Origin of the sequence: Pseudomonas sp. NPDC077186 (genome assembly GCF_044543505.1) — a bacterium.
Classification (GTDB): domain Bacteria; phylum Pseudomonadota; class Gammaproteobacteria; order Pseudomonadales; family Pseudomonadaceae; genus Aquipseudomonas.
Genome location: NZ_JBITWE010000004.1, coordinates 108062 through 337536, shown reverse-complemented (window position 1 = coordinate 337536; position 229475 = coordinate 108062). Strand labels below are relative to the sequence as shown.

Annotated in this window: 194 protein-coding genes and 3 pseudogenes (2 of these 197 running past the window's edge); 102 read left to right on the top strand and 95 right to left on the bottom strand. The window is 62.9% G+C overall.

The genetic code is table 11. From position 1 onward, the window contains the following. The 13 genes from ACIGKL_RS17060 to ACIGKL_RS17000 all read left to right on the top strand — a co-directional run. On the top strand, positions 1-152 hold the final stretch of the coding sequence (locus ACIGKL_RS17060) for a DUF4389 domain-containing protein (protein ID WP_397487668.1). It extends 196 nt beyond the left edge of the window; 152 of the gene's 348 nt are visible here — the last part of the coding sequence; its start codon lies off the left edge, out of view; it ends in the stop codon at positions 150-152. Next, the gene (gene sixA, locus ACIGKL_RS17055) at positions 149-607 is read left to right on the top strand and encodes a phosphohistidine phosphatase SixA (RefSeq protein WP_397487667.1); all 459 of its coding nucleotides are present in this window, start codon (positions 149-151) and stop codon (positions 605-607) included. The genes ACIGKL_RS17060 and sixA overlap by 4 nt, the downstream gene beginning before the upstream one ends. A 176-nt stretch (positions 608-783) precedes the next feature. Next, complete coding sequence (locus tag ACIGKL_RS17050) at positions 784-2451, top strand: AMP-binding protein (protein WP_397487666.1); 1668 nt, start codon at positions 784-786, stop codon at positions 2449-2451. Positions 2452-2506: 55 nt separating this feature from the next. Continuing rightward, complete coding sequence (locus ACIGKL_RS17045) at positions 2507-2950, top strand: hotdog fold thioesterase (RefSeq protein ID WP_397487665.1); 444 nt, start codon at positions 2507-2509, stop codon at positions 2948-2950. A 115-nt stretch (positions 2951-3065) separates the two neighbouring features. Next, positions 3066-3869, top strand: a complete 804-nt coding sequence (locus ACIGKL_RS17040) for an alpha/beta fold hydrolase (RefSeq protein WP_397487664.1) — start codon at positions 3066-3068, stop codon at positions 3867-3869. Then, entirely contained in the window at positions 3866-4729 is an 864-nt protein-coding gene (locus ACIGKL_RS17035) for an alpha/beta fold hydrolase (protein WP_397487663.1), read from the top strand. The genes ACIGKL_RS17040 and ACIGKL_RS17035 overlap by 4 nt, the downstream gene beginning before the upstream one ends. 51 nt (positions 4730-4780) lie before the next feature. Further along, positions 4781-5443: a glutathione S-transferase family protein gene (locus tag ACIGKL_RS17030; RefSeq protein WP_397487662.1), complete on the top strand. Its 663-nt coding sequence runs from the start codon at positions 4781-4783 to the stop codon at positions 5441-5443. 8 nt (positions 5444-5451) lie between these two features. After that, positions 5452-6255 carry a DUF4892 domain-containing protein gene (locus ACIGKL_RS17025; protein ID WP_397487661.1) on the top strand — a complete coding sequence of 268 codons (804 nt, stop codon included), beginning with the start codon at positions 5452-5454 and terminating at the stop codon, positions 6253-6255. Positions 6256-6332: 77 nt separating this feature from the next. Next, positions 6333-7415, top strand: coding sequence for an AI-2E family transporter (locus ACIGKL_RS17020; protein WP_397487660.1), 1083 nt, complete (start codon positions 6333-6335; stop codon positions 7413-7415). Positions 7416-7533: 118 nt separating this feature from the next. Beyond that, positions 7534-8679, top strand: a complete 1146-nt coding sequence (locus ACIGKL_RS17015) for an efflux RND transporter periplasmic adaptor subunit (protein ID WP_397487659.1) — start codon at positions 7534-7536, stop codon at positions 8677-8679. After that, positions 8679-9359 (top strand): ABC transporter ATP-binding protein, encoded by a 681-nt coding sequence (locus tag ACIGKL_RS17010; protein ID WP_397487658.1) that lies wholly within the window; start codon positions 8679-8681, stop codon positions 9357-9359. Before ACIGKL_RS17015 ends, ACIGKL_RS17010 begins: the two co-directional genes overlap by 1 nt. Beyond that, positions 9359-10573 carry an ABC transporter permease gene (locus ACIGKL_RS17005; RefSeq protein ID WP_397487657.1) on the top strand — a complete coding sequence of 405 codons (1215 nt, stop codon included), beginning with the start codon at positions 9359-9361 and terminating at the stop codon, positions 10571-10573. Before ACIGKL_RS17010 ends, ACIGKL_RS17005 begins: the two co-directional genes overlap by 1 nt. Further along, on the top strand, positions 10573-11769 hold the full coding sequence (locus tag ACIGKL_RS17000) for an ABC transporter permease (RefSeq protein WP_397487656.1): 1197 nt from the start codon (positions 10573-10575) through the stop codon (positions 11767-11769). The genes ACIGKL_RS17005 and ACIGKL_RS17000 overlap by 1 nt, the downstream gene beginning before the upstream one ends. On the opposite strand, the gene ACIGKL_RS16995 is transcribed toward ACIGKL_RS17000, so the two are convergent. Next, positions 11770-12774: a patatin-like phospholipase family protein gene (locus ACIGKL_RS16995; protein WP_397487655.1), complete on the bottom strand. Its 1005-nt coding sequence runs from the start codon at positions 12772-12774 to the stop codon at positions 11770-11772. A 104-nt stretch (positions 12775-12878) separates the two neighbouring features. Between ACIGKL_RS16995 and selD the strand changes: the two genes are divergently transcribed. The 11 genes and pseudogenes from selD to ACIGKL_RS16940 all read left to right on the top strand — a co-directional run bounded on the left by selD (position 12879) and on the right by ACIGKL_RS16940 (position 23848). Continuing rightward, complete coding sequence (gene selD, locus ACIGKL_RS16990; protein WP_397487654.1) at positions 12879-13913, top strand: selenide, water dikinase SelD; 1035 nt, start codon at positions 12879-12881, stop codon at positions 13911-13913. Continuing rightward, a complete protein-coding gene (gene mnmH, locus ACIGKL_RS16985; protein ID WP_397487653.1) occupies positions 13913-15013 on the top strand; it encodes a tRNA 2-selenouridine(34) synthase MnmH in 1101 nt (366 codons plus the stop codon). Before selD ends, mnmH begins: the two co-directional genes overlap by 1 nt. 76 nt (positions 15014-15089) lie before the next feature. Then, positions 15090-15368 (top strand): hypothetical protein, encoded by a 279-nt coding sequence (locus tag ACIGKL_RS16980; protein ID WP_397487652.1) that lies wholly within the window; start codon positions 15090-15092, stop codon positions 15366-15368. Beyond that, on the top strand, positions 15368-15973 hold the full coding sequence (locus tag ACIGKL_RS16975) for a flavin reductase family protein (RefSeq protein WP_397487651.1): 606 nt from the start codon (positions 15368-15370) through the stop codon (positions 15971-15973). Before ACIGKL_RS16980 ends, ACIGKL_RS16975 begins: the two co-directional genes overlap by 1 nt. A 177-nt stretch (positions 15974-16150) precedes the next feature. Further along, positions 16151-17260: pseudogene (locus ACIGKL_RS16970) on the top strand (HAMP domain-containing protein); the annotation flags it as partial. Continuing rightward, entirely contained in the window at positions 17243-18115 is an 873-nt protein-coding gene (locus tag ACIGKL_RS16965) for a methyl-accepting chemotaxis protein (protein ID WP_397487877.1), read from the top strand. The pseudogene ACIGKL_RS16970 and the gene ACIGKL_RS16965, both read left to right, overlap by 18 nt. A 98-nt stretch (positions 18116-18213) precedes the next feature. Further along, positions 18214-19131 carry an AAA family ATPase gene (locus ACIGKL_RS16960; protein ID WP_397487650.1) on the top strand — a complete coding sequence of 306 codons (918 nt, stop codon included), beginning with the start codon at positions 18214-18216 and terminating at the stop codon, positions 19129-19131. Continuing rightward, positions 19131-20084 (top strand): DUF58 domain-containing protein, encoded by a 954-nt coding sequence (locus ACIGKL_RS16955; protein ID WP_397487649.1) that lies wholly within the window; start codon positions 19131-19133, stop codon positions 20082-20084. Before ACIGKL_RS16960 ends, ACIGKL_RS16955 begins: the two co-directional genes overlap by 1 nt. Beyond that, positions 20081-22066 (top strand): DUF3488 and DUF4129 domain-containing transglutaminase family protein, encoded by a 1986-nt coding sequence (locus tag ACIGKL_RS16950; RefSeq protein WP_397487648.1) that lies wholly within the window; start codon positions 20081-20083, stop codon positions 22064-22066. Before ACIGKL_RS16955 ends, ACIGKL_RS16950 begins: the two co-directional genes overlap by 4 nt. Positions 22067-22173: 107 nt before the next feature. Continuing rightward, positions 22174-22944: a CHAD domain-containing protein gene (locus ACIGKL_RS16945; RefSeq protein ID WP_397487647.1), complete on the top strand. Its 771-nt coding sequence runs from the start codon at positions 22174-22176 to the stop codon at positions 22942-22944. 106 nt (positions 22945-23050) lie between these two features. Then, a complete protein-coding gene (locus tag ACIGKL_RS16940) occupies positions 23051-23848 on the top strand; it encodes an acyl-CoA thioesterase (protein WP_397487646.1) in 798 nt (265 codons plus the stop codon). 1 nt (position 23849) lies between these two features. Here ACIGKL_RS16940 and ACIGKL_RS16935 read toward each other — a convergent pair whose 3' ends face one another. From ACIGKL_RS16935 to ACIGKL_RS16925, 3 genes are all read right to left on the bottom strand, one after another. After that, positions 23850-24212 (bottom strand): Mpo1-like protein, encoded by a 363-nt coding sequence (locus ACIGKL_RS16935; RefSeq protein ID WP_397487645.1) that lies wholly within the window; start codon positions 24210-24212, stop codon positions 23850-23852. A gap of 101 nt (positions 24213-24313) precedes the next feature. After that, on the bottom strand, positions 24314-25771 hold the full coding sequence (locus ACIGKL_RS16930) for a methyl-accepting chemotaxis protein (protein ID WP_397487644.1): 1458 nt from the start codon (positions 25769-25771) through the stop codon (positions 24314-24316). A gap of 85 nt (positions 25772-25856) precedes the next feature. Beyond that, the gene (locus ACIGKL_RS16925) at positions 25857-26684 is read right to left on the bottom strand and encodes a TatD family hydrolase (RefSeq protein ID WP_397487643.1); all 828 of its coding nucleotides are present in this window, start codon (positions 26682-26684) and stop codon (positions 25857-25859) included. 230 nt (positions 26685-26914) lie between these two features. On the opposite strand from ACIGKL_RS16925, the gene ACIGKL_RS16920 reads away from it, so the two are divergent. Next, complete coding sequence (locus ACIGKL_RS16920; protein ID WP_397487642.1) at positions 26915-28333, top strand: transglycosylase SLT domain-containing protein; 1419 nt, start codon at positions 26915-26917, stop codon at positions 28331-28333. A 102-nt stretch (positions 28334-28435) separates the two neighbouring features. Continuing rightward, on the top strand, positions 28436-28870 hold the full coding sequence (locus ACIGKL_RS16915) for a DoxX family protein (RefSeq protein ID WP_397487641.1): 435 nt from the start codon (positions 28436-28438) through the stop codon (positions 28868-28870). A gap of 63 nt (positions 28871-28933) precedes the next feature. Here ACIGKL_RS16915 and ACIGKL_RS16910 read toward each other — a convergent pair whose 3' ends face one another. After that, a complete protein-coding gene (locus tag ACIGKL_RS16910; protein ID WP_397487640.1) occupies positions 28934-29869 on the bottom strand; it encodes a LysR family transcriptional regulator in 936 nt (311 codons plus the stop codon). 142 nt (positions 29870-30011) lie between these two features. On the opposite strand from ACIGKL_RS16910, the gene ACIGKL_RS16905 reads away from it, so the two are divergent. Next, the gene (locus ACIGKL_RS16905) at positions 30012-31241 is read left to right on the top strand and encodes an acyl-CoA dehydrogenase (RefSeq protein WP_397487639.1); all 1230 of its coding nucleotides are present in this window, start codon (positions 30012-30014) and stop codon (positions 31239-31241) included. A 158-nt stretch (positions 31242-31399) separates the two neighbouring features. Here ACIGKL_RS16905 and ACIGKL_RS16900 read toward each other — a convergent pair whose 3' ends face one another. From ACIGKL_RS16900 to xthA, 4 genes are all read right to left on the bottom strand, one after another. Then, on the bottom strand, positions 31400-31558 hold the full coding sequence (locus tag ACIGKL_RS16900) for a hypothetical protein (protein WP_397487638.1): 159 nt from the start codon (positions 31556-31558) through the stop codon (positions 31400-31402). Between the two features lie 3 nt (positions 31559-31561). Then, positions 31562-32563: a TerC family protein gene (locus ACIGKL_RS16895; RefSeq protein WP_397487637.1), complete on the bottom strand. Its 1002-nt coding sequence runs from the start codon at positions 32561-32563 to the stop codon at positions 31562-31564. A gap of 167 nt (positions 32564-32730) precedes the next feature. Continuing rightward, a complete protein-coding gene (locus ACIGKL_RS16890) occupies positions 32731-34113 on the bottom strand; it encodes a substrate-binding domain-containing protein (protein ID WP_397487636.1) in 1383 nt (460 codons plus the stop codon). A 92-nt stretch (positions 34114-34205) separates the two neighbouring features. Next, positions 34206-35018, bottom strand: coding sequence for an exodeoxyribonuclease III (gene xthA / locus ACIGKL_RS16885; RefSeq protein ID WP_397487635.1), 813 nt, complete (start codon positions 35016-35018; stop codon positions 34206-34208). A gap of 134 nt (positions 35019-35152) precedes the next feature. Here xthA and ACIGKL_RS16880 point away from each other — a divergent pair, with 134 nt between their 5' ends. The 10 genes from ACIGKL_RS16880 (at position 35153) to ACIGKL_RS16835 (ending at position 54924) form a co-directional block, all read left to right on the top strand. Then, positions 35153-35797, top strand: coding sequence for a GNAT family N-acetyltransferase (locus tag ACIGKL_RS16880; RefSeq protein ID WP_397487634.1), 645 nt, complete (start codon positions 35153-35155; stop codon positions 35795-35797). A gap of 68 nt (positions 35798-35865) precedes the next feature. Continuing rightward, entirely contained in the window at positions 35866-37593 is a 1728-nt protein-coding gene (locus ACIGKL_RS16875; RefSeq protein ID WP_397487633.1) for an autotransporter assembly complex family protein, read from the top strand. Continuing rightward, complete coding sequence (locus tag ACIGKL_RS16870; protein WP_397487632.1) at positions 37590-41270, top strand: translocation/assembly module TamB domain-containing protein; 3681 nt, start codon at positions 37590-37592, stop codon at positions 41268-41270. The genes ACIGKL_RS16875 and ACIGKL_RS16870 overlap by 4 nt, the downstream gene beginning before the upstream one ends. Before the next feature lie 271 nt (positions 41271-41541). After that, positions 41542-42915: an alanine/glycine:cation symporter family protein gene (locus ACIGKL_RS16865; RefSeq protein ID WP_397487631.1), complete on the top strand. Its 1374-nt coding sequence runs from the start codon at positions 41542-41544 to the stop codon at positions 42913-42915. Positions 42916-43031: 116 nt separating this feature from the next. Then, positions 43032-43532, top strand: coding sequence for a thiol peroxidase (gene tpx / locus ACIGKL_RS16860; RefSeq protein ID WP_397487630.1), 501 nt, complete (start codon positions 43032-43034; stop codon positions 43530-43532). 161 nt (positions 43533-43693) lie between these two features. Beyond that, positions 43694-44950 (top strand): MdtA/MuxA family multidrug efflux RND transporter periplasmic adaptor subunit, encoded by a 1257-nt coding sequence (locus ACIGKL_RS16855; RefSeq protein ID WP_397487629.1) that lies wholly within the window; start codon positions 43694-43696, stop codon positions 44948-44950. Beyond that, positions 44947-48039, top strand: a complete 3093-nt coding sequence (locus ACIGKL_RS16850; RefSeq protein WP_397487628.1) for an MdtB/MuxB family multidrug efflux RND transporter permease subunit — start codon at positions 44947-44949, stop codon at positions 48037-48039. Before ACIGKL_RS16855 ends, ACIGKL_RS16850 begins: the two co-directional genes overlap by 4 nt. A gap of 100 nt (positions 48040-48139) precedes the next feature. Further along, on the top strand, positions 48140-51244 hold the full coding sequence (locus tag ACIGKL_RS16845) for an efflux RND transporter permease subunit (RefSeq protein ID WP_397487627.1): 3105 nt from the start codon (positions 48140-48142) through the stop codon (positions 51242-51244). Continuing rightward, the gene (locus tag ACIGKL_RS16840; RefSeq protein WP_397487626.1) at positions 51241-52734 is read left to right on the top strand and encodes an efflux transporter outer membrane subunit; all 1494 of its coding nucleotides are present in this window, start codon (positions 51241-51243) and stop codon (positions 52732-52734) included. Before ACIGKL_RS16845 ends, ACIGKL_RS16840 begins: the two co-directional genes overlap by 4 nt. A gap of 138 nt (positions 52735-52872) precedes the next feature. After that, on the top strand, positions 52873-54924 hold the full coding sequence (locus tag ACIGKL_RS16835) for a putative bifunctional diguanylate cyclase/phosphodiesterase (protein ID WP_397487625.1): 2052 nt from the start codon (positions 52873-52875) through the stop codon (positions 54922-54924). Between the two features lie 20 nt (positions 54925-54944). Here the strand turns inward: ACIGKL_RS16835 and ACIGKL_RS16830 are convergent, their stop codons facing one another. The 14 genes from ACIGKL_RS16830 to ndhC all read right to left on the bottom strand — a co-directional run bounded on the left by ACIGKL_RS16830 (position 54945) and on the right by ndhC (position 71377). After that, complete coding sequence (locus ACIGKL_RS16830; protein ID WP_397487624.1) at positions 54945-55952, bottom strand: TRAP transporter substrate-binding protein; 1008 nt, start codon at positions 55950-55952, stop codon at positions 54945-54947. 249 nt (positions 55953-56201) lie between these two features. Then, the gene (gene nuoN / locus ACIGKL_RS16825; RefSeq protein WP_397487623.1) at positions 56202-57656 is read right to left on the bottom strand and encodes an NADH-quinone oxidoreductase subunit NuoN; all 1455 of its coding nucleotides are present in this window, start codon (positions 57654-57656) and stop codon (positions 56202-56204) included. 6 nt (positions 57657-57662) lie between these two features. After that, complete coding sequence (gene nuoM / locus ACIGKL_RS16820; protein WP_397487622.1) at positions 57663-59195, bottom strand: NADH-quinone oxidoreductase subunit M; 1533 nt, start codon at positions 59193-59195, stop codon at positions 57663-57665. A 19-nt stretch (positions 59196-59214) separates the two neighbouring features. Next, positions 59215-61062, bottom strand: coding sequence for an NADH-quinone oxidoreductase subunit L (gene nuoL, locus ACIGKL_RS16815; protein WP_397487621.1), 1848 nt, complete (start codon positions 61060-61062; stop codon positions 59215-59217). Continuing rightward, positions 61059-61367 (bottom strand): NADH-quinone oxidoreductase subunit NuoK, encoded by a 309-nt coding sequence (gene nuoK, locus ACIGKL_RS16810; RefSeq protein ID WP_397487876.1) that lies wholly within the window; start codon positions 61365-61367, stop codon positions 61059-61061. The genes nuoL and nuoK overlap by 4 nt, the downstream gene beginning before the upstream one ends. Then, a complete protein-coding gene (gene nuoJ / locus ACIGKL_RS16805; protein ID WP_397487620.1) occupies positions 61367-61870 on the bottom strand; it encodes an NADH-quinone oxidoreductase subunit J in 504 nt (167 codons plus the stop codon). Before nuoJ ends, nuoK begins: the two co-directional genes overlap by 1 nt. A 400-nt stretch (positions 61871-62270) precedes the next feature. Then, complete coding sequence (nuoI, locus tag ACIGKL_RS16800; protein WP_021444219.1) at positions 62271-62819, bottom strand: NADH-quinone oxidoreductase subunit NuoI; 549 nt, start codon at positions 62817-62819, stop codon at positions 62271-62273. Positions 62820-62829: 10 nt separating this feature from the next. Next, positions 62830-63810 (bottom strand): NADH-quinone oxidoreductase subunit NuoH, encoded by a 981-nt coding sequence (gene nuoH, locus ACIGKL_RS16795; RefSeq protein WP_397487619.1) that lies wholly within the window; start codon positions 63808-63810, stop codon positions 62830-62832. Beyond that, on the bottom strand, positions 63807-66518 hold the full coding sequence (gene nuoG, locus ACIGKL_RS16790) for an NADH-quinone oxidoreductase subunit NuoG (protein ID WP_397487618.1): 2712 nt from the start codon (positions 66516-66518) through the stop codon (positions 63807-63809). Before nuoG ends, nuoH begins: the two co-directional genes overlap by 4 nt. Positions 66519-66673: 155 nt before the next feature. Further along, positions 66674-68008, bottom strand: coding sequence for an NADH-quinone oxidoreductase subunit NuoF (gene nuoF, locus ACIGKL_RS16785; RefSeq protein ID WP_397487617.1), 1335 nt, complete (start codon positions 68006-68008; stop codon positions 66674-66676). After that, a complete protein-coding gene (nuoE, locus tag ACIGKL_RS16780) occupies positions 68005-68505 on the bottom strand; it encodes an NADH-quinone oxidoreductase subunit NuoE (protein ID WP_397487616.1) in 501 nt (166 codons plus the stop codon). Before nuoE ends, nuoF begins: the two co-directional genes overlap by 4 nt. Positions 68506-68509: 4 nt before the next feature. After that, positions 68510-70288 carry an NADH-quinone oxidoreductase subunit C/D gene (gene nuoC / locus ACIGKL_RS16775; RefSeq protein WP_397487615.1) on the bottom strand — a complete coding sequence of 593 codons (1779 nt, stop codon included), beginning with the start codon at positions 70286-70288 and terminating at the stop codon, positions 68510-68512. Continuing rightward, a complete protein-coding gene (locus ACIGKL_RS16770; RefSeq protein ID WP_397487614.1) occupies positions 70288-70962 on the bottom strand; it encodes a NuoB/complex I 20 kDa subunit family protein in 675 nt (224 codons plus the stop codon). The genes nuoC and ACIGKL_RS16770 overlap by 1 nt, the downstream gene beginning before the upstream one ends. Positions 70963-70972: 10 nt before the next feature. Then, positions 70973-71377, bottom strand: coding sequence for an NADH-quinone oxidoreductase subunit A (gene ndhC / locus ACIGKL_RS16765; protein ID WP_397487613.1), 405 nt, complete (start codon positions 71375-71377; stop codon positions 70973-70975). A 916-nt stretch (positions 71378-72293) separates the two neighbouring features. Here ndhC and ACIGKL_RS16760 point away from each other — a divergent pair. Continuing rightward, a complete protein-coding gene (locus ACIGKL_RS16760) occupies positions 72294-72605 on the top strand; it encodes a DUF2834 domain-containing protein (protein ID WP_397487612.1) in 312 nt (103 codons plus the stop codon). A 2-nt stretch (positions 72606-72607) separates the two neighbouring features. Here ACIGKL_RS16760 and ACIGKL_RS16755 read toward each other — a convergent pair whose 3' ends face one another. From ACIGKL_RS16755 to ACIGKL_RS16675, 17 genes are all read right to left on the bottom strand, one after another. After that, positions 72608-72982: a hypothetical protein gene (locus ACIGKL_RS16755; RefSeq protein WP_397487611.1), complete on the bottom strand. Its 375-nt coding sequence runs from the start codon at positions 72980-72982 to the stop codon at positions 72608-72610. A gap of 19 nt (positions 72983-73001) precedes the next feature. Then, positions 73002-73415: a hypothetical protein gene (locus tag ACIGKL_RS16750; protein WP_397487610.1), complete on the bottom strand. Its 414-nt coding sequence runs from the start codon at positions 73413-73415 to the stop codon at positions 73002-73004. A gap of 114 nt (positions 73416-73529) precedes the next feature. Further along, on the bottom strand, positions 73530-75533 hold the full coding sequence (locus tag ACIGKL_RS16745) for a PhoX family protein (RefSeq protein WP_397487609.1): 2004 nt from the start codon (positions 75531-75533) through the stop codon (positions 73530-73532). 283 nt (positions 75534-75816) lie between these two features. Continuing rightward, on the bottom strand, positions 75817-77412 hold the full coding sequence (locus tag ACIGKL_RS16740) for an isocitrate lyase (RefSeq protein WP_397487608.1): 1596 nt from the start codon (positions 77410-77412) through the stop codon (positions 75817-75819). Positions 77413-77970: 558 nt separating this feature from the next. Continuing rightward, positions 77971-78780 carry a secretin N-terminal domain-containing protein gene (locus ACIGKL_RS16735; RefSeq protein ID WP_397487607.1) on the bottom strand — a complete coding sequence of 270 codons (810 nt, stop codon included), beginning with the start codon at positions 78778-78780 and terminating at the stop codon, positions 77971-77973. Then, the gene (locus ACIGKL_RS16730; protein ID WP_397487606.1) at positions 78777-79418 is read right to left on the bottom strand and encodes a histone acetyltransferase HPA2; all 642 of its coding nucleotides are present in this window, start codon (positions 79416-79418) and stop codon (positions 78777-78779) included. The genes ACIGKL_RS16735 and ACIGKL_RS16730 overlap by 4 nt, the downstream gene beginning before the upstream one ends. Positions 79419-79426: 8 nt before the next feature. Further along, positions 79427-79852, bottom strand: coding sequence for a GNAT family N-acetyltransferase (locus ACIGKL_RS16725; protein WP_397487605.1), 426 nt, complete (start codon positions 79850-79852; stop codon positions 79427-79429). Next, complete coding sequence (locus ACIGKL_RS16720; RefSeq protein WP_397487604.1) at positions 79845-81011, bottom strand: JmjC domain-containing protein; 1167 nt, start codon at positions 81009-81011, stop codon at positions 79845-79847. Before ACIGKL_RS16720 ends, ACIGKL_RS16725 begins: the two co-directional genes overlap by 8 nt. Positions 81012-81089: 78 nt before the next feature. Further along, on the bottom strand, positions 81090-82460 hold the full coding sequence (gene purB, locus ACIGKL_RS16715) for an adenylosuccinate lyase (RefSeq protein WP_397487603.1): 1371 nt from the start codon (positions 82458-82460) through the stop codon (positions 81090-81092). 70 nt (positions 82461-82530) lie between these two features. Beyond that, positions 82531-83394, bottom strand: coding sequence for a DMT family transporter (locus ACIGKL_RS16710; protein ID WP_397487602.1), 864 nt, complete (start codon positions 83392-83394; stop codon positions 82531-82533). A gap of 5 nt (positions 83395-83399) precedes the next feature. Next, complete coding sequence (gene hflD, locus ACIGKL_RS16705) at positions 83400-84020, bottom strand: high frequency lysogenization protein HflD (protein ID WP_397487601.1); 621 nt, start codon at positions 84018-84020, stop codon at positions 83400-83402. Beyond that, the gene (mnmA, locus tag ACIGKL_RS16700; RefSeq protein WP_397487600.1) at positions 84017-85129 is read right to left on the bottom strand and encodes a tRNA 2-thiouridine(34) synthase MnmA; all 1113 of its coding nucleotides are present in this window, start codon (positions 85127-85129) and stop codon (positions 84017-84019) included. Before mnmA ends, hflD begins: the two co-directional genes overlap by 4 nt. Positions 85130-85364: 235 nt before the next feature. Then, entirely contained in the window at positions 85365-86765 is a 1401-nt protein-coding gene (locus ACIGKL_RS16695) for an efflux transporter outer membrane subunit (protein ID WP_397487599.1), read from the bottom strand. Beyond that, positions 86762-89944 (bottom strand): efflux RND transporter permease subunit, encoded by a 3183-nt coding sequence (locus tag ACIGKL_RS16690; RefSeq protein ID WP_397487598.1) that lies wholly within the window; start codon positions 89942-89944, stop codon positions 86762-86764. The genes ACIGKL_RS16695 and ACIGKL_RS16690 overlap by 4 nt, the downstream gene beginning before the upstream one ends. Before the next feature lie 76 nt (positions 89945-90020). Continuing rightward, positions 90021-91259 carry a multidrug efflux RND transporter periplasmic adaptor subunit MexE gene (mexE, locus tag ACIGKL_RS16685; RefSeq protein WP_397487597.1) on the bottom strand — a complete coding sequence of 413 codons (1239 nt, stop codon included), beginning with the start codon at positions 91257-91259 and terminating at the stop codon, positions 90021-90023. 172 nt (positions 91260-91431) lie between these two features. After that, complete coding sequence (locus tag ACIGKL_RS16680) at positions 91432-92976, bottom strand: Fic family protein (protein ID WP_397487596.1); 1545 nt, start codon at positions 92974-92976, stop codon at positions 91432-91434. 308 nt (positions 92977-93284) lie between these two features. Then, a complete protein-coding gene (locus ACIGKL_RS16675; RefSeq protein ID WP_397487595.1) occupies positions 93285-94199 on the bottom strand; it encodes a LysR substrate-binding domain-containing protein in 915 nt (304 codons plus the stop codon). Positions 94200-94428: 229 nt separating this feature from the next. Here ACIGKL_RS16675 and ACIGKL_RS16670 point away from each other — a divergent pair, with 229 nt between their 5' ends. Continuing rightward, entirely contained in the window at positions 94429-95451 is a 1023-nt protein-coding gene (locus ACIGKL_RS16670) for a zinc-dependent alcohol dehydrogenase family protein (protein ID WP_397487594.1), read from the top strand. Positions 95452-95507: 56 nt separating this feature from the next. Continuing rightward, entirely contained in the window at positions 95508-96401 is an 894-nt protein-coding gene (locus ACIGKL_RS16665; RefSeq protein ID WP_397487593.1) for a chemotaxis protein CheV, read from the top strand. 62 nt (positions 96402-96463) lie between these two features. On the opposite strand, the pseudogene ACIGKL_RS16660 reads toward ACIGKL_RS16665, so the two are convergent. Beyond that, positions 96464-96970, bottom strand: a pseudogene (locus ACIGKL_RS16660) (OprD family outer membrane porin); the annotation flags it as partial. 87 nt (positions 96971-97057) lie between these two features. On the opposite strand from ACIGKL_RS16660, the gene ACIGKL_RS16655 reads away from it, so the two are divergent. The 3 genes from ACIGKL_RS16655 (at position 97058) to ACIGKL_RS16645 (ending at position 98682) form a co-directional block, all read left to right on the top strand. Then, positions 97058-97339 (top strand): hypothetical protein, encoded by a 282-nt coding sequence (locus tag ACIGKL_RS16655; RefSeq protein ID WP_397487592.1) that lies wholly within the window; start codon positions 97058-97060, stop codon positions 97337-97339. A 501-nt stretch (positions 97340-97840) separates the two neighbouring features. Next, on the top strand, positions 97841-98143 hold the full coding sequence (locus ACIGKL_RS16650) for a hypothetical protein (protein ID WP_397487591.1): 303 nt from the start codon (positions 97841-97843) through the stop codon (positions 98141-98143). Positions 98144-98322: 179 nt separating this feature from the next. Next, on the top strand, positions 98323-98682 hold the full coding sequence (locus tag ACIGKL_RS16645; protein ID WP_397487590.1) for a hypothetical protein: 360 nt from the start codon (positions 98323-98325) through the stop codon (positions 98680-98682). Between the two features lie 580 nt (positions 98683-99262). Here the strand turns inward: ACIGKL_RS16645 and ACIGKL_RS16640 are convergent. Then, complete coding sequence (locus ACIGKL_RS16640) at positions 99263-99535, bottom strand: CopG family ribbon-helix-helix protein (RefSeq protein WP_012018603.1); 273 nt, start codon at positions 99533-99535, stop codon at positions 99263-99265. Between the two features lie 993 nt (positions 99536-100528). Between ACIGKL_RS16640 and ACIGKL_RS16635 the strand changes: the two genes are divergently transcribed. Genes ACIGKL_RS16635 through ACIGKL_RS16625 form a run of 3 tightly spaced genes read left to right on the top strand, consistent with a single transcriptional unit; the run spans position 100529 to position 106394 of the window. Then, a complete protein-coding gene (locus ACIGKL_RS16635; protein WP_003246908.1) occupies positions 100529-101791 on the top strand; it encodes a TolC family protein in 1263 nt (420 codons plus the stop codon). Next, the gene (locus ACIGKL_RS16630) at positions 101788-103248 is read left to right on the top strand and encodes an efflux RND transporter periplasmic adaptor subunit (RefSeq protein WP_003246907.1); all 1461 of its coding nucleotides are present in this window, start codon (positions 101788-101790) and stop codon (positions 103246-103248) included. The genes ACIGKL_RS16635 and ACIGKL_RS16630 overlap by 4 nt, the downstream gene beginning before the upstream one ends. Beyond that, the gene (locus ACIGKL_RS16625) at positions 103245-106394 is read left to right on the top strand and encodes an efflux RND transporter permease subunit (protein ID WP_397487589.1); all 3150 of its coding nucleotides are present in this window, start codon (positions 103245-103247) and stop codon (positions 106392-106394) included. The genes ACIGKL_RS16630 and ACIGKL_RS16625 overlap by 4 nt, the downstream gene beginning before the upstream one ends. Before the next feature lie 53 nt (positions 106395-106447). Here ACIGKL_RS16625 and ACIGKL_RS16620 read toward each other — a convergent pair whose 3' ends face one another. From ACIGKL_RS16620 to ACIGKL_RS16610, 3 genes are read right to left on the bottom strand one after another with little or no spacing between them, the layout of a single operon-like run. After that, positions 106448-107110 (bottom strand): hypothetical protein, encoded by a 663-nt coding sequence (locus tag ACIGKL_RS16620; protein ID WP_045733411.1) that lies wholly within the window; start codon positions 107108-107110, stop codon positions 106448-106450. Between the two features lie 12 nt (positions 107111-107122). Further along, complete coding sequence (locus tag ACIGKL_RS16615) at positions 107123-107860, bottom strand: HupE/UreJ family protein (RefSeq protein ID WP_045733412.1); 738 nt, start codon at positions 107858-107860, stop codon at positions 107123-107125. Between the two features lie 47 nt (positions 107861-107907). After that, the gene (locus ACIGKL_RS16610) at positions 107908-108267 is read right to left on the bottom strand and encodes a hypothetical protein (RefSeq protein WP_045733413.1); all 360 of its coding nucleotides are present in this window, start codon (positions 108265-108267) and stop codon (positions 107908-107910) included. A 117-nt stretch (positions 108268-108384) separates the two neighbouring features. Between ACIGKL_RS16610 and mreA the strand changes: the two genes are divergently transcribed. From mreA to ACIGKL_RS16580, 6 genes are all read left to right on the top strand, one after another. Then, positions 108385-108672: a metal-sensing transcriptional repressor MreA gene (gene mreA / locus ACIGKL_RS16605; protein ID WP_045733414.1), complete on the top strand. Its 288-nt coding sequence runs from the start codon at positions 108385-108387 to the stop codon at positions 108670-108672. 10 nt (positions 108673-108682) lie between these two features. Next, the gene (locus ACIGKL_RS16600) at positions 108683-109810 is read left to right on the top strand and encodes a nickel/cobalt efflux transporter (protein ID WP_045733415.1); all 1128 of its coding nucleotides are present in this window, start codon (positions 108683-108685) and stop codon (positions 109808-109810) included. A 3-nt stretch (positions 109811-109813) separates the two neighbouring features. Continuing rightward, positions 109814-110254, top strand: a complete 441-nt coding sequence (locus tag ACIGKL_RS16595; protein WP_045733416.1) for a YqaA family protein — start codon at positions 109814-109816, stop codon at positions 110252-110254. Continuing rightward, complete coding sequence (locus tag ACIGKL_RS16590; RefSeq protein ID WP_082919344.1) at positions 110242-110967, top strand: TraX family protein; 726 nt, start codon at positions 110242-110244, stop codon at positions 110965-110967. Before ACIGKL_RS16595 ends, ACIGKL_RS16590 begins: the two co-directional genes overlap by 13 nt. An 853-nt stretch (positions 110968-111820) precedes the next feature. Beyond that, positions 111821-112264: a disulfide bond formation protein B gene (locus ACIGKL_RS16585; protein ID WP_017675701.1), complete on the top strand. Its 444-nt coding sequence runs from the start codon at positions 111821-111823 to the stop codon at positions 112262-112264. Further along, positions 112261-112905 (top strand): thioredoxin domain-containing protein, encoded by a 645-nt coding sequence (locus tag ACIGKL_RS16580; RefSeq protein WP_045733417.1) that lies wholly within the window; start codon positions 112261-112263, stop codon positions 112903-112905. The genes ACIGKL_RS16585 and ACIGKL_RS16580 overlap by 4 nt, the downstream gene beginning before the upstream one ends. A gap of 82 nt (positions 112906-112987) precedes the next feature. On the opposite strand, the gene cadR is transcribed toward ACIGKL_RS16580, so the two are convergent. Further along, positions 112988-113440, bottom strand: coding sequence for a Cd(II)/Pb(II)-responsive transcriptional regulator (gene cadR / locus ACIGKL_RS16575; protein ID WP_017675702.1), 453 nt, complete (start codon positions 113438-113440; stop codon positions 112988-112990). A 235-nt stretch (positions 113441-113675) separates the two neighbouring features. Between cadR and ACIGKL_RS16570 the strand changes: the two genes are divergently transcribed. The 7 genes from ACIGKL_RS16570 (at position 113676) to ACIGKL_RS16540 (ending at position 120610) form a co-directional block, all read left to right on the top strand. Beyond that, the gene (locus ACIGKL_RS16570) at positions 113676-115958 is read left to right on the top strand and encodes a heavy metal translocating P-type ATPase (protein WP_017675703.1); all 2283 of its coding nucleotides are present in this window, start codon (positions 113676-113678) and stop codon (positions 115956-115958) included. A gap of 16 nt (positions 115959-115974) precedes the next feature. Beyond that, the gene (locus tag ACIGKL_RS16565) at positions 115975-116319 is read left to right on the top strand and encodes a DUF3703 domain-containing protein (RefSeq protein WP_017675704.1); all 345 of its coding nucleotides are present in this window, start codon (positions 115975-115977) and stop codon (positions 116317-116319) included. Between the two features lie 26 nt (positions 116320-116345). Continuing rightward, a complete protein-coding gene (locus ACIGKL_RS16560; RefSeq protein ID WP_017675705.1) occupies positions 116346-116822 on the top strand; it encodes a hypothetical protein in 477 nt (158 codons plus the stop codon). 96 nt (positions 116823-116918) lie between these two features. Continuing rightward, positions 116919-117215 carry a hypothetical protein gene (locus ACIGKL_RS16555; RefSeq protein ID WP_017675706.1) on the top strand — a complete coding sequence of 99 codons (297 nt, stop codon included), beginning with the start codon at positions 116919-116921 and terminating at the stop codon, positions 117213-117215. A gap of 212 nt (positions 117216-117427) precedes the next feature. Beyond that, on the top strand, positions 117428-118753 hold the full coding sequence (locus ACIGKL_RS16550) for an OprD family porin (RefSeq protein WP_026088463.1): 1326 nt from the start codon (positions 117428-117430) through the stop codon (positions 118751-118753). A 147-nt stretch (positions 118754-118900) separates the two neighbouring features. Then, a complete protein-coding gene (locus tag ACIGKL_RS16545; protein ID WP_224490798.1) occupies positions 118901-119179 on the top strand; it encodes a hypothetical protein in 279 nt (92 codons plus the stop codon). Positions 119180-119641: 462 nt separating this feature from the next. Continuing rightward, entirely contained in the window at positions 119642-120610 is a 969-nt protein-coding gene (locus tag ACIGKL_RS16540; protein ID WP_059392065.1) for an arsenic resistance protein, read from the top strand. A gap of 107 nt (positions 120611-120717) precedes the next feature. Here the strand turns inward: ACIGKL_RS16540 and ACIGKL_RS16535 are convergent, their stop codons facing one another. From ACIGKL_RS16535 to ACIGKL_RS16520, 4 genes are all read right to left on the bottom strand, one after another. Then, on the bottom strand, positions 120718-123840 hold the full coding sequence (locus ACIGKL_RS16535; RefSeq protein ID WP_045733420.1) for an efflux RND transporter permease subunit: 3123 nt from the start codon (positions 123838-123840) through the stop codon (positions 120718-120720). Between the two features lie 11 nt (positions 123841-123851). Then, on the bottom strand, positions 123852-124193 hold the full coding sequence (locus tag ACIGKL_RS16530; protein ID WP_045733421.1) for a P-II family nitrogen regulator: 342 nt from the start codon (positions 124191-124193) through the stop codon (positions 123852-123854). 14 nt (positions 124194-124207) lie between these two features. Beyond that, on the bottom strand, positions 124208-125797 hold the full coding sequence (locus ACIGKL_RS16525; protein ID WP_045733422.1) for an efflux RND transporter periplasmic adaptor subunit: 1590 nt from the start codon (positions 125795-125797) through the stop codon (positions 124208-124210). Positions 125798-125950: 153 nt separating this feature from the next. Beyond that, on the bottom strand, positions 125951-127219 hold the full coding sequence (locus ACIGKL_RS16520; RefSeq protein WP_045733423.1) for a TolC family protein: 1269 nt from the start codon (positions 127217-127219) through the stop codon (positions 125951-125953). Between the two features lie 571 nt (positions 127220-127790). Here ACIGKL_RS16520 and ACIGKL_RS16515 point away from each other — a divergent pair. From ACIGKL_RS16515 to ACIGKL_RS16480, 8 genes are all read left to right on the top strand, one after another. Next, positions 127791-128465, top strand: a complete 675-nt coding sequence (locus ACIGKL_RS16515; RefSeq protein ID WP_017675714.1) for a heavy metal response regulator transcription factor — start codon at positions 127791-127793, stop codon at positions 128463-128465. Next, positions 128462-129865 carry a heavy metal sensor histidine kinase gene (locus ACIGKL_RS16510; RefSeq protein ID WP_397487588.1) on the top strand — a complete coding sequence of 468 codons (1404 nt, stop codon included), beginning with the start codon at positions 128462-128464 and terminating at the stop codon, positions 129863-129865. The genes ACIGKL_RS16515 and ACIGKL_RS16510 overlap by 4 nt, the downstream gene beginning before the upstream one ends. Positions 129866-129994: 129 nt before the next feature. Next, complete coding sequence (locus tag ACIGKL_RS16505; protein WP_397487587.1) at positions 129995-131251, top strand: OprD family porin; 1257 nt, start codon at positions 129995-129997, stop codon at positions 131249-131251. Between the two features lie 214 nt (positions 131252-131465). Beyond that, positions 131466-132365, top strand: coding sequence for a LysR family transcriptional regulator (locus tag ACIGKL_RS16500; RefSeq protein WP_397487586.1), 900 nt, complete (start codon positions 131466-131468; stop codon positions 132363-132365). Between the two features lie 216 nt (positions 132366-132581). Next, complete coding sequence (locus ACIGKL_RS16495) at positions 132582-133871, top strand: OprD family porin (RefSeq protein ID WP_170050793.1); 1290 nt, start codon at positions 132582-132584, stop codon at positions 133869-133871. 169 nt (positions 133872-134040) lie between these two features. Next, the gene (locus ACIGKL_RS16490) at positions 134041-135021 is read left to right on the top strand and encodes an IS5 family transposase (protein WP_397487585.1); all 981 of its coding nucleotides are present in this window, start codon (positions 134041-134043) and stop codon (positions 135019-135021) included. Positions 135022-135408: 387 nt separating this feature from the next. Then, entirely contained in the window at positions 135409-135741 is a 333-nt protein-coding gene (locus ACIGKL_RS16485; RefSeq protein ID WP_017675718.1) for a DUF2790 domain-containing protein, read from the top strand. Positions 135742-135898: 157 nt separating this feature from the next. Further along, a complete protein-coding gene (locus ACIGKL_RS16480; protein WP_397487584.1) occupies positions 135899-137224 on the top strand; it encodes an OprD family porin in 1326 nt (441 codons plus the stop codon). A gap of 176 nt (positions 137225-137400) precedes the next feature. Here the strand turns inward: ACIGKL_RS16480 and ACIGKL_RS16475 are convergent, their stop codons facing one another. From ACIGKL_RS16475 to ACIGKL_RS16450, 6 genes are all read right to left on the bottom strand, one after another. Next, on the bottom strand, positions 137401-137844 hold the full coding sequence (locus ACIGKL_RS16475) for a DUF411 domain-containing protein (protein WP_003246746.1): 444 nt from the start codon (positions 137842-137844) through the stop codon (positions 137401-137403). Continuing rightward, positions 137834-138676: a cytochrome c gene (locus ACIGKL_RS16470; RefSeq protein WP_004374646.1), complete on the bottom strand. Its 843-nt coding sequence runs from the start codon at positions 138674-138676 to the stop codon at positions 137834-137836. The genes ACIGKL_RS16475 and ACIGKL_RS16470 overlap by 11 nt, the downstream gene beginning before the upstream one ends. Positions 138677-138685: 9 nt before the next feature. After that, positions 138686-139777: a copper resistance protein B gene (locus ACIGKL_RS16465; RefSeq protein ID WP_397487583.1), complete on the bottom strand. Its 1092-nt coding sequence runs from the start codon at positions 139775-139777 to the stop codon at positions 138686-138688. Next, the gene (locus tag ACIGKL_RS16460; RefSeq protein WP_179573110.1) at positions 139767-140081 is read right to left on the bottom strand and encodes a hypothetical protein; all 315 of its coding nucleotides are present in this window, start codon (positions 140079-140081) and stop codon (positions 139767-139769) included. Before ACIGKL_RS16460 ends, ACIGKL_RS16465 begins: the two co-directional genes overlap by 11 nt. 12 nt (positions 140082-140093) lie before the next feature. Beyond that, positions 140094-141899, bottom strand: coding sequence for a copper resistance system multicopper oxidase (locus ACIGKL_RS16455; RefSeq protein WP_179573111.1), 1806 nt, complete (start codon positions 141897-141899; stop codon positions 140094-140096). A gap of 189 nt (positions 141900-142088) precedes the next feature. After that, positions 142089-142295: a co-regulatory protein PtrA N-terminal domain-containing protein gene (locus ACIGKL_RS16450; protein ID WP_004374659.1), complete on the bottom strand. Its 207-nt coding sequence runs from the start codon at positions 142293-142295 to the stop codon at positions 142089-142091. Between the two features lie 283 nt (positions 142296-142578). On the opposite strand from ACIGKL_RS16450, the gene ACIGKL_RS16445 reads away from it, so the two are divergent. From ACIGKL_RS16445 to ACIGKL_RS16430, 4 genes are read left to right on the top strand one after another with little or no spacing between them, the layout of a single operon-like run. Continuing rightward, on the top strand, positions 142579-142839 hold the full coding sequence (locus ACIGKL_RS16445) for a membrane protein (protein WP_003460126.1): 261 nt from the start codon (positions 142579-142581) through the stop codon (positions 142837-142839). Positions 142840-142883: 44 nt separating this feature from the next. Continuing rightward, the gene (locus tag ACIGKL_RS16440; RefSeq protein WP_179573112.1) at positions 142884-143720 is read left to right on the top strand and encodes a DUF692 domain-containing protein; all 837 of its coding nucleotides are present in this window, start codon (positions 142884-142886) and stop codon (positions 143718-143720) included. Continuing rightward, entirely contained in the window at positions 143717-144511 is a 795-nt protein-coding gene (locus ACIGKL_RS16435; protein WP_179573113.1) for a DNA-binding domain-containing protein, read from the top strand. The genes ACIGKL_RS16440 and ACIGKL_RS16435 overlap by 4 nt, the downstream gene beginning before the upstream one ends. A gap of 51 nt (positions 144512-144562) precedes the next feature. Next, the gene (locus ACIGKL_RS16430) at positions 144563-144877 is read left to right on the top strand and encodes a hypothetical protein (RefSeq protein WP_179573114.1); all 315 of its coding nucleotides are present in this window, start codon (positions 144563-144565) and stop codon (positions 144875-144877) included. 19 nt (positions 144878-144896) lie between these two features. Here the strand turns inward: ACIGKL_RS16430 and ACIGKL_RS16425 are convergent, their stop codons facing one another. The 6 genes from ACIGKL_RS16425 to ACIGKL_RS16400 all read right to left on the bottom strand — a co-directional run bounded on the left by ACIGKL_RS16425 (position 144897) and on the right by ACIGKL_RS16400 (position 149679). Next, complete coding sequence (locus ACIGKL_RS16425) at positions 144897-145097, bottom strand: heavy-metal-associated domain-containing protein (protein ID WP_003246756.1); 201 nt, start codon at positions 145095-145097, stop codon at positions 144897-144899. 125 nt (positions 145098-145222) lie between these two features. Next, entirely contained in the window at positions 145223-147580 is a 2358-nt protein-coding gene (locus ACIGKL_RS16420) for a heavy metal translocating P-type ATPase (RefSeq protein ID WP_179573115.1), read from the bottom strand. A 5-nt stretch (positions 147581-147585) separates the two neighbouring features. Continuing rightward, complete coding sequence (locus ACIGKL_RS16415) at positions 147586-147834, bottom strand: DUF2933 domain-containing protein (RefSeq protein ID WP_129482714.1); 249 nt, start codon at positions 147832-147834, stop codon at positions 147586-147588. Positions 147835-147913: 79 nt separating this feature from the next. Then, the gene (locus tag ACIGKL_RS16410; RefSeq protein ID WP_179573116.1) at positions 147914-148447 is read right to left on the bottom strand and encodes a plastocyanin/azurin family copper-binding protein; all 534 of its coding nucleotides are present in this window, start codon (positions 148445-148447) and stop codon (positions 147914-147916) included. A 147-nt stretch (positions 148448-148594) separates the two neighbouring features. Further along, on the bottom strand, positions 148595-149152 hold the full coding sequence (locus tag ACIGKL_RS16405) for a plastocyanin/azurin family copper-binding protein (protein WP_179573117.1): 558 nt from the start codon (positions 149150-149152) through the stop codon (positions 148595-148597). Between the two features lie 167 nt (positions 149153-149319). After that, positions 149320-149679, bottom strand: a complete 360-nt coding sequence (locus ACIGKL_RS16400; protein ID WP_179573118.1) for a co-regulatory protein PtrA N-terminal domain-containing protein — start codon at positions 149677-149679, stop codon at positions 149320-149322. A gap of 207 nt (positions 149680-149886) precedes the next feature. Between ACIGKL_RS16400 and ACIGKL_RS16395 the strand changes: the two genes are divergently transcribed. The 7 genes from ACIGKL_RS16395 (at position 149887) to ACIGKL_RS16365 (ending at position 157085) form a co-directional block, all read left to right on the top strand. Then, positions 149887-150564: a heavy metal response regulator transcription factor gene (locus tag ACIGKL_RS16395; protein ID WP_179573119.1), complete on the top strand. Its 678-nt coding sequence runs from the start codon at positions 149887-149889 to the stop codon at positions 150562-150564. Between the two features lie 2 nt (positions 150565-150566). Next, positions 150567-151943 (top strand): heavy metal sensor histidine kinase, encoded by a 1377-nt coding sequence (locus tag ACIGKL_RS16390; protein ID WP_179573120.1) that lies wholly within the window; start codon positions 150567-150569, stop codon positions 151941-151943. Between the two features lie 224 nt (positions 151944-152167). Beyond that, positions 152168-152560: a TonB-dependent receptor domain-containing protein gene (locus ACIGKL_RS16385; protein ID WP_260619635.1), complete on the top strand. Its 393-nt coding sequence runs from the start codon at positions 152168-152170 to the stop codon at positions 152558-152560. Positions 152561-152721: 161 nt separating this feature from the next. Next, positions 152722-153138: a hypothetical protein gene (locus tag ACIGKL_RS16380; RefSeq protein WP_397487582.1), complete on the top strand. Its 417-nt coding sequence runs from the start codon at positions 152722-152724 to the stop codon at positions 153136-153138. Next, the gene (locus ACIGKL_RS16375) at positions 153047-153328 is read left to right on the top strand and encodes a ProQ/FINO family protein (protein WP_397487581.1); all 282 of its coding nucleotides are present in this window, start codon (positions 153047-153049) and stop codon (positions 153326-153328) included. Before ACIGKL_RS16380 ends, ACIGKL_RS16375 begins: the two co-directional genes overlap by 92 nt. A gap of 176 nt (positions 153329-153504) precedes the next feature. After that, complete coding sequence (locus ACIGKL_RS16370; RefSeq protein WP_179573122.1) at positions 153505-155376, top strand: ATP-dependent endonuclease; 1872 nt, start codon at positions 153505-153507, stop codon at positions 155374-155376. Beyond that, on the top strand, positions 155373-157085 hold the full coding sequence (locus ACIGKL_RS16365; RefSeq protein WP_397487580.1) for a UvrD-helicase domain-containing protein: 1713 nt from the start codon (positions 155373-155375) through the stop codon (positions 157083-157085). The genes ACIGKL_RS16370 and ACIGKL_RS16365 overlap by 4 nt, the downstream gene beginning before the upstream one ends. A gap of 198 nt (positions 157086-157283) precedes the next feature. On the opposite strand, the gene ACIGKL_RS16360 is transcribed toward ACIGKL_RS16365, so the two are convergent. Continuing rightward, a complete protein-coding gene (locus ACIGKL_RS16360; protein ID WP_179573124.1) occupies positions 157284-159572 on the bottom strand; it encodes a xanthine dehydrogenase family protein molybdopterin-binding subunit in 2289 nt (762 codons plus the stop codon). Beyond that, positions 159569-160042: a (2Fe-2S)-binding protein gene (locus ACIGKL_RS16355; protein ID WP_179573125.1), complete on the bottom strand. Its 474-nt coding sequence runs from the start codon at positions 160040-160042 to the stop codon at positions 159569-159571. The genes ACIGKL_RS16360 and ACIGKL_RS16355 overlap by 4 nt, the downstream gene beginning before the upstream one ends. A gap of 500 nt (positions 160043-160542) precedes the next feature. On the opposite strand from ACIGKL_RS16355, the gene ACIGKL_RS16350 reads away from it, so the two are divergent. Further along, entirely contained in the window at positions 160543-161226 is a 684-nt protein-coding gene (locus ACIGKL_RS16350) for a DUF6088 family protein (RefSeq protein WP_397487579.1), read from the top strand. A gap of 76 nt (positions 161227-161302) precedes the next feature. On the opposite strand, the gene ACIGKL_RS16345 is transcribed toward ACIGKL_RS16350, so the two are convergent. Further along, positions 161303-161596, bottom strand: a complete 294-nt coding sequence (locus ACIGKL_RS16345; protein ID WP_043101735.1) for a helix-turn-helix domain-containing protein — start codon at positions 161594-161596, stop codon at positions 161303-161305. 86 nt (positions 161597-161682) lie between these two features. On the opposite strand from ACIGKL_RS16345, the gene ACIGKL_RS16340 reads away from it, so the two are divergent. Together ACIGKL_RS16340 and ACIGKL_RS16335 are read left to right on the top strand one after the other, a co-directional pair. Beyond that, positions 161683-162141 carry a hypothetical protein gene (locus tag ACIGKL_RS16340; RefSeq protein ID WP_043101733.1) on the top strand — a complete coding sequence of 153 codons (459 nt, stop codon included), beginning with the start codon at positions 161683-161685 and terminating at the stop codon, positions 162139-162141. A gap of 71 nt (positions 162142-162212) precedes the next feature. After that, the gene (locus tag ACIGKL_RS16335) at positions 162213-162431 is read left to right on the top strand and encodes an AbrB/MazE/SpoVT family DNA-binding domain-containing protein (protein WP_043101729.1); all 219 of its coding nucleotides are present in this window, start codon (positions 162213-162215) and stop codon (positions 162429-162431) included. A 207-nt stretch (positions 162432-162638) separates the two neighbouring features. Here the strand turns inward: ACIGKL_RS16335 and ACIGKL_RS16330 are convergent, their stop codons facing one another. The 5 genes from ACIGKL_RS16330 to ACIGKL_RS16310 all read right to left on the bottom strand — a co-directional run bounded on the left by ACIGKL_RS16330 (position 162639) and on the right by ACIGKL_RS16310 (position 174159). Next, the gene (locus tag ACIGKL_RS16330; RefSeq protein ID WP_179573127.1) at positions 162639-163706 is read right to left on the bottom strand and encodes a UvrD-helicase domain-containing protein; all 1068 of its coding nucleotides are present in this window, start codon (positions 163704-163706) and stop codon (positions 162639-162641) included. Continuing rightward, entirely contained in the window at positions 163699-165303 is a 1605-nt protein-coding gene (locus ACIGKL_RS16325; protein WP_179573128.1) for an ATP-dependent endonuclease, read from the bottom strand. Before ACIGKL_RS16325 ends, ACIGKL_RS16330 begins: the two co-directional genes overlap by 8 nt. A 135-nt stretch (positions 165304-165438) precedes the next feature. After that, positions 165439-168447: a P-loop NTPase fold protein gene (locus ACIGKL_RS16320; RefSeq protein WP_397487578.1), complete on the bottom strand. Its 3009-nt coding sequence runs from the start codon at positions 168445-168447 to the stop codon at positions 165439-165441. Between the two features lie 201 nt (positions 168448-168648). Continuing rightward, entirely contained in the window at positions 168649-173190 is a 4542-nt protein-coding gene (locus ACIGKL_RS16315) for an ATP-binding protein (RefSeq protein WP_179573130.1), read from the bottom strand. A 96-nt stretch (positions 173191-173286) separates the two neighbouring features. Then, on the bottom strand, positions 173287-174159 hold the full coding sequence (locus ACIGKL_RS16310; RefSeq protein WP_043101717.1) for a DNA-binding protein: 873 nt from the start codon (positions 174157-174159) through the stop codon (positions 173287-173289). A gap of 78 nt (positions 174160-174237) precedes the next feature. On the opposite strand from ACIGKL_RS16310, the gene ACIGKL_RS16305 reads away from it, so the two are divergent. Continuing rightward, positions 174238-175371, top strand: coding sequence for a site-specific integrase (locus tag ACIGKL_RS16305; RefSeq protein WP_179573131.1), 1134 nt, complete (start codon positions 174238-174240; stop codon positions 175369-175371). A 262-nt stretch (positions 175372-175633) separates the two neighbouring features. Here ACIGKL_RS16305 and ACIGKL_RS16300 read toward each other — a convergent pair whose 3' ends face one another. The 5 genes from ACIGKL_RS16300 to ACIGKL_RS16280 form a co-directional block, all read right to left on the bottom strand. Beyond that, positions 175634-176137, bottom strand: coding sequence for a DNA-binding protein (locus ACIGKL_RS16300; protein WP_119691274.1), 504 nt, complete (start codon positions 176135-176137; stop codon positions 175634-175636). Positions 176138-176171: 34 nt separating this feature from the next. Then, on the bottom strand, positions 176172-177086 hold the full coding sequence (locus ACIGKL_RS16295) for a hypothetical protein (protein WP_397487577.1): 915 nt from the start codon (positions 177084-177086) through the stop codon (positions 176172-176174). A 380-nt stretch (positions 177087-177466) separates the two neighbouring features. Further along, entirely contained in the window at positions 177467-178456 is a 990-nt protein-coding gene (locus ACIGKL_RS16290; RefSeq protein WP_179573132.1) for an ATP-binding protein, read from the bottom strand. Then, complete coding sequence (locus ACIGKL_RS16285; RefSeq protein ID WP_179573133.1) at positions 178413-180359, bottom strand: hypothetical protein; 1947 nt, start codon at positions 180357-180359, stop codon at positions 178413-178415. The genes ACIGKL_RS16290 and ACIGKL_RS16285 overlap by 44 nt, the downstream gene beginning before the upstream one ends. Beyond that, positions 180356-181006, bottom strand: a complete 651-nt coding sequence (locus tag ACIGKL_RS16280) for a hypothetical protein (protein ID WP_179573134.1) — start codon at positions 181004-181006, stop codon at positions 180356-180358. Before ACIGKL_RS16280 ends, ACIGKL_RS16285 begins: the two co-directional genes overlap by 4 nt. A 625-nt stretch (positions 181007-181631) precedes the next feature. Between ACIGKL_RS16280 and ACIGKL_RS16275 the strand changes: the two genes are divergently transcribed. Next, complete coding sequence (locus tag ACIGKL_RS16275; RefSeq protein WP_397487575.1) at positions 181632-182693, top strand: hypothetical protein; 1062 nt, start codon at positions 181632-181634, stop codon at positions 182691-182693. Continuing rightward, positions 182621-183121, top strand: a complete 501-nt coding sequence (locus ACIGKL_RS16270; RefSeq protein WP_397487574.1) for an AAA domain-containing protein — start codon at positions 182621-182623, stop codon at positions 183119-183121. Before ACIGKL_RS16275 ends, ACIGKL_RS16270 begins: the two co-directional genes overlap by 73 nt. 136 nt (positions 183122-183257) lie before the next feature. Here ACIGKL_RS16270 and ACIGKL_RS16265 read toward each other — a convergent pair whose 3' ends face one another. Both ACIGKL_RS16265 and ACIGKL_RS16260 read right to left on the bottom strand, forming a co-directional pair. After that, a complete protein-coding gene (locus ACIGKL_RS16265) occupies positions 183258-184238 on the bottom strand; it encodes an IS5 family transposase (protein ID WP_397487573.1) in 981 nt (326 codons plus the stop codon). Positions 184239-184303: 65 nt separating this feature from the next. After that, positions 184304-185167: pseudogene (locus tag ACIGKL_RS16260) on the bottom strand (IS5 family transposase); the annotation flags it as partial. Between the two features lie 20 nt (positions 185168-185187). Here ACIGKL_RS16260 and ACIGKL_RS16255 point away from each other — a divergent pair. Together ACIGKL_RS16255 and ACIGKL_RS16250 are read left to right on the top strand one after the other, a co-directional pair. After that, positions 185188-186282: a DUF3320 domain-containing protein gene (locus ACIGKL_RS16255; RefSeq protein WP_397487875.1), complete on the top strand. Its 1095-nt coding sequence runs from the start codon at positions 185188-185190 to the stop codon at positions 186280-186282. 299 nt (positions 186283-186581) lie between these two features. Next, positions 186582-186860 (top strand): OST-HTH/LOTUS domain-containing protein, encoded by a 279-nt coding sequence (locus ACIGKL_RS16250; RefSeq protein WP_397487874.1) that lies wholly within the window; start codon positions 186582-186584, stop codon positions 186858-186860. A 403-nt stretch (positions 186861-187263) separates the two neighbouring features. On the opposite strand, the gene ACIGKL_RS16245 is transcribed toward ACIGKL_RS16250, so the two are convergent. The 6 genes from ACIGKL_RS16245 to ACIGKL_RS16220 all read right to left on the bottom strand — a co-directional run bounded on the left by ACIGKL_RS16245 (position 187264) and on the right by ACIGKL_RS16220 (position 192203). After that, entirely contained in the window at positions 187264-188472 is a 1209-nt protein-coding gene (locus ACIGKL_RS16245; RefSeq protein ID WP_397487572.1) for a hypothetical protein, read from the bottom strand. Continuing rightward, complete coding sequence (locus ACIGKL_RS16240) at positions 188469-189242, bottom strand: hypothetical protein (protein WP_397487571.1); 774 nt, start codon at positions 189240-189242, stop codon at positions 188469-188471. Before ACIGKL_RS16240 ends, ACIGKL_RS16245 begins: the two co-directional genes overlap by 4 nt. Positions 189243-189571: 329 nt before the next feature. After that, entirely contained in the window at positions 189572-189973 is a 402-nt protein-coding gene (locus ACIGKL_RS16235; RefSeq protein WP_397487570.1) for a DUF6957 family protein, read from the bottom strand. Positions 189974-189988: 15 nt separating this feature from the next. Beyond that, positions 189989-190306: a hypothetical protein gene (locus ACIGKL_RS16230; RefSeq protein WP_397487569.1), complete on the bottom strand. Its 318-nt coding sequence runs from the start codon at positions 190304-190306 to the stop codon at positions 189989-189991. A 26-nt stretch (positions 190307-190332) separates the two neighbouring features. Continuing rightward, positions 190333-191625 (bottom strand): N-6 DNA methylase, encoded by a 1293-nt coding sequence (locus ACIGKL_RS16225; RefSeq protein ID WP_397487568.1) that lies wholly within the window; start codon positions 191623-191625, stop codon positions 190333-190335. Further along, the gene (locus ACIGKL_RS16220) at positions 191622-192203 is read right to left on the bottom strand and encodes a hypothetical protein (RefSeq protein WP_397487567.1); all 582 of its coding nucleotides are present in this window, start codon (positions 192201-192203) and stop codon (positions 191622-191624) included. The genes ACIGKL_RS16225 and ACIGKL_RS16220 overlap by 4 nt, the downstream gene beginning before the upstream one ends. Positions 192204-192438: 235 nt before the next feature. On the opposite strand from ACIGKL_RS16220, the gene ACIGKL_RS16215 reads away from it, so the two are divergent. From ACIGKL_RS16215 to ACIGKL_RS16200, 4 genes are read left to right on the top strand one after another with little or no spacing between them, the layout of a single operon-like run. After that, positions 192439-192966, top strand: coding sequence for a Tn7 transposase TnsA N-terminal domain-containing protein (locus ACIGKL_RS16215; protein WP_397487566.1), 528 nt, complete (start codon positions 192439-192441; stop codon positions 192964-192966). After that, a complete protein-coding gene (locus tag ACIGKL_RS16210) occupies positions 192963-194822 on the top strand; it encodes a hypothetical protein (RefSeq protein WP_397487565.1) in 1860 nt (619 codons plus the stop codon). The genes ACIGKL_RS16215 and ACIGKL_RS16210 overlap by 4 nt, the downstream gene beginning before the upstream one ends. Next, positions 194803-195735: a TniB family NTP-binding protein gene (locus tag ACIGKL_RS16205; RefSeq protein ID WP_397487563.1), complete on the top strand. Its 933-nt coding sequence runs from the start codon at positions 194803-194805 to the stop codon at positions 195733-195735. The genes ACIGKL_RS16210 and ACIGKL_RS16205 overlap by 20 nt, the downstream gene beginning before the upstream one ends. Continuing rightward, positions 195728-197326, top strand: a complete 1599-nt coding sequence (locus ACIGKL_RS16200) for a TniQ family protein (protein WP_397487562.1) — start codon at positions 195728-195730, stop codon at positions 197324-197326. Before ACIGKL_RS16205 ends, ACIGKL_RS16200 begins: the two co-directional genes overlap by 8 nt. 496 nt (positions 197327-197822) lie before the next feature. Here the strand turns inward: ACIGKL_RS16200 and tagQ are convergent, their stop codons facing one another. The 12 genes from tagQ to tagH all read right to left on the bottom strand — a co-directional run bounded on the left by tagQ (position 197823) and on the right by tagH (position 215259). Further along, on the bottom strand, positions 197823-198719 hold the full coding sequence (gene tagQ / locus ACIGKL_RS16195; protein ID WP_397487561.1) for a type VI secretion system-associated lipoprotein TagQ: 897 nt from the start codon (positions 198717-198719) through the stop codon (positions 197823-197825). Between the two features lie 88 nt (positions 198720-198807). Beyond that, entirely contained in the window at positions 198808-200625 is a 1818-nt protein-coding gene (locus ACIGKL_RS16190; protein ID WP_397487559.1) for an SUMF1/EgtB/PvdO family nonheme iron enzyme, read from the bottom strand. Then, a complete protein-coding gene (locus tag ACIGKL_RS16185; protein ID WP_397487558.1) occupies positions 200618-201811 on the bottom strand; it encodes an ABC transporter permease in 1194 nt (397 codons plus the stop codon). Before ACIGKL_RS16185 ends, ACIGKL_RS16190 begins: the two co-directional genes overlap by 8 nt. After that, positions 201811-202515, bottom strand: coding sequence for an ABC transporter ATP-binding protein (locus ACIGKL_RS16180; RefSeq protein ID WP_397487557.1), 705 nt, complete (start codon positions 202513-202515; stop codon positions 201811-201813). Before ACIGKL_RS16180 ends, ACIGKL_RS16185 begins: the two co-directional genes overlap by 1 nt. Continuing rightward, positions 202515-205577 carry a protein kinase gene (locus ACIGKL_RS16175; RefSeq protein WP_397487556.1) on the bottom strand — a complete coding sequence of 1021 codons (3063 nt, stop codon included), beginning with the start codon at positions 205575-205577 and terminating at the stop codon, positions 202515-202517. Before ACIGKL_RS16175 ends, ACIGKL_RS16180 begins: the two co-directional genes overlap by 1 nt. A gap of 15 nt (positions 205578-205592) precedes the next feature. Further along, on the bottom strand, positions 205593-206321 hold the full coding sequence (locus ACIGKL_RS16170) for a PP2C family protein-serine/threonine phosphatase (RefSeq protein ID WP_397487555.1): 729 nt from the start codon (positions 206319-206321) through the stop codon (positions 205593-205595). Next, on the bottom strand, positions 206321-207010 hold the full coding sequence (gene tagF, locus ACIGKL_RS16165; protein ID WP_397487554.1) for a type VI secretion system-associated protein TagF: 690 nt from the start codon (positions 207008-207010) through the stop codon (positions 206321-206323). Before tagF ends, ACIGKL_RS16170 begins: the two co-directional genes overlap by 1 nt. Continuing rightward, positions 207007-210522: a type VI secretion system membrane subunit TssM gene (gene tssM / locus ACIGKL_RS16160; protein ID WP_397487553.1), complete on the bottom strand. Its 3516-nt coding sequence runs from the start codon at positions 210520-210522 to the stop codon at positions 207007-207009. Before tssM ends, tagF begins: the two co-directional genes overlap by 4 nt. Continuing rightward, complete coding sequence (locus ACIGKL_RS16155) at positions 210519-211880, bottom strand: DotU family type VI secretion system protein (RefSeq protein WP_397487552.1); 1362 nt, start codon at positions 211878-211880, stop codon at positions 210519-210521. Before ACIGKL_RS16155 ends, tssM begins: the two co-directional genes overlap by 4 nt. Before the next feature lie 6 nt (positions 211881-211886). Further along, the gene (gene tssK, locus ACIGKL_RS16150; protein ID WP_397487551.1) at positions 211887-213221 is read right to left on the bottom strand and encodes a type VI secretion system baseplate subunit TssK; all 1335 of its coding nucleotides are present in this window, start codon (positions 213219-213221) and stop codon (positions 211887-211889) included. A 20-nt stretch (positions 213222-213241) separates the two neighbouring features. Then, entirely contained in the window at positions 213242-213709 is a 468-nt protein-coding gene (gene tssJ / locus ACIGKL_RS16145) for a type VI secretion system lipoprotein TssJ (RefSeq protein ID WP_397487550.1), read from the bottom strand. A 68-nt stretch (positions 213710-213777) separates the two neighbouring features. Further along, entirely contained in the window at positions 213778-215259 is a 1482-nt protein-coding gene (tagH, locus tag ACIGKL_RS16140) for a type VI secretion system-associated FHA domain protein TagH (protein WP_397487549.1), read from the bottom strand. 375 nt (positions 215260-215634) lie between these two features. On the opposite strand from tagH, the gene tssA reads away from it, so the two are divergent. The 12 genes from tssA to ACIGKL_RS16080 all read left to right on the top strand — a co-directional run. Next, positions 215635-216657, top strand: a complete 1023-nt coding sequence (gene tssA / locus ACIGKL_RS16135; protein WP_397487548.1) for a type VI secretion system protein TssA — start codon at positions 215635-215637, stop codon at positions 216655-216657. Between the two features lie 56 nt (positions 216658-216713). Next, positions 216714-217229 carry a type VI secretion system contractile sheath small subunit gene (gene tssB / locus ACIGKL_RS16130; RefSeq protein ID WP_003245007.1) on the top strand — a complete coding sequence of 172 codons (516 nt, stop codon included), beginning with the start codon at positions 216714-216716 and terminating at the stop codon, positions 217227-217229. Between the two features lie 16 nt (positions 217230-217245). After that, on the top strand, positions 217246-218742 hold the full coding sequence (gene tssC / locus ACIGKL_RS16125) for a type VI secretion system contractile sheath large subunit (protein ID WP_397487547.1): 1497 nt from the start codon (positions 217246-217248) through the stop codon (positions 218740-218742). Between the two features lie 77 nt (positions 218743-218819). Beyond that, positions 218820-219308: an Hcp family type VI secretion system effector gene (locus ACIGKL_RS16120; RefSeq protein WP_397487546.1), complete on the top strand. Its 489-nt coding sequence runs from the start codon at positions 218820-218822 to the stop codon at positions 219306-219308. Between the two features lie 159 nt (positions 219309-219467). Beyond that, positions 219468-220253 carry a type VI secretion system accessory protein TagJ gene (locus ACIGKL_RS16115; protein ID WP_397487545.1) on the top strand — a complete coding sequence of 262 codons (786 nt, stop codon included), beginning with the start codon at positions 219468-219470 and terminating at the stop codon, positions 220251-220253. 2 nt (positions 220254-220255) lie between these two features. Continuing rightward, a complete protein-coding gene (gene tssE / locus ACIGKL_RS16110) occupies positions 220256-220771 on the top strand; it encodes a type VI secretion system baseplate subunit TssE (protein ID WP_397487544.1) in 516 nt (171 codons plus the stop codon). After that, on the top strand, positions 220768-222627 hold the full coding sequence (gene tssF / locus ACIGKL_RS16105) for a type VI secretion system baseplate subunit TssF (protein ID WP_397487543.1): 1860 nt from the start codon (positions 220768-220770) through the stop codon (positions 222625-222627). Before tssE ends, tssF begins: the two co-directional genes overlap by 4 nt. Continuing rightward, the gene (gene tssG / locus ACIGKL_RS16100; protein WP_397487542.1) at positions 222591-223628 is read left to right on the top strand and encodes a type VI secretion system baseplate subunit TssG; all 1038 of its coding nucleotides are present in this window, start codon (positions 222591-222593) and stop codon (positions 223626-223628) included. The genes tssF and tssG overlap by 37 nt, the downstream gene beginning before the upstream one ends. After that, positions 223621-226320 carry a type VI secretion system ATPase TssH gene (gene tssH / locus ACIGKL_RS16095; RefSeq protein WP_397487541.1) on the top strand — a complete coding sequence of 900 codons (2700 nt, stop codon included), beginning with the start codon at positions 223621-223623 and terminating at the stop codon, positions 226318-226320. The genes tssG and tssH overlap by 8 nt, the downstream gene beginning before the upstream one ends. Positions 226321-226349: 29 nt before the next feature. Then, positions 226350-228575, top strand: a complete 2226-nt coding sequence (locus tag ACIGKL_RS16090) for a type VI secretion system Vgr family protein (RefSeq protein WP_397487540.1) — start codon at positions 226350-226352, stop codon at positions 228573-228575. A 10-nt stretch (positions 228576-228585) separates the two neighbouring features. Further along, positions 228586-229020 (top strand): DUF6484 domain-containing protein, encoded by a 435-nt coding sequence (locus ACIGKL_RS16085; RefSeq protein WP_397487539.1) that lies wholly within the window; start codon positions 228586-228588, stop codon positions 229018-229020. Positions 229021-229034: 14 nt separating this feature from the next. Then, positions 229035-229475 carry the beginning of a DUF2169 domain-containing protein gene (locus tag ACIGKL_RS16080; RefSeq protein ID WP_397487538.1) on the top strand. Its footprint extends 672 nt past the window's final position, so 441 of the gene's 1113 nt are visible here — the first part of the coding sequence; the start codon lies at positions 229035-229037; the stop codon falls past the right edge of the window.

Here is a 229475-nt window from a genome sequence, read left to right as displayed (position 1 = left end):
TGATGCAGATCGGCCGCTTCGGCACCTTCAACAGCGACGAGAAGCCCTGGCCGTTCGCCGACTGGCCGACCCCGCGCGCGGCGCAAGGCGAGGCCGCCCATAGCATCCCGCCGGCGCCGCACCCGGTGCGCGACGAGGAGCCCAAGCTGTGAGGCTGTGGCTGCTGCGTCACGGCCAGGCCGAGCCGCAGGCCGCCAGCGATGCCGCGCGCGAGCTGACCGCCCAGGGCCGCAAGGAGGTGCTGCAGGCCGCCGCGCAACTGGCCGGGCGGCCGCTCACGGCGATTCTCGCCAGCCCCTACGTGCGCGCCCAGCAGACCGCCGAACTGGTACGCGGCGCGCTGGGCTTCGCCGGCGCGGTGGGCACCGTGCCCTGGCTGACCCCGGACAGCGACCCGCGCGAGGTGCTCAAGTACCTCGACGAGCGCGAGGGCGCGGAAATGCTGCTGGTCAGCCACCAGCCGCTGATCGGCGCCCTCGGCGGCCTGCTGGTGCATGGCAACCGCCAGGAACCGCTGCCGATGCGCACCACCAGCCTGGCCGAGCTCGACGGCGATCTGCCGGCGGCCGGTCTGATGGAGCTGCTGGCGCTGATCCATCCGCATTGAGGGCTGCACCGACTCTCGTAGCCCGGATGCCATCCGGGAACCGTAGGCCCGCCCCCGGATGGCATCCGGGCTACGGCGTGCAACATTTCTTAACTTGCGCCGTCCTTGTCTGCGTGGAATAGTCGACCAAGCAAGTGCTTGGTTGACACCCATAAAAACAACAAGGAGGAAGCCCTGTGGCCGATGCGATCCGTCTGCCGCTCGAGCTGTTCTACGAGCGTGAAGCAAGGCACCCGAACAAACGCTACATGGTCCAGCCCCTCGGCGGCGGCCAGTTGCTGGAGCTGAGCTGGGCCGAGGTGGGCGAACAGGCGCGGCGCGCCGCCCACTGGTTGCGCAGCCGCGAACTGGCGCCGGGCAGCCGCATCGCCATCGTGTCGAAGAACTGCGCGCACTGGATAGTCGCCGACCTGGCGATCTGGATGGCCGGGCACGTCTCGGTGCCGCTGTACCCCAACCTCACCGCCGAGTCGATGCGCCAGGTGCTGGAGCATTCCGAAGCGGCGCTGGCCCTGATCGGCAAGCTCGATGACTGGCCGGCCATGGCGCCGGGGCTGCCCGCCGGGCTGCCGACCGTCAGCCTGCCGCTGCACCCGCCGGGCGAGTTCCACTACAGCTGGGACGACCTGCAGCGCTGCGCACCGATCCAGGACGATCCCAAGCCCGCGGCCAACCAGCTGGCCACCATCATCTATACCTCCGGCACCACCGGCACGCCCAAGGGGGTGATGCACCAGTTCGGCAATTTCGGCTTCGCCGCCAGCAATGCCATCGAGTTGTTCGGCGTCGGCGAGGACGACCGCCTGCTGTCCTACCTGCCGCTGTGTCACGTGGCCGAGCGCATGTTCGTCGAGCTGGCATCGATCTACGCCGGGCAGACGATCTTCTTCGCCGAGAGCCTGGACACCTTCCTCGACGACCTCAAGCGCGCACGGCCGACGGTGATGTTCGGCGTGCCGCGCATCTGGACCAAGTTCCAGATGGGCGTGTACGCCAAGATGCCGGCGCACAAGCTCGATCGCCTGCTGAAGCTGCCGCTGATCGGCCGCCTGGTCGGCAGGAAAGTGCTCGCCGGGCTCGGCCTGGACGCCGTGCGCTACGCGCTGTCCGGCGCCGCGCCGGTGCCCGAGGCGCTGCTGGGCTGGTATCGCCGCCTGGGCCTGGAAATCCAGGAGGTCTACGGCATGACCGAGAACTGCGGTTACTCCCACGTGTGCCGGCCAGGCAAGTTCAAGCAAGGCTGGATCGGCCAGAACAGCCCCGGCGTGGAGGTGCGCATCGCCGAGGACGGCGAGGTGCAGGTGCACAGCGGCGCCACCATGCAGGGCTACTACAAGGACCCGGCCAAGACCGCCGAGACCCTCACCGAAGACGGTTTCCTGCGCACCGGCGACAAGGGCGAGCAGGACGCTGAGGGCAACCTGCGCCTGACCGGGCGGATCAAGGAGATCTTCAAGACCAGCAAGGGCAAGTACGTGGCGCCGGCGCCCATCGAGATCCGTCTCGGCGAGCATTCGCGCATCGAGCAGGTCTGCGTGGTCGGCGACGGCCTGCCACAACCCCTGGCGCTCTGCGTATTGTCCGAGGCGGGCCGCCAGGAGGCTGCCAACGACAGCCGTGGCGCGCTGGAAAGCAGCCTCAAGGCGCTGCTCGAGGAGGTCAACCGGCGTCTCGACCAGCATGAGCGGCTGCAGGGGCTGGTGCTGGTCAAGGAGGTCTGGGCGGTGGAGAACGGTTTCCTCACGCCGACCCTGAAGATCAAGCGCAACGTGGTCGAGGGCGCCTACGGCGCGCGCTTCGCCGAGTGGCAGCAGCGCAGCGAAGCGGTGCTCTGGCACGAGTGAATGTGAGCGGGCCGGCGGCGTCGGCCCGGTTTCCCGACAGCATAAGGAATGCCCCATGAGCCTGTGGCGACAAGCCCCCGATCTCGATGCGCTCAACGCGACCCAGAAAAACACCATCGGCGAGCTGCTGGACATCCGCTTCGAGTCCTGCGACGAGCAGTCGCTCAGCGCCAGCATGGCGGTCGATGCGCGTACCCATCAACCCTACGGCCTGCTGCACGGCGGTGCCTCGGTGGTGCTGGCCGAGACCCTTGGCTCCATGGCCAGCTACCTGTGCATCGACAGCAGTCGCTTCTACTGCGTCGGCCTGGAGGTCAACGCCAACCACCTGCGCGGCCTGCGCGCAGGGCGCGTGCATGCCGTGGCGCGGCCGGTGCACCTGGGCCGAACCACCCACGTCTGGGACATCCGCCTGAGCGGCGACGACGGCAAGCCCAGCTGCATCTCGCGCCTGACCATGGCCATAGTGCCGTTGGGCGAGCAGCCGCCCAGGGTCTGAGCGGGCGCCGCCAATAGCCCTGACCATTGCGCCGCCATCAATGGCGGTTACGGTCGTTGCCGCGGCGGCGGGGCTGCCGGAAAATCGCCCGGTGTCCATTTCGCGAGCACCGCGCATGCCGCAGCCGATCTTCTTCGCCCACGCCAACGGTTTTCCCTCGGCCACCTACGCCAAGCTGTTCGCCGCCCTGGCGCCGGACTACCGGGTGCGCCACCTGCAGCAGCACGGCCACGATCCGCGCTTTCCGGTGGACGACAACTGGGCCAACCTGGTCGCCGAGCTGATCCATCACCTCGAAGGCGGCGACGAGCCGGTCTGGGGCGTCGGCCATTCCCTCGGCGGCGTGCTGCATTACCACGCCGCGTTGCTCAGGCCGGAGCTGTACCGCGGCGTGGTGATGCTCGATTCGCCGCTGCTGACCCTGGTCGACCGCATGCTGATCCGCGCCGCCAAGCGCTTCGGCTTTATCGACCGCATCACCCCGGCCGGGCGCACCCTGGGCCGGCGCGAGGCCTTCGCCGACCTGACCGAGGCGCGCGACTACTTCGCCGCCAAGAGCCTGTTCCGCCGCTTCGATCCCGACTGCCTGGACGCCTACGTGCGCCATGGCCTGCAGCCCGCGGGGCAGGGCCTGCGCCTGACGTTCGATCCGGCCACCGAGATCGGCATCTACCGCAGCGTGCCGCACACCGCGCCGGGGCGCCCGCAGCAGCTGGCGGTGCCGCTGGCCATGGTCCGCGGCCGCCACAGCCGAGTGGTGCTACCGCATCACGCCCGCCTGCTGCGGCGCATGCCGCGCGGCGAATACTTGAGCCTGCCCGGCGGCCATATGTTCCCCCTGGAGCGCCCGCAGGCCACCGCCGAGCTGCTGCGCCAGCTGTTCGTCCGCTGGGCCGGCCCGCTTGAGGAGTCCGCATGAGCGCCTGTTTCGAAGAAGTCCGCCTGAGCCTGCCGCATATCGAGTTGGCCGCCCATCTCTACGGCCCCGAGGACGGCGTGCCGGTGCTGGCCCTGCACGGCTGGCTGGACAACGCCGCCAGCTTCGCCCGCCTGGCGCCGAAGCTCGAGGGTCTGCGCATCGTCGCCCTGGATTTCGCCGGCCACGGCCATTCCGAACACCGCCCGGCGGGCGCCGGCTACGCCCTGTGGGATTACGCCTACGACGTGCTGCAGGTGGCCGAGCAGTTCGGTTGGCGGCGCTTTGCCATCCTCGGACACTCCATGGGCGCGATCAGCGCGGTGCTGCTGGCCGCCGCCATGCCCGAGCGCATCGCCCGCCTGGCGCTGATCGACGGCCTGGTGCCCTATACCGGCGAGGCCGACAGCGCACCGGCGAAACTCGGCGAGGCGTTGCGCGCCAAGCTCGCCCTGGATGGCAAGCGCAAGCCGGTGTACGCCGAGGTGGCGCGAGCCGTCGAGGCGCGCATGAAGGGCGTCGGTGCGGTCAGCCGCGAGGCCGCCGAACTGCTCGCCCAACGCGGCCTGATGCCGGTGCCCGGCGGCTACACCTGGCGCACCGACAGCCGCCTGACCCTGGCCTCGCCCTTGCGCCTGAGCTGGGCCCATGCCCAGGCCTTCGTTCGCGCCCTGCAATGCCCGGTCAGCCTGGTGCTGGCCGAGCAGGGCATGATGCAGGCGCAGCCGGCGGTGCAGCAGCTGCTGCAGGGCCTGTCGTTCGAGCTGCACCGCCTGCCGGGCGGCCACCACCTGCACCTGGACGACGAGGCCGGCGCGCAACGTGTCGCGGATTGTTTCAATCCATTCTTGCGCTTGCCTTGACTTGCCGCCGGCTCATGGGGAAAGGTGTGGCGGTCTGCCATGGAGGATCGCATGATCGACCTGTATACCGCCGCCACCCCCAATGGGCACAAGGCATCCATCGCCCTGGAGGAACTCGGCCTGCCTTATCAGGTGCACGCCCTCAGTTTCGAGCGCAAGGAGCAGAAGGCCGCGGCCTTTCTGCGTATCAACCCTAACGGCCGCATCCCGGCCATCGTCGATCGCGACCATGACGACTTCGCCGTGTTCGAGTCCGGCGCCATCCTCATCTACCTCGCCGAGAAGACCGGGCAACTGCTGCCCAGCGACGCCAAGGGGCGCTCGCTCGCGCTGCAGTGGCTGATGTTCCAGATGGGCGGGGTCGGCCCGATGCAGGGCCAGGCCAATGTGTTCTTCCGCTATTTCCCACAGAAGCTGCAGGGCGCCATCGACCGCTACCAGCACGAGACCCGCCGCCTCTACGAGGTGCTCGACGCGCGCCTGGGCGAGGTCGAATACCTGGCCGGCGACTACAGCATCGCCGATATCGCCACCTTCCCCTGGGTGCGCGTGCACGACTGGGCCGGCGTCTCGCTCGACGGGCTGGCGCATCTGCAGCGCTGGCTGGACGCCATCGCGGCGCGCCCGGCGGTGCAGCGCGGCCTGCAGGTGCCGCAGCGCGAGGCCGACGAGGCGCGCCTGGTAAAAGCCGCGCAAGCGATGCTGATCCAATGAGGGCGCGTATGAAAGGTTTTGCCCTAGTGGCCGCACTGCTGGGCAGCGCCGTCGTGCTGGCTGCCGATCTGCCCGGCAGTCGCGACCTCGACAGCCTGCCGCGTTTCCCGGCGAGCAAGATCGTCGCCTTCGCCGAGAGCCCGCAGCTCGAACGCGTCTACCCGCAGGGCTCGATCCGCCGCATCAGCGGGCGCCTGCGCTACGAGCGGGAGATCCTGGTGCAGGGCCGGCACGCCGCGGTGACCTACGAACTGCCGCGCACCCACAGCGCCGACCAGGTATTTGCCAGCGCGCGCGAGGCCCTGCTGGAGCGGGGCGCCGAGCTGCTCTACTGGTGCCAGGGGCGCGAATGCGGCGCCAGCAGCCTGTGGGCCAATTCGGTGTTCGGCAACGCCACCCTGTACGGTTCCGACGACCAGCAGGCCTATGCGCTGCTGCGCCTGGCCGAGCCCAACCACGACAGCCTGCTGGCGCTGTACAGCATCACCCGCGGCAACCGCCGCGCCTACTTGCATGCCGAGCAGCTGGATGCCGAGGCGCCGCTGGGCGAGCTGCTGCCGACCCCGGCGACCCTGCTGCGCCAGCTGCGCAGCGACGGCCTGCTGCAACTGCCCGACGCAGCCCGGGCCGACAGCGCCTGGGCCGAGGTGCTGGCGCGCAGCCTCAACCTCGACAGCACCCTGCGCGTCAGCCTCTCCGGCAGCCAGGCGCAGGCCTGGCGCGAGGCGCTGATCGCCCAGCGCGTGCGCGAGGCGCGTCTGGAGCTCGGCGAGGGTGCCGGCGAAGCCCTGGCGGTGCGTCTATTGCGCTAAGCTGCGCGGCACAACCAGGCACATCCAGAGCGCCCTCCAGGGGCGCTCTGTCGTTGCAACGAAGGGAGTTTCGGGTCATGGCCACTAACGATCGTCTGCTGGTGCAGATTCTGCTGCTCGGCCTGCTGGCCGCCAGCCTCTGGGTATTGGCGCCGTTCTGGTCGGCGCTGTTCTGGGCCGCGGTGCTGGCCTTCGCCAGCTGGCCGCTGATGCGGCTGCTGACCCAGGCGCTGCAAGGGCGGCTGTCGCTGGCCGCGGGCATCCTCACCTGCGGCTGGGTGATCCTGGTAGCGGTGCCGCTGATCTGGCTGGGGTTCAACCTGGCCGATCACATCAAGGACGCCAACGCGCTGATCAAGGACCTGCAGGTCGAGGGCCTGCCGCCGCCGCCGAGCTGGCTGATCGGCCTGCCGCTGGTGGGCGAGCGCCTGGCCAATCTGTGGCTGACCATCGACCAGCAGGGCGCGGCCTTCTTCGCCACCCTGCGGCCCTACCTCGGCCAGGTCGGCAACTGGCTGCTGGCGCGCAGCGCCCAACTCGGCGGCGGCATGCTGGAGCTGGGCCTGAGCCTGGTGCTGGTGTTCTTCTTCTACCGCGACGGCCCGCGCCTGGCGGTGTTCGTCCACAGCCTGCTGGAACGGCTGATCGGCGAGCGCGCCGACCACTACCTGGAGCTGGTGGCCGGCACCGTGCAGCGGGTGGTCAACGGCGTGATCGGCACCGCCGCGGCCCAGGGCCTGCTGGCGCTGATCGGCTTCTGGATCGCCGGGGTGCCGGGGGCGCTGGTGCTGGGCATTCTCACCTTCGTCCTCAGCCTGGTGCCGATGGGCCCGCCGCTGGTGTGGATACCGGCCACCGCCTGGCTGGTGTGGCAGGGCGAGTACGGCTTCGCCCTGTTCCTCGGCGTCTGGGGCATGTTCGTCATCAGCGGCGTGGACAATATCCTCAAGCCCTACCTGATCAGCCGCGGCGGCAACCTGCCGCTGGTGGTGGTGCTGCTCGGGGTGTTCGGCGGCATCCTCGCCTTCGGCTTTATGGGGCTGTTCCTCGGCCCGACCCTGCTGGCGGTGGCCTACAGCCTGCTCAGCGACTGGGTGGCGGAGAAGGCGCCGGACAACCAGGCGGCCCTCGACCGGCTGCCGCCGGACAAACCGGCATGAGACGTATCAACCGTTGAAACTAAGAACCTCTATCAAGAGACCAATGGCGGGTGCGCCGCGTTGTTGGCGGGGGGAGGCTGACCTAGGCTGAGGTTGGGGTGTCAAGAAAGAGGCACTTATGCGCAGTCTGTCGATTTCCCTCATCGTTTTCGCCGGTTTATTGGCGGTTGTATGGTGGTGGCAGCGGCCCCAACCGATGCCCGTGCAACTGATCGCGGTGGAGCGCGGCCCGGTGGAAACCCTGGTCGCCAATACCCGCGCCGGCACCCTGAAATCCTGTCGCCGCTCGCGGCTGTCGTTCAACGTCGGCGGCCAGGTCAGCGAGCTGCTGGTCGAGGAGGGCCAGCACGTCGAGCTTGGCCAGGTGCTTATGCGCCTGCGCCAGGACGACCGCCAGGCGCGGGTCGAGGAGGCCGGCGCGCGCCTCGAGGTGCGCCGCAGCGAACGCGAGCAGCTGTGCCGCAAGGCCGAGCTGTACCAGCGCGATCACCGCCGCCTGCAGCACCTGGGCGAACGCAAGCTGACCTCGCTCGAGCGCCTCGACCAGGCCGAGACCAAGGCGCGCCTGGCGCAACTGGCCTGCACCGCGCAGCAGGTGCAGATCCGCGAGGCCGAGGCCAACCTGACGCTGCAGCGCTCGCTGCTCGACCAGACCGTGCTGCGCGCGCCCTTCGCCGGGGTGGTGGCGCAGATCAACGGCGAGCTGGGCGAGTTCGTCACCCCCTCGCCGCCGGGCATTCCGACCCCGCCGGCGGTGGACCTGATCGACGACAGCTGCCTCTACGTCGATGCGCCGATCGACGAGGTGGACGCCGGCCGGGTGCGTATCGGCATGCCGGTGCGGATCAGCCTGGACGCCTTTCGCGGCCGCCATTTCCACGGCCAGGTCAGCCGCATCGCGCCCTTCGTGCGCGAGCTGGAGAAGCAGGCGCGCACCGTCGACGTCGAGGTGCGCTTCGCCCAGTTGCCGGTGGACGTGACCCTGCTGGCCGGCTACAGCGCCGACGTGGAAATCCTCCTGGAGCAGAGCGCCGGCAGCCTGCGCATCCCCACCGAGACCCTGCTGGAGGGGCGCCGGGTGCTGCGCTACGACCCGGCCACCGGCGTGTTGCGCGAGGTAGAGTTGAACACCGGGCTGGCCAACTGGCGCTGGACCGAGGTGCTGGGCGGCCTGCGCGAGGGCGAGCGGATTCTCGCCAGCCTCGACCGCGAGGGGCTCAAGGACGGCATCGCGGTGGTCTCGCGCAGCGCGGAAGCGCAGTGATGATCCGCCTGCAGGGGGTGACGCGCGGCTTCGCCAGCGGCGAGCAGCGGGTCGTCGGCCTGACGGCGCTGGATCTGCAGATCGCCGCCGGCGATTACCTGGCGGTGGTCGGCCCGTCCGGCTCGGGCAAGTCGACCCTGCTCAATATCCTCGGCCTGCTCGACGTGCCGGATGCCGGCGAATACTGGCTCAACAATGAGGCCACCGCGGCGCTCGACGAGCGTCGCCGCGCCGAGCTGCGCAGCCGCCATATCGGTTTCGTGTTCCAGGCCTACCACCTGATCCCACGGCTGGACGTGCTGGAAAACATCGAGCTGCCGATGCTCCTGGCCGGCATCGACCCCGCCGAGCGGCGCCGCCGCAGCCGCGAGCTGGCCGAGCGCCTCGGCCTCGGCCAGCGCCTGGGTCATCGCCCGGCCGAGCTGTCCGGCGGTCAGCGCCAGCGGGTGGCCATCGCCCGCGCCATGGTCATGCGCCCGGCACTGCTGCTGGCCGACGAACCCACCGGCAACCTCGACAGTCAGGCCGGCGGCGAGGTGTTCGCCCTGCTCGAGGCGCTGAATGCCGAGGGCCAGACCCTGGTGGTGGTGACCCATGACCTGCAGCACGCGGCACGCGCACGGCGCCAGCTGTGGCTGCACGACGGCCAGGCGCGGCCGCCGCAACTGCGGGTGGCCTGATGCGCGCCGCCGACCTCTGCGCCCTGTGGCTCGGCGGGCTGCGCGGGCACCGTTCGCGCAGCGCCATGCTGTTGCTGGCCATCGCCATTGGCGTGTTCGCCGTGGTGCTGCTCAGCGGCCTGGGCGAGGGCGCCCGGCGCTTCGTCATCGGCGAGTTCGACCAGCTCGGCCGCCACCTGCTGATCGTGGTGCCGGGGCGCAACCAGACCACCGGCGGCATGCCACCGGTCACCGGCCTGGCGCCGCGCGAGCTGACCCTCGGCGATGCCCTGGCCATCGCCCGCCTGCCGCAGGTGCGGCGGGTGGCGCCGCAGCAGTCGGGGCGCGCCGAGGTGCGCGCCGGCAATCGCCACCGCGAGACGCTGATCGTCGGCACCGACCACCATTTCTTCGCCATGCGCGGTCTGCAACTGGCCCAGGGCCAGGCGCTGCCGGAACTGGCCGCGGGCCAGGGCGAGGCGGTCGGCGTGCTCGGCGCACGGCTGCGCCGCGAGCTGTTCGGCGACGCACCGGCGCTGGGCCAGTGGCTGCGCGCCGGCGACCGGCGGCTGCGGGTGATCGGCGTGCTGGCCGAACGCGGCGAGTCGCTGGGCATGGATTTCTCCGACAGCCTGCTGATACCCCTGGCCAACGCCCAGGCGCTGTTCGACCGCGAGGGCCTGCTGCGCATCTTCGTCGAGCTGCGCGGCGCCAGTTACCTGGACAGCGCGCAGCGGCAGATTCGCGCCAGCCTGACTCGCCGTCACCAGGGCAAGGAGGACTTCACCCTGGTCGGCCAGGACGCCCTGCGCGGCACCTTTGAGCAGATTCTCGCGCGCCTGACCCAGGCGCTCGGCGGCATCGCCGCGATCAGCCTGTTGGTGGCCGGTATCCTGGTGATGAACGTGACCTGGATTTCGGTCAACCAGCGCACCGCCGAGATCGGCCTGCTCAAGGCCCTCGGCGCCAGCGCCGGACAGGTGCGCCTGGTGTTTCTCGGCGAGGCGCTGCTGCTCGCCCTGGCCGGTGCGCTGGCCGGTTTGCTGCTGGCCGAGCTGCTGCTGTGGGGGGCGCGCCTGGCCACTGCGCTGCCGCTGCATGCGCCCTGGTGGGCACGCCTGGCCAGCCTGGGCCTGGCGTTGGCCTGCGCCGGGCTGTTCGCCTGGCTGCCGGCCAACCGCGCCGCGCGCATGGCGCCGGTGCAGGCGCTGCACGGCGCGGCGGGGGCCGGCTGATGCAACTGCGCGACGGTCTGCGCCTGAGCGGCTCGGCGCTGCTCAGCCGGCCCCTGCGCAGCCTGCTGACCCTGCTCGGGGTGGCCATCGGCATCGCCGCCATGGCCCTGCTCACCGCCATCGGCGACGGCCTGCGCGGCTACGTGCAGGACAACTTCGCCCAGTTCGGCACGCGCAACCTGACCATCCGCCCGGGCATGACCCGCACCGGCGGCCTCGGCGGCGTGCTCAGTAACGTGCGCCCGCTGACCATCGCCGACGCCGACGCGCTGCGCCGCCTGGCCCACGTCGAGGCGGCGGTGCCGATCATCCAGGGCAACGGCGACATTCAGTTCGCCGGCCTGACCCGTTACACCGGGGTGCTCGGCTGCGGCCATCAGATGGCCACGGCCTGGCGCCTGCCGCTGGCCCTCGGCCAGTTTCTCCCCGAGCCGCGCGACGGCCGCTCGCCGCCCTACGTGGTGCTCGGCCACACCCTGCGCCAGGAACTGTTCGGCGCGGCCAACCCGCTGGGGCAGACGGTGCGGGTCGGCGGCACGCGCTTCCGGGTGATCGGGGTGATGGCGCGCCAGGGCCAGCTGCTCGGCTTCGATATCGACGACATCGCCTACGTGCCGGTGGACTGGGCCGAAAGCCTGTTCAACCGCGACGGCCTGGCCAAGATCAACCTGGTGTTCAACGCCGGTATCGCCGCGCCGCAGATGAGCGAGCGGGTGCGCCGGCTGCTGATCGAGCGCCACGGCGAGGAGGATTTCAACCTGACCACCCAGGACGACATGCTGCGCAGCCTGGACCGCATCCTCGCCATGTTCAGCGTCGCGGTGGCGGCGCTGGGCGGCATCTCGCTGCTGGTGGGGGCGGTGGGCATCCTCACCATCATGACCACCGCGGTGGCCGAGCGCGCGGCGGAAATCGGCCTGCTGCGCGCGGTCGGCGCCACCTCGCGGCAGGTGTTGGCGCTGTTTCTCGGCGAGGCGCTGCTGCTGTCGCTGCTCGGCGGGCTGGCCGGGCTGCTGCTGATGGGCGCGCTGCTCGGCGCACTGCAACTGGCGCTGCCGGGGCTGCCGCTGGCCGTGCAGCCGGGCGTCCTGCTATTGGCGCTGCTGCTGGCGGCGCTGGTCGGGGTGCTCTCCGGCATCGCCCCGGCGCGGCGCGCGGCGCGCCTGCAGCCGGTCGAGGCGCTGCACAGTGAGTGATCAGCCCTCGCGCTCGTAGCGCTCGAGGGTGTCGCGGGCGATCTGGCGGCCGAGCATGATCAGCTCCGGCGCCTTGTAGAACTCGAAGAAACGGCACACGCGCTTGGGCACGTTGATCAGGATGTCCGGCGGGTAGCCGGCGATCTTGTACTGCGCCAGCGAGGTCTGCATCACCTCGAAGCTCTGGTTGACCAGCTCCAGTAGCGAGGCCGGGCCGCTGAACTCGGCGACCCGCGAGCCGCTGGCGGATTTCGGCGCGGCGCCGTTTTCGCCACGGCTGGGCGCCGCGGCCGGGCCGATGGCGTCGGCCTGTTGCTGTTCGGCGGCCAGCAGCAGGACGTCGTCCTCGCTCTTGCGGCGAAAGCTCGGCAGGCGCGAGCCGAGCGTGGCCATCAACTGGTCGATGCGCCCCTTGAGCGCGGCCGGCCGCTCGATCAGCGGCAACTGGTAGTGGCTCTGGTTGGTGGCGTTGAGGTTGACCGCGATGATCAGGTCGCAGTGGCTGGACACCACCGGCACGATCGGTAACGGGTTGAGCAGGCCGCCGTCGACCAGCATGCGCTTGCCCTGCACCACCGGGGTGAACAGGCTGGGAATCGCCGCCGAGGCGCGCATCGCCTGGTGCAGGCAGCCTTCCTGGAACCAGATTTCCTGCTGGTTGGTGAGGTCGGTGGCGACCGCGGTGAAGGGGATCGCCAGCTCCTCGATATTGATCTCGCCGACTATGTCGTGGATGCGCCCGAACACCCGCTCGCCGCGGATGGCGCCGAGGCGGAAGCTGACGTCGATCAGGCGCAGCACGTCGAGGTAGTCCAGGCTTTCGGTCCACTCGCGGTACTCGCGCAGCTTGCCGGCGGCGAAGATGCCGCCGACCACCGCGCCCATCGAGCAGCCGGCGATGCAGCCGATCTCGTAGCCGCGCGCCTGCAGTTCCTCGATCACGCCGATATGGGCGTAGCCGCGCGCGCCCCCCGAGCCCAGTACCAGCGCCACTTTCTTGCTCATGCGAAAAATCCCCCATCTATGTTTCGACCTTACTCGCGCAAAGGCGCTGCGCCAAGGCGGTCTTTGCTAGAATCCGCCGCCAGTCGTCGATGCAAGAGAGAGCCATGAGCGAGCCGATTCGTTTGACCCAGTACAGCCACGGCGCCGGTTGCGGCTGCAAGATTTCCCCCAAGGTGCTGGAGGTGATCCTCGCCGGCAGCGGCGCGCAGAACCTCGACCCGCGCCTGTGGGTCGGCAACGCCTCGCGCGACGACGCGGCGGTGTACGCCATAGACGAAGAACGCGGGGTGGTCTCGACTACCGATTTCTTCATGCCCATCGTCGACGATCCCTACGACTTCGGCCGCATCGCCGCGACCAACGCCATCAGCGACATCTACGCCATGGGCGGCGACCCGCTGATGGCCATCGCCATCCTCGGCTGGCCGGTCAATGTGCTGGCCCCGGAGGTCGCCCGCGAGGTGATCCGCGGCGGCCGCGCGGTGTGCGACGAGGCCGGTATCCCGCTGGCTGGCGGTCACTCCATCGACGCCCCCGAGCCGATCTTCGGCCTGGCCGTCACCGGCCTGGTGGACAAGCGCCATATGAAGCGCAACGACAGCGCCACGGCCGGCTGCCGGCTGTACCTGAGCAAGCCGCTGGGCATCGGCATCCTCACCACCGCGGAGAAGAAGGCCAAGCTGCGCAGCGAGGACGTCGGCCTGGCGCGCGACTGGATGTGCACCCTGAACAAGCCCGGCAGCCGCTTCGGCAAGCTCGCGGGCGTCCGTGCGATGACCGACGTCACCGGCTTCGGCCTGCTCGGTCACCTGCTGGAAATGGCCGACGGCAGCAGTCTCACCGCGCGGGTGGCGTTCGCCAAGGTGCCGCGCCTGGACGGCGTCGAGTATTACCTGGAGCAGGGCTGTGTGCCCGGCGGCACGCTGCGCAACTTCGACAGCTACGGCGAGAAGATCGCGCCGCTGCCGGAGCTGGCCAAGCTGCTGCTGTGCGACCCGCAGACCAGCGGCGGCCTGCTGATCGCCGTGGCGCCGGAGGGCGAGGCCGAGTTCCTCGCCGCGGCCGCCGAGCTGGGGCTGGCCCTGGCGCCCATCGGCGAGATGGTCGAGCGACAGCGCTACGCGGTCGAGGTGCTGTGATGCGGGACAACAGCGCCGACTACCGCGACATCTTTCTGGGCGACCGGCCGATGATGGACGCCCGCGCGCCGGTGGAATTTCTCAAGGGCGCCTTCCCCGGCGTGGTCAACCTGCCGCTGATGGACGATCTCGAGCGGCAGAAGGTCGGTACCTGCTACAAGCAGCGCGGCCAGCAGGCGGCCATCGAGCTGGGCCACCAGCTGGTCAGCGGCGCGCTGAAGGACGAGCGCATAGCGGCCTGGGCGGCCTTCGCCAGGGCCCACCCGGACGGTTACCTGTATTGCTTTCGCGGCGGCCTGCGCTCGCAGATCGTCCAGCAGTGGCTGAAAAGCGAGGCGGGCATCGACTACCCGCGGGTGATCGGCGGCTACAAGGCGATGCGCGGCTTTCTCCTGGAAACCAGCGAGCAGGCGGTGGCCGAGTGCGACTTCGTCCTGGTCGGCGGCATGACCGGCACCGGCAAGACCGAGGTGATCGGCCAGCTGGACAACGCCCCGGACCTGGAAGGCCACGCCAACCACCGCGGCTCCAGCTTCGGCAAGCGCGCCAGCGCCCAGCCGGCGCAGATCGATTTCGAGAACGCCCTGGCCATCGACCTGCTCAAGCGTCGCGCGCGCGGCCAGCGCCAGTTCGTGCTGGAAGACGAGGCGCGCCTGATCGGCCGCTGCTCGCTGCCGCTGCCGCTGTACCAGGCCATGCAGGACTACCCGCTGGTGTGGCTGGAAGACAGCCTGGAGCATCGCGTCGAGCGCATCCTGCAGGCCTACGTGGTCGAGCTGTGCGCCGAGTTCGTCGCCGCCCACGGCGAGGAGGCCGGTTTCGCCGCCTTCGCCGCACGCCTGCGCGAGAGTCTGGCCAATATCACCCGGCGCCTCGGCGGCGAGCGCTACCAGCGCCTGGCGGCGATCATGGATCAGGGCCTGGAAGAGCAGGCCGCCGCCGGCCAGGTCGACACCCATCGCGGCTGGATCGAGGCGCTGCTGGTGGAGTACTACGACCCGATGTACGTGTTCCAGCGCGAGAGCAAGGCCGGGCGCATCGAGTTCGTCGGCGAGCAGCAGGCGGTGGTGGAGTATCTGCGTCAACGCGCCGAGCGCTGAGCCGGGCACTTTCCCCGGGCGCCGGCGTCCTACACTGGGTCTATCCGTAGTCATGTCCTCTTAAGGAGTGTGGTCGATGAAACATTGGATCTGTTTGCCCCTGCTGGCCCTGGCGCTGAGCGGTTGCGCCGGCAAGACGGTTTACCGCGATACCTGCGCCAACCAGCTGGATGCCGCATGGAAGGAGCTGAGCATCGCCGAGGCCGAAGGCTTCGCCGGCACGGTCAGCTACTCCAAGGCGCTGTCGCTGCTCACCGCGGCCAAGACCCAGCAGCAGTTCGAGGCCTACGAGGGCTGCACCAGCAAGGCCGAGCGGGCGCGCTTCTACATCCGCGAATCGCGAGCGGGGCGCTGATGCAACTCGACTTCGCCACCCTGAGCCCGCTGGAGGCCTACCGCTGGCTGGCCTCCAGCGTCACCCCGCGGCCCATCGCCTGGGTTTCCACCCGTTCCCCGGACGGGGTGGCCAATCTGGCGCCGTTCAGCTTCTTCCAGGTGATCAGCGACAACCCGCCGACCCTGCTGGTCAACGTCAACACCCGCGACGACGGCAGCCTCAAGGACAGCCTGCGCAACGCCCAGGCCAGCGGCGAGCTGGCGATCCAGCTGGTCGGCTTCGCCCAGGCCGAGGCGATGAACGCCAGCGCGGCGATTCTGCCGCACGAGGTCAGCGAGTTCGCCCATTGCGCCATCGCCAGCCTGCCGTGCGAGCGCATCGACGTGCCGCGGGTGGCCGGCGCGCCGGTGACCTTCGAGTGCCGGGTGGCGCAGATCCAGCCCTATCCGGCGGCGAACCCCAACTGCCACCTGATCTTCGCCGAGGTACTGCTGGCGCATATCGACGATGCCGTGCTCAGCGAGCAGGGTCGCCTCGACCCGCTCAAGCTCGACCTGGTCGGCCGTCTCGGCGGCAGCGCCTACTGCCGCACCACCGAGCTGTTCCAGATGCAGCGGCCATAAATCCGCCCGGCGAGCCTGTTTTAACGCAGCCGGGCCTAGGCGCAGCAGCCTTTGAACAGACTCTGGAAACGACCTCCAGTTAGCTGATCCTGCCATTTCAGGCCTTGCTGGCTTGTCGCCAGTAGGGTGGCGCTCCTATGTTCGGCCATTCGCGGCGAGCAGTAGGCGGGGGCGGTCATGGGGAGCGGGTGGAGCAATCGGCTGGCCAGTCTGAGCACGGCCAGCAAACTGATGTTGGGTTTCGCCCTGGTGCTGGGGCTCACCGCCCTGGTGGCCGGCACCGGGTTGCTGGCGCTGCGCGAGGTGAACGCCGGCGCGGCGCTGCAGCAGCGCATGAGCGCGCTTGGCGCGCAGGTGCTGCACATGCGCCACAGCGAGCAGGCCTTCGCCCTGAGCGGCGATCCGCAGCAGGCCACGCGCCTGGCCGAGCAGGCCGAGGCGATAGTGCAGGCCAGCGCCGCCCTGCAGGGCGAGTTGGACGCCGATAGCGCGGCGCTCCTGGCGCCGCTGGCGCCGGCGCTGGCCGACTACCGCGCCGCCTTCGCCCGTTACGTGGAACTCACCGACAACATGCAGCTGTCGCTGCAGGCCGCCGACTGGCTGGTGGTCAGCGCAGCCAACAGCCTCGACCTGCTGCAGGAGGGGCTGAGCGAGGACGGTGTCGACCTGCTCAAGCGCAGCCAGGGCGAGCAGGGCGGCGAGGCGGTGCTGCAGGCCGGGCAGGTCGGCAAGATTCACCAATTGCTGCTGCAGGCGCTGGACCAGGCCCGCCAGCGCCTGGAGGCGAGCCGGCGCAGCGACGCGCTCGAGCGGGTCGAGATCGCCCAGGCCGGCGAGGCCCAGGCGTTGGCCGCCGCGCTGCGCGACGCGCTGGATGACCCCGGCTACGCCGCGGTGCTCGGCGAGGTGGTGGTCAATGTCGACTCCTTCAACGAGCGGCTCAAGGAATATGCCGAGCAACTGCAGCAGCAGAAGCAGGTCTACCAGCAGCTGGTGGCGCAGATCGAACAACTGCTCGGCCAGGTCGAACAGGCCCTAGGCGCCCAGCGCCAGGCCATGCAGGCTGCGCAGCAGGCGAGCAGCGCCCTGATCCTGCTGGCGGCGGCCCTGGCCCTGCTGGTCGGCCTGGGCGCCGCGCTGGCCATCAGCCTGGCCATAGTGCGGCCGCTGAAACGGGTGATCGGCCTGGCCGAGCGCATCGCTGCCGGCGACCTGAGCACGCGCATCGACATCGGCCGGCGCGACGAGATCGGCCAGTTGCTCGGCGCCATGCAGGCGATGGCCGGCAACCTGCGCGAGATGGTCGGCCGCCTGCAGGGCGGGGTGACCCAGCTGTCCAGCTCGGCGCAGTCGCTGTCGGCGGTGACCGAGCAGACCCGCCAGGGGGTCAATGGGCAGAAGCTGGAGACCGATCAGGTGGCCACCGCCATGAGCCAGATGACCGCCACGGTGCATGAGGTGGCGCGCAACGCCGAGGCCGCCGCGGCTTCCACCGAGCAGGCCGATCGGCGCGTCGACAGTGGCAGCCAGGTGGTGCGCCAGACCCTGCAGCGCATCGACCAGCTGGCCGGCGCCATGGACGCCACCACCGCCAGCATCCAGCGCCTGAGCCAGGACGCTCAGCGCATCGACGCGGTGCTGGAGGTGATCAAGAACGTCGCCGAGCAGACCAACCTGCTGGCGCTCAACGCCGCCATCGAGGCGGCGCGCGCCGGCGAGCAGGGCCGCGGCTTCGCCGTGGTCGCCGACGAGGTGCGCGCCCTGGCCAGACGCACCCAGCAGTCCACCGCCGAGATCGAGGCGCTGATCGCCGCGCTGCGCGAGGGCAGCCGCCGCGCGGTGGCCGACATGGCGCAGAGCGCCAGCCTGGTGAGCCAGACGGTGGTGGACGCCAACCAGACCGAGGGCGCGCTGACGGCCATCGCCGAGGCGGTGACGCGGATCTTCGAGATGAACCAGCAGATCGCTGCGGCGGCCGAGCAGCAAACGGCGGTGGCCGAGGAGATCAACCGCAGCGTCACCTCGATCCGCGATATCGCCGACCAGTCGGCGGTGGCGATGGACCAGACCGCCGCCTCGAGCATCCAGCTGGCCGAACTGGGCCGCGAGCTGCAGGGCATGGCCGGGCATTTTCGTCTGTAAGGGCGGGCGTGCTCACAGTTTCGTCAGCAAAGATTACATGGCGCTTTGCCGCATTCGAGCGGCCCAGTAGCATCGGCGGTCTGCATAAGGAGCCAACGATGCGAAGCAAACTGGACGCCTGCCTGGACTCGGTCAATCAGGTCCTGCTGGGCAAGGAGGCGCAGGTGCGCCTGGCGCTGACCTGCCTGCTGGCGCGCGGTCACCTGCTGATCGAAGACCTGCCCGGCATGGGCAAGACCACCTTGAGCCATGCCCTGGCGCGGGTGCTGGGGCTGAGCTTCCAGCGTATCCAGTTCACCTCCGACCTGTTGCCCGGCGACATCCTCGGCACCTCGGTGTTCGACAAGGACAGCGGCCAGTTCGTCTTCCACCCCGGGCCGATCTTCGCCGAGCTGGTGCTGGCCGACGAGATCAACCGCGCCACGCCGAAGAGCCAGAGCGCGCTGCTCGAAGCCATGGAGGAGGGCCAGGTGACCATCGAGGGCGCCACCCGGCCGCTGCCCGAGCCGTTCTTCGTCATCGCCACGCAGAACCCGGTGAGCAGCGGCGGCACCTTCGCCCTGCCGGAATCGCAGCTGGACCGCTTCCTCATGCGCCTGTCGCTGGGTTATCCGGCCCAGGCGGCGGAGAAGGCGCTGCTGCTCGGCGATGCTCGGCGCGAGCTGCTGCCGCGGCTGCAGCCGATTCTCGACCATGCCGAGCTGGCCCGGCTGCAGGCCGAGGTGCCCAAGGTGCGCGCCAGCGATGCACTGATCGATTACGTGCTGCGCCTGGTCGAGGCCACCCGCAGCCAGCCGCAATTCGCCTGGGGTCTGTCGCCGCGCGCCAGCCTGGCGCTGCTGGCCGCGGCGCGGGCCTGGGCGCTGCTGGCCGAGCGCGACTACGTGATCCCCGAGGATGTGCAGGCGGTGCTGCCCTCGGTGGTCGGCCACCGCCTGCGCGAGCGCGCCGACCCCACCGGCCACGGCGGCGGCAGCCTGGTGCAGTGGCTGCTGCGCGAAGTGCCGGCGCTCTGATGCGCGCCGCGCTGAAACCGCTGTGGAGCCGCTGGCTGGCGCGGCGCATTCCGCCGGCGGCCAGCGTGCGCCTCAATCAGCGGCGCATCTTCATCCTGCCCAGCCGGGTCGGCGCCGCCTATGGCCTGGCCCTGCTGCTGATGCTGCTGGTGGGCATCAACTACCAGAACAGCCTGGCCTACGGCCTGACCTTCCTGCTGATGGCGGTGTTCGTGGTCGCCATCCTGCACACCTATCGCAACCTGGCCGGGCTGGTGCTCAAGGCCGGCGGTGGCGGCGCGGTGTTCGTCGGCGAACAGGCGCGCTTTCACGTGCGCCTGGAAAGCCGCGAGCGCGAGCACCAGGCCGTGGCCCTGGGGTGGCCGCCGGCCGAGCTGCTGGCGCGCGACGTGCCGCGCCAGGGCCAGGCCGAGCTGGAACTGAGCCTGCCGGCGCAGCGCCGTGGCTGGCTGCGCCCGGGCCGGTTGCGGGTGGAGAGCCGCTTTCCCCTCGGCCTGCTGGTGGCCTGGAGCTGGGTCGATCTGGATCAGGCGGTGCTGGTCTATCCGCGGCCGCTGGAGGGCGAGCTGCCGTTGGCCGCCGGCCTGGGCGCCGAGGACGAGGAGGGCATGCGCGCCCGCGGCCAGGGCGCCGACGATTTCCAGGGCCTGCGCGACTACCAGCCGGGCGACTCCAAGCGGCGCCTGGACTGGAAGGCCTATTCGCGCGGCCAGGGCCTGCTGGTCAAGGAGTTCGCCATGCTCGGCGGGCGCGACCTGTGGCTGGACTTCGAGCAGTTGGGCGGCGATGCGGAGCTGCGCCTGTCGCTGCTCTGCCACTGGGTGCTGCAACTGGCCGAGCGGCAACAGGCGTTCGGCCTGCAGCTGCCGGGGCAGGTGATCGCCCCGGACTCCGGTGAAGGCCATCGCGACGCCTGCCTGCGTGCCCTGGCGCTGTTCGGTGAGCTGGCATGAGCACACTGCCGGGCATTCCGCGCATTGCCCTGACCTGGCTGCTGGTGGCCCAGCTGCTGGTGATCCTGCCGCACCTGGTGCATCTGCCACCGTGGATGATCGCCCTGTGGCTGGGCGCGGCCGCCTGGCGCGTGCAGATCTTCCGCATGCGCGCACGCTACCCCAACGGCTGGGCCAAGGGCGGCCTGATGCTGCTGGTGCTGGCCGGCGTGCTGTTGTCGCGCGGCACTCTGGTGGGGCTGGACGCGGCGGTGGTGCTGCTGATTGCCACCTTCGTCCTCAAGCTGGTGGAGATGCGCAGCCGGCGCGACGCCCTGGTGCTGATCTTCCTCGGCTTCTTCTGCGTGGTGACCGCCTACCTGTTCGACGACGGCATCCTCGCCGCGCTGTACAGCCTGCTGCCGGTCACCGCGCTGCTCGCCGCGCTGGTCGGCCTACAACACAGCGGTTTCGCCGAGCGGCCCTGGCCCACCCTGCGCCTGGCCGGCGGCCTGCTGCTGCAGGCGCTGCCGCTGATGGTCCTGCTGTTTCTGTTCTTCCCGCGCATGGGCCCGCTGTGGTCGCTGCCGCTGCCCAGCGACAAGGGCGTCACCGGGCTGTCGGACAGCATGGCGCCGGCCGATATCGCCCAGCTCAGCCGCTCCTCGGCGCTGGCCTTTCGCGTCAGCTTCGACGGCCCGGTGCCGCCGCGCGAGCAGCTGTACTGGCGCGCGCTGACCCTGGAGCGTTTCGACGGCCGGCGCTGGTCGCAATCCAACTACGCCGAGTTGCCCGCGGCGCCGCAGTGGCGCCAGGCGGGCGAGGCACTGGACTACAGCATCGTCATGCAGCCCAGCGGCAAGCCCTGGCTGTTCGCCCTCGACGTCGGCGAGCTGGCGCAGGACGAAGGGCGCATGATGAGCGACTTCCGCTGGCAGCGGCGGCGCCCGGTGGATCGCCCCTTGCTCTACCAGGTGCGCTCCTGGCCGCAGGCGCTGCGCGAGGCGGACGGCGAACCGCCGGCGTTGCGCCGCGCGCTGCAACTGCCCGAGCAGGGTGATGCGCGCAGCCGCGCCTGGGCCGCCGAGCTGCAGCGCCAGCATCCGCAGGCCGATGCGCTGGTCGCCGCGCTGCTGCAGCATTTCAACCGCGAGCCCTACGTCTACACCCTGCGCCCGCAGCCGCTGGGCGCGGACAGCATCGACGACTTCCTGTTCAACACCCGCCGCGGCTTCTGCGCCCACTACGCCGGCGCCATGACCTTCGTCCTGCGCGCCGCCGGCATTCCCGCGCGGGTGGTGGCCGGCTACCAGGGCGGCGAGCTCAACCCCAGCGGCAACTACATCCAGGTGCGCCAGTTCGACGCCCACGCCTGGGTCGAGTACTGGCAGCCGGGTCGCGGCTGGCGCAGCGTCGATCCCACCTTCCAGGTGGCGCCGGAGCGCATCGAGCAGGGCCTGGAGGAGGCGCTGGCCGAGGAGGACGGCTTCCTCGACGACCAGCCCTTCTCGCCGCTGCGCTACCGCGAACTGGCCTGGCTCAACCAGTTGCGCCTGAGCTGGGAAAACCTCAACTACGGCTGGCAGCGCTGGGTGCTGGGTTACCAGGGCGAGCAGCAGTTGCAGTTGCTGCAGCGCTGGTTCGGCAGCCTCGACTGGCAGCGCCTGGCGCTGGCCCTGGTCGGCAGCGGCACGCTGCTGCTCGGCCTGCTGGCGCTGTGGCTGCTCAAACCCTGGCAGCAGCGCCGCGATCCGCAGCGCCAGGCCTTCCGCCGCTTCGAGCAGCTGCTGGCGCGGCACGGCGTGCGGCGCCAGGCGGGCGAGGGGCCGCGCGCCTTCGCCGAGCGCGCGAGCCGCGAATTGCCGGGCCAGGCGCCGGCGATCCAGGCCTTCGCCCGCTGTTTCGAGGCCCAGCGCTACGCCGGTCAGGCCCCCTCGCGGGCGGCCCTGCGCCAGGCGCTGGGCGAGTTGCGCAGGGCCTTGCCCTGGAGCCTGTTGCGTTAGTGCGGTCTTGCATGATTCCTTAATCCAAACATCGGGCCGTGGGGTGCGCCGTGCGCACCTTGCAGGCCGACCTCCATCTCACAACGATCCGAGTAAGGGGTGTGCGCATGAAGGGTTTCGTCGAGCGGATCCTGGCCCGGGTGCTGGCGTTGCAGGTGCGCCTGTATGCCTGCCAGGCGCGCCTGGCAGGCGCCACCGACGCGGAAGCCCTGCACGATCTGCGCATCGCCCTGCGCCAGTTGCGCAGCCTGTTACGCCCCTTGCGCGGCCTGCCGGCGGTGGACGCGTTGGCGCAGGGCGCCGCCGTGCTGGGCCGCCTCACCGGCCCGTTGCGCGACCGCGAGGTGTTGGCGGCCGAGCTGCGTCGCCTGGGGCTGAGCGACTTGGCCCAGGCCGCCGAGGCGCAGCGGGTCGCCGGGCATGCCGCCGTCGCCGCCAGTCGCGAGCTGGCCGACTTGCTGCTGCTGTTCGATGCCTGGCCGGCAAGCTGGCGGCGGGCCGCCGCCGAAGGCCAACTGCGCGGCCTGGGCAAACGCATCCGCCGCCGTTTGCGCCGTCAGCAGCGGCAACTGGCGGACGCCCTGCGCGATCCGGCGCACGACCGTCACCGCCTGCGCCTGCTGATCAAGCGGGTACGCTACGCCGCCGAGGCCTATCCGCGGCACAGCGGCCCGAGCGAGGCGGCACAGGGCCGGTTGAAACGCGCGCAGGGCGAGCTGGGCGACTGGCACGATCGTCTGCAGTGGCTGGCGCAGAGTGCTTCCAGCGAGGCCCTGCGGCCCTGTCGCGCGGCCTGGCTGCAGGCCCAGGCAGAGGCCGAGCGGCGCGCGGACGAGGCGCTGCTGGCGCTGCATGGCGACTTCCTGCTGGAAAAATAAGGCGACATTTTCGCCGTAACTATGGCCGAATAACCGTCCTTTCGGTCTATCGTTCGGCCTCCACCATCCCCTAAGATCGACGCCATCTATCGTTTGCGAGGTGGCTATGACCTTTTCCGAATTGCTGCAGGCCGTGCGCACCAACCCCGAGGCGCTGGTGATTCCGCCGCTCTGGGGCCAGGGTCGCGCCAGTTTCGGCGGCCTGGTGGCGGCACTGGCCTTCGAGGCCATGAGCGCCAAGGTGCCGCCGGGGCGGCCAGTGCGCTCGCTGGCCCTCACTTTCGTCGGCCCGGTCGCGGCGGACGTGCCGCTGAGCTTTCAGGCCGAGGTGCTGCGCGAGGGCAAGGCGGTCAGCCAGCTGTGCCTGCGCGCGGTGCAGGACGGTCAGGTGGTGACCATGGTGCAGGGCAGCTTCGGCGCCGCGCGCGCCTCGGCCATCGAGGTGGCGCCGCTGCCGGCGCCGCAGATCGAACCGGCCGAGCGTTGTCAGGAGCTGCCCTACCTGCGCGGCGTCACCCCCGAGTTCACCCGCTTCCTGGCCATGCGCTGGGGCATCGGCGGCATGCCGTTCACCAACAACCCCTCGCGGCAGATGGGCGGCTGGGTGCGTCTGCGCGGCGAGGCCGAGCCGCAGGCGCTGAGCGAGGCGCACCTGCTGGCGCTGGTCGATGCCTGGCCGCCGGCGGTGCTGCCGCATCTGAAGAGCCCGGCGCCGGGCAGTTCGCTGACCTGGACCATCGAGTTCGTCCAGCCGCTGCAGGAGCTGAGCACCGAGCACTGGTGCCTGTACCGCGCCGAGATCGAGCACGCCCGCGACGGTTACGGTCATATCGCCGCGGCGTTGTGGAGCCCGACAGGCGAGCTGATCGCCATCAGCCGGCAGACGGTGACGGTGTTCGGCTGAATCAGTGGCGCTTGCGCCGGCGCCAGGCGCGCCACCAGGCGCCGCTGAAGAGAAAGCGCGGGAAGGTCACGCACTGTTCCAGCAGCAGGCGTTTGACCGCATCGCGCTTGCCGGCGAAGGGCTCCGGCGCCTGCTGCTCCAGACGATGACCATGGGCCTGCAGGGCGAGGGCGGCCAGCAGACCGATGGCGCCCAGCGCCAGGGGCACGAAGCCCAGGCGCCACAGGCCGATCAGCAACAGCGCGGCCGACAGCAGAAACAGCGGCACCGCCAGCAGATGCAGCAGCAGGTTGGTTGGGTGGCGGTGCTGGTCAGCGTAGTGGCGCCATTGCCAGGCCGGCAGGTTGGGGCGGCGCTTGCTCATGCTGCATTCCTCTGGGTCATGCAGCGAGTCTAGGGCGGCCGCCTGGGGCGCGGCGAATTGCCCTTGGCTATGGTGCAGATAGGCTCAAGGCTAGAGGCCTGCTACAGGCGCAGCTGACGAATCGCCTGGCTCAGCTCGCCGGCCAACTGAGCCAGTTGCTGGCTGGTGGCGGCGGAGTCGAGGGTCTGGCCGACGGTCTGCTCGGTGACGTCGCGGATGCCCACCACCGAACGGCTCATCTCCTCGGCCACCTGGCTCTGCTGGGCGGCGGCCACGGCGATCTGGGTGTTGCTGTCGCGCATCAGCGCCACCGCAGCGGTGATCGCCGCCAGCGCCTCGCCGGCCTCCTGCGCCAGCTGCACGCACTGGTTGGCGCTGTCGGAACTCTCGCGCATGAACTCCACGGCGTCGCGGGTGCCGGCCTGCAGGTTGCCGATCATCTGGGTGATCTCGTCGGTGGAGTCCTGCACCCGCTTGGCCAGGTTGCGCACCTCGTCGGCCACCACGGCGAAGCCGCGGCCCATCTCGCCGGCGCGGGCGGCTTCGATGGCGGCGTTGAGCGCCAGCAGATTGGTCTGCTCGGCGATGCCGTGGATGACCCCGACCACCCGGTTGATGTGCTGGCTGTCCTCGGCCAGGCGCTCGATGGTGCCGGCGCTTTGCTGCACGCCGCGCGACAGCCCGGCGATGGACTGCTCGACGCGACCGACCGCGGCCTGGCCTTCGCGGGCCAGCTGGTCGGCATTGTGCGACTGGTCGCGGGTGCTGCCGGCGTGCTCGGCGATATGCTGCACGGTGGCGGACATCTGGTTGATCGCGGTGGCCGCCTGGTCGGTCTCGCTCTGCTGGTCGAGCATGCCCTGGCGCACCGCGCCCATGCGCTCGGCCATGCTGCGGGTGCCGCTGTCCAGTTCGGCGGCGACCTGGCCGACGGTGCCGACCACGCGCTGGTAGCCGGCCTGCATGGCGTTGAAGGCGGCGGCCATCTGGCCGACCTCGTCGCGCCCCTCCAGCGGCACGCGCAGGGACAGGTCGCCGCTGCGCTCGACCTGCAGCATCACGTCCTTGAGGGTGTTGAGGTGGCTGAGCAGGAAGCGGATCAGCAGCTGCGAGGCGGCCAGAAGCAGCAGCATCAGCGCGGCCACGGCGCCGGCGTAGGCCGGTGCGTGCTGGGCGAACAGCTGGCGCAGGCCGGGCGCGCGGCTCAGCAGCGCCACGCGGCGACCGTCGCTCAGGGTCGCCAGCTGCGCGCCGGTCAGCGGGGAGTCGCTCAGCCAGGGATCGTGCGCCAGCGCCTGCCAGCCGCTGGCGTCGGGTTGGCCCAGGGCGCCGGGCAGGCGTTCGCCATCTGCCAGTAGGCGCAACTGTGCGAGGGTTGGCAGCGCCGCCTGCGCCGGCCAGTGCGCCAGCAGGCGCGCCTGCTCGACCGCGGCCTGGCGGGCTGCGCGCTGCTCGCTATGCAGGGCGAACAGCACCAGCAGCAGGCTGGTGGCGAAGGCCACGGCGTTGACCGCCCAGAACTTGTACTTGAGGGAAATATCGCTGATCCAGGCGCCCATGCTTGGTAGTGTCCGCGTACGACAGCCGCTATTGGCCAAATGCCAGCAGTGTCGTCGAGCCCCGGGGTGCAAGTGTTGACCGGGATCAAGACTCCGGCGCGGCAGGCTCCGTCAGCTGCGGCAGGGCGAAGAAGGCGCGGGCGCAGGCGGTGGTCTCGGCGGCCAGCTGCGCCTGGCTCTGGCCACGGTGCTGCGCCACCTCGCGCAGCACTTCGCCAAGGAAGGCCGGCTCGTTGCGCCCGTTTTTCGGCTTGGGTCGCAGGCTGCGCGGCAGCAGGAAGGGCGCGTCGGTCTCCAGCATCAGACGGCCGCCGGGGATGTCCTTGAGCAGTGGATGCAGGTGGGTGCCGCGGCGCTCGTCGCAGACCCAGCCGGTGATGCCGATATGCAGGTCGAGGTCCAGATAGGCGTAGAGCGCCTGGCGCTCGCCGGTGAAGCAGTGCACCACCGCCGCCGGCAGCCGGTCGCGAAAATCGCGGAGAATCTCCAGCAGGCGCTGGCTGGCCTCGCGCTCATGCAGGAACACCGGCATGTTCAGCTCGGCGGCCAGCGCCAGCTGCTGCTCCAGGGCCTTCTCCTGCAGCGGTCGGGGGGAGAAGTCGCGGTCGAAATCCAGCCCGCATTCGCCCACCGCGCGCACCTCGGCTTCGCCCAGCAGGGCCTTGAGCGCCGCGGCGCTGGCGCCGTTCCAGCTGCTGGCGTCGTGCGGGTGCACGCCGGCGGTGCTGAACAGCCGCTCGCCGCTGGCGTCCAGCCGTCGGCATAGCGCCAGGCTGGCTTCGCTTTCGGCCAGACTGGTGCCGGTCAGCAGCAGCTGGCAGACGCCGGCGGCGTAGGCGCGCTCGAGCAGGGCTTCGGCCTGCGCGGCGAGGCTGGGGTGGGTCAGATTGACGGCGATATCGATGAGTTGCATGGTGCCACCTGGTCCGAGCGAACGAGCAGCATAGCAGAAGCGTTCCGTTCGTCAGAAAGGCAATTGAAAACAACAAGTTGGCGATGCTTTTTAAGGTTGAGGCAAGGTTGCGGGCTGGCGCCACCGGCGCCAGCTGTGCGACCCTCCGCGCCCCGCGCGCAGCCTGGGAACTTGTTTCGCGGGCTGCGCTCTGAGTCCGGTGGCCTGCCCCGCCCATCCCTGGAGAATCGATGTCGCGATTGCTGCTGATCCTGTGCCTGCTGGCCCTGCTGCCGCTACCGGCCAGCGCGCGCCTGGCCGGGCCGCCGGAAGTCGGCAGCCAGGCTCGCAGCGCTCGCGACCTGCCGGCGATTCGCAGCAGCGGCGAGCTGCGCGTGCTGGTCAACCAGAGTCGCAACAGCTCGGGCGCGGTCAAGGGCCAGAGCATCGGCGTCGAGTACCACCGCCTGCGCGCCTTCGAACAGTACCTCAACCGCAACGTCCGCGACGGCCGCGGCCTGCGCCTGAAGATCATCCCCAAGGCCAAGGATCAGCTGCTCGGCGCCCTGCAGCGCGGCGAGGGCGATCTGGTGGCGCCGGGCGAGCTGCTCAACGTGCGCGCCGGGCGCGACGTCAGCGCCAGCGCGGCGATCCGCCGCGAGGTGCCGCTGGTGCTGGTGGCGAAGCAGGGCAACCGGCATTACCGCAGCCTCGAACAACTGGCCGGTCGCAGTCTGTCGCTGCCGGCCGGCAGCGCCGTGGGCGAGGCGCTGCGCAAGGTCAACCAGCAGCTGGCGGCGCGCAAGCTGCCGCCGATCGTGGTGGAGTGGGTCGACCCCAGCCTGGCGGTGGAGGACGTGCTGGAGATGGTCCAGGCCGGCATCTTCGAGCGCACCGCGGTGGAACTGCCGATCGCCGAGCGCTGGGCCAAGGTGATGCCCAAGCTCAGGGTGGACAGGCACCTGGTGCTGGCGCGCGACGGCGACATGAGCTGGTTCGTGCGCCCGGACGCGCCGATGCTGCGCGCCAGTATCGACCGCTTCTTCAGTGGTTATAAGAGTCCGGCCGATCAGGACGCCGCCTTCCAGCGCGTCTATCGGCGTCTGTACAAGGTCCATTCGCCGCTCGGTCGCACCGAGCGCCAGCGTCTGGAGCGGGTGCGCCCGGTGTTGCAGCAGCATGCCGAGCAGCAGGGTTTCGATTGGCTGCTGCTGGCAGCGCTGGCGTTCAAGGAGTCGACGCTGAACCCCTCGGCACGCGGCGCCAGCGGCGCCACCGGGCTGATGCAGATCACCCCGGCGGCGGCGCGTGCCGTCGGCGTGAGCAATATTCAGAGTCTGGATGGCAATGTCCTGGCCAGCAGCAAGTACCTGGCGATGATCCGCCGCACCTTCTTCAACAGCCCGCAACTCAACGAGCGCGAGCGCATGGCCTTCGTCCTCGCCGGCTACAACCTCGGCCCGCAGCGGGTACAGAGCCTGCGCGCCGAGGCCCGTCGTCGCGGCCTCAACGCCAATCAGTGGTTCTTTCAGGTGGAGCGGGTGGCCATGGAGCAGATGGGCATGGGCGTGGTGAGCTACGTCAATAGCGTGAATAAGTACTATCTTGCTTATGACCGTGAGCGCTATTTGCTGGAACCCGAGAAGGCGAGGCTCACGGCTGCAGAATGATCGCTTGATTCGATAGATATAAGCGGAATATTCCAATTTAATTATCGAATAATATGGATATTCTATGCGCCATCACCTCCCATATCTGAAGGAAGCCTTGCGATGAACAACCTGATCCAGAGCATCACCGCCACCCACGCCGGTTTCGGCATCACCATCCTGCGCATCGTCGCCGGCATCACCTTCGCCGCCCACGGCGCGCAGAAGCTGTTCGGCTGGTTCGGCGGCCATGGCCTGGCCGGCGTCGCCCAATGGATGGAAAGCATCGGCCTGGCGCCGGGCTACCTGATGGCGCTGGCGGCCGGCAGCGCCGAGTTCTTCGGCGGTCTCGCCCTGATCGTCGGTCTGCTGGCGCGCCCGGCGGCCGCGGTGCTGGCGGTGACCATGCTGGTGGCCATCGTCACCGTGCACCTGCAGCATGGCTTCTTCATGAGCAACAACGGCTACGAGTTCGCCCTGGCGCTGATGGCGATGAGCCTGGCGGTGTTGGTCGAAGGCGCCGGCAGGCTGTCGCTGGATGCCCAGCTGGCGCGCTGATTCGCCCCGCCCGAAACGAGAAGGCCCGCATCTGCGGGCCTTCTTGCGTTTACCACCCTGCACTCAGGCGGCGGGGGCTTGTTCGGCCTTCTTCTCCTGCGCCGCCACTTGCTGCGCCAGCTCGATCATCTGCTCGCGCATCCAGCGGTTGGCCGGATCCTGGTCGGTGCTCTCGTGCCAGTACAGGTGGGTTTCCAGGGCCGGCACGTCGCCGACCGGCAGCGCCACGTGGTGCAGATGGTGGCGGCGGGCGAAGCGCTCCGGCACGGTGATCACCATGTCGGTCTGCAGCATCACGCTGCTGGCCATCAGGTAATGCTGCGAGCGCAGGGCGATCTTGCGTTGGATGCCCATCTTGCCCAGGGCCAGATCCACGTAGCCCAGGCCGCTGCGGCGGCTGGAGATATGGATGTGGGTCAGCGACAGGTAGTCGTCGAGGCTGATCTTGTCCTTGGCCAGCGGGTGGCCCGGGCGCATGGCGCAGACGTAGCGGTCGTCCAGCAGCTTGACGTGGCGCACCTGCGGGTCGGTGTTGAGCGGCGCGTCGACGGCGAAATCCAGGCGCCCGGCGGCCAGCTCCTTGGTGGTTTCGCGGCGCTTGGCCAGAAAGCTCTCGATGCACACGTTCGGCGCCAGCCGGCGCAGGCGCTGGAACAGCGGCGGCAGGAGAATCTGCTCGGAGAGGTCGGTCATGCTGATGCGGTAGGTCTTGTTCGCTTGCTGCGGGTTGAAGGTGCGGCTCTCCTGCACCGATACGCGCAGCAGCTGCAGGGCGTTGCGCACCGGACCGATGATGTTCTGCGCCATCGGCGTCGGCACCATGCCCTGGGCGGTGCGCACGAACAGCGGGTCGTTGAAGGTCTCGCGCAGGCGGGCCAGGGCGTTGGACACCGCCGGCTGGGTGATGCCGACGATCTGCCCGGCACGGGTCAGGTTGGCCTCGGTGTAGATGGCGTCGAAGACGATGAAGAGGTTCAGATCCACCTTGGTCAGGTTCATGCCGGATGCGCTCCAGGGCTGTCGATATCAATCGATCATATATCGGTTATGAATGTTCATACACGCTAAAAATAGGTTCGATAAATCTTAGGCGCTGTTCTAGCATCTTTTCCACAACCGCACAGCCAAGAAGGTAGCCCCCATGGATTTCGCCTACTCCCCCAAGGTTCAACAGCTGCGTGAGCGCGTCACGGCGTTCATGGAAGCGCACGTCTACCCGGCCGAAGCGGTGTTCGAGCGGCAGGTGGCCGAGGGCGACCGCTGGCAGCCCACCGCGATCATGGAAGAGCTGAAGAACAAGGCCAAGGCCGAGGGCCTGTGGAACCTGTTCCTGCCCGAGTCCGACTACGGCGCCGGCCTCTCCAACACCGAGTACGCGCCGCTGGCGGAGATCATGGGCCGCTCGCTGATCGGCCCGGAGCCGTTCAACTGCGCCGCGCCGGACACCGGCAACATGGAGGTGTTGGTGCGCTACGGCAACGAGGCGCAGAAGCGCCAGTGGCTGGAGCCGCTGCTGTCCGGCGAGATCCGCTCGGCCTTCGCCATGACCGAGCCGGGTGTGGCCTCGAGCGACGCCACCAATATGCAGGCCAACGCCCGCCGCGAAGGCGACGAGTGGGTGATCAACGGCCGCAAGTGGTGGACCTCCGGCGCCTGCGACCCGCGCTGCAAGGTGATGATCTTCATGGGCCTGACCAACCCGGACGCGCCGCGCCACCAGCAGCATTCGATGATCCTGGTGCCGATGGATGCGCCCGGCGTCAGCGTGCTGCGCCCGCTGCCGGTATTCGGTTACGACGACGCGCCGCATGGCCACGCCGAGGTGCTGTTCGAGAACGTGCGGGTGCCCTACGAGAACGTGCTGCTCGGCGAGGGTCGCGGCTTCGAGATCGCCCAGGGTCGCCTCGGCCCGGGTCGCATCCACCACTGCATGCGTTCGATCGGCATGGCCGAACGGGCCCTGGAGCTGATGTGCAAGCGCGCCGTTTCGCGCACCGCCTTCGGCAAGCCGCTGGCACGCCTGGGCGGCAATATCGACCATATCGCCGACTCGCGCATGGAGATCAACCAGGCGCGCCTGCTGACCCTCAACGCGGCCTACATGATGGACACCGTCGGCAACAAGATCGCCGCCAGCGAAATCGCCCAGATCAAGGTGGTGGCGCCCAACGTGGCGCTCAGGGTGATCGACCGGGCGATCCAGATGCACGGCGGCGCCGGGGTCTCCAACGACTTCCCGCTGGCCTACTGGTACGCCATGCAGCGCACCCTGCGTCTGGCCGACGGCCCGGACGAGGTGCACCGCGCCGCCATCGGCAAGTACGAGATCGGCAAGTACGTGCCGCGCGAGGCGATGAAAGCCAGCCGCTGAACCAGGCGCTGAACAGCACGAGGCCCGCATTTTTGCGGGCCTCGTCGTTTATGCGCCGGAGCGAAGGGGCGCGCTGCTCCGAGGTTGCGTAGGGTGCGCCATGCGCACCCCGCCACGCTCTTAGGTGGTGCGCACAGCCTGGGCGGCCCCGCGCCGCCCTACTGTAGCTGGCCCAGCCACATCAGGCGCATCTGCAACTGTGCGGCGAAGGCGCGCGCGGCCAGCTCTTCGTGAAAGGTCAGCGCGCGGCGGCCGACGCGCACCTGCCACAGGCGCTGGCCGCCACGCTCCAGCTCATCTATGCGTACATCCGCCATGCTTCAACTCTGTTGTCGATCGGGTGCGGCCCGGTCGCGGGTTCTCAGCAGGGAGAGGATCACGCCGCCGGCCAGCAGGCCCAAGGTTACGCCAAGCGAGAGCAGGGCGGGAACCTTGACCAGGTCGTGGAGGAAGATCTTGCCGCCGATGTACATCAGCACCAGCGCCAGGGCGTACTTCAGGTAGATGAAGCGGTGCATCAGCGCGGCCAGGGCGAAATACAGCGAACGCAGGCCGAGGATGGCGAAGATGTTCGAGGTGTAGACGATGAAGGGGTCCTGGGAAATGGCCAGCACCGCCGGCACGCTGTCGACGGCGAACACCAGGTCGGCCAGCTCGATCAGCACCAGCGCCAGCAGCAGCGGCGTGGCATGCAGCAGCGGCTTGCCGCTGACCTGGTCCTGCAGGCGCACCAGGAAGTGGCCCTCGTGCAGCTCGTCGGTGACCCTGATATGCCGGCGCAGGAAGCGCAGCAGCGGGTTCTGCGCCAGATCCGGGTGATGTTCCTGCTCGTGCTCGCTGCGCAACATCTTGAAGCCGCTGAACAGCAGGAAGGCGCCGAACAGGTAGAGGATCCAGTCGAACTGCTGCACCAGCGCCGTGCCCAGGCCGATCATGATGGCGCGCAGCACTATCACCCCGAGGATGCCCCAGAACAGCACGCGGTGCTGGTAGCGACGGGGGATGCCGAAGTAGCCGAGGATCATCGCCATGACGAAGACGTTGTCCATCGACAGCGACTGCTCGACGAGAAAACCGGTGTAGTACTCCAGCGCCTTGGTCGCGCCGAGCTGCCACCAGATCCAGCCGCCGAAGGCGACGCCGACGCTGAAGTAGCCCGAATACAGCAGCAGGCTCTCGCGCATCTCGATTTCGTGCTGGTCGCGGTGCAGCACGCCGAGGTCGAGCACCAGCAGGGTGACGATCAGCACGAGAAAGGCCAGCCAGAACCAGCCGGGGGTACCGAACAGCGGGGTGGTGAAAAAGGCGAGTAGAGCGTCCATGAGCCCTCCCTGAATGTCTGCCTGAGTTGAATATCGACTCAGTGACTCCGACATCACGGTGAAAGCTCACCGCCAGAGGGGCCCGGCGTCACGCATAGACAGGCTAGCGCTTAACCCGGCAAGCCTCAAGCCAGCCCGCGGTTTCGCTCCACTTGCCGCTTGGCGCTCTAGTAGACCCAGACCTCGACCCGGCGATTGCGGACGCGCCCGTGATCCTCGCTGTTGGCCGCCACCGGCAGCTCGTCGCCGAGACCGGCGATTTCGCGAAACAACACGCCCTGCCTGGCCAGCTCGCGGCGCACGGCCATGGCCCGCAGCTTGGACAGCAGCTCGGCGCGGGCCGGGTCGCTCTTGGCGTCGCCGAAACCCACCAGCACCACCTGGTTATGCAGCTTGTCGTGGCGCTTGAGGTAGTCCAGCACCCGCGCCAGGTCGCGCTGGGCCTTGGTGTCCAGGCTGGCGCTGCCTTCCTGGAAACGGAAGTTCACCGACAGGCGCTGCGCCCGTTCGGCCAGCTGGCGATAGTCGGCCGGCATCTGCGCGCTGGGCTCGACGCGGACCGCCTGCACGGTCTGGGCGATAAAGCCGCTGGCGTCGACTATGGCCTGGCCGCGCGGGCTGTGGGCGAAGTCGATCAGCGCCTGGGCCCAGGGGTTGTCCGGTTGCGGCTGGTTGTAGAGGAACAGCCGGCGCGACAGCGGGTAGTCCTCGGTGGCGATCAGCGTGGTGCTCGGCGGCATCGGCTGCGAATCGCCGGCGGCGATGGCCACCGCCTTGGCCTGGCGGATATAGGGCAGGCCGATAAAGCCGATGCCCTGCGGATCGCCGCTGACCGCATCGGACAGCTGTGTGCTCGATTCGAAACGCTGGGCGCCGGCGGCCAGGCTGCGTCCGCCCGGCGCCAGCACCAGTTCCTTGAAGGTGTCGTAGGTGCCGGAGTTGTCGTCGCGGGCGTACAGGCGCACCGCCCCGGGGTTGCCGCCCAGCTCGCGCCAGTCGGCGATCTCGCCGGCGAACAGCTGCGCCACCTGCTCGACGCCGAGCACCGCGACGGGGTTGCTCGGGTGCAGGACGATGGCCAGGCCGTCGATGGCGATCACCTGTTCGGCCTGCGCGCTGCGCAGATCGCCGAGACCGGCCAGGGCGGCGGCTTCGCCGTCCTTGATCGGCCGCGACGAGGCGGCCAGGTCCGCCGTGCCGTCCTTGAGCGCGGCGAAGCCGGTGCCGGAGCCATGGGCGGCGACCTCGACTATCACCGCGCGGCCGTCGGCGTCGCGCGCCAGCAGGCGCTGCTCGTTCTCCGCCGCGCCGGCCTCGCTGCGGATATCGCGCAGGCCCTGGGCCTCGAACAGGCCCTTGACCAGTTCCGGGCCGAGCTTGGCGCCGATGGTGTTGGAGCCCTGCAGGCGCAGCACCGGCTGCCCGCCCTGCGAGGCGGGCAGGGCGGCGAACACCGACAGCGGCAGGGCATAGCAGATGAAGCCGAGGACCAGCAGGGACAGGGTGCGACTCCAGAGGTCGCGGTCGACGGCGGACGGGGCGCGCGGCATGCGGCAGACACCTTCTAGTGGGTGATGGAAAGTGCCGCGCAGATTAAGTCAGTCAGGTTGCGGTTATATGACGGCTGTGCGCCGCGGCCCGGTCAGCCCAGTTCGAGCCAGATCGGCGCATGATCCGAGGGCTTGTCCATGCCGCGCAGTTCGTAGTCGATGCCGGCGTCCTTGAACCGGCCCTGCAGCGCCTGGCTGGCGAGGATCACGTCGATGCGCAGGCCGCGCTTGGGCTCGTCCTCGAAGCCGCGGCTGCGGTAGTCGAACCAGCTGAAGCGGTCGTTCACCTCGGGGTTGAGCTGGCGGAAGCTGTCGACCAGGCCCCAGTTCTTCAGGGTCGCCAGCCACTCGCGCTCCTCCGGCAGGAAGCTGCACTTGCCGGTCTTCAGCCAGCGCAGGCGGTTGGGCTCGCCGATGCCGATGTCGCAGTCCTCGGGGCTGATATTGATGTCGCCCATCACCACCAGCGCCTGCTGCGGATCGAAGCGCTCGACCAAGAGCTGCTGCAGGTCGGCGTAGAAGCGCTGCTTGGCGGGGAACTTCAGCGGGTGGTGGCGGCTTTCGCCTTGCGGGAAGTAGCCGTTCATCACGGTCACCGGCTGGCCCTGGGCGTCGGCGAAGGTGGCGTAGATAAAGCGCCGCTGGGCGTCCTCGGCGTCGCCGGGAAAGCCCTTGTGCAGGTTCAGCGGTGCCTGGCGCGAGAGCAGGGCGACGCCGTAATGACCCTTCTGCCCGTGGTAGTGCACGTGGTAGCCGAGCTGGCGGATCTCGGCCTCGGGGAATTGTTCGTCGGCCACCTTGGTTTCCTGCAGGCCGATCACGTCCGGCTGGTGCTTGTCGATCAGGGCCTGCAGCTGATGGGGGCGGGCGCGCAGGCCATTGATATTGAAGGAGACGATTTTCATGGGCGGCGAATCCTGGGCAAAAGGCGATGCTAGCCGATCACTCGGTAGCGGAGCCAGCGCCTGGCGGCACATCGGGGTCACTGCTAAGTTGCCAGTGAGGCCAGTGCGCCGACACCAATAAATAGAGGTCAATCATGCCCCATAACGCTCCTGCCGAAGTCCGCATGCTCGACGGCGGCTACGCCCGCGAAGTGCGTTCGCTGCTCTACCACGCCTACCGCCACGAGCCGACCTTCGCCTACCTGTTCGAGGCCGAGCGGCCGGGCTTCGACCAGCGGGTGCGGGCCACGGTGCGCGAACTGGTGCAGCAGCACTTCGCCGAGGAGCTGCCGGCCATCGGCCTGCTGCTCGACGACCGGCTGATCGGCACCGCGCTGATCGCCCCGCCGCAGCGGCGCCTGGATATCACCGAGAGCTGGGGCTGGCGTCTGCGCATGCTGCTGAGCACCGGTTTCCGTTGCACCAAGCGCTACCTCGAGTACCACGACGCGGTGCTCGCCTGCCTGCCGCCGGGGCCCTATCACGTGCTGCCGCTGCTCGGCATCCATCCCGAGTTCCAGGGCCAGCACCGCGGCGAGCAACTGCTCGAGGCGCTGCACGATTGGTGCGCCGAGGATACCGGCTCGCAGGGCGTGGTGCTGGATACCGGCAATGCGCGCTACCTGGAGTTCTACAAGCGCCAGGGCTACGAGGAAATCGGCGAACTGGCCATCGGCCCGGTGGTGGAGCACGTGTTCTTCCACCCCAATCCGCAGCCGGTGGCGCGGGCGCGCGCCTGAACCCTGGCTGTCGCCGCTGTTCTCCACCGCTCTAGCTCGCCGTCCGCTCCGTGATAGCATCCCCGGCCATGAGCGTATATGGACATATCCGGCGCAGCCTGGCGCTGCTGCTGATCAGCACCGGGGCCCTCGCCGCCGGCGAGCTGGACGTGCGCATCAGCCCGGCCAATTCGGCCCTCAAGGCCAATATCGAAGGTTATGTGGGCAGCCTCGAGGGCCGCGACGGCCAGGCGCTGCGGCGCTTGCGCCGGGTCGCCGAGGCCGAGGCGGACAAGGCCGCGCAGGCGCTGGGCTACTACCAGGCGCGCATCCGCAGCCGCATCGAGGAGGGCGAGACGCCGCGCCTGGTATTGGAGGTGGAACCCGGCGAACGGGTGCGCCTGCGCAACGTCGACATCCGCATCGAAGGCCCGGCCAGCGAGCTGGCTGCCTTTCGCCTGCCCAGCGCCAGCCGCCTGCAGCCCGGCGCGGTGCTGCACCACGGCCGCTACGAAGACGCCAAGCGGCTGATCCAGAACCAGGCCTCGCGTTACGGCTTCTTCGACGGGCGCTTCTCCCGCCAGCGCCTGGATATCGACCCCGCCGCCGGGGTCGCCGATATCGAGCTGGTGTACCTCAGCGGGCCGCGCTACCGCCTCGGCGACCTCGCCTTCAGCGGCGACTTTCCCTTCGACGAGGCGCTGCTGCGGCGCATGGTGCCGTTCCAGGCGGACAGCCCCTACGATTCCGAGCTGATCGCCGAGCTGTACCAGGCGCTGCAGTCCAGCGGCTACTTCGAGTCGGTGCGCATCGACGCCATTCCCACCCAGGCCGAGCAGCTGCGCATTCCCGTGGCGGTCGCGCTGGTGACCCGCGAGCCGCGCACCCTGGGCCTGGGTGTGGGGTTTTCCACCGACGTCGGGCCGCGCCTGCGCGGCTCCTGGACGCGCCACTGGCGCAACCCGCAGGGCCATAGCTACGGGGTGGAGACCGAGCTGTCGGCGCCAAGGCAGAACCTCGGCCTGTGGTACGACATGCCCGGCGACCCGCCATTGACCGACAAGCTGCGCCTGGCCGGCGGCTACCAGTACGAGGAACTGGCCAGCAAGGACAGCCTCAGCCGTCTGCTCACCTTCGGTCCGGAGTGGCACAGCCAGCGCGCCGGCGGCTGGCAGCGGGTGCTGTCGCTCAAGTGGCAGCGCGAGGAGTACCGCCTGGGCGACGACTCCGGCCTGAGCACCCTGCTGATGCCGGGCGTCAGCTATTCGCTGCTGCGCAGCGACAACCGCCTCGATCCGCGGCGCGGCTATCGCCTGCAGTTCGATGTCTCTGGCGCGGTGGACGGGGTGCTCTCCGACGCCAACGTGGTGCACGGCAACGTCATGCTCAAGGGTCTGACCACGTTGCTGGACAACCATCGCCTGCTCGGCCGCGTGCAGCTGGGCGGCACCGAGACCAACGGCTTCTCCGGCGTGCCGCCGTCGCTGCGCTTCTTCGCCGGCGGCGACCAGAGCGTGCGCGGCTACGACTACCAGAGCCTGTCGCCGGAGAACGACCGCGGCGACAAGATCGGCGGCCGCTACCTGTTCGCCGCCAGTGCCGAGTACCAGTACAGCCTGACGGACAAGTGGCGCCTGGCCACCTTCGTCGACCAGGGCAACGCGTTCAACTCGCTGGACTTCCCCACCCTCAAGACCGGCGTCGGCTTCGGCCTGCGCTGGGTCTCGCCGGTCGGCCCGCTGCGCCTGGACCTGGCCCATGCGCTGGACGACGAGGGTGGCGTGCGCCTGCACTTCTCCATGGGGCCGGAACTATGAGGCGCGCACTCAAGTGGCTGGCGGCGGGGCTGCTGAGCCTGGCGCTGCTGCTCGGCGCAGCAGTGCTGGGCCTGCTGGGAACCCAGGGCGGCAGCCGCTGGCTGCTGGCGCAGGTGCCGGGGCTGACGGTGGAGAACTTCAGCGGCCGGCTCGGTGCGGCCTGGCAGGCCGATGCGCTGCGCTGGCAGCAGGACGGGCTGCGCGTGGAGCTGCAGCAGCTGGATTTCGCCTGGTCGCCGGCCTGCCTGCTGCGCCTGAGCCTGTGCCTGGATCGTCTGCACCTGGCGCGGGCCGAAATCGATCTGCCGGCCGACGAGGCACCGGCTGAGGAGCCAACTGCGCTGCCTAGCCTGAAGCTGCCGCTGCGCCTGCAACTGGGCGATATCCAGCTGGGCGAGTTGCGCCTCGACGGCCAGGCCCAGTTCAGCGAACTGAGCCTGATCGCCGCCTGGAACGACCAGGGCGTGACGCTGCAACGCCTGAGCCTGCGCCGCGACGAGCTGAGCCTGGAACTCAGCGGCGAGCTGACCCCGCAGGGCGACTGGCCGCTGGCCCTCAGCGGGCGCCTGCAGTTGCCGCAGGTGGACGGCAAACCCTGGCAGCTGGCGTTGCAGGTCGGCGGCGAGCTGCAGCGCAGCCTGACCCTGCAGGCCGACAGCACGGGCTATCTGGAAGCGCGCCTGGTCGGCGAGGTGCAGGCCCTGGCCGAGCATTTGCCGGCCGAGCTGCGCCTGAGCAGCGGCGACTTCGCGCCCAGCAGCGCCTTGCCGCCGACCCTGCGCCTGCAGCAGCTGGAGCTGCGCGCCAAGGGCGATCTGGCCAGCGGCTACCGCATCGACGGCGAGGCCAGCCTGCCGGCCGAGCAGGCGCCGATCGCCGTGCGCCTGCAGGGGCGCGTCGAGGCCCAGGGCGCGGATATCGAGCTGCTGCGCCTGCAGGGCGACGCCGAGCAGCACCTGCAGCTGCAGGGGCGCCTCGACTGGCGCGAGGCCTTTGCCGTCGACGCCAAACTGGACTGGCAGGCCTTCCCCTGGCAGCGCCTGTACCCGCTGGAGCAGGCGCCGCCGGTGAGCCTGCAGCAGCTGCAGGCCGAACTGCGCTACAGCGACGGCAACTACCTGGGCAACTTCGCCGGGCAACTGCAGGGGCCGGCCGGCGCCTTCAGCCTGAGTAGCCCGGTCAGCGGCGATCTCAAGCAGGTCAGCCTGCCGCAGCTGCAACTGCGGGCCGGCCAGGGCAAGCTCGACGGCGTGCTCAAGCTGGGCTTCGCCGCGGGCATCGACTGGCAGGCCATGCTCCAGCTCAGCGAACTGGATCCCGGTTATTGGCTGGCCGAGATGCCCGGCCGGCTCGGCGGGCCGCTGAACAGTCGCGGCAGTTTCAGCGAGGGCCGCCTGCAGGCGCAGGCCGATATCGACCTGGCCGGGCGCCTGCGCGGCCAGCCCGCGCAGCTGCAGGTACAAGGCGCCGGCGCCGGCGAGCAATGGCAGGTGCAGCACTTGCTGGCGCGTCTGGGCGACAACCGCCTGAGCGGGCAGGGCGCGCTGGATCAGCGCCTGCGCGGTCAGCTGCAACTGGCCTTGCCGCGCCTCGGTCAGCTCTGGCCGGGCCTGCAGGGCCAGGTGCAGGGCAGCCTGGAACTGGCCGGCACGCTGCAGGCGCCGCAGGGCCAGTTGCAACTCGGCGGCGAGCGCCTGGCCTTCGGTGAGCCCAGCCTGCGCCGCCTGCAACTGGAGGCCAGCCTGGATGCCCGGCAGCAGGGCAGGCTGGCCCTGCAGGCGCGCGGCATTCGCCTCGGCGACAGCTATCTCGGCCGCCTGCAGGCCGATGGCCAGGGCGATGCGCGGCGCCAGGCGCTGCAGCTGGAGCTGCAGGGGCCGCTGCTGCAACTGGCCCTGGCGCTGGACGGCAACCTGAGCGAGCAGGGCGACTGGCGTGGGCGCATCGCCAGCGGGCGGATCCAGAGCGGCGGCCAGGACTGGCAGCTGCAACAGCCGGCGGCGCTGCAGCGCCTGGCCAGCGGCCAGCTGAGCCTGGGCGCGCATTGCTGGCGGGCCGGCGATGCCAGTTTGTGCGGCGGTCAGCAGCGCCTGGCGCCGCAGCCGAGCCTGGATCTGCGCCTGGAGAACTTCCCCCTGGCCAGCCTGCAACCCTGGCTGCCGGCGGATTTCGCCTGGCAAGGGCGGCTCGACGGCCGGCTCGAACTGGAACTGCCGGCCAGCGGCCCCAGCGGGCGCATCCTGCTGGATGCCGGCGGCGGCAGCCTGCGCATTCGCCAGCCGGAGCAGGACCAGTGGCTGGATTTTCCCTACACCAGCCTGCGCCTGGACAGCACGCTGCGCCCGCAGCGGGTGGACAGCGAGCTGCGCCTGCTCAGCGAACGCCTCGGCGAACTGAGCCTGCAGGCGCAGCTCGATCCGCGGCAGGCAACCAAGCCGCTCAGCGGCCAGTTCCGCCTGAGCGGTTTCGACCTGGCCGTGCTGCGCCCCTTCGTGCCCATGGCCGAGCGCCTGGAGGGGCGCCTGCAGGGCAGCGGCAGGCTGTCCGGGCCGCTGCTGGCGCCGCAGGTCGACGGCCAGCTGCGCCTGGACGGCGGCGAGCTGGCCGGCAGCGAACTGCCGCTCAGCCTGCAGGCGCTGCAGCTGCAGGCGCTGATCGCCGGCGAGCGGCTGCAGCTGGCCGGCGACTGGCGCAGCGGCGAGCAGGGGCGCGGCAACCTGCGCGGCGAGCTGAGCTGGGCCGAGGGGTTGAGCGGCGATCTGTCCGTGCAGGGCCAGCGCCTGCCGCTGAAGGTCGAGCCCTATGCCGAGCTGGAAGTGGAGCCGGACCTGCAGTTGCAGCTGCGCGCCCAGCAACTGGCGGTGCGCGGCAAGGTCGGCATCCCGCGCGGGCAGATCGGCGTGCGCGAGCTGCCGGCCTCGACCGTCAAGCTGTCCGGCGACGCGCGGGTGGCCGGGCGCGAGACGCCGCTGGAGGAGGAGGCGCTGGGCATCGCCATGGACGTCGAGGTCGAGGTCGGCCAGGACATGCTGGCCTTCCGCGGCTTCGGCCTCACCGCCGACCTGCGCGGGCGCGTGCATATCGGCGACGACCTCGATACCCGCGGCGAGCTGGACCTGGTGAACGGCCGCTATCGCGCCTACGGCCAGCGCCTGACCATTCGCCGGGCGCGCCTGCTGTTCACCGGGCCCATCGATCAGCCGTTCCTCGACGTCGAGGCGATTCGTCGGGTGGACAACGTGGTCGCCGGCATCCGCCTGTCCGGCAGCGCCGAGCAACCCAGCACCACGGTGTTCGCCGAGCCGGCGATGAGCCAGGAGCAGGCGCTGTCCTACCTGGTGCTGGGCCGGCCGCTGGGGCAGGGCAGCGGCGACAACAACATGCTCGGCCAGGCCGCGCTGGCCCTGGGCCTGGCCGGCAGCAGTTCGCTGACCAGCAGCCTGGCCAGCAGCCTGGGCATCCAGGATTTCCAGCTCGACACCGAGGGCAGCGGCATCACCACCAGCGTGGTGGCCAGCGGCAACCTCACCGAACGTCTCAGCCTGCGCTACGGCGTCGGCGTGTTCGAGCCGGCGAATACCATCGCGCTGCGCTACCAGCTCGGGCGCAGGCTCTATCTCGAGGCGGCCAGCGGCTTGGCCAGTTCCCTGGACCTGTTCTATCGGCGCGATTTCTAGGCAGCGCGGAACCGCTCCGGCTTTTCCGGGGTCGAGCCGGATTAGCCAGGTGTTTCGTGCGGCTTTTCCCCAGCTGTTTGGAGAATGGTCGCGTTAATTTTTTTCTAAACAGTGAAAAGAACTTATTTCGTCTTCGTATACTTAGCCGCCCCCTCGATCCGGCAACCCTGGTGCAGCGCGGGGCGGTGACGAAAAAAACGGCGCTGCCTATCCGGCAGTCGATCATGCGACGGGTACCCAACCGCGCAACTACAAGAATAAGGACCCTTCAATGGAAGCCATAACCAACTTGGTGAACCAACTCAACGGCCTGGTCTGGGGCCCACCCATGCTGGTGCTGATCCTCGGTACCGGGCTGTTCCTCATGCTGCGCCTGAAGTTCATGCCGCTGGCCAAGATCGGCCCCGGCTTCAAACTGATGTGGCAGGGGCGTAAGAAAGACGACGAGGAAAGCGGCGAGATCAGCCCGTTCCAGGCGCTGATGACCTGCCTGGCCGCCACCGTCGGCACCGGCAACATCGCCGGCGTGGCCACTGCCATCTTCCTTGGCGGCCCCGGCGCGCTGTTCTGGATGTGGTGCACCGCGCTGGTGGGCATGGCCACCAAGTACTGCGAAGTGGTACTGGCCGTGCACTACCGCGAGAAGGACGACCGCGGCGAGCACGTCGGCGGCCCGATGTACGCGATCAAGAACGGCCTGGGCGCCAAATGGGCCTGGCTCGGCGGCGCCTTCGCCATCTTCGGCGGTCTGGCCGGCTTCGGCATCGGCAACATGGTGCAGGTCAACTCCATGGCCCACGCCCTGGAAACCACCTTCAGCGTGCCGCTGTGGGTCACCGGCCTGGTGACCATGGTGTTCGTCGGCCTGGTCATCCTCGGCGGTATCAAGCGCATCGGCAAGGTCGCCGCCTCCCTGGTGCCGGCCATGTGCGTGGCCTACATCGTCGCCGCCATCGTCGTGCTGGTGGTCAACGCCAGCCAGATTCCGGCGGCCTTCGAGATGATCTTCACCTACGCCTTCACTCCGATCGCCGCCACCGGTGGCTTCGCCGGTGCGGCGGTGATGGCGGCGATCCGCTTCGGCGTGGCCCGCGGCATCTTCTCCAACGAGGCGGGCCTGGGCACCGCCGGTATCGCCCAGGCGGCCGGCACCACCAGCAGCCCGGTGCGCTCGGGGATGATCGGCATGCTCGGGACCTTCATCGACACCATCATCATCTGCTCGATGACCGGTCTGGCGATCATCTGCTCCGGCGTGTGGACCAGCGGCGCCAGCGGCGCGGCGCTGTCGGCGGCGGCCTTCGAGTCGGCCATGCCGGGCATCGGCGGGGCGATCCTGACCATTGCCCTGGTGGTGTTCGCCTTCACCACCATCCTCGGCTGGAGCTACTTCGGCGAGAAGTGCTGGGAATACCTGGTCGGTACCAAGGCGATCCTGCCGTTCCGCCTGGTCTGGGTGGTCGCGGTGCCGTTCGGCGCCATCGCCCAACTGGACTTCGCTTGGCTGCTGGCCGATACCCTCAACGGCCTGATGGCCATCCCCAACCTGCTCTCGCTGCTGTTGCTGAGCCCGGTGGTGGTGGCGCTGACCCGCGAGTACTTCGCCAAGCAAAAAGCGAATGTGTCGCCAGTGCAGGCAAGGTAGTCTGACCTTCGGGTCAGCTTGATCCGCTGCCTGACGAGGGCGCGTTCTGGGCTTGCCAAAAGCCCGGATCGCGCCCTTACTCTTTTACCCTCACTTCGCAGAAAAGGATTCTCCCCATGGCGCAAGTCACCCTCAAAGGCAACCCGGTTCCGGTCGACGGTCAACTGCCGCAGGCCGGTCAGCAAGCACCTGCCTTCAGCCTGGTCGGCAACGACCTTGGCGACGTCAGCCTGGCCAGCCTGGCCGGCAAGCGCAAGGTGCTGAACATCTTCCCCAGCGTCGACACCCCGACCTGCGCCACCTCGGTGCGCAAGTTCAACGCCGAGGCCGCACAACTGGCCAACACCGTGGTGCTGTGCATCTCCGCCGACCTGCCGTTCGCCCAGGCACGCTTCTGCGGCGCCGAAGGCCTGGACAAGGTGATCAACCTGTCGACCATGCGCGGCGCCGAGTTCCTCAAGAACTACGGCGTGGCCATCGCCGGCGGCCCGCTGGTCGGCGTCGCCGCCCGTGCGGTGGTGGTGCTGGACGAGCACGACAAGGTGCTGCACAGCGAGCTGGTCGGCGAGATCGCCGACGAGCCGAACTACGCGGCGGCCCTGGCGGCGCTCAAGTAACCGCCGGCGCGGCAACGACGGCCTGCTCTGCAGGCCGTTTTTATTTGTGCCTCAAACAGTTGGTAACGTAAGAGCAGCGTAAAAAGCGGGTAAATGGGCTTTGCTTGCCGGGTGTCAGTGCTTATCGTTCCGACTCCCTCAAGAAGTGACCCGTCCCCGCCATGTCCGATACCGCCTCGACCTCCGCGAAAACCTCCCGCCAGTGGCTGATCGGCCTGAGCCTGCTCGCCGTGCTGCTGCTGTTGCTCTGGTGGTTCTGGCCGAGCAAGGCACAGGCGCCGATGGGCGGTGGCCGCTTCGGCGACATGGGCCCGGTGCCGGTGCGGGTGGCCGAGGTGCGCCGCGACGACTTCGCCATCGAGCTCAAGGCCCTCGGCACGGTCACCGCCTACAACACGGTCAACGTGCGTTCGCGGGTGGACGGCGAGCTGGTCAAGGTGCTGTTCGAGGAGGGCCAGCAGGTCGAGGCCGGCGATCTGCTCGCGCTGATCGACCCGCGCCCCTACCAGGCGGCGCTGCAGCAGGCGCAGGGCGCGCTGCAGGAGCAGCAGGCGCAGCTGAAGAACGCCGAACTGGACCTGGCCCGCTACCAGGGCCTCTATGCCGAAGACAGCATCGCCAAGCAGACCCTCGATACCCAGCAGGCGCTGGTGAGTCAGTACCGCGGCAGCCTGCAGAGCTACCAGGCGGATGTCGCCACGGCCAGGCTCAACCTCGACTTCACCCAGATCCGCGCGCCGATCTCCGGCCGTCTCGGGCTGCGCCAGCTGGACGTCGGCAACCTGGTCAGCGCCGGCGACACCACGCCGCTGGTGGTGATCACCCAGACCCTGCCGATCGCGGTGACCTTCACCATCCCCGAGGGCGACCTGCCGGCGGTGCTGCAGCGCACCCGCGGCGGCGCGACGCTGGCGGTGGCGGCCTGGGACCGTGGCGAGCGGCTGAAGCTGGCAGACGGCGTGCTGGAGAGCCTGGACAACCAGATCGACACCGCCACCGGCACGGTCAAGCTCAAGGCGCGCTTCGCCAATGCCGAGCAGATGCTGTTCCCCAACCAGTTCGTCAACGTGCGCCTGCGCGTGGAAACCCGCGAAGCGGCCACCATCATTCCCTCGGCCGCCGTGCAGTTCGGCGCCCAGGGCACCTTCGTCTACGTGGTCGACGAAGGCAGCACGATCAGCCTGCGGCCGGTGACCATCGCCGCCAGCGACGCCGAGCGCAGCCTGGTGGGCGAGGGCGTGCAGCCCGGCGAGCGCTTGGTGCTGGAGGGCACCGACCGCCTGCGCGACGGCAGCCAGGTCGAGGTGATCGACCCGGCTGTGGTGCATAGCCCGGACGGTGCGGCGCGTCAACCGCTGAGCGAGGGCGGCAAGCCGGGTCGGGGCGAGCGTTCTGCCCAGCCGCGGAACGACGCATGAACATCTCCCGCCCCTTCATCCTGCGGCCGGTCGCCACCACGCTGCTGATGGTGGCGATCTTCCTCAGCGGCCTGATCGCCTACCGCCTGCTGCCAGTGTCGGCGCTGCCGGAGGTGGATTACCCGACCATCCGCGTGCTGACCCTCTATCCCGGCGCCAGCCCGGACGTGATGACCAGCGCGGTGACCGCGCCGCTGGAACGCCAGTTCGGCCAGATGGCCGGGCTCAAGCAGATGTCCTCGACCAGCTCCGGCGGCGCCTCGGTGATCACCCTGCGCTTCAACCTGGAGGTGGCGCTGGCGGTGGCCGAGCAGGAGGTGCAGGCGGCGATCAACGCGGCGAGCAACCTGCTGCCCGGCGACCTGCCGGCGCCGCCGGTGTACAACAAGGTCAACCCGGCCGATACCCCGGTGCTGACCCTGGCGGTGAGTTCGGCAACGATGCCGCTGCCGCAGGTCAACGATCTGGTCGATACCCGCCTGGCGCAGAAGCTGGCGCAGACCAGCGGCGTCGGCCTGGTCACTCTGGCCGGCGGGCAGCGCCCGGCGGTGCGCATTCGGGTCAATCCCGAGGCGCTGGCGTCCTACGGCCTGAGCCTGGCCGACGTGCGCAGCCTGATCACCGCCAGCAACGTCAACCAGCCCAAGGGCAACTTCGACGGCCCGACCCGCGTTTCCCAGCTCGACGCCAACGACCAGCTGAAATCGGTGGAGGAATACCGCGAGCTGATCCTCAGCTACCAGAACGGCGCGGCGCTGCGCCTGAAGGACGTCGCCGAAATCGTCGATGGCGCCGAGAACGAGCGCCTGGCCGCCTGGGCCAATCGCAACGCCGCGGTGCTGGTCAACGTGCAGCGCCAGCCCGGCGCCAACGTGATCGAGGTGGTCGACCGCATCCAGGCGTTGCTGCCGCACCTGACCGAGGGCCTGCCCGCCAGCGTCGAGGTCAAGGTGCTCACCGACCGCACCCAGACCATCCGCGCCGCGGTGCGCGATGTGCAGCACGAGCTGCTGCTGGCCATCGCCCTGGTGGTGATGGTGACCTTCCTGTTCCTGCGCAAGCTGTCGGCGACCATCATCCCGTCCATCGTCGTGCCGCTGTCGCTGATCGGCACCTTCGGCGTGATGTACCTGGCCGGCTTCACCATCAACAACCTGACGCTGATGGCGCTGACCATCGCCACCGGCTTCGTGGTCGACGATGCCATCGTCATGCTGGAGAACATCGCCCGTCACCTGGAGGAGGGCGAGACGCCGCTCGATGCCGCGCTCAAGGGCGCGCGGCAGATCGGCTTCACCCTGGTCTCGCTGACCCTGTCGCTGATCGCCGTGCTGATCCCGCTGCTATTCATGGCCGACGTGGTCGGCCGGCTGTTCCGCGAATTCGCCATCACCCTGGCCGTGGCCATCCTGATTTCCCTGGTGGTGTCGCTGAGCCTGACGCCGATGATGTGCGCGCGCCTGCTCAAGGCCGAGAAACCCGAGCAGGAGGGGCGCTTCTACCGCGCCGCCGGTGGCGTCATCGACGCCATGATCGCGCGCTACGGCGTCTGGCTGAGCTGGGTGCTCAAGCACCAGCCGCTGACCCTGCTGGTGGCGGTGGCCACCCTGGGCCTGACCGTGCTGCTCTACCTGGCGGTGCCCAAGGGCTTCTTCCCGGTGCAGGACACTGGGGTGATCCAGGGCATCTCCGAGGCGCCGCAGTCGATCTCCTTCGCCGCCATGAGCGAGCGCCAGCAGCGTCTGGCCGAGGTGATCCTGCGCGATCCGGCGGTGGCCAGCCTGTCCTCGTCGATCGGCGTCGACGGCGACAACCCCACGCTGAACAGCGGCCGTCTGCTGATCAACCTGAAAACCCACGCCGCGCGCGACGTCACCGCCAGCCAGGTGATCGAGCGCCTGCGCCCCGAGCTGGCGAAGATCCCGGGCATCGAGCTGTATATGCAGCCGGTGCAGGATCTGACCATCGAGGATCGCATCAGCCGCACCCAGTTCCAGTTCACCCTGGAGTCGCCGGACGGCGCGCTGCTGGAGCAGTGGACACCGCGCCTGGTCGAGGCGTTGCGCCAGCAGCCGGTGCTCACCGATGTCGCCAGCGACCTGCAGAACCGCGGCCTGCAGGTGTACCTGCAGATCGACCGCGACGCCGCCGCGCGTCTGGGCATCAGCGTCGGCGATATCGACGATGCGCTGTACGACGCCTTCGGCCAACGGCAGATCAGCACCATCTACACCCAGGCCAGCCAGTACCGCGTGGTGCTGGAAAGCCGCGACGGCGGACGCATCGGCCTGGCGGCGCTGGAGCAGATCCACGTCGCCAGCGGCGACGGGCAGCAGGTGCCGCTGGCCTCGCTGGCGCGCATCGAGGAGCGTCCGGCCAGCCTGCTGGTCAACCATATCGGCCAGTTCCCGGCGGTGACCCTGTCGTTCAACCTGGCCCCGGGGGTGTCGCTGGGCGAGGCGGTGGCGGTGATCGAGCGGGTTGAGCAGGAGATCGGCCTGCCCGGCGCCATCGACACCCAGTTCCAGGGCGCCGCCGAGGCCTTCCGCGCCTCGCTGAGCTCGACCCTGCTGCTGATCCTGGCGGCCATCGTCACCATGTACATCGTGCTCGGCGTGCTCTACGAGAGCTATATCCACCCGATCACCATTCTCTCCACGCTGCCCTCGGCCGGGGTCGGCGCCTTGCTGGCGCTGCTGTTGACCGGCAACGACCTGGGCCTGATCGCCATCATCGGCATCATCCTGTTGATCGGCATCGTCAAGAAGAACGCGATCATGATGATCGACTTCGCCCTGGAGGCCGAACGCAACCAGGGCATGGCGCCGCAGGATGCGATCTACCAGGCGGCGCTGCTGCGTTTCCGCCCGATCCTGATGACCACCCTGGCCGCGCTGTTCGGCGCCATCCCGCTGATGCTCGCCACCGGCTCCGGCGCCGAGCTGCGCCAACCGCTGGGCCTGGTGATGGTCGGCGGCCTGCTGCTCAGCCAGGTGCTGACGCTGTTCACCACGCCGGTGATCTACCTGTACTTCGATCGCCTGTCGCGGCGCTTTAGTGGTCGCAGTGCAGCGGGGGTGGCGGTATGAGCGGCAAGCTTCAAGCTTCAAACCACAAGTTAAAGGCAGCCCGCTGCCAGGCTTTTGCTTCTCACTTGCAGCTTGAAGCTTGTAGCTTGTGGCTGCTTCTATGAATCTGTCCGCCCCCTTTATCCGCCGCCCGGTGGCGACCCTGCTGCTGAGCCTGGCGATCATGCTGCTCGGCGGCGTCAGCTTCGGCCTGCTGCCGGTGGCGCCGCTGCCGCAGATGGATTTCCCCACCATCACCGTGCAGGCCAGCCTGCCCGGCGCCAGCCCGCAGATCATGGCCTCGACCGTGGCCACGCCGCTGGAGCGCTCGCTCGGCACCATCGCCGGCATCAGCCAGATGAACAGCCGCAGCAGCCAGGGCAACACGCGGATCATGATCCAGTTCGACCTGGACAAGGACATCAACACCGCCGCGCGCGAGGTGCAGGGGGCGATCAATGCCGCGCGCGAGCTGCTGCCCAGCGGCATGCGCACGATGCCCAGCTACCGCAAGGTCAACCCCTCGCAGGCGCCGATCATGGTCATCTCGCTGACCAGCGCGACGCTGAACAAGGGCCAGCTGTACGACGTCGCCGCGACCATCCTGGCGCAGAAGCTGGCCCAGATCGGCGGCGTCGGCGAGGTGCAGGTCGGCGGCAGCTCGCTGCCGGCGGTACGGGTGGCGCTGGAGCCGCGCCTGCTCGATCAGTACGGCATCGCCCTCGACGAGGTGCGCCAGGCCATCGCCGCGAGCAACGCGCTGCGCCCCAAGGGCGCGGTGGAGGACACGCAGCGCCGCTGGCAGGTGCAGGCCAGCGACCAGTTGGCCAAGGCCGCCGACTACCTGCCGATGATCATCCGCTACCAGGACGGTGCCGCGGTGCGCCTGGGCGACGTGGCGACGGTCAGCGACGGCGTCGAGGACCGCTACAACAGCGGCTTCTTCAACGACCAGGAAGCGGTGCTGCTGGTGGTCAACCGGCAGAGCGGGGCGAATATCCTGCAGACCATCGCCGATATCCGCGCCGAACTGCCGGCGCTGCGCGAGGTGATTCCGGCCAGCGTGCAACTGGAGGTAGCCATGGATCGCTCGCCGGTGATCCGCGCCACCCTGCACGAGGCCGAGCAGACCCTGCTGATCGCCGTGGGCCTGGTGATCCTGGTGGTGCTGGCGTTTCTCGGGCGTTGGCGGGCGGCGCTGATCCCGGCGCTGGCGGTACCGGTGTCGCTGATCGGCAGTTTCGCCGCCATGTACCTCTTGGGTTTTTCGCTGAACAACCTGTCGCTGATGGCGCTGATCATCGCCACCGGCCTGGTGGTGGACGATGCCATCGTGGTGCTGGAGAACATCTCGCGGCATATCCATAACGGCGAGAAGCCGATGGACGCGGCGTTCAAGGGCGCCCGCGAAGTCGGCTTCACCCTGCTGTCGATGAACCTGTCGCTGGTCGCGGTGTTCGTCTCCATCCTGTTTATGGGCGGCATCGTCGAGCGGCTGTTCCGCGAGTTCTCCATCACCCTGGCGGTGGCCATCGTGATTTCCCTGCTGGTGTCGCTGAGCCTGACGCCGATGCTCTGCGCGCGCTGGCTCAAGGCCGAGGCCGAGCAGCCGCAGAGCCGCCTGCAGCAGTGGGGCGAGCGCCTGCAGGGGCGCGTGCTGGCGTTCTACGGGCGCAGCCTGGACTGGGCGCTGCGCCATTCGCTGCTGATGCTGCTGAGCCTGCTGGCGACCATCGCGCTGAACGTCTACCTGTTCGTCAGCGTGCCCAAGACCTTTATGCCGCAGCAGGACACCGGCCAGCTGATCGGCTTTATCCGCGGCGACGACGGCCTGTCGTTCCAGGTCATGCAGCCGAAGATGGAGATCTTCCGCAAGGCGGTGCTGGCCGACCCGGCGGTGCACAGCGTGGCCGGCTTTATCGGCGGCGCAGGCGGGATCAACAATGCCTTTATGATCGTACGGCTGAAACCGGTGAGCGAACGCGGCGCGTCCTCGCAGCAGGTGATCAACCGCCTGCGCGCCAGCGTGCCCAAGGTGCCGGGTGGGCGCATGTTCCTCATGCCGGACCAGGATCTGCAGATCGGCGGGCGCGAGGGGCGCAGCTCGGAGAACGAGTACATGCTGCTGTCGGGCGATCTCGACGCCCTGCGCCAGTGGCTGCCCAGGGTGCGCGAGGCGCTGCGCGCGCTGCCCGAGCTGACCGATATCGACGCCAAGGAGAACGAGGGCGCCCAGCAGATCCGCCTGGTGGTGGACCGCGAGGCGGCGCAGCGCCTGGGCGTGGAGATGAGCATGATCACCGCGGTGCTCAACAACGCCTTCAGCCAGCGCCAGGTGTCGACCATCTACCAGGCGCTCAACCAGTACAGCGTGGTGATGGAAATCAACCCGCTGTACGCCCAGCACCCCGAGGCGCTGGACCAGATCCAGCTGATCACCGAGGCCGGCGCGCGCGTGCCGCTGTCCACCTTCGCCCGCTGGGAGCGCAGCCTGGAGGAGGACCGGGTCAACCATCAGGGCCAGTTCGCCGCCGAGAATATCGGCTTCTCCCTGGCCGAGGGGGTGAGCCTGGACCAGGCCAGCCGCGCCATCGAGGCGGCGGTGGCGCGGGTTGGCCTGCCCAGCGAGGTGCAGGGCATGCTCGGCGGCACCGGCGCGGCCTTCCAGCAGACCCAGGACAACCAGCCGCTGATGATCCTGCTGGCGCTGGTGGTGGTGTACATCGTCCTCGGCGTGCTCTACGAGAGCTACATCCACCCGCTGACCATCCTCTCCACCTTGCCCTCGGCCGGCGTCGGCGCCTTGCTCGCGCTGCAGCTGGTGGGCATGGAGTTCAGCCTGATCTCGCTGCTGGGGCTGTTCCTGTTGATCGGCATCGTCAAGAAGAACGCCATCCTGATGGTCGACCTGGCCCTGCAACTGGAACGCGGCGAGCACCTCAGCCCGCAGGAATCCATTCGCCGCGCCTGCCTGCTGCGCTTCCGGCCGATCCTGATGACCACCCTGGCCGCGATTCTCGGCGCGCTGCCGCTGGTGCTGGGTAGCGCCGAGGGTTCGGAGATGCGCCAGCCGCTGGGCATCACCATAGTCGGCGGCCTGGTGCTGAGCCAGTTGCTGACCCTCTACACTACGCCGGTGATCTACCTCTACTTCGACCGCCTGCGCCACCGCGTCAACCGCTGGCGCGGCGTGCGCACCGATGCTTCGTTGGAAACTCCGCTATGACCCAAGCTCCTGTCGGCAAAACCCTCCTGTCCCTGCTGCTGGCCGGCGTGCTGAGTGGCTGCATGCTCGGCCCCGACTACCAGCGCCCCGAGCTGGCGGCGCCCATGCAGTTCAAGCAGATCGAAGGCTGGAAGGCCGCCAGCCCCGGCGACGCCCTGGAGCGCGGCGCCTGGTGGCAGCTGTACGGCGACGCCGAACTCGACGCCCTGGTCGAGCGCCTGCAGCTGTCCAACCAGAACCTGGCCGCGGCCGAGGCCCAGTACCGCCAGGCCCGCGCCCTGGTGCGCGGCGCGCGCGCCAGCTTCTACCCGAGCCTGTCCGCCAGCGCCGGGGTGACCCGCGCGGGGCAGGGCGGCGGCGACAGCACCCTCAGCACCGGCGACGGGGTGAGCGTCAGCGGCTCGAACGCCGCGCGCATCTCCAAGACCTACGAACTGGGCCTCAATGCGGCCTGGGAGCTGGATGTCTGGGGCAAGCTGCGCCGCGGCCTGGAGTCCAGCCGCGCCGAGTACGACGCCAGCGCCGCCGACCTGGCCGCCGCACGCCTGAGCCTGCAGAGCGAGCTGGTGCAGAACTACCTGCAGCTGCGCGTGCTGGATGAGCAGAAGCGCCTGCTCGACGCCACCGTGGCCGCCTACGCCCGCTCGCTGCGCCTGACCGAGAACCAGTACCAGGCCGGCATCGTGCCCAAGTCCGACGTGACCCAGGCCATCACCCAGCTCAAGAGCACCCAGGCCCAGGCCATCGATCTCGAGTGGCAGCGCGCCCAGCTGGAACACGCCATCGCCGTGCTGGTCGGCGCCAGCCCGGCCGAGCTGTCCATCGCCGCGCGCGACGGCGTGCCGGGGCTGCCGCAGATCCCCGTGGCGCTGCCCTCGCAGCTGCTCGAACGGCGCCCCGACGTGGCCGCCGCCGAGCGCCGGGTGATGGCCGCCAACGCGCAGATCGGCGTGGCCGAGGCCGCCTGGTTCCCCGACCTGACCCTCTCGGCCAGCGGCGGCTACCGCGGCAGCAGCTTCGCCGACTGGATCGAGGTGCCCAACCGCTTCTGGTCGCTCGGCCCGCAACTGGCGCTGAGCCTGTTCGACGGCGGCGCCCGCCGCGCCGAGCTGGAGCGCACGGAGGCGGTCTACGAGCAGACCGTGGCGCAGTATCGCCAGGCGGTGCTCGACAGCTTCCGCGAGGTGGAAGACCAACTGGTACAGCTGCGCGTGCTGGAGCAGGAGAGCGGGGTGCAGCAGCAGGCGCTGGACGCCGCGCGCGAATCGCTGCGCCTGATCGAAAACCAGTACCGCGCCGGTACCGTGGACTTCAACAGCGTGGTCAACGTGCAGGCCACCGCGCTGAGCAACGAGCGCTCCAGCCTGACCCTGCTCGGCAGCCGGCTGACCGCCAGCGTGCAGCTGATCGCCGCCCTCGGCGGCGGCTGGCAACTCGAGCGACTGCATGAAGGCGACGAGCAGGCGACGAACAGCAGCTTGACCCAGTAGTCAGGTGTTTTTTTGCCTGACCCGGAAGCGGGCTTTCCGCTAAGATTCGCGCTCTTGTCGTCAATGCTTGCAACTGGCCATCAGGGATTCGGAGCGTGCGACGCTCCGCGGTCGGCGCAACGCCTGTAGAGAGTTTCGATGCTGATCGGTAGTTACGATTTATCCCTGGTTGTGCTGTCGCTGTGCGTGGCCATCCTGGCGTCCTATACGGCGCTCGATCTGGCCGGGCGCATCGCCAGTGCCAAGGGCATCGCCCAGCCGCTGTGGATCGCCGGCGGCGCGGTGGCCATGGGCATCGGCATCTGGTCCATGCACTTCGTCGGCATGCTCGCCTTCAGCCTGCCGATTCCGCTCGGTTACGACCTCGCCATCACCCTGCTGTCGCTGGCCATCGCCATGCTCGCCTCGGGCTTCGCCCTGTGGCTGGTCAGCCAGCCCGAGCTGCCGGCCTGGCACCTGGGCCTGGGCGCGCTGGCCATGGGCGCGGGGATCGGCGCCATGCACTACATCGGCATGGCGGCGCTGCGCATGCAGCCGGGGATCGACTACGACCCGCTGCTCTTCGCCCTGTCGCTGCTGATCGCCGTGCTCGCCTCGGGCGCGGCGCTGTCGATCGCCTTCCGCCTGCGCCGCGACACGCCCTACGTGCGCCTGGCCCGCGGCGGCGCGGCGGTGGTCATGGGCCTCGCCATCGTCGGCATGCACTTCACCGGCATGGCCGCGGCGAACTTCCCCGAGGGCAGCTACTGCGGGGCGGCGATCAGCGGCCTGGACAGTCGCTGGCTGGCCAGCCTGGTGCTGGTGGTGACCCTGGCGGTGCTGGCCATCGCGCTGCTCACCTCGATCCTCGACGCCCGCCTGGAGGCGCGTACCGCGCTGCTCAGCAGCTCGCTGGCCAAGGCCAACGCCGAGCTGACCCAACTGGCCCTGCACGATGGCCTGACCAAGCTGCCCAACCGCCTGCTGCTGGAAGACCGCATCGGCCAGAGCATCCTCAAGGTCGGGCGCAACGGCGGCCATTTCGCCCTGCTGTTCATGGACCTGGACGGCTTCAAGCCGGTCAACGACGCCTTCGGCCATCACGTCGGCGATCAGCTGCTGGTGGCGGTGGCCCAGCGCCTGCGCGCCAACCTGCGCGCCCAGGACAGCCTGGCGCGGATCGGCGGCGACGAGTTCGTCCTGCTCGCCGAGCTGCGTCAGGCGCAGGACGCGGCCAACGTCGCGGGGCAGGTGGTCAGCCTGCTGAGCCAGCCGTTTTGGGTCGAGGGGCACGAGTTGCGCGTCTCCACCAGCGTCGGCATCGCCCTCTACCCGGGCGACGGCAGCGACCAGCAGGAGCTGCTGATCAACGCCGACGCGGCGATGTACCACGCCAAGGGCCTGGGCAAGAACGGCTACAGCTTCTTCGAGCGCTCGATGAACACCAACGCGCGCCAGCAGCTGCAACTGCTGCACGACCTGCGCGCGGCGCTGGAGCGCGGCGAGTTCCGCCTGTACTACCAGCCCAAGTTCGCCACCGGCAGCGAGCGCATGATCGGCGTCGAGGCGCTGCTGCGCTGGCAGCACCCGCAGCAGGGGCTGCTGGCGCCGGATCGCTTTATCGGCCTGGCGGAGAAGACCGGGCTGATCATCGCCATCGGTGACTGGGTACTGGACGAGGCCTGCCGGCAGATGCGCCTGTGGTACCAGCAGGGGCGCAGCGACTGGCGGGTGGCGGTGAACCTCTCGGCGCTGCAGTTCTGTCACGGCGAACTGGTCGACAGCGTGCGCCAGACCCTGGCGCGGCATGAGCTGCCGGCCAATTGCCTGACCCTGGAGATCACCGAGAGCACGGCGATGCACGACGTGAACGCCAGCCTGGCGATACTCGAACAGCTATCGGCCATGGGCGTGGACATCGCCATCGACGATTTCGGCACCGGCTATTCCAGCCTGCTCTACCTCAAGCGCCTGCCGGCCAACGAGCTGAAGATCGACCGCGGCTTCGTCCGTGATCTGGAGCACGACGGCGACGACGCCGCGATCGTCTCGGCCATCGTCGCCCTGGGCCAGGCGCTGGACCTGCGCATCGTCGCCGAGGGCGTGGAGACCCGCCAGCAGCAGGCCTTCCTCACCGAGCTGGGCTGCGACTCGCTGCAGGGCTACCTGCTCGGCCATCCGCTGCCGCCGGAGCAGTTGCCGGCGGGCTGACTTGGCGGAATTCCGCCAGGCTATTCGCGGTGCTTGCGGTTGACCGTCTGCGCGGCCTTGATCACGTCGCTGCCGATCGCCGTTTCGAACTGCTGCCACACCGGGCGCATGGCGTCGCGCCAGGCCTGGCGCTGCTCGGCGCTGAGTTCGAGTACCTGGCTGCGCCCGGAATCGACGATGCGCTGGCGATCGGCCTGGTTGGCGGCCTCGGCCTGGCGGTTCACCGCGTAGGTGACTTCGTCGATGATGCCCTCCAGTTCCATGCGGATCTGGTGCGGAATGCCGTACCAGAAGCGCGAGTTGCTCACCAGCATGTAGTCCAGCACGCCATGGTTGGTCTCGCTGATAAAGGGCTGCACCTCGTGCAGCTTCTGGCTATGGATGTTCGACCAGGGGTTTTCCGCGCCCTGCACCTGGCCGCTTTGCAGCGCCTTGAACACTTCGGCGAACGGCAGTTTCTGCGCGCCTGCACCGAGTTGGCGGAACTGCGCCTCGAGCACCGCCGAGGGCTGGATGCGAAAGCTCAGGCCATTGGCGTCGCCGGGCATCTGCAGCGCGCGGGTGGCGGACAGCTGCTTCATGCCGTTGTGCCAATAGGCCAGGCCGACGATGTTGTGATCCTCCATCGAACGCAGCAGCTGGCGGCCCTTGGCGCGCTTCTGGAAGCGGTTGACCGCGTCGAGGTCGTCGAACAGGAAGGGCAGGTCGAACACCTGCAGCTGCTTGGTGTACTGCTCGAACTTGGCCAGCGAGGGCGCCAGCAGCTGCACCTCGTTGTTGCGCAGGGCCTCCAGCTCGTTGGCGTCGCCGTACAGGCTGGAATTGGGGTAGACCTCGACCCTGACCTTGCCGGCCAGGCGTTCTTCCACCAGTTGCTTGAACAGCAACGCGCCCTGGCCCTTGGGCGTGCCGTCGGCGACCACGTGGGAGAACTTGATCAGGATGGCCTCGTCGGCCTGGGCGCTGAGCGCCGCCAGCGAGCTGAGCGCCAGGGCGCAGACGGCCAGGGCGCGGATCGTGTTGAGCATCTTGCTACCTTTTTCTTCTTATCTGTGGTGAGGCGCGGGGCGCCCGGTGTTGGTGGCGTTGGCCGTGGGTGGCGGAGCTCGGCAGCGCCGGTTCGCGGTCAAGGCTGGTAGCTTGCATGGCAAGGGCTGTGCCAGGGTGGCGATTTTCCGCCAACGCGGTGGCCACGGGAAAAACTCCGTGACGCAGCGCACAGCGGGTGGCGGAAACCCGCCATCCACCCGCTCGGGCTTAGCGGAATCTTGCCGGTGTCAGCCGAGCGCGACGCCCTGCAGCATGGCCAGCAGGGGTTGCGGATAGACGCCGATGGCGAACGCCAGCAGCGCCACCAGCAACAGCATCATGCCGCCGGCGCGCTGGCCCCAGTCGAAGGGCGCGTCGTGGCGGTGCAGGTTGGGCTCGCGCAGGTAGAGGGTGACCATCACCCGCAGGTAGTAGAACAGGCCGATGGCGCTGCCCAGTACCAACGCGCCGAGCAGCCACCACAGGCGCGCCTCGACGCCCACGGCGATCAGGTAGAACTTGCCGATGAAGCCGGCGGTGAGCGGAATCCCGGCCAGCGACAGCATCATCACGGTGAGCACCGCGGTCAGGTAGGGGCGGCGCCAGAACAACCCGCGGTATTCGTACAGGGCGTCGGCGTCGCGGCCGCTGTAGGGGGTGGACATCAGGCTGATCACGCCGAAGGCGCCGAGGGTGGTCAGCACATAGGTCGCCAGGTACACCGCGGCGGCTTCCAGGGCCAGGCCGCGGCTGGCCACCAGGGCCACCAGCAGGTAGCCGAAGTGGGCGATGGAGCTATAGCCGAGCAGGCGCTTGAGGTTGTTCTGCAGCAGCGCCAGCAGGTTGCCCACCAGGATCGAGGCCACCGCCAGGGCCGCGAGCAGCTCGTGCAGGGCTGGCGCGGCGGCCACCGGCGCCAGTTGGAACAGGCGCAGCAGGGCGGCGAACACCGCCACCTTGCTGGCGGTGGCGAGGAAGGCGGCGACCGGTGCCGGCGCGCCTTCGTAGACGTCCGGCGTCCACAGGTGGAAGGGCACCAGCGACAGCTTGAAGGCCAGGCCCACCAGCATCAGGCCCAGCGCCGACTGCGCCAGCAGGCCGGGGCTGCCGAGGCTGGCGCCGATGGCGGCGAAGGCCAGGCTGCCGGATTCGGCGTAGAGCAGGGCCATGCCCAGCAGCAGGAAGGCGCTGCCGGCGGCGGAGAGGATCATGTACTTGATCCCGGCCTCCAGCGAGCGGCGGTTGAAGAAGGCGTAGGCGACCAGGGCGTAGGTCGGCACCGAGAGCAGCTCCAGGCCGATGAACAGTCCGGCCAGGTGCTGCGCGCTGACCAGTACCAAGCCGCCGCAGGCGCTGAGCAGCATCAGCAGGTAGAGCTCCTCGCGGTTGCCCGGGTAGCCCTTGCCGCGGCCTTCGCCGAGGTAGGCGTGGGCCAGGGTCACGCAGGCCAGGGTGGCCACCAGGATCAGCGCCATATAGAAGGCGGCGAAGCTGTCGATGCGCAGCAGCGGGGTGACCTCCAGCGGCATCACCCGCAACGCCGGCAGCAGGGCCAGCAGCGCCAGGTTGAGGCCGATCACGCTGAGCAGGAAGCTCTGCCGATGGCTGCGGCGCCAGGCGATGCCGAGCATCACCGCGATGGCGGTGGCGGCGCAGACCAGCAGCGGCAGCAGGGCGATGAAGTGCTCGAGGCGTAGATCCATGGCCGGCTACCTCGCGACCGTCAGTTGGGCGAAGGCCGCGCTCAGCCACTGCTGCACGCCCTGCATGCTGGCTGCCGAGGTGTCCAGCACCGCCTGGGGGAACAGTCCGAGCCACAGCAGCAGCGCCACCAGGCCGAGCAGCATGGCCAGCTCGCGGCCGTCCAGCGCCTGCAGCGCCGCCTCGCTCCTGGCCGGCCCGTAGAAGGCGCGCTGCATCATGATCAGGGCATAGACCGAGGCCAGCACCAGGCCGCTGGCGGCGACCACGGTGAACCAGGGCCAGTCCTTGAACGCGCCGAGCAGGATCAAAAATTCGCCGACGAAGTTGCCGGTGCCGGGCATGCCCAGGCTGGCGGCGGCGAAGAACAGGGTGATCCCCGGCAGGTAGTGCATGCGGCTCCACAGTCCACCCATCTGTCCCAGTTCGCGGGTGTGCAGGCGCTCGTAGAGCTGGCCGCAGAGGATAAACAGCGCCGCCGCCGACAGGCCGTGGGCGAGCATCTGCACCACCACGCCCTGCAGCGCCAGGGGGTGGCCGCTGTAGATGCCGATCAGGATAAAGCCCATGTGCGAGACGCTGGTGTAGGCGATCAGCCGCTTGATGTCGCTCTGGGCGAAGGCCAGCAGCGCGCCGTAGACGATGCCGAGCAGGCCGAGGCCCATGGCGATGGGGGCGAATTCGGCCGAGGCGTTGGGAAACAGCGGCACGGCGAAGCGCAGCAGGCCGTAGGCGGCGGTCTTCAGCAGGATGCCGGCCAGATCCACCGAGCCGGCGGTCGGCGCCTGGGCATGGGCGTCCGGCAGCCAGGAGTGCAGCGGCACCACCGGCAGCTTGACCGCGAAGGCGACGAAGAAACCCAGCATCAGCAGGTATTCCAGGCCGGGCGCGAGCTCGGCGCGCAGCAGCAGGGCGTAGTCGAAGGTGAGCACGCCTGTGGCGTTGAAGTGGCTGAGCACCAGGCCGAGGATGGCCACCAGCATGATCAGGCCGCTGGCCTGGGTGTAGATGAAGAACTTGGTCGCCGCGTTGATCCGCGAGCTGCTGCCGTCCGCCGCGCTGTGCCCCCACAGGGCGATGAGGAAGTACATCGGCACCAGCATCATTTCCCAGAAGAAGAAGAACAGGAACAGGTCGAGGGCGAGGAACACGCCGATCACCCCGCCGAGAATCCACATCAGGTTGAGGTGGAAGAAACCCACCCGCGCCTGGATCTCGCGCCAGGAGCAGAGCACCGAGAGCACCCCGAGCAGGCCGGTGAGCAGGATCATCAGCAGCGACAGGCCGTCCAGCGCCAGGTGGATGTTGATGCCCAGGCGGGGAATCCACGGCTGCTTGAACTCCAGCTCCCAGACCGGATCGCGGCCCGGCATCGGCGCCAGCTGGAAGTCGCCCTGGGCCCACAGCAGCAGGCCCAGCGCCAGCACCAGGAGCATGGTCAGCAGCGCCAGCCAGCGCGGCAGGGTCTGGCTGCGCTGCTCGCCCAGCCAGCACAGCAGGCCGCCGATAAAGGGGATAAGGATCAGCCAGGGCAGAATCATCTCGCCTCCATGAGCAGATTCAGGACCATGCCAGCGCTCCCAGCAGCAGCACCGCGCCGCCCGCCAGCGAGGCGGCGTACCAGCGCAGCCGGCCGGTCTGGCTCAGGCTCAGCAGCAGGTGCGCCAGCCGCGCCAGGCGCGCCAGCAGGCCGAGGCTGCGGTCGCAGGGGTCGCGGGCCAGCAGCCGGCACAGCCACAGGTAGGGCAGCACGAACAGCCGCTGGTAGAGCCAGTCGAAGCCCCAGGCCGCGCCCCACCAGGCCACCAGCAGGCGCCCCGGGACGCTGGCGGCCAGCGCCGCGACCTGCCTTCGCTGGCCGAGGAACAGGCCGGCGGCCAGCGCCACGCCGATGATCGCCACCGCCGAGGACAGCAGCTCCAGGCCCAGCCTGCCGTCGCCGTGGGCCGCGCCGGGGCCGGCCGGCAGCACGCCGGCCAGCGGCGGCTCGATCAGCCCGCCGACGAAGGTCGACAGCACCAGCAGCAGGCCCAGCGGCAACCAGTGGGCGAGGCCCTGGCCGGGATGGGCGTCGATCTGCGCCTGGCCGTGGAAGGCGATGAAGATCAGGCGGAAGCTGTACAGCGAGGTGAGCAGGGCGCCGAGCAGGCCGGCCGCCAGCAGCAGGCGCTCGCCGCCGGCCAGGGCCTGCCAGAGGATCTCGTCCTTGGAATAGAAGCCGGCGGTCACCAGCGGCAGCGCGGCCAGGGCGCCGCCGCCGACCAGGAAGCAGGCGTAGACCAGCGGCAGGCGCCGGCGCAGGCCGCCCATCCTGAAGATGTCCTGCTCGTGGTGGCAGGCATTGATCACCGCGCCGGCGCTGAGGAACAGCAGGGCCTTGAAGAAGGCGTGGGTCATCAGGTGGAAGATCGCCGCCTGCCAGGCGCCGACGCCCAGGGCGAGGAACATGTAGCCGATCTGGCTCATGGTCGAGTAGGCCAGGATGCGCTTGATGTCGCGCTGCACCAGCGCCGCGCAGCCGGCCAGCAGCAGGGTGATGGCGCCCACCGCGCCGACCAGGCCGAGGCTCAGCGGCGCCAGGCTGAACAGGCCGTGGCAGCGGGCGATCAGGTAGACCCCGGCGGTGACCATGGTGGCGGCGTGGATCAGCGCCGACACCGGCGTCGGGCCGGCCATGGCGTCGGCCAGCCAGGTCTGCAGCGGCAGCTGCGCCGACTTGCCCACCGCGCCGCCGAGCAGCAGCAGGGTGGCCAGGGTCAGCAGCGCATCGCCACTGGCGAAGCATTGCGGCGCCAGTTCCAGCAGCTCGCGGATGTTCAGGGTGCCGAGGGCGTGGTAGAGCAGGAACAGGCCGAGGGCGAGGAACACGTCGCCGATGCGGGTGACGATGAAGGCCTTCAGCGCCGCCGCACCGTTGGCCGGGTTGCGGTAGTAGAAGCCGATCAGCAGGTAGCTGCACAGGCCCACGCCTTCCCAGCCGAAGTAGAGCGCCAGCAGGTTGTCGCCGAGCACCAGCAGCAACATGCTGGCGACGAACAGGTTCATGTAGGCGAAGAAGCGCGCGTAGCCTTCCTCGCCGCGCATGTACCAGCTGGCGAACAGGTGGATGAGAAAGCCGACGCCGCTGACCACCCCGAGCAGGGTCAGCGACAGGCCGTCCAGGTGCAGGGCGATGGCCGGGGCGAAACTGTCCACCTCCAGCCATTGCCACAGCGGCTGGACGTGGACGCCGCCGGCCGGCGGTGCGCTGAGGAACTGCCAGCCGACCCACAGCGCGGTCAGCGCGGCGAGGCCGACCGAGCCGACGCCGATGGTCGCCGCCTGGTTCTCGCTCAGGCGCCCGCGGGAGAACGCCAGGGCAAGGAAGCCGAGCAGCGGCAGGAGCAGGGTCAGGGGCAACAGGTTCATCCGCGCATCTCGCTGGCCGAGTCGATGTCGAGGCTGTCGTGGCGGCGGTACAGCTGCAGCAGGATGGCCAGGCCGATGGCCGCCTCGGCGGCGGCCAGGGTGATCACCAGGATGAACATCACCTGGCCGTCGGCCTGCGCCCAGCGGCTGCCGGCGACGACGAAGGCGAGCGCGGCGGCGTTCATCATCACCTCCAGGCTCATCAGCATGAACAGGATGTTGCGCCGCACCAGCAGGCCCACCAGCCCCAGGCAGAACAGCAGGACGGCCAGGGCCAGGCCGTGTTCCAGCGGTACCGTGTCGATCATGGCTGGTTGGCCTCCGCGCGGCCGAGGTGGAAGGCGGCGACCAGCGCCGCCAGCAGCAGCATCGAGGCCAGTTCCACCGCCAGCAGGTAGGGGCCGAACAGGCTGATGCCCACCGCCTTGGGCGGCACCGTGCTCTGCCCCAGCGGCTGGCCGCCGTCCAGCAGCCACAGGGCATGCAGCAGCAGGGCCAGCAGCAGCGCGGCGAGGATGCCGGGGCCGATCCAGATGCCCGGGGTCAGCCACTTGCGCTCCTGGGCGATCACCGCCGGGCCGAGGTTGAGCATCATCACCACGAAGACGAACAGCACCATGATCGCCCCGGCGTAGACGATGATCTCCAGCGCCCCGGCGAAGGGCGCGCCGAGGGCGAAGAAGCACATGGCCACGGCCAGCAGCGAGATGATCAGGTAGAGCAGGGCGTGGATCGGGTTGTGGTGGCCGATCACCCGCAGCGTGGCGAGCAGGGCGATGGCGCCGGAGAGGTAGAAGGCGATGGCCATGGTCAGTGGCCTCCCTCAGGTCTATGTTTTTGGAGCACTTCAGGTGCAAAGGCAGCCGCCGCTTTTGCGTGTGCCGGTAGCTCTGGTTGCGCCCCCTCGGGCGCCTTACTTTTCTTTGCTCGTGCAAAGAAAAGTAAGCAAAAGAAACACGCCCCTGCATCCGGGTCTCGCTGCGCTCGACTCCCCTCTCTCCGGTATCGCTCCGGGGGCCGGCGTACATGGGCCATCCCTGGCCCATTACGCCTCTCGCCGCGTCCCTGCGGCTCGTCCCCCTGCGCAATACCTCCGTTCGGCCTCCTGACGGGGGACTTCGCGCGCCTGATGAATTGAATGTTGGCAGGATCCTGCGTGGTAACCCCTCCGGGGAGCCTCATGGAGCCTATCGACGCGAATGTTCTCGTCATGGCAACAACCCCTTCACATTGACCGGCTCGGCCTCGTTCAGCGCCGCGCCCTTGGGTTTGCCGGCGATGGCCAGGCCGGCCACCCGGTAGAAGTTGTAGTCCGGGTACTTGCCGGGGCCGGCGATCAGCAGGTCGTCCTTCTCGTACACCAGCTGCTGGCGGTCGAACTCGCACATCTCGAAGTCCGGGGTGAGCTGGATCGCGGTGGTCGGGCAGGCCTCCTCGCACAGGCCGCAGAAGATGCAGCGCGAGAAGTTGATACGGAAGAACTCCGGGTACCAGCGGCCGTCGGCGCTCTCGGCCTTCTGCAGCGAGATGCAGGCCACCGGGCAGGCCACCGCGCAGAGGTTGCAGGCCACGCAGCGCTCCTCGCCGTCGGGGTCGCGGGTCAGCACGATGCGCCCGCGGTAGCGCGGCGGCAGGTACACCGGCTCCTCCGGGTACTGCAGGGTGTCGCGCTTGCGAAAGGCGTGGGCGAAGATCATCGCCAGGCTGCGCAGTTGGGTGTAGGTGCCGTGCAGGATGTGGCCGATGGCGCGGAACATAGCAACCTCCCTAGGCCGCCGCGACCAGCACCAGGGCGCCGGTCACCAGCAGGTTGAGCAGGGTCAGCGGCAGGCACACCAGCCAGCTGAAGTTCATCACCTGGTCGTAGCGCGGCCGCGGTATGGACGCGCGCAGCAGGATGAACAGCATGATGAAGAACGCCGTCTTCAGCGCGAACCAGACGAAGGGCGGCAGCAGCGGGCCGTGCCAGCCGCCGAAGAACAGCGTTACCAGCAGCGCCGAGACCAGCACGATGCCGATGTACTCGCCGACGAAGAACATCCCCCATTTCATCCCGGCGTACTCGATGTGGTAGCCGTCGGCCAGTTCCTGTTCCGCCTCCGGCTGGTCGAACGGATGACGATGGGTGACCGCCACGCCGGCGATGAAGAAGGTGCAGAAGCCGAGGAACTGCGGAACGATGAACCACAGGTGCTGGTGCTGGTAGTCGACTATCTCGCGCAGGTTGAAGGTGCCGGCCTGGGCCACCACGCCCATCAGCGCCAGACCCATGAACACCTCGTAGGACACTGTCTGCGCCGAGGCGCGCAGGCTGCCGAGCAGGGCGAACTTGTTGGCGCTGGACCAGCCGGCGAACAGCACCGCATAGACCGCCAGGCCGGCCATGGCGAAGAAGAACAGCAGGCCGATATTCAGGTCGGCGATGCCCCAGGTGGGGGTGATCGGCACCACGGCGAAGGCGATCAGCAGCGCGCTGAGGGCGACTATGGGCGCCAGGGTGAAGATCAGGCGGTCGGCGAACGGCGGCGTCCAGTCCTCCTTGAAGAACATCTTGATCATGTCCGCACCGAGCTGGAAGGCACCGAACGGGCCGACCCGGTTGGGCCCGTAGCGATCCTGCCAGAGCCCCAGCAGACGCCGCTCCACCCAGCTGAGCAGGGCGCCGCAGAGCACCACGACGACCAGGATGAGCAGCGCCTTGAGCACGGCGACGAGGATCGTCAGCACGTCGGGGCCGAACCCGTTCATGACCGCACCTCCTCGATACGTTCGGCGAACAGTCCGGCCAGCACCGCCGGCAGCCCGGCGATGCCGTGGGGCAGGGCGAGCAGGCCGGGGGCCAACTGATCGCTCAGCTGCAGCGGCAGCTCGAACGACTCACCGGCGATCTGCAGGCGCACCCGCGCGCCGTCGGCCAGGCCCAGGCGTAGGCCGTCGGCGCGGGCCAGGGTGGCGCAGGGCGGCGCCATGCGCGCCTGGATCGGTGCGGCCAGGGCGCTGGTTTCCTCGCTGCCGAACAACTGCTGGCGGGCCACCAGCTGCCAGCAGCCGGGTTCGGCGACGAAGGCCGGCGGAATGTCGTGGCACCAGTCCAGGCGCGCGCCGGAGGGCTCCAGCAGGCGCACGCCGGGATCGCCGGCGCGCAGGTGGCCGCCCACCTCGTCCTGAAACTTGTTCCAGGCCTGCGGCGAGTTCCAGCCCGGCGCCCAGACGAACGCAACCTGCTGGCGCGGCTCGGCGCTGCCGGCGTAGCCCTCCATGGAGAAGGCGAAGGCGCTGTCGATGTCCTGCGGCGCGCGCGGTTCGTGCACGCTCTGGTTGGCGCGCATGGCGGTGCGGCCGCTGTAGCGGTGCGGCTCGCGCGCCAACTTGAGGCCCTTGATGCGAAACGCCGCCGAGGGCGCCGCCTCGACTATGCCGGCCAGCGCCGGAATCGCCTCGGCGCAGGCGGCGGTGACCTGATCCAGCTGGGTCCAGTCCAGCGCGCGCCCTTCGCGAGTGCAGTGCAGCGCGTGCAGCCAGCGCCAGCTCTCGTGGATCAGGCAGTCTGGGTCGTAGTAGCTCGGCTCGAACACCTGGAAGAAGCGCTGGGCGCGGCCCTCCTGGTTGACCAGGGTGCCGTCGCCCTCGGCGAAGCTGGCTGCCGGCAGCAGCAGGTCGGCGCAGGCGGCGGTGGCGCCGTGCTGGTGATCGAGCACCAGCAGGCTGTCGGCCGCGTGCAGCGCGGCCTCGACCACGGCATGGTTGGCGCGGCGGTACAGGTCGTTCTCCAGCACCACGGCGGCCTCGGCCTTGCCGTCGATCAGCGCGTGCAGGGCGGCGTCGGCCGAGTCGCCGCCGAGCAGGGCCAGCCCCAGGCTGTTGGCCTCGCCCAGCACCAGGCCGATGCGCGCGTGCTTGCCCTGTTCGTGCAGGGCCTTGGCGATGCTGGCGACGGCCTGCAACAGCGCCGGCTGGCCCAGCGAGGTGCCGGCGATCAGCAGCGGGCGATCGGCGGCCAGCAGGTCGGCGGCGATGCGCTCGGCGTACCGGCGGCTGGCCTCGTCCAGCTCGGGCACCGCCGGCGCTTCGGCATCCAGGGCGTGGGCCACGGCGAAACCGAGGCGGGCGATGTCGGCCGGAGCGCCGTGCCAGGGCAGGGCCACGTCGTCGAGGCGGGTGGCGTCCGGCGTGGCGCTGTGCAGCGGATAGCGCTCATGCTGGCCGATGGTCTTGACCGCGGCGTCGAGCCAGGGCTGCACCTGCAGCGCCTCGGCCATCCGCACGGCCTTGCCCTTGACCATCTGGCGCAGCGCCAGGGCCATGCGCGCGGCGCTCTGGGTCAGGTCCTCGCCGAGCACCAGGGCGGCGTCGCAGCCTTCCATCTCGCGCAGGCTGGCGCTGGGCAGCGGGCCGTGCTGCAGCAGCTGTACGGCCAGGTGCAGGCAGTGCAGCTCGCCGGCGGCGATGCCGCTGTAGAAGTGCTCCGCGCCGACCAGCTGGCGCAGGGCGAAGTTGCTCTCCAGGCTGGCGCGCGGCGAGCCGATGCCGATTACCCGCTTGCCGGCCAGCAGCGCCGCGGCGCGGTCCAGTCCGGCGTCCAGGTCGAGCTGGGTGCCGTCGGCCAGCTGCGGTCGCCGTGGGCGGTCGGCGCGGTTGACGTGGCCATAGCCGAAGCGGCCGCGGTCGCAGAGGAAGTAGTGGTTGATCGCGCCGTGGTAGCGGTTCTCGATGCGGCGGATCTCGCCGTAGCGCTCGCCGGGGCTGATGTTGCAGCCCAGCGAGCAGCCGTGGCAGATGCTCGGGGCGAACTGCATGTCCCATTTGCGGTTGTAGCGCGCCGAATGGGTCTTGTCGGTGAACACCCCGGTCGGGCAGACCTCGGTGAGGTTGCCGGAGAACTCGCTGTCCAGGGTGCCGTCCTCGACGCGGCCGAAGTAGAGGTTGGCGTGGGCGCCGTACACGCCCAGGTCGCTGCCGCCGGCGTAGTCCTTGTAGTAGCGCACGCAGCGGTAGCAGGCGATGCAGCGGTTCATCTCGTGACCGATGCAGGGGCCCAGGTCCTGGTTGAGGTGGGTGCGTTTGCTGAAGCGGTAGCGCCGGCGACTGTGGCCGGTCATCACGGTCATGTCCTGCAGGTGGCAGTGGCCGCCTTCCTCGCACACCGGGCAATCGTGCGGGTGGTTGGTCATCAGCCACTCGACCACGCTCTCGCGGAACTGGCGCGCTTCTTCGTCTTCGATGGATATCCAGGGCGCGCTGCCGGCCGGGGTCATGCAGGCCATCACCAGACGGCCGCGCTGGTCGTTCTCGTCGGCGAACTGCTTGACCGCGCACTGGCGGCAGGCGCCGACGCTGCCGAGCGCCGGGTGCCAGCAGAAGTAGGGGATGTCCAGGCCGAGCGACAGGCAGGCCTGGAGCAGGTTGTCCGCCCCGTCGACCTCGTATGCCTTGCCGTCTATATGGATGGTGGCCATCTGATCCTGCCTCGTTGCCTGTCTTGTAGGAGCGCCGTAGGGTGGATCACGCTTCATCGATCCACCACCAAGGCACCGTAATGGTGGATGAAAAGAGCGTCATCCACCCTACGCCTCACCCCAACCCGCTCCCCAGAGGGGAGAGGGAGCCGTGTTTATCCAACGCTCAGCGCCTGCGGCTGCTGCGCCATTCCCGCCTCGAACTCGTCGCGAAAATACTGCAGGGCACTGGCCAGCGGCTCCACCGCCCCGGGGGCATGGGCGCAGAAGGTCTTGCCCGGACCGAGGAAGCGGCACAGCTGCTCCAGCGTCTCGATATCGCCCGCCTGGCCTTCACCGCGCTCCAGCGCGCGCAACAGCTTGACGCTCCACGGCAGGCCGTCGCGGCAGGGGGTGCAGAAGCCGCAGGACTCGCGGGCGAAGAATTCCTCCATGTTGCGCAGCAGGCCGACCATGCTTACCGAGTCGTCCACCGCCAGCGCCAGGCCGGTGCCCAGGCGTGTGCCGACCTTGGCGATGCCGGCGCCGTGCAGCGGCGCGTCCAGGTGCTCGGGCAGCAGGAAGCCGGTGCCGGCGCCGCCCGGCTGCCAGCACTTGAGGCGATGGCCCGGGCGCATGCCGCCGGCGTGCTCCTCGAACAGTTCGCGCGCCTCGATGCCGAACGGCAACTCCCACAGGCCGGGGCGCTTGACCTTGCCGGAGAAACCGAACAGCTTGCTGCCCATGTCCTCGCTGCCGGGGCGGGCCAGGGCGCGGTACCAGTCGACGCCGTGCTCGATGATCGCCGGCACGTTGCACAGGGTCTCGACGTTGTTGACGCAGGTCGGCTTGCCCCACACGCCCACGCTGGCGGGGAACGGCGGCTTGGCCCGCGGGTTGGCGCGGCGGCCCTCCAGCGAGTTGATCAGCGCGGTTTCCTCGCCGCAGATGTAGCGCCCGGCGCCGGTATGCACGAAGAGTTCGAGGTCGAAGCCGCTGCCCTGGATATTGCGCCCGAGCAGGCCGGCGGCCTCGGCCTCGGCGATGGCGCGGCGCAGGTGGCGGGCGCACTCGACGTATTCGCCGCGCAGGAAGATGTAGCCGCGCCCGGCCTTCAGCGCGCGGGCGGCGATCAGCATGCCTTCGAGCAGCAGGTGCGGCAGCTGCTCCATCAGCAGGCGGTCCTTCCAGGTGTTGGGCTCCATCTCGTCGGCGTTGCACAGTAGGTAGCGCACCTTCAGCGATTCGTCGGCCGGCATCAGCCCCCATTTCACCCCGGTGGGAAAGCCGGCGCCGCCGCGGCCCTTGAGCCCGGCGTCCTTGACCTGCTGGACGATGTCCGCAGGCGCTAGCTCTGCCAGCGCGCGGCGGGCCGCCTGGTAGCCGCCCTTGGCGCGATACTCCTCCAGCCATACCGGCTCGCCGTCGTCGCGCAGGCGCCAGGTCAGCGGATGGCTCTCGGCCGGGCGCGCGACCTGGTTGGCCGGGGCGAAGGAGGGCAGGCGGCTCATTGGAAGGCCTCCAGCAGGGCGTCGAGGCGCTGCGGGTCCACTTCGCCGAAGGTCTGCTCGTCGATCATCAGCGTCGGTGCCTTGTCGCAATTGCCCAGGCAGCACACCGGCAGCAGGGTGAAGCGGCCGTCGTCGCTGGTCTGGCCCGGCGCCAGGCCGTGGCGCCGGGCCAGGTGGGCCAGCAGCGCCTCGTGGCCGGCGATGTAGCAGGTCATGCTGTCGCACACGCGGATAAGGTGGCGGCCGACCGGCTGGCGAAAGATCTGGCTATAGAAGGTGGCGACGCCCTCGACGTCGCTGGCGGGAATGCCGAGCAGCTCGCCGATGGCGGCGATGGCGCCGTCCGGCACCCAGCCGCGTTGCTGCTGGACGATCTTCAGCGCCTCGATCGAGGCCGCGCGCGGGTCTTCGTAGTGCTCGCGTTCGTGCTCGATGGCCGCCTGTTCGGCGGCGCTGAGGGCGAAGCGGTCGGTCTGGATCAGGTCAGTCTGGCTCATGTGATTAGCGATCCACGTCGGCCATAACGAAATCGATACTGCCCAGGTAGGCGATCAGGTCCGCCACCAGGCTGCCCCTGATCACCGCCGGTATCTGCTGCAGATGGGCGAAGCTCGGGGTGCGGATACGCGTGCGGTAGCTCATGGTGCTGCCGTCGCTGGTTAAGTAATAGCTGTTGATGCCCTTGGTTGCCTCGATCATCTGCAGGCTCTCGCCGGCGGGCATCACCGGCCCCCAGGACACCTGGAGGAAGTGGGTGATCAGCGTCTCGATATGCTGCAGCGTGCATTCCTTGGGCGGCGGCGTGGTCAGCGGGTGGTCGGCCTTGTAGGGGCCGGCGGGCATGTTGTGCAGGCACTGCTCGATGATGCGCAGGCTCTGGCGCATCTCCTCGACGCGGATGATGCAGCGATCAAAGGCGTCGCCGTTGGCGGTCAGTGGCACCTCGAAGTCGAAGCGCTCGTAGCCGGAGTAGGGGCGCGCCTTGCGCAGGTCGAAGTCCAGGCCGGTGGCGCGTAGACCCGAGCCGGTGACGCCCCAGTCCAGTGCCTGGCGGCTGTCGTAGGCGGCCACGCCGATGGTGCGCCCGCGCAGGATGCTGTTGTCCAGCGCGGCCTTCTGGTATTCGTCGAGGCGCCGCGGCAGCCAGTCGACGAACTCGCGCACCAGCTTGTCCCAGCCGCGCGGCAGGTCGTGGGCGACGCCGCCGATGCGATACCAGGCCGGGTGCATGCGAAAACCGGTGATGGCCTCGATCACCTGGTAGGCACGCTGGCGGTCGCTGAAGGTGAAAAACACCGGGGTCATGGCGCCGACATCCTGGATGTAGGTGCCGAGAAACAGCAGGTGACTGTTGATGCGGAAGAACTCGGCGAGCATCACGCGGATCGTCTCGACCCGCTCCGGCACGCGGATGCCGGCCAGCTTCTCCACTGCCAGCACGTAGGGCAGGTTGTTCATCACCCCGCCGAGGTAGTCGATGCGGTCGGTATAGGGGATAAAGCTGTGCCAGCTCTGCCGTTCGGCCATCTTCTCGGCGCCGCGGTGGTGGTAGCCGATCTCCGGCACGCAGTCGACGATCTCCTCGCCGTCCAGTTGCAGGATGATGCGGAAGGCGCCGTGGGCCGAGGGGTGGTTGGGGCCGAGGTTGAGGAACATGAAGTCCTCGTGGGCGCCGTGGCGCTGCATGCCCCAGTCCTCGGGGTTGAAGCGCAGTGCCTCCTGTTCCAGATCCTGCTTGGCCGCATCCAGGCTGAAAGGATCGAACTCGGTGGCGCGCGCCGGGTAGTCCTTGCGCAGCGGGTGGCCCTGCCAGGTCGGCGGCATCAGCAGGCGGGTCAGGTGTGGGTGGCCGTCGAAGCGGATGCCGAACATGTCCCACACCTCGCGCTCGTACCAGTTGGCGTTGGGCCAGATGGCGGTGGCGCTGGGCAGGCTGAGGTCGTCTTCGGCGAGGGCGACCTTGAGCAGCACGTCGCTGTTTCGCTCGATCGACAGCAGGTGGTAGAACACGCTGAAGTCCGCCGCCGGCAGACCCTCGCGCTTGGTGCGCAGGCGCTCGTCCGTGGCGTGCAGGTCGTACAGCATCACGTAGGGGCGCGGCAGCTGGCGCAGGGCGCGCAACACCGCCAGCAACTGCTCGCGGGCGAGCCAGAGCACCGGCATGCCGGTGCGGGTCGCCTGCACCACGAAGGCCTCGGCGCCGAACAGCGCCTGCAGCTCGGCGACCACGTCGTCGTGGCCGGCGGGTGAGGGGGCGAGGCGGGCGCTGCTAGTGGTCATCAGATCTCGTCCGGGCTGCGCAACTGGGTGACCTGGATGCGTTCGGCGCGGTTCTTCTCGCGCTGCGAGGGCATTTCGGCGCGGTATACGCCCTGGTCGCCGACCACCCAGGACAACGGCCGGCGCTCCTCGCCGATGGACTGCTGCAGCAGCATCAGCCCCTGCAGGAAGGCCTCGGGGCGTGGCGGGCAACCCGGCACGTAAACGTCCACCGGGAGGAACTTGTCGACGCCCTGGACCACCGAGTAGATGTCGTACATGCCGCCGGAGTTGGCGCACGAGCCCATGGAGATCACCCACTTGGGTTCGAGCATCTGCTCGTACAGGCGCTGGATGATCGGTGCCATCTTGATGAAGCAGGTGCCGGCCACCACCATGAAATCGGCCTGGCGCGGCGAGGCGCGGATCACCTCGGCGCCGAAGCGGGCGATGTCGTGCGGCGCGGTGAAGGCGGTGGTCATCTCCACGTAGCAGCACGACAGGCCGAAGTTGTAGGGCCACAGCGAGTTCTTGCGGCCCCAGTTGACCGTCTGGTGCAGCACCTGCTCGAGGCGGCCCATGAACACATTGCGGTGCACCTGACCGGCCAGCGGGTCGTCGAGCAGCTCGCGCTCGCCCATGGGGTAGCGGCTGCCGGGGGCTTCGGGATCGATGCGGGTTAGCTTGTATTGCATCGCGATGACCTCAGGGTTTGCGTGCGCCGAGGCGCCGGCGGCGTGCCTCGGGGGCCCAGTCCAGGGCGCCGACGCGCCACAGGTAGAGCAGCCCGGCGAGCAGGATGAGGATGAACACGGCGGCCTCGATCAGCCCTGCCCAGCCGCTTTCGCGCACGGCGATGGCCCAGGCGAAGAGGAACAGCGCCTCGACGTCGAAGATCACGAAGAGCATGGCCACCAGGTAGAACTTGGCGGAGAAGCGCAGCCGCGCGCTGCCGGTGGGCACGATGCCGGACTCGAAGGGTTCCTCCTTGCTGCGCCCCCAGGCCTTGCCACCGAGCAGGCTGGATACGCCGAGCATGAAGGCGCACAGGCCGCCCACCGCGAGGAGGAACACCGCCAGCGCCCAGTGCTGGGCGAACGCTTCGCTCATGCCTTACCCCCGTAGCTGAATATCGCTGCCGTGCGCCGGGTTGTCGCGGTGCCTTCGGGCTGCGGGCTGTCGCCTGCCCGAGGCTGTGCGTGCAAGGCCCGGCAGCCCCATGACGGCGAACCAACTTGGCGCACCCAAGTGATTTAAATGCTAGGCGCAGTTATCCAGTTGCGCCGGTATTAATTTTAATTTTGCCCAGGGGCCAGCATTGACGGGGCTCGCGAGGTGCAACTGATAATTGCTTGAAACGAATGCGATGAGAATAAGTTGCAACTTTCGTGTAGGCCTCAGTTGCACTGCGCCGGAGATTTAAATAGCGATGAATAATTAAAACTTGCGCAAATATCTCTAATCGATATGTCCGGGCTTTGTCGTCGACGACTCTCCTGGACTGGCGTGCATGAATCGCCGAGCCGGCGACGATCCAGGGTGATCGAGCAGAACCTGATGACGACGGGGTCTGCGTAGTTGCCGCTGCCTCGGCATGCCGACCCTCAAGAGAACCACAAGATTGGGCAGCCTGTATCCGGCGCTGTCGAGCCAACTGCCGGGCGAGCGCATGGGCCATACGCATTTCTGGCAGGACCTGAACTATTCGTCCTACTCCTACGAGCGCTTCTATTTCCCGCAATACCGCGGGGTCAACGAAAGCCACTGCACCAGCATCATCGAGTTCGTCAGCGCCGACATTACAGGAGCAGAACCCGCAGCTGGATCACTTCGTCGGCAGTGTGCCGGACGCCTCGGAAAGCAGCGATATGGCCGACCGCAACAAGCCGTTCAACCTGCTGTACTACCTGCTGGATCAGTTGCTCTGAGGCATGGGCAGTCGGATCCACGTCAGCCCGGAGCGCGTCTGGCTGGACGGCGTATCGGTCGAGCCACTACGCTCGACTGCTCATTCAAGGAAGAACCCATGCGCAAAGCCATGCTGCCCCTCGCCGTACTCGTCGTCTTTTCCGCCTACACCCTCTACGTCATGCTGCATGCCGAACAGTCGCTGCTGCAGTTCGGCCTGCAGCTGATGTCCAGCGCGGACACCGCTCAGGTGGTGATCGACCTCTATATCCTCGCGACGTTGGCCTGCGTGTGGCTCTATCGCGATGCGCGGGCGCGCGGCAAGTCGCTCGGCTACATGTTGCCGTTCTTCGCCCTGACGGCGCTGTTCGTGTCGGTGGGACCCTTGCTCTATCTGGTGTTGCGAGCGTTGGTCAGGGCGCCCGAGTAGCCTCACATCGAATTGATGTAATCGCGCATCTGTGCGGCCCGTTTGAAGAAGCCGGCGTCGAGCAGCAGCAGGCGGTCGTCGTGACGCCAGGCCACCGCCCATCCCTCCACCAGGTCGTCATTGCTGTCGATGTTGACGATGACGCGGTTCTGGCTGCGGCCGAGCTTGGTTTTGCCGCTGCCAGGGCAGTCGCGCTTGAGGAAGTGGCCGCTCCAGGTGACGCCACTGTCGCGCAATTCATGGCCAGCGTAGTAGGCGTGGCTGGTGTTGCGATCCAGCTTGCCCTTGTCGATCAGCCCTAGCATCTGCCCGAGGGTGTCGGCGAAACCACGGTGCTCCTGATCGTTGTCGTTGTACTTCAGGGTGGTCAATGGCATGGCATGGCTCCTGATGGGGTTACTGATAGCTGCGCTCGCGCGCCTCTTGCAGGCGCTGGCGCAGGTATTGATCGCGGCTGAGGCCGTCGGGGATGTCCTGCAGAGCCAGTAGGTCCTCGACTATGCGTTGCTCCTCGGCCTTGTAGCGTTCGAAGTGTGGGTCGCGGCGCTGTGCCAGACGCGCCTCGCGCTCGGCGCTGAGGGCCTGGTAGCGGCGCACCAGCGCCCGGACCAGCGGGGCGGCCAGCCATTGCAGCTGCTCGGCGCTGGCCGACTGGGTGCTCGCGGCGCTGGAGGGTTCGGCAGCGGTCGGGGTGGGTGGCACGGCAGCCGGGTCGAGTCGAACCGATGCGGGCGGACGCTGCCAGTACCAGGTCAGCGCCGCACTCGCGAGAACGAGACAGCAGCCGAGCAGCAGGGTGGTGCGGGGCATGGGCACTCCTTGCGCGAGTCGAATAGCGCTTTCAGCGTAGAAGCTGTCGCCGCGCTTTGCCCGTGCGCGAGCAAGGAGAGCGCCCTCTCAGTTGCATGAGAGGGCGCCGGGGTCTTACAGCAGCGGTTTGCCGTCTTCGCGGGTGACGATCACGGTGGCCGAGCGCGGGCGCCGGCCGGGGCCGTCCGGCCAGGTGCTGCGAAAATCGGTCGGGGTGGAGCCTTCGCCCGGGTGCTGTATGTTGACGAACAGCGTGCGGAAGTCTGGCGTGGCGGTGATGCCGGTGACTTCGCAGCCCACCGGGCCGACCAGGAAGCGCTTCATCTCGCCGGTGCTCGGTTCGGCCACCAGCATCTGGTTGTTGCCGAACGGGCCGCTGGCCAGCTGGCTGCCGCTCATGTCGGTCTGGATCCACAGCCGGCCACCCTCGTCGAACCACAGGCCGTCCGGGCTCGCCAGGCGGTTGTCGGCGCTCAGCGGCCTGCCGTTGGCATCGAGGCTGTCGCCTTCCGGGCCGGCCAACAGGAACAGGCTCCAGGCGAACTCGCGACCGGCGTAATCGCGGCTCAGTTCGCGCCAGCGAATGATATGGCCGTAGGGGTTGGCCGCGCGCGGGTTGGCCGCGTCGGCGACGGTGCGCGAGCTGTTGTTGGTGAGGGTGAAGTAGACCTCGCCGTTGTGCGGGTTGACCGCACCCCATTCCGGGCGGTCCATCTTGGTGGCGCCGGCGACGTCGGCGGCCAGGCGGGTATTGATGAGTACCTCGCCCTGGTCGGCGAAGCTGACCCCGGCGGCCTTGCAGGCGGCCTGGAAGGCCTTGTCCTTGATGTCCAGGGCCAGCCATTCGCCCTTGCCGTCGGCCTTGAAGCGCGCCACGTACAGGGTGCCCTCGTCGAGCAGGCTGCCGTCGCTGCGCCCGGGTATGTACTTGCCGCGGCTGACGAACTTGTAGATGTACTCGTTCTGCGAGTCGTCGCCGGAATAGCACACCACCGGACGGCCCGGCTTGACCGGGGCGAACACCAGGCCCTCGTGGGCGAAGCGACCCAGTGCGGTGCGCTTGATCGGGGCCGATTCCGGCGCGAAGGGATCGATCTCGACGATCCAGCCGAAATGGTTGGGCTCGTTGCGGTAGTCGCCGCTGGCGTCGGCGGCCAGGCGGGTGGCGTTGAAACGCTGGAATTCGTCGCCGGCCAGGTGATCCCAGCCGTAGCGGCTGGCGCTGCCGACGCCGTAGCGGCGCAGTTCGCGCGGACGTTCGGCGTCGCCGCTGGCGAAGTAGCCGGCCCAATTCTCCTCGCAGGTCAGGTAGGTTCCCCAAGGCGTGAAGCCGTTGGCGCAGTTGTTCAGGGTGCCGCGGGTGGCGGTGCCGTCTGGGCTGTAGCGGGTCTGGAGCAGGGCATGGCCGCACGCCGGGCCGCTGATCTGCATCGGCGTGGCGCCGGTGATGCGGCGGTTGCGGGCGCTGGGTAGCACTTCCCATTGGCCGCGCACGCGGCGCACTTCCACCACCGAGGCGCCATGGGCGTTGATTTCCTTGCGCACTTCGTCGGCGCTACTGCGCTTGCCGTTTACCAGGGTCGGGCCGTTGGGATGCAGCAGCGGCGCGTCGATGTATTCGTGGTTGACTACCAGCAGACCGTGGTCGCTCTTGCGACCGCCGCCGCGCTGGCCGTCGATGGGGAAGAAGTGCATGCCGTCGTGGTGCATGCCGATCTGCTCGGCCTGATCGGCGGCGCTGTTGCCGGCGTTGTCGAGAAAGGCCGGGAAGCTGCCACGGATCGGCGTGCCCCAGGGAATGAAGGTGGTGGCCTTGTAGCCGGGCGGCACGCTGATGCGGTCGGCGCGGGTCACCGCCACCGGGTTGAACGGCAGACGTTTGCCGCGTTTTTTCAGACGCTCGAGCAGCTCGTCGAGCGGGTTGCCGGCGGCCTCGACGCTGCCGGGCATGGCCACGCCGAGAAAGCCCATGACACCCAGCGCGGCGCCGCCGGCGAGCACCTGGCGACGGCTCAGGCCGGCTTCGATCAGGTCGTTGATATGGGGGTTGGCGGAGGCGTTGCTGAGCGGCTCGTCGCCATTGCCGAATAGCACGTCTTGCTCTTGTTCATTGCGCATGGAGGGCTCCTGAGGCTGATCGACGGAGCCATGACGCTAACCAAGCAAGACGACGGGAAAGTGACAGCGGCTGTGCGCTGTTGCACAAAACTGCGCGGTTGGGCTTTCCGTTGGGTGCGCTGTGCGCACCGAGGCCGCTGGAAACAGCTGGTGCGCATGGCGCACCCTACAAGAGCCGCGGAAAAAGTGCCGAAGGTGGGAGATGAAAAAAGCCCCGGCAGAGCCGGGGCGGATTAGGCAAACAGGCTGCTGCGGATGCGTGGTCCGCAGCAGGGAACCCTTCTTAGTGGAACTGGTTCATGGTGTTGTCTTTGCCGCTCGCCTTCAGAGCGGCTTCGCCAGCGAAGTACTCCTTGTGGTTGTCGCCGATGTCGGAGCCAGCCATGTTCTGGTGCTTGACGCAGGCGATACCCTGACGCAGTTCCTGACGCTGCACGCCCTTCACGTAGGCCAGCATGCCCTGGTCGGCGAAGTAGCCCTTGGCCAGGTTGTCGGTGGACAGTGCGGCAGTGTGGTAGGTCGGCAGGGTGATCAGGTGGTGGAAGATGCCGGCGTGGGCCGAACCGTCGCGCTGGAAGGTACGGATCTTCTCGTCGGCAACCTGGGCCAGTTCGGTCTCGTCGTACTCGACGCTCATCAGCTTGGCGCGGTCGTAGGCGGAAACGTCCTTGCCTTCGGCAACCATGGCGTCGAACACCTGCTGACGGAAGTTCAGGGTCCAGTTGAAGGACGGGCTGTTGTTGTAAACCAGCTTGGCGTTCGGGATGACTTCGCGGATGCGGTCAACCATGGCCTTGATCTGGCCAACGTGCGGCTTCTCGGTCTCGATCCACAGCAGGTCGGCGCCGTTCTGCAGGCTGGTGATGCAGTCCAGTACGCAGCGGTCTTCGCCAGTGCCAGCACGGAACTGGAACAGGTTGGAAGGCAGACGCTTCGGACGCAGCAGCTTGCCACCGCGGTTGATCACGACATCGCCGTTGCCCAGGTCGGAGGCGGCTACTTCTTCGCAATCGAGGAAGCTGTTGTACAGGTCGCCCAGGTCACCCGGCTCTTTGGTCACGGCGATCTGCTTGGTCAGGCCGGCGCCCAGGGAGTCGGTACGTGCGACGATCACGCCGTTGTCGATGCCCAGCTCGAGGAAGGCGTAGCGAACGGCAGCGATCTTGGCGAGGAAGTCGGCGTGCGGAACGGTCACTTTACCGTCCTGGTGGCCGCACTGCTTCTCGTCGGAAACCTGGTTCTCGATCTGGATGCAGCAGGCACCGGCTTCGATCATGCGCTTGGCCAGCAGGTAGGTGGCTTCCGGGTTACCGAAGCCAGCGTCGATGTCGGCGATGATCGGGACGATGTGGGTCTCGAAGTTGTCGATCTGGTTCTGGATTTCAGCTGCCTTGGCCTGATCGCCAGCTTCGCGAGCGGCGTCCAGCGCGGTGAACAGCAGGTCCAGTTCGCGGCTGTCGGCCTGACGCAGGAAGGTGTACAGCTCTTCGATCAGATCGGAAACGGCGGTCTTCTCGTGCATCGACTGGTCCGGCAGCGGGCCGAAGTCGGAGCGCAGGGCGGCAACCATCCAGCCGGACAGGTAGAGGTAGCGCTTGTTGGTGGTCTTCAGGTGCTTCTTGATCGAGATCAGCTTCTGCTGACCGATGAAGCCGTGCCAGCAGCCCAGCGACTGGGTGTAGACGGAGGAGTCGGCGTCGTACTCTTCCATGTCCTTGCGCATGATGTCAGCGGTGTACTGAGCGATTTCCAGACCGGTCTTGAAGCGGTTCTGAGCGCGCATACGGGCGACGGACTCGGGGTTGATAGCGCTCCAGCTGCTGCCGAACTTCTCTTTCAGAGCGGCTACAGCCTTGATGTCGTTTTGATATGCGGACATGGTCAATCCTTCAAAAAATGTGTTGGTTGAGCACCGACTACCCTCGCAATGCGTGCACGGATGCAGTGGCTGCGGGAGGCTTCCGCATGACGGCGAGAAAACGGCTGGGGCGAGGATTGACCGCGAGGAGGGGGGATGTGGCGAACAGTTCGATTAGCGTTGCTGGGCCGGCCGGCTCGTGGAAACCTTGGGCACCTGCTGCATCTTTCGATCTGTCTGACGCTAAACGCTTCCCCGTCCCTCAGGACAACTTCGTTCCAGTCGCAACCTCGTCGTACGGCCTTGTGGGCTGTTGGGACACGGATCGCTACGAAGTGCTTCGTTGGCGATCTGGAGATCCTTTTCAGGACCCCTGGCTAGCGGGAGCGAGGCCATCATGCCTCTCGGCCAAAGCTTCGTCAAACGTTTTGTAGTGGTTTTTTTAGACTACTACATATTCTCAAGACGACCGGCCGGTCATGGCGGAAACCCTCTGGTGCGGGCGTTTCCAGCGTTGCGCAGGATTGCGGGGGCTGTCCATTGGTCGAAAGCGGCGAAGGGCTGCGACTTTGGTCGGGGTCAGTCGAGGGCTTCGACCTTCAGGCGCAGGGTCATGTCTTCGCGGCCCTGGGTGGTGCGTCGCTGGAGGATGTCGCGGCTGCTGGAGGCGGTGTCTTCGTTGACCCCGCCGAGGGTGATCCATTCGCCGAGGCGGCCGCTGACCCGGGTGTCGGTGCTCTGCACGTCGATCACCCCGGGGCGGTGGGCGTTGAGGCGGTCGCGCTGGCTGCTGATGCTGACGTGCACCAGCTCGCCGGACAGGGTAGCGGTGACGTAGAAGCCGCGGGTCACGTCGCGGTACTGGGTGTCCTGGTAGACCTGGCCGTAGGGGCCGGTGCTGGTGGTGGTCAGCGGCACGCTCTGGCCGACCTGGATCAGCGCCGGATAGCCCTCGGTGGCCTGCACCTGCTGGGTGCCGCCGCCACGGCTGTCGGTGCTGCGGCGAATGATACGCACCTGGTCGCGACCCTTCACTTCGCCGCGGCCGACCTGCACCTCGGCATCGCCGGCGCTGAGGCTGCCGTCGACCCGGTAACCGCGGTCGCTCTGGTAGTTGCTGTCGCTGCTCTCCACGCTGATCAGCAGGCGTCGCGGGCGGGTGTCGAGCTGCTCCAGCAACTGGCGCACCTCGTCGATCTTGGCCGGCGAGGCGTTGACGATCAGCTGGTTGCCGTAGGGGCTGACCCGGCCCTCGTTGCCCAGCACCGACTGCACCACGCCGATCACCTCGTCGGCGGTGCGGTAGTTGAGCGGGATCACCTCGGTGGCCGCCTGCAGCGGCAGGCACAGGCCGAGCAGCAGGGCGGCGAGCAGGGCACGCAGGGTCATAGCAGGAAACTCCGCAGGTCGGGATCGCTGATGCTGGTATCCCAGGCCTGGTCGAACTGCGCCTGGCGCTGGCGCACCCGCGCCGGGTCGCGGTACAGGGCGTAGCCGGCCTGCTGGCCGAGCTCGGGGCGCAGCAGCAGGCCCTGGTCGTCGGCGATCAGGTAGGCCAGTTCTTCACTGGGATAATCCGGGTTGAGTTTGCGGATATGCAGGTTGGAGGACAAGCGCCGCGACAGGCCGAGCAGGCGATGCCCCTCCTTGACCGCGCGGGTCGGGTCGCGCACGAGGATGCGCAGGCGCGCGCGCGGACTGGCCAGGAGGAAGCGGGTGCAGGCCTGCTGCACGCTGCCGTGATGGTAGAGCCAGGGTTCCAGGTCGTCGCTGTACAGGCACAGGCTGCGCTGCGCCTGCTGGATCAGCGCCAGCACATGGGCACGCGCCTGCTGTGGCTGACTGAAGCGCTCCAGGCGCTCGTGAGCGCCGAGGACGAAGGGCGCCGGCTCCCATTGCGCGGCGTCCGCCGTCGCCGGCTCGGGGTTGTGCACGGCAAAACGCCCCGGCGATTCGAACTCGATAGCCGCGAGCTCGGCCGGCTGCGGGGTATCGCTCGTCTCGAGCGGGGCGTCTTGGTCGTCCATTGCAGCCTCTACTGGCGGGTGCGCACCATATCCACATGCGGGATGCCGGCGTCGAGGTACTCGCCGCTGACTATCTCGAAGCCTAGCCTTTCATAGAACGGCGTGGCGTGCACCTGGGCGCTGAGCATCTGCCGATCCAGGCCGCGTTGTTCGGCTTCGGCGATCACCGCCTGCATCAGCGCCTCGCCGACCTTGAGGCCGCGCCAGTCCTTGAGTACCGAGACGCGGCCGATATGGCCGTCCGGCAGTAGGCGGGCGGTGCCCACGGCGTAGTCGCCTTCCTCGGCGAGAAAGTGCACCGCCTCGGCGTCTTCGGCGTCCCATTCCAGTTCCGGCGGCACCGCCTGTTCGGCGACGAACACGCTTTCACGGATACGCCGCAGCTCGGCGTTGTCCTTGTGCCAGTCCGCGACGCGAACTCGGATCTCACTCATCGGCGAACCCCAGACTACCTTGCTTGACCAGTTCCCAGAGCAGGGTACGCCCCTCGTCGTCGGCCAGCCAGGCGCCAAGGTTATCGATATGTAACGCATCGGCGCTGCAGATCAGCTTGAGCAGCTCGCGCAGGCGCGCCGACACCAGGCGGCTCTGGCCGCTGGCGAACAGCACCAGATCCTCGCCGACTTCCGACCAGGCCATGCGCGCGCTGGGGTTGCGGATGATCACGGCGCCGTCTTCCAGGCTGCCGAGAAATTCCTCTTCGGCGATCTCGATGCCGGCGACCAGCTCCGGGTACTTGGGCTCGGTCATGAACTGGCCGAACCAGGTCATCAGCAGGCGCTCGTCGCTCATGTGCTCGTTGAGCAGGGCCTTGAGGCGCTCCAGGGCGTCGCGCTGGATCTGCGTCGGGTCCTCGCTCGGCTGGATGTCGGCGTCGCTGTAACGCTCCTCATCGGGGAGGAACTGGCCGAGAAAATCGGTGAAATGGGTCAGAACTTCGGCGGCGCTCGGCGCGCGGAAACCCACGGAATAAGTCATGCAATCGTCCTCGGCGGTGCCACAGTGGGCGAGGCGCGGCGGCAGGTAGAGCATGTCGCCGGGCGCCAGCACCCATTCATCGGTTGGTTCGAATTCGGCCAGGATCTTCAGATCGGCGTGGGGCAGCAGCGGGCTTTCGGAGTCGCACATCTGGCCGATCTGCCAGCGGCGATGACCGTAACCCTGCAGCAGGAATACGTCGTAGTTGTCGAAATGCGGGCCGACGCCGCCACCGGGGGCGGCGAAGCTGATCATCAGGTCGTCGATGCGCCACTTGGGCAGGAACTTGAAGTCCTCCAGCAGTTCGGCCACTTCCGGGACGAACTGGTCGACCGCCTGCACCAGCAGGGTCCAGTCGCGCTCGGGCAGGTTCTCGAAGCTGTCCTCGGCGAAGGGACCGCGTTGCAGTTCCCAGGGGCGTTCGCCGTGCTCGATCACCAGGCGCGACTCGACTTCTTCCTCCAGCGCCAGGCCGGCCAGCTCGTCCGGGCTGATCGGGCTCTCGAAGCCGGGCACGGCCTGGCGCACCAGCAGCGGTTTCTTCTGCCAGTAGTCGCGCAGGAATTCACGGGCTGTGAGGCCACCCAGCAATTGCAGCGGAGTATCAGGATTCATCAGTAAGCCCTTGAAATAGATAAAAACCTTAAAACAAAAACGCCCGGCTCAGCCGGGCGTCCTCGAGGCTGGTGCGGATCAGATGCGCTGGGCCTGGGCCACCGCGTTGCCGATGTAGCGGGCCGGGGTCAGTTGCTTGAGCTCGGCCTTGGCCTCGGCCGGCATGTCCAGGCCGTCGATGAAGGCCAGCAGCGCCTCGGGGCTGATGCCCTTGCCGCGGGTCAGCTCCTTGAGCTTCTCGTAGGGATTGTCGATGGCGTAGCGGCGCATCACGGTCTGGATCGGCTCGGCGAGCACCTCCCAGCAGGCGTCCAGGTCTTCAGCAATTTTCTGAGCATTGAGCTCCAACTTGCTGATTCCCTTGAGGCTGGCCTCGTAGGCGATCACGCTGTGGGCGAAGCCGACGCCGAGGTTGCGCAGCACGGTGGAGTCGGTCAGGTCGCGCTGCCAGCGGGAGATCGGCAGCTTGCTGGCCAGGTGCTGGAAGATCGCGTTGGCGATGCCCAGATTGCCTTCGGAGTTCTCGAAGTCGATCGGGTTGACCTTGTGCGGCATGGTCGAGGAGCCGATTTCGCCGGCCACGGTCTTCTGCTTGAAGTAACCGAGGGAGATGTAGCCCCAGACGTCGCGGTCGAAGTCGATGAGGATGGTGTTGAAGCGGGCGATGGCGTCGAACAGCTCGGCGATGTAGTCGTGCGGCTCGATCTGGGTGGTGTAGGGGTTGAAGGTCAGGCCCAGGTCGCCTTCGATGAACTGGCGGGCGTTGGCTTCCCAGTCGATGGCCGGGTAGGCGGACAGGTGGGCGTTGTAGTTGCCCACGGCGCCGTTGATCTTGCCCAGCAGCGGCACCGCAGCGACCTGGGCGATCTGCCGCTCCAGGCGGTAGACCACGTTGGCCAGCTCCTTGCCCAGGGTGGTCGGCGAGGCCGGCTGGCCGTGGGTGCGCGACAGCATCGGCACCTCGGCGAACTTCACCGCCAGTTCACGGATGGCGTCGGCGATCTGCTGCATCAGCGGCAGCAGCACGCTGTCGCGGCCTTCGCGCAGCATCAGGGCGTGGGACAGGTTGTTGATGTCCTCGCTGGTGCAGGCGAAGTGGATGAACTCGCTGACCTTGTCCAGTTCCGGCAGCTTGGCGGCCTGCTCCTTGAGCAGGTATTCCACCGCCTTGACGTCGTGGTTGGTAGTGCGCTCGATTTCCTTGACGCGCTCGGCGTGCTCGACGGCGAAGTTCTCCGCCAGCTGGTTGAGCAGGGCGTTGGCTTCGGCGGAGAAGGGCGCGACTTCGGCGATGCCTTCGTGGGCGGCCAGGCGCTGCAGCCAGCGCACTTCGACCAGCACGCGGCTACGGATCAGGCCGTATTCGCTGAAGATGGGGCGCAGGGCGCTGGTTTTGCCGGCGTAGCGGCCGTCGACGGGGGAAACCGCGGTGAGCGAGGAAAGCTGCATAGGGGCGTTCTCGGGCAGTCGGGCTGACGAAAAGGGCGCATATCATACATGAAAACGTCCGGCTGACCGCCTATACGTTGCGCCGGGCGACCGACAGCAGGCTGGCGGCGAAGATCAGCGCGGCGCCGAGCAGCGACAGGCGGTCCGGCATCTCGCCCCACAGCAGCCAGGCGATCACTCCGGCGAAGACGATGGCCAGGTAGGCGATGGGGCCGATCAGCCCCGGCGGCGCCAGGCCATAGGCGCGCGACATGATGATCTGGCTGGCGGTGGCCAGCAGGCCGATGCCCAGCAGCCAGCCGAGCTGGTTGGCGTCCAGCGGCTGCCAGCTCCAGCTCAGCGGAATGGCAGAGAACAGCGCGCTGAACAGCGAGAAGTAGAAGACGATGCGCGTCGCCGGCTCGCTGTCGCTCATCTCGCGAATGGAGACGAAGGCGAAGGCGGCCAGCAGGCTGGCGGCCAGGCCGACCAGTGCCGGCCCCTCGAACAGCGCCGCGCTGGGCTTGGCCACCAGCAGCACGCCGACCAGGCCGATCAGGCTGGTGAGCAGCATGCGCCGGGTCAGCGGCTCCTTGAGCCAGAAATGGGCGATCAGCGGGGTGAACACCGGCGCCGAGTAGGTGAACAGCATGGCGTCGGCCAGCGGCAGGTGGGCGATGGCGTAGAAGAAGCAGTACATCGCTGCCAGGCCGTAGGTGGTGCGCCACAGGTGCGATTTCAGCCGGGTCGTGCGCAACGGGCGTACCCCGCGCACCAGCAGCAGCGGCAGGAAGAACAGCACGCCGACCAGGTTGCGGAAGAACACCACCGACTCGTTATTAACGCTGCTGGATATCTCCCGAATGCCGACGCCGGTCAGGGCGAACAGCAGCGCCGACAGGGCCAGCAGCAGGGCGCCCTGCAACGGTTTGACGCTGCGGCTCGGGGCGCCCATGGCGGTCAGCTGCGCATCAGTTGGTAGAGTTCCTTGAGCAGCTTGCCGCGGCTGAACACCAGCTGCCAGCGGTGACCGCCGAGCTGGCGCCACAGACGCGCCGAGCGGATGCCGGCGAGCAGCAGGGCGCGGATCTTCGCCGCGTTACTCGGTTGCTGCAGAAAACGCATGTCGCCGTGCACCTGGATGCGCTGGCGGAAGGTGCTGATGGTGTCTTGGTACAGCCCGCCGCAGGCGGCGATGACGTTGTCGTGGACCAGGCCGAAGTGCTCGACTTGCTGCTGGATCTGATCCAGGCGGCTGCCCATCACCTGCAGCATGTCGTCGCGCTTGTCCAGCTGGCGCTCCAGGCCGAGCAGGGCCAGGGCGTAGCGCAGCGGCTCGCGCTGCAGCGCCGCGGGGTTGCGCTCCAGCGAGCTGACCAGCGCGCGATAGCCATCGCGCAGGTTGAGGTCGTCGCCACCGTAAACGTCGAGCGTACTCTTCGGATCGCGCACCAGCAGGCTGCCGAGCATGCAGCTCATCGACGCCTCGCTGACCTGGCCGGTGCGGGCGATCTTGTCGGCCAGTACGGCGGCTTCGAATACCGCGCCGAGGGCGACCAGCTGTTCCTGCATCGGGCTCATCGGGCGTCCTCGTACCAGGCTTCTGCGGTTTCGATCACGCCGCCGCCGAGGCACACCTCGCCGTCGTAGAACACCACGGATTGGCCCGGGGTAACAGCGCGCTGCGGCTCGTCGAACACGGCGCGATAGCCGTTCTCGGTCTTCTCCAGGGTGCAGGCCTGGTCGCTCTGGCGGTAGCGCACCTTGGCCGTGAGGCGGCGCGGAGTGCTCAGGTCCACTGGGTTGACCCAGTAGATGTCCGAGGCGAGCAGGGCGCGGGAGAACAGCCAGGGGTGTTCGTTACCCTGGCCGACGATCAGCACATTGCGCGCGAGATCCTTGCGCAGCACGTACCAGGGATCGTCGCCGGCGTCCTTGAGGCCACCGATACCGAGGCCCTGGCGCTGGCCGATGGTGTGGTACATCAGACCGTGATGACGGCCGATGACCTGGCCCTCGGTGGTCTCGATATCGCCCGGCTGCGCCGGCAGGTACTGCTTGAGGAAGTCGCTGAAGCGGCGCTCGCCGATAAAGCAGATGCCGGTGGAGTCCTTCTTCTTCGCCGTGGCCAGCTCGTACTTCTCGGCGATGGCGCGCACCTGCGGCTTTTCCAGCTCGCCGACCGGGAACAGGGTCTTGGCGATCTGCTCGCCGCCGACCGCATGCAGGAAGTAGCTCTGGTCCTTGTTCGGGTCCAGGCCCTTGAGCAGTTCGGTACGGCCGTCGATGTCGCGGCGGCGCACATAGTGGCCGGTGGCGATCAGATCGGCGCCGAGCGACAGGGCGTAGTCGAGGAAGGCTTTGAACTTGATCTCGCGGTTGCACAGGATGTCCGGATTTGGCGTGCGCCCGGCCTGGTATTCGGCGAGGAAGTGTTCGAACACGTTGTCCCAGTATTCCGCGGCGAAGTTGGCGGTATGCAGCTTGATGCCGATGCGCTCGCATACGGCCTGGGCGTCGGCCAGGTCATCCATGGCGGTGCAGTATTCGGTGCCGTCGTCTTCGTCCCAGTTCTTCATGAACAGGCCTTCGACCTGATAACCCTGCTCCAGCAGCAGCAGGGCGGAAACGGACGAGTCGACGCCGCCGGACATGCCGACGATCACGCGTTGGGTGCTAGGTGCTTGCATGGGAGTCTGCGAGTGAAGCCTGAAAAACTGGCGAGTCTACCAGAAAGCCGGCGCCCGATCAGTGCATGGCCCGGATGTAATGGCGGCATTGCCATCGGGATTTGGGCCTGCCTCCATCGGCTCCTGCGGCGCGGTTGGCCAGCGGGGCATAACCACAAAAAAAGCCCCAGGGTAAGGAGCCAACACCCTGGGGCCGGAGCGACTGGCGATTGCCGGTCGGGAGAACAGGAGAGGCTCAGGCCTGCGGCTGCCAGCCGCCGCCGAGCGCCTTGTAGATGGCGACTATGCCGCTGTACAGCTCGACCTCGGCCAGCGCCTGGGCGTCCTCGGCAGCCAGGCGTTCGCGTTCGGCGTCCAGCAGCACGAGGAAATCCACCGTGCCTTCGCGGTAGCGGATCGCCGCCTGTTCGGCGGCGGAGCGGCTGGCCTCGGCCTGGCGCAGCAGCGAGATCAGCCGCTGCTGACGCTTGCCGTAGTCGCTGAAGGCGTTCTCCGATTCCTCCAGGGCCAGCAGCACCTGCTGCTCGTACTGCGCCAGGGCGCCGTCGGCGTCGGCCTCGGCGCCGCGCAGGCGGGCGCGCACGCTGCCCAGATCGAACGCCGCCCAGCTGATGCTCGGCGCCACGCCCCAGGCGCGCGCGGCCGAGGAACCCAATTGCGAACCTCTACCGGCGGTAAAGCCGAGGAAACCGGACAGGCTGACCCGCGGGAACAAATCCGCGGTGGCCACGCCGATCTGCGCCGTGGCTGCGGCTAGCTGGCGTTCGGCGGCCTGGACGTCGGGGCGGCGGCGCAGCAGCTCGGCCGGATCGCCAATCGGCAGGGCCTTGGCGATGGCCGGTAGCGGCCGGGCGGACAGGTCCACCTCCAGTTGTTCCGGGCGCTGGCCGAGCAGGGTGGCGATGCGGTTGCGCGCGCGCACCTGCTCGGCCTGCAGTTGCGGCAGGCTGGCCTCGGTGGCGGCCAGGCGCGCATCGGCGCGCAGTACGTCCAGTTCGCTGCCGACGCCGGCGTCGCGCAGCTGCTCGGTGATGGCCCGCGAGTCCTGCTGGTTCTTCAGGTTGTCGCGGGCAATCCGCTCCCTGAGTTGCGCGCCGCGCAGGCTGCCGTAGGCATCCACCAGCTCGGCGATCAGGCTGACCTGCAACTGGTAGTAGTCGGCCTCGGCCACCTCGATCTGCGCCTCGCTGGCCTCCAGCTGGCGCTGGATTCGGCCGAACAGGTCCAGCTCCCAGGCCATGTCCAGGCCCAGGTCGTAGCGTTCCTGGCGGATACGCTCCTCGCTGGTGGGCGGCTGCTGGGCCTTGCCGAGCTCGCCGCTGGCGCGGCTGGTGACGGTGGGCAGGCGGTCGTTGGCGACGTCGTCGCGGATCGCCCGCGCCGCGCGCAGGCGGCTGAAGGCCACGCGCAGCTCGCGGTTGTCCGCCAGCGAGCGCTGCACCAGGCGGTTCAGCGTCGGGTCGTCGAACTGGTGCCACCAGGCGGCCTCGAAACGGGTGCGGTCGTAGTCGCCGGCCTCCAGCGCGGTGACGCGCGCCGCTTCGGTCTGCGGCGCGCGGTAATCCGGGCCGACCGCGCAGGCGCTGAGCGCCAGGGCCAGCAGGCTGATCTTCAGGGCATTGGCAACGCGCTTCATGCGTGCACCTCGTGGGCAGCGGCTTGGGCCTTGCGCGCCTGGCGTTTCTCGACGAAGGCGCGGATCAGCACGTAGAACACCGGGGTCAGCAGCAGACCGAAGAAGGTCACGCCGATCATCCCGCTAAACACCGCCACGCCCATGGCATGGCGCATCTCGGCGCCGGCGCCAGAGGACAGCACCAGCGGTACCACGCCCATGATGAAGGCGATCGAGGTCATCAGGATCGGCCGCAGACGCAGGCGGCAGGCTTCCAGCACCGCACTGATGCGATCCAGGCCTTCCTCCTGTTTCTCCTTGGCGAACTCGACGATGAGGATGGCGTTTTTGCACGCCAGGCCCACCAGTACGATCAGGCCGATCTGGGTGAAGATGTTGTTGTCGCCGCCGGCCAGGATCACCCCGGTGATGGCGGAGAACAGCACCGTCGGCACGATCAGGATCACCGCCAGCGGCAGGCTCCAGCTCTCGTACTGGGCGGCCAGCACCAGGAAGGCCAGCAGCACGCAGAGCGGGAAGATGAAGATCGCGCTGTTGCCGGCGAGGATCTGCTGATAGGTCAGCTCGGTCCACTCGAAGGTCATGCCGTTGGGCAGTTCTTCCTTCAGCAGCTTGGCGATGGCCGCCTCGGCCTGGCCGGAGCTGTAGCCGGGCGCCGCCGCACCGTTGATCTCGGCGGTGAGGAAGCCGTTGTAGTGCATCACCCGGTCGGGGCCCGAGCTGTTGTCCACCTTGACGAAGGTGGACAGCGGCACCATTTCCCCGCGGTTGTTGCGCACCTTGAGCTGGCCGATCTGCTCGGGTTCCAGGCGGAACAGCTGGTCTGCCTGGACGTTGACCTGGTAGGTGCGGCCGAAGCGGTTGAAGTCGTTGGCGTACAGCGAGCCCAGGTACACCTGCATGGTGTCGAAGATGTCGCTGATGGCCACGCCGTGGGTCTTGGCCTTCTCGCGGTCGATATTGGCATCGATCTGCGGCACGTTGACCTGGTAGCTGGTGAACACCGACATGGGGTTGAGCTCCGGCAGCGCGCGCGCCTTGGCCAGGATGTTCTGGGTCTGCGCGTACAGCTCCTCGTAGCCGAGGCTGCCGCGGTCCTGGATCTGCAGGCGGAAGCCGCCGATGGTGCCGAGGCCCTGCACCGGCGGCGGCGGGAAGATGGCGATATAGGCGTCCTGGATCTCGGCGAACTGGGCGTTCAGCTCGGCGGCGATGGCGTTGGCGGACATCGACGGATCACTGCGCTCGTCGAACGGCCTGAGCGGGGTGAACACGATGCCGCTGTTCGGGCTGTTGGTGAAGCCGTTGATCGACAGACCGGGGAAGGCCACGGTGTTCTCCACCCCCGGGTGCTTGCCGGCGATCTCCGACATGCGCTTGATCACCGCTTCGGTGCGGTCCAGGGTGGCGGCGTCGGGCAGCTGGGCGAAGGCCACCAGGTACTGCTTGTCCTGCTGCGGCACGAAACCGGTCGGTGTGCTGGAGAAGCCCATGTAGCCCAGCACCAGCAAACCGGCATAGAGGAACATGGCCACGCCGCTGGTGCGCAGCACGCGCTGCACGGTGCCGACATAGCCGTGGCTGGCGCGGTCGAAGAAGCGGTTGAAGGGGGTGAACAGCCAGGCGCCGAACAGCTTGTCGAGCAGGCGCGAGAAACCGTCCTTGGGCGCGTCATGGCTCCTCAGCAGGGCGGCGGCCAGGGCAGGGGACAGGGTCAGCGAGTTGAACGCGCTGATCACCGTGGAGATGGCGATGGTCAGCGCGAACTGCTGGTAGAACTGCCCGGACAGGCCGGAGATAAAGGCGGTCGGCACGAACACCGCGCACAGCACCAGGGCGGTGGCGACGATGGGCCCGGTGACTTCCTTCATGGCTTGTTTGGTCGCCTCGACCGGGGTCTTGCCCAGGCCGATATTACGCTCGACGTTTTCCACCACGACTATGGCATCGTCGACCACGATGCCGATGGCCAGCACCAGGCCGAACAGCGACAGGGCGTTGAGCGAGAAGCCGAACATGTGCATCACGGCGAAGGTCCCGATCAAGGACACCGGCACGGCGGCCAGCGGGATGATCGAGGCGCGCCAGGTCTGCAGGAACAGCACCACCACCAGCACCACCAGGACGATGGCCTCGAGCAGGGTGTGCACCACCGCCTCGATGGAGCCGCGCACGAAGATGGTCGGGTCGTAGACGATCTCGTAGTCCACGCCCTGGGGGAAACTCTGCTTGAGCTCGGCCATGCGTGCCCGCACCGCATCGGAGATCTCGATGGCGTTGGAACCGGGGCGCTGGAACACCGGGATGGCTACCGCCGGTTTGTTGTTGAGCAGCGAGCGCAGGGCGTACTGGCTGGAACCCAGTTCGATACGGGCGATGTCCTTGAGGCGGGTGATCTCGCCGTCTTCGCCGGCGCGGACGATGATGTTCTCGAACTCCTCCTCGTCGACCAGGCGGCCCTGGGTGTTGATCGACAGCTGGAAGCTGTTACCGGCATCCGAGGGCGGCGCGCCGAGCGAGCCGGCCGCCACCTGGCGGTTCTGCTCGCGAATCGCATTGACCACGTCGGTGGCGGTGAGATTGCGCGAGGCCACCTGGTTCGGGTCGAGCCACACCCGCAGCGAGTAGTTGCCCAGGCCGAACAGCTGCACGTCGCCGACGCCGTCCAGCCGCGCCAGCTCGTCCTTGACGTTGAGTGCGGCGTAGTTGGACAGGTAGAGCATGTCGTAGCGGTCGTCCGGCGAGGTCAGGTGCACCACCATGGTCAGGTCCGGCGAGGCCTTGTCGACGGTCACGCCGAGGCGCTGCACCTCGGTGGGCAGGGTCGGCATGGTGCGGGTCACGCGGTTCTGCACCTGCACCTGGGCGTTGTCCAGATCGGTGCCGAGGGCGAAGGTGATGGTCAGGGTCAGCTTGCCGTCGGCGGTGGACTGCGACGACATATAGAGCATGCCTTCCACGCCGGTGATCGCCTGCTCCAGAGGCGAGGCGACGGTCTCGCCGATCACCTTGGGGTTGGCGCCGGGGAAGTTGGCGCGTACCACCACCGTCGGCGGCACCACCTCCGGGTATTCGCTGATCGGCAACTGGAACAGCGAGATGGCGCCGCCGATCAGGATGATCAGCGACAGCACCGCGGCGAAGATCGGCCGCAGCACGAAGAATTGCGAGAAATTCATGGGACTGTCCTCGGGCATTGGTGCGCACGACGCACCCTACGAGCGGGTAGGGTGCGCCGTGCGCACCAAGGCGTTATCAGCTGCGCGGGGTTGCCGCGGCGTTGCTCTTGCTGGCCAGGCGCGGGGCCTGAGTGCCATCCACGGCCTGGCGCATCTGCGCCAGCTGGGCCAGGGTCGCGGGATCGGCCATGGGCACCGCCTGCGGATCGACGGTGGCGCCGGGCATGGCCCGCTGCAGGCCGCCCACCACGATCTTCTCGCCCTTGGCCAGGCCGCTGCGGACGATGCGCAGGCCCTCCAGCTTCGGCCCCAGTTCGATGGCGCGGTAGGCCACGGCGTTGTCCTCGCCGAGCACCAGGACGAACTTCTTGCCCAGGTCGGTGCCGACTGCCTCGTCCTTGATCAGCGCGGCGGGGTAGGCCGCACTGCCGACCAGTTTCAGCCGGGCGTAGAGGCCCGGGGTGAAGCGCCCATCGGTGTTGTCGAACACCGCGCGGCCACGGATGGTGCCGGTGCGCGGGTTGACCTGGTTGTCGAGAAAGTCCAGCTGACCCAGGTGCGGATGGCCGTCTTCGCTGGACAGACCGAGGTACACCGGGCTGGCGCCGCGGGCGTCGGCGCCGGCCTGGCGGGCCAGCTCGAGGTACTTGAGGAACACCCGCTCGTCGGCGTCGAAGTAGGCGTAGACCTTGTCGGTGGAGACCACCGAGGTCAGCAGGCTCTCGCCGGCGCCGACCAGATTGCCTTCGGTGATCTCGGCGCGGCTGACGCGACCGTCGATGGGCGCAGTGATGCGGGTGAAATCGAGGTTGAGGCGGGCGTTGTCCAGCTGCGCCTGGATCGCCGCGACCTGCGCCTGGGCCTCGGCGGCGGCGCTGGCGCGGGCGTCGGCTAATTCGGCGGAGATGGCGTTGCTCTGCCGTAGGCGCTCGCCGCGACGGGCTTCGCTGTTGGCTCGGGTCAGGCCGGCGCGAGCCTGTTGCAACTGGGCCTCGAGGCGCTTGACCTCGGCCTGGAAGGGGCGCGGGTCGATCTGGAACAGCAGGTCGCCTTTGTTCACCAGGCCGCCTTCGGCGAAGGCCACCTTGTCGATATAGCCGGACACCCGCGGGCGCACCTCGACCGACTGCGGCGCCTCCAGGCGGCCGGTGAACTCGTCCCACTCGTTGATCGGTTGCTCGATCACCTCGGCCACGCTGACCTTGGGCGCCGGCATTTGCGGCATGGCGTCCGGCGCCTGGCCGCAGGCGCTGAGCACCAGGGCGGCGGCGAGCGCCAGGGGGAAAATCCAGATGTTCTTGTGGGGCTGTTCCATGGCTGACTCCGCCAGTCGGATTTGTGAATGGGCGGAGTCTGCTGCGGGGGCTTAGCGAGGACGAATCGAATGCCGCGAAGTTGAATATCAGCGCTAATGATGATTGGCAGCTCATTGCAATGCTTCAGGCCGCCGATTCAGCCGTGGCAATGGCCCGTGAGGTCTGCAGCGCTCACGCTTCGCCTGGCTGCTCTGGCGGCTCTTCGAAGGCCGAGCGCACGGCTTCCACGAGCCGCTGCGCACGCTGAATATCCTCCAGTTGCGGGTAGGTTTTCTTCAGCTTGCCGGACAGCTGCCAGCCGTTCTCCTTGAGCGAGCGAATGATGCGGTTGGCGTCCTGATCCGGCATTTCCAGCACCTCTTTGAGCCGCTCCTGGGCGCGCTGGAAAATGACCAGTACCCGCGCTTCCTGCGCCATCTCGGTGCGGACAGTGTGTTCGATGACCTGTGCGGTATACAGGACCTGTTCGCTCAGGTCGGGATAGCGCCAGGCGAACAGCGCGTCGTCGTAGTCCTCGAACACCAGGTTGCTCTGGGTGCCGTCCTCGTAGGCCTTGAGCTCGCCAAAGCGGTAGGCGGCGGCGTAGCGCTGCATGAACGGGCGCGAAAACACCTCCAGCGTGCGGTCGTAGCGTGCGCGGAAGTCGATCGAGCTGGTGATGGTGGCCGATACGGGCAGGATCACGCCGTCAGGCAGCGCCCTGTCGCGGATCAGCACGTCATTGATCAGAAAGCGGTGGAGCCGGCCATTGCCATCGCGCATGGGGTGGATATAGACGAAGGCGAAGGCGATGGCTGCGGCCCGGGCCAGCGGTTCGGCGCCGCGGGTTGCCAGCTCGAACGCTTTCAGCCCTTCGAGTAGTTGCGCCAGCTGCTCGAAGGGCGGGGCGATGTAATGCACGATGTCCTCGCGCATGGTCGCCTGGCCGACGAAGACCGGCGAACGCCGCAAACCCAGGCCGAAAGCCTCGCTGCCGAGAATGCCCGCCTGCAATCGCTGCAGGCTCTGGCTACCCAGCGGGTCCTCGATATGTCCGCAATGCCTGGCGATCACCTGGGCGAAACGCTGGATCCTGTCGGCCTGGTCTGCCTCTTTCTCGATCAGAAAGCTCGCCCGCGATTCCTTGAACGTCAGCCAGGTGGCCGTGCGCAGCAGGATGTCCGCGCCAAAGGTCTGGTTCAGTTCGCGCAGCGCCGCGTCCAGGTCGAACTGCAGCGCTTGCTGCAGCGTCTCGGTACGGCGGATCAGCGGGCAGAGCTGCGCTACGCCGGGCAGATTGTCGTTTATGCGCCAGCGCCGCGCGCGCAGCGGCTCGACCCGGGTCAGGTACTGCTGCGCCGAGATCGCATCGACATAGCCGCCATTGGTGACATCCGGCACATCCAGGCGCTGCCCGGTCAGCCACTCATAGAAGAACCCGGTGCGGCGGGCATACTGGCCAAAGGGCGATTGCCGGCACCAGGTTTCGATGGGCTCGGGGCCGACAGCGGCAAACAGGCGGGCGAAGAATTCCAGGTGAATCTCTTCGTACTTCAAACCGAACTCGAAATGGCCGGCAAAGCTGTCCAGCGGCTGGTAGCTGGCCGGGTACTTGTTCTCTATATGGCCACCGCTCTCGCGGCTCATCCGTGTGCTGCCGATCAACGACTCGACACGCAGGGGCTGTACCGGCGCGATACCGTAGCGTTCGGCGAGTGCCTTGAAGCCGACCTGCATGGATGAATCCTCTAACCGGAATGAAAAAGTGATAACAGAACTGTGATGGCTCACGAAAACGATAATCCGTGATGCGTAAGAACGCTAAGGAAATTCTGGAAAAGCCATTTACCGTCACTCCCGCGAAGGCGGGAGCCCAGGGACTACGGAGGTTCTGGATGCCCGCCTGCGCGGGAATGACGACTATTTCAGCGTTTCCCTAACCAATAGTGGAATTCGATAAGAAATTGGTGGTTCGCGTCGAAAACTATAATGCCCTGAGCCTGCCACTCACGCCCGCATGAAATGCTGCGAGCGGCAGGGAGCGCTTACAGGCTGTCCGGATCGCCGCAGAACATCTGGATGCGCGAACGCAGCCAGCGTTCGGCCGGGTCGTTGTCCTGGGCACCGCGCCAGGCCATGTGCAGCTCGAAGGACTGGGTCTCGAGCGGCAGTTCCTCGGCGCGCAGACCGCCGGCGGCGGTGAGCGCGGCGGCGGTGTAGTCCGGCACGCTGGCGACTATGTCAGTGCCGGCGAGCAGCGTGCCGAGGCCGTTGAACTGTGGTACGGCCAGCACCACATGGCGTTGGCGTCCGAACTTGGCCAGTTCGTCGTCGATGAAGCCGGTGAGGTCGCCGGCGAAGGACACCAGCGCGTGCGGCCGTGCACAGTAGTCGTCCAGGCTAAGTGCCCCGGGCACCGAGTCGGCGCGCAGCAGGCGCGCCTTGCTGCGGCGCAGCACCTTGCGCTTGGCGTTGGCCGGCAAGTCGTCGGTGTAGGCGACACCCACCGAGATCTCGCCGGAGGCCAGCAGGCCCGGCATCAATAGATAGTTGGTGCGTCGCACCACCAACACCACCCCCGGCGCTTCGGCGCGCAGGCGGCGGAGCAGGGCAGGCAGCAGGGCGAACTCGACGTCGTCGGACAGGCCGATGCGAAACACCGCCTTGCTGGTGGCGGGATCGAAGTCGGCGGCGCGGCTGACCGCGGTGGAGATCGAGTCCAGCGCCGGGGCGAGCAGGGCGAAGATTTCCTGGGCGCGCGGGGTCGGCTCCATGCTGCGCCCGGTACGGACGAACAGCGGGTCGTCAAACAGACTGCGCAGGCGGGCGAGGGCGGCGCTGATCGCCGGCTGGCCGAGGAACAGCTTTTCCGCGGCGCGGGTCACGCTGCGCTCGTGCATCAGCGTCTCGAAGACGATCAGCAGGTTGAGGTCGAGGCGGCGCAGGTCGTTGCGGTTCATCCGGTTACCATCCGAGAGAGCGGGCCTTGTCAGTACGGCGTGGCAAATGAGAGCCTTGCCGCGCCATAGTACGGGCAGTCCGGGCGAGATTGAAAGGCGTCCGGCACGCCGTTGAATCACTGCCAGGCATGGGCACTATCGATGCCGGCGGGTGGTGCCAGCGGCGATCTGCGGATAGAGTCCACAGGCAATGCAGTGTTAATCCGTGATCGGAGCTCGAGGTATAGCGATGTCCCGCATGATCCGTTTCCATAAATTCGGCGATGCCGAGGTACTCCAGTACGAGGAAGTACCCACTCCTGTGCCGGGCCCCGGCGAGGTGCTGGTGCGCGTGCAGGCCGTGGGCCTGGGCTGGAAGGACGTGCTGTGGCGGCAGAATCTGGCTGCCGAGCAGGCGCAGTTGCCGGCCGGCATGGGCTTCGAACTGGCCGGTACGGTGGCTGCAGTGGGCGAGGGCGTCGACGACTTTCCGCTCGGCACGGCCGTGGCCGGTTTTCCCGCCAGCACGCCGAATCGCTACCCGACCTGGGGCGATCTGGTGCTGATGCCGCGCTACGCGCTGACCCGCTATCCCGAGGTGCTCGGCCCGGTGGCTGCCAGCGTGCATTACACCGCACTGCTGTTCGGCTATTTCGCCCTGGTCGACCTGGCCCAGCTCAAGCCCGGCCAGCACGTGCTGATCACCGAGGCCAGCCACTGCATGGCGCCGCAGACCGTGCAACTGGCCAAGGCCCTCGGCGCCAAGGTCATCGCCGCCACCGGCTCGGCCGACGACCGCGAGTTCCTGCGCGGCCTGGGCGCCGACAAGGTGGTGGTCACCGAGGAACAGGACCTGGTGCTGGAAGTCGAGCGCTACACCGAAGGCAAGGGCGTCGAGGTCATCCTCGACCAGTGCGCCGGGCCGCAGATGAAGCTGCTCGGCGACATCGCCGCGCCGCGCGGCAAGCTGATCCTCTACGGGGTCAACGGCGGCAACGACACCGCGTTTCCGGCCTGCGCCGCGTTCAAGAAGCACCTGCAGTTCTACCGGCACTGCGTGCTGGACTTCACCGGCCACCCGGAGCTGGGCATCGAGCCCAACGCCGAGGCGGTGCAGCGCGCGCTGCAACACATCAACCAGATGACCGCCGATCGTTTGCTCACGCCGGTGATCGACAAGGTGTTCGCCTTCGACGATTTCGTCGCCGCGCACCGCTATATGGAAACCTGCCCGAGTCGCGGGCGGGTGGCCTTGGAACTGGCCGCGGATTAAAGTCCGCGGCCGTCCGGTCGCTATAACCTGCAGGTTCTCAGTCCAAGGATCCCTTCATGACCCTCGTCACCGGCGATGCCCTGTCGCTGCTGTTGTTCCGCCTGCACAGCGGCAGGCTGCTGGGCATCAACCTGCTCAAGGTCAACGAGATCATCCCCTGTCCGCCGCTGACCAAGCTGCCCAACCGCCACCCCAACGTGCGCGGCATCGCCACCTTGCGCGGTTCGGCGCTGACGGTGATCGACCTGGCCCGCGCCATCGGCGAGCGCGGCGGCTCCAGCGAGGACGAGGGCTGCCTGATCGTCACCGAGCTGAGTCGCTCGCGCCAGGGCCTGCACGTCAAGAGCGTCGAGCGCATCGTGCAATGCTCGACCCGCGACGTGCGGCCGCCACCTGCGGGATCCGGCGGTCGCGCCTTTATCACCGGGGTGACCCAGATCGACGGCGCCATCGTGCAGATCCTCGATATCGAGAAGGTGTTGCACGACATCGCCCCGGCGCTGGACGAGGCGCCGGTGGCGCAGTTGCTCGACGGCGACGACGGCCAGCTGCTGCAGGGCCGCCGCGTGCTGATCGTCGACGACTCCCAGGTGGCCCTGCAGCAGACGCTCAACGTGCTGCGCCAGCTGGGCCTGGACTGCACCGCGGTGCGCAGCGCCCAGGCGGCGCTGCAGCAGCTGCAGGAGTATCGCCAGGCCGGCATGCCGTTCGAGCTGCTGGTGTCGGACATCGAGATGCCGGAGATGGACGGCTACAACCTGGTGCGGGAAATCCGCCGCAGTGCCGAGATCGCCGACACCTACGTGCTGCTGCACACCTCGCTGGACAGCACCATGAACACCGAGAAGGCCAGGTCGGTGGGCGCCAACGCGGTGCTCACCAAGTTTTCCTCGGTCGACCTGAGCCAGGCCCTGCTCAACGCCTTTCGCCAGATCGGCGGCCAGCGCTAAACCGCGCCTTCCTCTCTTCGCGTTTCCCGCCCCGGCCATCCGAGACCGGGGCGGGGCGCCGCTCAGAGAATGCTCAGCGGATACTCGACGAAGGCGCGAATCTCGTTGAGATCCGGGCCGACATCGGTGCTGGAGCGGTAGATGGAGTTGCGCAGGCGCAGGGACAGATCCTTGGCCGCACCACTCTGCACGGTGTAGCTGACCTGATTGAACAGCTCGCGCTCGGTGCCCTGGTTGTCGACGCCGGTGTCGATATTGTCGCCGCGCACGTAGGCGAGCTTGTAGCGCAGCCCCGCAACGCCGTAACTGCTGAAGTCAAGCTCGTAGCTGGCCTGCCAGGAGCGCTCGTCCTTGCGGTTGAAGTCCGAGTAGTAGGAGTTGGCCAGGTAGATGCTCGCGCCGCCGTCGCCGTAGTCGTAGGCGAAACCGGCATCGCCGCTGTTGCGCTGGTGGGCGAGGATGAAGGCATGGGCGCCGACGCGGTACTTGGCCGCCAGGCTCCAGATGCTGTTGCGGTCGCCCTGGCCGTCGCCGCCGAAATCCAGCGCGGCGGCAGAGCCGTCGTCGTATTATGTTAAGGATGCTTCGCATAATGGCGCGATTATGGTGAATTTCGCCGTGAAAATTCACGATCACGGCGGAATTTAGCCATAATCGTGATTATCCGAAGCCTGACAAACTTCCTCGATCTTGCAGCGAACATGCCGCGATCTGTAAAACTCGAAATCCCCGCCCACCTGGTCGAATCCGCCCAGCTTTACGCCCCGACCCGTCACGAGCTCGACGCCGTTTGCTACGTCCTGGAACGATTCCCGGATGTGGTCGCGGATCTGCGCCGGCTTACTGCCAGGGTTGCCCAGCTCGATGCCGAGTCGGCCCAGCTCGACCAGCTGGTTGCTGAACTCCAGGCAATCGCGCGGCGTGTCCTCGATCTCTGACCACCCCCTTCACTGTCCAACCCGCTTTTCCGCAACGGTAGGCCCCCGACAGGTTTATTCGGTGGTGGGTCCCGGAGGCAATTTCCGTAAGGTCGGAGGGGGATAGCCCGAAGGGCGCAAGGGCTAGCCCTTGGCCGAGTAGCGGACGAATGTCCGCGGAGCGGGGCTTCTAGCTGCGGAGCTGGATCAGCGTTTCTCGGTTGGGGTAGCGCGAAGCGCGAGGGGGAACCCCTACCAAGCAGAGCACGAATGTGCGGCAGCGCCGGTGCCTTGGTCCCCCGAAAGGGGGCTGCTTTGGCTGTTGGCCGGCGAAGCCGGGTCCACCATCTCTAATGGTGGACTCTTGTCTCATGGTGAGAATTTCTGAGAGGGATTTTTATGCCTCAAAGCCTTGCGTAGCAAGGGCTTGAGGCATATTCTTCCATTTTCTTGCGCGTCACCCATTGTGTACGTACAAAACATGCAGCTATGATCGAGCCAATTTACGCGTTTGGAGTTCGTATGAGTCGTGATGGAGACCCACAAGATCAAGGTATGGCCGCCATTCGCGACCTTAGAAAGCAGCTTGGCTTCGATCCTGAGAGCGCTGAAAGCCGAGCCATGCACGAGCTTCGTGCCAGTCAAGAGCGTGTCAGCAAGGTGCTTTCAACCCTGAGTGACACGCAGGATGATCGGATTAACTTCCGGATTAATTCGCTGATCAAGCAAGAATTTGAGCGCCTGTGTAAAGCGAGGGGCTCGACGCTAAGTCGCGAAATCAAGCGCTTCATGGTTGAGGCCGTTAGGACTCAGAAGCTTTTTTGAGGGCAGGGGAGTTGCCGCTCTTCTGACTTACAGGCATTGAGCGAGACCGGGCCGTACGAGCGTAGCGAGTGGGTACGGGCACGCTCGATGCTCATGAATCCAGCCCATAAGGGCTAGATGCCTACCCAGGGAGTTGCCGCTCCCTGGGCGGGCTAACCAACACGATCGGAGGTGATCGAATGGCTGCTTTACATGTTACGCAGGCTACTCAGAACGCTCAGGTTCAAGGCTTTGACGCTTTGGCCCCAAAAGCGGTTCAACTTGAAAAAATATCATGCTGGAAAGGCGCTTTTTTCTCTGCTGATCCCTCTGTTTTGCTAGGCCATCGGGTTCGACTTGGGGAGCAGCTTCAGGCTTGCTATGACGACGAGCGTGGCTTGGTCGACGAGTCCATTGTGTATGAAGCGAAGGTTGTTGGCGTGCATATCGGTTCCGCTGCGGACGGCATCGAGAGCTCTTTGCTCTTGAGGTGGGATGACTGCAAGCATGAAGACTACGTCGACATATCCAGACTGACCGTCTTGGACGTGCTGCAATGATCGCCTTACTGCTCGGAACCTTGTCCGGAGACAGCGCACGCTCAGCGCCAACGATCTAACCGGTGATATTCATTATGCGAGGCCTTACCGGACGCTTCAGCCCACAACGCGCTTTTGCTTTCCTGGCGAATGTTCAGGCGTGCTGTCGCGCAGCGACTCCCGCCTGACCGTTCGCCAGGCTGCCTGTAATCGCTTCTGTGGCTTTTCGCCCGTAGGGGCTGCCCATGTAGCGGTTAGCGGTAGATCGCAAAGCGTAGAGCCTGGCTGGTGCCTTCTTGCCCAAGGATTCGCATAATGTATATTATGTTAAATTTAGTATGGATATGGAGCAGCCCAACGCTCATTGCAGTACACCGAACAGTACCCGGAAGTGAAGATCCAAATTTCTGTGTATCAATAATCCAAATCGCGGAATTTCCCCCAGCTTCGGATTTTTACTTCCCTCAGCGCCGGCACTCTGATTTTTTCGTCAGCCTTTCATGCTTGAACTCAATATGACCGAATGCAGTTGGATCACTACTTCCCGTCCTGCGCAAGACGTATTCCCCGTACGCTTACTGGTCACCTACTCAAATGACCTTCAGCGAGGCACCGGCAGCGGTGTATTGCTGCTAAGGCTGTCGGCCCAGGCCTGAACTGCTTGGTGATCGATCACGCGGCCTGCGTCCACATCGGCCAGGGCCGCTCGGGTCAGGCGGCCGCGCTCTTCTTCCTGATCAATCCATGTGGCCAAGGCTTGCTTGAGAATCCAGTCCGTGGAGCGGCCCAGATGTGCGGCCATCTGATCGACTCTCTCAGCTAGCTGTACTGGGACGTGAGCCGTGATAACCCGGGTTTCGATTGGGCAGATCATGATGGGCTACTCCTACGCAACGAAGGGCTGCGGACTGTCGTCCATTATGACTGGCCATTTCGTTACTGCCGAGCCGAAAGCAGTCTCGCCAACCAGATGTCTTTGCCGCCGCCCTTGAATGCAGTATCTAAGTGACACATGCATACAGCAACTGATCGGCTTCTTAGGCAGCGCCGGGCGCTCTAGAACCGGGTTTATAGTCGATTATAGAGTGATTATAGAACATTATAGAATTAGCTTTGGGTGCCTGATTGGGGACGCCCGAAGCAGGCAGCTCCTGCACCTCGCCTAACCACAGATGTTTGACTAGGACCCAAACACCCACTAGGGGCTCGACTTGACGGCTAGCGAGGCCGGTCTTGTGCTAGCGCGCCGAATGGGCGGTGCGAACCCTACGAGCTTGAGAAATCCGGTTAAACGGAGCTACTAGTTGAGCCCGATACCCTGCCTGACACTCTATTTGATCCAAATCAACGAAGTGCTGTTATCGCCAAAACGAGCGTTCATGCCCCGGGGCAATCTGCTATCGTCGCCCTATCGCCCCGCCTGGTGAATTGCTGTGCGTCGGATTGGATTGATCCTGGTAATGATTGCTAGCCTCGTGCTGCCGACCTTCGGCGGTATGGCTTTCAGCATGCCTGCACAACCTTGCCCGATGCAGAGCGCCGATCATCAGAGCCATGCAATGGCCGATGCTCCGTGCTGCGAGCAAATGGATAAGTCTGATGGGGTGGCCAGTAAGTCCCCCTGCAAATCCGGCCAGGAATGCAAGACCGGAGGACTTCTCCAGACCACCGTTATCAAGAGCATATCCCCTCTTCCCTCACGCCCCGAGATATTGCTGACCCAGTCGGTGATTAAGCGGGAGCCCGCAGGACTCTGGCGCCCTCCTCGTTTCGTCTAATGCAGTGATCTTCGCGCCTTTAAACCAGGCGCATCGTCGCGGCCACGCTTTTGGTGGCGACCTCGATCAATCGCATTGGAGGCGAAAGCATGCCCGCTTTCCTTTTCCCACGCCGTGGCTATCTCGGTGTGTTAGCTGCCGCATTCTGGGCAGTTCCCTGGGTTGCTGCACAGGCGCAGCCCCTAACCTTCGAACGAGCGCAGGCGCTCGCCGAACAGCGCGCACCTGAGAACCTGGCACGACAAGCACAGGTCGCTTCGGCACAGCAGGCCGTAGTTCCCGCAGACGCCCTGCCCGATCCCAAGCTGATTCTCGGCATCGATAATCTGCCCATCGAAGGGCCTGATCGTTACACCCTGAATCGTGACTCAATGACCATGCGCCGCATTGGGCTCATGCAAGAGGTTCCCAATGGCGACAAACGCCAGGCCCGCCGCCAGTTGGCCGAGGCCTCCGTTGTCCGGGCCGAGGCCGAGCAGCGCGCCATGCAGCTTGAGGTCAAACGCCAGACGGCATTGAGCTGGTTGGATGTGTACTACGCCGAGCACAGTGTTGGCCTCTTCGATCAACTGGACCGCCAGATCGAGCTGCTCCGCTCGACGGTGCAATCGCTGATCGCCGGTGGCAGCGCTCAGCCTGGTGAACTGCTGCAGGCCGACCAGGAGGCTTTGGCATTGCAGGATCGGCGGGATGAGCTGAGTCGCGACGTGGCGATAGCTCGGGCCAAGCTGCGCCGCTGGATAGGCAACGAAGCCGATCAACTTCTGGCGGGAGATGTGCCCAGCCTAAGTTTGGATGCCCTCCACCTGCAGCACCGTTTGACTCAGCATCCCGACTTGCGTGCCGCGTCTGCCCGGGTTGGCGAGGCCAGCGCAGAGTTGAATGAGGCTGTAGCCGAGAAGACACCTGACTGGGGCGTAGAGTTTGCCTACAACAACCGCGACAACCAGTTCGGCGACATGGTGATGGTACAGTTCACCTTCGACCTGCCGTTGTTCGTCGGCACACGCCAGGGCCCCAAGATCAACGCCAAGCAACAGAGCGTGTCGCAGATGGAAGCCGAGCAGGAAGTGCTGCTGCGCGCCCATCAGGCTGAGTTGGAAAGCGGCCTTGCCGAGTTGGAGCAACTACGCAGAGCTCTGGCGCGTACCGAGAAAACCTTGATCCCTCTGGCGAGCAAACGTGCCGATCTCGAACTGGCCGCCTATCAGGCCGGCAACAGTCAGCTGGCATCCGTCATCACCGCCCAGCGCGAGCTGATCGAGGCTCAGCTGCGACAGATCGGACAGCAGCGCAAGCTGAGCCAGCTCTCCGCGAGCTTGTACTACGCCTATGTGGAGGGCCTGCAATGAAAATTTCAGCATTAGGTTTTTCCGCGGCCTTGCTGACCATGGGCATTGCCGCGGCAGGCGGTGGCTACTGGCTGGCCGAGAGGCCGGCCAAACATGAGGTGATGCCAACTCCCGCACCGACGGATGAGCGCAAAGTGCTCTACTGGTATGACCCGATGCAACCTGACCAGCGCTTCGATAAACCGGGCAAGTCCCCCTTCATGGATATGGAGCTTGTCCCCAAGTACGCAGATGTAGGGCAGGACTCCTCGACCCTGAGCGTGCCCTCGCAAGCCGTGCAAAATCTCGGGATGCGCACCGCGCCAGTAACTCGCGGTGTGCTGCCTTCGGGTATCGAGGCCGTCGGTTCCCTGGCCTATAACCAGCGCGAGGTGGCGAACCAGCAGGCCCGAGCGGGTGGGTTCGTCGAGCGGGTCTACGGACACGCCCCTGGCGATGTATTGCCCGCCGGTACGCCCCTCGTCGACCTGCTGATTCCCGAATGGTCTGCCGCCCAGCTGGAGTTTCTGGCAGTGTTGCGTACTGCTGACACGCGCTTGATAAGTGCGACTCAGGAGCGCCTGCGCTTGCTGGGCATGCCCCAATCGTTGGTCGAGCAGGTTCGTCGCAGCGGCCAGCCACGGGCGGTTCAGACCATCACCACGCCAATCGCCGGCGAGCTGCAGGCATTGGAAGTACGTACCGGGATGACCGTGGCAGCTGGCCAGGACCTGGCGCGGATCAACGGGCTGTCCACGGTCTGGCTCGATGCTGCAATCCCCGAAGACCAAGCTGGAGCGGTTCAGCTTGGCGCGAGCATCACCGCCACCCTGACCGCTTTCCCAGAACAGCCTCTGCAAGGTCGTGTCGTCGCCTTGCTGCCGAGTGCCGACTCGCGGACGCGTACGCTCACGGTGCGCAGTGAGTTGCCCAATCCCGCCGGTAAATTGCGCCCCGGCATGTTCGCCGCCGTGCGCCTGAACAGCACCGTCGAACAACCCGCGTTACTGATCCCGAGTGAAGCTGTGATTCGCACCGGTAAGCGTGCGCTGGTGATGCTGGCCGAAGCCGATGGGCGCTACCGCCCCGTGGAGATCACCCTGGGCCGCGAGGGCGATGGGCGTCTGGAGGTGTTGTCCGGTCTTGAGGACGGGCAGTCGATCGTTACCTCCGGACAGTTCCTGATTGACTCGGAGGCCAGCCTCCAGGGGGTCGTGGCCAGCCATGCCAAGCAGGACAATGCAAAGGAACTCCATGAGTCCCATGGAGTGATTCGTGCCCTGGACGCCGAGGAGGTCACCCTGGAGCACGGTCCATTCGAGAGTCTGAAGATGCCCGGCATGACCATGGCATTTCCGCTGGCCAGCCCTGAAGTAGCTGCGGGACTCAAGCCTGGTGATCACGTACGCATCGGCGCTCGTCAGACGGACTCTGGCTTGCAAGTAGAGCGGCTCTACAAGCAAGGAGAGCTGCCATGATCGCGCGCCTGATTCACTGGTCGATAGGCAACCGCTTCCTGGTGCTGCTGGCGACCCTGTTCATCACCGCTTTAGGGATCTGGTCGTTGCGCAACACGCCAGTGGACGCTTTGCCGGATCTCTCAGACACCCAAGTCATCATCAGAACCAGCTTTCCCGGCCAGGCGCCGCAGATCGTCGAGAATCAGGTGACCTATCCGCTGGCCACCACCATGCTCTCGGTTCCGGGGGCGAAGACGGTGCGCGGCTACTCGTTCTTCGGCGACTCCTTCGTCTACGTGCTGTTCGAGGACGACACCGATCTCTACTGGGCGCGCTCGCGCGTGCTGGAGTACCTCAACCAGGCCCAGGATCGCCTGCCCGAGGGCGTCACCACCACTCTGGGCCCGGATGCCACCGGCGTGGGCTGGATCTATCAGTACGCCTTGGTCGACCGCAGCGGCCAGCATGACCTGTCCCAGCTGCGGGCGCTGCAGGACTGGTTTCTCAAGTACGAGCTCAAGAGCCTGCCCAACGTGGCCGAGGTGGCCACCCTCGGCGGCATGGTCAAGCAGTACCAGGTGCTGCTCGATCCGCAGAAGTTGGTGGCTTATGGGGTAACTCAGCAGGAAGTCGAAGCGGCGCTGAAGAGCGCCAACCAGGAAACCGGCGGCGCCATCCTGGAGCTGGCTGAGCGCGAGTACATGGTGAGGGCCTCGGGCTATTTGGAGAGCCTGGATGATTTTCGCAATGTGCCGCTGCGGGCTTCGGCAAGCGGAATTCCGGTGCTGCTAGGTCAGGTGGCCACCATTCAACTGGGGCCAGAGATGCGTCGCGGTATCGCCGAATTGGACGGCCAGGGTGAAGTGGTCGGTGGCGTGGTCATCCTGCGCTCCGGCAAGAATGCCCGGGACACCATCGCTGCCGTGAAGACCAAGCTGGACAGCCTGAAAGCCAGCCTGCCCGCCGGCGTCGAAGTGGTCACTACCTATGATCGTTCGCAACTGATCGACCGTGCCATCGACAACCTCAGCTACAAACTGCTGGAAGAGTTCGTGGTGGTTGCCTTGGTTTGCCTGATCTTTCTCTGGCACCTGCGTTCGTCGCTGGTGGCGATCATCACCCTGCCCCTGGGCATCCTGATGGCCTTCATCGTCATGCGCTACCAGGGCGTCAATGCCAACATCATGTCGCTCGGGGGGATCGCCATCGCCATCGGCGCCATGGTCGATGCCGCCGTGGTGATGATCGAGAACGCGCACAAGCACATCGAGACCTGGAAGTCGCGGCACCCCAATGAGCCGCTCCAGGGCGAGGCGCACTGGCGAGTGATCGGCGAAGCCGCGGCCGAGGTAGGGCCGGCACTCTTCTTCAGCCTGCTGATCATCACCCTATCGTTCCTCCCGGTATTTACCCTGGAGGCCCAGGAAGGGCGCCTGTTCGGCCCTCTGGCCTTCACCAAGACCTATGCCATGGCCGCCGCCGCCGGCCTCTCGGTCACCCTGGTACCGGTGCTGATGGGCTACTGGATTCGTGGGCATATCCCCAGCGAACAGCAAAACCCCTTGAACCGCTGGCTGATCGGCGCATACCGGCCGGTGCTGGAGTGGGTGCTGGCCTGGCCCAAGGTGACCTTGGCGCTGGCCGTGCTGGTCTTTGTGTCCAGTCTGTGGCCCCTCAGCAGACTCGGAGGAGAGTTCCTGCCGCCCATGGACGAAGGCGATCTGTTGTACATGCCTTCGGCCCTGCCCGGCTTGCCGGCGAGCAAGGCAACCCAGCTGCTGCAGCAAACCAACCGCATGATCCTCACGGTGCCGGAGGTGGCCCGGGTATTCGGCAAAGCCGGGCGAGCGGAGACAGCCACCGATCCGGCGCCGCTGGAAATGTTCGAGACCACCGTGCAGTTCAAGCCGCGCGAGCAATGGCGCGCGGGTATGACGCCGGAGAAGCTGATTGAGGAGCTGGATCGTGCGGTGAAAGTTCCGGGGCTGTCCAATATCTGGGTGCCGCCCATCCGCAACCGCATCGACATGCTGGCGACGGGGATCAAGAGCCCCATTGGGGTGAAAGTGTCCGGAACCTCCTTGGTCGACATCGAGCGCATAACGCGCGATATCGAGGCGGTGGCCAAAGAGGTGCCTGGGGTGAGTTCGGCGCTGGCGGAACGCCTCACCGGCGGGCGCTACGTGGACATCCAGATCGACCGCCTGGCCGCGGCGCGCTATGGCCTGAGCATCGCCGATGTGCAGGCGGTGGTATCGGGCGCCATCGGCGGCAGCAATATTGGCGAGACGGTTGAAGGACTGGCCCGCTTCCCGATCAGCCTGCGCTACCCCAGGGAGTGGCGCGACAGCCCGGAGGCACTGCGGCGTATGCCGATCCTCACCCCAGCCGGCCAGCAGATCACCTTGGGCACCGTCGCCCAGGTTAGTCTGACCGAAGGGCCGCCAATGCTGCGCAGCGAGAACGGGCGTCTGTCCGGTTGGGTCTATGTCGATGTCCGTGGGCGCGACCTGGCATCGACCGTGCGCGAGTTGCAGCAACGCGTAGCTGAGCAGGTACAACTCGATGCTGGCATGACCGTCTCCTACTCCGGTCAGTTCGAGTTCCTGGAGCGTGCCAATGCGCGGCTGGCCTGGGTGGTGCCGGCGACTTTGTTGATTATCTTCGTGCTGCTCTACCTGACCTTCAGCCGCTTCAGCGAGGCCCTGCTGATCATGGCCACCCTGCCCTTCGCCCTATCGGGCGGTATCTGGCTGCTCTACTGGTTCGGCTTCAACCTGTCGATCGCCACCGGCGTGGGCTTCATTGCCCTGGCCGGCGTCTCTGCCGAATTCGGGGTGATCATGCTGCTGTATCTGAAGAACGCCTGGCATGCGCGCGTGGATGCTGGGCGTAGCGACGATCCGACTCTGCTTGAGGCAATCCGCGAAGGTGCTGTCCTGCGCGTCAGACCCAAGGTGATGACGGTTGCCGTGATCATAGCCGGTCTGCTGCCTATTCTGTGGGGCGGTGGAGCGGGTTCAGAGGTCATGAAGCGCATCGCCGCGCCCATGGTTGGCGGCATGATCACAGCCCCGCTGCTGTCCATGCTGGTGTTGCCTGCTGCCTATTGGTTGATGCGTCGACAGGGCGCGCGAAAGAGTCACCAACCACAGGAGCTATAGCTCTGAGTGTTCAGGCGAGCCCCTGCGCCATTTGACGAAGGGGCTTATCTACCTTAAATCACGCGTTTGACGCTCAGGTACTCGCCCTTGGTCTTCAGCGTGATGGTCACGTCCTGGTTGCTGCGGTTGCGCCAGAACCAGCCGTGGGTGCCGTCGAAAATTGCAGTTAGTTCGCCTTTGTCGCCTTTGACCTGCTTGGCCTTGCTGTAGCTGTGGTAGTAGTCCTTGGGGCCGTTGTAGGGCTCACCGTGGGTGTCGTGGTTGACCGGAATGCCATTGGTCGTCCACTCGTAGCTGACCGTGGCCTTGTCCAGCATTTCCAGCTTGATTTCACTGGCTTCGCCCGGCTTCAGGGTGACGGTCACCTCATCAGACTTCAGGGCTGGCTGCGGCTCAGCTACTGGTTCGGCCACAGATGCTGCTGCAACAGGCTCTTGAACTACTGGCTGAACAGGTACAGGAGCTTGAGCTACGGGAGCCGCCGCTGGCTGAACCGTTGCATCCGCTGCCGCTTCTTCGGCCAGGGTTATCTTCATTTCGCCCATCTGGGTCAGGCCGAGTACGCGACCAACGCCCGTCGGGTCGATGGCGTACTCCGAAGGCATCACCACGGTGACCAGTAAGGCAGCGGCAACACCCACGGCGATCACAGTGGAGCGCAGCAGTTGGCGGCTGGTCGGCAATTCGCTTTGGGTCGGGAGTTTGGTATTGAACATGCTGAGAATTCCTTACTGAGAGACGATCAGGCCGGTGAGCTGGTAACCCATCAAGAGGAAACCGGCGCTCATCATGGCGACGTTGGCGGTGTATGCATGACGCCAGAAGCTGGCGGTACGTCGCCAGTAGCCCATGACAATCAAAATGGCGCTCAGGGCCAGGAGCTGACCGATTTCGACGCCAACGTTGAAGGCGATCAGGTTGGCAATCAGGCCGTCTGCCGAAATCTCGTACTCCTGAATCTTGGTCGCCAGACCGAAGCCATGTAGCAGGCCGAAGATCAGCGTGGCTGCCTTGGTATCCGGCTGATAACCGAACCAGCGCTGGAACGCGCCCAAGTTATCCAGCGCCTTGTACACCACCGAGAAACCGATGATGGCGTCAATCACATAGGAGCTGATGTGGATTTCCACCAGTACGCCCAACAGCAGCGTCACGGTGTGGCCCACGGCGAACAGGGTGACGTAGAGACCCACGTCTTTCAGGCGATAGAGAAAGAAGATCACCCCGAAGAGGAACAGCAGGTGGTCGTAGCCGGTGATCATGTGCTTGGCGCCCATGTAGATAAACGGCAGCACCATCACCCCGGAGCTTTCCTGGATAAAGCCCTTGTCGCCCTCGGCAACGGCGTGGGCCAGTGCGTCAGACATACCGAGAAAAAGCAAGGCCGTGAACAGCAGCAACAGTAGTAACGAGCGATTTGGGCGCACGGCAGATGCGTCCATTGCGCCCATAGATAGCGAATGCATAGTTGAGTCCTAAATTGCAGTGGTCTTGGGCCGCACAGCGGCCTGTGTCAGAGCACGAATGCGGCGCGTGGTGGCCGCTCGATCAGGAAGATCGGACTGGGGGGAATGGAGTAGCGCGGAGCCTCTATCGGCTGCGTACGCTCTGGTTGCGTGCTGATGCTCAGCAGCGTGGTCAGGTGCGGCGTTTCATGCAGATGGTCGGCAGTCAGCGGTGGGTGACAGTGATCCCCATACTCAGCACAGGCCAGAGCCTCGTCACCATGGGTATGCGAATGAGCGCCGTCGTAGCCACTGCCGGCTGGCTGACTTGAGCCCATAAACAGCGCAGAGGTGTGCCCGGCCCAAGCCATCAGGATGGCGAGAGCAAGGGCAAAAATCACCTTGGCGCTGAGGGGCTTGCTGAGCATATCGTGGTTCTTTCAATGCCTAAGCGGTTGGCTTTCTGGAGGGATGGTCGGTTTGACCGCATCCCCCCAGGGGGGATAGAGTGCGAGCGTAATTCATCGACGCACGAGACTCAAGGCATGAGCGATCACGAACACGGCCACCAGCACCAAAGTCATGGTGACATCATCAAAAGGTTGAAGCGTGCGGAGGGCCACCTGCGCAGCATCGTCACCATGATCGAAGACAGCCGTGCCTGCGTCGACATCGCTCAGCAGTTGCATGCCGTAGAAAAAGCCGTCTGCCAGGCCAAGCGTGTGCTGATCCAAGACCATATCGACCACTGCCTGGAACACACGGTCGAAGCACTTGCGATAGGCGAGCGCGCATCACTCGAAGACTTCAAGCAAATCACCAAGTACCTCTAGGCCTCTTCCCATGTCGAGCTTCGCCGAACTGCTGCAACAGGGGGCCTCGCAGGCCTGGCTGTATTTCCCCAGTGCCATCTTGCTCGGTGCCTTGCATGGCCTGGAGCCAGGGCATTCAAAAACCATGATGGCGGCATTTATCGTGGCCATTCGTGGCTCGGTGAAGCAGGCCATTCTGCTGGGTCTTGCTGCAACGCTTTCGCACACAGCCGTGGTCTGGCTGGTGGCCATGGCTGGCATGTACCTAGGACAAGGCCTGGATGCCGAAACCACCGAGCCTTATTTCCAGCTCGCATCTGCCGCCATCATTATCTCCATTGCCCTGTGGATGCTTTGGCGCACCTGGAGAGGTGAACAGATGTGGCGTTTCGAGGAGGGTGATGAGCATCAGCACGACCATCACCACCATGATGAAACCCATCGCATTGACACTGGTCACGGGCGTATCGAGCTGTCGATCTTCGAGGAAAGCGTTCCACCGCGCTGGCAACTGAAGGCCTTGAGTGGCCATGCCTGGCCGGCTGGTGAAGTAAGCCTGCTGACGACTCGCCCCGATGGCCTGGCCCAACAGTTTCGCTTCGTCGACCGGGGAGACTACCTGGAGTCACTGGACGAAATTCCCGAGCCTCATGAGTTCACTGCGCGTCTTAGCCTGGGCCATGCCGGCCACTCCCACGACTATGACCTGGAGTTCCGCGAGCACAGCCACGGGCATGAACATACCGAGTTGGATGGGCTGGAGCTGTCGCTGGATGGCTATCAGGATGCCCATGAACGGGCGCACGCCAATGACATCCGCAAGCGCTTCAGCAACCGTAATGTGACCACAGGCCAAATCATCATGTTCGGCCTAACGGGCGGGTTGATTCCCTGCCCAGCCGCAATCACCGTGCTGCTGCTCTGCCTGCAAGTGAAGGAAGTCGCGCTTGGAGCGGTGCTGGTGTTGTGCTTCAGCATTGGTCTGGCTATCACCCTGGTCACTGTTGGTGCCGCCGCCGCTATCGGCGCTCGCCAGGCATCCAATCGCTGGCCCTGGCTTGGCGCTGTAGCGCGTCGCGCACCGTACTTCTCCAGCCTACTGATCATCGGTGTGGGGATTTATGTAGGCGTCCACGGCTGGATCGGCCTGAACGCCTAGCCGATGTGGGAGTTATCCGGTTATTTCGGCCTGTTCCTCGCTGCCTTCGGTGCTGCCACGTTGCTACCCATGCAGTCGGAGGCGGTGCTGGTCGGGTTGCTGCTGACTGACCGCTATGCGGTCTGGGCGCTGCTGGCGGTGGCCACCACGGGTAATGTACTGGGCTCGGTGCTGAACTGGCTGCTGGGTCGCTCTATCGAGCGCTACAGACACAAGCGCTGGTTTCCCGTCAGCGAGGGCAAACTGGAAAAGGCTCAGCAGGCTTATCACCGCTTCGGTCGCTGGTCACTGCTGCTCAGTTGGGTGCCGATCATTGGTGATCCACTCACAGTCGTCGCGGGTGTCATGCGAGAACCCTTCTGGAGCTTTCTGTTGATCGTGCTGCTGGCTAAGACCACTCGCTATCTGGCACTAGCTGCCATGACGCTTGGGTGGTTTGGGTGAGCCTGCAGAAGCGCGACACCAACCTAGATCTGATCAAATGGCTGGCGATGCTGACCATGCTGCTGGATCACCTGCGCTACATCTGGCCTGACACCGGATGGTTGTTCATCGTTGGGTGCTTAGCCTTTCCAATGTTCTGCCTGGGGATCGCCGCCAATGTCGCGCGCTCGCAAACAGGTGAGCTGTATTCCGATAACAACGTTCGCTACATGGGCTGGATGACTGCGTTTGCAGTGATCTCGGAGTTGCCCTATCGCCTGCTTTCTAACGACAGCAGCACGCTCAACGTTATGCCTTCGCTGCTGTTGGGCCTGCTTATCACCTGGGGAGCACATCACCGTGGTCGCGACGGTTTGATCCTGGCTTTGGCCGGCGTGACTGTAACGGTGTTGATGCAAGAGCGCCTGATGTACGGCGTTTTCGGCGCACTGCTGCCGGCAGCGTTGCTGCTGGCCATTCAGCGCCCTGGGCTTGTGTGGCTATTGCCTGCCTCACTTTGCGTACTGGCCAACAGTCGCAACCGCTGGCTCGCCGAGTGGGAGTTGCAGCCCTATACGTTGCTGATCCTGGCCACAGCGTTCGCTGCGCCCTTAATTGGGCTATGGCTACTGCGCCGAACGCGCCATTTCAGGATCTGGCCGGTCAAGCGCTGGGTCTACTGGTTCTACCCTAGTCATCTAGTAGCACTGCACCTGATCCGCACGCTCAGCTAGTGTGGGTTTTCCTTCTTCAAAGCCTGCTTGCTCACTCCATATAATCAGCAAGGAACCATCGTTAACAGTCGCCGTGCACTGTGTAATTAGCCCTCTGGGCGCGTCACCTTATAAAAGGTTATGCGATGCCTATTGTGCTTGTGCCGCCCACCTGAGAATGATCTCATGCGGGACAATTCGTACGACGACCGTATTTTCAATGAGGCTAGGCTCAAACCTCCCTCCCCCACTTAATGCCTACCGACATCAACGATGCCCAGCCGTACTATTACAACTCAAGCAGTACTTGCACTGAGCCTGGCATTACTGCTGGTCATGGTCTGGCATACATCTTCCTTGTTGACGGGTACAGAGCCGCAAGCGGGATTCAAAAGCGAATCCACGCACAGTAGTTTGTCCACAGATACAGCCCCCTCTTGCTCATGGTGTGAAGATCATCGGCACTCGCCGGTGACTGCTGACCATGTGCATGAAACCCCTTACCTCGGGCCGTTGCTTACCCTGCCTGCCCAAGCAGAAAACAACGCACTTGCGGCTATTTCGGATCAAGCTACGCCAGTTCGCCCTATCTACCTGATTGAGCGCCCTCCACGATCCAGACGCGTGATCTAGACAAAGCCGCATTGCGGCCAAAGACCACTGCAATCCAGGATCAACTTATGCAATCGCTTTCTCCTCGCGGGTTCGTGGCTCTGTCCGCGCACCTACGCCGCCCGGCGCTCTTATCGCTGTTCGCCATCTCGTTGATGGTTATGGGCATGGCAGATGCACGGGCTCAAGACGTCACCACAAGCGGTATAGCGCCAAAGCTAGTTTCCGCGCCATCCACCTCAGTCGAGAGCAGGTGTCAACCATGAAGGAAGCAGAGACAAACACTCACGCTATCAACCCCTGGGGACTGCTACTTATGGCCTGGGGTATTGCGCTTGTTGCAACTTTAGCCGCGCTGTTCATCGGCGAGGTCATGGGGAAAACACCCTGCGTTCTCTGCTGGTTCCAGCGCGCATTCATGTTCCCACTGGTCGTGATTCTGGCCGTTGGTTGCTACATCTCAGATTTCGGCGTCTGGCGCTATGCGTTGCCAGTTACCGTCGTGGGTTGGCTCATCGCGCTTTACCACAGCCTGCTCTACCTCGGGATCATCCCGGAGAGCATCAAGCCCTGTGGTGCAGGCCCATCATGCTCCAGCGCTGACATGATGATTTTCGGCAGCATACCGCTGCCACTGCTTTCGCTGGGTGCATTCACCCTTATCGCTGCTCTTCTTGTTCTCATCCGCCGGAGGTCTTCCCTATGAGCAGACGTGCAATCGTCCTCGTCATCAGCATTCTTACTGCGCTCGGCTTCGCTGCTGCGGCATTCGTTTATGATCGATATTCGGCAAGCGAAGAAACTCCGCCAGCTGCCCCGGCAACCAGCTCCTTGGTGCGCTTCCATTCGCCAGTTATCGGTGCCGCTACTGCGCCAGTAACCATTGTTGAGTTCTTCGATCCGTCCTGCGAAGCCTGCCGTGCCTTCTTTCCACTGGTTAAGCAGATCCTGGCTGAGAACCCGAAAGATGTGCGCTTGGTGCTGCGTTACGTCCTCTTCCATGAAGGCTCTGAAACAGCGGCAAGAATCCTTGAAACTGCGCGTAAGCAGGGGGTCTATGAGCCGGTTCTGGAGGCAATCATGGCGGCTCAACCGCAATGGCACAGTGACCCTCAGGTGCTCAAAGCCTGGGAGGCTGCTGAAGCTGCAGGCTTAGATGTGGAAAAGGCCCGCGCAGAGATGATGGCTACCGATATCACCGAAACGCTTAAAACAGACGCCCAGGATGCCCAAGCTGCTGCCGTGCGCCAGACGCCCACGTTCTTTGTGAATGGCAAGCCGCTCCTGAGCTTTGGTGCACAGCCACTGATTGATCTGGTTAAAGCTGAAATCGAACAAAGCAAATAAGCGCTTGCAGTCTGTAAACAAACGAACCCGCACCACCGCCTGCAATGTCTCGTGCCGAGTACTGCAGGTGGTGGCGCATTGTTTAGTGGCGATGGCTTTTCCCAACGTGGGTATGGCCATCATCTGGAAGTGCACTGACTCCGCCGGTGGTATTCAGGCGCTGGAGAATTCCACACTCGTCTACACCCCGCTCAGAGGCGCAACGGTGTCGTAACTCAACCAGCTGTTGTTGCAGTGCCAGGAGGCTGGTCACTCGCGCTTGCACATGCTCGATGTGCTCATCCACTAAGCTATTCACACCCTCACAGTTCCCCTCTGGCCGATCCATCAGCGCCAACAAGCTTCTGATCTCGTCCAGGGTCATGTCCAGTGTTCGGCAATTACGAATAAACGTAAGCCTCTCAAGATGCTCACTGCTGTAAAGACGATAATTGCCCTCGCTGCGAGCCGGTGTCGGCAACAGCCCTTCACGCTCGTAATAGCGAACCGTTTCAACCTGGCAATCGGCAAGCTTGGCCAGCTCTCCAATTTTCATGAAATACCCCTTCTACAAACTCTTGACCCTGTAGTGGCTTCAGGGTGTTCACTCTACAGCACTGACCAATAAGGATACCCCCATGGCTGGTTGCTGCAGTGATGAACAAAAACCTGAAGCGGTTTCAAAGGATGTCTGCTGTGACCCCAGCGGCGCGTTTAAGTGCTCGGCCACGGCAACTACAACGGTAAATGCCATGGTTCGCTCCAGGCTCAGCAGTTTCCGTATTGAACAAATGGACTGCCCCACCGAACAGACGCTGATTCAAGACAAACTGAGCAAGCTGGCTGGCATAGACAAGCTCGATTTCAATCTGATCAATCGCGTTCTTGGGGTATGGCACAGCTTGCCGTCGACCGCTCTTATTGAAGCGGCGATCTCATCCCTAGGTATGCAAGCAGAACCGCTCTCTGCTGAGGGGCAAGCCCGCATCACAATCGAACAGATGGACTGCCCAACGGAAGAAAAGCTGATCCGCGACAAGCTCTCCTCCCTGACCGGCATCAGCGCGCTGGAGTTCAACTTGCTTCAGCGCGTATTGACGTTTAGCCACACAGCAGAAGCATTGCCAGCAGCCCTGGCAGCGATTCGCGACCTTGGTTTCACGCCAGTGGTTGAGGGTGCAGCAACAGTAAACGATGAAGCGCAAGCAGCGCCGCGCAAGAAGGCTTGGTGGCCTTTGGCGCTATCCGGTGTGGCTGCCGTATCGGCTGAAGTGCTGCACTTCGCCGAGCTTGCACCTGAGTGGGTTGTGGCCGGTGTGGCGCTGCTCGCCATTCTGCTGTGCGGCCTGACGACCTATAAAAAGGGTTGGATTGCGCTGAAGAACCGCAACCTGAACATCAATGCACTGATGAGTATTGCGGTTACCGGTGCGGTGCTGATTGGGCAATGGCCGGAAGCCGCCATGGTCATGTTCCTCTTTTCTGTGGCCGAGCTGATCGAGGCAAAATCGCTGGGTCGGGCTCGTAATGCCATCCGCGGCCTGATGGATCTGACCCCAGAGCGCGCCACGGTGCAGCAAGCAGACGGCTCATGGCTTGAAGTTGAGGTTAAAACCATAGCCTTAGGTGCATTGGTCAGGGTTCGGCCTGGCGAGCGAATCGGCCTCGATGGCGAGGTGACTTCCGGCAACTCCACCATCAACCAAGCGCCGATCACGGGGGAAAGCCTGCCCGTAGAGAAAACCGTCGGAGACCCGGTTTTTGCTGGCACCATCAATCAAGCAGGCTCGCTGGAATACCGCGTCGTGGCAGCCGCTGCCAACACTACGCTGGCACGCATCATTCACGCGGTCGAAGAGGCACAGGGTTCACGTGCTCCGACCCAGCGCTTTGTCGACCAATTCGCCAAGGTATACACCCCTGTCGTATTCCTATTCGCCCTGGCTATCGCCATTGTGCCGCCACTCTTCATGGCCGAACCCTGGTACGACTGGATCTATCGTGCCTTGGTACTGCTGGTGGTCGCTTGCCCTTGCGCCTTGGTTATTTCAACGCCCGTCACCATTGTCAGTGGCCTGGCTGCGGCTGCGCGCAAAGGCATTCTGATCAAAGGCGGTGTCTACCTTGAAACCGGCGGCAAGCTTGGCTTCCTGGCACTCGACAAGACCGGCACTATTACTCACGGCAAGCCGGTGCAGACCGATTACATGCCGCTGGTTGATCAGGACTCAGAAGTCTACCGCACACATGCCGCCAGCCTCGCCAGTCGGTCTGACCATCCGGTATCGCAAGCGATAGCCAAGCATGCCAGTAAGAATGGGCTGGCGTTTACCGCCGTTGAAGGATTCGAAGCCCTACTGGGTCGAGGTGTTCGAGGCACCATCGAAGGCATAGATTTCCACCTGGGTAACCACCGCCTGGTGGAAGAGCTTGGCCTCTGCTCACCCGAGCTGGAAGCGACGCTGGAGCGTCTCGAACGCCAAGGTAAAACAGTGGTGGTGCTGTGCAATCCGCAGCGTGCCATTGCCCTGTTCGCCGTTGCCGATACCGTCAAGGGCTCCAGCCGCCAGGCAATTGAGGAGCTTCATGCGCTTGGCGTGAAGACCACAATGCTGACCGGCGATAACCCGCACACCGCAGATGCGATTGCACAGCAGGTAGGCATCGACGAGGCACGCGGCAACCTACTGCCAGTCGACAAATTGCAGGCCATTGAAGCATTGCAGGCGCGCGGCTACGTTGTAGGGATGGTCGGCGATGGCATCAACGATGCGCCGGCGCTGGCGAAGTCTGAAATCGGTTTCGCCATGGCCGCCGCCGGCACGGACACGGCCATCGAAACTGCGGATGTGGCCTTGATGGATGACGACCTGCGCAAGATCCCGGCCTTCATCCGCCTGTCTCAACAGACCGCCGTCATCCTCAAGCAGAACATCGTGCTGGCGTTAGGGATCAAGGCCCTGTTTCTCGCCATTACCCTAACGGGGCAGGCGACGATGTGGATGGCCGTCTTTGCCGACATGGGCGTCAGCCTGCTGGTGGTGTTCAACGGCCTGCGCCTGCTTAAAAAGTAGGATCGGAGGATTGAAGATGAAAGCAGCATTGCAACTCGCAATTGAACAAGCCTTTCAGCAGGCCCGGCAGGCCATGCAGGAACAGCGCAGCGCAGATGCCTTTCAATGGTTAGAGCGCGCGCACATCCTGACCCAACGCCAACCCGTGCTGCATGCTGGGTCACACTGGCTGATGCTTGTGCTCGGCTGGCAGACCGGCGATTACCGCGAGGTCGCGGGGCAACTACCACGTATTTTCGCGGCCCTGCTGTTCTCCAAAATCTGGGTGCCTATCGGCAATACAGGCCGCTCCAGGGTCAGTGCTTTCAAGCCCATGCCGGTTCCCGAAGAACCACAGACCTTGCTTGCCGATGACAAGTAAACTCAATCCGGTCGGTGATTGCGCCCATGCAAATTGATATCTCTACCCAGCTGCCATGCTCACTGGCAGAGGTGATCGCCCAGGTGCGCACGCCACGTCTGCTGCATCAGGTTGCATCACCGTTGCTGAGTTTCAGCCCGCTGACTCCCGTTGAGTTTCCTGGCACCTGGAGCGAGGGCACTTACTGGGTCAAGCTGAAGTTATTCGGCGTACTTCCCATTGGCCGTCAGGCGATTGTGATTACATACCCGCAGACGGAAAATGCTCAGATTTTCATGCTAAGAGACAACGGCTACAGCCCGCTGATCAGCAAGTGGGATCACCTCATTACGGCACAAGAGGTCAACGGCGGAACGCTTTACCGAGATAGCGTGACCATCAAGGCGGGCGTCCTCACTCCGTTCGTCTGGCTATTTGCGCGCCTGTTCTACGCCCACCGTCAGCGCCGCTGGGCAACCTTGGCGGCAAATGGCTTTAACTACGGAAACTCTCAGCCGCTGTAGTAATCGCACCTTGCTAGGTTCTTGGTCGCATCAACCAACTCTTCGTCTGGTAAGCGCTGAGCCCATGGCTATTCACACCCATGCGGTCACAGTTTCATGCACCATTACTGCCATGAGCTGGAATATACGCAGTGCGCCTGCCAGCTCCAGCTCGTCAGCGAAATGCTGGCTTACACGGCGGGAGTGAGCAGCATGCCCGAATCACGCAAGGTGATTCGGGTGGACGCTTACGAGCATCCAAACAAGATCAACCGGCGTCACCCCCAGCCGGCTTGTCACATCAGCCCGGCGCTATCGATCTATCTGAGTGCACCGTCCTATGAGCTGGCAGTCATGAACATTCGGCCTGATCAAGGCTGGAGCTCTCTCGACCTACCCGTCGGATTCTATTGAAAATCTGAATTCAAATGTCGCTTTAAGACAACTTTCATTGCCGCCTTGTGAAGATTACAGAATTGTAATTTTCCAATCATCTTCAAGTTATCTTCAGCTTGCAAGGATAGGGCTCAGCTCCCCAAAGGCGCAGAGCGCTTGAGGGTGCAATACCTATAAGAACGCCATGGCGAAAACTAGACTAATAACTGCCAATTATAAAGGAGCAATAAATGCTTAATAAAACCAAACTATCCCTTGCAGTATTTTCGGCGATTGTCAGTGCAGCTCCGCTCATGGCGGCCGCAGAAGAGCAAGCCGAAGGTTTTGTAGAAGGTAGCAGTTTCAATATTCTCAACCGTAACTTCTACATGAATCGTGACTTTCGTAAAGGTCAGTCGAGCAACACTGACAATGGTTATACTGAAGCTTGGGCACACGGGATCATTGGCCAGTTCGAGTCGGGCTTTACCCAAGGCACCGTAGGCTTTGGTATTGATGCCTTCGCCATGCTCGGCCTTAAACTGGATACCGGGGATGGTCGATATGGCCCAGGTGGTACTGTTAATCTGCTGCCGGTAAATAGTGATGGTGAAGCCGAAGATAACTACTCCAAAGTGGGTGGTGCAGTAAAAGCCCGGCTATTCGACACCGTTGTCAAAGTGGGTGATGTGTTCCCCATGACGCCGGTGGTTCACTACGGTGACTCCCGCCTGCTACCGGAAAGCTTTCGCGGCGTTACGGTTGAGAACACAAGCTTTGATGGTTTGACCCTTCAGGGTGGCCGCCTGCATGCCATGAGCCAGCCGCAGGTCAGCACCATGCGTGATGAGTTCGCAACCTTCTATGCGGGCTCTGTCGCGTCTCCATGGGTTGCCTATTTCGGCGGTGACTATTCGCTAAATGACAACCTGAGCTTTAGTCTCTATAGCAGCCAACTCAAGGATGCTTGGAAGCAGCACTATGCCGGTACGTCCTTCACCTACCCGCTGACCGACAGTGTTTCCTTGTTCGGTGGCTTGAACTACTACAAAGCTGTTGATGACGGCCAGCAGCTGTTGGGTGAGTTCGATAACGACATTTACAGCGGCAAAGTGGGTGTGCAGTTCGGTGCACACAGCGTTGCCCTGTCGCACCAGCGCAACAACGGCGACGATGATTTCGACTACCTGCGCCAGTCTGATTCCATCTTCCTCGACAACTCTATTCAGTACAGCGACTTCAACTCGCCGAAAGAGAAGTCCTGGATGCTGCGCTACGACCTAGATATGGCCAGCTATGGCGTTCCTGGACTGACCTTCATGACGCGCTATGCGCTGGGTACAGATGCGGACTATTCCGACGCCAACAGTGTGTATATGCGTCGTGATGCCGATGGCAACCCGCTGACTGACCAGAAGCGCTGGGAACGCAACATCGAAGCCAAGTACGTCGTCCAAACGGGCTCACTGAAAGAGATGTCCTTCCGTGTTCGCCAGATGACTACCCGCGCAACGGATTACGAGTCGGATCTGGACGAGGTTCGTCTGATCGTCGAGTACCCACTGAGCGTGCTCTAAAAATGGATGGGCGGGCGGGCTCTAAAAGCACTGCCCGCTCATGCATAACAAGATAGGCAGTTATTAGATTTCAAGAATGTAATGTTGGGCTCACGCTGCTGTTAGCTTCACCTCCGTAAAATTCACTCGAACTTGCAGAACTTGTCCATGAACCTCGACAAGCTAATAATTGAATTTTACGAGGCCTGCCTTATGAAGATGTTGAAAGCCCTAGTTATTGGATCAGTACTTCTTGTCGGCTCCACACAGTCTTATGCAGAAGATGGCTATGATCGCTCAATGAAAGCTCAGGCAAAATTTCGAGCAGATCAAAAACGAATTCACGGAACTGAGCCTGCTGCCAAACCGGCGGACGAACTAAAGGTTAAGACCAGCAACCAAGATCGGACCAATACCGATCTTAAAAAAGAAACCAACGCTGACTAACCGCTCACTTCCGAACGATGTTCACCTCTAGAAGCTCCCGAGCTCCTTTGGAAAGAGGTGTACCCTAAGCGCCCTTCGGGGCGCTTTTTTTATTTAATCTTTAATAATAAGAAAGATTCACTGGGAGTTTAAACCTCCAAGCTAGACAACTAACTCTTCTCTTCCGCAAGTCATTCATATCTGCAACAAGTCATCGCTGTCAGCGTGTAGCAAGAAGGGCAAAATGATACCGGTGAAGGCCTTTAGATTGATCTGCCTGATATCTGCAAAGGCACTCGGCTATCACCCCGATGCTAGAACACGGTGTCATTTGAATACCGCGCCCTTGCACCGTCAGCAGATACCCACTCAATAGCCAGACGCCGTGCCCATCTCAATCTTTCATGATTCAAGCCATCCAAGAGGATCGCCACGCTTTTCGCTTCCTCATGTAAGCTGACGTTTTTCATCCTTGAGGATGCTATGAGTAGGGATGCACTTGAACAAAACCAGATACCGATCTATTTCGTCGCGGTCATTGCAGCGGCAATCGGTGGGTTAATAGCTACTGCAGCGGCGCAGAGCCTGAACGCATTAGTGACCCCGACTATCGCCGTGCTGATGTACGCGATGTTTCTGCAAATTCCCTTTCTTGATCTCCGCAAAAGTCTTAGCAACAAACGCTTCATGTCAGCCTTGCTTATCGCCAATTTCGTACTGATTCCACTGCTGGTATGGGCACTCACCAGAGGGCTCGCAGAACACCCGGCAATCCTAATAGGCGCTCTTCTAGTTTTGCTCACCCCGTGTATCGACTACGTGGTGGTCTTTACTCACATTGGCAAAGGCGACTCGCGTGCGATTCTTGCAGCAACCCCCATCCTCTTGCTGTTGCAGCTTGTGCTGTTGCCTGTGTACTTGGCTTTCATGCTAGGGGAGCAATCCCGAGTCGTTATCTCGATAGCGCCTTTCGCTGAAGCCTTTCTCGCACTGATTGTCGTGCCTTTATTGCTCGCGGTTGCTACAGCAGCCTTGGCTAAGCGCTCACGGTTCGTAGGTCGCTGGAACACCGTATGGGCATGGATGCCAGTCCCTGCGATGGCGGCAGTTCTCATTGCGGTGGTTGGGTCGCAAATCTCGCCGGTGGTTCGTGATATCGACCAGCTTTTACCGGTGATCCCGGTGTACATCGGTTTCATGCTTTTGGCCCCCGTAGTGGGCGCACTGGCTTCAAGAGCTTATAAACTGCCCGCCTCGACGGCGAGAGCGGTTACTTTCAGTACCTCCACACGTAACTCGTTGGTGGTTCTTCCGCTGGCCCTGGCATTGCCTGAAGAAATACGGGGGCTTGCAGCCGCAGCGGTCATCACCCAGACGCTGGTTGAGTTGGTGGGTGAGCTTGTCTACATCCGGGCAGTTCCGATTCTTATTTGGCGTAAAAAAAGCCGCTGAGGACGTCACAGGCACAGTCACCGCCCACATTGAGCGGTATTTACGGTAAGCAAAAAGCCCCGCTCAAGAGCGGGGCTTTTCAGTTGCACACGAATAGCGCTGTGAACTTAGCGCAGACGATGGGCCAAGCGGTAGAGCAATGGCAAAACCAGCAGCGTCAGCACGGTTGAAGACAGGATTCCGCCAATCACCACCGTCGCCAGAGGGCGCTGAACTTCTGCGCCCGTACCGATGGCAGTGGCCATTGGAATAAAGCCCAGAGACGCAACCAAAGCAGTCATCAGCACCGGCCGCAAACGAGTCAACGCGCCTTCACGAATAGCCTCGTCCAGCCCCATGCCGTTCTCACGCAAACTGCGAATAAAGGAAATCATCACCAGGCCGTTGAGTACCGCGACACCCGACAACGCAATGAAACCCACCCCCGCAGAGATCGAGAGCGGAATATCACGCAGCCACAAGGCCATGATCCCGCCGGTCAGCGCGAAGGGCACGCCGGTGAATACCAGCAGGCCATCTTTGACATTGCCGAACATCATGAAGAGCAGCGTGAACACCAGCAGCAACGAGACCGGTACGACAATCTGCAGGCGCTTGGCTGCCGACTGAAGCTGCTCGAAGGTGCCGCCCCAGGTCGTCCAGTAGCCTGTAGGGACGCTAACCGCCAGGGCGATCTTGCTCTCGGCCTCGGCGACAAAAGAGCCAATATCGCGGCCGCGAACGTTGGCGGTGACCACCACGCGACGCTTGCCACTTTCACGGCTGATCTGGTTCGGCCCCGGTGCGGACACCACGCTCGCCACATCAGCCAGGCGCACAAACCCTGGGCCATCCAGCCCATCGCCATTGGCCAGACGAATAGGCAGCTGCTGGATCTTGTCGACATCATTGCGCCACTCGTCCGCCAGGCGAACTTGGATATCGAAACGCCGGTCACCTTCAAACAGTGCACCCGCCTCGCGCCCGCCGATGGCGGTGGAAATGGCGTCCTGAATCTCCGAGACATTCAAACCGAATCGTGCGGCTTTCTCACGGTCGATTTGTACGCTGAGCATCGGCAGACCGGTGGTCTGTTCGACCTTCACATCAGCTGCTCCTGGAATACCCTCCAGCACCTCAGCGATTTGCTCGGCGGTCTCGTTCATCACATCCATGTCATCGCCAAACACTTTCACTGCGACGTCACTGCGTACGCCGGAGATCAGCTCGTTGAAGCGCATCTGAATGGGCTGAGTGAACTCATAGTTGTTGCCGGAAACCTGTTCAACCGCCTCCTGCATCGCCGCAACCAAATCGGCTTTGCTGCGATCAGGATCGGGCCACTGGTCGCGCGGCTTTAGCATGACAAAGTTGTCCGCCACGTTCGGCGGCATTGGATCGGTTGCGACTTCAGCGGTTCCAAGCTTGGCGAACACCGTATCAACCTCGGCAAAGGATTTGATTCGTTGTTCGAGTTGCACCTGCATTTCAATTGCTTGCGAAAGGCTAGTGCCAGGAATACGCAGGGCATGCAAAGCGATATCGCCCTCATCCAGGCTCGGCACGAACTCACTGCCCATCCGCGAAGCAGCTAAACCAGAAAGCACCATGATGACTGTCGCAATGGTCAGCACTAACGGCTTGCTGACCATGACCCAATCTAGCAACGGCGCGTAGCCTTGCTTGACCCAGGCCATTAGCCGATTTTCTTTTTCACTGACGTTGCCATTGAGGAACAGTGCAACAGCTGCCGGGACGAATGTCACCGAGAGGATCATGGCTCCGAACAGGGCTGTCACCACGGTGAACGCCATTGGGTGGAACATCTTGCCTTCCACGCCGGTCAGCGCAAATATCGGCAGGTACACCACCATAATGATCAGTTGGCCGAACAGCAGTGGACGACGCGCCTCCTTCGACGCCGCGAACACCTCATGGAAGCGCTCATTACGGGTCAACGTTCGGCCTGCTGCGGCCTGGGCGTGAGCCAAACGACGCACGCAGTTCTCTACGATCACCACGGCACCATCGATGATGATGCCGAAATCGAGTGCGCCAAGGCTCATCAGGTTCGCGCTGACCTTGTTGCTGACCATGCCCGTAAAGGTGAACAGCATCGACAGCGGAATCACCATTGCGGTGATGAGGGCCGCCCGAATGTTACCCAGGAACAGGAACAGGATAGCGATAACCAGCAGAGCGCCTTCGATCAGATTCTTCTTCACCGTATTGATGGCCTTATCGACCAATACAGTGCGGTCATAGACCGTCTTCGCTATGACTCCTTTCGGCAGGTTGCGATTGATCTCCTTTATGCGCTGGTCGACAGCCTGCGATACATAGCGGCTGTTCTCACCAATCAACATAAAGGCAGTGCCGAGCACCACCTCCTGGCCGTTCTCAGTAGCGGCACCGGTGCGCAGCTCCTTACCCAGGCCAACCTCGGCCACATCACCGATGCGCACAGGAACACCATCGGTGTTCTTGATGATGATGTTGGCGATGTCAGCGATATTGCCGACTTGTCCCGGAGCGCGGATCAGGTACTGCTCGCCGCTGCGTTCGATGTAGCCCGCACCAACGTTGGCATTATTGCTCTCCAACGCAACCACAATGTCCTGCAGGCTGAGGCCATGTGCGACCAGGCGCTCCGGCTTGGGTGAAACCTGGAACTCCTTGGCATAACCGCCAATGGTGTTGATCTCGGTAACACCTTTGACGGTTCGCAGTTGCGGCTTGACGATCCAGTCCTGAATCTCACGCAGATCCATCGGTGTATAGGTGCTGCCATCCGGCTTCTTCGCACCGTCTTGCGCCTCGATGGTCCACATGTAGATCTCGCCCAGACCAGAAGCGATTGGCCCCATGCTCGGCGACAGATCACTGGGTAGATTTCCACGCGCTTCCTGTATCCGCTCATTCACCAACTGACGAGCGAAGTAGATGTCTGTGCCGTCTTCGAAAATGACGGTGACCTGCGACAACCCGTAACGTGAGATTGAACGCGTTTCCTGTAAGTTGGGCAGCCCAGCCATTACCGATTCAATCGGAAAGGTCACGCGTTGCTCGGTTTCCAGTGGCGAGTAGCCCTTTGCCTCGGTATTGATCTGCACCTGCACGTTGGTGATGTCGGGAACCGCATCAATCGGCAACTTCTGGTAGCTGTAAACACCCAACGCTGCCATGCCGAGCACAGCCAGCAAGACTAGCCAGCGCTGGTCGATGGCGAAGCGAATTAATCGTTCGTACATGTCAATTTCCCCTAAAGCGCAGCATCACCGCGCTCTCCAGTACGGATGCGCAATGCGTCGGTCAAAGGGGCCACGGCGACGATTCCATCACCGGGTACACCTGTGTGGGCGGCCTTCTCGATGGCATGGACGATCTCATCGGCAACTTCTTCTGAACAGAACGCCAGCAGCACGAGATGCTGATGGGCGTCGGGGTTCCACTCGTCGGCGATGTAGCTGTGATCCTTGCCGTGGCCACGTGGATGACCATGGGCGGGCAGGATGGTAAATCCAGGCAGGTGTGGCAGTGCATGCAAAGCTTGCTCGACGGCCTCAAGCCGGATCGGGCGAAAAATAGCTGTAACTTGTTTCATAGCTCGACTCCGAATTAGTGGTCATGGCTCGCGCCGGCTTTGCCAAGCTCAGCTTTGATCAGGAAGCTGTTCTTCAGCGCGTATCGATCGCCCGCCTTCAGACCCGAGATAACCTCGACGAAGCGGCCGTCGGATTTGCCCAGCTCAAGAGGCCGAGCTTCTAGCTGGTTATCGAAGCGGCCGAACACTACCTGCCAATCGCGAACGGTCTGGATCGCTTCGACCGCTACTGCAACGGGAACGTTGTTCTCCTCGGCAATCACCTCGACCGTCACTGGCAAACCAGGCCGCCATAGCCGATCTGGGTTAGCTAGCACGATGCGAGCAGTCGCTGAGCGGGTTTGCGCCCCAACCAGAGCGCTGACATAGGAAATGGAGCCCTTAGCCGTGGCGGCGAATGCGCTGGAGCTCACGACAACGTTTTGCCCTTCGGCGATTACGCCCAAGTCTTTCGCCGCGACGGTTGAGTCCACCCATACGGTCGACAAATCCGAGACGGTAAAGACTGCGGAATCCTCTTTGAGTACTTCACCAACAGAGATGCTTTTGCTGGTTATCACGCCATCGATAGGGGCACGAATCTCGAATTCGGTGAGATTCTGGCCTTTGGCCGGTGCACCGCCCAGCGAAGCGATTTGTTGCTGGACGCGCTGCACTGCGATAGCAGCTTCCTGCATGGCAACTTGCGCCTGCAGGAAGTCCTGCTCGGCGGAAATCTTCTCTTCCCACAATTGCTTTTCACGTGCATAGGTCGTGCGGGCAAGCGCAGAGCGTTGCTGGGCGGCCAGTAGCTCGCCACGCAGTTCGGCCAGCGCCTGGCTGGAGATTTTGGCCAATACCTGACCCTTGCTGACCGTATCGCCAGCACTAACCGCCACCGAGTCGACGCGCCCGGCAAGTTGCGGGGTCACCTGAACCGTGCGGTCACCGTTGTAACGAACCTCGCCGAGCACTTGCAGCGTGGAGGCGATTTTCGCGGGACCAGCAGTGGCGAGCGTGACGCCACCCTGCTCAAGCTGCGCATCCGTCATGGTCACGCGGCCCTCAACCTGCTCGTAACCGAACGAATAGCTCTTGCCACTGTGCGTGGCGCTGATGGAAACCTGGAATGAATGCGGCTCTACAACCGCGGCATCGCCACGTAGGTAGTTATTCTCTTTGCTGAAATTGATGATTTGCGCAGGTTGGCCAAGACGCAACAAGGTCACTTGCACCGTGCTTTCAGCAGGATTTAGAAGCTTGCCGTCCAGGTAGGTATAGAGCCTGAACTGAGGCTCTACGCCCTCCTCAAAAATCGTCACTTCAAGCGCATAATCACCCTCGGTGAAAAGCTTGCCGCCATGCTCGCCCTTGGTGGGTTCTACAGTTTCATGGTGCTCTTTATCTGCATGCTCATCGGCCTCTTCATGCTCGTCGGCCGAAGCCTCCCCGTGGTGCTCGGGATCTGCGTGAGCCGATACATCCTCATGACTCTCATCATGGCCATGGCCTTCCTCCCCGGACTTACCAGGGCTACCACTTAGAATCAGGCCCGCCACGGCTAAACCGATGACGACAACAGCCACAATCATCAGCCACTGCTTTCTGGGAGTTGTTGATGCCATTGGTAACTCCAAATTATCAAAAGTATTGAATTTGATTCATGCCCAGGCGGCGACTAAACGCGCTCAATAAACATGCAGCCGCCAGGAAAGCAGGCGAGGCTTCATGTCGCATGACGCGACCGTCTAAGGCGTTATGTAGGTGCGCAGAGATGCTTATTTTTTGAATTCGATGTTGAGTTGGGAGCCGTAAATCTTCTCCAAGCTCACCCAGGCCGAGATAGCTTCATCCAGGGTATTCAGGTACTGGGAGCGCATGCTTACGAGGGTGCGCTGAGCATCGAGTACATCGATAAAGGCAAACTTGCCCATCTCGAATCCACGTACTGCGCCCTCTACTGCTTGCTGCGCGGTCGGCAGCAGTGTGCCGCTGATCGAGTCGACTTCACTTCTAGCGCTTTCCCACTGCTCAAATGCCTGCTGGGCTTCCGCGCGCAGGCGGAGTTCTGCGGCATTGCGCAAATCCCGCGCTTGGTCAGCTCCTTGAGCAGCGGCCAGCACATTGCCTTGGTTACGGTTGAACAACGGAATAGGCATCGACAAGCCGAGCAAATTGACGCGCTCGCCAAGCCCTTCGTCGTATTGGCTGCCAACACTGACGGTGAGGTCTGGAATGCGCTGCGACTTTTCGAGTTCCAAGGAAGACTCGGCACGCTGGATGTGCGTGCTGGCCAGCCGTAGGTCCGCTGTATCTGTTATGCGTGCAAGCATCTCAGCCTGCGACGGCAGGTACGGCAGGCGCTCAAGATCACCCTCGACATGCGCGAAGTTCGGTGTCTCGGCACCCGTTATGAGCGCCAGTTGCTTGTAGGCATTGCTTTGATTGAGGCGTGCGCGATTCAGCTCCAGTTGAATTTCCGAAAGCTGCACCTGAGCACGCGAAATTTCGATTGGCGAAGCCTTGCCGGCCTTTACGCGCCCTTCGACCACCTGAAGTCCGCGACGGGCAAGGTCTAACGACTGAGTGGAAAGCTGCAGTCCTTCCTGGGCACGCAGGGCTGAGTAAAAGGCCTGGATGACCTCAGCGCGCAAGATGTTTTTCTTACGCTCCAGATCAATCGCCACCGCGTCCTGATCACGCTCAGACACATCAATACGCGCGCTACGCTTGCCGCCCAGCTCAATTGGCTGAGATACCTGAATGCTGGTAACGCGCGACTCACTGCGCGTGTCCTCAACGCTCCAGGACAACTCAGGATTCGGGATCAGCCCAGCTTGAGTACGAGCACCTTCGGCAATACCTGTATTCCATTGTGCTGCAGCGAACTCCTGGTTCTCAGTGAGCGCTTGCGCCAACGCCTCATCAATCGTTATTGACTGCCTTGTTGATTCGGCAGCAGTTGTTGGAACTGGAGCAATTAACAATGCAGCCAGTAGCCCTGATAACACACAGAACTTACCTACTCCAACTCCATGTCCGGCCATTGTTTTTACATGCACTTAAAAGTCCTCCGCAGAACTAACTCTGCTGGAATATAATGAAGGCCTTTATATTTATTAATCCCGAGGGATATCGAGGATCATTACTTGGGAAAATAAGTAGAAAGCCAATTCCCGGCAGAATGTAGTGCTCCACGCCTATCAGCAAGGTGACTGGAAAATTACAAATACGTTATCCAGCACTTTTTCAGGTGTGGCTGTATTAATATTGGCAGCGTTCAAGAGAGCAGGCGATTTAGCGTCCAGCAACAAATAGAAACAAACACAGATAAATAAGGGTTGCCCCGTTCCTAGCGCCACGGGGCAGCCCTGCCAGTCCAAAGTTGGGTGTTTTGGATGAGTTCGAGACGTGCGACACGTTGTCGCTAACCCCATGAGCCTAGTCAAAACGGGCATTACGGCTTGACCCTAAAGCCGCTACAGGCTTTAGCCTTGGTGAAAGCTGAAACGCCTCAGGTCATGTCAGTGATCACCGATTAAAGAATTAAAACCACTCTGCAGCCACAACAAAAGAAAATCTAAAAAATACTGGCCGCACATTTTAAGGTGAATATTTATGCGAATCCTTATTGTCGAGGACGAGCCCAAGACTGCTGAGTACTTACACCAAGGCTTAAGCGAAAGTGGCTATGTAGTTGATAAGGCTGCCACGGGAGTTGACGGCCTCCATCTTGTTAGGCAACACGCTTACGATTTGGTAGTGCTTGATGTAAACCTTCCAGAAATTGATGGCTGGGGTGTGCTTGAGCATATACGCAGCAACAGCAGTACTCGCGTAATAATGCTGACCGCGCGCGGCCGCTTAGTGGATAAAATTAAAGGCCTGGATTTGGGCGCGGATGATTATTTAGTCAAACCGTTTGAGTTCCCTGAATTACTTGCGCGAATTCGTACGTTGCTACGGCGAAGCGAACAAATTCCGGTACCGGAAGTGCTGCGGGTAGCCGACCTTGAACTTGATCCGGCTAGGCACCGCGCGTTCCGTGGCGAGCAGCGTATCGATCTGACCACCAAAGAGTTTGCGTTGCTGCACCTACTGATGCGCCGCTCTGGGGAAGTGCTATCGCGCACCCAGATCATTTCGCTGGTCTGGGATATGAATTTTGACTGCGATACCAACGTCGTCGAAGTCTCCATCCGCAGGCTGCGCGCCAAAATTGATGACCCGTTCGATAACAAACTGATCCACACCCTTAGGGGTGTTGGGTACGTGCTTGAGGAGCGAGCATGAGGCCGGCCAGTCTATCCATGCGCCTTGGCCTGTCGGTCAGCGTGATGGGGGCGGCACTGGTTGTTCTGCTAGCGGCACTCGCCTACTTCGCACTGACTCATGAGTTGGACTCTTTGGCCAAGAAGAGTCTTGACGGCAAACTGGAGCAGATTCAGCACAGTCTCGCTGAAGACATGAGCGCCCATGCAATTGCCCAGCAGCCTCACGCACTGTTGGATCTGGTCATGGGACATGACAACCTGCACCTGACGATCTACGGGAAAAAGTCAGGCACAAAATTACTCCTGAATCTGGGTGAGAAATCCAGGGAGCCCATTCTTGCCAACATACCGGCAGGCGATACCCCTAGTTACCAAAGCTGGTCGGATACTGAGGGAAACAACTTCCTGACCGCATCCAAAGTGATGCTGCTCAACGATGGCGACCACGTCAGAGTCCTGCTCTCAATTGATCGATCTGCCGACGAAGCGCTGCTCAGCGCCTACCTCAAATCAACACTGATCGCACTCCCTCTTCTGCTCGCGCTGATTGGCATGGGCGCATGGTGGATCGTGCAGCGAGGCCTCTCTCCTCTCCGGCAATTTCGTCAAGTTGCCTCGCTGATCTCCACGCAGGACCTGACCCATCGGATTTCCGTCGACAAACTTCCACAAGAGCTCAGCGCGCTGGCCCACGGCATCAACTTCATGCTGCATCGACTTGATGGCGGCGTTCAGCAGCTATCGCAATTCTCTGATGACCTAGCCCATGAGTTGCGTTCGCCCATCACCAACCTGATGGGCAAAGCCCAGGTAACCCTCTCCAGAGAGCGTCCGCCAGAGGAATACAAAGCCGCACTGGAGTGCTGTACAGAAGAGCTTGAGCGCGTTACCCGGATTGTTTCCGACATGCTGTTTCTCGCTCAAGTCAGCCACCCAGCGTCCCTGGTGCCCTTCGAGAAGATTGCCCTGGAAGACGAGGCAAGACGCGTTGTGGATCTGTTCAGCATCTCCGCGGAAGAGAAGCAGATCAGTCTGAGCATTGCCGGAGCAGGCCGAACCTTCGGTGATCGGCTGATGGTGCAGCGCGCCATTTCAAACCTTTTGTCCAATGCGATTCGGCATAGCCCTATCGGCGCAAACATCTCGCTGCTGATCGAGAAGCACAGCGAAACCGTATCGTTCTCGGTCGGAAACCCTGGTATTGGCATCCCAGCACAGCACATCCCCCATTTGTTTGAGCGCTTCTACCGCGTCGATACCAGCCGTTCTCGTGCCGAAGGGGGTACAGGGCTGGGCCTGGCAATTGTTCGCTCGATCATGAGCCTGCACCAGGGCACGGTCGAGGTCAGCAGCCTGCCAGGCAGCTTTACCGTATTCCGCTTGATCTTCCCCAAAGTCCGTAATGGTTCCTCGACCTAGTTATTGCGCGCGAACTGGCCTAGCCCCCAGCTGAGCATTGGCGCAGAGGAACCTGCCCCCCTATTCGGAGAGCACGGCATGCAGCGACGACTCCCCGATATGCCAACCCCCTGATCATGGAGAACAACAATGAAGACCCTCTTGGCAGTCGCGGTGAGTACTGGGGTACTCAGTCTCAGCCAGCCTGCGGCCGCTGACTTCTTGGCGGACAGCAAAGCTGGTCTGGAAGCGCGTAACTTCTATTTTAATCGTGACTTCCGCCAAGATTCAGCCAGCCAATCAAAGCAGGAGGAATGGGCCCAAGGCTTCCTGATGCGCTACGAATCCGGTTTCACCGAAGGAACCATAGGCGTCGGCATTGACGCTATCGGCATGCTGGGTCTCAAGCTGGACTCCAGTGCCGAACGCTCAGGCACGGGCCTGCTCAAGCGCGATAAAGAAGCACCTCGTGCCGCGCAGGATGAATATGGCGAGCTGGGCTTAACCGCGAAGCTACGTGCCTCCAACAGCGTGCTGAAATTGGGCACGCTGCAACCCAAGCTGCCAACCATTCAAGCAAACGATTCGCGCCTGCTGCCACAAACCTTTCAGGGTGGGCATCTCAACTCGCTGGAAATTGATGGACTGACCTTCGATGCAGGCCAACTCAAGCAAGTAAGCCAGCGCGACTCCTCTGATAGCGAAGACCTCAGCATTACCAGCGGCTCTGCCCGTGCTATCAGTGGCGGCGGACTCCAGACCAGCGATGAGTTCAACTTCGCCGGGGCGACCTACAAATGGAACAGCAACCTGACCACTGGCTACAACTACGGCAACCTGGACGACTTCTACAAACAGCATATTTTCACTGTCCTGCATACCTTGCCGCTAGGTGACAAGCAGTCGCTAAAAACTGATCTTCGCTACGCCCGCTCCACCGATGAAGGCAACAGCAACGTCGACAACAAGGCATTCGGAGCAATGTTTACCTACGCCTTTGGTGGCCACGCCCTCGGTGTTGGCTACCAGAGCATGAGCGGAGACACCGGCTACGCCTACATCAACGGCACCGATCCGTTCCTGGTCAACTATGTGCAGATCGGCGACTTCGCCAACAAAGACGAAACCTCATGGCAGGCCCGCTATGACTTCAACTTTGCCAGCGTTGGCATCCCTGGCTTGACGTTCATGACCCGTTACCTGACTGGTGACAATATTGATCTAGGCGCAGGCAGCGCCGATGGTAAGGAATGGGAGCGCAATACTGACATCGCATATGTCTTCCAGGACGGTGCGCTGAAAAACCTGGGTGTGAAATGGCGCAACGCCACACTACGTTCAACCAATTTCGGCAACGATGTTGACGAGAACCGCCTGATCGTCAGCTACACACTTCCGCTGTTGTAATCATCAAACCTCAGCGCGGAACTAGTAGTCGAGTGCCGCGCTGAGAACCGCCCGCGCTGATAAAGTGATACTGCCGGAAGTTCAATTCCAAACATAAAGCTCCTCCCTCCATCAGATTACAAATAAGTAATCCTGCTGCGATCCTGGCGTTAGGTTCGTCTCGTTAAGCTCAAAGTACATGCATTTTGCTTGGCACGAGCTTTGATCGCCCCCCATGTTCGACCCTCTCACCATCGACCACCAACTAGCACAGATTTTCTTGACCAGCGCGCGCTGCGCCTGCTTTAGGCAGGCTGCACGCAGCCTAAACTTACAAATCGTGCCGATGCGCAAAAAACTCAGGAAGCTGGAGGCAACTGTAGGTACCCCGCTATTCCTTTATAAAGGACGCGAGCTCAGCCTGAGCGCAACAGGACGTGAATTACAACAACTACTGATCCAGAAATTCGGTGACCTGCATCCAGAGGACGTCAGTGTCCAGCGAGCTCTGGTACGTCTTGCGGTGCCGACGGCACTGCTCACCGACCTGCTGGCCCGTGATTTGATCTCCTGGCTGCGTAATGACGCGGCCGTGAGACTAGAAATCATCCCACAGGAGGGCGAGCCCGAGAGGCTGGCAGAGGTCATGATTTGGATCACCGATCCCGGCACGCCAAGACCGACTCCAAGCTTTGCAATGACAACACCATTGATGCTTGCACGAATTCCCTATCGTGCCCATATGGCCAAACGTTATGCGGGTAAACGCCTACCGAGTTCTGTAGCCGACCTCAAGGATTTCATGCTGGTTCAGCTCGCGGGAAACACAACGGTTGACAGTTTCGAACCATGGAATCAGCTGATCCGTCAGCGCCAAAGCGCGGTCATTCAAGTGCATTCACAAGAGTGGGTCGTTGACTTGCTGCGTAACTCCTCCTGCATTGGCCTGCTACCTGGCTACATCTCCCATGTAGACCGTAACCTGCTGCCCCTTGACGAGTTATTCGAGACTGCCTTGGAACGGGTGGTCTGGATTTCAACGTCCCCGCTGGCAGCAGAGCAATCAGAAGTGCAGACACTGGTATCGCTCATCTACAAAGCCTTTGAAGATCGCCACAACTGGTTCACTCAGTAGCCCTGAGTAGTCCACAAGCAGCTAATTCACCAAATAGTCATCTCGCTGAAACAAACAAAAGTTTCCACTCCTGCATTGAAACCCTCGCCCTGTAAGGCTTTCATTCGCCCTCTCGATCATTGAAATAAAAATGTCATCGAAAGTATGTGCAAGTGTAATACGCCTACCCGAGCCTGCCCCACGTCTACCACACATGTTTTCGACGAGGATAATTACATGCTCATTGCTACCCCCAACTCTCAATGGCTTAACCGAGTCACGTGCGGGCTCCTGCTGAGCGCTGGAGGACTCGGTCTCAGTCAACCAGCGGCAGCTGATTTTTTGGCAGATAGCAAAGCTGGTCTGGAAGCGCGCAACTTCTATTTCAATCGTGATTTCCGCCAAGACTCAGCTAGCCAGTCAAAGCAGGAGGAATGGGCCCAGGGCTTCCTGCTGCGCTACGAATCCGGCTTCACTGAAGGGACAGTCGGCGTGGGTATCGACGCCATCGGCATGCTGGGTCTCAAGCTGGACTCCAGCGCTGATCGTTCAGGCACGGGCCTTCTAAAACGCAACAAAGAAGCACCTCGTGCAGCGCAGGATGAATATGGTGAGATGGGCTTAACCGCGAAGCTGCGCGCTTCAAACAGCGTGCTGAAACTGGGCACGCTGCAACCTCGACTGCCAACCGTCCAAGCAAACGATTCGCGCCTGCTGCCACAGACCTTTCAAGGCGGGCACCTGAATTCGCTGGAGATTGCCGGCCTGACCTTCGATGCCGGCCAGCTCAAACAAGTAAGCCAGCGCGACTCATCCGATAGCGAAGACCTCAGCATTACCAGCGGCGCAGCCCGCGCTATCAGCGGCGGCGGAACCCAGAATAGCGATGAATTCAACTTCGCCGGAGCAACCTACAAGTGGAACAGCAACCTAGCCACCGGCTACAACTACGGCAATCTAGACGGTTTCTACAAGCAGCATATTTTCACGGTCCTGCACACCTTGCCGCTAGGTGACAAGCAATCGCTGAAAACTGATCTGCGCTACGCTCGCTCCACCGACGAGGGCAACAGCAACGTCGACAACAAGGCATTCGGGGCGATGTTCACCTATGCATTTAGCGGTCACGCACTCGGTGTTGGTTACCAGAGCATGAGCGGAGACACCGGCTACGCCTACATCAACGGCACCGATCCGTTCCTGGTCAACTATGTGCAAATCGGTGACTTCGCCAACAAAGACGAAACCTCATGGCAGGCCCGCTATGACTTCAACTTTGCCAGCGTTGGCATCCCTGGCTTGACGTTCATGACCCGTTACCTGACCGGCGACAATATTGATCTAGGCGCAGGCGGTGCCGATGGTAAGGAGTGGGAGCGCAATACTGACATCGCCTATGTCTTTCAGGACGGTGCGCTGAAAAACCTGGGCGTTAAATGGCGCAACGCCACACTACGTTCAACCAACTTCGGCAACGACGTTGATGAGAACCGCCTGATCGTGAGCTACACCCTTCCACTGCTGTAATTAGCAATAATCCGTGCGTTGCACTGTTTGTGCAGCGCACGCATTTAGCGAAATGCACAGACGGCGACTATGGGGAGCCGCCAAGAGTGCATTACTACCGCTAAGGAAACCCTGAAGAAGACTCCCCGTTTCTGGTGAAATACGCCGATCCCGTTGCCCGAGTATCCCGATGAAGCAGATGACCTTCGCCGACGCCGAGTACGCAGGTAAGCGCAAGCAGACCCGCAAGGAGCTGTTCCTGATCGAGATGGATCGGGTGGTGCCATGGAAGGGCTTGATTGCGCTGATCGAGCCTCACTACCCCAAGGGTGACGGTGGCCGGCCAGCCTATCCGCTGATAGCGATGCTGCGTGTCCATCTGATGCAGAACTGGTTTGGCTACAGCGACCCGGCGATGGAAGAGGCGCTTTATGAGACCACCATTCTGCGCCAGTTTGCGGGCTTGAGCCTGGAGCGCATCCCTGACGAAACAACCATTCTCAACTTCCGGCGGTTGCTGGAAAAACACGAGCTGGCGGCAGGAATCTTGGCCGTCATCAATGGCTACCTGGGCGACCGCGGTCTCTTTCTGCGGCAAGGCACGATCGTCGACGCCACGCTGATCAACGCACCGAGCTCGACCAAGAACAAGGACGGCAAGCGGGACCCGGAGATGCACCAGACCAAGAAGGGCAATCAGTACTACTTCGGCATGAAGGCGCACATCGGCGTGGATGATGAGTCGGGGCTGGTACACAGCGTGGTAGGCACGGCAGCCAACGTGGCGGATATCACCCAGGTCGACAAACTGCTGCACGGTGACGAGAACGTCGTCTGCGCCGATGCCGGCTACACCGGCGTCGAAAAGCGCCCCGAACATGCTGGCCGCGAAGTGATCTGGCAGGTCGCAGCACGCCGCAGCACCTACAAGAAGCTCGATAAACGCAGCGCCCTGTACAAAGCCAAGCGCAAGATCGAGAAGGCCAAGGCACAAGTGCGAGCGAAGGTCGAGCACCCGTTTCGAGTGATCAAGCGCCAGTTCGGTTACGTGAAGGTGCGCTTCCGTGGCCTGGCCAAGAACACCGCTCAACTGGTGACGCTGTTCGCGCTGTCGAACCTATGGATGGCGCGCCGACATTTGCTGACTACCGCAGGAGAGGTACGCCTGTAATGCGGAAAATGGCTGCTGCGAGGTGCTCGCGGCGGCCAAAAACGGAGAACTGAGCGGGTTACCTGGTCGATTTTGATCGACGGCCCGCTTTCAAAAGCAGCGAGGGCTGAAGTTGACCGGAAATACAGGGCTACTTCAGACCTTCCCTAACGATCGCCTCACCAAAGCTGACTTTCCAATGACCCACTCACTGATACCTGGGTAGAAATTGTTATCTTCGGTAGCCGACGCCTGTAATTGCTCTGACGAGTGCCAAACATAACTGACGTATCAAAACCTTTACTCTCAAAGAGTTTAGATCCATTACAGGAATGTAATTCTCGCTTCACGTTTGTGACAGGGTCTTGCGTTTATATTTTAATCACCACCTTGAAGGAGTGATTAAACATGAAAAACCTCAAAGTCATTGCTGCACTTTCCGCTATGGTTGTTTCCTCTGCAGCTCTGGCAGAAGGCGGCGCTGATCGTGTCTATGGTCGGATGATTCAGGCCAATGAGCAGGCCATGCAAGAGTATGCTGCCGCTAACGGAAAGAATCCGCCTGAAGTTATTCATTACCGCTACGGCATGAAACTCGATATCGCCAGGGTCGTGGCCACTACCCCGACGGACTCTAGCTGCGGTGTGATGCCGGCCCAGATGACCTACGAGGACTCCAATGGCGATCTGAATATTCTTGAATACCGGGCAGCCGGGACAGGTTGCCGTAATCAAAACTAGATAAATGACATCGCGCTGACTGAAATGTAATTTCCAAGTCACCCTGACGTTATTTGGCATGTGGAAATATGACCAAGGCGTGCCTGGCTATGCCCGGCGCGCTTGGCACATATATGCGACCACACAATGACAACTGCCAATAACATCAGGAGCATTTATGAATAACAGAACCCTGTTAGGACTTTCTCTGCTCACTCTGAGCGTCAGTACCGGGCAAGCTGCAATGGCCGCCGGCGAGAAAGGCGAGGGATTTATCGAAGGCAGCAGCCTGACCATTCTCAATCGAAATCTCTACTTCAACCGCGATTTCCGTAAAGGCCAGTCCAGCAGCTCGGGTAATGGCTATTCGGAAGAGTGGGCGCATGGCGTGATAGGCAGATTCGAGTCTGGTTTCACCGAGGGCACCATAGGCTTTGGTGTCGATGCCTTTGCCATGCTAGGGCTCAAGCTTGACACCGGCGACGGCCGTTCTGGAGCAGGCGGCTCAGTCGACGTGATGCCGTATAACAGCCTCGGGCAGGCTGAGGACAACTACTCCAAACTGGGGGGCGCGGTGAAAACTCGGTTCATGGATACCGAGATCAAGGTAGGCGACGTCTTTCCCGTCAGCCCGGTCGTCCAATACGGTGATGCACGGCTTTTACCGGAGAGTTTCCGAGGTGTCACCGTGGTCAACAGCAGCGTGGAAGGACTGTCGCTTCAGGGCGGTCGCCTCCACTCGATGAGCCAACCCAATACCAGCAGCATGCGCGACGGCTTCGCTACCTTCTACGCGGGCGAAGTGGACTCGCCATGGATCGCCTATTTCGGTGGTGATTACACGCTTAATGACAACGTCGGCTTTAGTCTCTACACCAGCCGCCTCAAGGATGCCTGGAATCAATATTACGCGGGCACCACGCTGAGCTACCCGCTTGCGGACGATGTCGCCTTGATCGGCGGGCTGAACTACTACAAGGCGGTCGATGAAGGGAGGCAGCTCCTCGGGAGCTTCGATAACAACATCTGGAGCGGCAAGGTCGGCATCCAATTCGGCGCTCATACAGTGCTGGTGGGTCTCCAGCGCAACAATGGCGATGATGACTTCGACTACTTGCGCCAATCGGACTCCATCTACCTCGACAACTCCATCCAGTACAGCGACTTCAACTCGCCGAAGGAGAAGTCATGGCAAGTGCGCTATGACCTGGATATGGAGCCTTTCGGTGTGCCTGGATTGAGCTTCATGACTCGATATGCCCAGGGCTGGGATGCCGACTACAGCAACGCCAACGAAGTCTATATGCGCCGTGATGACAACGGCGATCCGTTGACCAACCAGAAGCGCTGGGAGCGGGACATCGAGGCCAAGTACGTTGTGCAGTCTGGGTCGTTGAAGGACATGTCCTTTCGCATTCGACAAGCCACGACTCGCGCCACCGACTTCGAGTCGGATTTGGATGAGTTCCGCTTCATCGTCGAGTACCCACTGGAAGTGCTTTAACGCCAGTGCGCGAGCGGTGTGAATGCCGCTCGCATTTTGACTCTGCTGTCCCCTCGTAGTGCTCCTTTGGTTTGGAGACAGCCCTTGGCGCCCTAGGGCGCCTTTTTTACTTAGGTTAAAGGACGTATGAAAATGAGTCGGCCACTACACACAAGCGGCCGTGCTGGCAGGCAGTACTACTGGGCGGGATATTCTGCAACGACCTGATCAGAACCCGTCTTGGTCAAGCCAATGACCTGGTAGGCATGCTGTACGCCATCGACTTCCATGCCGGGGGAGCCCGCCGGCATCCCGGGAACAGCGATGCCCAGCAGATCATCGCGCTTGGTGAGTTCGATGACCTGAGCCGCCGGCACATGACCTTCGACGAACTTGCCGTCAATCACCGCGGTGTGGCAAGACGCTAACCGTGGCGCGACGCCCAGTCTTTGCTTCACTGCTGTCATGTTGCTTTCAACATGGTCGACGACTTTGAAGCCATTCGCTTCGAGGTGTGAAATCCACTTCTTGCAACATCCGCAATTGGCATCACGATGGACATCAATCGTCAGGGCATCAGCTGCTTGAACCGCAGACGTGACGGAGAGAGCGGCCAGTAAGGCCAGATATTTAGCTTTCATGTACGTGCTCTTTGCCATCGGCGTGGGTGTGGGGCTTGGGCGAGGCGTTCGGAGCCTGCTCGGCGTGATGATCACCTCCGTTGGACGACGCCTCATCCCCAGCATGGTGGTCATCGCCACTCATATCCGAATGGTGACCTGCCTTAGGTGCGGAGCCACCCTCGCTATCCGTAGCCGCGGCATCGTGATGACCAGGCTCTCCAGCATCACCTGATCCATGATGGTCATCGCCACCGCCACTATTGTCATGATGGCCAGGCTTGTTGTCGCCGTGCTGTCCTTCATGGTTATGCATCTGCGTTTCCCCACCACCGTGCTGATGGCCGCCACTGGATGCGACGAGTGTTTGGTATTGCTTGGCATCCATCGCCGGCAGTTGGTTGAGGAAGGCAACCATGCCCCAGATGTACTCGTCTCCCATGCTCTTGCCCCACGCAGGCATACCCGTTGCCTTGATGCCATGCTTGATCACCCAGAACGCTGCTGACGGATTGCCATCGACACCGATCTTGGCGAGGTTGGGGGGCGCAGGATAAAGCGATTGGCTTAGCTCGGTCTCCGCCACACCTGGCGCCAAATGACAGCCGATACACATGGAGTTGTAGTTGCCCGCACCGGCGCGAATAAGAGCTTGATCATCCAGGTTGGGAACCTCGATGTCCCGCGAACGGACTTCGATAGAGCGGTCACGGGCCATCGTGAGAAACGCATGCACTGCAGGAAAATGGGGATCGTCGGCCCCCACGTTGACCACGCCAAAGTAGGCGCCGGCCAGGACAGCTGTGCTACCGACCACGCCGGCCGCCACCAAAGTTTTAATTGTTCTTTTCATGTCAGGTTCTCAAAACCACATCCGGATACCGGCGACAAAACGCGCCTCGTCTACATCACCGCCCTCGTCGCGCACCATGTCTGCCGTGTTGCCATAGGAGCGGCTCCAGGAAACCCCGATATAGGGGGCAAACTGCCTGACAATCTCGTAACGCAGACGCAAGCCGAGCTCGGTATTTGCCAACCCAGACCCCACACCTCGCTCAGGATCGTTCTTGCCGTAGAAGTTCATTTCGGCAGTTGGCTGGAGAATCAGCCGGTTGGTCAGCAGAATGTCGTACTCGCCCTCCAGTCGGGCAGCAGTTTGGCCATTCTCGCCGACGAAGGCCGTGGCTTCGGCCTCAAAGGCGTAAAGCGCCATGCCCTGGATACCGAAGGCGGCCCAAGTCTGCGGCGACTCCGGTTTGAAGTCCTGGCGAACGCCCGCGACGACATCCCACCAAGGGCCGATCGAGCGGCCGTACAGCAGCTGTAATTCAGCGTCCTCGGTAACGCCGTTGGTACGCTCGCCTTCGGAGCGGAACCAGACCCGGTTGATATCACCGCCTACCCAACCCGACGCATCCCAGGCCAGGGTGCTGCCCTCATCTGCGTCTTGGTATTCGAGCTGATCGAGCAGGAAAAAGCTGTTGATGGCGCTGTCATGCACCTTGTGGCCAGGCAGTGGCGGGAAAGCCGCTTGGCGATCAGCATCCGTCAGAACGGGAATCGGCGTACGACTGGTAGTTCTCGGGGCTTCAGCGGAGCCATGGTTCATCTTCGAATGATCCATGCCCTCCATCTGTCCCTGCATGGTGCCGTGTCCCATCTTGCTGTGGTCCATGGCTGGGGCCTTCTCTTGGCTCTGGCTGTGGCCCATCTGGCTATGGTCCATGCTGCCCGATTCGCTCTGCATGGCACCATGATCCATCTTGCTGTGATCCATGCCCTCCATCGGCGCTTTGGCGGAACCGTGGCCCATCTGGCTGTGGTCCATCGACATGGAGCCGTGCCCCATTGCCGAATGATCCATTTCTTCCGCAGCCTGGGTAACGCCACCGCTGAGTGCACTCAGCGACACGGCCAGCGCTATGAGGGACGGGCGTGAAAACCTAGTGGTCATGGTTCGAACCTGCTTCGGCTTCGGTGCCGCCATGCTTATCCATCATGTTTTCGTGATTCATGCCGTCATGCTTCATGTCTCCGTGATCCATGGCGCCATGATCCATCTGCTGGCCAGCCGCCTTATCCTTCGACTGATCTGCGTGATTGCCACTGGCGGTCTTGGGCGCAGCCGACTCGGCAGCATGTTGTTCGTGCTCACTGTGCCCCTCACCTGCCAACGAAACCGGTGCGTGCAGGGCAGCCAATAAGCTAAACATGACTGCGCTGCCAGTCAGGGCATTTCGCTTCATAAAAGTGCTCATCAGAAATCTCCTTTACTCATCCACACGAACTTCACGGAACATGCCCATTTCCATGTGGAGCAGCAGGTGGCAGTGATAGGCCCATCGCCCCAACGCATCGGCAGTCACTCGATAGCTGCGCTTGGAACCTGGCGGCATGTCGATGGTGTGTTTTCGCACCAAGAAATTGCCGTTCGCATCCTCCAGGTCGCTCCACATGCCATGAAGATGGATCGGATGAGTCATCATGGTGTCGTTGACCAGCGTGATGCGAACACGCTCGCCGTACTTGAGGCGCAGAGGCTCGGCGTCAGAGAACTTGATGCCATCGAAGGACCAGGAGAATTTCTCCATGTGCCCGGTAAGGTGCAGCTCGATGGTGCGACTTGGTTCGCGACCATCCGGGTCGAGGAAGGTGCTGCGCAGGTCAGAGTACGTAAGGACGCGTCGGCCGTTGTCTCGCAAACCAATACCTGGGTCGTCCAACTTGTGCGTCGGTGTCATGGTCTGCATATCGACCAGCGGGTTGTTGGTCTCTGAGGCTGGGTGTGCCTGCATGGCACCTGCCATGCCTGCCATGCCCGAATGATCCATTCCAGCCATCTGGCTGTGATCCATGCCGGCCATGCCACCCTGCATGCTCCCATGATCTATGCCCGCCATACTGCCGTGGTCCATTCCGGCCATGTTCCCGTGATCCATGCCACCCATGCTGCCGTGATCCATACCCATGTCGCCCATGGCAATCAGCGGACGCGGGTCGGGGCTGGGTACCGGTGCACTCAACCCCTCCTGTACAGCAAGGGTGCCGCGCGCATAGCCAGTGCGATCCATGGATTGGGCAAACACGGTATAGGCCTGTTCGCTGTCTGGTTCGACGATCACGTCGTAGGTCTCGGCCACGGCGATACGGAACTCGTCGACGCTGACCGGTTTGACGTGCAGACCATCGGCCGCAACCACAGTCATCTTCAGGCCCGGGATGCGCACATCGAAATAGGTCATCGCCGAGGCGTTGATGAAGCGCAGGCGGATCTTTTCGCCCGGTTTGAATATGCCGGTCCAGTTGCCATCAGGTGCCTGGCCATTCATCAGGTAGGTGTAGGTGTAGCCACTGACGTCAGCGAGATCCGTCGGGCTCATCTTCATCTCGGCCCACATCTTGCGATCGGCTACCGCAGCGGACCACCCCATCTCGCTCACGTCATTGATGAAATCACCAACGGTGCGCTTGTGGTAGTTGTAGTAGTCCGACTGCTTTTTGAGCTTGGCCAGTACCCGCGCTGGATTTTCATCGGTCCAGTCGCTCAGCAGCACGACATAATCACGGTCGTAACTGAAGGGCTCGGGTTCCTTGGCGTCGATGACCAGCGCGCCGTATACGCCGACTTGCTCCTGGAGCCCCGAGTGGCTGTGATACCAGTAGGTGCCGTTCTGGTTGACCTTGAACTTGTACTCATACATGCCGTCGGGGGCGATGCCATGGAAGCTCAGGCCCGGAACGCCATCCATGTTCGCCGGCAGGATAATGCCGTGCCAGTGAATGGACGTGTCCTCCTTGAGGCGGTTGCGTACGCGCAACGTCACGGTCTCGCCCTCCCGCCAGCGCAGGATTGGGCCTGGCAGCGAGCCATTGATCGTCATGGCGGTACGCGCTGCGCCGGTGATGTTTACCGGAGTCTCTCCGATAAACAGGTCGAAATCGTTACCGCTCAGCACGTTCGGCTGACCTGGGCTGGTTACCGCCCAGACCGGCGTGCGCCACATGCCCATGCCGCCGAGAATACCGGCGGCGGCGAGGCCTTTGACGAAAGTACGTCTTGTGGTTTTGCTTTGCATGCCGTTATGTCCAATCCGTCAGATGAGCCGGTGATATGCATCCGGTCTCGGGTTCATTGACTGCTCCAGTGTCGGGAGATTTGATCTTCAAGCCTTGCGTGCTGCGCAAGTTCCCCCTGACACCAAGCAGTATGAAACTGCCATATCTCAACCATCCGGGTGATTACATTTCTGTAAGGTTGAGGGGGCTCAGCAGCTGGCGTGTTCCGCCTGTTTGGCTTGGCTGCCGGCGACAGGAGCTTCATCGTTCTGCTGCTTGGCCAACTGATAGGCTTCCAGCGAGACCTGGCGGGCTTGTTCCATGCGTGCAAACGTGCGATCAGCACCGCCTTCGGCCATCGCCAGGCTGGAAACACTCAGGGCAGCAACTACAAACAGGGTTTTGATCGATTTCATTTCGTTAATCCTCAGAAGTTTAGAAGCCCCTGTAACTAGTGGGGACGAGCGTTAAGCTCGCTGCTACGTTAACCACGACGCCCTGTCAGCAACCTGATCCGAACATTACAGTTCTGTCAGTTTGCTATTTCTTTCTTGTAGGCCCTCCTGAAGGCTCGGTACTGTCTTCCTGCCCGCGCAGCCTTGCGGATTCCATGGGCCTGATCGGTAGCAATGCCTGAGCTAACTCGTTCATTCGCACCGACGGATCGCGACCATCAAACAATCAAGAGAGATAGCCACTATGTCGAACAAATCCAACGTAGCTACCGGTGCCGCCTTGGCTCTGGTGGCCGCCAGCCTGTTCTCCACCCTGCCCGTCCAGGCTGCTCAGGAAACCAAAGCAGCAGAAGTGAAGTGCTTCGGGATCAATGGTTGCAAAGGGCAGAACGACTGCATGACCGCGAAAAACGACTGCAAAGGCCAAGGCGAATGCAAAGGCCAAGGGTTCAAGTTGATGACCCAGACCAAATGTGACGAAGCCGGTGGCAAAACCAGCGAATAAGGCGGTTCAGGGGAGTGCATGCCACTCCCCTGCTGGAGTCTCGAATGAGTAAGCGCAAAACTCTGGGTTTCGGTCTTGGCCTTCGTAACGAGTATTACCGGCAGATCCTGGAGGAACGGCCTGCGGTCGACTGGTTCGAGATCATTTCCGAGAATTACCTGGTGGAGGGCGGCAAGGCTCTCTACTTCCTTGATGCGATCGGCGAGCACTACCCCCTGGTGATGCACGGAGTATCTCTTTCGATTGGCGGCTCACATGCCTTGGACATAGACTACCTACGACAGCTCAAGCAGCTGGCGGATCGGGTGCAGCCTCAGTGGGTGTCTGATCACCTGTGCTGGAGTCGAGGCAACGCCCATCAACTTCACGATCTGCTACCGCTGCCGTTTACCCAGGAGAGCCTGCTGCATGTCGCGGCCCGAGTGCGCTTGGTGCAGGATGTTTTGGAACGTCCCATCGTGCTGGAGAACGTTTCCTCCTACGTGCAGTGGACAACATCCAGCATGAGCGAGTCTCAGTTCCTCTCGGAGCTCAGTTGCCTGACCGGGTGCGAGCTGCTTCTCGACGTGAACAACGTCTACGTCAGTTCGTGCAACCAGGGTTTCGACCCTTGGCAGTTCATCATGGAATTGCCGCACGAGCGGATTCGGCAAATTCACCTGGCCGGGCACAGCGATTACGGGCAGTACCTCATCGACACCCATGACCAGCCCATCGCTGATCCGGTTTGGTCTCTCTACAGCAAGACTTTGAGCTACTTGGGCCCGACATCGACCTTGATCGAGCGGGATGACCAGTTTCCGCCGCTGGAAGAGCTGTTGTCCGAATTAGCACATGCCCGTGCTATCGCCAAATCTGTGATATCGGGGGCCACCCCTTGAGCCTGATCGCCGTACAGACTGCATTTGAAACTTACCTGACAGGTGACAGTGCCCTGCCCTCCAACGAGCTTTTGGAGCAGATCCGAGGTAGCACAGCGCTGAGTGCTCTTGAAGGCCTGCAGATCTACCACAATGCTTACCGTTCGCGCCTGCTTGCGGTATTGCGAGAAGACTTCCCTGCCCTGCTTCACTGGATCGGCAACGAATCATTCGAGCAGCTCGCACTGGCCTACTTGGCCGCCTGGCCACCACGACATTTCAGCATTCGCTGGCTGGGCGAGAAGCTGCCCGAGTTCATTAGCAGCTACGTCGAAAAACCCCAACTATCGCCGATGCGCGAACTCGCGGAACTGGAATGGGCCTTTACACTGGCCTTCGACGCTCAGGATGTCGAAGCGCTTTCGCTGGAGACCATGAGTGATTTTTCGGCTGAAGACTGGATTTCACTCAGGGTTTCCCTGACTGCATCTGCCCGGTGGTTGCAGCTGCAGTACAACACGCTGGAGTTGTGGAAAGCCGCCAAGTCCGGCAGCTTGCTGCCTGATATTACCCGCCTGCCAACGAACCTAGCCTGTCTTGTTTGGCGTCATGAACTCGTCTGCCAGTACCGGAGCCTGGAGCCAGCGGAGGCTTCGGCATTGCAGTTTCTCATCGAGGGCGGATCGTTCGCTGAGCTCTGCGAGTCGTTGAGCGCTACGCATGGCGAGCAAGCTCCCTTGCAGGCCGCGACTTGGTTGAAGATGTGGATCAACGACGGTTTGCTAAAGCGCAGCCAGCTATTACACGAATGACCCGGAACCTTTAGGCTAGCGCTCTCTCTTTGGCCACTCCCGAGCGCTTCTATGACTCACCGCATCATTCATTTCAAACAGCAAGCCTTGCTTGACCCAGAGACCTATCAGGCAATGCTGGCCGACGGCGTTGGTCACTGGGAGCGGCTTTCAGGAGAAGTCGTCGGCATAGAAGACGAAAAAAGCCACGAGTTCGCTGCATTGAAATGCCTGTTTAAGCGCAAGCGGTACTCCTATGACACGCTGGAAATGCGCGAGCCAGGCGATCACTCAAACTGGCTTCGGGGCCGAGATGGTTCAGAAGGTATGACCAACGAGGTCACCAGTATCCCGGGGCTAAAAGAGCTCTCAGAGCTGGAGATTTAGTTGCTTGGCAGATCAGCGCTCAAGCGCTGACCTGGGCCGAATAGCCAAGCTCCTGGATGAGTTCGCGGATCGATTCGGCACTTTCTGTGCTCTCAACGGTGACCTTGCCGGCCGCTCGATCCACTTCTACTCGTGCATCCTGATCCAGAGCTTGAATGGCCTTCGTGATTTTGCTCACGCAACTGCCACAGCCCATCCCCGCAACACTCAGACTAAACATGTCTTTCACCTCATTTCGTCCGCGGCTCAAGTTGCCGCACGGACAGCATCGACCTTGACACGATGGCAAGGTCAAGTGTGCAAACGCCACAATAAGGCCCTGCCGTTGGCCAGTGGTATGGGAGCCTAGCCGATGTCCGTTGATTTCAATCTCAGAGCATTGAAGACCACCGACGCAGAGCTGACGCTCATCGCCAGCGCAGCAATCAAGGGCGACAGAAGATGCCCCGTGAGCGGGTACAGTAGCCCCGCTGCTAGCGGGATTCCCATCGCGTTGTAGAGGAACGCAAAGGCGAGGTTCTGCCTCATGTTCTTCACGGTCGCCACTGACAGGGTGCGGGCTCGCAGGATGCCCATCAGATCTCCTTTGACCAGCGTCACTTGGGCACTGTTCATCGCCACATCGGTGCCCGTGCCCATGGCGATACCTACCTCAGACCTGGCCAGGGCGGGCGCATCGTTGATGCCGTCACCCGCCATGGCGACACGACGGCCATAGCCCTGCAAATCGGCGACGAGTTTCTCCTTATCCTGCGGTTTGACCTCACCATGCACTTCCTCGATTCCGAGCTGTTTCGCCACGGCCCTTGCTGTGGTGAGGCCATCACCAGTGGCCATGATGACCTTCACGTCTTCGCTTTGAAGCCTGGAGACAGCCTGTTGAGAAGTAGGCTTGATTGGATCGGAAACGGCCAGGAGTCCCGCCAGGCGGTCATCAGCGGCCAAATAAATAATGCTGATGCCCTCCAGACGCAGTTGTTCGGCGCGATTACGCAGCGGGGTAATGTCGACACCAGCCTCGTCCATCAGCGCGGTGTTGCCGAGCTGCAGTTGATGGCCATCGACTTGACCGCGCACACCAATACCCGAGCCAGACTCGAAAGTGTCCGGCTTGACCAGTGCAATGCCTTGACCACGCGCATGATCGACGATGGCATGAGCCAGCGGGTGCTCACTACCCTGGTCGAGACTGGCAGCCAGGCGCAGCACTTCGTTGGAGTCGTAACCGCCAGTCCCTTCCGCGCTATGGAATACCGGACGCCCTTCGGTCAGAGTTCCCGTCTTGTCAACGATGAGCGTGTCGATCTTGCATAGATTCTCGATGGCGCTGGCATCGCGGAACAACACACCGCTGCTTGCGGCCTTGCCGGTTGCGACCATGACGGACATCGGGGTTGCCAGACCCAGGGCGCAGGGACAGGCAATGATCAGCACCGCCACCGCATTGATCAGGCCAAATACCCAGCCTGGTTCCGGCCCAAATAGCCCCCACCCGAAGAACGTAAGGACCGCGATCAGGATCACCCCGACCACGAAATACCCAGCCACCGCATCAGCCATACGCTGCATGGGGGCCTTGGAGCGCTGGGCCTTGGCCACCATCTGCACGATCTGCGACAGCATAGTTTCGGCACCGACTTTCTGCGCCTCCATCACTAGGCTGCCGTGGGTGTTCAGGGTGGCACCGATAAGGGCATCGCCTATCCGCTTGGTAACCGGTACTGGCTCGCCGGTGAGCATCGACTCGTCGACTGCGCTCTCACCCTCCAGCACAGTACCATCTACAGGAACCTTCTCGCCTGGCCGGACACGCAGATGATCGCCCTGATGGACATGAGTCAGAGGAATGTCCTCTTCTACTCCATCGGGCCTGATGCGGCGCGCTGTCTTTGGCGCCAGTCCCAGCAGCGATTTGATTGCTGCGGACGTCTGCGAGCGAGCCTTTAGTTCGAGCATTTGGCCCAACAGCGTGAGTGAGATAATCACCGCGGCTGCTTCAAAATAGACGCCGATACGTCCGTCCTGAACAAAGGCCGCCGGAAACCACTGCGGAACCAAGGTAGCGGCCAAACTGTAGAAGTAGGCAGCAGCCGTTCCCAAACCGATCAGCGTCCACATGTTGGGACTGCGGTGCCGGATGGAGTCAATGCCGCGGACGAAGAACACCCAGCCACCCCATAGCGTCACGGGCGTCGCCAGAGCCAGCTCAACCCAGTTCTGGGTCGTGCCATGAAACAGTTGCAAGGAATGACCAGCCATCGCCAGCACGGTCACGATGACGGTCAGTGGTAGGCTCCACCAGAACCGCCGTGAGAAGTCCTTCAGCTCCGGGTTTTCCTCCTCTTCCAGTTCCGGGATGACAGGCTCCAGCGTCATGCCGCAGATCGGGCAGTTGCCAGGGGACGGTTGGCGAATCTCAGGATGCATCGGGCAGGTGTATGCGGCTCCTTCTGGTGCCGATATCGGGGGCTGACTCGTATGCTGATGTGCTTCATGAGACGAGTTGCCCATGTACAAGTGGGGATCAACTTGAAACTTCTCCAGGCATTTGGCACTGCAGAATCGGTAGGTCTTCCCTTCAACGCTCTCGCGATATGGGCTATCAGATTTCACCTCCATGCCACACACAGGATCGCGTTGACTTTCCGGTTGACCGTGCGAGTTGTGCCCATGTCCGTGATCGTGGCAGGAGGAATTTCGCATGTGATTTATTTCCTATCTTCGTCCTTAGAAACCGTGGCACCGCTAGCGTGGGAGTGCCCGCCATGATTGTGGCCAAACAGGTGCATAAGCGGGCATAGCAGCAGGATGAGGTATGGCAGGGCCTGCGAGATGTGACCGTAATGCTCGCGTGCCACATAGAAGATGCCGATTACGGCCAGCATGATCAGCGCAATGCCAATCTTGCTCTTCCAAAAAGGCGGTTCAGTGGTACTGGTGTGATGGGTATGGTCCATGACAATAGCCTCGTTTCAATGGCAGCTGGATCAGCATAGGTGTCCCAGACTGGGCGGAGTTGACGAGTATCAATAGACGTCAGCGTACGATCACCTTACCGACCATTCCCGACTGATAATGTCCTGGAATATTGCAAGCGAACTCCAGTTCGGTGGCGGCGGAGAAGGTCCAGATCAACTCTTCGCGTGCTCCAGGTCCGACAAGAACACTGTTGGGGTCATCGTGTTCCATACCAACCATCTTCATGCCGCCCATGGCATGGCCCATATTGCTCATGTCATGCGCACCCGTTGGGGACAGCGTGCCGTTCTGAAACATCGCAGCCATCTCTTTCTGATGTGCGGCATGGGATGCCGCTTTGCCAAGATTGAATTCGTGTAGCAGTGCACCGTCATTTTTCAGTACGAAGCGAACCGTCTCGCCTGCTTTGATCTCCATAGCTTTAGGTTCGAAGAAGATGTCCCCCATCCGTACTTCGATGGTGCGATCTACAGCCTGACTGTCTCCCGGTTGCCCGATGCTGTCTTTATTGTGGCCCGGGCTGGCCTGCGCATTGGCAGCACTGAGCAGCAAACCAAAGGCGGTGATAATGAAAGCGGGTCTGAGTTTCATGGTGTGCCTCTGGGGTATTGAGGAGGGATGAGTCCCGATTCTAATGAAGTGCAGTTGGCGGTACGCTGACGTGAAAATTACATCGCAGTAAGGTTCGTCCAATCGGTGCTACCCAGCTCGCGGCCGACGAGTAGCACCGGTGCTGGGCTAACGCAGAGCAAACTCACCGATCATTCCCGCCTGGTAATGCCCGGGCAATGTACAGGCGAAGCTCAAACTACCCGCCTGAGGGAAGGTCCACACGAACTCTTTGGTTGTGCCGGGCTCGACGAGAACAGCATTCGGATCGTCATGCTTGGCTTTGATGACTTCCGGATAGCCTGGAGGGTTGGAGTCTCCCGTGCCATAACGCTCATGCCAGACAATGCGTTCGGCCATGCCGGTCGGTGTCAATGTGCCGTCCTTGAACAAGGACGCCATCTTGCGCTGGTGCTCCAGCTGGGAAGCTGCTTGCCCGATGTTGAACTCGTGCATCAACGCGCCCTCGTTCTTCAAAACGAAGCGCACGGTTTCACCCGGTTTCACATCGATCGCTTTCTGGCTGTAGCTGATGTCGTCCATCTTCACGAAGATGGTACGAGTTGCTGGCGTCGCCTGGGTCTGCTGCCCAATGCCATTGCTACTGCCGCCGGTCTCGGCAAATGCCGGAAAAGTGGTGCTGATAAACAAAGTGCTGATCAGCAGCTTAAGGGGTATGCGGTTCATGGTGAGACCTCGTGATGGACGCTGGAAATCTCATGTTATTCCCCACTTGCTGCCAGGCCGCTGACCCCAAAACTACAATTGCGTCAGCTGGGAAAAAGCACGGCGCCTTAGAGGCGCCGCTAGGCCAAAGGAGCAATCACGAAAGGCCTGGAAGATGGGGGAAATCTTTACTGATGGCATTCCTTGTCGGCCATCATCAGCTTGTGCTCTCGAATCATTTGACCCAGCACGTCGTCTACGAGCTTGTCATGCTTTTCCATCCAGGCCAGATGCTCTTCGGTGGACATACCCGGAGCAGGATGTTCGTCGTGTAGCTGACCCATAATGTTTTCGAGCATTTTCATGTGCTCCTGCATGTGCACATGTCGCTCGCTGGCTGGGGCCTTCTCCGCCTGGATCAGCACAGCTTCTGCTTTGTCGCGCATCTGCTGGATGCGTTCGAATACTCGATCGCTGCCCCCTTCGGCCCAAGCCATAGAAGACAGCAGTAGCGAACCAACCAGAAATAAAGGTTTCAGCGATTTCATGGGGCAGTCTCCATCAGTGCAAACTATGGCCGGCACCTCTGTTTTTGGTCTGTCGAGGGCCGAGAGCACAACCCAGTGCTCATGCTTGCACCCTAGACAAGCCACCCTGTCAGTCACCTGAAGCCAGAATTACATTTTCGTAAGCTTCTGGTTGGGGGCGCGGTTTGCCTGCAAACTCAGGCCACCCGATTTTTGGAGTCTGCTCGCATGAAATTACTGGTAGCTGAAGATGAACCCAAAACCGGTGCATACCTGCAGCAAGGCCTCAGTGAAGCAGGCTTCAATGTCGACCGGGTTATGACCGGTACAGATGCTCTACAGCACGCGCTCAGTGAATCCTATGACCTCCTGATCCTGGATGTGATGATGCCTGGGCTGGACGGGTGGGAAGTGCTGCGCATGGTGCGCGCCGCCGGAAAAGACGTCCCAGTGCTTTTCCTGACCGCACGCGATGGTGTGGAGGATCGCGTTAAAGGGTTGGAACTGGGCGCGGATGACTACCTGATCAAGCCATTTGCTTTCTCAGAGCTTCTGGCCAGGGTCAGAACGCTGCTGCGCCGAGGCAATGGCTCACCCACGCAAACCACCATGAAAATTGCCGATCTGGAAGTCGATCTGATGAAACGGCGCGCTGTCCGGGGTGGGAAAAGAATTGACCTGACGGCGAAGGAGTTTTCACTGCTGGAACTGCTACTGCGCCGGCGCGGCGAAGTGCTCCCGAAATCGCTGATTGCTTCGCAGGTTTGGGACATGAACTTCGACAGCGACACCAACGTCATTGAGGTCGCTGTACGTCGGCTGCGCGCCAAGATCGATGACGATTTCGATCTCAAGCTGATCCATACCGCCCGCGGCATGGGGTACATGATGGATGCGCCGGAGTGAATATGAAGCACCTCTCGCTGACCGCTCGGATGAGCTTGATGTTCATGTCCGCGGTGATTGCCGTCCTGACAGTAGCGGGGCTGAGCTTCAACATGCTCAGCCAGCACCACTTTAAGATGCTGGACCGGCAGGCCCTGGTGGAAAAACTCGAATCAGCCAAACACATTCTCAACAACGCTCGCAGCGGAGCTAACCTCTCCGAGGAGTTACCGCAGTTGCGAGCCTTACTGGGGGCGCATCAGGATCTGGCCGCAACCATCCTGGCCAGCGACGGCGCAGTGCTCTTTTCCGACCCCAGAGCAGTCGAAGTGCCGGGACGCTTCAGGCGTGCCGATGAGCAGAGCATGTGGGAGTGGCAGAAAGACGAGCACATGTACCGGGGCATGACGGCTCAAATCTCTGTGACTGACCAACCCGAACCGCTTACAGCTCTGCTGATTCTCGATGTCACCAATCACACGCACTTTTTCGACACGCTGCAGCGATGGTTCTGGATTGGATTGGTCATCAGTGCCTTGGTCAGTGCGGCGCTTGGCTGGGTGGTTGCTCGCAGTGGTCTTAGGCCCCTGCGGCAAGTCACTGATGTAGCCTCCGGGATGTCCGCTCGCTCGTTACAGGAACGAATCCCTCTAGAACCAGTGCCGCGGGAACTTCAGCAACTGGTTCTATCCTTCAATGCGATGTTGGCTCGGCTAGAGGATGCCTTCGTTAGGCTCTCCAATTTTTCGGCCGACATTGCCCACGAGCTACGCACGCCCGTTAGCAACCTGATGACCCACACCGAGGTCGTGCTGAGCAAGAAACGCGATATCAATGCCTATGAAGAGAATCTGTACTCGAACCTGGAGGACCTGAAGCGCATGTCTCGCATGATCGATGACATGCTGTTCTTGGCCAAGGCTGATAATGGCCTGATCATCCCAGAGCAGGCCAGGATCGAACTGGCCGACGTAGTCTTCAAACTGTTCGACTACTACCACCTCCTGGCAGAAGAGCGCGACATTGAACTATCGCTCACAGGGAAAGGCCAAGTGCTAGGAGATCGGCTGATGCTTGATCGAGCGCTGTCCAACTTGCTGTCCAATGCGCTGCGTTACACGCCGGCGGGAAAGACAATTTCGGTTCTGATCCGCCAGACAGCGGACTCAACTATCTTCAGCATCGAGAACCCAGGTAACACAATCAGCTCGGAGCATCTAGAGAAGCTCTTCGACCGCTTTTACCGGGTCGACCCTGCTCGACGCGAAGGTAGCCCAAGCAACGCCGGGCTCGGACTTGCCATCACCCGATCCATAAGCGAGGCTCACAAAGGCCGCATTTGGTGCACTTCAGCGGCTGGCCTCACGGGCTTTCACATCGAATTCCCCCATCCCAGTTGATGTCGGTCTGCCGGTAAGTAGTCTACAGCCGACGGCGAGCCCAACTTGACAGAGCGAGCTCAGGTGCAATTCGACCGAGCGCAGATGGCTTTCGCCATCCAGGCAGGCAATGAGCGGTGAGCTGACACTAGAGCCCACCATTCGCTCTCGGGTAGTAGTTTATGAAGCTTTGAAACGGCATCACCTACGCTTGCCTTGCCTCCTACGCCTACACCGACGCCGAGGTGACCAAGGCCAACCCGGTTGGCACCGGCGCCAACGCATATAGCCTCGAAGGCAACGTGCCGATTTCGGTAGCCAAGGACACTGCCTCGCTGTGGCTTGACTACACCGTGCAGGGTGGTCCGCTGGAAGGCTTGGGCATGGGCATCGGCCAGCGTTATGTCGGCTCCTCATACAACGCCAAGAACACAGTGAAGGTTCCCCACTACACCCTCACCGATGCCAGCGTGCGGTACGACCTGGGCCACCTGACGCCCGACCTTAAAGGCGTTTCGGTGGATCTGAGTGCGAGCAACCTGTTCGACAAGCGCTACTTCACCCCAGGCTTCTACGAGAGCAGCGTGTTCTATGGCACGCGGCGTACAGTGGTGGGAAGTTTGACGTACCGGTGGTAATAGTCTGCATCTAGGTCAAAAGCTGCATTCAATCAAGGGCAGCTTTTGGCCGGTTTCTGCCTGATGTGGCTGGCCGGTCGCTGCCTTTCGATTCGCCCATTTCTTCGATATGCACTAGTGTTGAGGTCTGCCAGGATGGCTGCCACCAGAAAGGACTCTATATGCGCTATCTCAAACTGCTCCTCATCGCGCTAGCTTCGGCTCTATGCGCGACTTACCTCGTGCTTTGGCTGACGAAGCCTGCCCCCCTCGAAAACACCACGATTCCGCCGCTGATCTTCAAGGAAGAGCGGAACGCGCTCGTAATTTGGGGCGGCTGGAAGACCGTCGAGGGCTATCAGGCGCCCGGAACGAATGCTGTTGAGATTCGCTGCAATCGCACCTTCAACACGTGCAACGAAGCGGTCGCCTCGATCCTGCATCACTTCGAGGGCGAAGACCTCGAAGCTCACTACCTGGTGTCGGGGAAGTCGATACTGGGCAAGCATGACGGAGAATGCGCCGCGCTTCGACTTGAGCGGTCAGGCAGTTGGAATAGTTACGGCGGTTCAGGCTCAGCATGCAAAGCGGCAAGCTAAGCGGCAGCGTGGACAAGTACGACGTAAACAGTCGCAGCCGAAAGAGCCTATACAGAGCTCTGCCGCGATAAGGCTGTGGAGCAGATCGTTGATTAAAAATCACTCGTGCTCAGTACCAAGTTGCCCAATCACTTGCAAGGTACTCGCGGCAGCTCTGAAGAGCTGCAAGTGGCCGGTATCATCTACCTGATGTGCTCGCTATCGGCCAGCCACACCAGGCAGAAACCGGCCAAAATCGGCCCTTGGTTGCGGGCGCGGTACGCGGCTCGACCCGAAGGATCCCTCAAGTAGCGATACAGTCGAATCGCACCTACCATTACGCACTAGAATCAGTAGGTTGGTTTCCGCTAGACAAGGAGGGTCGAAGTGCATCTTGTGCGTGTTCGCGTCCGGAACTTCAGAGGCATCGCCTACGGTGAGGTCCACCTCAATGGACACACTGCTTTTATCGGTGACAATAACGCCGGGAAGTCCACATTGCTGGAAGCGGTGGACCTGGTACTTGGCCCGGAACGCCTGAGTCGCCGTCCTGTAATTGATGAGCACGATTTCTATGCCGGTACGTACGTAGATCCGGCCAAGAACGAGGTCATCCCGATCCAGATCGAGGTTATTGTCGCTGGACTCTCTGATGAGCAGCTGCGGCATTTCCGCGACCATATCGAGTGGTGGGATTCACAGGCCAAGACATTGCTTGTGGGGGCCCCCCCAGAGGGAACAGACGCCCCCCATGTTGGTGCAGCAATACGCGTCTTCTTCAACGGCTGGTATGACGTAGAAGAGGACGACTTCGCTGGGGATACCTTTTACGCCACTCCCGAAATGCCGGATGGCTCCTACCTGCGGTTCTCTGCGCCCGACAAACGAAAGTGCGGTTTTCTTTATCTTCGCACCCTACGAACCGGCGCCCGCGCACTCAGCCTAGAGCGAGGCTCCTTGTTGGACGTGATCCTTCGGCTGAAGGAGACACGACTGACAATGTGGGAAGACTTGCTCGACCAACTGAGGGCATTGCCAGTTGGAGAGACAGAGGATATCGGCGAGTTACTTGTCGCAGTCCAGGATGCAGTACGGCACTACGTACCATCCGACTGGGCAGAGCAACCCCACATGCGGGTTTCGGACCTCACCCGCGACATGCTCCGTCGAACCCTGACTGTCTTCATGGGCACTGGAGCGAAAAGGCCGGACGGCTCCGTCTATTCCGCCCCATATCAGCACCAAGGCACTGGCACGATTAATACGCTGGTATTGGCTCTGCTGTCCATCATCGCCGAACTCAAGCAAAGCGTGATCTTCGCGATGGAAGAGCCAGAGATCGCGCTTCCGCCGCACACCCAGAAACGAATTATCAATTCGCTGCGCCAGAAGTCGGCACAGGCCATCTTCACCTCCCACTCACCCTACGTGCTGGAGGAGTTCGATCCTGCCCAGGTGGTGGTTCTCAAGCGCACGGCCGGTGTTATGACCGGAGTCCCTGCTACATATCCACCGGCAGTCAAGCCCAAGGCTTATCGCACAGAGTTTAAAGCTCGGTTCTGCGAAGCTCTACTTGCCCGCTACGTACTTGTGCTTGAGGGCCGTACGGAGTTCGACGCATTGCCTGCCGCCGCCCGCCGGCTCGCCGAGCTGGATCCCACGCGATTCAAATCTCTCGAAAACCTTGGAGTGGCTATCGTCGATGCTCGCGGCGAGACCAATGTCGCTCCTCTGGGTGCATTCTTCCGGTCTCTCGGCAAGATCGTGTTCGCGGTGTTCGACAAGCAATCACAGGAGGCGCTCGCAACCATCACTGCCTCGGTCGATCATGCCTATGAGTCCGCGACTAAGGGCTTCGAAAACCTTGTGTTGTATGGCGTGTCTGAGGTCGCACTCCGCAGCTATGCTGCTGTTGTAGTTGCTGGCGGCGATTGGCCGCAGCATCTCGCGGCATGGACGCCAACGCCCGCAACGCCGCTGGCCAATCTGCAGGCGGCTCTGTCGAGCTATTTCAGCTGGGCCAAGGGTGGTGGCGACGCCGGCGACTTGCTCGCCTCCTGCCCAACCGCCAATGACATGCCTGAATACGTGAGAACCACGCTGGCAGCCATCAAGAACGTCATTGAGCCACCTCCGCCGCCTCCACTACCTCCCCAGCTAGCCGGCGTGCCCCCTCTCCCAGAGGCTGCAGCCAAGTCGCCGCCATTGGCAGCCGCCTATGGGAAGTTCCAACCGTCCCCGCCCCAGCCTCTGGCATGACGGCAGTGTGGAGCGATCAGAAGCGCGACTTCCTGAAGTGCGCCAGCCACGCCCTGGCGCTAGGTGGTCCTGGTGCCGGCAAAACACACGTCGCGCTGGTCAAAGCTCGTGACGAAATTCGCTCAGGAATACTCAAACCAGGCCAGAAGATCCTCTTCTTGAGCTTCGCCAGGCCTACCGTAGCGCGCATCATCGAAAAGGCTTCTGAGCTGATCTCTCGCGAGGATCTGAAGCAACTAGAGGTCAGCACGTACCACGGTTTCGCATGGAGCATTCTCCGAAGCCATGCCTATCTGCTGAATGGCAGACCGAACCTGCAGCTTCTGCCACCGCCGGAAGCAGCAGCGCATTTGGCAGATATCGATAAGGCCCAGCACGAAAATGAGAAGCGACGCCTTTTTGAACAGGAGGGCCGCCTGCATTTCGACTTGTTCGCAAGCTTGGCCAGCGAACTGCTGAGCCGCAGTGATCGGTTAGGCGCCATCTTCTCCGACACCTATCCCATCATCATCCTCGACGAGTTTCAGGATACAAACAGTGATGAATGGGCGCTGATCCAGCAGCTTGGAAAGCGCAGTCGCCTCATTGCACTGGCCGACCCCGAACAGCGGATCTATGAGTTTCGAGGTGCTGATCCCAGGCGGGTGGGAGACTTTCTGGAGAGCTTCGGCGCCGCCCATTTCGACTTCGCGGGTGAAAACTATCGCAGCAGCGGTACCGACATCACGGCCTATGGGAATGACCTGCTCACTGGCGCAAACAAGGGCAAGGCCTACCAGCAGGTCAAAATCACGCGTTACGACTTCATGTATGGCAAGAGCCTGCACTTCACCGCCAAGGCCGCGGTATTCTCGGCGTTGGATCGCCTCAAAAAAGTACCTGACAAATCGATCGCGATCCTGGTGCCATCCAGGCGGCTGATGCTCGAGTTTTCTGACTACCTTTCTTCTGCAACTGATGGTCTGCCAGAGCTACATCACGACGTCGCAATGGATGCTGAACCGCCGGCTCTAGCCGCTGGCGTTATCGCCACGTTGCTGGAGGGAGGTACCGCTGGCGATGTGGCGAGCCGCATGCTCGGCGCACTTCACTCGCACATTCGCGGGCGGCGCGGGGGCAGGCCTACCCCACAGACCGAGCTTGACCTGGCGGGTGCTCTTAGCGGGTTCCTCTCCTCGGGAAAGATCCGCGGCTCCAAGCGCCTGTTGATTGTCAGCGAAGTTCAGCGCATCTCAGAATTGCGGCAGCAACTGCAATTAACGGGCGACCCTGCGGAAGACTGGTTACACCTGCGCGGCCTGTTGGCGTCGTCCACTGCGGAAGCCTTGAAGCAAGTAGCAACAGATGCTCGCTACCTACGACTGCTGCACCGAAGCTCAGTATTGCGAACCAATTTGGGCGCGTTGTGGCGTGCCCAGGGAGAGTACATGGGTGCTGAAGAGGCAGTCCGGAGTGCCTTGATGCAGGAGCATTTCGCTGCAGCTCAAAAGGACTGGCGTGGCATCCACCTAATGACGATACATAAGTCCAAAGGGAAGGAGTTCGACGAGGTCATCATCTACGACGGCCTTTACCAGCGCATTGCCAAAGCCCCGCAGGATCCAAGAATCTGCGCCCAGGATCTTTTAGTACTGCGGGTGGGTGTGACTCGGGCGATACGTCGGACCACCATTGTGACTCCGAAGCGCGATCCCTGCCCTTTCCTGTGAATCAAGACCTCCCCTGCTTACACCACACCGCTTCGCTCGGCATCGGTCAACTCGAATCTAATCAGTAATCAGCGGCAATGCATTTGGGTGATGAGTGCGAGCAGCTATGTAGCGCACAAGTTGGGGACACAGCCTATTGCAAAGCACATAGTTTGGTTGGTGCCAGGCTGACCTTGGCGGTCAGCTAGGCACCTTAACTTACGCCACTGTTCGAATCGGCAGACTACGCACACGTTTGCCGGTAGCAGCAAAGATCGCATTGCACAGTGCAGGCGCAACCGGTGGTACCGGCGGTTCACCGACACCACCGGGAGGCAGATTGTGGTCGTCATTAACCAGATGGGTACGGATAACCCGCGGCGACGCGTTATGGCGCAATACTTCATAGTCATGGAAGTTGCTCTGAACCACTCGGCCCTTGGCGAACGTAATCTCGCTGCTCAGTGCCAGGCTCAGGCCCATGATTGCGCCCCCTTCGAGTTGTGCGCGGATACGCTCTGGATTGATCTGCGGACCGCAGTCAATCGCCATGTCCACACTCAGCACGCGCACTGCACCCTTGTCGTCCACTGCCACCTCGACCACAGCGGCCGTGTAGCTGAGGAAGCTATAGCAGAATGCCAGCCCGAGACCATGTCCCGCTGACAGTTCGCGCCCCCACCCTGCTCCCTCGCACGCAGCGTTGATCACGCCACGCAGGCGACCGGTATCGTAAGGGTAACGCTCGGGCGACTCGCTGTAGTTCCAGGTATCGGCCATCGTGCCCGGATCGATCTGGCGCGCTGGGCCGATCAGGTCGAGAGCGAACTGTCGATGATCCTTGTCTGCGCGATGAGCCAGTTCGGCGATGAAGCACTGCGCCGCAAAGGCATGCGGGATGTTGGCCACCGAGCGGAACCAGCCGATGCGGGCATGTGCGGGCACCTCGGCGGTTTCCACTCGTACGTTCGGAATGCGGTAAGGCATGTTGATCGCCGACATCGCCGACTCGAAGATCTGCTCGCCCATGGCGCCTTCGGTGAAAAGCGAGGCGATGGTGGGCGCCGCGCTGCGGTGCAGCCACGAGCGGACCTGGCCCTGGCTGTCGACGACCGCCTCTAGCCGTTCAACCGAAACGGTGTGAAGGTAGTCGTGCTGGATGTCGTCTTCGCGGGTCCATACCAATTTGACCGGCGTCCCTTCAGGCATAGCCTGGGCGACGATGGCAGCTTCATCTACGAAGTCGGGCTTGGACTTGCGACCGAAACCGCCGCCTAGAAGCAGCACATTGACCTTGACGTTCTCGGGCTTTAGCTTCAACCGCGCCGCCACAGCATCACGTGCCGCGACGGGGTTCTGGATAGAGGTCCAGACCTCTGCCTTGCCACCCTGGATCTGTACGGTGGCCACCGGAGGCTCCATTGAGGCATGAGCCAGATGCGGCACGTGGTACTCCGCGACCAGGCGTTCGGCCTCAGGCGCCCTGCTCCAGGCCTGCGCAACGTCACCCTGGTCGCGCACTACCTTGCCGGACTTGCGCGCTGCACTCTCCAGCGTTCGGCGGTACTCAACGGAGTCATAGTTGGCGTTGGCGCCGTCGTCCCACTCGATTTTCAGAGCAGCGCGTCCCTGGCGTGCGGCCCAGGTGTTGCGCGCGACGACCGCTACACCGCCTAGAGGCTGGAACCCCGGTGCGCCGCTCATATCAGGCACTTCCACCACTTTGATGACGCCTGGCACAGCCATCGCTTGACTGGGGTCGTATCGGCGCAACTTTCCGCCAACCACGGGCGGACGAGCCACTACGGCATAGACCATGCCTGGTAGACGCATATCCATACCGTAAGTGGCCTGGCCCTTACCAATCGCCTCTAAGTCGACCAGGCGTACGCGATCCTTGCCGATGTAGCGAAAATCTTCCCGAGCCTTGAGCTTGAGTGCGTCGGCATTGGGTACCGGTTGCTTGGCCGCATCCACCGCCAGCTCGCCGTAACCCAGGCGCCGCCCGGTACGCTCGTGTACGACCTCGTGCTGAATAGCTTTGACCTCAGACACAGGCACAGACCAGCGCGCTGCGGCGGCCGCTTCGAGCATCTGACGCGCTGCGGCACCGACACGCCTCATGGGCATCAGGAAATGGCGCACGCTACGCGAGCCATCCACGTTCTGGTTGCCGTAGCGCGTTTCGTCAGCCTCAGCCTGTACGATCTTGACCTGCTCCCAACGCGCTTCCATCTCGTCCGCCACCACCATCGGTAGACTGGTGCGCACGCCTGTACCCATTTCTGCACGGTGCGCGACGATGGTGACCGTGCCATCTTCAACAATGGAAACGAAGATCAGCGGATCGTCCACCGTACCGCCAGGCATACTATCGGCACCGTATTTCTTGGCGCCGTCATCGGCCCAGGCGGCGGTGACCAGTCCCTTGGCCGTCACGGCCAGCGTTAGCGCAGCCAGGCTGCCTTGCAGAAAGACACGTCGGGAGAGTCCAGATTTGATGCTCATACCAAGCCTCCCTGCGCAAGTTGGTTGGCAGCCTGCTGGATTGCTGCGCGGATGCGCGGGTAGGTGCCACAGCGGCAAATGTTACCGCTCATGGCCTGATCGATCTGCTGCTCGCTGGGCTTCGGCGTGCTCTTGAGCAAACTCACCGCCGTCATGATCTGCCCTGCCTGGCAGTAACCGCACTGGGCGACGTTGTTCTCGATCCAGGCCTGTTGCACGACTTGCCCGACGCGATCCGCCTCCATTCCCTCGATGGTCGAGATTGCCCGCCCGGCTACCGCCGAGACTGGAGTGACGCACGAGCGAATGGCCGCACCGTCCATATGCACGGTGCAGGCACCGCACATGGCCATGCCGCAGCCAAACTTGGTTCCGGTCATGCCAAGTTCATCGCGTAGCGCCCATAGCAACGGTATGTCGTCGGGGCCTTCAACGTCCTTGGTTTGGCCGTTGATTTGAAGTCTTGTCATGGGCGAACTCCTGTCAGGGGCAACCGCGGGGGCGATGCGCTGCAAGCGCTGGGATGGCTACCGGAATGAGTCTAGAAACTCTACAGAAAAAGATCGCCCCCAATTCATTAGCTGAGCTAATAGAGGCATTCACTGCTCGCGATCATTACGGACCTGTCCGACGTGCCACTCCGAACCGGAGACATCATTGGTCTTCTTTCGGAACAGCCAGTGGAGCTCTGTAAAGCGCTTGGTGCTGACGGTCAAAAAAATTACGAAATTCGTGTAAAGGGTTAGGGCCGAGCCAGAGTTATATCAGTAGATCAAGTGAGGCGAGTCGACGCCAGCCATTGAAAATGGTTGACCAAGTGGTCGAGATTGTCTGTATCCACCCTCTGGCACCTCTACTGACCCTAGCTTGATTCGCAAGTATTACCATAGGGCAGAAAATAGACGATCACTATCCGTCCTCGACCGCAGGAAGCTGCGATAGAGTTCATACGCTAGACGTGGAAACAGCAATGCCGAGTGATAAATCTCAATCGACATCTATCCGAATTGCTCAGCGGGTCAAGCGCCTACCGAAAGGACAGCCCTTCTCGATCAGGCGCTTTGCGGAAATTGGAACACGCAGCGCCGTTTACAAGGCAGTAGCACTGCTGATCAACAGAGGCGAACTAGAGAGGCTACATCGAGGTATCTACATGCGCCCCAAACCTAGTCGGTATGGGACGCGGTACCGGCCTAGTGCTTGGGAGGTCGTGAGCTTGATTGCCAGGCAGAACCGTCAAACCCTCCAAATTCATGGCGCCAATGCTGTACGAATGTTTGGTCTCAGTACCCAGATGCCATTGGTCCCGATTTACTACACCAGCGGGCCAAGTCGATCATTCCATTTCGGGAAAGGTGAGGTCCGCCTGATACATGCCCCTCCTTTGGTTATGCAGCATGCCGGAACCGAAGTTGGGACAGCAATCAGTGCCATCTTTTATCTAGGCAAAGAGGGTGCAACCGCAGGATGCATTACAGCCATCCACAACGCGCTTAAACCTGCAGACCAAATCACCCTGATGACCTGCAAAATGCCTCGGTGGATGCGCGGAGCATTGGAGCTTAATTTGGCCGCCGGGGCTAGCACCCCAGGAGTACCGTGCTGCGGACAAAATCTTCCACCCGAGCACTCTGGCAGTAGACCTCACAAGTAATGTCCGAAAGGCCCCGTCAGGTTCAGGGATTGGGCTCCATTTCTAATCCGATCGCATGACTGAGGTCATGGCCGCACTACGAATAATCCTCATTCTCAAAAAGCTTGAGCTCCGCCTCAATCCGCAGAACGAGGTCACGTCGAGCCACCCCGTTTTCTTTGATGAGATAGGCGGCTGCCAGAATGGTAGCTGGGTGGAGATCCAGCACGCTGGCGAGTTGCTCGACCTTCTCGATGGTCGGCCCCTTAATACCGCGCTCCAGGCTGCTCAGGTAGGTTCGGCTACTGATGTTGGAAAAGTCTTCCTGGGTAAGGCCCTGCTGCTTGCGCAACCTTTTAAGCGCCAGCCCGAATGCTGTGCTCAGCTCCATTTTACCGATCCTGAAAAAGAATCGATGAAGCCTTCGCGAACACTATAGGGCTACAATCTATAGGGTTCATTTTCAGGTGCAGGGCTATGTTCACGACTTACCGGAGTGCGGAGATCCACTTGGATACCGCAAAGGGTGCCACCACCCAGCTGTGGAGCTATGTTGAGCAGGAGATCAGCTGGCCTTGGTTCTACCTGCAAATCGCTCGACGCCACGGCCGTCAGGCCTATCGAAGCATGCTGATGCTTCATCACGCCCATGACCTAAAAAAGATCATTGATGATCAGTCAAATCTGGCCTGGGCGGAGGAAGTGCAGCTGGTCACACCGGCACACGTCAATGGCCACTCAACGTGGCTGATGGAACCACTGAAAGAAATTTGCATCGTTCGAGATGGACCCACCGGAGATCCGGGCTACCTCTATAAAGTCGCCAATGGCGTCAGCTACTCAATGCATCACCGGAGAAACCTGGAGGCACTGATCGTTACCGACGTTATTTTTTCGGCCGAAATGCATCTGCGGCGGAGTGACATCAATTCTTAGAGGGTATCTCGTAACGACAGAAGTAGTCCGTCATTGTAGGGCGTCAGCTCTACCATCAGAGGTTTCGAAAGATGGTTGCAACTCGGGTAGTGATTCAAGGCTGGGACGGCGATGGCACCATCCGGATTCCCGATGAAATTCTCCAAGCAATGGGAGTTGAGGTCGGGGACAGCCTCTATCTCATCGAAGAGTATGTCGGCACTACTCGCTGCATTGTGCTGAGCAAGACTCCCAGTGTTCCAGACCGAATTGACGAATTAGTTGAGCACATGGACTCCGCGACAAAGTGAAACGCATAGCCACTAGGCGAATAAGCGTCCTAGAGGAACCAGAACTAACCCCCAGAGCCGAGAGTCTCCGCTTGAGCAGCTGTCGAGATCAGGTAAATCTGCGCAAACACAGATAAAAATGAAACGGCAGGAAAATCAGATTGTTACTGAGAAAATTGCTGTCAGTTTGGCATCCTTGACGCATTAATTAAAAATGCGCATCCGCTCTCATGGCACCCACACTGGCAGCTTGGAGTTTCCTGGATTATCGATGATGATCGCCAGGCTTTGTCTTGCCCTTGTTGTAGCTACATAGAACGCCGCTGCGGCCGTAGCCTCCAAGCACTCCTGCTTCTGTATAAATGTCCTGATCGGCGCCGTTGGCACGATCAACACACGCTCGAATGTGGCTCCCTTCGAAACCTTAAAATTCATGAAGTCTAAAGTGAAATCCTTGCCCGAAGATGCGGTGTTACGCAGGCACTGGGGCTGGTAGCTCTCGACGTACTGGCTGACATGCTTCGAATGCACTAGGAACACACCATCGTGCTCAGACTCTACGTGGTTCTCTGAGGTGGTCTCTGGGAAACCCCACGATTTATCAAAAATAGTGTCCGAGAACGCCGCAATCTCGGCTCGGCAACGGTAGGTTGTAGTCGCGTAGATAATCCTTAGCAGACCATCTGCTTCGCGCTCTAGAAACCACTCAAGTGCACCTGCGTAACCGTACTGCTTGTTTTTCTGCCCCCTCGGGTTAGTTGAGAGCACCGCCTGGCGCACATCGCCGACCATGCGAATGTCGATTCGTGAATGCAGTAGCCCATGCACAATCTCCCAGTCATAGCCACTGAGATCCTGGACCTCGTCGATCAGAATCTCGTCGTAAAGGCATTCCAGTCTGCGAAGTAATGCCGGCGTCGCTGCCATCAGTTCACTCGCGAGACGGCCGAGCTCGCAGGCATACAGATGATTGCTGCTGTCCATAAACCTGTGCCTGCCTTTCGCAAACTGTCCGGGGCGTCCTTCGAAACTGAACCCCCCTACCCGCTCACCTGGGAATTTGAATGGCAGGAACGGCTTTGCGAAATGGCGTAGCAAGAAGGTGTACCAGCCCATAACCTCCACGCTATGGCGGTCACCGACCTGAGAGCTGAGCCGTTGAATCAGTTCTTGCTGATTGGTTTGAGTGAACGTAACGAGAAGTAGGCGCCGATCATTGGGCAATGCTTTGCAATGATCTACCAGCCCTTGAGTTTTTCTACCGCCAGCAACTGCAAGAGTTAGATGGTTAGACATGGTGGATGAACTCGGCTGCCGCCTTCATATAATCAGGCGGGCTAAGATGTTCGACTGATTCCGCCAGTCGAATGGCCCCTTCCGTTTTCTCACGAGCCATCCACGTTTCCAGGTTTGCTGCAGCGGTGATGCCGAGCATCTTGCGCAAGTGAGGCTCGCCATTTGCGGTTATGAGTTGCGGCTCAAGCGTGCGGCCATTAGCGACGGCACCGATGAAAAGCGCTCGCCGTTTATGGTCTAGCCACTTTTCAACCGGTTTAGATAGCTCCTCAGGATCAACGCCGTCGTTATCGCGCATTACAGCTACAGGTTTATCGATCGCAGCACAAAGCTCAAGGCATCGAGCCAGCGCCAACCCTCGCATGCTGATGACATCGATACCATGGCCCATTGGGCGTTGACTGAAACAATCCTTGTAGACGCGTTCGAAGATAATTTCGTCCGAAGGACCTTCAACCAGCACGACTTTCTTAGCGAGCACCAGGCGCAAAGTGTCGTAGCCAGGCAGTCTCTGGAAATAGCTGACTGTGGTTGGATCAAGCTCTGTGATTTTGGCAGCGCTATTGCGATGCAGTAAGAGCAACGCATTCAGGCCCAGGCGGTTGAGCACGTAGGTGCTGTGAGTTGAAATGAAGAGTTGTTGCTCTTCCGTCTTCAGGGCCTCGATACGATCGAGCAAAGTCGTCAGACTAGTGTGCGATAGATGGTTCTCCGGCTCCTCGATCATCACGATCTTCGCCTTCGAGGAGTGACGCTTCATCGCGAGTGAAATCTTGATAGCTGCCTGTTGGCCTTGGCCTGCCATTGCAAATGGGAGGCCGTCAACATGTGGAGTGACCACACTTTCCCATGACGTACGGGATGTCTGATCCATCGCCAGGGCCATTGGCTCTTGCTGCAACGCAGCATCAATACCGGAGAGTCGCTTATTCACCGGTGCTAACGCACCATCCGTCATAGATGCTTTGATGCTGCGGTAGTCCAGAGATATCTGTGCCTTCTCGGATGACTCCAAGTGGTCACTTAGTATCTGGCGAAGGTGATAGTCAACACCGGCGGCTGATTTAACCGTCCTAGAGTCTATAGTAGCCACAGAGAGAGCCCGGGGCCGCCGTGTGAGCTCATTATCTGCGAAAGATCGCCATTCGTAGGTGTAATACTCGATGGGGAGCAATGCAGATGGATGTTTGAGCCACTCATCTAGCTCGTCTTGGTACTCCTCGCTGGGGAAGATGGAGAGGAATAGACCGGGACAGGCATTGGTTGGGACGTCGGCATTCACGGCGCCTAGAAGCCCCTGCAGTTCATCTGTGTCCTGTAGGTAGAGCTCAATGAGGATTTCCGGTAGGGCTGGCTTCTTCCCTGCTTGCCTGAGGGAAAGAAACTCGTCCACCATCTCAGTGTTAAACCAATGCGGGTTTAGCTCCTCTAGAATGCCACGCCCTCCAATCCGGCCGTTGAGCGCCAGTGAAATTGCCTCCATTAGAGTAGATTTGCCGGCGTCGTTGTCTCCTATAAGGATATTTAAGCCGGGATTCGGCCTCAGAAGAAAATCCTTGTAAATTCGATAACCACGGATTCGAATTTTGGTGATCAAGGCCGATATTCCCAGGAGAGTTATTGAGACCACATAGCAATTTTATGGCCAAGTGTGATGATATAGGCGAAGCGGTACTTTATTTCGATGACATCGTGCGTCCGCTTACTGACCCGACGTAGACCTAGTACTCGCTCACACAACTGATGGTGGTGTAGACGAAAGCTCGTCGCCTCCCCCTTCAGCCGCTGCTCGCTCATCAACCATCTCATCAAGCACCCTGAATACTCCTGCAAGATCTTCATGGTAATAAGCTATGTAGTTAGACGTAACTACTTGCCGCTCCTCATGACCTAGGACGCGTTGTCGAATTAACTCTCGGTGCTGCTGCCAGTATCGCTCCATGTGTTCCGGATCGAGACCTCCCGGAAGTTCCGACCTAGAGGCAAAGTAGCCATCTCCATCTCCATCTACAGCCGAAAAAAATGAATTGCTCAAGTGCGCCAAACAGTGGTCAATGAACAAGAAGATGTTGTCTTCATCAATGGCGGGGTTGAAGCAAACATCAAATACGTATGAATTCATCAACCTTGATATACCTCCACCATCGTTGGCACCGCACTCGTCGTAGTAACCACAGCCCACGCCGGATCCACCAGGAGCCTGCGGGTTACTCAGTTGGTAAATCACAAAGGACTTAATGGCCGAACGTGCGGCGGAAATCCGTATACCAATCGAGGTTCCAGCCCACTCAGATTGTTGGTTCTCTGACTCCGACTGAGCAGAGTACGACGCAGCTTGGCCAAGAAGCTCTTCATCTCGGACGCAGTTGACCGCTGAGAAAAAATTCCTCTGGGGGGCAATGTAATCTCGCTTGAACAGTGCGAAAACCTCTTGAGACAATTTTCTCATGCCCATTAGAGCGAGGTTGGTGACGTAACCGGTTGTTGCAGCACTCATATCCTGATTCACAATGAGGGCTGAATGCAGGTTGTGCAACTGACCCTGGCGATCTGCTGAACATTGGAGCCGAAACAGCATTAGGTCGTACCAGCCAAGAGCGCCACGATCAATGCTAGCAATGCGCTGAAGTAGACCGCGATTGAGATGGGGTCCTTCGCCGAATATGCGCCATGCAATTTCTACGATGTTTTCCGGGGTATTCGAGCGCCGGCGACCTGCTGTACGGCCCCAACCGGCGCGATCCAGAAGGCGCAGTAGGGAGTACACAGACCTCTGCCGCAAGCTGCGATCCATAACCTCGACTGCCCCGTAAAGCGGCAGACAGTCGACAAGCGTGTTTATAGAATCGTCGGCGGTAGCCTGAGTGAAGTCATAGGACTGGTTGACGAGTACCCTCCAGAATTGGTCATGTGAGTGCTCTCCTAACTCAAGCTGAAATTCAGGTGAGGCTAAAATGGAAGCAATGGACGCCCCGTTTCGAACAGCCTCAACAGCCTTTTGGTACAGCACAAAAGTCTCCTGCGGCTCCGGTGTAACGAAGCGCACAATTAGCTTTAGATATCCCTCTAGATTTCTAAATGAGTCCTGATTGAAACAGGCGCGTGATGCTAGCAACGCCTCGTCCGCTTCGTTCAGCGCATTGAATTCGAGAACTGTTATATCGAAAAGCTGCGTCAAAAGGAATGCGGCTGGCTCTTGTTGAGCCCCCACTAGCTCAGAGAACTCAGCTGAATTCGTAAATTCACGTTGGCCGTAATTACGCTTTACGGAGAAGGTTCCGTGACGCCCCTCTGTCTCTTCTGCATAGATCTGCCTGAATAATCCTGGGTAATTCAGGTGCAAGAGCATGAGATTGATAAGATCCCGTTTATTAAAGTCCGTCCGATGCAAATCGCTTTTTTCAAGCTGCATGAGCAGCATTGCGTTTACGAGGCGCTTCACCTTGCGGAGATTGCCAACAAGAGGTAGGTACTTCGCCGCCAGGTTGCCGTCAAGTATATCTGCTAACTCGCTGAGTACAGAGCCGAGCTTCAGCATCGTGTCGGAAGGAATTGTGCCTAGTTGGGTATCTGCGTTTTGCCAGTCCCTTCGCAGGAAGTCGCGAACACTTGAGCTATCAACGAATAGACTTAGCTTGACAGTCACAAATTTTTCAAGAAACTCCCTAGCCCGAGAGCCTTCCTCTTGGTTTCCAGCAAGTACCTCTGTGTCATAGCAGAGGACATAGGTGGCCTGCGAAAGCTTGAAGGTTCGCCGTGTTGCAAACAGAACATTGTTCGTAGTTTTTGCATCTAAACGATCAAGGTCATCAATGACGATGATTACACGGCGCCCGATACGCCGAAGGACTTCGTCTATATCATCAAGTAGCTCATCTACGGTTTCCTGCGAAGGTTCCAAGGAGATCTTGAACCCTAGGAACGAGACATCGGCTTTCCCCTTTATCAATCGAGAGTATCGTGAAACCGTCGGCCGAAACTCTGGTGCGAATACATTATTCTGAATCGCTGAAGATAAATCGCGAATTAAGCGATCTGCCAAGTCTGGTTCGGATGCGTATCGAAGGGGTTCGAATCGACAAACAATTACTTGGTCACTAGCGCTTTCCCAGTAACGCTCAGCAAGATTGATGAAGCTTGTCTTGCCTACCCCCCACGGCCCGTCGACCCCAAAGACAAGCCCAGGATGAGCGCCACTCGCGAGGACAGTCTCTGCGAATGACTTGGCTTGCGCCTTGTTTGCAAGCAAGTCTTCGTTATCGTCCCGGATCTCTTCGTCCGCCATGAAATATAGCTGAGGAGCGACTCTACTTCGTCTCGGCCAATATTTTTGAAACAGTGGCGACAACAGCACGACGCAGAGCATACAGAAGATCGCGAGGGCCCAATGAGGGTCCGCACTCTTCAATACGACATGGACCTTGGAAAGTAAGGGCGAGGTCAGCTCGTTGATCCAGATGCCCACAACAAGCGCCCCCAGCAGATCAATACGAAGACTGCGCCCCAATTTTACAGCCGTTGCGTATGCCCCACGCTCCTCTGCATAGATCAGGCACAAGAGAAGCCCGAAGAGTATCCCGCCGATTTTGGCGCATAGCGCTACACCAGACACTGTTGGAGCAAAGCTCGTGCCGAGGTAGAAGGCGGCCCGCCCAACCTCTGCACCTATAAAACCAGTGGCGAGTAGCCGGGCAAATACCAGCAGCTCGGGCATTTTCATTGCTGACTTGGCAGCCGTCATCGATTTTTCTCCATAGATATCTCTCCATTTCCTCGATGTCGCATCGCCACATCCACTTATAAGGAGTGAGGGCACGCCGGTCACACTTTAAGAAGGGCTGCTCAGTGTGCAAAGGCGCCTCCTATCATCTAAGTTGAATAGGTGTGCATTTTCAGAAACTCGACATTAGGGGCGATCCTAATGAGCGCCGCCCTCTTCCGGCTAAGGATGAGAGAGGAACTCCACCAGTTGCTCGGCCCGGGCATCTTGGCAGTCGAAGTGGAGCGTACCCTGGATAGGGGAGCCGTCGAATCGGTAGATCCCCCAATAACTGAGCTCCCCACCCCATCCATTTCCATGGTGCCGCCCCCCATGTGCACTCTTCGCACCTGAGAAGACCCAAACCAGCTCTTGCTCCGTTTCATCGAGAAACGCACGCATGACGTTACGATCAACCAGCGCCGCACTAAACCCGGGTTCGTCGACCGAGGGATCCTTGAAAAGGATTTCTCCATCTGGTCTGCCATATGCAAGAGAACGCCCTTCTGCGAGACGAAGGTTAAGACCTCGCACAAGTGCAGGCGCCGGGACCGTAAGATTGAAACTTTCTTCGACCGAAAAATCGTAGCCTGATCGCTCGATGAGCCAGTTGGCCACAGTGGCTTGGATCGAGATGTTCCCGAGCCTATCAATTTCCCAGCCACCATCAACATCCTCGAATACCGGATGCCAAGGGTATTCGCCGAGATAGCCGTCACTTGGCATATCAAGTTCGGGGAAATGGTCGCGATTGTTCGCCGAACTGGAAAGCTTGCGCCCCAAGTGCTCGACATCGCCACGTGCAACCAGCATCGATTTCACCTTGTGCCAAGTCATTCGATGGATCTGCCGCTCGCCATTAACCATGGCCCATTGATTTCGTCCAACGCTGGTGTCCAGCACAAGCCAACGTCGACCGCCAGGATCAGTTACATCAATCTGCTTAACCGGATCAGGAACATCTCGGGTTTGATCTTGCATCCACGCGAGGCGCGCCTCGGGTGGATCTTCCCGCCACTGCGAAGCATGGGGTGACCACCAGGTTGCGGCTTGCCGATCTGAGTCGCGCTGCTTGGTACGGGTCACGAGAATGGTCGGGTCCATTTCGCGCGCACCGACTTGCCAGGGTCCTTGATAGAGCACCGGAACGTCTCCGTATCGTTCTTCAACGAGGGCAATATCAGACAGGCGCCCAGCCAGTTCGTGATAAGCAATCCACTGATATTTTTTTCCGATGCGCTCAATACGATGCTCCATACGGCCATGGCTGCTCATCTGGCCATCGAAATCGGCGAAGCGCTCGTTGGTCCAACCTAGCTCATGTGCCCGCCATGCAACCCAGCGACGTGACCTATCGCGGGCATAGGTCGGATGCCAGGTCGGAGCGCTCTCGCTCCACATGCGGCCACAGACATAACTTTCCGCGCGAACGCGGAACGCTTCAGTCTCACTCTCATCCAACGAGTTCTTAAATTCTTCAATCGCTTCGTCACGCTCGTTCTCTGCCGCACGACGCGCCTCGGCCAACCCTGCGGAACGACTACTCCGACTGATAAACTCGTTGAACCCGGAGGGCATTGAATGCGCCCGTTCGGCTAGTTCGACGACATGGGAAAACGCTGCTTTGCGTTCGGGATTCGATGCGATCGTGTCGGCGTACCACGCATCGAAGATCTCGCGCATGGATTTGCCGTGCTCTTCACGAGGCAAGAGCAGAAAGTTGCTCGCAAGCGAGTCGATTCTGTAGCGCGCAAAGTCTCCGTCTTCGACCGCAGAACTGCAGATTTCATCACGATACCGATGCCCACCATAGTCGTCCCCGTAAGCGTCAAGGGTCTTGTCGGAGATCGTTTCAAGAGCAACACCACCTTGGTATGGCGGCCTGACTCGCTCCAGCGGTATATCCGCAGGCAGTACCCCTCGGCTGGCAGCAAGTTCTATGATCCCCCGCGCATGATCACGAACGAGCGCATGAACTGGCAACGGATTGCGCTCGAAGACCGCCTTGAAGGCTGCACGGGCAAGCTCGGCCAGTCCCGCATCACATGAGCGACGAGTCGCCGCACCGTATACGGCAGCGAGCACGCGGTCGAGGACGTAGGTGTCATCAACGCCGGCGAACTGCTTAATCAGCGTAGTCGCGAGTTCACGTCGATCGACCAGCAGCGTCGCCAATGCCTTGGTTGCCATGTCTCGCACCCAGCGATGACTGAGGCTGGTGAGCCAAGCCAGCGTGATCGCTGCAAGACGGGCACGAGGAAGGTCGATCGGCTCAAGGCCGTTGGCAATTATCCATTCGATCAATATACCGATTGGACCCTCGTTATCGTCATCACTGGCGGCCAACTCCGCTGCACGTGTAGACCACTGAACATCACGCTCCGGCATCGAGAGCGGTCTCAACCAGCTGTCGAGGTAGTTCGCGTTAAAACGATTGTTAGGCTCGGTGGAGATCGCCAGTAGCGTTTCGAGCACGATGTCACCATCCATGGCATGCGCCCACTCTTCCAGCAGATCCAAAGTCCGCTCAGTAAAGACCTCTTGGCGACGCCACAGCAGGCTGAGTTGGAAGGCGTGAAGGAGTTCCCAGCGGTCCCTCTTGTTATCAACTAAATCGATCAGTTCAACGCCATAACGTTCGGGCAACTGGACGGCTAACGCCTCGGCGACGCCAGCGAAGCGATACGATCCTGCGCCGATTACATAAGGTGCTAGAGGGCCGCCAAGAGTGAATGCCAACTCAGGATCACCCTCTCCGACATGGGTATCGAGCAGCCTTTGAGCGATACGATGATCGCTCATCCGTTCGAAGGTGAATCGCACCATTTCAACCGGATCGTTGTTGTCGTCGTACACTGGTTCAACCGCGAGCACCCCCTCACTTTCTAACTGAAAGAACAGCGATTGCTCGGCGCGGCCGTTTGAGCCGTGAATCCTCTCTAGGATCTCGTTTGCCGTGTCGATCAAGAGGTAGCCAGTTCCCGCAACAACCATCGCCTCAGCGAGTGCCTCAATGGCAGCTTCAACACGCTTAAGCCTGGGGGCTAGCCCCATACGGTGATTGAGTGCTTCGACAACCGCGGCATAGTAGAAATCGAAGACGTTTGATACGCCGTCGAGGCCCTTCGGGAACTCTCTCGAGCCTCGGCGTTCAAGCATGTCACAGCAGGTGCGCAGAAACAGAGGGTTCTCAAACTCGAAGGCGAAGTGCGGAGCCGCCATACGCACAATGCCACGCTGATTGAGATAGCGGCGCGCAGCCTCAGCTGCTCTCCCGGCAAAGCCTGGGTGCTCAATCCGAGGCAGCGTCGTCGAGTCAAGATCGCGCACGATGTGAGGAACAAAGGTGGTACGGCACGAGACCAAAATCCCGACATGACTGAAACGGTCGGCAACGGCGAGGAACGCGGCCAGTCGCTCAGACCAGACGGCAACGCCATTCCGCTCATTTATCGCATCCACCATCACCAGCGCACGCGTGCCCATGGCCTCTGCCGCCGAGTCCAGAGCTCCGAGGATCACATCCGGAGGCGCATGAGCAAGTCCGAGTTGCTCGGCGATCTGCCGCCAGGGCTCGGCGTCGCTGAAGGCACCCCCGAGCATGAGTACGGCGGGAAAACCGCGGGCGATGTGCTGCTCGGCGACGTCAGCGAGCAAGTGCGACTTGCCGACCCCCGCCTCGCCGACAAGCAGCAATCGACGCACATTGGCTAAACGGACGCCAGGCGCATCAATCGCCTCGGCCACACTATCGAGACCCTCACGCAGAAGCTCGATGGCACGCGAACCGTTGCGTACCGTTTCTCGATCGCCTTCGGGCTGGCGACGCAGCTCCCAGATCGCCGTTGAACAGCGGTTAAGGGTTGCGCACGCGGTTGCCAGCAAGGCGCGCCATTCGGCCCACGGTAGCGTATCTGTAGGCCCCAGCCGTGCGGTGCGAATCGCCGCTGAAATCGCAGCCGATTGCTCAACGAGCCTCGTCACATCCTCTGCGTGAGCAGCTTCCAGTACCGCACTGATATCGCGTAACGCACGATGCCTTCCCTCATCGAGATCATCCGCCCAATCAATGATGCGGCGCATAAAGCAGGGATCGCGGGCGAACGCTGACAAGCCCTGCCGTATATCCAGCTCGACGTTCAGCTCTGGCGTGTAGCGACGCCCGAGTGCGGCACGGGAGATAGCGAAGCGGTCAGCTAGCCAGTCGGTTCCGAAATGCGGTAGATCAAACCAGTAGGTGCGACGCCCCACGTGCAGAGAGTCATTTCGCGACAACCTCTCTATCAGTTCAAAGCTCCCCCATAGTTGAATATCCACCCTTCGGGGGGCGATTGAAGACTGGCGCGCAGCCATCCAGGCGTCCCAACGATCGCGCTCAGACTTTCGTCCCTCCATGCGCCCGTCCGAGAGGTCGAAGGGTATGCAAACAATGAAGCGAGCTAGTTTGGGATGCTTGGCTACGGCGTTGTCGAAGGATTCTTTGAGCTGCCCAGCCTCACCGCTGCCTAGCGCGAAAAAGTACTTGGCCTGCCAGCCAGTCTCAGAACCATCGGGTTCAACGCGGTAGCATTCGAGCCCTGCATCAGCCCCAGCCCCTTTGCGATGAAAGGGCACCCCAGTAGACGTATCGAGCATGGCGAGCTGGCATACGAGCTCTTCAAATCCTCCATGCTGGCTGCCGCGATGAGGGCGGATGGCTCGGAAATCGATCATCGGTGATGGCATGGACAGGCTCTCAGCGAGAAATGAGATGGCGAATCGCCGGCAATACTCGGGTATATCGCTGTGCGCTAGCAATTGTCACGATGGACATTTATGCGTTCATTGGTCCTGGTCTACCTTCTTCGTTCGCCTTTTTGTCGGCTTGGCGGCTGAGCGCTTGGTGCGCGTAGACATGGCCAGCTGTTGCGCGAGGGTCATCGCCCGTGCTGACTCGGCAGCAGCAAGTTGCTGCGCCTCACCGAGTTGGGTCTGCGCGGCATCTAGCCGCTGGCGTAGTAGCTCCTGCTGCTTCCCAGCCGTCTTCAACTGAGCGGCCGCCGCCCTGCTCTCCTCGCGGGCGCGATCGACTTCGCGATGGGCGCGGTCCTCCACACCTCGTACGTAGGCGGCCGATGACTCGCGCTCTTGCGTCAGCTGGCGCTGCGCGAGCAGCAGCTCCTGGCGCAGGGTGCTGGCTTCGTGCAGGGCTTCCTTACGTTCTGCGGTGAGGAGCGTGCAACGATTCTGCAGGTCGTCCAACTGCGCCTGGCGTTGCGCGAGCAGAAGCTCCAGGTCGGCGAGGCGGGCTTCCGCAGCCCGTTGCGCGACCTGGGCTACTGCTAGCTGCTGCCGCGCCTGGGCGGTGGTCTTGTGTGCCGCCTCCTCGATCGTCGCGAGCCGTTCGCGCTCTGCGTCTAGCACCGCGCGCTGTTCGCTCAGACCCTGCTCGGCGACATCCTGGGCCAGTAGGATCGCTTGCTGCCACACCGCTACAAAGGCCCGTGCCACCTCGGCTGGCAATCCGGGTAGGCGCGTCTCGCCGCGCAGGCGCTGCGCCAGGCCATCCCACCACTGATCGAGCAGCGCTCCGACCCGCGCCGGACTGCCGCGACCCAGTTCCAATCGCACGCGTTCCACCGTCGGACGTTCGCCGCGCGCCAACACCGCGTCAGCCGCGGCAAATACGTCGGTTTCCGGTACGCCTACCGCCATCGTCAGCTCCTCGCTATATTAGGTCTGATAAATGAATGTTATCCGATCTTATTTGTTTGAATTTGGAAATATAATACGTTGAACGTATTAAATATTACAGAACACCTATCGCTGGCCAACGAAACGCAGCTGGACCTACATTCTCTGGCGATCAACGCCCAGGAAGCGGCAGCGGCGTTCATCGCCGCTGGTACCGCAGCCAACACCCTGCGCAGCTACCGCAGCGCTCTCGCCTACTGGTCGGCGTGGCTGCAACTGCGCTACGGCCAGGCGCTGGGCGATGCGGCATTGCCCTCCTCGGTAGCCATACAGTTTGTGGTTGACCACCTGGCTCGTCCGACGGCTGGCGGTGGCTGGGTGCACCTTTTGCCACCTACCATCGACGCCGCGCTGGTGGCTGCGCGAGTCAAGGCCAAACTCGGCCCATTGGCCTACAACACCGTCAGCCATCGCCTGGCGGTACTCGGTAAATGGCATCGGATTAACGGCTGGGGCAGTCCAACCGAGACGGCGGCGTTGAAGGCCTTGCTGCGCGAAGCGCGCAAAGCCCAGTCGCGCCATGGCGTGTCGGTGCGCAAGAAAACCGCCATCATCCTCGAGCCGTTGCAAGCGCTACTTGCCACTTGCACCGACGGCGTGCGCGGGGTACGTGATCGCGCCCTCCTCCTGCTGGCATGGAGTGGCGGTGGCCGCCGTCGCTCCGAAGTGGTCGGCTTGCAGATCGGTGATGTACGCCGACTGGATGCTGACACCTGGCTCTACGCACTGGGCACGACTAAAACCGACACCGGCGGGCTGCGCCGCGAGAAACCGCTACGTGGGCCGGCAGCACTAGCCCTCGCCGCCTGGCTGGAAGTCGCGCCTGCCGAATCCGGACCGCTGTTCCGTCGAATTTATAGGGGTGGCAAGGTCGGCACCCAAGGCCTGTCAGCCGACCAGGTGGCGCGAATTGTCCAGCGCCGTGCGCAGTTGGCGGGCCTGGACGGCGATTGGGCCGCGCACAGCCTGCGCTCAGGTTTCGTCACCGAGGCAGGGCGTCAGAGCGTACCGCTCGGCGAAGTGATGGCTATGACTGAGCACCGCAGCGTCACCACGGTGATGAACTACTTCCAGGCTGGGGCGCTGCTATCCAGTCAGGCGAGCCAGTTGCTAGGCCCGGCCGCGGGTGCCACTGCTTCGGAAGAAAGATCTGACAGCGACAGAAGTCCCTGAGAAAACGCCAAACATCCACTTTTACGAAATCGCTGCCCCTCAAGTCGGAGCATGGTTACTGAGGGCATTTTCGATGAAGGGCTTTGTCGGATCAGTCGGCGCTCCGCGATTAATAGCCTTCATGATCCTGAACCATGCAGAACAGAAAGCCACGGTTAACCTGCAGCCCAAAGCAATATGCTGAAGGCTGGTCTCGCCGCCTCAAGGCGAATAGCTCGACAGCGCTCGAGCCGAAACCAGTGAAGTCGGGGCTTGATACAAGCTACTGCTGATTCTTGAACTGAATATGCCCCTTGAGCGCCGCGAGTTCAGCCCGCAATTTACGAACCTCATGAATAAGCGCGTGCTTTTCGTGCGTTAGTCTGTCCGCGTTTGAAATGGATCTCTGAAGCTTTTCTCGCGCAGTAATTATTTCAATTTCAGCCTTGCGGATAACCTCATCACATTGAAAAAAAATCTCTCGTAGCTCTCCTGCAAGGCCATCAAGCACTGAGGTTGTACGGCAGTCCGCCCTTGCAGAGCTTTTCAGTAGCGGAGCCAGCTCTTTTTTGGGCAATTTACGCTCAGCGACTTCATCCGTCTCATGCGTACCAACACCATCCAAGTGCACAGCAGACTCATGAAGATATTTGCTGATTGTAGTAAAGCTGCCGGCTCCGATAGTATTTCTCACTGCCCTAATCGTCACCTGCTCACCTGCTCCAATCAAAAAATTAACCGCGCGCGCTACATCCAAGCGTGTAATGGAAGGTCCTTTAGGTACCATATTAAACTCCTAAATAGCTGTCTTGTTTACAGCACTATAAATCCATAATGACTTGCTGGGTTCCACTGCAAGCCAAGGACAAAGTCCAACTAGAGTCGCTGTCGCGACAGATGTAGAGATGAGGAGTATTAACGACGCGACGCACATGTGGGCACCGTAACATTTTTTCAGAAACGACCCCCAACACTGTTTCCCGCCTCATCGAGATGCCGGCGGGCGCCGCCAACTCATGGAGCAGCCCTTGCCACGTTCTAACTCTAAATTTTATGACATAACCAAGCTCGAGATAAATGCTAGCATCGTATAACAACTTCAAATAATATACTTTCACCAAAACCACTGGGATCTCTTGATCAATGAATGTCGATTGTTGAAGCGCATCAATGTATCCAAAACCTAAGCAATCCAACTTGCTAGGCAGCCACGGCACACTGGAGGTTATGGCTAGCCGCAACCGAATGAGCAGGTAAATTGCAGCTTTGAGGCATGTTGGTCTAGGTGCCTTTACTCCGTCCCAATACCCTAGCAACCCTTCGCAATGCGCAAGACAATACTCATGTCTCTGCAAATGGACTGTCTCTATATTTCGGCATGCACCTTGCCAATCTTTCCAATGACGGCGATTGGACGGCACCTCCCAGTTCACGATCTTGGTTAGACACCGTACGACGCCATCATTCTTAGCAATCGGGCAACCGAGGGAAGTAATGAGTACTTTATCAATGGGGTCTTCAGTGTAGCTACCGATCTTGTCCAGTTTTATAAAGAAAGGTGATCCAGATTGTGCGCCGCTCCGGACAAATGTAAACCACGCCGCTAATGCTTTTCCCGCTCTATATGTTTTTAAGGCGATCGCTGGGGAACAGCGGTATTTAACTTGGTTTAATGCTTGGCAAACATAGAAACCACACTGTGAGCATGGTGTATCAAGCAGATCACGACTCAACATGCTGTGACACCATTTGCACAGCGGCTTGAGGGGGGCATTGTGAATTAGGCATGTTTCAACCTGAGGCAGGCAAAAAAAGGTAGAGTGATATCCCCAGACTAAGCACTCCGGACAGTACCGTACAACCATTGTCGCTGAGAACGGTGCTAGTCGAAACGCTGAGGGGAAATGCATCCTGTAGTCATGCGCCCGACTTGAGGGCAGAGCGCTGGCAACCCTCTCGGGTAGATAGAAAAGCTTATGAACATTCCCAGCGCTTCTTATTTCCAGCCACCGCATTACATCGACAGGATTGACCCCATTGAATCGCGCCAAGCTGGCAATGATTCCGACAGTAGACTCGAATGGATAGGCACGTCGAATAAAAAATGGCAGTTGCTTCACCCCTGCCCTCCTCCATTGAGCATACAAAATTGCGGAAGATTCGATTTCTGCACCACCTCATCGAGCAACTTATCTGGAATGACAATCCTGGAAGAATCATTTTGCGACAGATACCTTAGCAGGTAGCGAATTGATAAAAATAGATGTTCAAGAGGTACGTTGTTCTTATAGCCTCCGGCAGAGGCGGAGTTAAGAGCTTTCCAGAGTGAGCCGTGAAGTGGCTCCAGCCTGAACCCCGTTGTGAATGCTTGAGGTGCGAAACCATTGGTATAGGTGATACCTGATTTAGGAGGATATTCCGATTTTTCGTCAAAAGTCTTTAGTATTACCGCGAGATCTTGAGCGCTGGTGCAGCCTTTAAACTCGATGAGCTCACTCATGAATCGCGCGATTAGTTGCTCGCTGTTCCCAGCATACATGAGATCTTCACGTTGTTTGAAAACAGCTGGCATCGCAAACGATAGTATGGTCATAGTAATCCCTTTACGATCCAGCCTGTTAAACAAATCAAAAAGCACATGTAGATCATGAGATCGAAGTCTTTGAAACTCGTCAAGAAGCAGCACCCAATGGTTGCAAAATTTTTCACCACAACGATTAATGACGTGCTCTGATATCCTATCTAATTTACCTACCGGTGTTTCTCGACTTCGAAACTTCACACCTTCCTCCGTGGCTAGCTGATCGAGTATATTGTTTGTGAAGGAACCCTCTTTCTTGACCACCTCAATTTGGATTACATAAGCGCGCGGCATAAACCCGCGAAGCTTGGAGTTGATGGTCTTGATGCACGAAGTCTTTCCCACTCTTGAAAGGCCGTGAAAAATCAGGCCAGTTTGCCGCATGAATATCGCTTCCAATGCCGTGCTGCTTGCTTTTGCTATTGCATTGGTTATTACCGTGAAATCCTTTCTGAACACGGCATGAGCATCCATCTGATCTCTATTCATCAGCAACGCCCCCTGCGGACTGATCAAAGAAATCATCCAGAAACTCCACCTTAGTCACTCCACCGTCAGTGAGCTGAAATGCAGTTCGTTCAATGCTCTCTGAATCATCACCTGACGAGCTTTGCCCTAATGATGAAAGCTCCCTTTCCATTCGCTGCCATTCCAGTAAGCTTCGCTTATTCGGCTTACTTAAAAGGTTATCTACAAAGGACATTACAATGTCGTCTTTTCGTGTTATTTCCAGCGTTCTGTCCCTGAGTGCACGATTGATCAGCTTCCGTGTGATTCGACTGTGGGCAGTCTTAGACCAGTAGCCCAATACGCTCAGGCAACCCAGCGATTGCCCATTGGGAAGAATCGCTTCCACTTGCCGAAGGTCTTTGGGGTCAATTTTGACGAGCAGTCGCTGCCCTACTAACTCCAGCGACCTTGATAGAACCTTGTTGGTATACCGAGCCTTATCGATAGTGATGTGCGGGGCCACTCCTGACTCGGCACTTCCTCTGACAATACAGTATTCAACATCCAGGCTTAGCTTAGTTTTGTTAAGGCTCTCTTCCCGCGCCGCCGGAAGGTAAATTGGCACTTTATAATTATTCAAATGCGCTCGAATCAATTCAACAGGACTCATTGAGAAGGTAGAGCCGGACCTGGGCGTTACATTTAAGTTAGCCAACCAAACGTCGAGCAGACATTCAGCCTCGTCCACAAATATCTCATATTTTTCTGCATTACTTTCGGCATCAGTTGCTCGGCCAAATCCGGGTCCACTCCCAGTTGTTGACGGGCTCCGATGCATAACTTGTTCTGCAATCTGCTTAAAAGTGTTTTCAATTATGGATCGCCGTTCAGGTCGTTTAAGTTGACCATAGCTTACGGAGAAGCCAATCAATTCCTTTAGCTTAATCTTGATCCTGTCCGCGTGATGCGCCATCGCATTGTCTAAAAAAAGCGCCCCCCACAGCGCTCCCTTCGTTTCCGGAAGCACATAGCCAATCATTCCACTACCTGGAACATAGGATAAGTTCTGCAACTCAGCTTCGTCGCGTGGTTTCCAATTTCCCAGAAAAGCGCTGATCAAAACATCCTCTACGTCTTGAGCCCTTACCTCGCTGCTAAACACGAATCTCGCAGCAAGCACTCCCGTTGACACGGTATCCACAGCGGCCAACAGCCAAAAACGATCTATAACTCTTGATGTGTGAATTCCGGGCAGTGGCTCCGCTTTAACTATGCACATTTGGTCGACTTTGTAGGCATCCAGTTGCACTACGTCAAATGGTAGACTGGGGCTGATCAACCCTTGCTCCCCACTACCTATTTGTGCATGTGTTACGCCAAACTCTCCAAGCGTCGAAGCAGCACACATGAAATCGCTGCGCAGGATTTCATTAATATATTTCTCAATCGTCCTTTGACCTAACCCTTTATGGTTAAATGGCCACTCATCTTCCGTAACACCGGACTCCTTCAGTATCGATCTGAATTTTGCTGCAATGAATTTTCGATCAAATTTCTGACCAGAAAAGTCACTGTGAAATCGGAGAATGAAATTAGAAATTTCAGTTGCAACTGTAGGATGCCTTTCTAATGTCAGCTTAAGAACTCCGCTCAAACCACCCTGCTGCTGGCTTCTCATTGGCTGTACAGGCGCACTCCTCCGGTACTCTGTTGTACGCATCTGGGGAATCAGGGCACGATCGCCATAATATCTACCTTCAGGGTCACGCTGGAGAAATCTATTAGCTAGTCGAGTTTGCTCGGAGTTCGAAATACCACATCGACGATAGATGAAGCTTCCTGTTCTACCCTGGCTAATTAACCGAATAACAGTCAACCTATTGGCAAACACCTCTCTAATATTTTCTTGAAGCGCCTCCGGATTAACATGCATCAGTTCTTCTAGATTGATACCCTTTAAGCGCCCACGAACATTCATGCGCTCACCCATTCGGTGCTGGGACTGAAAAAATACGGTGACAACTCAACTTTAAGACGACCCTCGACAAACATTCTTGCAACAAGATAGTGCACCGTTGCCGTGTCAAAATCTCGTAGTTGCTCGTAGAGATCACTCATGCGACCTCTGACGCGCTGCCTGATGTAAAATTGAGCCTTGCTTACTATTTCTGGCGGAAGAGAATATTCTTTTCCAGCTGCCAAGCATGCACATACCTTCAGCAGAGGCATTACTTTATATTTGTGCGGAATGATAGTCGCTGGTGTAAATTCTCGCAGCGTTGCACCACAACTGTTGGCGTGCTCTCTCAGCTCGGCCAGATAGTCAAAATTGATTTTTTCTGGAGAATAAAGTAAATGCCATTCTAACGTTCCGTCTACGAGAGTAGCTTCGGATGTCAGTAGGATTTTTCGTGGCGTTTTGGTGGGTAATATACGGAATGCGGGATGAAGGTTAAACTTAAGTACGTCTGGCTGAAACTCCAAAAATGTAAGCCAGTAGCATAGCTCAATGTCGTTAACAATCGTAAGGCTTCTTCGAGCTTTATGGCTATAGACTACCCATAAATTCCCAAAGTGCTGGCCACGATTGGTAAAGTTTGAAACCTTAGAATTGCGCCTAATCACAACCCATCCTCCCTAGCACAAGGAATAGATGGGTCCATGGTGATCTCTCTTATAAGTACTGTGTCGCACAGGTGGAGATGGCCCACTGGCAAGATATCAGATGATAACAAGACCCCCTAGACTATTTCCCAATAAAAAACCCTCCATTTATTCCATGCTGGCAATGTATATAGCGCATCGCTATATACATTGGTCGATGTCATCATCTACCATTTTTGATCTTTAGTTCATGGCAGGGTCATTACAGCGCAACCACTTAGCTTTTACTTTTCTCCAGCAGTATTGAAAGATAAAAAAAATTAAATTTTGTCGAAAAATCAAAGCCTTAATATTCTGTTCTTTTCGTATTTTCAGTTCGTCCTACTGATGGCCTGCCACTTCTCCAACAGCTCCGGAACGAGTTTTTTCAGCTCTGCACGGTAGAAAGCATGGAGAATTTCCTGTTTATCTGGGCGCACAGTCAAAAGCATCGAAGCCTCCCCTCTGAGGCTCAGCTAGGGTGTGCCGCCCTCTTCTATTACTCTGAGCCGATACCGCGGCTGCCCAGGATTTGGGAGGCTGTTTAATTTCACAGTCTCCAGTCGTCATTGAGCCGGTTGAGAATTCGAACTACAGGGAGTCATAAATGAGTGAAGTTTTGGGCGGTACCTCTGGTGACGAGCGTATCGTCGAGTTGGCTGCACCTGAGCCGGTGGATATCGCAGAGGGAGCGGCCATCATCGAGGAGGCCGTCCAAGAGCCAGCCAAGACCGTCATAATCGACACCACCCTGGTCACCAAGCTTAACCTGGCTGACTACATGAATGCCGTTCCGGTGATTCGTGAGCTCAGAATTCGCAACGAGACTGCCCAGCATTACCGGTCGCTGACATTGTCGCTCTCAGCAGAACCAGCCATCTTCAAGCCTAAGACTTGGAACATTGATTCCCTCAGCGCAAATGCCTTTCTGCAAATCCCAGGTTTGGACGTTGAGGTTGACAGCTCTCTACTTACGAGACTGGTCGAGTCTGAGTACTCCAAGCTCAGTTTTAAGCTGACTGCCGCAGGCGCGAGCGATGCTGCCCCGCGTGTTGAAGTGGCCAGGCGCGAGCTTTCTCTGGAGATGCTTCCCCGCAATCAGTGGGGTGGGCTCTCGCACATCCCAGAGATGACCGCCGCATTTGTTCAGCCCAACGATCCAGCCATTGAAACTCTGCTCAAAAAGGCCTGCGAGCTACTGACCAAAGCGGGCAAGAGCTCATCTCTCGATGGTTACGGCAGTGGCTCCGAACATGCGTGGGAAATCATGTCGGCTATCTGGAACGCCGTTCTTGCAATGGGGCTCGACTACACCCTGCCCCCGGCAAGTTTCGAGTTGAATGGCCAGAAGGTACGCAGTCCCAGCCACATTGCAGCCAATGGGCTGGCCACCTGCATGGACACCACCATGCTGTTCTGTGCAGCGCTTGAACAGGCTGGTCTTAACCCCATGGCCATCTTCACGGAAGGTCATGCATTTGCCGGCGTCTGGCTGAAGAACGAAGAGTTTACGACTGCCACGGTTACTGACTGCACCACGTCAAAGGTGTTTACGACCGAGGGGGCTCCCGCACCAACCGGATCGAGGCGCAAGCGTTGGTTGACGACCTTGTCGCTCGCTTGCGTGTTGAAGCCGGCCAAGAAGAGAAAATGTCCTTTGGCGTCGTGACATTCAACGGTGAGCAGCGTCGGTTGATTGAAGATCTACTTGAGGCTGAAATCCGCAAAGACCCACGGCTTGATTGCTTCCTGGCCGACAATCAGTACGAGAAAATCTTCGTTAAAAATCTGGAAAGCGTTCAGGGTGATGAGCGCGATGTTATCTATTTTTCGACGACTTTCGGTAAAAACGCTGCTGGGCATTTGACCATGCACTTCGGCCCAATGACACTCGCAGGCGGTGAGCGCCGGCTCAACGTAGCGGTCACTCGTGCACGCCATGAGATGCGCGTATTCGCTTCCTTTAAGCCTGAAGATATTGATCTCGCCCGGACATCTTCAATTGGTGTCCGCGACATGAAGCACTTCCTCGAATTTGCTGAGCGCGGCGCTATCGCTATCGCGGAGGCAAACGTGGGCAGCCTAGGGATGGTCTGAAGTAGCCCTGCATTTTCGGTCGACTTCAGCCTCCGCCGATTTTGAAGCGCGGCAAACTGATCAAAAACGACCAGATCACCCGCTCATTCCTGTGTTTTTTGTCGCCGCGTGCACCTCGTTGCGGCCATTTCCCACATTACAGGTGCACCTCTCCTGCATTCGTCAGCAAATGCCGGCGCGCCATCCACAGGTTCGACAGCGCAAACAATGTCACCAGCTGCGCCGTGTTCTTCGCCAGGCCACGGAAGCGTGTCTTCACATAACCGAACTGGCGCTTGATCACCCGGAACGGGTGCTCGACCTTGGCGCGCACCTGGGCCTTGGCCTTCTCGATCTTGCGCTTGGCTTTGTACAGCGCGCTGCGCTTACTCAGCTTCTTGTACGTACTGCGGCGGGCCGCGACCTGCCAGATCACCTCCCGGCCTTCATGTTCCGGGCGCTTCTCGACGCCGGTGTAACCTGCGTCGGCACCCACCATGTTTTCCTCTCCGTGCAGCAGTTTGTCGACCTGGGTAACGTCTGCAACGTTGGCTGCCGTCCCCACCACGCTGTGCACCAGGCCGGACTCGGCATCGGCGCCGATGTGCGCCTTCATGCCGAAGTAATACTGGTTTCCCTTCTTCGTCTGGTGCATTTCCGGGTCGCGCTTGCCGTCCTGATTCTTGGTCGAACTCGGCGCATGGATCAGCGTGGCATCGACGATGGTGCCCTGGCGCAGCGACAGGCCCCGGTCGCCCAGGTAACCATTGATCACCGCCAGAATCCCGGCCGCCAACTCGTGCTTCTCCAGCAGGCGACGGAAATTGAGGATGGTGGTTTCGTCGGGAATGCGCTCCAGGTTCAGCCCGGCAAACTGGCGCAAGATTGTGGTCTCGTACAGCGCCTCCTCCATCGCCGGATCGCTGTAGCCGAACCAGTTCTGCATCAGATGAACCCGCAGCATCGCCATCAGCGGATAGGACGGACGACCGCCTTCACCCTTGGGGTAGTGCGGCTCGATCAGGGCAATCAAACCCTTCCACGGCACCACCTGATCCATCTCGATCAGGAACAATTCCTTGCGGGTCTGCTTGCGCTTGCCGGCGTACTCGGCGTCGGCGAAGGTCATTTGCTTCATCGGGAAACTCGGGCAACGGGATCGGCGTATTTCACCAGATTCAGGAAGTCTTTTTCAGACCATCCCTTGGTGTAGCCGAACTGCCGCTTGATCACGCGGAACGGATGCTCGACCTTGGCACGCACCTGGGCCTTGGCCTTCTCGATCTTGCGCTTGGCCTTGTATAGCGCACTGCGCTTATCGAGCTTCTTGTAGGTGCTGCGGCGTGCCGCCACCTGCCAGATAACCTTCTGGCTTTCATGCTCCGGGCGCTTTTCAACCCCGGTATAGCCCGCATCCGTACAAACCACGTTCTCGTCGCCGTGCAGCAACTTGTCGACCTGGGTAATGTCCGCCACATTGGCCGCCGTGCCCACCACGCTGTGCACCAAGCCAGATTCGTCATCGACGCCGATATGGGCCTTCATGCCGAAGTAATACTGGTTGCCCTTCTTGGTCTGGTGCATCTCTGGATCACGCTTGCCGTCCTTGTTCTTGGTCGAACTCGGCGCATGGATCAACGTGGCGTCGACGATGGTGCCCTGGCGCAGCGACAGGCCACGGTCGCCCAGGTAACCATTGATCACACCGAGGATGCCGGCCGCCAACTCGTGTTTCTCCAGCAGGCGGCGGAAGTTGAGGATGGTGGTTTCGTCGGGGATGCGCTCCAGGCTCAACCCGGCGAACTGGCGCAGGATGGTCGTTTCGTACAGCGCTTCCTCCATCGCCGGATCGCTGTAGCCGAACCAGTTCTGCATCAGATGTATGCGCAGCATCGCCATCAACGGATACGCCGGGCGACCGCCTTCACCCTTCGGGTAGTACGGCTCGATCAAGGCAATCAACCCCTTCCACGGCACAACCTGATCCATCTCAATCAGGAACAGTTCCTTGCGGGTCTGCTTGCGCTTGCCGGCGTACTCAGCGTCGGCGAAAGTCATCTGCTTCATCGGGATACTCGGGCAACGGGATCGGCGTATTTCACCAGATTCGGGAAGTCTTCTTCAGAGTTTCCCTAGGCGGCTTCGACAGCCCCTTTGAAGAGCAAGTTGCGCGAGCCTTGAGTAAGAAAGGTTGGCATGTAGTGACCCAGGTCGGAGTTTCCTCCTTCCGTATCGACCTCGGGGTTATTGATCCTGATGCGCCTGGCAGGTACCTGGCTGGGGTTGAGTGCGATGGTGCGACCTATCACCGTAGTGCAACGGCCCGAGACCGTGACATGCTCCGCGAACAAGTTCTTCGTGGACTGGGGTGGGAAATTGTGCGGATCTGGTCGACGGACTGGTGGATCAATCCCATCGGAACAGCTGAGAAAGTCCATGCTCGTTTGGAAGAGATTCTTGCAGAAAGTCGAGCCAAACGAGTCAAGCTGGAATTAAGCGAGGAGCTGATCTCGACTGTCGTCGAAACCGAAGGCAATGGCGTCAACCCTATGGAGGAGAACATTGAGTTGCCGTCAGCTTGCGAAACCGAGACTGATAGTGAGCGTGCGGGTCAGTATGCACATAAGGTCTCAATCGACCCTGTCAATGCGCCTGTATTAGCCCCTGTCTCCTACCGGAAATCGAACCCTCTTGAAGCAGCAGTAGCTGACCCGGATGCATTCTTCAATCCCGAGTATGACGAAGTTCTCTCGGCCATGATCGCCCATGTTATTCATCAGGAGGGCCCTGTACTGGATAGCATCTTGGCCCAAAGGATCGCCAGAGCTCATGGCTGGGTTCGCACTGGTGCTCGAATTCTGGCCCGAGTAACTGAGATTGCTGGGCGCGATCATCGACTCACTTTGGAGGCAGATAGCGCCTTCTATTGGCCAAGTCATTACGAAACGGATGGGCAAGTGCGATTCCGGCGTCCAGATGATGCGGATAGTTTCCGCACCGTAGATGAAATCTGTCTGCCCGAGTTGGAATCTCTGGCCCGGCACATGGTTGATTCGGGAACTTCCAGTGACGGGTTGGTTCAAGGCATGGCGAAAGAGATTGGCCTTCAAAAAGTGTCAGCGCAGTCCAAAGGACGCTTGGAGCTGGCAATGAGAGGCCTGTTTAGGGCTAGTGATCTTTGATCTTGGTCTTATAGAAATAAAGCCTGGAAGAGCTTTCCCTTCCAGGCTCTAGGGAGTTTGTATGGGTGGTCAGCTACAGAATTTGAACGTCGCAATGTTTATCGACGCAGACAACGCGCCCAGCCGCAAAATCGGTGACGTTCTAGCGGGGCTTCGGTGAGCGCAAGGCACCAGAGCCTTTCGTCAACGCTTGCTCTAGGTTTCTGTACTTCGACCAACCTGCGTTAACAGATGACCAATCCACTGCGTTGATCACTCACTTGGAGAAAAGCCTGGCCGCTGAAGACACTGGTCACGCGATGTCTCCGAGCAGGAAGTCGGGTAAGGAACTCAAGGGTGATACCAAACTACTGAACCTACTGAGAAATGCAGTGGCATACGCCGAGAGCGAAGACGGCTGGGCTCACCTGAGCGTGGTAGGTAGTCGCATTGGGAACCAAGCATCCTTTGACTCACGCAACTATGGATATCCACGGCTGGTAGATCTGTTCGCGGCCATCGACTTGTTCGAGATGAAGAGGATCAACAACCATCCACTGGTTCGCTACAAGCGTCGAGCTGCGGCCACCGTGGCTTGAAAAAGCCGACCAGGCATCAATCGAGGCAGGTTATTGGTAAGGAAAGCATTATCAAATTTGTTAAGAAAATCGCGACGAACCCTGATGCCATGAAGCATTACCTGGATTCGAGACTGACGGCTGACCACTACACCTGCCCCGCTAGAATTTTCCAGTAGAAAATTTCCATTTCAATTCCCTATTTCGGAACCAGGCTGTTTCCGATACTGACCCCGCACGCAAATTCCTGCGGGCTTCAACTGAGGGAGACGGCCATGAGCCAGAAAAGTGATCAAGACAACCACGCTAACCAGCTGAACCCGAACCATGACTCCTACTGGGAGTCACGTGGGTACGATGAGCGTCCTGAGGACTGGGAGGATCGAATCTGATCACCCGAATTGAAGGCGCCTTTACGGCGCCTTCAGTTTCCTATGGGCTTGCCCAACAAGCAGCGAGCTTTCCGGTACTCGGCTTCATACACGCCCATGAGCGAAATCAGTAATTCAGTCGGCAAACCAGCGCGCTGCAAATCTCGATTGAGTATGGAAATGGTCTCGGCAAATCGAAACACGCAGGCTCCCTCCCAGTAATTTGCTTGTGCATCGTGCGGCAGATCACCTCTTTGCTTGATGTGCAGGTCATAACTGACTTTGATCAGATCCAGAAGCATCTGGAAAGACGGACGCCCCCCTTTGAGTTGCACCCAGTTCCGAAGCAGGCGAATTCTTGACTCTGGCCCCATGCCATCGTGTGCAGCCCAGAGCTTTCCGAGGTAAGTGACTGGCCCAGGTCTTTTCTTAGTTAAACCTGCAAGGGATGCGAGCTTTTCAAGTGCGGCCTCCATAGGGTTTGACCATGACTGGCTTAATGCGCACCACTTCGGTGTTGCCCAAGATGCACGGATGACATTCTGCGTCCCTTCCTCTACTTCGAACTCCCAGTTAGCTACCTGCGAATCTGCCATGAACCATGCGGCCAGCCTGAGTAGCGCCGCCCAGCTATCGGCAGACATCAGCTGAGCAAGTGCTCTGCTCTGCGCGAGCTCGTCTTCGGTGAGGTCATGCAGCAGATCAATCATCGGCTGACGGCTTGCCGGACATCCGAGCAGATCAACCACCTCTGATGAGGTGTAGGCAAGAAAACGATCACGCTTATTTGGCAATGAGTGAATCACTCGCCCGCTGAGCTCCGAGAGTGAGTACAGCCTGTCCTTCCAGTAGTTCAGTACTGCTGGGTTAAGGCGAGACAGCTCTAGAAAGCCAAGCCAGCTCGTGATTGTGGGAACGGTAAACCCATTTTCTAATTGAGCTATGGAGAGTTCTGCTGACTGCCTGGGTATAGGCACAGCCCGGATGAACCTGTGTTGCGCCTTGATGGAAATATCTGATGCTGGTTGCGAAAGGTACTTCAGCGCAGTTTTGCTCGTTGGAAGCCCTCTGCGAATCGACCTGCTTGCCTCCCAGAGAGAGCGGAGGTTGATATCCAGCAAGTCAAAGACCTTCTCCACTGGAAGCAATAGCACCGCTTCACGGAGGTAAACCTCTTTGTCGCCAAATTCTGCAAGGTACTCTGATACTTCATCCTGGCTGAGCAGAACACTGTCTTCATATGTCGAAGAATTCGCATTCATTGCGTCGGGTCGTCCAAGCCATCGACTGGAGCGAAGATCCAGCCTTCCTTGACGGGTACATTTGGCTCCGGCTGGAGCAGCTTTTCCGGCTGAAAGTGAAATAGCCAGGCGATCAAGGCACAGGTCAATGCGTCCAGTTCATCGCCATGATGGAATCCCTCTGGCAGCCCACCACCGGCTTGTCCCCTGATACCGAATCCCTGGTGCAATTCAGCCATGGTGGCCGAATGCTTGCAGGCACTGGGATATGCCTCAATAGCACGTAACCGCGCACCGTCTGTCCATACCCCGCAGGTCTCAATTTGAGGGGCGAAGCGAGCCAGCACATGCATACCCTTGGTCGCCTGACTACCAATCATGTCCTTCAGCGCTGATAGCGGGCTCAGCCCACGCTCAAAGAGAAAACGCTCAGTTCGACGGAACAGGTAGGGGTTCTCAGATGACCAATCAATCGTGTCAGCTGCATGGCCGTTTATCAGTAGATCGATGAACCCCTGAGAAAAGCCCAGCGGGGTATCGATGGCCAAGACCACTGGTGCTGATTGGTCATGGTCATCCAGCTTGCAAAGTCCCAAGAGCCGATGGATAAAATCATCTGTACCCGCTGACTGATTGATCACCCGGCGAAGGCTTCCGCGCCAGGGCCTCCCCATGAGCTTCCGCTGGCTATCGAGAACGACCAAAGCATCGCGGCTGCTGGGGTTCCTGTCGCAGTTCCAGGCACCTACGTCCCAACCGATAAGCAAGGGAGATGAATTGGCCGAGATCATGCCTGCTCCAAAATAAAGTCCTGAGCCTGTTATGACTCACCAAAGTAATCGCCACGCGCAGTCAGGCCAAAGACGCAATCGTCCTTGGGTTGGGCTTCATCGCACATCGTTTGAGTCCGCCGTTGCTCACGGAGATACGCTAGGATCTCCAAAAAAGCAGCCTTCGCAGAGCTTCACGCGATAATGCTCGCCATCATGGCGCGAGCCATAGCCCCAGCGCGCAGAAAGTGTACCGAATTGCTCACCATAACCAGGCACCTGCGTACCGCTACCGCAAACCCCGCACGATGAGTCGTTCTGTATCCGATCAGTCATAGGCGTCACCGAGATCAAAAGACAATGCGGCCAACCGTTTCGAGTGCGGCCCTTTTCCTCATGCCCTGACCCAAGAGCACATAATCCGTGTTCAACGTCTGAAACAGAAAGCCATCACGGAACTCATGCAGCAGAGAGGTTCGGACAAGGTCACCAACGTCCCAGCGCCTCATGGAGTCGTATATCACTCTGTGAGAAAAGATGATCACAGGCTGGCGGCGAGTTTTTTCCAACTCTGCAAGCTGTGCCGGCGTGACATTTAGGTCAATCCAGATCCAGTCTCTGACCAGACAGAATTCAGAATACGGGCGTAGTCCACGCATGTAGCCCAGTGCCTGGTCATCGGTCATTGGGGAGCCCTGCATAGGTTCTCCGGGGCCGTAGAGCATGTTCGTCACAGCACCTAACTCGTCCATGTGCCCTCCTCACATTTAGTGCAGGCACCAGTTGGATTGCGAGAGATGTGCGGTTTCAAACTTGTCTGCCAAGATCTGCACGGACTGGCGACCACCGCGAGCAAAGGATGCGATTACGAAACAGTCATCGTCCTGTGTTTTGATCATCCAGCGGTTCGGCGAAAAATGCGTGACCTGCATTATTTCGGTGGTTACCAGGTGTGCACCGTTGGGATAGCCAAATGCTTTGAACGCAGTGCCCGTCAGGCAGAGAGACTCGATGCGTGCATCAACAACATAACCAGAGATGATCTCAGGGAAGTCTTCGAGCATCGCGGCGGCGAGCATGGCCATCTTTCGCTGGCTTTTCATCGGGCGGCTTACCCAGCTAGTCTGCCGAGCAATTCGTCGATCTGAGCACCTACATCCCAGAGCTCACGTTTAATGTGCTCATGCTCACGGCTCAGGGCGTCGAGATCATGTAGTCCTTCATCAGCACGGGCTAAGAAATATCGCCCTGGGTTCAGCGCGAAGCTATTGCTTTCAAGCTCAGCGATACTCAGAAGCACAGCAGTGCCGTCAACAGGTTCACGTCGCGAGTACTGCTCCTGGATCTGTTGGATACCTGCTTGCGTGAGCGTGTTGAGGCTTTTTTCAGAGGTGTAGAGCTTGCTGCCATCTACAAGCAGTACCGAGTGGCTTTGTCGTGACGACTTGAAGACAAGGATCACGAGCGGACGTGCGTCACTGCGATAAAGCTTTGGCGGGAGATAAATCACTGCATCCAGTAGATTGGCCTGAATGATGCCCCGTCTGATTTCAGCATCTTTACCCGCTCGTAGCAGTGCTGCCTGATCTACAACTGCAATTGCCAATCCGTGGTCTGGGCGCATGCACGCGAGCATGTGCTGTATGAACGGCCACTCACCTTTCCCTTTTGGGGCTGCACCGTATCTGAACCGACCAAATGGATCCCTAACGCCAAGCTCTGGATCCCATGCCTCGGCACCACCTGACAGGTCAGAAACCACTGAATCAAAAACCTGAAGCCCTACTCCATCAACCGGAGGGGACTTCAGGGCATCGGCCTTTTCGAATGTCAGAGAATTGTGCTGGAAGAAAGCGCGTAGCAGCCCATGCAGGATGTCTTCGTCAGCAGAGGATTGGCCCAGCCCCCAAGCTGATGGGCTTGAGTTGGAAACGAGCTGGGCAAGCAGTCGTCCATTCGCGCTGATGGGGTCGTAGTAAGAGCGCCCTCCTGCCTGCTGGCAGATGCCTGCGATCACTTGGATAAGCTCTCCAGGGCAAGGCCTCGCCCCGTCATAAGAGCCATCAGCTTCAATCGATTGAAGGAGCATCTCCAGCAGCATTGGTCTCAGCGAGTCATCCTCAGCTAATCCGCGTGCAATCGTACGGAAATACTCATGGTGAGCGGCTAGCGAGCCGGTCTCCAGCTTGTATATTCCTAGCTTTTTGCGGAGTGCATCCCCAAGCAACGGTGAGGTCTCGCCGACTTGCCAGGCGACACGTTCAAAAAATCCGTCTTCAAACGACTCTGGCACTTCTTCCTCAGACGAATCGCGGCTCCACAAGATCAGAAGGAATAAGTGTGCCGCTAGCTTTCGGTAGGCCGGATTAGCCGTGACTAAATCCATCAGGCACATCTGGCTCATACGATGCCCTTCCCAAGGATTTGGCTGGCTACCGCCGAGATCTGCTGTTGCCTCGTTCTCATCATGGCCTCGAAGAGAAGCCGCTCTTTTCGAGCTAGGGTGGCGAGTTGATGTAGCTGTTGCTGCGTATCTTGATCAGCGAGTACGACCGGGGTCGCACTCAGAGTTGCCAGTGTGATGTGCCGGGTGTTGACGTCCGGTGTGTTCAGCTCGAAGTGACGTTGAGCACCTGATTGGTTCAGTTGCCACTCGATGAAAGTTGGGTTGAATCGCTGGTCATGAACACGAATTACGAAAAAGTGCTGCGTGCAGATGACCTTTGCGTAAGGCACCTCAGCCACGCACACGGCGAAATTCTTACGTCCACGTGCTTGGAAAAGGATGTCTCCAGCTTGTAACCAGTCCGGCTCTTTGCGAGCAGCTATGGTACAGCGCTCCAAGCCTGTCCAATCCACCCCACTCTGTTGATCAGCGTCGCGGATCTGGATCACCCGGCTGTGTGCTTCAAAGTCAGGCGTGATAGCACCGCGAAACGCATGCCCTGCGCGGATTTCAGCGATTTCTGAGAGGGTCACCATCTCACTTCCTTCTTGTGCGTATCACTCATCCTAGCCGCCAGGGATACTAACATCAACATGATGATGCTATTTTTCCTCTTGACAGACATCCGAGATCCCATAGTATTTGCATCATCGCGTTGATGTCTTGAGTGGGTTGCTTGTGAAGTCGAAGGTGCTGCCAAAAGGGATGTGGTCGAAATCGATCCATTACTTCTACTCGCTGAAAAACCAGAGCTATTGCTGGTGTGAAAGCATGCTTGAGCTCGATGCCCTGCTTGTCATGGAGTTTGATGACGACATTGAGCGTTATAAAACACAGCCCATTTCAATACAGTACAAAAATGCCATAGGGAAGGTCTGCCGATATACGCCAGACTCTTTGTTAAAGCGAAAATCCTCCGCTGAATTTGTTTTTCGTGAAGTCAAGATGAGCAATCGCGTTAACGAAGAGCTCAAGGCAAAATTTGCGCTAATTAATAGGCAAATAATGAGGTCTTACGATTCGCGCCTAGAGATCATTACTGATGGTGATATTCGAGTTGGAAAGCGGATCGATAATTTGAAGGTTCTGTACTCGTATAGGCGAGTAGATGTTAATAAGCCAGACGCCATGGAAATAATGAAAGCCCTGCCTCAAGAGCTATGTTATGGCGACCTTATCGATTGCGCAAAGCGACTTGGAGCTCGGGACGTTACGCCACTCGCTCTTCTGGCCCACGGCTACCTGTCCTTTGACATAACGTCACCGCTAGTGGGCAGCACAAGGATTATAAAACAATGAGCCTTCAATATCTCACTGTCGGTGACCCCATTTCTTTTCGTGGGAAAACTGGGGAAATTGACTACTATGACAACAGCATTGCTGTCATTAAGTTTCTAGATAGTTCAGCGCTCTCAATCTCCCACGTGGCTTTGGCTGATGCCTATAGAGATGGCGAGATGAGCCTGGTCAGGCGGACAGCATATAACCCCTGCCATATCCAATTGGATGATGAGCAGAAGAAAGAGGTTATTCGCCTTGAAAAGTACTGCATTGAACTGAGTAATGAGAAAAAGCCTTGTGCGAAAGGTGTCAGAGAGCGCGTAATTTCAAAAGTAGCTGCGGATATTGGCGACGCCAGCCCGCCAAGCAAATCGACAATCCATAAAATTTACAGGAAGTGGATTGACAACGGAAAGAACATGACAAATGTTCTTTTTGGAAAACAAAGGCACAGACGCCCTGTCATACCAGATGAGATTTTTAATCTGATGGACGAGGTTATTCAGTCTGTATACCTCAGAAAGTCAAAATGCACGATCTATAAGGCTTATATAGAATTTACGAGAGCCTATTTTAATAGACAATATTTGGGCCCGTGCCCATCCCTCTCTAGCTTCGAACGCAGAATCCAAAAACTAGATCGATTGTCTGCCATAAGAAAAAGGTACGGAGAAAGTGCTGCGCGTGAAGAAGGCCGCTCGGCCACTGCAAAGACGAAGCTCAGGCATATTCTTGAATTGGCTTCAATGGATGCAGCCCACTTCAATTACGGCCTGAAAAATATTCTTGGCCAATACGTTGGAATGCCAAGCATCTATTTTGTAATGGACGACTATTCGCGCGCTGTTCTGGGCTATGGGATTCATATCGGAAAGCATAGCGAATCATCAGGCTGTGTAATCCACACGCTTCGATATGCAATTTCTAAAAAACATGACCCTCTTTACCCGTTCTTTGGTCTGCCATGCACTGTCTTAGTAGATCAAGGAGTAGCATATGTTTCAGAGGATGCTGTGAGATTTTTTGCAGGTATCCAAGTAAATATCGCGAAGACGGCGACACGAATGGGATGGGGAAAGCCGATGATTGAGCGCTTCATTGGAACATGCCGAACGAGATTTTTCAGTGGCTTTGATGGCTACCTCGGTAAGCGTGACAGAAGATTTCAGTCTGATGAAACCGTCAAACAGGCAGCAGTTCACACCGTCGCCGAGTTTCGTCAAGCCTTTAGTGAGTTCATTATTGAGTATCACAATACTCCCCACAGTGGTCTGAATGGGAAAACCCCTGCCCAGGTCTGGGCTGAAAGCGCAAAATCGCATCCGCCGATCATTCTCGAAGATATTCCCTATACCCAGTTGCTGCGTGGAGTGCGCGAAGAGAAACAACTCAAACACGCGACAGGGATTACTTGCGACTACCAGGCATTTAATTCTGATGAATTGCAGCGCCTTTATCACGATCTGGAGCCCTCAAAAAAGCCGGGGGTCAGATCTGATATTAAAGTCACTATCTATCGTGATCCGCTTGATGCATCTGCAATTAGCGTGGTTAACCCCCAAACTAATCGTTTGTTCGAGGTGCCGAACATTCTTGCTGCTGAGGCCGAAGGTCTCTCGTTCGCTGAGTTGCGTTCAAAGCGCACGGCCCGGACAACTGCCCAAGCTGCCCCTGTCATAGATGGCGGTGTTCGTGAGGGCTATAGCAGCAAACGGCGTAAAGGCCCTGATGTTCCACTTGATGATTTCGATAGTCCAGTCTACCTGGACTTCATCCTGAGTACCCCCAGCAAACCGATTGCGGCCAGCACGACTGGATACGAGAGCCGGCCACAGACTGATGAGGATGATGACTATGTCGTCACCATTGACTGACCCCTTGCAGCGTAAACCCCATACGGTTGCATTCTTGCAGCGGACGTTTCGGAACAAACAATTCGATGAGGCTACAGAGGCAATCAGGCGCAGCCACAAGACAACCCAAGGGAAAAACCCGAAAAGCCTGATGTTGCTGGGCCCGAGTGGTGCCGGTAAATCAACCATCGTTGACACCTACCGGCATTTTTATCCCGACGTAGCACGGGAGGATCGCATTGAGCGCCCGATTCTGTATGTGTCGCTCCATGCTCGTGTTCGGGTCAACGACATCCTCTCGGCTTTGCTAGATGCATGCGGCGACCCTGAGCCTGACAAAGGCACCACACGCGCTCTGATTCGGCGATTTAATCGCCTTGCAAGCTCGCTCTGCGTGAAGTTGATCATCATCGATGAGATTCAGCATGTGCTCCCCGAGCATACGCATGGACGCACCCAAGAGGCCGCTGACACCATCAAAAGCATTACTAGGGATACGCAGATTCCATTCGTGCTGGTCGGATTGCCCCATGCTAGCCGACTGTTGACTGATACGATTAAGGGCAAGCATGAGGAGGATCAGCTCCTTCGTCGTTTCAATGCATCTGTTGAGATCATGCCTGCCGCTCTAGGATCAAAGGCCTGGAAAAATTTGATGGCTGGCTACCAGCAGATCATCGGAGTGCCATGCATTAATCTGACAGATGAAGAGATGCTGAAACGCATTCACCTTGCCACCAGTGGTCTGCATGGTTTCGTTTCAAACCTGCTGGAGCACGCACTCGAAGAAACCGATGGAAAGGAGCAGGTCTGCATTAAGCATCTTGCTCGTGCCTTTGAGTTCACCACTGGAAGCTTGAGTAAAGTGGGCAATCCGTTTCTGCTGCCTATGCCACAGGTAGAGCGCGCACTGGCGCTACGGGCAAATGTCTGATCAGAAACTACTGCCTGTCCGTCTTCGGCCAGATGCTGGTGAGCACTTCTCAGCTTATCTGCTGCGACTAGCCATTGCGAATGGCCGGGGATCAGTACGAGAGTTCTTCTCGACGCTCAATATTAAGGGCACCAGGGCACAAAACCATCAATCCTCGGACACCCTCATAACCGTGGCCCAGTGGCTGGGACTGAGCGGTGCCGAACTGGAAAGCCTGATCGTGCGAGACGAGACTTTGGCGAAGGTCACACCGCATGATTCCACGCGGATTTACCGCAATCTTGAGCTCCGCGTCCCCAGGGTCTGTACGGCTTGCCTGAATGAAAAAGAAAAGCGGATACCGTCGTACTTTGGCCAGTTGCCGTTCACCCATTGCAATGAGCATGACCATGAACTGATCCATGCGTGCCCGTACTGCAATGCCCCATTCACCTGGTCGGAAGAGCTGTTCGATTGCAAATGCCCTTCGTGCGGGGTCGGCCTCAAAGACTCTACTAGGCCGGTGCAACTACCGGCATATGCTTCAGCGCTTCGTGCATGTTTAATCGACACGACCGGGCTCAACAATTTTATTCGCGATCTACTACTAGCTCTTCAGTGCGTCCTTGAACCTTTGAGCAGTGACCTGTCTGCTCGTGAGAGGCCGCCCACAGAAGTCGCTCGCTGGCCCCTGCTTCTGGAGCAGGCGTACGCCTTGCTCAATGATTCAACGGCGATGGAGTCATGGGTCGAAGCTTGCTGGAGCCATAGATCGGCTACTGCTTCAATTGGAGCATCAGCCATTTATCTGCCGATTTATGCGTTGAAAGAAAAGCTGGGACTACCATGGCCTCTACGAGTTTTCGATTGCCTTGCGGGGCGACATTCGGTCAATGAGCCCGCAGAAGACAACGCAAATCCAATGGCGCTCGTTGATCATCGGTTGCTGTCACAAGTTCTTGGGTGTGAGGCAACCGAAATCCTGCCGCTGCTTGAGTCAGCTGCCATTCAAGGGCTTATCGGCCACAAATCTGTCCGGGATTCTCGTTTTGATCTCGTTGAATTGGCCAAGCAGATTGAACAGCTGGATTCAGATGCTTCGGGTTCGCTCACCGATATGGAGCATGCAGCCCGCATCGCAGCAGCTCATGGTGGCAATCTGGGACATGTGCTGGCAGGCATCCTGCTGAACGAAGTTCCATTCAAACCCAATCCAGAGCGAAATTCTCTACTTGATGGGGCTCGCGTAGGCACCGCTGCCCTGCTGGCTTGGATGGAGAGGCATCTCGCCTCCTTAGAGAATGCTCAATGTCCTCTTTTGCAGACTATCGCCATCATTGGGATGAACAAGCAAGAAATCACTCAGGCGTGCTCGTTGGGGCTGCTCAAGCCTTTGGGGTGGAGGCGCGAGCTTTACTTCCTGGGTGGCGATATCAGTCGGCTGCTCGCCGGCCATACCTCTATCAAACGGTGGTCGAAGATCGCCGGAATCCCCATTCGACAGCTACGAGCTGATCTCCAGGCATCAGACTTCGATGCAGCCATTGATGGCGTGCTTTACACGCGCACAAAAGAGCTAGAGTCCCACCTCAATAGCCTCACCGGACGCTGAGGCCAGCTACGTAGCCTCAAGTTCTCTCGACTTCAATTTGGTCACACTGCCTGTCTGACCATCATTGAAAGCGCCCCCAGATCGACCCGCCCCCCCCCAATTGGCTCGTATTGACAAGTTGTCAATGCGCGACCACTCTTAGCGCATAGGAAGCCATTCGGCGCGTTGTCTCGTGGTCGTGTAAAAGCAGCGCCTTGCGAATTCTCCTCTTAGACGATTTTCGCAATGAAAATCTCGCGATAGCTGACGCTTTCGGGCAATGAAAATCTCACGCTAGCTGCGTAAGTCATTGATTCTCCAGTGACTTAAATTCTCCCTTTAGCTGACGTCCGACAGCTCCACCTTCTCTTTCGGATTCCCGCCCTGCGACTCGCTCGACAGCGGCCGTTTTGACTGCACCTTCCACCGTATAGAAAAACGCCGCGACTCTCTTACGAAGTCGCGGCGTTCTTTTGCGTGGCCAATGCAGCGCCTGGCGTAGCCGCAAGCGATGGCCCTATACGGTGCAGGGATCGGGTGCCCAGTCGCCCAGGTCGGGGTTGCTGCAGGCGCTGCTGATCATGCCGGTGCCGCGGCTGCTGACCTGTTGTGCCTCACTACGCTTGGCACTGGCTTTCTGGATCTTCTGCTCGGTGACCACCGCCTCTTGCGGCACGGGCTTGGCCGCCGGTGCCGGTTTGGCCACGGTCGCGCTTTCCACCTTGGCGGCGACGGCGACCTGCTGGCGCTCGACGCCCACCTGCTGCAGGTCCTTCTCGTAGGCCTGGGTGTAGGTATCGATGTCTTCGCCGGTGCGGCCGTCGGCGGCGGCCAGCAAGGCGTTGGTTTCCTTCAGGCCGCTGAGGATTTCGGCGAAGCGGCTGCGCCCTTCGCTGTCGTTCATGGTCTTGTTGCGATGCGCCGCGCGCAGGTTGTCGAATTCGCGCTGGTAGCAGTCCTGCGCCGCCTTGGCGTGGACGATGCTGCGGTCCAGATCCATGGTGCTGCGCTCGAAATCGCTGCCGTAGGAGGCGATGCGCTGGCGGTCGTCGCTGATCTGTTTCTGCCGCTCGGTGTAGTAGCCCGCCGCGCCACCGACCAGGGCGCCGGCCGCGGCGCCGATCAGGGCGTTGCGCCCGGCGTGGTCGCCGCCGCTCAGGGCGCCGGCCAGGCCGCCGAGCAGACCGCCGGTGACCGCGCCGGTGGTCACCGATTTCTGCATCGCCGCGTCGGAGGCACGCAGATGATTGACCGGCTCGTAACAGGCCGGGTAGTAGTTGGCCTGGGTGGTCTTGGCCACCTTGGCGCTGACCCCGCCACCGACGCTGGCGCAGCCGCCCAGCAACAGGACGGAGAAGGCGCCGGCGAACATCAGGGAGGAGCGTAGAAAGCGAATCTGCTGCGGATATTCCATGGTCTTGGCCTCATGCTTGAGTTGTCTGATTCCGTCCTGGGCCGGCTCGAGCGTACAGCGCCCCTCACCCGCAGCCTGCTCTCCTACGTCAGGGTGCCAGCAGCTCCTTGAGAATCGCCGCCGGATCAGCCTTGCGTTGCAGGCGGTACTCGCCCACATGCTTCACAAACAGCGTAGCCCGTTTCACCAGACTCTTGCCCAGCACCGGCTGGCGCTCGAGCTCCTGGCGGGTACGCTGAAACTGCGCCTGGATCACCGCATCGCTGTAGCGGGTGCCGGTGGCCAGGTTGTCGATATAGATGCTCACCGCGCCGTCCAGGGCGCTGCGACCGTTGCCGATGGCCGACTCGTAGAGTTTCGCCGCGGTCTGGTCCTGGGCCTGGCGCGCCTGGTTCAGGCTGTTCTGCAGGTTGGTCAGGCGGATGTTGTAGTTGTTGACGGTCTCGGCCACCAGCGCCGCGGACTGGATCAGGTTGGCCGCGGCCTCCTGGCGCTGCTGGGCGATCAGCGAGACGTTGCGCTTGAGCTCCTCGTTGATCAGCGCCAGGCGCGCCTGCAGCTCAGGGTCTGCGCTGCCGGCGATGATGCTGTCGAGCAACAGGGTCGGGTCGTCGGCATCCTCGATCTCGTCGGTCAGGCCGGCCAGGCGCCCTTCCCTCTGCCATTGCTCGAACAGCTCCTGATAACGCGAGCGCGGCGCCGACAGCGCGCCCAGGGCGACGCGAAAGCCAGTGGTCTCGTTGCGTTGCTCGCTGCCGTCGGCGGCGAACGAGGGGTATTCGCGGCGCATGCCGGTGAACAGGGTCAGCTCGCCTTCCAGGTAGTTGCCGCCCTTGACCACGAAGCCGCCATAGGTGCCCTGGCGGCGCCCGGCGTGCACCATCTGGAAGGGATCGTGGACCATCTCGGCGGCGTTGCCGATGACGTCGTGCAGCCCCAGCGGGTTGGGCTTCTTGCTGCCCACCGGCAGCAGCCGCGCGCCCTGCCCCGTGCCGCCGGCGACCTGGGTGAACACCGCCCAGTCGGCCAAGGGGCCATCGCCGTCGACGCCCTCCTCGCGCCGTGGGAACAGCCTGGCCTCCAGCTCCTGGCGGCTGACCGCATGGCCGCCGCGGGCGGCGAACTCCCATTCAACCTCGGTGGGCAGGCGCACGAAGCCGACGCCGCCGTCTTCCAGGCTCTCGCCGCGGCCGCTGATCGGCAGGCGTTCGCGGTGGTGCCTGAGCAGCCAGGCGCTGTACACCGCGGCGAAACGCTCGGCCTCGAAGCGCGACAGGTTGACCTTGGGCCGGCGCGCCATCACCCCGCCGGCGACCGGCGTACAGACCTCCTCGCCGCCTTCGACCAGGGCCGGCGCCTGATCCATCACCTGCTGGTACTGGCGCTCGCTGACCTCGTACTTGCCGACGAAGTACAGCATGGGCTTGAGCAGCTCGTCGTCCTGGCGGATCGGCAGGGTCGGGGCGATGCGCGATCGCCAGTCCTCGGGCAGGTCCTCGACGACGAACTGGCCGTTGATGAAATCGCGCCGGTAGCCGGAGATGAAGGACTGCTGATAGCCCGGCTCGTCCTCGCTGAAGGGGTAGCCGAGGCTGATCTCGCGGTCGTCCAGGGTGCCGCGGGCGAGGATATAGACGTGGCGGAAGACCATCTCGCCGCCGCAGGGTAGCGGCAGGCTAACGTCGTCCTCCAGCGGCTTGGGGTTGTAGTCGGCCGGGCTGCCTGGCGCCGCCGCGGGTACCGCGGCGGCACTGGGCGGCGGCGACTCGACTGGCGCTTCCGCCGCGCTCGGCGCAGCTTCCTGCGCCGCCTCGACCTTGGCGGCAACGGGCTTGGCCTGCTCGCCCTCGGAGCAGCCGAGCACCAACAACGCGGGCAACAGCAGAGGCCACTGACATCTAGACATCGCGCAATCCTTCCGAAGCTTCGATTCGCGCCGCCCGCCAGCCCCCGGAAGCGGCCGCCAGGCTGCTGCACAACAGGGTGACCAACAGGGCCAGTAGGTAATGCCCGGCGAGCAGGCGGCAGGCGTATTCGCCCGGGCTGTGCTGGAACAGCTGGTTCAGGCCGAGTTCCGCGGCGGCATACAGCGCCCAGGCCAGCAAGGTGCTGAACAATCCGGTATAGAGCGCCTGCAGCACCACGAAGGCGACCAGCGCGGAGGACGAGAAGCCCAGCAGGCGCAGCACCGACAGCGCGCGGCGCTTGCGCTCCACCGCGGCCAGGGCGCTGGCGGTCATCGCGGCGAAGGCGCCGCCCAGGGCCAGGCAGGCGATGATCCAGAACACCAGGGTCAGGTTGCGGCTGAGCGAGCGCACTTGGGCGATGGCGTCGGCCTGGGTCGCCACCTCCAGGTTGCGGCTGGCGAAGTGGCGGCGCAGCGCCTCGACGCTGTCCAGGTCCGCGGCGTACAGGCGAAAGCCCGGGTAGACCCGCGCGCCGCGCACCTCCTGCAGGCCCGGCCAGCCGAACGCCGGCACCGCCAGGCCGTCGCGATAATCCTCGGCCGCCTCCAGCAGGCGCAGGTCGGCGAACAGCGCGTCGCGGGCGAAGGCGGCGAGCGGCAGCACCGCCTTCACGCGCAAGCGGGTGCGCTGGAATTCGCTGCGCCCGCCGACCTGGCGGCCGAAGGCGGCCTGCAGTTCGTCGCCGGCGGCGACGCCGAGCTTCTCCGCCGCGCGCTGGCTGAGCACCACGGCGTCCAGCGCCAGGGGCTGGCCTTGCTGCGGCAACAGCGGGTCGCCCGGCGCTGTGGGAATCATCTCCACGGTGAGGCTGCCGGCGCCGGCGGACAGCTCGGCGGTGGCGGCGATCTGCCGGGTACGCGGCACGACGAAGGCCACGTCGGCCCGCGCGCGCAGTTCGGCGATTGCTTCTGCGCCGAAGCGGCCGCCGCCCAGCGGGATCACCTCGCGAATGCCGGGGTCGCGCTCCAGGCGTTCGGTCAGGGTGCCGATCAGGCCAAACTTGAGACCGAACAGCACCAGCAAGGGCGCCAATACGGCGACCAGGGCCAGCACCGCACAGGCCGACAGCCGCCCTTCGCGGCGGTAGTCGTGCCAGGCCAGCCGGCCCATCAGGCGCAGGCGCATCAGCCGGCCTCCTGCAGGGTCGCCAGCACGCCGCCCTGGCCGCCGCGCTCGACGCTCAGGCGCAACAGCTGCAGCCCGACCCGCCGGGCCAGCGCTTCGTCATGGGTGGCGATAAGGATGCAGGCTCCCTGCTCCTGCGCCCGCTCCACCAGCAACTGCATGACCCGCTCGGCGTTGAGCGGGTCGAGCGAGGCGGTGGGCTCGTCGGCCAGCACCAGGGCCGGGCCATGGGCCAGGGCGCGGGCGATGCTGACCCGCTGGCGCTGGCCCACCGACAGCGCGGCCGGCAGTTTGTCGAGCTGGTCGGCGATTTCCAGGCGCTCGGCCAGGCGCTGCACCGTGGCATCCTCGGGCAGGCCGAGCAGGGCACGCGACAGGCCGATATTGCCGCGCACGTCAAGAAAACCGAGCAGCCCGCCGGTCTGCAGCACGTAGCCCAGCAACTGGCTGCGCAAAGCGGCCAGCTGATCCTGGCGGTCGTGGCGCCAGAGCCCGGCGATGTCGGTGCTGCGGCCGTCGCGGGTGAACTCCAGGGTGCCGCCCGGGTCCGGGCTGAGCACCAGAGCGAGCAGGTCGAGCAAGGTGCTCTTGCCGCTGCCGCTGGGCCCGACCAGGGCCAGGCGCTGGCCGGGGCGCAGATCCAGGCGCGGCACCTGCAGGCGGTAGCCCGGGCGGCTCTTGCCGATGTCGCGCAGGCGCAGCATCAGGGCAGCGTCGCCAGCGGCACGCGGTACAGCGCGTCGCCCGGTTGCGCATCGCCGAAGCGTACCCAGTGGGCGATGTCGTTGTGGAAGGTCTCGTACAGGCGGATCTTCGACTCCAGCTCGTCGATGTAGTCCTGTTGTTCGGCGACGCTGAGCGACAACCACAGCTCCTGGGTCATGTTCAGCGACTTGCTGCGGTACGGCAGCCCTTCCAGGTATTCGCCGAGGATGCCGGACTCGGCCAGGTTGCGGCCCTGGCTCAGGCCGCTGGGGTCGCGGCTCATATAGGCACTGGCGCTGGCGATCTCCTGGAAGAAATCCTTGGGCGAGGACTGGGTGCGCCGCGCCGCGTCGACGATCAGCTTGAGCGACTGTTGCAGGTCGTTGAGCTGCAGCTTGGTCAGCAGCACGCAGACCTGGAAGGCCGGCAGCGAGGGATTGGTCAGGTCGTGATCGGCGGTCCAGGCGGTGACCAGTTGCGGCGCCTGGGCGGCGGCGCGGCGGCCGAGAAAGTCCATCTGCATGGCGTAGCCGATGGCCGAGGTCTTCGCCGCGATGCTGCGGATCGACTGGTGCGGACTCGGCGCCTGCACCTGGTTGTTCGCCACCTTGTTCACCAGTTCGGCGAAGATCAGCCCGATTTCCTTGACGGTCTGCCCGAACTTCTCCACCGCGCCATCGGCCACCGGGATGTACAGGTCGCCGATCTGCGGGTTGGCGTCGGCGGTCAGGCTGCGGTATTGCTGCTCGGCGAAACCGTGGTTGTCGCGGCCGACCGGGGTGCGCAGGTGCAGGGCGTAGACCTTGATCTGCTTGCGCAACGCCGCCTCGCGCACCTCGGCCTCGTTCATCTGGGTGCGGCTCAGCGGGTCGTTCTTGCGCAGCGCGCCGGCATCGGTGACCAGCAGGATCAGGCGGCCGCTGTAGGGCGTCCAGTCCATGCCCTCGACCGCCTCCATCACCCCGGCGAAGGCGTCCTCGTTGAAGGCGTGGCTGGAGACGTTGGTGGCGCGCACCTGGCGCGCCAGTTCGGCGAAGCGCTGCGGGTCGCTGCCCTCCTCCAGGCTCACCAGGGTGCGGGTCACGTATTCCAGCCCCGGGGTCTTGTCGACGTTGCTGCGAAAACCCACCAGGCCGAAGCTGACGCTGTCCAGGTCGCCGCGGCTGGCGATCTGCCGGTGCAGTTCGTCGACCACCTGCGCCACCCGGTCGATATAGGGCTGCATCGACACCGAGGTGTCGACCACCAGCACGATGCCGGTGCGGAACTTGTCGTGCTGGATGCGCGGATTGCCGTCGCCGACCACCCGCTCGGCGTCGCCCGGATCGATCGACGCCACGTTCAGCAACTGCACCGGCGCGCCGTTGCCGTCGAAGGTCTCGTGCGACTCGAAGATCGGCAGCAGGTAGAACTGCTCCTGCGGGATGGCGCTGGCGGCCGGCTCCAGGGCGACGATCTGCGGCGCCACGCGCTCTTCGAACTGCGCCTGGTGCAGCGCCGTGCGCGCCTGCGCCGGATCGGCCAGGTACTGCTCCACCGCGCTGCGGCTGTCGAGAAACATCACCGGCGAGCGCCCGGAACGCTCGGTGAACTTGAGCACCAGGCTCTGCTTCCAGTCGCTGACGTCGGCGGCCGTCAGCCAGCCCTCGCGCGTGCCGTCGCTGGAGGCGCCGACCTCCAGCCAGGTCTGCCCGCCGTGCTCCTGGCGACGGTAGACGTAGAGCACCGAGAAGGCCGGCAGCTCGCTGCCCTGCCCCGCCTCGCCGGGCTGGCTGGCCAGACGCGCCTCGGGTTTGCTCAGCACGCGCTGGAACAGGCTCTTCTTGCCCGGCATCAGCAAGGGACGCTCGCCGCCGTCGCTGGCCAGCGCGCCCGGCGTGCCGTCGTTCGCCACCGGCGGCTTCGTGTCTTCAGGCGGCGGATCGCCCTCCGCCTGCTGCTCCTGCGGTTCGGGTTCGGGCGCCCCGCCGAACAACCAGTAGCCGCCGCCGGCCAGCACCAGCAGGCCGACCAGGGCCAGCGCGACTATGGCCAGCATGGGGCTGCGCGAGGGTTCGGGCGACGGGTTCGGTTTCGTCGGCGGCACGCGGGTGGGATGCTCGTCGGTCGGCCGTGGCGGCGGCTCGGCCTGCGCCGATGGCATGCTCACCGAAACTGCCTGCAGGCCGCCGAGATCGGCCGCGGCGGAGCGCTGTACCGGGGTTTCCGGCAGGCCCAGCGGGCGGAACTGGGTAGCTTCGCTGTCGCCGCCGTTTGCGGGGGCCGGGCTGGCGGGTAGTGCGTCCAGCGCCTGGATCAGCGCGGCGGCGTCGGGGAAGCGCTCGGCCGGGTCCTTGGCCAGCAGGCGCGACAGAATCGGCTGGTAGCGGCCCTGGGCGATCGGCAACTCGGGCAGTGGCTGGGTCAGGTGGGCCAGCGCGGTGGACAGCGAGTCGGCGCCGACATAGGGCAGTTGGCCGGTGAGAATCTCGTAGAGCACCACGCCCAGGGCGTAGAGGTCGGCGCGGCCGTCGACCTGCTGGCCGCGCGCCTGCTCCGGGCTCATGTAGCTGGGCGTGCCGACGGCGAAGCCGGCCTGGGTGAACTGGGTGCGATCTTCCAGCGACTTGGCGATGCCGAAGTCCGACAGCACCGCGGTGCCGTCGGCGCGAAACAGGATGTTGGCCGGCTTGACGTCGCGGTGCACCAGGCCCTGGGCATGGGCGTAGCCGAGCGCCGAGGCGATCTGGCGCAGGTACTGGATGCCCTGCTCGGCGCTCAGCCCGGCGGCGATGCGCTCCTTCAGCGTGCCGTTGGGCAGGTACTCCATAGCCATGTAGTAGTGGCTGCCGACGTTGCCGATGTCGTGGATGGTCACGGTATTGGGATGGGACAGCCGCGCCAGGGTCTTACCCTCGCGCAGGAAGCGCTCGCAGAAGCTGGGGTCGGCGGCCAGCGCGGCGGCCATCACCTTGAGCGCCACCTTGCGCTCCAGCGAACGCTGGGTGGCCAGGTAGACCACGGCCATGGCGCCATCGCCCAGCTCGCGCTCGATCTCGTACCCCGGTATTTCGATATCCATGGGTTACTGCTTCCTTCAATAGGCTTTGACGACTATGGCGGTGATGTTGTCCGGCGCGCCGCGGGTCAGGCCCAGGTGCACCAGGCTGCGCACCATCTCGTAGGGGGCGACATGGCCGAGCACCTCCTGCAGCTCGGGTTCCTCCACGGTGCGGGTCAGGCCGTCGCTGCACAGCAGGAAGCAGTCGCCGGGCAGCACTTCCAGCTGCACCTCGGCCAGCTCCAGGCGTTCCTGGGCGCCGACGGCGCGGGTGACGATATTGCCCATGGGGTGTTCGCGCGCCTCGGCCTCGCTGAGCAGGCTGCTGTCGATCAGCTCCTGCACGTAGCTGTGATCGTGGCTGATGGCCTGTAGCACACCGTCGCGCAGGCGGTACAGGCGGCTGTCGCCGGCCCACAGGCAGGCGGCCTGGCTGCCGCGGGCGACCAGCAGCACCAGGGTGCTGCCCATCATGCTTACGCCGCGGCGCCGGGCCTCCTCGCGTACCGCCTGGTTGACCTCGTCGAGGCTGTCGCGCAGTGCCTGTACGTAGTCATCGAGCCGCTGCGCCGGCGCCACCCGGCGCAGGCTGTCGACGATCAGGCTGCTGACGAAATCGCCGGCGGCGTGGCCGCCCATGCCGTCGGCCACCGCCCACAGGCCGACCTCCTGGGCGTCCAGGCAGGCGTCCTCGTTGACCTGGCGGACCATGCCGACATGGCTGTGGCTGGCGGACTGGTACTGCTCCACTGCGGCTGCGCTCATCATCGGCCCTCGCTCTGCAACTGCGCGGCCAGGCTGGGCGCAGGCGAGACATCCGCCCCCAGCAGCAGGCCGCTGAACGCCTGCGCTGCCGGCATCCCGGCGCAGCACAGCAGGCCGGCGGCGACATGCTCCGAGCCGCGCCCCCACCACAGACTGGCGCCTTCGCAGGTGAGCTGGGCCAGCACGGCCAGGCGCTCGCCCGGGCTGGCCACGCAGAAATGCATCTGCCGAAACCCCGGCGTGCGCGGCATGCGCCGGCCGTAGGACGGCGTGTCGAGGGCGGCTACCGCCGCCTCGAAGGCCTCGAACTCGCTGCCCTCCTCCAGCGTCGCCAGCAGCAGGTTCTCGACCCGCTCGTACCAGGCGTCCGGGCCACCGAGCAGCGAACCCAGGTCGGCGTCGGCGTCCAGCAGGCAGGCGACGGTCAGCGGAAAGTAGCGGCCGACCCGGTCGACGCTGGGCATCATCACCCCGGTGACCGCCTCGTTGCCGATCAGGCCCGGGGCCAGGGCGAAGCGCCACAGCGGGCTGACCAGGTAGGCATCCAGCCAGGCCGGGCCCAGTTCCTGCTGGCTGGTGGCGATGCCGCTGGCCAGCCAGGCGTCCCAGGGCTCGATAAAGCTGCTCGGCAGGCCGCGGTGGAGAAAGTCGCCGCGACTGGCCAGCTTGCCGTAGAAGCCCGCCGTCATAGCCGCTCCGGCAGGCTGAAGCCGCTCAGCACGCGGCTCTTGAACGGGTTGAAGGCGCTGCTGGCGCGCAGTTCGCAGGCCACGCTGGCGTTGTCCACGCGCAGGCGCAGAGTGAAACGGTCCGGCGAGGCGCCCGGGGTCAGGTCGGACTGTTCCAGCAGGCGGAACCAGGCCCAGGGCCCGTCCAGGGTCAGCCCGGAGCGGCCGGCGCTGGTCGGCGGGGTGATCGACAGGCGCACCACCCCCAGGCTGTTGGGGCTCGGCCACTGCATGGCCACCGGCCGGCTGGGGCCGTGGTCGTAGGTCATCTGCTGGCCGTCCAGATCGAGGATGAACTGGCTGATCGCGGCGTCCATGGCCACCGGCTTGAGCTCGAAACGCACGGTGGGCTGCACGCCGCCGGAGCGGAAGAAGGCATCGCGGATCGCCGCCGCGCGCTGGAAGGTCTGCAGCACGCCACCGCCTATGCCCAAGCGCTCGGCCGCCCCCGGCTGCCAGCGCCAGGTGGTCGCCGAGGTGTCGACGTAGGGCTGCAGGTACTTACGGAAGTAGCTGTCCATCACCCCGCCGACGCCGAAGAAATTGCCGAAATCCTCCAGGGTGGCGTCGCGCGTGCTGCCGCTGTCCAGCGGGTAGCGGCCGGCCAGCGACTGGCGGTAGACGTTGACCACCTCGGCCACCCAGGCGGCGTTGAGCTGGCTGCGGATGCCGCCCATCATGCTGTTGGTGGTGGCGTTGACCACCGAGTTGACCAGGTTCTGCACTAGCGGCGGCTGGCGTTCGCCGGCCAGCTTGACCCGCTGCGCCGAGGCCACCGCCTGGTTCTTCGCCTCGCCCAGCAGGGCATCACCGCTGGCGCCACTCATGGCGCTGAGCTGCACGTAGAGCTCGTTGAACTGGGCCAGCAGGTCGTCGATGGGCGCGCTGTTGCTGCCCTCGGGCTTGCGCACCAGGCTGTTCAGCTCGTTGAAGCGGGCGGTGATCGGGTCCACCTGCGGCGCGGCCTGTGCCTGGTTCTGCGGCGTCTGCCCGACCAGCGAGCCGAGCTGCTGCTTGAGCTTGTCCACCGTGCCGTCGGCGGCCTTGAGCTTGTCGGCGAGCAGGCGGTCTTCCTGCTGCAGGTCGGTCTCCCGCGCCACCGCCTCGAGCAGTTGCTTGAGCGGCGAATTGGGTCCGGACAGCACGCGCATCACGTCGGCGGCCTGGGCCACGCTGGTGATGGCGACGAAATCGACATCGCCGAGCAGGCTTTCCCACTGGCCGAGGAAGTCCTGGAAGTACAGGTTGCGCACCTCCAGGGCCAGGCTGGCGGCGTCCTGGTTGTCGCTCAGCGGCCGGCCCAGCACCCACTGTTCCTCGGCCAGCGCGCCGGACTGGCTGAGGCTGGCGACCATGAACACCTGGCGATAGCCGCGGTAGGTGTAGAAGCCGCTGAGCGGATCGTTCAGCGGCTTGCCGCTCTTGCGGGTGAACACCAGGGCCGCGTCGCGCCCGGCCGCTTCGCTGATGCGAAAATCCGCCAGGCCGTCGGGTAGCGGTTGCCGCTTGACCCGGTTGTACACCCGCTGCGCCACCGACATCTGCTGCAGCTGACGGCGCAGATCCTCGATCAGGTTCTCGTCCAGGCGCGCCGGTGGCGGCTTGCGCGCGAACAGCGCATCGAGGTGCTCAGCGAGTGCCAGGCGCTGTTCGGGGGCCAAGTCGCGCGGCAGGCTCTGGTCCCAGTCCAGGTTGATCCAGGCCTTGATGAAGTCCGCGTCGTACTGCTCGGCGCTGGCCAGCATCAGGTAGGCCTTGAGCCCTTCGTAGAGGAAGTCGGAATTGCCGCCGCTGCGCAGCTGTTCCTCGATGCGGGTCAGCAACCGCGGCGCCATCACCGCGATCAGCAGCTTGCGGTAGACGCTGCCGGCCTCGGCGCCGAGCATGTCGCCCTGGTACAGGCCGAAGCCCTCGGCCCAGGACGGCGGATTGTCCGCCACCTGGCGGATGGCGTTGAGCAGCGGCAGCACCGCCAGCACCTCGCGCTGCGCCGGACTCAGGGCCTCCAGCTGGCCCTTGAGCGGCGCCACGCGGGCGTCGACCTCGGCGATATAGGCCTGGTTGGCGTTGTAGCTGGCCAGCCAGACGCCGGCGACCGCGACGAACAGCAGCACCGAGGCGGCCAGGGCGCCGCGGGTGATCCACTTGCGCCGCCGCTCCACCTTGGGGTTGGCGCCGACCAGCCCGCGCTCGCCGAAGGCCACCTCGCGGAACAGCCGCTCGATGAAGTAGCTGCGTCCGGTGCCGGTCTGCCGCGCCAGCTGTTGACGATCCAGGTTCATGCTCTGCGCCATGGCGCCGATCAGGCGGTCGATAGGGCTGCCTTCCTGGGTGCCGCTGGTGAAATAGACGCCGCGCAGCAGTACCCGCTCTTCATAGGGATTGGGCTTGAACACGCCGTCGAGGAAGCTGGCAAGGTTGTCGCGCAGGGCGGCGAACTGCTGCGGGAAGCCATAGATCAGGTCGCGCCGGTTGGGGTCGCGCTCCTGCTGCAGGCGCTCGACCAGGCGCTGGGTCAGGCGTTCCTCGAGAGCGGCGAACTCCTGCCGGAAGCCGGCCAAGGGCCCTTCCCCGCTCTTGCCGTCGTCCAGGGCGAAGGTACAGCCCCAGACCTGTCCGCGCTCCTCCTTGCTGAGGCCGTCGAAAAACTCCATGAAGCCCGGCACCAGGTCGAACTTGGTCAGCATCACGTAGATCGGGAAACGCACGCCGAGCTGGGCATACAGCTCCTGCACGCGCGCCTTGATGGCGCGGGCATGGGCCGCGCGCTCGCTCTCGCTACCGAGCAGCAGGTCGGACAGGCTGATGGCGATGAAGGCGCCGTCGATGGGACGGCGCTTGCGCTGGTTCTTCAGCAGGTCGAGAAAGCCCAGCCAGGCGGCCTTGTCCACCTCGGCGTGGCTGTCCTGGGTGGTATAGCGGCCGGCGGTATCGAGCAGCACCGCCTCGTCGGTGAACCACCAATCGCAGTTGCGCGTGCCGCCGACGCCGCGGATGGCGCCGCCGCCCATGTGCTCGGCGAGCGGGAAGTTGAGCCCGGAATTGACCAGCGCGGTGGTCTTGCCCGAGCCCGGTGGGCCGATGATCACGTACCAGGGCAGCTCATAGAGGTTGCGCCGCTCCTGGCCGCCGAGCTTGGCCTTCTTCAGCAACTGCAGGGCTTCGTCCATGCGCTGCTTGAGAGTCGCCAACTCCTCGGCGGTGGCTACGCTGGCGGCATCCGGCGCCACCGCCACCAGCCCCTGCATGACCTTGGCGGCGTTGCGCCGGGCCTGGATCAGGCGCAGGACGCGAAAGCCGATCCAGGTCAGCAGCAGCAGCGCGATGAGGATCCAGCGCACCGTCGCCGAGGCCAGCGGTTCGTAGCTGCCGATGGCGATCAGTGGGCCGACGAACCAGATCACCAGGCTCAGGGCGAGCAGGCCGAGCAGCGGCACCAGCCAGCGCACGCAGAAATTGAAGAAGGCCTTCACAGGTTGCCCTCCGCGAATACGGTGATCTCCACCCGGCGATTGCGCGCGCGGCCGGCGGCGGTCTCGTTGGAGGCCACCGGCTCGGTGTCGCTGCGCCCTTCGGCGGTGAAGCGCTCGGGCTGGCCGCTGCGCGCGGCCAGCACATCCATGACCTGCTGCGCGCGGTCCTGCGACAGCTTCCAGTTGGAGGGATAACGCAGGGTGGCGATGGGCCGGTCGTCGCTGTGGCCGGTGACCAGCACGTTGCCCTTGACCTGGCGGATAGCCTCGGCGATGCGCAGCAACAGCGGCTGCAGGTTGTCGGAGATGCTGGCGCTGCCGGAGGCGAACAGCTCGTCGCCGCGGATGGTCACCACCGAACGGTCCACCGCATCCTCCACGGCGACGCGCTGGGCGCGGATGTCCTCTTCGAGAAAACGCGCCAGGCGCGGCCGCTCGATCAGCTTGGGCTGCAGCGGCGGGCGATCGATGGTCTGCACCGGGATCTCGCCCAGGGCATGGATGTTGCGAAACACCGGCTCGGCGTCGCTGGCCAGCTTCAGGCGCAGGCCGAACAGCAAGAGCAGCAGCAGCGCCAGGCAGATGGCCGCGCCGACCCAGGGCGGGACGAACTGCGACAGCCGGTCACGCACCGCGCTGACCCCGCGCCAGCGCGGCGACAGCTCGCGCTCGAACTCGCCGCGCACGCTGCGGATGGTCGCCGCGGTGCGCTCGCGCAGGGCTTCGAGCTGGCTGCGGCCGTCGTTCATCACCCGGTAGCGGCCCTCGAAGCCCAGGCACAGGCACAGATACAGCAGCTCGAGAATGTTCAGCTTCTGCCGGGCGTTCTGCAGGCAGTGTTCGAGCAGCTGGAACACCTTCTCGCCGCCCCAGGCCTCGTTGTGCAGGGTGATCAGCAGGCTCTGCTTGCCCCAGTCGCTGCCGCTGCCCCAGGGCGTGCTGAGCACCGCCTCGTCCAGCGCGGTACAAAGCACGTAGCGGCTGAGCATCACCTCGTCCTGCGGCACGCCGGCGCCCTTGGCCTGTTCCTCGAACTGGCGCAGATAGGCCAGCAGCTGCGCGCGCAGGCTGGCTGGCATCGGGTGGGCAATGGTGTTGCGCAGCCGCGTCAGCAGCGCCAGCAAGGGTGCGGCCGCGCGCTCCAGCGGGTTGAGGCCCTGGGCCAGGCTGCTGGGCAAGGGCGCGCCGGGCATGGCCGGGGCTGGCCCGGCTGCGGGCGCCGGGCGAGGCTGCCCGCCGGGCGGCTCAGGTGCCCGGCCACCGGGACGCGGCATGATCATGGTGCGGTCGCTGCCGCCGCCCGAGCCGCCGCCACCGTTGCCGGGTGGGCCGCCGAAGGGATCGTCGATCGGATGCATGGCGAACTATCCTCGGATGGCCCAGAAGGCCAGGTTCAAACCGGGGAACTGGCCGGCGATATGGAAGGCGAAGCCCCCCGAGTTGGCCAACTGCTTCCAATGGTCGCTGCCGCGATCCAGCTCGAAGTAGCTGGAGCCGGCGTGATAGGGAATCTGCCGTGGCGCCACCGGCATCGGCAGGAGGGCGATACCCGGCAGCTGCAGGTTGACCAGGTCGCGGATGTGCTCCACCGAACCGACCTTGGCCTGCTGCGGGAACAGGCTGCGCAGGTTTTCCGCCGGCACGTCGGCGCGCACCACCAGGACGAAGCTGGCGCCCTGCAGCAGGTTCTTGTCGGCCAGCATGGCCACGTGCACGCCGTAGGATTTCTCGACTATGGGGATCGGCGTGGCGCGGCTGTCGATGACCATCGACAGCGCCTGGCGCAGCTCGCGGATCACCGGGGCGAAGCTGGCCGCCAGGTCGTCGTGCTCGTAGGCCGGGTAGTCGGCCGGGCGCCGGCCGCTGCTGGAGAAGGTGGCAAACTCGCCGGCCAGCGCCACCGCCTCGCGGTAGAAGGCCTCCGGGTGCAGCGGGCTGAGCCGGGCCAGGTGGCTGATCAACGGCTCGGCGCGGTTGACCAGCTGCAGCAGCAGAAAGTCGGCGATCTCCGAGGCGCCGCCGGCACCGGAGGCCACCACCCTGCCCGCCAGCGCCTCGCCACGCTGGTGCAGCAGGCCCTGCAGTTCGCTGCGAAAGGCCGCCAGCGGCGGCGAGGCGGCGACGTCCAGCAACGGCGGGATATAGCTCTCGTCGAGCAGCAAGGCATTGTCGGCGCGTTTTTCCACCACCCGCACCATGCCGATGCAGGCGTACTCGCCGAGGCCGTCGCGCTCGGTGAGCAGGCGCAGGGCCTTGCCGCCGATGGCCAGCGGCGCGCGGCTCTCGAACGGCGCGTTGTCGTCGCGCACCTCGCGCACCTGGCTGACGTAGCGGGCGCCGCCGAGGGCTTCGCCCTCCTCCACGGTGTCGCGGGTGCCGGCACGCTTGAGCGGCAGGCCGAGGTAGATCAGCTGGTCGCGCATCTGCGGGTCGACGATCAGCGGCGTCGGCGCCACGTCATCGCCGGGGATGTCGAACGGCGTGCCGTCGGGCAGCACGCCGCGGGCGCCGAGAATGGCCAGCTTGCCCTGGGTCAGCAGCGCCGTATCCAGCTGCAGTTCGGAGAACCCCCAGCCGCCGGCGAACATCGGCCGGCAACGGCTGTCGACCAGGGTTTCCAGATAACGGTCATGCTGTTGCAGGTGTTGCGGGCGCAGGAACATCCCCTCGGACCACACCACTCGGTTATTCCAGGACATGAGCGAATCTCCCGAGTGGTTTATTTGGTCGGCGGCGCGGGCACGGCGCTGACCGCGCGTGCGCTGAGGCTGACGTTGAGCACGCTGGTCTGGTGCGGGGGGATGTTGACCAGCTGCCGCCACACCGAGTCGTCCAGGTCGCGGAAGGCGACCACCAAGCCGAGCAGGCGGCTCTGTTCGTCCAGGGTACGGTCGAGGATCAGTTGCTCGCCGGGCTGGATCAGCAACTCGTCCTGGGCCACCAGATCGCTGCTCAGGGTGGCGTTGGCCGACTCGACCAGGGAGAAGTAGTCGGCCCGGCTGAACGCCGCCCCGCTCTTCAGTTCGTACAGGCGTACCCGCACCGGTGCCGGCTGCCCGCCCGGCGCCGGATTGAGGTCGGCCGAGGCCTGGATCTGCAGGCGCACCACGGTGGGCGCTGGCGGTGGCGGCTCCGATGCGCAGGCGGTCAGCAACAGTGCCAGCACTCCCCACAATATCCTTGGCATCTTTGGCGTCCTCTAGAAGTTTTATTATTTCAATTCAGAATTAATTGCCGGCCGCTCTATAACAAATATTAAGTTCTACGCAGTTTGGCGCTGTGCTCTTCATAGGCGCGACTGAACTCGCGGCCGAACAGGTCCTGGAAGTCGTCCTCCGCTTCCCGGGATATGGCGGCATAGGTTTCGGTAAACAGTTCCCAGTACTTGGCTTGGCGCCCTCCCGACAACAGTCCGCCAATGCCCGAAGGTTTGTTCAACCGCGCCTCCAGAGTGGCCGGTTCGAAGCGCTTCAACAGATGTTTGATGGCCGCCTGCGTCCCTGCCATGACCGCCAGTTGGTGCGCGCGCAGGTCATCGAAGCTTTCCGCGATGGCCTGGTCGGCCGGCATGAAGGCCTGGTTGCCGGAACGCAGCAACAGCAGCAGTGCCTCCTCGACGTTCGGCGCGAATTTAAGCGGGTTGTTCTCCACCGGCTGAATCATGGTCTGCGCCATGCGGAACTCGCCCTTGAGACTGGCGCGAGCGCGCAGCACGTCCACCAGGCCTTCGACCATCTGCCGGTAGCTGCGGCCGATGGCCTCCATCTGCGCCAGCGCCTCGCTCCGTTCGATGCGCAGCTGCGCCACCCCGGCGCCGCGCAGAAAGGCTTCCAGGGCGTCGTCGCTAGGCGCCGCCGCACCGGGCTGCGGCGTGCCGACAGCCGGCGGAACGGCCGCGGCGAGGGGCGCCGTTGGGGCGGCCGGCAGCGGCGCGGCCACTGGCACAGGCTGGGCAGCCGGCACCGTTGGCGGCACCGCTGGCGGCGCCGCTGGCGGCGCCGCTGGCGGCGCCGCTGGCGGCGCCGCTGGCGGCGCCGACGGTGCGGCGGGCGAGGCCTGCGGCGGCGCTGCGGCGATGCCCAGTTCGGCGAAGGGGTCCCAGTCCGCCGGAATCGCATGCGCCGCGGCCGGGCTGGCCTCGACCGGCGGCGTGGCCTGCGCCTGCGGCGGGCGGAAATCATGGCGTTCGGCGGGAATATGATCGGGCGCGCTCGGCGGCGGTACCGTCGGCGTGGCGAGGAAGTCGAACAGGTCGGGCTTGGTGTCCAGCGGCGAGCCGCCCGCCTGCATCTGCGCCGGGGCGGCGGTCGGCGGCGTGGGCATGCTCGGCGCGCCGGCGCCTTGACGGTTCATCAGTGCATCGAAACCGGTGAAGGGATCGCTGGCGGCGGGCAGCCCCGGCGACGATATGTCGGCGCCGGTAATCTGTACCAGGATGTCGTACTCGCCCAGGCGCACCAGCTCGCCGTCCCGCAGCGGCTCGCTATTGCCGCGGTGCAGACGCACCCCGGCGTTGACCAGTTGCACGCCGTTGGTGCTGGTGTCGGTCAGGTAATAGGTGCCGTCGCGGAACTGAATCACGCAGTGCTGGCCCGACACCAGGCGCTCCGGGTCGGGCAATACCCAGTCGTTCTCCGGGTTGCGCCCGATGCGCAGCTCGCCGCGGTCGAGTTCCATGTCCGCGCGCTGCCCGGGCGTCAGCTTGTGATAACTGGTGATGGTCAAACGCAGCGGCATTCAAACTCCTTACAAAACTTCGCTCATCGACCGCATGAGTCCCCAACCGGTGCCCTGAGTATAGGCATCACAAAGTTGACCAGTGTTGTTCAGGAGTAACACTTTGGATCTGCTTTTTTGTAATTAGCAATATAGCGAAAGACACTAAATAAAGAATTTCGGCTCGCCTATCTTATCCCGCTCGACAGTTCGTCCAGGCGCCTGGCCAATTTCTTGACAAGCCTAAAACAACGCCAAGACTTGCTCTAACAACTCGATCGGAGTGGCCATGCCCCGCTCCGGATAGAACGTAATCCACAGGATGTGGATTGAAGTCCAACGTTCGCTCTGACGGTATGCCTGCCCGCAGCAGGTTTGATATGGAGATCACCCATTGTGGTGGACGTACAGCAGCTGTTGACCGCGGTATCCCCCGACTCCCCGAGTGGCGCCGATCTCGAATACGACTCGGCGTTCCTCGAACTCGAGCGCATCGCCCAGGGCCAGCCCGAGCGCCAGATGGGCGACTCGGTATTGCCCGCCGAGCCGCCGGAATGGCGCCAGGTGCGCGATCTGTGCGTCGAACTGTTCGCGCGCAGCAAGGATCTGCGCATCGCCAACTATTACCTGCAAAGCAGCATCGCCCTCGATGGCCTGCCCGGCCTGGCCCAGGCGCTGCAGCTGATCCAGGCGCTGCTGCAGCAGTACTGGGACAGCCTTTACCCGATGCTCGACGTCGAGGACGACAACGACCCCACCTTCCGCATCAACGCCCTGGCCGGCATCGGCGCCGAGCCGGTGGTGCGGCTGCTGTGGGAAATGCCGCTGATCCGCTCGCGCGCCTTCGGCACCGTGACCTTGCGTGCCGCGCTCAATGCCAGCGGCTTGCAGCGCTTCGCCAGCGAAAGCCTGGGCCTGGAGCAGGTCGCGGCGGCCTTTCGCGACAGCGATGCCGAGCAGGTCGAGGCCTGTCGCGCCGCGGTCGGCGTCGCCCAGGCGGCGCTGCAGGGGATAGAACGGGAGGTCAACGAGCGCGTCGGCTCGGATCGCGGCGCCGATCTGGGCGCCATCAAGCAACTGCTGCGGCATGCCGTGCAGATAGTCGCCGAACAGGCGCCCGCCGCGACCGCTGAAGAAGTTGCCGAGGCAGAGCCCGCCGCAGACGGCACAAGCGCAGCGATGCCGGGCGCACCCGCCGCGCCGCGCATCAGCGGCGAGATCGGCAATCGCGACGACGTGCTCAAGACCCTCGACCGCATCCTCGCCTACTACGCCCGGCACGAGCCCTCCAGCCCGGTGCCGGTGTTGCTGAGCCGGGCCAAGACGCTGGTCAGCGCCGACTTCGCCACCATAGTGCGCAACCTGATCCCCGATGGCTTCTCCCAGTTCGAAAAGCTCAGGGGGCCCGACGGCGAATAGCGCCGGGTCACCTCATTCACAGCCCATAGCCGCATACGCAGCGCAGGAGGAACAAGATGGCCAACCCCAGCAGCCAGAAATTCATCGCTCGCAACCGAGCTCCACGGGTGCAGATCGAGTACGACGTGGAGCTCTACGGCGCGGAAAAGAAAGTCCAGTTGCCCTTCGTCATGGGGGTGATGGCCGATCTCGCCGGCAAACCCGCCGAGCCGCTGCCGGCGGTGGCCGACCGCAAGTTCCTCGAGATCGACGTGGACAACTTCGACTCCCGGCTCAAGGCGATGAAACCGCGGGTGGCCTTCAACGTGCCCAACACCCTGACCGGCGAAGGCAACCTCAGCCTCGACATCACCTTCGAGAGCATGGACGACTTCAGCCCCGCCGCCGTGGCGCGCAAGGTCGACGCGCTCAACCAGTTGCTCGAGGCCCGCACCCAGCTGGCCAACCTGCTGACCTACATGGACGGCAAGACCGGCGCCGAGGAAATGATCATGAAGGCGATCAAGGACCCGGCCCTGCTGCAGGCACTGGCCAGCGCGCCGAAACCGACCGACTCCGAGCCGCAAAGCTGATTAGAGGACGCAGACCATGGCCGAACCGATGACCGAACAGCAGGCCCAGGGCGGGACTGCTACCGAAGAGAGCAGCGACTTCGCCTCGCTGCTGCTGCAGGAGTTCAAACCCAAGACCGAGCGTGCCCGCGAGGCGGTGGAAACCGCGGTGCGCACCCTGGCCGAACATGCGCTGGAAAAGACCGACCTGATCTCCAACGATGCGATCAAGTCCATCGAGTCGATCATCGCCGCCATCGACGCCAAGCTCACCGAGCAGATCAACCTGATCATGCACCACCAGGACTTCCAGCAGCTGGAAAGCGCCTGGCGCGGCCTGAGCTACCTGGTCAACAACACCGAGACCGACGAGCAGCTGAAGATCCGCGTGATGAGCATCTCCAAGGGCGAGCTGCACAAGACCCTGAAGAAGTTCAAGGGCACCGCCTGGGACCAGAGCCCGATCTTCAAGAAGATGTACGAGGAAGAGTACGGCCAGTTCGGCGGCGAGCCCTACGGCTGCCTGGTCGGCGACTACTACTTCGACCAGTCGCCGCCGGACGTCGAACTGCTCGGCGAGCTGTCCAAGGTCTGCGCGGCCATGCATTCGCCGTTCATTGCCGCGGCGTCGCCCACCGTCATGGGCATGGGCTCCTGGCAGGAGCTGTCCAACCCGCGCGACCTGACCAAGATCTTCACCACCCCCGAGTACGCCGCCTGGCGCTCGCTGCGCGAATCCGAGGACGCGCGCTACATCGGCCTGACCATGCCGCGCTTCCTCGCCCGCCTGCCCTACGGCGCCAAGACCGATCCGGTGGATGCCTTCGCCTTCGAGGAGGACACCGCCGGCGCCGACAGCAACAAGTACACCTGGGCCAACTCGGCTTACGCCATGGCGGTCAACATCAACCGCTCGTTCAAGCTCTACGGCTGGTGCTCGCGCATCCGCGGCGTCGAGTCCGGCGGCGAGGTGCCCAACCTGCCGGCGCACACCTTCCCCACCGACGACGGCGGCGTGGACATGAAGTGCCCGACCGAGATCGCCATCTCCGACCGCCGCGAGGCCGAACTGGCGAAGAACGGCTTCATGCCCCTGCTGCACAAGAAGAACACCGACCTGGCGGCCTTCATCGGCGCCCAGTCGCTGCAGAAGCCGGCCGAGTACGACGACCCCGACGCCACCGCCAACGCCAACCTGGCGGCGCGCCTGCCCTACCTGTTCGCCACCTGCCGTTTCGCCCATTACCTGAAATGCATCGTGCGCGACAAGATCGGCTCGTTCAAAGAGAAGGACGACATGCAGCGCTGGCTGCAGAACTGGATTCTCAACTACGTCGACGGCGACCCGGCGCACTCCACCGAAACCACCAAGGCCCAGCACCCGCTGGCCGCCGCCGAGGTGGTGGTCGAGGAAGTCGAGGGCAACCCCGGCTACTACAACTCGAAGTTCTTCCTGCGCCCGCACTACCAGCTGGAAGGTCTGACGGTGTCCCTGCGCCTGGTCTCCAAGCTGCCCTCGGCCAAAGGCGCCTGATCCACCCTTACACAGGTATCCGCCACGGCGGCGGATACCGCACCACGTAGCGTGGCGCGAGCCACCAAGGAGGCATGATGGCTGTTGATATGTTTATCAAGATCGGCGATGTGGACGGAGAATCCGCCGACAAGACCCACGCCAAGGAAATCGACGTACTGGCCTGGAGCTGGGGCATGTCCCAGTCCGGCAGCATGCACGTGGGCGGTGGCGGCGGCGCCGGCAAGGTCAGTATCCAGGATATTTCCCTGACCAAGTGGATCGACAAGTCCTCGCCCAACCTGATGATGGCCTGCTCCAACGGCAAGCATTACCCCGAGGCCAAGCTGACCATCCGCAAGGCCGGCGGCGAGGACCCGGTGGAGTACCTGATCATCACCCTCAAGGAAGTGCTGGTGTCGTCGATCAGCACCGGCGGCAGCGGCGGCGAGGATCGCCTGACCGAGAACGTCACCCTCAACTTCGGCCAGGTTCAGGTCGACTATCAACCGCAGAAACAGGACGGCAGCAAGGACGGCGGCCCGGTCAAGTACGGCTGGAACATCCGCGAAAACGTCAAGATCTGAGGCCTGAGCGCCCGGCGCCGCAGCGGCGCCGGGCGCTCGTTTCACCGGCCATGGCACCAGCGCAGGCGCTCGCGCACGCCTGGTATCGCCGCCAAAGGCCAGGACACCCGCGGCCCGCAGCGACACCGCTGCGCGGCACACGAACGGAAGGACGCAGCGATGAATGCCGATGAACTTGTGCGTGCCGGTCAGCTCAACGAGGCCCTGGGCGCCCTGCAGGATCAAGTGCGTAGCCAGCCGTCCAACCCCGCCCTGCGCGTCTTCCTCTTTCAACTGCTGGCCGTGCTCGGCCAGTGGAGCCGCGCGCAGAACCAGCTCAAGGTCGCCGGCGAGCTGGATGCCGGCGCCCTGGCCATGGTGCAGACCTACCGCTCGGCGCTGGAATGCGAGGCGCTGCGCGGCGAAGTCTTCGCCGGGCGCCTGACCCCGGTACTGCTAGGCCAGCCGGCGGACTGGCTGGCGCCGCTGATCCAGGCCCTCAAGCTGGATGCCGAAGGCCATGCCGAGGCCGCGCAGCGCTTGCGCGAACAGGCCTTCGACGCCGCCCCGGCCATCGCCGGCGAACTCAACGAAGAACCCTTCGCCTGGTGCGCCGACGCCGATCCGCGGCTCGGCCCGGTGCTGGAGCTGATCGTCAACGGCCGCTACGTCTGGCTGCCCATGGAGAACCTCGCCAGCCTCAGCTGCGAGGCGCCCAGCGACCTGCGCGACCTGGTGTGGATGCCGGCCGAACTGACCCTGCGCAACGGCGGCAGCACGGTGGCACTGATCCCCAGCCGCTACCCGGACACCGTCGAACTGGGCGACGACGCCGCGCGCCTGGCGCGCAAAGTCGACTGGCTGGACAACGGTTTGCCCATCGGCCAGCGCCTGTTCGCCACCGACCGCGGCGAAACCGCGCTGTTCGACCTGCGCAGCCTGCGCTTCGCCGCCGGGGACGCCTGAGCATGGCCGAGCTGACCCTGCAGGAGCGGCTGCAGCCGTCGCTGCTCGATCGTCTCACCGACGACGAGCCGGGCAACCCCAAGGAAAGCGCCGAGCGCCGGGTGATGAATCTCAACCAGCTCAAGGCCTCGGTGCTGCGCGACCTGGCCTGGCTGCTCAATACCACCGCCCTATTCGATAGTGAAACGGCCGCACAGATGCCGGCCGGCACCTCGGTGGTCAATTTCGGCCTGCCGCCGCTGTCCGGCCACACCGCCTCGAGCATCGACGTGCAACTGGTCGAGACCCTGCTCGCCGAGATCATCGAAACCTACGAGCCGCGCCTGCTCCAGGGTTCGCTGCGGGTGCGCGCGCAGCTGGCCAGCGACGAGATGAACCACAACGCGCTGAGCTTCGAGATCGAGGCCGACCTGTGGGCCGAACCGGTGCCGCTGCGCCTGCTGCTGTCAACCGACCTCGACCTGGAAACCGGGCATATCAAGGTCTCGCCGGCCGACACCGGCAGGAGGCGCGCATGAACCCGCGCCTGCTCGACTACTACAACCAGGAACTGCAGCACATCCGCGAAAGCGCCGCGGAGTTCGCCGCCGAGTTCCCCAAGATCGCCAGCCGCCTGACCCTGTCCGGCATCGACTGCGCCGACCCCTATGTCGAGCGCCTGCTGGAGGGCTTCGCCTACCTCACCGCACGCGTGCACCTGAAACTGGACGCCGAATACCCCACCTTCACCCATAACCTGCTGGAAATCGCCTACCCGCACTACCTGGCGCCGACCCCTTCGGTGGCCGTGGTGCAACTGTGTGCCGACCCCGACGAGGGCTCGCTGGCCAGCGGCTTTCGCGTCGAACGCGGCGCCGCCCTGCGCGGCCAGCTCGGCCACGAGGAACAGACCGCCTGCGAGTACCGCACCTGCCACGACGTCACCCTGTGGCCGCTGGAGGTCAGCCGTGCCGAGTATTTCGGCAACCCTGCGACAGCGCTGGGTCGGCTTGCCGCGGCCGAGCCGCGGGCCAAGGCCGGTCTGCGCATCCGTCTCAAATGCGGCGCCGGCATGCCGTTCAAGGCCCTGGCGCTGGACAGCCTGCCGCTGTTTCTCGGCGGCGCCGACGAGCAGCCGTTCCGCCTCTACGAGCAACTGCTGGGCAACGCCTGCGCCTTGTTTATCAAGAGCGTCGATGGCGAATGGGCCGAACGCCTGCCGCTGAGCTGCATCCAGGCGCGCGGCTTCGACGACGCGGACGCGGTGCTGCCGGTGGTGCCGCGCGCCTTCCAGGGTTACCGCCTGCTGCAGGAGTATTTCGCCCTGCCCAATCGCTTCCTGTTCGTCGAGTTCGCCGGCCTTGCGCGCGGCGTGGCGCGCTGCAACGCCCAGGAGCTGGAGCTGGTGGTGCTGTTCACCCGCCTGGACAGCAGCCTGGAAGGCGCGGTGTCGGCCGCCCAGTTCGTGCCTTTCTGCACCCCGGCGGTCAACCTGTTCCCACGCCGCGCCGACCGCATCCACCTCAGCGACCGTGTGCACGAACACCAGGTGATCGCCGACCGCACCCGCCCGCTGGACTTCGAGATCCACTCGCTGACCCAGGTCAGCGGCCATGGCAGCGGCCCCGAGCAGCCGTTTCAGCCCTTCTACGCCATTCGCGATCCGGCCCGTTACGGCCGCGAGCAGGCCTATTACGTGGTGCGCCGCGAGCCGCGCCGGTTGTCCAGCCAGGCGCGCCGGCGCGGGCCGCGCTCCACCTACGTCGGCAGCGAGACCTTCGTCTCGCTGGTCGACGTCAACCAGGCGCCCTACCGCCACGACCTGCGCCAACTGGGCATCGGCGCGCTGTGCACCAACCGCGACCTGCCGCTGCTGATGCCGATCGGCACCGGCAAGAGCGACTTCACCCTCGAAGACAGCGCGCCGGTGCAGGCGGTGCGCTGCCTGGCCGGGCCGAGCCGGCCGCGCGCCAGCCGCGCCCACGATGCCAGCGCCTGGCGGCTGATCAGCCAGCTGTCGCTCAACTACCTGTCGCTCAGCGAACGCGGCCAGGGCGCCGCGGCGCTGCGCGAGCTGCTGCGCCTGTACGGCGATCCGGCCGATTCGGCGCTGCAGTTGCAGATCGAGGGCCTGCGCGAGGTGCGCAGCAGTCCCTGCACGCGGCGCTTGCCGATGCCCGGGCCGATAGTCTTCGGCCGCGGCCTGGAGATCAGCCTGGAATTCGACGAGAACGCCTTTCGCGGCACCGGCGTGTACCTGCTCGGCGCGGTGTTCGAGCGCTTTCTCGCCCGTTACGTGTCGATCAACAGTTTTACCGAAACGGTATTGCGCACCACCGAGCGCGGAGAGGTCATGCGATGGCAGGCACAACCGGGTCGCCGCCCGAACATCTGAGCGGCGCCGCCGAGATGGCCGCCGCGCCCTGGAGCTACGACTTCTTCCAGGCGCTGCGCCGTATCGAATGCGCGGCCGTGGCGCAGCCGCGCATCGGCCGTTCCGTGCGCCTGGCCGACGATCCGCTGCGCCTGGGCCAGCAGCCCGACTGCAGCTTCGCCCCGGCGACCCTGGCCAGCGTGCAGCAAGGCCCGGTGCCGCGTATTGAACAGTTCTTCTTCGGCCTGACCGGCCCCAACGGGCCGCTGCCCCTGCATCTGACCGAGTACGCCCGCGAGCGCCAGCGCAACAATGGCGACGCCACCTTCAAGCGCTTTCTCGACGTCTTCCACCATCGCCTGCTGACCCTGTTCTACCGCGCCTGGGCCGAGGCGCGGCCTACCGTCAGCCACGACCGGCCGGACGACGACTACTGGTCGATGCGCCTGGCCGCCCTGTCCGGCCGCGGCATGCCCAGCCTGCTCGGCCAGGGCCCGCTGGCCGATTCGGCGAGCCTGCACTTCAGCGGCCACCTGGCCGCGCAGACCCGCTACCCGGACGGCCTGCGCAGCATCCTCGAAGCCTATTTCGAGGTGCCGGTGCGCATCGAGGAATATGTCGGCCAGTGGCTGCAGCTGCCGCAGTACAGCCAGGTCGGCGCGGCCGCCTGCACCCTCGGCAGCGACCTGTGCCTGGGCACCCACGTATGGGATCGCCAGCACAAGTTCCGCATCCGCCTCGGCCCGCTAAGCCTCGAGCAGTACCAGCGCTTGCTGCCGGGCCAGGACAACTTCGCCGAGCTGGCCGCCTGGGTCGCCGAGCACCAGGGCGACGAGCTGGACTGGGAGGTCAAGCTGGTGCTGCGCTGCCACGAGGTGCCGCGCATCGACCTCGACGGCGGCACCCAGCTCGGCTTCAACACCTGGCTCGGCACGCCGTTGCACGACCCCGACGACCTATCGCTGGTACGCGACTACGCCAGCCAATCCATACCCGATTCGAGGAGCTGCGAACATGAGTGAGATCAGCCGCGCCGCGCTGTTCGGCAAGTTGAACAGCCTGGCCTACAAGGCCATCGAAGCCGCCACGGTGTTCTGCAAGCTGCGCGGCAACCCCTACGTCGAGCTGGTGCACTGGCTGCACCAGATCCTCCAGCTGCAGGACTCCGACCTGCACCAGCTGGTGCGCCAGTTCAGCCTCGACCCGGCGCGCCTGGCCAAGGACATCACCGAGGCGCTGGATCGCCTGCCGCGCGGTTCCACCTCGATCACCGACCTGTCCTCCCACGTCGAGGAAGCGGTCGAGCGCGGCTGGGTCTACGGCAGCCTGATGTTCGGCGAGAGCCAGGTGCGCACCGCCTACCTGATCGTCGGCATCCTCAAGACGCCGAGCCTGCGCCACGCGCTGACGGCGATTTCCCGCGAGTTCGACAAGATCAAGGTGGAGAGCCTGATCGAGCGCTTCGACGAGTATGTCGGCAACTCGCCGGAGAACGGCCTCGGCGCCAGCGACGGCTTCAACGCCGCCGGCGCTCCGGGCGAAGCCAGCGGCGCCATGGCTCCCAGCGCCATGGGCAAGCAGGAGGCGCTCAAGCGCTTCACCGTCGACCTCACCGAGCAGGCGCGCAGCGGCAAGCTCGACCCCATAGTCGGGCGCGACGAGGAGATCCGCCAACTGGTCGACATCCTCATGCGCCGCCGGCAGAACAACCCGATCCTCACCGGCGAGGCCGGCGTCGGCAAGACCGCGGTGGTCGAGGGCTTCGCCCTGCGCATCGTCGCCGGCGACGTGCCGCCGAGCCTCAAGGACGTCGAGCTGCGCGCCCTCGACGTCGGCCTGCTGCAGGCCGGCGCGAGCATGAAGGGCGAGTTCGAGCAGCGCCTGCGCCAGGTGATCGAGGACGTGCAGAGCTCGCCCAAGCCGATCATCCTGTTCATCGACGAGGCCCACACCCTGGTCGGTGCCGGCGGCGCGGCCGGCACCGGCGACGCCGCCAACCTGCTCAAGCCGGCGCTGGCCCGCGGCACCCTGCGCACCGTGGCGGCCACCACCTGGGCCGAGTACAAGAAGCACATCGAGAAGGACCCGGCGCTGACCCGGCGCTTCCAGGTGGTGCAGGTGGACGAGCCGTCCGAGCACAAGGCGATCCTGATGATGCGCGGCGTGGCCTCGACCATGGAGCAGCACCACCAGGTGCAGATTCTCGACGAGGCGCTGGAGGCGGCGGTCAAGCTGTCGCACCGCTATATCCCGGCGCGCCAGCTGCCGGACAAATCGGTGAGCCTGCTGGATACCGCCTGCGCCCGCGTCGCCATCAGCCTGCACGCGGTACCGGCCGAGGTGGACGATAGTCGCCGGCGGATCGAGGCGCTGGAGACCGAACTGGCCATCATCGGTCGCGAACAGGCCATCGGTATCGCCATCGGCAATCGCGAGGTCGATACCCGGGCGGCCCTGGATGACGAGCGCACCCGCCTGGCCGAGCTGGAAACGCGCTGGAGCGAGGAGAAGACCCTGGTCGACGAGCTGCTGGCGACTCGCGCCAGCCTGCGTGCCGCGGCCGAGCCGCTGGACGCCACCGCCCGCGAAGGCGGCGCCGAGACCTCGCCGCTGAGCCAGGAGGAGCTGGAGGCCCTGCGCGCGCGCCTCGGCGAACTGCAGGCCAGCCTTAGCGAACTGCAGGGCGAGAATCCGCTGATCCTGCCCACCGTCGACTACCAGGCCGTGGCCTCGGTGGTCGCCGACTGGACCGGCATCCCGGTCGGGCGCATGGCGCGCAACGAGATCGACACCGTACTGCGCCTCGACGAGCACCTGAAAAAACGCATCATCGGCCAGGACCACGCCCTGAGCATGATCGCCAAGCGCATCCAGACCTCGCGCGCCGGGCTGGACAACCCGAGCAAGCCGATCGGCGTGTTCCTCCTCGCCGGCACCTCCGGGGTGGGCAAGACCGAGACCGCGCTGGCCCTGGCCGAGGCCATGTACGGCGGCGAGCAGAACGTCATCACCATCAACATGAGCGAGTTCCAGGAGGCGCACACCGTCTCCACCCTGAAGGGCGCCCCGCCCGGCTACGTCGGCTACGGCGAAGGCGGCGTGCTGACCGAGGCCGTGCGGCGCAAGCCCTACAGCGTGGTGCTGCTGGACGAGGTGGAGAAGGCCCACCCGGACGTGCACGAGATCTTCTTCCAGGTGTTCGACAAGGGCGTGATGGAAGACGGCGAAGGCCGCATGATCGATTTCAAGAACTGCCTGATCCTGCTCACCACCAACGCCGGTACCGAGATGATCGCCGGCCTGTGCAGCGACCCCGAGCTGATGCCGGACCCCGAGGCCATCGCCAAGTCGCTGCGCGAGCCGCTGCTCAAGGTGTTCCCCCCGGCCCTGCTCGGCCGCCTGGTGACCATCCCCTACTACCCGCTGAGCGACAAGATGCTCGAGTGCATCAGCCGCCTGCAGCTGGACCGCATCAAGAAGCGTGTGGAGGCCACGCACAAGGTGCCCTTCGACTACGAGCAGAGCGTGCTCGACCTGGTGGTGTCGCGCTGCACCGAGGCCGAGAGCGGTGGCCGGCAGATCGACGCCATCCTCACCAACAGCCTGCTGCCGGACCTGTCGCGCGAGTTTCTCGGCCGCCTGCTGGAGGGCAAGCCGCTGGCCGGTGTGCATATCGGCGCCGAAAATGGCCAGTTCAGCTACCGCTTCGACTAGCGGGCCGTGATCGCCAAGGGAGAACGTAGATGGCACTGACCCAATCCCAGCGCCTGGTGCAGGTCAACGGCCCGCTGGGCGCCAATGTGCTGCTGCTGCAGAGCCTGGAAGGCAGCGAGGAACTCGGGCGGCCCTTCCAGTACCACCTGGAGCTGACCTCGGAGGATGCCTCGGTCAAGTTCGACCAGCTGCTGGGTAAACCCATGGGCCTGGCGCTGGAGCTGTACGACGGCGGCGAGCGCTACTTCCACGGCATCGTCTGCGCCTGCCGGCAGACCGTCGGCACCGGCCAGTACGCCGGCTACCAGGTGACCCTGCGGCCCTGGCTGTGGCTGCTCAGCCGCACCTCGGACTGCCGCATCTTCCAGAACAAGACGGTGCCGGACATCATCAAGCAGGTGTTCCGCGACCTGGGTTTCTCCGACTTCGAGGACAGCCTCAGCGGCAGCTACCGCGAGTGGGAATACTGCGTGCAGTACCGCGAAACCAGCTTCGACTTCGTCAGCCGGCTGATGGAGCAGGAAGGCATCTACTACTACTTCCGCCACGAAAAGGCGCGCCACGTGCTGGTGCTGGCCGATGCCTACGGCGCCCATTCGACAGTGGAGGGCTACGCCTCGGTGCCCTTCTTCCCGCCCGAGCAGCAGATGCGCGAGCGCGACCATTTCTACGACTGGCAACTGGCGCGCGAGGTGCAGCCCGGCGCCCTGGCGCTGACCGACTACGATTTCCAGCGCCCCAGCGCCAGCCTGGAGGTGCGCTCCAGCGTGTCGCGCAGCCACAGCAACGCCGAATACCCGCTGTTCGACTACCCCGGCGAGTACGTGCAGAGCAAGGACGGCGAGCATTACGCGCGCACGCGCATCGAGGCCATCCACACCCAGTTCGAGCGCGTGCAGCTGCGCGGCCGTGCCCGCGGCCTGGGCTCGGGCCATCTGTTCAAGCTCAGCGGCTATGACCGCGCCGACCAGAACCGCGAGTACCTGGTGGTGGGCGCGCGCTACCGCATCCACCAGGAGCCCTACGAGACTGGCTTCGGCGACAACATGGAGCAGTTCACCGGCGAGCTGGACTGCATGGACGCCAGCCAGGCCTTCCGCCCCTTGCCGCTGACACCGCTGCCCATCGTCCGCGGGCCGCAGACCGCCATGGTGGTCGGCCCCAGCGGCGAGGAGATCTGGACCGACCAGTACGGCCGGGTCAAGGTGCACTTCTACTGGGACCGCCACGACCAGTCCGACGAGAACAGCTCCTGCTGGATGCGCGTGTCGCAGGCCTGGGCCGGCAAGAACTGGGGCGCGATCCAGCTGCCGCGCATCGGCCAGGAGGTGATCGTCAGCTTCCTCGAAGGCGATCCGGACCGGCCGATCATCACCGGCCGCGTCTACAACGCCGAGCAGACGGTGCCCTACGACCTGCCGGCCAACGCCACCCAGAGCGGGGTCAAGAGCCGTTCGAGCAAGGAAGGCACGCCGGCCAACTTCAACGAGATCCGCATGGAGGACAAGAAGGGCGAGGAACAGCTGTTCATCCACGCGGAAAAGAACCAGGACATCGAGGTCGAGAACGACGAGACCCACTGGGTCGGCCACGATCGGACCAAGACCATCGACAACGACGAAACCGTGCACGTCAAACACGACCGTACCGAGACGGTGGACAACATCGAGACCATCACCATCGGCGTGGACCGTATCGAGAAGGTCGGCAACAACGAATCCATCACCATCGGCGTCAACCGCACCGAAAGCGTCGGCAGCAACGAAGACATCAGCATCGGCGCCAACCGCACCGAGAACGTCGGCAGCAACGAGAGCATCACCATCGGCAGCAACCGCACCGAGAACGTCGGCAGCGACGAGAGCATCACCATCGGCAACAACCGCACCGAGAACGTCGGCAGCAACGAGAACATCACCATCGGCAGCAATCGTACCGAGAGCGTCGGCAGCAACGAAGAAATCAGCATCGGCAGCAACCAGAGCACCAGCATCGGCAAGAACGAGTCGCGCAGCGTCGGCCAGAGCCGCGACAGCAGCATCGGCAAGGACGACAGCCTGAGCGTCGGCAAGAACTTCTCGCTGACCGCCGGCGACTCCATCACCCTGACCACCGGCTCGGCCAGCATCACCATGAAAAAGGACGGCACCATCACCATCCGCGGCAAGGACATCACCATCGACGGCTCCGGCGCGATCAACGTCAAGGCCAGCAAGAACGTGGTGGTCAAGGGGCAGAAGATTCTGCAGAACTAGGAGCCCAGCTATGACGGTTCAATACTGCCTGCCCAGCCAGGCGCGCCTCGACGGCGTGATGATCGGCACCCTGCTCGCCCTGTCCGAGGACGGCGTGCCGCGGGTGAGCTTTCCCGGTTGCACCGATGCCCAGGGTGTAAGCGCTCGCAGCATGGCGCCGCTGGCCGCCGCGGATATCGGCGCCCAGGTCGCGCTGATGTTCGAGAACGGCGACCCGAGTCGCCCGCTGCTGCTCGGCCGCCTGCTCGGCGCGCCGGCTACGCCCCGGGTGCAGCTGGACGACGAACGCCTGGAGCTGCGCGCCGAACGGGAAATCGTGCTGCGCTGCGGCAAGGCCAGCATCACCCTGACCCGCGCCGGCAAGGTGATCATCCAGGGCGCCTACCTTTCCAGCCGCTCCAGCGGGGTCAACCGCATCAAGGGCGGCTCGGTGCAGATCAACTAGAAGGCGCAAGGCATATGGAACTGCTCAATGCCACCCGGCTGATGGCGGCCTTCACCCAGGGCCTGGCCCCCGACGGGCGCGAATCGCTGGTGGTGATCGCCAAGGGCACCTTCGACCTGCCGCTGGACGGCCGCGAGGCACGCCTGCTCGACACCCAGCAGCTGCTGCTGATGGCCGATACCTTTCACGGCGAGCCGGGCCTCAGCGCACCGCTGCAGGAGATGGACTTCGCCCCGCTCAAACCTTTCTGCGACGTGCTGGTGCAGGGCAAGGCCCATGCGCCGGGCGACAGGCCGGCGACCCAGATCACCGCCGGCATCCGCGTCGGCAGGGTCGGCAAGGCCTTCTCGGTACTCGGCCCCAGGCAGTGGCAGCCGGGGCTGCTCGGCGTCGCCCCCGGGCTACCGCAGCCTTTTCTCGAACAGACGATTTCCTACGCCCAGGCCTTTGGCGGC

What these genes read in the sequence shown, in the direction of transcription:
- ACIGKL_RS17045 (WP_397487665.1), top strand. Translation starts at nt 2,507, where the DNA reads ATGAGCCTGTGGCGACAAGCCCCCGATCTCGATGCGCTCAACGCGACC.
- ACIGKL_RS17040 (WP_397487664.1), top strand. Translation starts at nt 3,066, where the DNA reads ATGCCGCAGCCGATCTTCTTCGCCCACGCCAACGGTTTTCCCTCGGCC.
- ACIGKL_RS17035 (WP_397487663.1), top strand. Translation starts at nt 3,866, where the DNA reads ATGAGCGCCTGTTTCGAAGAAGTCCGCCTGAGCCTGCCGCATATCGAG.
- ACIGKL_RS17030 (WP_397487662.1), top strand. Translation starts at nt 4,781, where the DNA reads ATGATCGACCTGTATACCGCCGCCACCCCCAATGGGCACAAGGCATCC.
- ACIGKL_RS17025 (WP_397487661.1), top strand. Translation starts at nt 5,452, where the DNA reads ATGAAAGGTTTTGCCCTAGTGGCCGCACTGCTGGGCAGCGCCGTCGTG.
- ACIGKL_RS17020 (WP_397487660.1), top strand. Translation starts at nt 6,333, where the DNA reads ATGGCCACTAACGATCGTCTGCTGGTGCAGATTCTGCTGCTCGGCCTG.
- ACIGKL_RS17015 (WP_397487659.1), top strand. Translation starts at nt 7,534, where the DNA reads ATGCGCAGTCTGTCGATTTCCCTCATCGTTTTCGCCGGTTTATTGGCG.
- ACIGKL_RS17010 (WP_397487658.1), top strand. Translation starts at nt 8,679, where the DNA reads ATGATCCGCCTGCAGGGGGTGACGCGCGGCTTCGCCAGCGGCGAGCAG.
- ACIGKL_RS17005 (WP_397487657.1), top strand. Translation starts at nt 9,359, where the DNA reads ATGCGCGCCGCCGACCTCTGCGCCCTGTGGCTCGGCGGGCTGCGCGGG.
- ACIGKL_RS17000 (WP_397487656.1), top strand. Translation starts at nt 10,573, where the DNA reads ATGCAACTGCGCGACGGTCTGCGCCTGAGCGGCTCGGCGCTGCTCAGC.
- ACIGKL_RS16995 (WP_397487655.1), bottom strand. Translation starts at nt 12,774, where the DNA reads ATGAGCAAGAAAGTGGCGCTGGTACTGGGCTCGGGGGGCGCGCGCGGC.
- selD (WP_397487654.1), top strand. Translation starts at nt 12,879, where the DNA reads ATGAGCGAGCCGATTCGTTTGACCCAGTACAGCCACGGCGCCGGTTGC.
- mnmH (WP_397487653.1), top strand. Translation starts at nt 13,913, where the DNA reads ATGCGGGACAACAGCGCCGACTACCGCGACATCTTTCTGGGCGACCGG.
- ACIGKL_RS16980 (WP_397487652.1), top strand. Translation starts at nt 15,090, where the DNA reads ATGAAACATTGGATCTGTTTGCCCCTGCTGGCCCTGGCGCTGAGCGGT.
- ACIGKL_RS16975 (WP_397487651.1), top strand. Translation starts at nt 15,368, where the DNA reads ATGCAACTCGACTTCGCCACCCTGAGCCCGCTGGAGGCCTACCGCTGG.
- ACIGKL_RS16965 (WP_397487877.1), top strand. Translation starts at nt 17,243, where the DNA reads ATGCAGGCGATGGCCGGCAACCTGCGCGAGATGGTCGGCCGCCTGCAG.
- ACIGKL_RS16960 (WP_397487650.1), top strand. Translation starts at nt 18,214, where the DNA reads ATGCGAAGCAAACTGGACGCCTGCCTGGACTCGGTCAATCAGGTCCTG.
- ACIGKL_RS16955 (WP_397487649.1), top strand. Translation starts at nt 19,131, where the DNA reads ATGCGCGCCGCGCTGAAACCGCTGTGGAGCCGCTGGCTGGCGCGGCGC.
- ACIGKL_RS16950 (WP_397487648.1), top strand. Translation starts at nt 20,081, where the DNA reads ATGAGCACACTGCCGGGCATTCCGCGCATTGCCCTGACCTGGCTGCTG.
- ACIGKL_RS16945 (WP_397487647.1), top strand. Translation starts at nt 22,174, where the DNA reads ATGAAGGGTTTCGTCGAGCGGATCCTGGCCCGGGTGCTGGCGTTGCAG.
- ACIGKL_RS16940 (WP_397487646.1), top strand. Translation starts at nt 23,051, where the DNA reads ATGACCTTTTCCGAATTGCTGCAGGCCGTGCGCACCAACCCCGAGGCG.
- ACIGKL_RS16935 (WP_397487645.1), bottom strand. Translation starts at nt 24,212, where the DNA reads ATGAGCAAGCGCCGCCCCAACCTGCCGGCCTGGCAATGGCGCCACTAC.
- ACIGKL_RS16930 (WP_397487644.1), bottom strand. Translation starts at nt 25,771, where the DNA reads ATGGGCGCCTGGATCAGCGATATTTCCCTCAAGTACAAGTTCTGGGCG.
- ACIGKL_RS16925 (WP_397487643.1), bottom strand. Translation starts at nt 26,684, where the DNA reads ATGCAACTCATCGATATCGCCGTCAATCTGACCCACCCCAGCCTCGCC.
- ACIGKL_RS16920 (WP_397487642.1), top strand. Translation starts at nt 26,915, where the DNA reads ATGTCGCGATTGCTGCTGATCCTGTGCCTGCTGGCCCTGCTGCCGCTA.
- ACIGKL_RS16915 (WP_397487641.1), top strand. Translation starts at nt 28,436, where the DNA reads ATGAACAACCTGATCCAGAGCATCACCGCCACCCACGCCGGTTTCGGC.
- ACIGKL_RS16910 (WP_397487640.1), bottom strand. Translation starts at nt 29,869, where the DNA reads ATGAACCTGACCAAGGTGGATCTGAACCTCTTCATCGTCTTCGACGCC.
- ACIGKL_RS16905 (WP_397487639.1), top strand. Translation starts at nt 30,012, where the DNA reads ATGGATTTCGCCTACTCCCCCAAGGTTCAACAGCTGCGTGAGCGCGTC.
- ACIGKL_RS16900 (WP_397487638.1), bottom strand. Translation starts at nt 31,558, where the DNA reads ATGGCGGATGTACGCATAGATGAGCTGGAGCGTGGCGGCCAGCGCCTG.
- ACIGKL_RS16895 (WP_397487637.1), bottom strand. Translation starts at nt 32,563, where the DNA reads ATGGACGCTCTACTCGCCTTTTTCACCACCCCGCTGTTCGGTACCCCC.
- ACIGKL_RS16890 (WP_397487636.1), bottom strand. Translation starts at nt 34,113, where the DNA reads ATGCCGCGCGCCCCGTCCGCCGTCGACCGCGACCTCTGGAGTCGCACC.
- xthA (WP_397487635.1), bottom strand. Translation starts at nt 35,018, where the DNA reads ATGAAAATCGTCTCCTTCAATATCAATGGCCTGCGCGCCCGCCCCCAT.
- ACIGKL_RS16880 (WP_397487634.1), top strand. Translation starts at nt 35,153, where the DNA reads ATGCCCCATAACGCTCCTGCCGAAGTCCGCATGCTCGACGGCGGCTAC.
- ACIGKL_RS16875 (WP_397487633.1), top strand. Translation starts at nt 35,866, where the DNA reads ATGAGCGTATATGGACATATCCGGCGCAGCCTGGCGCTGCTGCTGATC.
- ACIGKL_RS16870 (WP_397487632.1), top strand. Translation starts at nt 37,590, where the DNA reads ATGAGGCGCGCACTCAAGTGGCTGGCGGCGGGGCTGCTGAGCCTGGCG.
- ACIGKL_RS16865 (WP_397487631.1), top strand. Translation starts at nt 41,542, where the DNA reads ATGGAAGCCATAACCAACTTGGTGAACCAACTCAACGGCCTGGTCTGG.
- tpx (WP_397487630.1), top strand. Translation starts at nt 43,032, where the DNA reads ATGGCGCAAGTCACCCTCAAAGGCAACCCGGTTCCGGTCGACGGTCAA.
- ACIGKL_RS16855 (WP_397487629.1), top strand. Translation starts at nt 43,694, where the DNA reads ATGTCCGATACCGCCTCGACCTCCGCGAAAACCTCCCGCCAGTGGCTG.
- ACIGKL_RS16850 (WP_397487628.1), top strand. Translation starts at nt 44,947, where the DNA reads ATGAACATCTCCCGCCCCTTCATCCTGCGGCCGGTCGCCACCACGCTG.
- ACIGKL_RS16845 (WP_397487627.1), top strand. Translation starts at nt 48,140, where the DNA reads ATGAATCTGTCCGCCCCCTTTATCCGCCGCCCGGTGGCGACCCTGCTG.
- ACIGKL_RS16840 (WP_397487626.1), top strand. Translation starts at nt 51,241, where the DNA reads ATGACCCAAGCTCCTGTCGGCAAAACCCTCCTGTCCCTGCTGCTGGCC.
- ACIGKL_RS16835 (WP_397487625.1), top strand. Translation starts at nt 52,873, where the DNA reads ATGCTGATCGGTAGTTACGATTTATCCCTGGTTGTGCTGTCGCTGTGC.
- ACIGKL_RS16830 (WP_397487624.1), bottom strand. Translation starts at nt 55,952, where the DNA reads ATGCTCAACACGATCCGCGCCCTGGCCGTCTGCGCCCTGGCGCTCAGC.
- nuoN (WP_397487623.1), bottom strand. Translation starts at nt 57,656, where the DNA reads ATGGATCTACGCCTCGAGCACTTCATCGCCCTGCTGCCGCTGCTGGTC.
- nuoM (WP_397487622.1), bottom strand. Translation starts at nt 59,195, where the DNA reads ATGATTCTGCCCTGGCTGATCCTTATCCCCTTTATCGGCGGCCTGCTG.
- nuoL (WP_397487621.1), bottom strand. Translation starts at nt 61,062, where the DNA reads ATGAACCTGTTGCCCCTGACCCTGCTCCTGCCGCTGCTCGGCTTCCTT.
- nuoJ (WP_397487620.1), bottom strand. Translation starts at nt 61,870, where the DNA reads ATGGCCATCGCCTTCTACCTCTCCGGCGCCATCGCCCTGCTCGCCACG.
- nuoI (WP_021444219.1), bottom strand. Translation starts at nt 62,819, where the DNA reads ATGTTCCGCGCCATCGGCCACATCCTGCACGGCACCTACACCCAACTG.
- nuoH (WP_397487619.1), bottom strand. Translation starts at nt 63,810, where the DNA reads ATGAACGGGTTCGGCCCCGACGTGCTGACGATCCTCGTCGCCGTGCTC.
- nuoG (WP_397487618.1), bottom strand. Translation starts at nt 66,518, where the DNA reads ATGGCCACCATCCATATAGACGGCAAGGCATACGAGGTCGACGGGGCG.
- nuoF (WP_397487617.1), bottom strand. Translation starts at nt 68,008, where the DNA reads ATGAGCCGCCTGCCCTCCTTCGCCCCGGCCAACCAGGTCGCGCGCCCG.
- nuoE (WP_397487616.1), bottom strand. Translation starts at nt 68,505, where the DNA reads ATGAGCCAGACTGACCTGATCCAGACCGACCGCTTCGCCCTCAGCGCC.
- nuoC (WP_397487615.1), bottom strand. Translation starts at nt 70,288, where the DNA reads ATGACCACTAGCAGCGCCCGCCTCGCCCCCTCACCCGCCGGCCACGAC.
- ACIGKL_RS16770 (WP_397487614.1), bottom strand. Translation starts at nt 70,962, where the DNA reads ATGCAATACAAGCTAACCCGCATCGATCCCGAAGCCCCCGGCAGCCGC.
- ndhC (WP_397487613.1), bottom strand. Translation starts at nt 71,377, where the DNA reads ATGAGCGAAGCGTTCGCCCAGCACTGGGCGCTGGCGGTGTTCCTCCTC.
- ACIGKL_RS16760 (WP_397487612.1), top strand. Translation starts at nt 72,294, where the DNA reads ATGCGCAAAGCCATGCTGCCCCTCGCCGTACTCGTCGTCTTTTCCGCC.
- ACIGKL_RS16755 (WP_397487611.1), bottom strand. Translation starts at nt 72,982, where the DNA reads ATGCCATTGACCACCCTGAAGTACAACGACAACGATCAGGAGCACCGT.
- ACIGKL_RS16750 (WP_397487610.1), bottom strand. Translation starts at nt 73,415, where the DNA reads ATGCCCCGCACCACCCTGCTGCTCGGCTGCTGTCTCGTTCTCGCGAGT.
- ACIGKL_RS16745 (WP_397487609.1), bottom strand. Translation starts at nt 75,533, where the DNA reads ATGCGCAATGAACAAGAGCAAGACGTGCTATTCGGCAATGGCGACGAG.
- ACIGKL_RS16740 (WP_397487608.1), bottom strand. Translation starts at nt 77,412, where the DNA reads ATGTCCGCATATCAAAACGACATCAAGGCTGTAGCCGCTCTGAAAGAG.
- ACIGKL_RS16735 (WP_397487607.1), bottom strand. Translation starts at nt 78,780, where the DNA reads ATGACCCTGCGTGCCCTGCTCGCCGCCCTGCTGCTCGGCCTGTGCCTG.
- ACIGKL_RS16730 (WP_397487606.1), bottom strand. Translation starts at nt 79,418, where the DNA reads ATGGACGACCAAGACGCCCCGCTCGAGACGAGCGATACCCCGCAGCCG.
- ACIGKL_RS16725 (WP_397487605.1), bottom strand. Translation starts at nt 79,852, where the DNA reads ATGAGTGAGATCCGAGTTCGCGTCGCGGACTGGCACAAGGACAACGCC.
- ACIGKL_RS16720 (WP_397487604.1), bottom strand. Translation starts at nt 81,011, where the DNA reads ATGAATCCTGATACTCCGCTGCAATTGCTGGGTGGCCTCACAGCCCGT.
- purB (WP_397487603.1), bottom strand. Translation starts at nt 82,460, where the DNA reads ATGCAGCTTTCCTCGCTCACCGCGGTTTCCCCCGTCGACGGCCGCTAC.
- ACIGKL_RS16710 (WP_397487602.1), bottom strand. Translation starts at nt 83,394, where the DNA reads ATGGGCGCCCCGAGCCGCAGCGTCAAACCGTTGCAGGGCGCCCTGCTG.
- hflD (WP_397487601.1), bottom strand. Translation starts at nt 84,020, where the DNA reads ATGAGCCCGATGCAGGAACAGCTGGTCGCCCTCGGCGCGGTATTCGAA.
- mnmA (WP_397487600.1), bottom strand. Translation starts at nt 85,129, where the DNA reads ATGCAAGCACCTAGCACCCAACGCGTGATCGTCGGCATGTCCGGCGGC.
- ACIGKL_RS16695 (WP_397487599.1), bottom strand. Translation starts at nt 86,765, where the DNA reads ATGAAGCGCGTTGCCAATGCCCTGAAGATCAGCCTGCTGGCCCTGGCG.
- ACIGKL_RS16690 (WP_397487598.1), bottom strand. Translation starts at nt 89,944, where the DNA reads ATGAATTTCTCGCAATTCTTCGTGCTGCGGCCGATCTTCGCCGCGGTG.
- mexE (WP_397487597.1), bottom strand. Translation starts at nt 91,259, where the DNA reads ATGGAACAGCCCCACAAGAACATCTGGATTTTCCCCCTGGCGCTCGCC.
- ACIGKL_RS16680 (WP_397487596.1), bottom strand. Translation starts at nt 92,976, where the DNA reads ATGCAGGTCGGCTTCAAGGCACTCGCCGAACGCTACGGTATCGCGCCG.
- ACIGKL_RS16675 (WP_397487595.1), bottom strand. Translation starts at nt 94,199, where the DNA reads ATGAACCGCAACGACCTGCGCCGCCTCGACCTCAACCTGCTGATCGTC.
- ACIGKL_RS16670 (WP_397487594.1), top strand. Translation starts at nt 94,429, where the DNA reads ATGTCCCGCATGATCCGTTTCCATAAATTCGGCGATGCCGAGGTACTC.
- ACIGKL_RS16665 (WP_397487593.1), top strand. Translation starts at nt 95,508, where the DNA reads ATGACCCTCGTCACCGGCGATGCCCTGTCGCTGCTGTTGTTCCGCCTG.
- ACIGKL_RS16650 (WP_397487591.1), top strand. Translation starts at nt 97,841, where the DNA reads ATGAGTCGTGATGGAGACCCACAAGATCAAGGTATGGCCGCCATTCGC.
- ACIGKL_RS16645 (WP_397487590.1), top strand. Translation starts at nt 98,323, where the DNA reads ATGGCTGCTTTACATGTTACGCAGGCTACTCAGAACGCTCAGGTTCAA.
- ACIGKL_RS16640 (WP_012018603.1), bottom strand. Translation starts at nt 99,535, where the DNA reads ATGATCTGCCCAATCGAAACCCGGGTTATCACGGCTCACGTCCCAGTA.
- ACIGKL_RS16635 (WP_003246908.1), top strand. Translation starts at nt 100,529, where the DNA reads ATGCCCGCTTTCCTTTTCCCACGCCGTGGCTATCTCGGTGTGTTAGCT.
- ACIGKL_RS16630 (WP_003246907.1), top strand. Translation starts at nt 101,788, where the DNA reads ATGAAAATTTCAGCATTAGGTTTTTCCGCGGCCTTGCTGACCATGGGC.
- ACIGKL_RS16625 (WP_397487589.1), top strand. Translation starts at nt 103,245, where the DNA reads ATGATCGCGCGCCTGATTCACTGGTCGATAGGCAACCGCTTCCTGGTG.
- ACIGKL_RS16620 (WP_045733411.1), bottom strand. Translation starts at nt 107,110, where the DNA reads ATGTTCAATACCAAACTCCCGACCCAAAGCGAATTGCCGACCAGCCGC.
- ACIGKL_RS16615 (WP_045733412.1), bottom strand. Translation starts at nt 107,860, where the DNA reads ATGCATTCGCTATCTATGGGCGCAATGGACGCATCTGCCGTGCGCCCA.
- ACIGKL_RS16610 (WP_045733413.1), bottom strand. Translation starts at nt 108,267, where the DNA reads ATGCTCAGCAAGCCCCTCAGCGCCAAGGTGATTTTTGCCCTTGCTCTC.
- mreA (WP_045733414.1), top strand. Translation starts at nt 108,385, where the DNA reads ATGAGCGATCACGAACACGGCCACCAGCACCAAAGTCATGGTGACATC.
- ACIGKL_RS16600 (WP_045733415.1), top strand. Translation starts at nt 108,683, where the DNA reads ATGTCGAGCTTCGCCGAACTGCTGCAACAGGGGGCCTCGCAGGCCTGG.
- ACIGKL_RS16595 (WP_045733416.1), top strand. Translation starts at nt 109,814, where the DNA reads ATGTGGGAGTTATCCGGTTATTTCGGCCTGTTCCTCGCTGCCTTCGGT.
- ACIGKL_RS16585 (WP_017675701.1), top strand. Translation starts at nt 111,821, where the DNA reads ATGAAGGAAGCAGAGACAAACACTCACGCTATCAACCCCTGGGGACTG.
- ACIGKL_RS16580 (WP_045733417.1), top strand. Translation starts at nt 112,261, where the DNA reads ATGAGCAGACGTGCAATCGTCCTCGTCATCAGCATTCTTACTGCGCTC.
- cadR (WP_017675702.1), bottom strand. Translation starts at nt 113,440, where the DNA reads ATGAAAATTGGAGAGCTGGCCAAGCTTGCCGATTGCCAGGTTGAAACG.
- ACIGKL_RS16570 (WP_017675703.1), top strand. Translation starts at nt 113,676, where the DNA reads ATGGACTGCCCCACCGAACAGACGCTGATTCAAGACAAACTGAGCAAG.
- ACIGKL_RS16565 (WP_017675704.1), top strand. Translation starts at nt 115,975, where the DNA reads ATGAAAGCAGCATTGCAACTCGCAATTGAACAAGCCTTTCAGCAGGCC.
- ACIGKL_RS16560 (WP_017675705.1), top strand. Translation starts at nt 116,346, where the DNA reads ATGCAAATTGATATCTCTACCCAGCTGCCATGCTCACTGGCAGAGGTG.
- ACIGKL_RS16555 (WP_017675706.1), top strand. Translation starts at nt 116,919, where the DNA reads ATGCACCATTACTGCCATGAGCTGGAATATACGCAGTGCGCCTGCCAG.
- ACIGKL_RS16550 (WP_026088463.1), top strand. Translation starts at nt 117,428, where the DNA reads ATGCTTAATAAAACCAAACTATCCCTTGCAGTATTTTCGGCGATTGTC.
- ACIGKL_RS16545 (WP_224490798.1), top strand. Translation starts at nt 118,901, where the DNA reads ATGAACCTCGACAAGCTAATAATTGAATTTTACGAGGCCTGCCTTATG.
- ACIGKL_RS16540 (WP_059392065.1), top strand. Translation starts at nt 119,642, where the DNA reads ATGAGTAGGGATGCACTTGAACAAAACCAGATACCGATCTATTTCGTC.
- ACIGKL_RS16535 (WP_045733420.1), bottom strand. Translation starts at nt 123,840, where the DNA reads ATGTACGAACGATTAATTCGCTTCGCCATCGACCAGCGCTGGCTAGTC.
- ACIGKL_RS16530 (WP_045733421.1), bottom strand. Translation starts at nt 124,193, where the DNA reads ATGAAACAAGTTACAGCTATTTTTCGCCCGATCCGGCTTGAGGCCGTC.
- ACIGKL_RS16525 (WP_045733422.1), bottom strand. Translation starts at nt 125,797, where the DNA reads ATGGCATCAACAACTCCCAGAAAGCAGTGGCTGATGATTGTGGCTGTT.
- ACIGKL_RS16520 (WP_045733423.1), bottom strand. Translation starts at nt 127,219, where the DNA reads ATGGCCGGACATGGAGTTGGAGTAGGTAAGTTCTGTGTGTTATCAGGG.
- ACIGKL_RS16515 (WP_017675714.1), top strand. Translation starts at nt 127,791, where the DNA reads ATGCGAATCCTTATTGTCGAGGACGAGCCCAAGACTGCTGAGTACTTA.
- ACIGKL_RS16510 (WP_397487588.1), top strand. Translation starts at nt 128,462, where the DNA reads ATGAGGCCGGCCAGTCTATCCATGCGCCTTGGCCTGTCGGTCAGCGTG.
- ACIGKL_RS16505 (WP_397487587.1), top strand. Translation starts at nt 129,995, where the DNA reads ATGAAGACCCTCTTGGCAGTCGCGGTGAGTACTGGGGTACTCAGTCTC.
- ACIGKL_RS16500 (WP_397487586.1), top strand. Translation starts at nt 131,466, where the DNA reads ATGTTCGACCCTCTCACCATCGACCACCAACTAGCACAGATTTTCTTG.
- ACIGKL_RS16495 (WP_170050793.1), top strand. Translation starts at nt 132,582, where the DNA reads ATGCTCATTGCTACCCCCAACTCTCAATGGCTTAACCGAGTCACGTGC.
- ACIGKL_RS16490 (WP_397487585.1), top strand. Translation starts at nt 134,041, where the DNA reads ATGAAGCAGATGACCTTCGCCGACGCCGAGTACGCAGGTAAGCGCAAG.
- ACIGKL_RS16485 (WP_017675718.1), top strand. Translation starts at nt 135,409, where the DNA reads ATGAAAAACCTCAAAGTCATTGCTGCACTTTCCGCTATGGTTGTTTCC.
- ACIGKL_RS16480 (WP_397487584.1), top strand. Translation starts at nt 135,899, where the DNA reads ATGAATAACAGAACCCTGTTAGGACTTTCTCTGCTCACTCTGAGCGTC.
- ACIGKL_RS16475 (WP_003246746.1), bottom strand. Translation starts at nt 137,844, where the DNA reads ATGAAAGCTAAATATCTGGCCTTACTGGCCGCTCTCTCCGTCACGTCT.
- ACIGKL_RS16470 (WP_004374646.1), bottom strand. Translation starts at nt 138,676, where the DNA reads ATGAAAAGAACAATTAAAACTTTGGTGGCGGCCGGCGTGGTCGGTAGC.
- ACIGKL_RS16465 (WP_397487583.1), bottom strand. Translation starts at nt 139,777, where the DNA reads ATGACCACTAGGTTTTCACGCCCGTCCCTCATAGCGCTGGCCGTGTCG.
- ACIGKL_RS16460 (WP_179573110.1), bottom strand. Translation starts at nt 140,081, where the DNA reads ATGAGCACTTTTATGAAGCGAAATGCCCTGACTGGCAGCGCAGTCATG.
- ACIGKL_RS16455 (WP_179573111.1), bottom strand. Translation starts at nt 141,899, where the DNA reads ATGCAAAGCAAAACCACAAGACGTACTTTCGTCAAAGGCCTCGCCGCC.
- ACIGKL_RS16450 (WP_004374659.1), bottom strand. Translation starts at nt 142,295, where the DNA reads ATGAAATCGATCAAAACCCTGTTTGTAGTTGCTGCCCTGAGTGTTTCC.
- ACIGKL_RS16445 (WP_003460126.1), top strand. Translation starts at nt 142,579, where the DNA reads ATGTCGAACAAATCCAACGTAGCTACCGGTGCCGCCTTGGCTCTGGTG.
- ACIGKL_RS16440 (WP_179573112.1), top strand. Translation starts at nt 142,884, where the DNA reads ATGAGTAAGCGCAAAACTCTGGGTTTCGGTCTTGGCCTTCGTAACGAG.
- ACIGKL_RS16430 (WP_179573114.1), top strand. Translation starts at nt 144,563, where the DNA reads ATGACTCACCGCATCATTCATTTCAAACAGCAAGCCTTGCTTGACCCA.
- ACIGKL_RS16425 (WP_003246756.1), bottom strand. Translation starts at nt 145,097, where the DNA reads ATGTTTAGTCTGAGTGTTGCGGGGATGGGCTGTGGCAGTTGCGTGAGC.
- ACIGKL_RS16420 (WP_179573115.1), bottom strand. Translation starts at nt 147,580, where the DNA reads ATGCGAAATTCCTCCTGCCACGATCACGGACATGGGCACAACTCGCAC.
- ACIGKL_RS16415 (WP_129482714.1), bottom strand. Translation starts at nt 147,834, where the DNA reads ATGGACCATACCCATCACACCAGTACCACTGAACCGCCTTTTTGGAAG.
- ACIGKL_RS16410 (WP_179573116.1), bottom strand. Translation starts at nt 148,447, where the DNA reads ATGAAACTCAGACCCGCTTTCATTATCACCGCCTTTGGTTTGCTGCTC.
- ACIGKL_RS16405 (WP_179573117.1), bottom strand. Translation starts at nt 149,152, where the DNA reads ATGAACCGCATACCCCTTAAGCTGCTGATCAGCACTTTGTTTATCAGC.
- ACIGKL_RS16400 (WP_179573118.1), bottom strand. Translation starts at nt 149,679, where the DNA reads ATGAAATCGCTGAAACCTTTATTTCTGGTTGGTTCGCTACTGCTGTCT.
- ACIGKL_RS16395 (WP_179573119.1), top strand. Translation starts at nt 149,887, where the DNA reads ATGAAATTACTGGTAGCTGAAGATGAACCCAAAACCGGTGCATACCTG.
- ACIGKL_RS16390 (WP_179573120.1), top strand. Translation starts at nt 150,567, where the DNA reads ATGAAGCACCTCTCGCTGACCGCTCGGATGAGCTTGATGTTCATGTCC.
- ACIGKL_RS16380 (WP_397487582.1), top strand. Translation starts at nt 152,722, where the DNA reads ATGCGCTATCTCAAACTGCTCCTCATCGCGCTAGCTTCGGCTCTATGC.
- ACIGKL_RS16375 (WP_397487581.1), top strand. Translation starts at nt 153,047, where the DNA reads ATGACGGAGAATGCGCCGCGCTTCGACTTGAGCGGTCAGGCAGTTGGA.
- ACIGKL_RS16365 (WP_397487580.1), top strand. Translation starts at nt 155,373, where the DNA reads ATGACGGCAGTGTGGAGCGATCAGAAGCGCGACTTCCTGAAGTGCGCC.
- ACIGKL_RS16360 (WP_179573124.1), bottom strand. Translation starts at nt 159,572, where the DNA reads ATGAGCATCAAATCTGGACTCTCCCGACGTGTCTTTCTGCAAGGCAGC.
- ACIGKL_RS16355 (WP_179573125.1), bottom strand. Translation starts at nt 160,042, where the DNA reads ATGACAAGACTTCAAATCAACGGCCAAACCAAGGACGTTGAAGGCCCC.
- ACIGKL_RS16350 (WP_397487579.1), top strand. Translation starts at nt 160,543, where the DNA reads ATGCCGAGTGATAAATCTCAATCGACATCTATCCGAATTGCTCAGCGG.
- ACIGKL_RS16345 (WP_043101735.1), bottom strand. Translation starts at nt 161,596, where the DNA reads ATGGAGCTGAGCACAGCATTCGGGCTGGCGCTTAAAAGGTTGCGCAAG.
- ACIGKL_RS16340 (WP_043101733.1), top strand. Translation starts at nt 161,683, where the DNA reads ATGTTCACGACTTACCGGAGTGCGGAGATCCACTTGGATACCGCAAAG.
- ACIGKL_RS16335 (WP_043101729.1), top strand. Translation starts at nt 162,213, where the DNA reads ATGGTTGCAACTCGGGTAGTGATTCAAGGCTGGGACGGCGATGGCACC.
- ACIGKL_RS16330 (WP_179573127.1), bottom strand. Translation starts at nt 163,706, where the DNA reads ATGTCTAACCATCTAACTCTTGCAGTTGCTGGCGGTAGAAAAACTCAA.
- ACIGKL_RS16320 (WP_397487578.1), bottom strand. Translation starts at nt 168,447, where the DNA reads ATGACGGCTGCCAAGTCAGCAATGAAAATGCCCGAGCTGCTGGTATTT.
- ACIGKL_RS16315 (WP_179573130.1), bottom strand. Translation starts at nt 173,190, where the DNA reads ATGCCATCACCGATGATCGATTTCCGAGCCATCCGCCCTCATCGCGGC.
- ACIGKL_RS16310 (WP_043101717.1), bottom strand. Translation starts at nt 174,159, where the DNA reads ATGGCGGTAGGCGTACCGGAAACCGACGTATTTGCCGCGGCTGACGCG.
- ACIGKL_RS16300 (WP_119691274.1), bottom strand. Translation starts at nt 176,137, where the DNA reads ATGGTACCTAAAGGACCTTCCATTACACGCTTGGATGTAGCGCGCGCG.
- ACIGKL_RS16295 (WP_397487577.1), bottom strand. Translation starts at nt 177,086, where the DNA reads ATGTTGAGTCGTGATCTGCTTGATACACCATGCTCACAGTGTGGTTTC.
- ACIGKL_RS16290 (WP_179573132.1), bottom strand. Translation starts at nt 178,456, where the DNA reads ATGATTTCTTTGATCAGTCCGCAGGGGGCGTTGCTGATGAATAGAGAT.
- ACIGKL_RS16285 (WP_179573133.1), bottom strand. Translation starts at nt 180,359, where the DNA reads ATGAATGTTCGTGGGCGCTTAAAGGGTATCAATCTAGAAGAACTGATG.
- ACIGKL_RS16275 (WP_397487575.1), top strand. Translation starts at nt 181,632, where the DNA reads ATGAGTGAAGTTTTGGGCGGTACCTCTGGTGACGAGCGTATCGTCGAG.
- ACIGKL_RS16265 (WP_397487573.1), bottom strand. Translation starts at nt 184,238, where the DNA reads ATGAAGCAAATGACCTTCGCCGACGCCGAGTACGCCGGCAAGCGCAAG.
- ACIGKL_RS16250 (WP_397487874.1), top strand. Translation starts at nt 186,582, where the DNA reads ATGTCTCCGAGCAGGAAGTCGGGTAAGGAACTCAAGGGTGATACCAAA.
- ACIGKL_RS16245 (WP_397487572.1), bottom strand. Translation starts at nt 188,472, where the DNA reads ATGAATGCGAATTCTTCGACATATGAAGACAGTGTTCTGCTCAGCCAG.
- ACIGKL_RS16240 (WP_397487571.1), bottom strand. Translation starts at nt 189,242, where the DNA reads ATGATCTCGGCCAATTCATCTCCCTTGCTTATCGGTTGGGACGTAGGT.
- ACIGKL_RS16235 (WP_397487570.1), bottom strand. Translation starts at nt 189,973, where the DNA reads ATGGACGAGTTAGGTGCTGTGACGAACATGCTCTACGGCCCCGGAGAA.
- ACIGKL_RS16230 (WP_397487569.1), bottom strand. Translation starts at nt 190,306, where the DNA reads ATGGCCATGCTCGCCGCCGCGATGCTCGAAGACTTCCCTGAGATCATC.
- ACIGKL_RS16225 (WP_397487568.1), bottom strand. Translation starts at nt 191,625, where the DNA reads ATGAGCCAGATGTGCCTGATGGATTTAGTCACGGCTAATCCGGCCTAC.
- ACIGKL_RS16220 (WP_397487567.1), bottom strand. Translation starts at nt 192,203, where the DNA reads ATGGTGACCCTCTCAGAAATCGCTGAAATCCGCGCAGGGCATGCGTTT.
- ACIGKL_RS16215 (WP_397487566.1), top strand. Translation starts at nt 192,439, where the DNA reads ATGCTTGAGCTCGATGCCCTGCTTGTCATGGAGTTTGATGACGACATT.
- ACIGKL_RS16210 (WP_397487565.1), top strand. Translation starts at nt 192,963, where the DNA reads ATGAGCCTTCAATATCTCACTGTCGGTGACCCCATTTCTTTTCGTGGG.
- ACIGKL_RS16205 (WP_397487563.1), top strand. Translation starts at nt 194,803, where the DNA reads ATGTCGTCACCATTGACTGACCCCTTGCAGCGTAAACCCCATACGGTT.
- ACIGKL_RS16200 (WP_397487562.1), top strand. Translation starts at nt 195,728, where the DNA reads ATGTCTGATCAGAAACTACTGCCTGTCCGTCTTCGGCCAGATGCTGGT.
- tagQ (WP_397487561.1), bottom strand. Translation starts at nt 198,719, where the DNA reads ATGGAATATCCGCAGCAGATTCGCTTTCTACGCTCCTCCCTGATGTTC.
- ACIGKL_RS16190 (WP_397487559.1), bottom strand. Translation starts at nt 200,625, where the DNA reads ATGTCTAGATGTCAGTGGCCTCTGCTGTTGCCCGCGTTGTTGGTGCTC.
- ACIGKL_RS16185 (WP_397487558.1), bottom strand. Translation starts at nt 201,811, where the DNA reads ATGCGCCTGCGCCTGATGGGCCGGCTGGCCTGGCACGACTACCGCCGC.
- ACIGKL_RS16180 (WP_397487557.1), bottom strand. Translation starts at nt 202,515, where the DNA reads ATGCTGCGCCTGCGCGACATCGGCAAGAGCCGCCCGGGCTACCGCCTG.
- ACIGKL_RS16175 (WP_397487556.1), bottom strand. Translation starts at nt 205,577, where the DNA reads ATGGATATCGAAATACCGGGGTACGAGATCGAGCGCGAGCTGGGCGAT.
- ACIGKL_RS16170 (WP_397487555.1), bottom strand. Translation starts at nt 206,321, where the DNA reads ATGAGCGCAGCCGCAGTGGAGCAGTACCAGTCCGCCAGCCACAGCCAT.
- tagF (WP_397487554.1), bottom strand. Translation starts at nt 207,010, where the DNA reads ATGACGGCGGGCTTCTACGGCAAGCTGGCCAGTCGCGGCGACTTTCTC.
- ACIGKL_RS16155 (WP_397487552.1), bottom strand. Translation starts at nt 211,880, where the DNA reads ATGCATCCGATCGACGATCCCTTCGGCGGCCCACCCGGCAACGGTGGC.
- tssK (WP_397487551.1), bottom strand. Translation starts at nt 213,221, where the DNA reads ATGTCCTGGAATAACCGAGTGGTGTGGTCCGAGGGGATGTTCCTGCGC.
- tssJ (WP_397487550.1), bottom strand. Translation starts at nt 213,709, where the DNA reads ATGCCAAGGATATTGTGGGGAGTGCTGGCACTGTTGCTGACCGCCTGC.
- tagH (WP_397487549.1), bottom strand. Translation starts at nt 215,259, where the DNA reads ATGCCGCTGCGTTTGACCATCACCAGTTATCACAAGCTGACGCCCGGG.
- tssB (WP_003245007.1), top strand. Translation starts at nt 216,714, where the DNA reads ATGGCCAACCCCAGCAGCCAGAAATTCATCGCTCGCAACCGAGCTCCA.
- tssC (WP_397487547.1), top strand. Translation starts at nt 217,246, where the DNA reads ATGGCCGAACCGATGACCGAACAGCAGGCCCAGGGCGGGACTGCTACC.
- ACIGKL_RS16120 (WP_397487546.1), top strand. Translation starts at nt 218,820, where the DNA reads ATGGCTGTTGATATGTTTATCAAGATCGGCGATGTGGACGGAGAATCC.
- ACIGKL_RS16115 (WP_397487545.1), top strand. Translation starts at nt 219,468, where the DNA reads ATGAATGCCGATGAACTTGTGCGTGCCGGTCAGCTCAACGAGGCCCTG.
- tssE (WP_397487544.1), top strand. Translation starts at nt 220,256, where the DNA reads ATGGCCGAGCTGACCCTGCAGGAGCGGCTGCAGCCGTCGCTGCTCGAT.
- tssF (WP_397487543.1), top strand. Translation starts at nt 220,768, where the DNA reads ATGAACCCGCGCCTGCTCGACTACTACAACCAGGAACTGCAGCACATC.
- tssG (WP_397487542.1), top strand. Translation starts at nt 222,591, where the DNA reads ATGGCAGGCACAACCGGGTCGCCGCCCGAACATCTGAGCGGCGCCGCC.
- tssH (WP_397487541.1), top strand. Translation starts at nt 223,621, where the DNA reads ATGAGTGAGATCAGCCGCGCCGCGCTGTTCGGCAAGTTGAACAGCCTG.
- ACIGKL_RS16090 (WP_397487540.1), top strand. Translation starts at nt 226,350, where the DNA reads ATGGCACTGACCCAATCCCAGCGCCTGGTGCAGGTCAACGGCCCGCTG.
- ACIGKL_RS16085 (WP_397487539.1), top strand. Translation starts at nt 228,586, where the DNA reads ATGACGGTTCAATACTGCCTGCCCAGCCAGGCGCGCCTCGACGGCGTG.